The 230686-nt window shown below is 60.2% G+C and carries 188 protein-coding genes, 1 other RNA gene and 3 pseudogenes (2 of these 192 only partly in view); 97 read left to right on the forward strand and 95 right to left on the reverse strand.

Annotated features, from left to right (window positions below; translation table 11 throughout):
* From ASF66_RS04230 to ASF66_RS04245, 4 genes are all read right to left on the reverse strand, one after another.
* Positions 1-186: the 5' end (the start) of a 2-dehydro-3-deoxy-6-phosphogalactonate aldolase gene (locus ASF66_RS04230; RefSeq protein ID WP_049859436.1), read on the reverse strand. 438 nt of this gene lie to the left of the window's left edge; 186 of the gene's 624 nt are visible here — the first part of the coding sequence; its start codon is at positions 184-186; its stop codon lies beyond the left edge, outside the window.
* Position 187: 1 nt separating this feature from the next.
* Positions 188-1186 (reverse strand): 2-dehydro-3-deoxygalactonokinase, encoded by a 999-nt coding sequence (locus ASF66_RS04235; RefSeq protein ID WP_056842847.1) that lies wholly within the window; start codon positions 1184-1186, stop codon positions 188-190.
* 502 nt (positions 1187-1688) lie between these two features.
* The gene (locus ASF66_RS04240; RefSeq protein ID WP_056842848.1) at positions 1689-2984 is read right to left on the reverse strand and encodes an MFS transporter; all 1296 of its coding nucleotides are present in this window, start codon (positions 2982-2984) and stop codon (positions 1689-1691) included.
* 94 nt (positions 2985-3078) lie between these two features.
* Positions 3079-3540, reverse strand: a complete 462-nt coding sequence (locus tag ASF66_RS04245; RefSeq protein ID WP_056842849.1) for a hypothetical protein — start codon at positions 3538-3540, stop codon at positions 3079-3081.
* Positions 3541-3988: 448 nt separating this feature from the next.
* On the opposite strand from ASF66_RS04245, the gene ASF66_RS04250 reads away from it, so the two are divergent.
* Positions 3989-5269, forward strand: coding sequence for a glycosyltransferase (locus tag ASF66_RS04250; protein ID WP_056842850.1), 1281 nt, complete (start codon positions 3989-3991; stop codon positions 5267-5269).
* Between the two features lie 26 nt (positions 5270-5295).
* Here the strand turns inward: ASF66_RS04250 and ASF66_RS23140 are convergent, their stop codons facing one another.
* The 16 genes from ASF66_RS23140 to ASF66_RS04330 all read right to left on the reverse strand — a co-directional run bounded on the left by ASF66_RS23140 (position 5296) and on the right by ASF66_RS04330 (position 24304).
* Complete coding sequence (locus tag ASF66_RS23140) at positions 5296-5478, reverse strand: ComEA family DNA-binding protein (RefSeq protein ID WP_442962740.1); 183 nt, start codon at positions 5476-5478, stop codon at positions 5296-5298.
* Between the two features lie 403 nt (positions 5479-5881).
* Positions 5882-6691 (reverse strand): hypothetical protein, encoded by an 810-nt coding sequence (locus tag ASF66_RS04260; RefSeq protein WP_049859431.1) that lies wholly within the window; start codon positions 6689-6691, stop codon positions 5882-5884.
* 33 nt (positions 6692-6724) lie between these two features.
* Positions 6725-7399: a hypothetical protein gene (locus ASF66_RS04265; protein WP_056843420.1), complete on the reverse strand. Its 675-nt coding sequence runs from the start codon at positions 7397-7399 to the stop codon at positions 6725-6727.
* Between the two features lie 11 nt (positions 7400-7410).
* The gene (locus ASF66_RS04270; protein ID WP_056842851.1) at positions 7411-8388 is read right to left on the reverse strand and encodes a glycosyltransferase family protein; all 978 of its coding nucleotides are present in this window, start codon (positions 8386-8388) and stop codon (positions 7411-7413) included.
* 67 nt (positions 8389-8455) lie between these two features.
* A complete protein-coding gene (locus tag ASF66_RS04275; RefSeq protein WP_236707046.1) occupies positions 8456-9823 on the reverse strand; it encodes a hypothetical protein in 1368 nt (455 codons plus the stop codon).
* Between the two features lie 116 nt (positions 9824-9939).
* Positions 9940-10848, reverse strand: coding sequence for a glycosyltransferase family 2 protein (locus ASF66_RS04280; RefSeq protein WP_056842853.1), 909 nt, complete (start codon positions 10846-10848; stop codon positions 9940-9942).
* Between the two features lie 249 nt (positions 10849-11097).
* Entirely contained in the window at positions 11098-13098 is a 2001-nt protein-coding gene (locus ASF66_RS04285; protein ID WP_056842854.1) for a polysaccharide biosynthesis protein, read from the reverse strand.
* A 100-nt stretch (positions 13099-13198) separates the two neighbouring features.
* The gene (locus ASF66_RS04290; protein ID WP_056843421.1) at positions 13199-14203 is read right to left on the reverse strand and encodes an MraY family glycosyltransferase; all 1005 of its coding nucleotides are present in this window, start codon (positions 14201-14203) and stop codon (positions 13199-13201) included.
* 2 nt (positions 14204-14205) lie between these two features.
* Positions 14206-15177, reverse strand: a complete 972-nt coding sequence (locus tag ASF66_RS04295) for a UDP-glucose 4-epimerase family protein (RefSeq protein WP_056842855.1) — start codon at positions 15175-15177, stop codon at positions 14206-14208.
* Positions 15178-15201: 24 nt separating this feature from the next.
* Positions 15202-16317 (reverse strand): glycosyltransferase, encoded by a 1116-nt coding sequence (locus tag ASF66_RS04300; protein WP_082484429.1) that lies wholly within the window; start codon positions 16315-16317, stop codon positions 15202-15204.
* On the reverse strand, positions 16314-17459 hold the full coding sequence (locus ASF66_RS04305) for a glycosyltransferase family 4 protein (RefSeq protein WP_056842856.1): 1146 nt from the start codon (positions 17457-17459) through the stop codon (positions 16314-16316). Before ASF66_RS04305 ends, ASF66_RS04300 begins: the two co-directional genes overlap by 4 nt.
* Positions 17460-18356, reverse strand: coding sequence for a GDP-mannose 4,6-dehydratase (locus ASF66_RS04310; RefSeq protein WP_056842857.1), 897 nt, complete (start codon positions 18354-18356; stop codon positions 17460-17462).
* Complete coding sequence (gene gmd / locus ASF66_RS04315; RefSeq protein ID WP_049859423.1) at positions 18356-19387, reverse strand: GDP-mannose 4,6-dehydratase; 1032 nt, start codon at positions 19385-19387, stop codon at positions 18356-18358. The genes ASF66_RS04310 and gmd (ASF66_RS04315) overlap by 1 nt, the downstream gene beginning before the upstream one ends.
* Before the next feature lie 339 nt (positions 19388-19726).
* On the reverse strand, positions 19727-21106 hold the full coding sequence (locus tag ASF66_RS04320) for a TolC family outer membrane protein (protein WP_442962741.1): 1380 nt from the start codon (positions 21104-21106) through the stop codon (positions 19727-19729).
* Positions 21107-21141: 35 nt separating this feature from the next.
* The gene (locus tag ASF66_RS04325; protein WP_056842859.1) at positions 21142-22467 is read right to left on the reverse strand and encodes an HlyD family type I secretion periplasmic adaptor subunit; all 1326 of its coding nucleotides are present in this window, start codon (positions 22465-22467) and stop codon (positions 21142-21144) included.
* Positions 22468-22480: 13 nt separating this feature from the next.
* Complete coding sequence (locus tag ASF66_RS04330; RefSeq protein WP_056842860.1) at positions 22481-24304, reverse strand: type I secretion system permease/ATPase; 1824 nt, start codon at positions 24302-24304, stop codon at positions 22481-22483.
* Between the two features lie 727 nt (positions 24305-25031).
* Here ASF66_RS04330 and ASF66_RS04335 point away from each other — a divergent pair.
* The 11 genes from ASF66_RS04335 to ASF66_RS22445 all read left to right on the forward strand — a co-directional run bounded on the left by ASF66_RS04335 (position 25032) and on the right by ASF66_RS22445 (position 43131).
* Complete coding sequence (locus tag ASF66_RS04335; RefSeq protein WP_056843423.1) at positions 25032-25850, forward strand: hypothetical protein; 819 nt, start codon at positions 25032-25034, stop codon at positions 25848-25850.
* Positions 25851-25867: 17 nt separating this feature from the next.
* Complete coding sequence (locus ASF66_RS04340; protein WP_056842861.1) at positions 25868-27304, forward strand: DUF4214 domain-containing protein; 1437 nt, start codon at positions 25868-25870, stop codon at positions 27302-27304.
* 144 nt (positions 27305-27448) lie between these two features.
* Positions 27449-29830, forward strand: a complete 2382-nt coding sequence (locus ASF66_RS04345) for a glycosyltransferase (RefSeq protein ID WP_056842862.1) — start codon at positions 27449-27451, stop codon at positions 29828-29830.
* Positions 29827-32187 carry a glycosyltransferase family 2 protein gene (locus ASF66_RS21910; RefSeq protein ID WP_082484560.1) on the forward strand — a complete coding sequence of 787 codons (2361 nt, stop codon included), beginning with the start codon at positions 29827-29829 and terminating at the stop codon, positions 32185-32187. The genes ASF66_RS04345 and ASF66_RS21910 overlap by 4 nt, the downstream gene beginning before the upstream one ends.
* A 71-nt stretch (positions 32188-32258) precedes the next feature.
* Positions 32259-33320 carry a tetratricopeptide repeat protein gene (locus tag ASF66_RS22440; RefSeq protein ID WP_156463128.1) on the forward strand — a complete coding sequence of 354 codons (1062 nt, stop codon included), beginning with the start codon at positions 32259-32261 and terminating at the stop codon, positions 33318-33320.
* Positions 33321-33432: 112 nt separating this feature from the next.
* Complete coding sequence (locus ASF66_RS21915) at positions 33433-34650, forward strand: glycosyltransferase family 2 protein (protein WP_082484431.1); 1218 nt, start codon at positions 33433-33435, stop codon at positions 34648-34650.
* A gap of 45 nt (positions 34651-34695) precedes the next feature.
* The gene (locus tag ASF66_RS21920; protein WP_082484433.1) at positions 34696-36915 is read left to right on the forward strand and encodes a glycosyltransferase; all 2220 of its coding nucleotides are present in this window, start codon (positions 34696-34698) and stop codon (positions 36913-36915) included.
* Between the two features lie 21 nt (positions 36916-36936).
* The gene (locus ASF66_RS04360; protein WP_056842865.1) at positions 36937-38100 is read left to right on the forward strand and encodes a nucleotide sugar dehydrogenase; all 1164 of its coding nucleotides are present in this window, start codon (positions 36937-36939) and stop codon (positions 38098-38100) included.
* Between the two features lie 38 nt (positions 38101-38138).
* Positions 38139-38993, forward strand: a complete 855-nt coding sequence (locus tag ASF66_RS04365; RefSeq protein WP_056842866.1) for a hypothetical protein — start codon at positions 38139-38141, stop codon at positions 38991-38993.
* On the forward strand, positions 38990-42253 hold the full coding sequence (locus tag ASF66_RS21925; RefSeq protein ID WP_082484435.1) for a glycosyltransferase: 3264 nt from the start codon (positions 38990-38992) through the stop codon (positions 42251-42253). Before ASF66_RS04365 ends, ASF66_RS21925 begins: the two co-directional genes overlap by 4 nt.
* Positions 42244-43131, forward strand: coding sequence for a DUF6492 family protein (locus ASF66_RS22445; RefSeq protein ID WP_156463129.1), 888 nt, complete (start codon positions 42244-42246; stop codon positions 43129-43131). Before ASF66_RS21925 ends, ASF66_RS22445 begins: the two co-directional genes overlap by 10 nt.
* A gap of 165 nt (positions 43132-43296) precedes the next feature.
* Here ASF66_RS22445 and tnpC read toward each other — a convergent pair.
* Positions 43297-44785, reverse strand: a pseudogene (tnpC, locus tag ASF66_RS04370) (IS66 family transposase).
* A gap of 196 nt (positions 44786-44981) precedes the next feature.
* Positions 44982-45125, reverse strand: coding sequence for an IS66 family insertion sequence element accessory protein TnpB (gene tnpB / locus ASF66_RS23075; RefSeq protein ID WP_330219434.1), 144 nt, complete (start codon positions 45123-45125; stop codon positions 44982-44984).
* Positions 45126-45818: 693 nt separating this feature from the next.
* Between tnpB and ASF66_RS04375 the strand changes: the two genes are divergently transcribed.
* Complete coding sequence (locus ASF66_RS04375; RefSeq protein ID WP_056843424.1) at positions 45819-46910, forward strand: acyltransferase family protein; 1092 nt, start codon at positions 45819-45821, stop codon at positions 46908-46910.
* Positions 46911-47085: 175 nt separating this feature from the next.
* On the opposite strand, the gene ASF66_RS04380 is transcribed toward ASF66_RS04375, so the two are convergent.
* The 11 genes from ASF66_RS04380 to rfbB form a co-directional block, all read right to left on the reverse strand.
* Positions 47086-48570: a hypothetical protein gene (locus ASF66_RS04380; RefSeq protein WP_056842867.1), complete on the reverse strand. Its 1485-nt coding sequence runs from the start codon at positions 48568-48570 to the stop codon at positions 47086-47088.
* On the reverse strand, positions 48567-49421 hold the full coding sequence (locus tag ASF66_RS04385; protein ID WP_056842868.1) for a polyprenol monophosphomannose synthase: 855 nt from the start codon (positions 49419-49421) through the stop codon (positions 48567-48569). The genes ASF66_RS04380 and ASF66_RS04385 overlap by 4 nt, the downstream gene beginning before the upstream one ends.
* 19 nt (positions 49422-49440) lie before the next feature.
* Positions 49441-49902, reverse strand: a complete 462-nt coding sequence (locus ASF66_RS04390) for a GtrA family protein (RefSeq protein ID WP_082484438.1) — start codon at positions 49900-49902, stop codon at positions 49441-49443.
* 174 nt (positions 49903-50076) lie between these two features.
* Positions 50077-52623: a glycosyltransferase family 4 protein gene (locus ASF66_RS04395; protein WP_056842869.1), complete on the reverse strand. Its 2547-nt coding sequence runs from the start codon at positions 52621-52623 to the stop codon at positions 50077-50079.
* Positions 52624-54153, reverse strand: coding sequence for a class I SAM-dependent methyltransferase (locus tag ASF66_RS04400; RefSeq protein WP_056842870.1), 1530 nt, complete (start codon positions 54151-54153; stop codon positions 52624-52626).
* Positions 54153-55367: an ABC transporter ATP-binding protein gene (locus ASF66_RS04405; protein WP_056842871.1), complete on the reverse strand. Its 1215-nt coding sequence runs from the start codon at positions 55365-55367 to the stop codon at positions 54153-54155. Before ASF66_RS04405 ends, ASF66_RS04400 begins: the two co-directional genes overlap by 1 nt.
* Entirely contained in the window at positions 55364-56158 is a 795-nt protein-coding gene (locus ASF66_RS04410) for an ABC transporter permease (protein WP_056842872.1), read from the reverse strand. Before ASF66_RS04410 ends, ASF66_RS04405 begins: the two co-directional genes overlap by 4 nt.
* A gap of 2 nt (positions 56159-56160) precedes the next feature.
* Positions 56161-57522: a phosphomannomutase/phosphoglucomutase gene (locus ASF66_RS04415; protein ID WP_056842873.1), complete on the reverse strand. Its 1362-nt coding sequence runs from the start codon at positions 57520-57522 to the stop codon at positions 56161-56163.
* 141 nt (positions 57523-57663) lie between these two features.
* Entirely contained in the window at positions 57664-59109 is a 1446-nt protein-coding gene (locus tag ASF66_RS04420) for a mannose-1-phosphate guanylyltransferase/mannose-6-phosphate isomerase (protein WP_056842874.1), read from the reverse strand.
* Between the two features lie 257 nt (positions 59110-59366).
* The gene (gene rfbD / locus ASF66_RS04425; RefSeq protein WP_056842875.1) at positions 59367-60263 is read right to left on the reverse strand and encodes a dTDP-4-dehydrorhamnose reductase; all 897 of its coding nucleotides are present in this window, start codon (positions 60261-60263) and stop codon (positions 59367-59369) included.
* Positions 60260-61330: a dTDP-glucose 4,6-dehydratase gene (gene rfbB / locus ASF66_RS04430; protein WP_156463130.1), complete on the reverse strand. Its 1071-nt coding sequence runs from the start codon at positions 61328-61330 to the stop codon at positions 60260-60262. Before rfbB ends, rfbD begins: the two co-directional genes overlap by 4 nt.
* A 372-nt stretch (positions 61331-61702) precedes the next feature.
* On the opposite strand from rfbB, the gene ASF66_RS04435 reads away from it, so the two are divergent.
* A complete protein-coding gene (locus ASF66_RS04435; RefSeq protein ID WP_056842877.1) occupies positions 61703-62032 on the forward strand; it encodes a YceK/YidQ family lipoprotein in 330 nt (109 codons plus the stop codon).
* An 18-nt stretch (positions 62033-62050) separates the two neighbouring features.
* On the opposite strand, the gene ASF66_RS04440 is transcribed toward ASF66_RS04435, so the two are convergent.
* The 5 genes from ASF66_RS04440 to dnaX all read right to left on the reverse strand — a co-directional run bounded on the left by ASF66_RS04440 (position 62051) and on the right by dnaX (position 67972).
* Positions 62051-62929, reverse strand: coding sequence for a PhzF family phenazine biosynthesis protein (locus ASF66_RS04440; RefSeq protein ID WP_056842878.1), 879 nt, complete (start codon positions 62927-62929; stop codon positions 62051-62053).
* 229 nt (positions 62930-63158) lie between these two features.
* Complete coding sequence (gene recR / locus ASF66_RS04445; protein ID WP_049859397.1) at positions 63159-63761, reverse strand: recombination mediator RecR; 603 nt, start codon at positions 63759-63761, stop codon at positions 63159-63161.
* Between the two features lie 65 nt (positions 63762-63826).
* Complete coding sequence (locus ASF66_RS04450) at positions 63827-64861, reverse strand: NADP-dependent oxidoreductase (RefSeq protein ID WP_056842879.1); 1035 nt, start codon at positions 64859-64861, stop codon at positions 63827-63829.
* Positions 64862-65411: 550 nt separating this feature from the next.
* Positions 65412-65738, reverse strand: coding sequence for a YbaB/EbfC family nucleoid-associated protein (locus ASF66_RS04455; RefSeq protein ID WP_043189078.1), 327 nt, complete (start codon positions 65736-65738; stop codon positions 65412-65414).
* Between the two features lie 74 nt (positions 65739-65812).
* Positions 65813-67972, reverse strand: a complete 2160-nt coding sequence (gene dnaX, locus ASF66_RS04460; RefSeq protein ID WP_056842880.1) for a DNA polymerase III subunit gamma/tau — start codon at positions 67970-67972, stop codon at positions 65813-65815.
* A 448-nt stretch (positions 67973-68420) separates the two neighbouring features.
* Between dnaX and ASF66_RS04465 the strand changes: the two genes are divergently transcribed.
* Together ASF66_RS04465 and ASF66_RS04470 are read left to right on the forward strand one after the other, a co-directional pair.
* Positions 68421-69716 carry a site-specific integrase gene (locus ASF66_RS04465; protein WP_056842881.1) on the forward strand — a complete coding sequence of 432 codons (1296 nt, stop codon included), beginning with the start codon at positions 68421-68423 and terminating at the stop codon, positions 69714-69716.
* Between the two features lie 1002 nt (positions 69717-70718).
* Positions 70719-71528: a phage regulatory protein/antirepressor Ant gene (locus ASF66_RS04470; RefSeq protein ID WP_162240071.1), complete on the forward strand. Its 810-nt coding sequence runs from the start codon at positions 70719-70721 to the stop codon at positions 71526-71528.
* A gap of 2376 nt (positions 71529-73904) precedes the next feature.
* Here the strand turns inward: ASF66_RS04470 and ASF66_RS04480 are convergent.
* Positions 73905-74231, reverse strand: coding sequence for a hypothetical protein (locus tag ASF66_RS04480; protein ID WP_056842884.1), 327 nt, complete (start codon positions 74229-74231; stop codon positions 73905-73907).
* Positions 74232-74353: 122 nt separating this feature from the next.
* Entirely contained in the window at positions 74354-74941 is a 588-nt protein-coding gene (locus ASF66_RS22850; RefSeq protein ID WP_236707077.1) for a hypothetical protein, read from the reverse strand.
* Here ASF66_RS22850 and ASF66_RS21935 point away from each other — a divergent pair.
* A complete protein-coding gene (locus tag ASF66_RS21935) occupies positions 74822-75079 on the forward strand; it encodes a helix-turn-helix domain-containing protein (RefSeq protein WP_236707068.1) in 258 nt (85 codons plus the stop codon). The two genes, ASF66_RS22850 and ASF66_RS21935, sit on opposite strands and share 120 nt — an antisense overlap.
* 90 nt (positions 75080-75169) lie before the next feature.
* Complete coding sequence (locus ASF66_RS04490) at positions 75170-76489, forward strand: PIN domain-containing protein (RefSeq protein ID WP_156463131.1); 1320 nt, start codon at positions 75170-75172, stop codon at positions 76487-76489.
* Positions 76490-77012: 523 nt separating this feature from the next.
* Here ASF66_RS04490 and ASF66_RS04495 read toward each other — a convergent pair.
* Both ASF66_RS04495 and ASF66_RS04500 read right to left on the reverse strand, forming a co-directional pair.
* On the reverse strand, positions 77013-77618 hold the full coding sequence (locus ASF66_RS04495; protein WP_056842886.1) for a hypothetical protein: 606 nt from the start codon (positions 77616-77618) through the stop codon (positions 77013-77015).
* Positions 77619-78044: 426 nt separating this feature from the next.
* Positions 78045-78770 carry a recombinase family protein gene (locus ASF66_RS04500; RefSeq protein WP_056842887.1) on the reverse strand — a complete coding sequence of 242 codons (726 nt, stop codon included), beginning with the start codon at positions 78768-78770 and terminating at the stop codon, positions 78045-78047.
* 1451 nt (positions 78771-80221) lie between these two features.
* On the opposite strand from ASF66_RS04500, the gene ASF66_RS04505 reads away from it, so the two are divergent.
* The 4 genes from ASF66_RS04505 to ASF66_RS04520 all read left to right on the forward strand — a co-directional run bounded on the left by ASF66_RS04505 (position 80222) and on the right by ASF66_RS04520 (position 84740).
* Positions 80222-80458, forward strand: coding sequence for a hypothetical protein (locus ASF66_RS04505; protein ID WP_056842888.1), 237 nt, complete (start codon positions 80222-80224; stop codon positions 80456-80458).
* A 240-nt stretch (positions 80459-80698) separates the two neighbouring features.
* Entirely contained in the window at positions 80699-80911 is a 213-nt protein-coding gene (locus tag ASF66_RS04510) for a hypothetical protein (RefSeq protein ID WP_056842889.1), read from the forward strand.
* A gap of 365 nt (positions 80912-81276) precedes the next feature.
* Entirely contained in the window at positions 81277-82374 is a 1098-nt protein-coding gene (locus ASF66_RS04515) for a CBS domain-containing protein (RefSeq protein ID WP_056842890.1), read from the forward strand.
* 356 nt (positions 82375-82730) lie between these two features.
* The gene (locus ASF66_RS04520) at positions 82731-84740 is read left to right on the forward strand and encodes an ATP-dependent nuclease (protein ID WP_236707047.1); all 2010 of its coding nucleotides are present in this window, start codon (positions 82731-82733) and stop codon (positions 84738-84740) included.
* A gap of 144 nt (positions 84741-84884) precedes the next feature.
* Here ASF66_RS04520 and ASF66_RS04525 read toward each other — a convergent pair whose 3' ends face one another.
* The 3 genes from ASF66_RS04525 to ffs all read right to left on the reverse strand — a co-directional run bounded on the left by ASF66_RS04525 (position 84885) and on the right by ffs (position 87560).
* The gene (locus ASF66_RS04525; protein WP_056842892.1) at positions 84885-85532 is read right to left on the reverse strand and encodes an Eco29kI family restriction endonuclease; all 648 of its coding nucleotides are present in this window, start codon (positions 85530-85532) and stop codon (positions 84885-84887) included.
* Entirely contained in the window at positions 85529-86740 is a 1212-nt protein-coding gene (locus ASF66_RS04530; protein WP_056842893.1) for a DNA cytosine methyltransferase, read from the reverse strand. Before ASF66_RS04530 ends, ASF66_RS04525 begins: the two co-directional genes overlap by 4 nt.
* A gap of 723 nt (positions 86741-87463) precedes the next feature.
* Positions 87464-87560, reverse strand: an RNA gene (gene ffs / locus ASF66_RS21940) — signal recognition particle sRNA small type.
* 226 nt (positions 87561-87786) lie between these two features.
* Between ffs and ASF66_RS04535 the strand changes: the two genes are divergently transcribed.
* A complete protein-coding gene (locus tag ASF66_RS04535) occupies positions 87787-88269 on the forward strand; it encodes a GNAT family N-acetyltransferase (protein ID WP_056843427.1) in 483 nt (160 codons plus the stop codon).
* Positions 88270-89483: 1214 nt separating this feature from the next.
* On the opposite strand, the gene ASF66_RS04540 is transcribed toward ASF66_RS04535, so the two are convergent.
* The 5 genes from ASF66_RS04540 to ASF66_RS04560 form a co-directional block, all read right to left on the reverse strand.
* Positions 89484-90650, reverse strand: coding sequence for a zinc-binding metallopeptidase family protein (locus ASF66_RS04540; RefSeq protein WP_056842894.1), 1167 nt, complete (start codon positions 90648-90650; stop codon positions 89484-89486).
* Positions 90651-91222: 572 nt separating this feature from the next.
* Positions 91223-93565: an NAD-dependent DNA ligase LigA gene (gene ligA, locus ASF66_RS04545; protein WP_056842895.1), complete on the reverse strand. Its 2343-nt coding sequence runs from the start codon at positions 93563-93565 to the stop codon at positions 91223-91225.
* A 176-nt stretch (positions 93566-93741) separates the two neighbouring features.
* Positions 93742-94665, reverse strand: a complete 924-nt coding sequence (gene zipA, locus ASF66_RS04550) for a cell division protein ZipA (protein ID WP_056842896.1) — start codon at positions 94663-94665, stop codon at positions 93742-93744.
* Positions 94666-94858: 193 nt separating this feature from the next.
* Positions 94859-98347 (reverse strand): chromosome segregation protein SMC, encoded by a 3489-nt coding sequence (smc, locus tag ASF66_RS04555; protein WP_056842897.1) that lies wholly within the window; start codon positions 98345-98347, stop codon positions 94859-94861.
* A gap of 2 nt (positions 98348-98349) precedes the next feature.
* A complete protein-coding gene (locus ASF66_RS04560; protein ID WP_056842898.1) occupies positions 98350-99009 on the reverse strand; it encodes a GntR family transcriptional regulator in 660 nt (219 codons plus the stop codon).
* A 255-nt stretch (positions 99010-99264) separates the two neighbouring features.
* Between ASF66_RS04560 and xdhA the strand changes: the two genes are divergently transcribed.
* From xdhA to ASF66_RS04615, 11 genes are all read left to right on the forward strand, one after another.
* Entirely contained in the window at positions 99265-100719 is a 1455-nt protein-coding gene (gene xdhA / locus ASF66_RS04565) for a xanthine dehydrogenase small subunit (RefSeq protein ID WP_056842899.1), read from the forward strand.
* The gene (xdhB, locus tag ASF66_RS04570) at positions 100712-103087 is read left to right on the forward strand and encodes a xanthine dehydrogenase molybdopterin binding subunit (RefSeq protein WP_056842900.1); all 2376 of its coding nucleotides are present in this window, start codon (positions 100712-100714) and stop codon (positions 103085-103087) included. The genes xdhA and xdhB overlap by 8 nt, the downstream gene beginning before the upstream one ends.
* The gene (gene xdhC / locus ASF66_RS04575; protein ID WP_056842901.1) at positions 103080-103946 is read left to right on the forward strand and encodes a xanthine dehydrogenase accessory protein XdhC; all 867 of its coding nucleotides are present in this window, start codon (positions 103080-103082) and stop codon (positions 103944-103946) included. The genes xdhB and xdhC overlap by 8 nt, the downstream gene beginning before the upstream one ends.
* Entirely contained in the window at positions 103943-105250 is a 1308-nt protein-coding gene (gene guaD, locus ASF66_RS04580; protein WP_056842902.1) for a guanine deaminase, read from the forward strand. Before xdhC ends, guaD begins: the two co-directional genes overlap by 4 nt.
* Positions 105251-105339: 89 nt before the next feature.
* Positions 105340-105621, forward strand: a complete 282-nt coding sequence (locus ASF66_RS04585) for a peptidylprolyl isomerase (protein ID WP_056842903.1) — start codon at positions 105340-105342, stop codon at positions 105619-105621.
* A 118-nt stretch (positions 105622-105739) separates the two neighbouring features.
* Positions 105740-107587 (forward strand): extracellular solute-binding protein, encoded by a 1848-nt coding sequence (locus ASF66_RS04590; protein ID WP_056842904.1) that lies wholly within the window; start codon positions 105740-105742, stop codon positions 107585-107587.
* Positions 107587-108648 carry a microcin C ABC transporter permease YejB gene (locus ASF66_RS04595; protein WP_056842905.1) on the forward strand — a complete coding sequence of 354 codons (1062 nt, stop codon included), beginning with the start codon at positions 107587-107589 and terminating at the stop codon, positions 108646-108648. Before ASF66_RS04590 ends, ASF66_RS04595 begins: the two co-directional genes overlap by 1 nt.
* On the forward strand, positions 108645-109667 hold the full coding sequence (locus tag ASF66_RS04600) for an ABC transporter permease (protein WP_049859808.1): 1023 nt from the start codon (positions 108645-108647) through the stop codon (positions 109665-109667). The genes ASF66_RS04595 and ASF66_RS04600 overlap by 4 nt, the downstream gene beginning before the upstream one ends.
* Positions 109668-109795: 128 nt before the next feature.
* Positions 109796-111373, forward strand: a complete 1578-nt coding sequence (locus ASF66_RS04605) for an ABC transporter ATP-binding protein (protein WP_056842906.1) — start codon at positions 109796-109798, stop codon at positions 111371-111373.
* Positions 111374-111412: 39 nt separating this feature from the next.
* Positions 111413-112183, forward strand: coding sequence for a 3-hydroxybutyrate dehydrogenase (locus ASF66_RS04610; protein ID WP_056842907.1), 771 nt, complete (start codon positions 111413-111415; stop codon positions 112181-112183).
* Positions 112184-112253: 70 nt separating this feature from the next.
* Positions 112254-113048, forward strand: a complete 795-nt coding sequence (locus tag ASF66_RS04615) for an endonuclease/exonuclease/phosphatase family protein (protein WP_082484565.1) — start codon at positions 112254-112256, stop codon at positions 113046-113048.
* A gap of 1555 nt (positions 113049-114603) precedes the next feature.
* Here the strand turns inward: ASF66_RS04615 and ASF66_RS04620 are convergent.
* Complete coding sequence (locus tag ASF66_RS04620) at positions 114604-115767, reverse strand: PilT/PilU family type 4a pilus ATPase (protein WP_049859379.1); 1164 nt, start codon at positions 115765-115767, stop codon at positions 114604-114606.
* A gap of 86 nt (positions 115768-115853) precedes the next feature.
* Here ASF66_RS04620 and ASF66_RS04625 point away from each other — a divergent pair, with 86 nt between their 5' ends.
* The gene (locus tag ASF66_RS04625; RefSeq protein WP_056842909.1) at positions 115854-117995 is read left to right on the forward strand and encodes a hybrid sensor histidine kinase/response regulator; all 2142 of its coding nucleotides are present in this window, start codon (positions 115854-115856) and stop codon (positions 117993-117995) included.
* A gap of 41 nt (positions 117996-118036) precedes the next feature.
* Positions 118037-118312, forward strand: a complete 276-nt coding sequence (locus ASF66_RS04630) for a peptidylprolyl isomerase (protein WP_056842910.1) — start codon at positions 118037-118039, stop codon at positions 118310-118312.
* A gap of 166 nt (positions 118313-118478) precedes the next feature.
* Here ASF66_RS04630 and ASF66_RS04635 read toward each other — a convergent pair whose 3' ends face one another.
* On the reverse strand, positions 118479-118736 hold the full coding sequence (locus ASF66_RS04635; RefSeq protein ID WP_056842911.1) for a DUF1652 domain-containing protein: 258 nt from the start codon (positions 118734-118736) through the stop codon (positions 118479-118481).
* 252 nt (positions 118737-118988) lie between these two features.
* On the opposite strand from ASF66_RS04635, the gene ku reads away from it, so the two are divergent.
* Both ku and ASF66_RS04645 read left to right on the forward strand, forming a co-directional pair.
* Positions 118989-119867, forward strand: a complete 879-nt coding sequence (gene ku / locus ASF66_RS04640; RefSeq protein ID WP_056842912.1) for a non-homologous end joining protein Ku — start codon at positions 118989-118991, stop codon at positions 119865-119867.
* Positions 119868-120081: 214 nt separating this feature from the next.
* Entirely contained in the window at positions 120082-122871 is a 2790-nt protein-coding gene (locus ASF66_RS04645) for an autotransporter family protein (RefSeq protein WP_056842913.1), read from the forward strand.
* 2 nt (positions 122872-122873) lie between these two features.
* Here ASF66_RS04645 and ASF66_RS04650 read toward each other — a convergent pair whose 3' ends face one another.
* The 3 genes from ASF66_RS04650 to ASF66_RS04660 form a co-directional block, all read right to left on the reverse strand.
* Entirely contained in the window at positions 122874-123092 is a 219-nt protein-coding gene (locus ASF66_RS04650; protein WP_056842914.1) for a hypothetical protein, read from the reverse strand.
* A 112-nt stretch (positions 123093-123204) separates the two neighbouring features.
* Entirely contained in the window at positions 123205-123552 is a 348-nt protein-coding gene (locus ASF66_RS04655; RefSeq protein WP_056842915.1) for a hypothetical protein, read from the reverse strand.
* Positions 123553-123627: 75 nt separating this feature from the next.
* On the reverse strand, positions 123628-123810 hold the full coding sequence (locus tag ASF66_RS04660; protein ID WP_049859372.1) for a hypothetical protein: 183 nt from the start codon (positions 123808-123810) through the stop codon (positions 123628-123630).
* A 166-nt stretch (positions 123811-123976) separates the two neighbouring features.
* Here ASF66_RS04660 and ASF66_RS04665 point away from each other — a divergent pair, with 166 nt between their 5' ends.
* Positions 123977-124321, forward strand: a complete 345-nt coding sequence (locus ASF66_RS04665) for a DUF6388 family protein (RefSeq protein ID WP_056842916.1) — start codon at positions 123977-123979, stop codon at positions 124319-124321.
* Between the two features lie 72 nt (positions 124322-124393).
* On the opposite strand, the gene ASF66_RS04670 is transcribed toward ASF66_RS04665, so the two are convergent.
* The gene (locus tag ASF66_RS04670) at positions 124394-124600 is read right to left on the reverse strand and encodes a hypothetical protein (protein WP_056842917.1); all 207 of its coding nucleotides are present in this window, start codon (positions 124598-124600) and stop codon (positions 124394-124396) included.
* A gap of 177 nt (positions 124601-124777) precedes the next feature.
* Here ASF66_RS04670 and potE point away from each other — a divergent pair, with 177 nt between their 5' ends.
* From potE to ASF66_RS04690, 4 genes are all read left to right on the forward strand, one after another.
* Positions 124778-126202, forward strand: a complete 1425-nt coding sequence (gene potE / locus ASF66_RS04675; RefSeq protein ID WP_056842918.1) for a putrescine-ornithine antiporter — start codon at positions 124778-124780, stop codon at positions 126200-126202.
* Positions 126199-128484, forward strand: coding sequence for an Orn/Lys/Arg decarboxylase N-terminal domain-containing protein (locus tag ASF66_RS04680; protein WP_056842919.1), 2286 nt, complete (start codon positions 126199-126201; stop codon positions 128482-128484). The genes potE and ASF66_RS04680 overlap by 4 nt, the downstream gene beginning before the upstream one ends.
* A 190-nt stretch (positions 128485-128674) precedes the next feature.
* A complete protein-coding gene (locus ASF66_RS04685; protein WP_177331290.1) occupies positions 128675-131176 on the forward strand; it encodes a GAF domain-containing protein in 2502 nt (833 codons plus the stop codon).
* Between the two features lie 231 nt (positions 131177-131407).
* On the forward strand, positions 131408-132994 hold the full coding sequence (locus ASF66_RS04690; protein WP_082223560.1) for an ABC-F family ATPase: 1587 nt from the start codon (positions 131408-131410) through the stop codon (positions 132992-132994).
* Positions 132995-133139: 145 nt separating this feature from the next.
* Here the strand turns inward: ASF66_RS04690 and ASF66_RS04695 are convergent, their stop codons facing one another.
* Positions 133140-134333 carry a sensor domain-containing phosphodiesterase gene (locus ASF66_RS04695; protein WP_056842920.1) on the reverse strand — a complete coding sequence of 398 codons (1194 nt, stop codon included), beginning with the start codon at positions 134331-134333 and terminating at the stop codon, positions 133140-133142.
* 195 nt (positions 134334-134528) lie between these two features.
* On the opposite strand from ASF66_RS04695, the gene ASF66_RS04700 reads away from it, so the two are divergent.
* On the forward strand, positions 134529-135476 hold the full coding sequence (locus tag ASF66_RS04700) for an AEC family transporter (RefSeq protein ID WP_056842921.1): 948 nt from the start codon (positions 134529-134531) through the stop codon (positions 135474-135476).
* On the opposite strand, the gene ASF66_RS04705 is transcribed toward ASF66_RS04700, so the two are convergent.
* A complete protein-coding gene (locus tag ASF66_RS04705; RefSeq protein ID WP_056842922.1) occupies positions 135473-136240 on the reverse strand; it encodes an SDR family NAD(P)-dependent oxidoreductase in 768 nt (255 codons plus the stop codon). The genes ASF66_RS04700 and ASF66_RS04705 overlap by 4 nt on opposite strands.
* Before the next feature lie 46 nt (positions 136241-136286).
* Positions 136287-137351 (reverse strand): sigma-54-dependent Fis family transcriptional regulator, encoded by a 1065-nt coding sequence (locus ASF66_RS04710; protein ID WP_056842923.1) that lies wholly within the window; start codon positions 137349-137351, stop codon positions 136287-136289.
* Between the two features lie 154 nt (positions 137352-137505).
* Between ASF66_RS04710 and ASF66_RS04715 the strand changes: the two genes are divergently transcribed.
* Positions 137506-138408: a LysR family transcriptional regulator gene (locus tag ASF66_RS04715; RefSeq protein WP_056842924.1), complete on the forward strand. Its 903-nt coding sequence runs from the start codon at positions 137506-137508 to the stop codon at positions 138406-138408.
* Positions 138409-138565: 157 nt separating this feature from the next.
* On the opposite strand, the gene ASF66_RS04720 is transcribed toward ASF66_RS04715, so the two are convergent.
* From ASF66_RS04720 to ASF66_RS04730, 3 genes are read right to left on the reverse strand one after another with little or no spacing between them, the layout of a single operon-like run.
* The gene (locus tag ASF66_RS04720) at positions 138566-139345 is read right to left on the reverse strand and encodes an SDR family NAD(P)-dependent oxidoreductase (protein WP_056842925.1); all 780 of its coding nucleotides are present in this window, start codon (positions 139343-139345) and stop codon (positions 138566-138568) included.
* Between the two features lie 13 nt (positions 139346-139358).
* A complete protein-coding gene (locus tag ASF66_RS04725) occupies positions 139359-141242 on the reverse strand; it encodes a TRAP transporter large permease (RefSeq protein WP_156463132.1) in 1884 nt (627 codons plus the stop codon).
* Positions 141239-142270, reverse strand: coding sequence for a TRAP transporter substrate-binding protein (locus ASF66_RS04730; protein WP_056842926.1), 1032 nt, complete (start codon positions 142268-142270; stop codon positions 141239-141241). The genes ASF66_RS04725 and ASF66_RS04730 overlap by 4 nt, the downstream gene beginning before the upstream one ends.
* A 411-nt stretch (positions 142271-142681) precedes the next feature.
* On the opposite strand from ASF66_RS04730, the gene ASF66_RS04735 reads away from it, so the two are divergent.
* The 4 genes from ASF66_RS04735 to ASF66_RS04750 are packed head-to-tail and all read left to right on the forward strand — an operon-like array spanning position 142682 to position 146383.
* Entirely contained in the window at positions 142682-143851 is a 1170-nt protein-coding gene (locus ASF66_RS04735; RefSeq protein WP_056842927.1) for an acetyl-CoA acetyltransferase, read from the forward strand.
* Positions 143848-145425 (forward strand): acyl-CoA synthetase, encoded by a 1578-nt coding sequence (locus tag ASF66_RS04740; RefSeq protein WP_201782760.1) that lies wholly within the window; start codon positions 143848-143850, stop codon positions 145423-145425. Before ASF66_RS04735 ends, ASF66_RS04740 begins: the two co-directional genes overlap by 4 nt.
* Positions 145425-145976: a hypothetical protein gene (locus ASF66_RS04745; RefSeq protein WP_056842928.1), complete on the forward strand. Its 552-nt coding sequence runs from the start codon at positions 145425-145427 to the stop codon at positions 145974-145976. Before ASF66_RS04740 ends, ASF66_RS04745 begins: the two co-directional genes overlap by 1 nt.
* Positions 145973-146383 carry a PPC domain-containing DNA-binding protein gene (locus ASF66_RS04750; protein WP_056842929.1) on the forward strand — a complete coding sequence of 137 codons (411 nt, stop codon included), beginning with the start codon at positions 145973-145975 and terminating at the stop codon, positions 146381-146383. Before ASF66_RS04745 ends, ASF66_RS04750 begins: the two co-directional genes overlap by 4 nt.
* A gap of 339 nt (positions 146384-146722) precedes the next feature.
* On the opposite strand, the gene dld is transcribed toward ASF66_RS04750, so the two are convergent.
* The 5 genes from dld to ASF66_RS04775 form a co-directional block, all read right to left on the reverse strand.
* Positions 146723-148405 (reverse strand): D-lactate dehydrogenase, encoded by a 1683-nt coding sequence (gene dld / locus ASF66_RS04755; protein ID WP_056842930.1) that lies wholly within the window; start codon positions 148403-148405, stop codon positions 146723-146725.
* Positions 148402-148818 carry a RidA family protein gene (locus ASF66_RS04760; protein ID WP_056842931.1) on the reverse strand — a complete coding sequence of 139 codons (417 nt, stop codon included), beginning with the start codon at positions 148816-148818 and terminating at the stop codon, positions 148402-148404. Before ASF66_RS04760 ends, dld begins: the two co-directional genes overlap by 4 nt.
* A gap of 65 nt (positions 148819-148883) precedes the next feature.
* Positions 148884-150290, reverse strand: a complete 1407-nt coding sequence (locus ASF66_RS04765; RefSeq protein WP_056842932.1) for an efflux transporter outer membrane subunit — start codon at positions 150288-150290, stop codon at positions 148884-148886.
* Between the two features lies 1 nt (position 150291).
* Positions 150292-151332 carry an HlyD family secretion protein gene (locus ASF66_RS04770; protein ID WP_056842933.1) on the reverse strand — a complete coding sequence of 347 codons (1041 nt, stop codon included), beginning with the start codon at positions 151330-151332 and terminating at the stop codon, positions 150292-150294.
* Positions 151329-152852, reverse strand: coding sequence for an MFS transporter (locus ASF66_RS04775; RefSeq protein ID WP_056842934.1), 1524 nt, complete (start codon positions 152850-152852; stop codon positions 151329-151331). Before ASF66_RS04775 ends, ASF66_RS04770 begins: the two co-directional genes overlap by 4 nt.
* Positions 152853-152935: 83 nt before the next feature.
* Here ASF66_RS04775 and ASF66_RS04780 point away from each other — a divergent pair, with 83 nt between their 5' ends.
* The 3 genes from ASF66_RS04780 (at position 152936) to ASF66_RS04790 (ending at position 154877) form a co-directional block, all read left to right on the forward strand.
* Positions 152936-153712, forward strand: a complete 777-nt coding sequence (locus ASF66_RS04780) for an IclR family transcriptional regulator (RefSeq protein ID WP_056842935.1) — start codon at positions 152936-152938, stop codon at positions 153710-153712.
* Positions 153713-153897: 185 nt separating this feature from the next.
* Entirely contained in the window at positions 153898-154572 is a 675-nt protein-coding gene (locus ASF66_RS04785; protein WP_056842936.1) for a hypothetical protein, read from the forward strand.
* A 92-nt stretch (positions 154573-154664) separates the two neighbouring features.
* Positions 154665-154877: a hypothetical protein gene (locus tag ASF66_RS04790; protein WP_056842937.1), complete on the forward strand. Its 213-nt coding sequence runs from the start codon at positions 154665-154667 to the stop codon at positions 154875-154877.
* Between the two features lie 72 nt (positions 154878-154949).
* Here the strand turns inward: ASF66_RS04790 and ASF66_RS04795 are convergent, their stop codons facing one another.
* Positions 154950-155702 carry a WecB/TagA/CpsF family glycosyltransferase gene (locus ASF66_RS04795; RefSeq protein WP_056842938.1) on the reverse strand — a complete coding sequence of 251 codons (753 nt, stop codon included), beginning with the start codon at positions 155700-155702 and terminating at the stop codon, positions 154950-154952.
* Positions 155703-155933: 231 nt separating this feature from the next.
* On the opposite strand from ASF66_RS04795, the gene ASF66_RS04800 reads away from it, so the two are divergent.
* Complete coding sequence (locus ASF66_RS04800; RefSeq protein ID WP_162240072.1) at positions 155934-156926, forward strand: glycoside hydrolase family 5 protein; 993 nt, start codon at positions 155934-155936, stop codon at positions 156924-156926.
* Here the strand turns inward: ASF66_RS04800 and ASF66_RS04805 are convergent.
* The 8 genes from ASF66_RS04805 to gmd (ASF66_RS04840) form a co-directional block, all read right to left on the reverse strand.
* Positions 156910-158193, reverse strand: coding sequence for a hypothetical protein (locus tag ASF66_RS04805; RefSeq protein WP_056842939.1), 1284 nt, complete (start codon positions 158191-158193; stop codon positions 156910-156912). The two genes, ASF66_RS04800 and ASF66_RS04805, sit on opposite strands and share 17 nt — an antisense overlap.
* Positions 158194-158221: 28 nt before the next feature.
* Positions 158222-159169 (reverse strand): glycosyltransferase family 2 protein, encoded by a 948-nt coding sequence (locus tag ASF66_RS04810; RefSeq protein ID WP_056842940.1) that lies wholly within the window; start codon positions 159167-159169, stop codon positions 158222-158224.
* Entirely contained in the window at positions 159166-160524 is a 1359-nt protein-coding gene (locus ASF66_RS04815; protein ID WP_056842941.1) for a lipopolysaccharide biosynthesis protein, read from the reverse strand. The genes ASF66_RS04810 and ASF66_RS04815 overlap by 4 nt, the downstream gene beginning before the upstream one ends.
* Before the next feature lie 14 nt (positions 160525-160538).
* Complete coding sequence (locus tag ASF66_RS04820; RefSeq protein WP_056842942.1) at positions 160539-161933, reverse strand: undecaprenyl-phosphate glucose phosphotransferase; 1395 nt, start codon at positions 161931-161933, stop codon at positions 160539-160541.
* Positions 161934-162047: 114 nt separating this feature from the next.
* Entirely contained in the window at positions 162048-164270 is a 2223-nt protein-coding gene (locus ASF66_RS04825; RefSeq protein ID WP_056842943.1) for a GumC family protein, read from the reverse strand.
* Between the two features lies 1 nt (position 164271).
* Positions 164272-164778, reverse strand: a complete 507-nt coding sequence (locus ASF66_RS04830) for a polysaccharide biosynthesis/export family protein (RefSeq protein ID WP_049859292.1) — start codon at positions 164776-164778, stop codon at positions 164272-164274.
* Positions 164779-164804: 26 nt separating this feature from the next.
* On the reverse strand, positions 164805-165959 hold the full coding sequence (locus ASF66_RS04835; RefSeq protein ID WP_049859291.1) for an outer membrane beta-barrel protein: 1155 nt from the start codon (positions 165957-165959) through the stop codon (positions 164805-164807).
* 41 nt (positions 165960-166000) lie between these two features.
* The gene (gene gmd / locus ASF66_RS04840) at positions 166001-167032 is read right to left on the reverse strand and encodes a GDP-mannose 4,6-dehydratase (protein ID WP_056842944.1); all 1032 of its coding nucleotides are present in this window, start codon (positions 167030-167032) and stop codon (positions 166001-166003) included.
* 786 nt (positions 167033-167818) lie between these two features.
* Between gmd (ASF66_RS04840) and ASF66_RS04845 the strand changes: the two genes are divergently transcribed.
* Positions 167819-169336 (forward strand): MFS transporter, encoded by a 1518-nt coding sequence (locus tag ASF66_RS04845; protein ID WP_330219433.1) that lies wholly within the window; start codon positions 167819-167821, stop codon positions 169334-169336.
* 147 nt (positions 169337-169483) lie between these two features.
* Here ASF66_RS04845 and ftrA read toward each other — a convergent pair whose 3' ends face one another.
* Positions 169484-170449, reverse strand: coding sequence for a transcriptional regulator FtrA (ftrA, locus tag ASF66_RS04850; RefSeq protein ID WP_056842945.1), 966 nt, complete (start codon positions 170447-170449; stop codon positions 169484-169486).
* Positions 170450-170547: 98 nt separating this feature from the next.
* On the opposite strand from ftrA, the gene ASF66_RS04855 reads away from it, so the two are divergent.
* Entirely contained in the window at positions 170548-170988 is a 441-nt protein-coding gene (locus ASF66_RS04855; protein WP_056842946.1) for a rhodanese-like domain-containing protein, read from the forward strand.
* Between the two features lie 6 nt (positions 170989-170994).
* Here ASF66_RS04855 and ASF66_RS04860 read toward each other — a convergent pair whose 3' ends face one another.
* From ASF66_RS04860 to ASF66_RS04870, 3 genes are all read right to left on the reverse strand, one after another.
* On the reverse strand, positions 170995-171765 hold the full coding sequence (locus tag ASF66_RS04860; RefSeq protein WP_056842947.1) for a molybdopterin-dependent oxidoreductase: 771 nt from the start codon (positions 171763-171765) through the stop codon (positions 170995-170997).
* Positions 171758-172381, reverse strand: coding sequence for a cytochrome b/b6 domain-containing protein (locus ASF66_RS04865; protein WP_056842948.1), 624 nt, complete (start codon positions 172379-172381; stop codon positions 171758-171760). The genes ASF66_RS04860 and ASF66_RS04865 overlap by 8 nt, the downstream gene beginning before the upstream one ends.
* 501 nt (positions 172382-172882) lie before the next feature.
* The gene (locus ASF66_RS04870; RefSeq protein ID WP_082484570.1) at positions 172883-173488 is read right to left on the reverse strand and encodes a hypothetical protein; all 606 of its coding nucleotides are present in this window, start codon (positions 173486-173488) and stop codon (positions 172883-172885) included.
* Between the two features lie 224 nt (positions 173489-173712).
* Between ASF66_RS04870 and ASF66_RS04875 the strand changes: the two genes are divergently transcribed.
* Entirely contained in the window at positions 173713-174408 is a 696-nt protein-coding gene (locus ASF66_RS04875; protein WP_056842950.1) for a heavy metal response regulator transcription factor, read from the forward strand.
* A 35-nt stretch (positions 174409-174443) separates the two neighbouring features.
* The gene (locus ASF66_RS04880; protein WP_056843433.1) at positions 174444-175784 is read left to right on the forward strand and encodes a heavy metal sensor histidine kinase; all 1341 of its coding nucleotides are present in this window, start codon (positions 174444-174446) and stop codon (positions 175782-175784) included.
* 7 nt (positions 175785-175791) lie between these two features.
* Here the strand turns inward: ASF66_RS04880 and ASF66_RS04885 are convergent, their stop codons facing one another.
* Complete coding sequence (locus ASF66_RS04885; RefSeq protein WP_056842951.1) at positions 175792-176376, reverse strand: CGNR zinc finger domain-containing protein; 585 nt, start codon at positions 176374-176376, stop codon at positions 175792-175794.
* 93 nt (positions 176377-176469) lie between these two features.
* Here ASF66_RS04885 and ASF66_RS04890 point away from each other — a divergent pair, with 93 nt between their 5' ends.
* A complete protein-coding gene (locus ASF66_RS04890) occupies positions 176470-177411 on the forward strand; it encodes an alpha/beta fold hydrolase (protein WP_082484469.1) in 942 nt (313 codons plus the stop codon).
* 8 nt (positions 177412-177419) lie between these two features.
* Here ASF66_RS04890 and ASF66_RS04895 read toward each other — a convergent pair whose 3' ends face one another.
* Entirely contained in the window at positions 177420-177845 is a 426-nt protein-coding gene (locus tag ASF66_RS04895; protein WP_177331285.1) for a lysozyme inhibitor LprI family protein, read from the reverse strand.
* Between the two features lie 67 nt (positions 177846-177912).
* On the opposite strand from ASF66_RS04895, the gene ASF66_RS04900 reads away from it, so the two are divergent.
* The 8 genes from ASF66_RS04900 (at position 177913) to ASF66_RS04930 (ending at position 186908) form a co-directional block, all read left to right on the forward strand.
* A complete protein-coding gene (locus ASF66_RS04900) occupies positions 177913-178413 on the forward strand; it encodes a DUF1543 domain-containing protein (protein ID WP_056842952.1) in 501 nt (166 codons plus the stop codon).
* Between the two features lie 97 nt (positions 178414-178510).
* Complete coding sequence (locus ASF66_RS04905) at positions 178511-179128, forward strand: TetR/AcrR family transcriptional regulator (RefSeq protein WP_056842953.1); 618 nt, start codon at positions 178511-178513, stop codon at positions 179126-179128.
* A 71-nt stretch (positions 179129-179199) separates the two neighbouring features.
* The gene (locus ASF66_RS04910; protein ID WP_056842954.1) at positions 179200-180306 is read left to right on the forward strand and encodes an efflux RND transporter periplasmic adaptor subunit; all 1107 of its coding nucleotides are present in this window, start codon (positions 179200-179202) and stop codon (positions 180304-180306) included.
* On the forward strand, positions 180303-183404 hold the full coding sequence (locus ASF66_RS04915; RefSeq protein ID WP_056842955.1) for an efflux RND transporter permease subunit: 3102 nt from the start codon (positions 180303-180305) through the stop codon (positions 183402-183404). The genes ASF66_RS04910 and ASF66_RS04915 overlap by 4 nt, the downstream gene beginning before the upstream one ends.
* Entirely contained in the window at positions 183401-184690 is a 1290-nt protein-coding gene (gene fabF / locus ASF66_RS04920; protein WP_056842956.1) for a beta-ketoacyl-ACP synthase II, read from the forward strand. The genes ASF66_RS04915 and fabF overlap by 4 nt, the downstream gene beginning before the upstream one ends.
* 154 nt (positions 184691-184844) lie before the next feature.
* The gene (locus ASF66_RS22450) at positions 184845-184994 is read left to right on the forward strand and encodes a hypothetical protein (RefSeq protein WP_156463133.1); all 150 of its coding nucleotides are present in this window, start codon (positions 184845-184847) and stop codon (positions 184992-184994) included.
* Positions 184995-185259: 265 nt separating this feature from the next.
* Entirely contained in the window at positions 185260-186486 is a 1227-nt protein-coding gene (locus ASF66_RS04925; RefSeq protein WP_056842957.1) for an MFS transporter, read from the forward strand.
* Positions 186487-186635: 149 nt separating this feature from the next.
* On the forward strand, positions 186636-186908 hold the full coding sequence (locus ASF66_RS04930) for a hypothetical protein (RefSeq protein WP_056842958.1): 273 nt from the start codon (positions 186636-186638) through the stop codon (positions 186906-186908).
* 90 nt (positions 186909-186998) lie between these two features.
* Here the strand turns inward: ASF66_RS04930 and ASF66_RS04935 are convergent, their stop codons facing one another.
* Together ASF66_RS04935 and ASF66_RS04940 are read right to left on the reverse strand one after the other, a co-directional pair.
* Entirely contained in the window at positions 186999-187952 is a 954-nt protein-coding gene (locus ASF66_RS04935) for a FecR family protein (protein WP_056842959.1), read from the reverse strand.
* A 48-nt stretch (positions 187953-188000) separates the two neighbouring features.
* Positions 188001-188519 carry a sigma-70 family RNA polymerase sigma factor gene (locus ASF66_RS04940; protein WP_049859273.1) on the reverse strand — a complete coding sequence of 173 codons (519 nt, stop codon included), beginning with the start codon at positions 188517-188519 and terminating at the stop codon, positions 188001-188003.
* Positions 188520-188702: 183 nt separating this feature from the next.
* On the opposite strand from ASF66_RS04940, the gene ASF66_RS04945 reads away from it, so the two are divergent.
* From ASF66_RS04945 to abaF, 15 genes are all read left to right on the forward strand, one after another.
* The gene (locus ASF66_RS04945) at positions 188703-191159 is read left to right on the forward strand and encodes a TonB-dependent siderophore receptor (protein WP_082484471.1); all 2457 of its coding nucleotides are present in this window, start codon (positions 188703-188705) and stop codon (positions 191157-191159) included.
* Between the two features lie 25 nt (positions 191160-191184).
* Positions 191185-192765, forward strand: coding sequence for a PepSY-associated TM helix domain-containing protein (locus ASF66_RS04950; RefSeq protein ID WP_056842960.1), 1581 nt, complete (start codon positions 191185-191187; stop codon positions 192763-192765).
* A 73-nt stretch (positions 192766-192838) separates the two neighbouring features.
* Complete coding sequence (locus ASF66_RS04955; RefSeq protein ID WP_049859271.1) at positions 192839-193510, forward strand: GntR family transcriptional regulator; 672 nt, start codon at positions 192839-192841, stop codon at positions 193508-193510.
* Between the two features lie 135 nt (positions 193511-193645).
* Positions 193646-194590 (forward strand): 4-hydroxyproline epimerase, encoded by a 945-nt coding sequence (locus ASF66_RS04960; protein WP_056842961.1) that lies wholly within the window; start codon positions 193646-193648, stop codon positions 194588-194590.
* Positions 194587-195702, forward strand: coding sequence for an NAD(P)/FAD-dependent oxidoreductase (locus ASF66_RS04965; RefSeq protein ID WP_056842962.1), 1116 nt, complete (start codon positions 194587-194589; stop codon positions 195700-195702). The genes ASF66_RS04960 and ASF66_RS04965 overlap by 4 nt, the downstream gene beginning before the upstream one ends.
* A complete protein-coding gene (locus tag ASF66_RS04970) occupies positions 195695-195928 on the forward strand; it encodes a (2Fe-2S)-binding protein (RefSeq protein ID WP_056842963.1) in 234 nt (77 codons plus the stop codon). The genes ASF66_RS04965 and ASF66_RS04970 overlap by 8 nt, the downstream gene beginning before the upstream one ends.
* Positions 195928-197184 carry an NAD(P)/FAD-dependent oxidoreductase gene (locus ASF66_RS04975; protein WP_056843437.1) on the forward strand — a complete coding sequence of 419 codons (1257 nt, stop codon included), beginning with the start codon at positions 195928-195930 and terminating at the stop codon, positions 197182-197184. Before ASF66_RS04970 ends, ASF66_RS04975 begins: the two co-directional genes overlap by 1 nt.
* 72 nt (positions 197185-197256) lie before the next feature.
* Positions 197257-198006, forward strand: coding sequence for an AraC family transcriptional regulator (locus ASF66_RS04980; RefSeq protein WP_056842964.1), 750 nt, complete (start codon positions 197257-197259; stop codon positions 198004-198006).
* A gap of 223 nt (positions 198007-198229) precedes the next feature.
* Entirely contained in the window at positions 198230-199048 is an 819-nt protein-coding gene (locus ASF66_RS04985) for an ABC transporter substrate-binding protein (protein WP_056842965.1), read from the forward strand.
* Between the two features lie 10 nt (positions 199049-199058).
* Positions 199059-200831 carry a cis-3-hydroxy-L-proline dehydratase gene (lhpI, locus tag ASF66_RS04990; RefSeq protein ID WP_056843438.1) on the forward strand — a complete coding sequence of 591 codons (1773 nt, stop codon included), beginning with the start codon at positions 199059-199061 and terminating at the stop codon, positions 200829-200831.
* Positions 200824-201489 (forward strand): amino acid ABC transporter permease, encoded by a 666-nt coding sequence (locus ASF66_RS04995; RefSeq protein ID WP_056842966.1) that lies wholly within the window; start codon positions 200824-200826, stop codon positions 201487-201489. The genes lhpI and ASF66_RS04995 overlap by 8 nt, the downstream gene beginning before the upstream one ends.
* A 10-nt stretch (positions 201490-201499) precedes the next feature.
* Entirely contained in the window at positions 201500-202150 is a 651-nt protein-coding gene (locus ASF66_RS05000) for an amino acid ABC transporter permease (RefSeq protein ID WP_056842967.1), read from the forward strand.
* A complete protein-coding gene (locus tag ASF66_RS05005) occupies positions 202143-202865 on the forward strand; it encodes an amino acid ABC transporter ATP-binding protein (RefSeq protein ID WP_049859262.1) in 723 nt (240 codons plus the stop codon). Before ASF66_RS05000 ends, ASF66_RS05005 begins: the two co-directional genes overlap by 8 nt.
* A gap of 97 nt (positions 202866-202962) precedes the next feature.
* A complete protein-coding gene (locus ASF66_RS05010) occupies positions 202963-203880 on the forward strand; it encodes a dihydrodipicolinate synthase family protein (RefSeq protein ID WP_056842968.1) in 918 nt (305 codons plus the stop codon).
* Between the two features lie 70 nt (positions 203881-203950).
* A complete protein-coding gene (gene abaF, locus ASF66_RS05015; RefSeq protein WP_056842969.1) occupies positions 203951-205327 on the forward strand; it encodes a fosfomycin efflux MFS transporter AbaF in 1377 nt (458 codons plus the stop codon).
* Between the two features lie 36 nt (positions 205328-205363).
* Here the strand turns inward: abaF and ASF66_RS05020 are convergent, their stop codons facing one another.
* Together ASF66_RS05020 and cynS are read right to left on the reverse strand one after the other, a co-directional pair.
* Positions 205364-205837, reverse strand: coding sequence for a nuclear transport factor 2 family protein (locus tag ASF66_RS05020; protein ID WP_056842970.1), 474 nt, complete (start codon positions 205835-205837; stop codon positions 205364-205366).
* Between the two features lie 10 nt (positions 205838-205847).
* Positions 205848-206315 carry a cyanase gene (gene cynS, locus ASF66_RS05025; RefSeq protein ID WP_056842971.1) on the reverse strand — a complete coding sequence of 156 codons (468 nt, stop codon included), beginning with the start codon at positions 206313-206315 and terminating at the stop codon, positions 205848-205850.
* Between the two features lie 126 nt (positions 206316-206441).
* Between cynS and cynR the strand changes: the two genes are divergently transcribed.
* Both cynR and tspO read left to right on the forward strand, forming a co-directional pair.
* On the forward strand, positions 206442-207323 hold the full coding sequence (gene cynR, locus ASF66_RS05030; protein ID WP_056842972.1) for a transcriptional regulator CynR: 882 nt from the start codon (positions 206442-206444) through the stop codon (positions 207321-207323).
* Between the two features lie 111 nt (positions 207324-207434).
* Entirely contained in the window at positions 207435-207875 is a 441-nt protein-coding gene (gene tspO / locus ASF66_RS05035; RefSeq protein WP_056842973.1) for a tryptophan-rich sensory protein TspO, read from the forward strand.
* 27 nt (positions 207876-207902) lie between these two features.
* Here the strand turns inward: tspO and ASF66_RS23145 are convergent, their stop codons facing one another.
* Together ASF66_RS23145 and ASF66_RS23150 are read right to left on the reverse strand one after the other, a co-directional pair.
* Positions 207903-208766, reverse strand: coding sequence for a methyl-accepting chemotaxis protein (locus ASF66_RS23145; RefSeq protein WP_442962756.1), 864 nt, complete (start codon positions 208764-208766; stop codon positions 207903-207905).
* Positions 208758-209540 (reverse strand): annotated as a pseudogene (locus tag ASF66_RS23150) (MCP four helix bundle domain-containing protein); the annotation flags it as partial. The pseudogene ASF66_RS23150 and the gene ASF66_RS23145, both read right to left, overlap by 9 nt.
* A gap of 169 nt (positions 209541-209709) precedes the next feature.
* On the opposite strand from ASF66_RS23150, the gene ASF66_RS05045 reads away from it, so the two are divergent.
* Positions 209710-210900, forward strand: a complete 1191-nt coding sequence (locus ASF66_RS05045) for a sensor histidine kinase (protein ID WP_162240073.1) — start codon at positions 209710-209712, stop codon at positions 210898-210900.
* Positions 210901-210998: 98 nt separating this feature from the next.
* On the opposite strand, the gene ASF66_RS05050 is transcribed toward ASF66_RS05045, so the two are convergent.
* A complete protein-coding gene (locus ASF66_RS05050; RefSeq protein ID WP_056842975.1) occupies positions 210999-211634 on the reverse strand; it encodes a LysE family translocator in 636 nt (211 codons plus the stop codon).
* 110 nt (positions 211635-211744) lie between these two features.
* Here ASF66_RS05050 and ASF66_RS05055 point away from each other — a divergent pair, with 110 nt between their 5' ends.
* On the forward strand, positions 211745-212635 hold the full coding sequence (locus tag ASF66_RS05055) for a dihydrodipicolinate synthase family protein (RefSeq protein ID WP_056842976.1): 891 nt from the start codon (positions 211745-211747) through the stop codon (positions 212633-212635).
* A gap of 32 nt (positions 212636-212667) precedes the next feature.
* Here the strand turns inward: ASF66_RS05055 and ASF66_RS05060 are convergent, their stop codons facing one another.
* Together ASF66_RS05060 and ASF66_RS05065 are read right to left on the reverse strand one after the other, a co-directional pair.
* Positions 212668-213369, reverse strand: coding sequence for a response regulator transcription factor (locus tag ASF66_RS05060; RefSeq protein WP_056842977.1), 702 nt, complete (start codon positions 213367-213369; stop codon positions 212668-212670).
* Positions 213370-213417: 48 nt separating this feature from the next.
* Positions 213418-215085, reverse strand: coding sequence for a phosphoethanolamine transferase (locus tag ASF66_RS05065; RefSeq protein WP_056842978.1), 1668 nt, complete (start codon positions 215083-215085; stop codon positions 213418-213420).
* 349 nt (positions 215086-215434) lie between these two features.
* On the opposite strand from ASF66_RS05065, the gene ASF66_RS05070 reads away from it, so the two are divergent.
* Positions 215435-216181 (forward strand): phosphatase PAP2 family protein, encoded by a 747-nt coding sequence (locus ASF66_RS05070; RefSeq protein WP_056842979.1) that lies wholly within the window; start codon positions 215435-215437, stop codon positions 216179-216181.
* A 55-nt stretch (positions 216182-216236) separates the two neighbouring features.
* A complete protein-coding gene (locus ASF66_RS05075; protein ID WP_056843440.1) occupies positions 216237-216569 on the forward strand; it encodes a hypothetical protein in 333 nt (110 codons plus the stop codon).
* Positions 216570-216593: 24 nt separating this feature from the next.
* Here the strand turns inward: ASF66_RS05075 and ASF66_RS05080 are convergent, their stop codons facing one another.
* The gene (locus ASF66_RS05080; RefSeq protein WP_056843441.1) at positions 216594-217493 is read right to left on the reverse strand and encodes a LysR family transcriptional regulator; all 900 of its coding nucleotides are present in this window, start codon (positions 217491-217493) and stop codon (positions 216594-216596) included.
* Positions 217494-217673: 180 nt separating this feature from the next.
* On the opposite strand from ASF66_RS05080, the gene ASF66_RS05085 reads away from it, so the two are divergent.
* Complete coding sequence (locus ASF66_RS05085) at positions 217674-218684, forward strand: zinc-dependent alcohol dehydrogenase family protein (protein WP_056842980.1); 1011 nt, start codon at positions 217674-217676, stop codon at positions 218682-218684.
* Positions 218685-218712: 28 nt separating this feature from the next.
* On the opposite strand, the gene ASF66_RS05090 is transcribed toward ASF66_RS05085, so the two are convergent.
* Positions 218713-219135, reverse strand: a complete 423-nt coding sequence (locus tag ASF66_RS05090) for a hypothetical protein (RefSeq protein WP_056842981.1) — start codon at positions 219133-219135, stop codon at positions 218713-218715.
* A gap of 308 nt (positions 219136-219443) precedes the next feature.
* Here ASF66_RS05090 and ASF66_RS05095 point away from each other — a divergent pair, with 308 nt between their 5' ends.
* From ASF66_RS05095 to ASF66_RS05110, 4 genes are all read left to right on the forward strand, one after another.
* A complete protein-coding gene (locus ASF66_RS05095) occupies positions 219444-219902 on the forward strand; it encodes a thiol-disulfide oxidoreductase DCC family protein (protein WP_056842982.1) in 459 nt (152 codons plus the stop codon).
* A 46-nt stretch (positions 219903-219948) separates the two neighbouring features.
* Positions 219949-220560 carry a transferase gene (locus ASF66_RS05100; protein WP_056842983.1) on the forward strand — a complete coding sequence of 204 codons (612 nt, stop codon included), beginning with the start codon at positions 219949-219951 and terminating at the stop codon, positions 220558-220560.
* A gap of 118 nt (positions 220561-220678) precedes the next feature.
* Positions 220679-221863, forward strand: coding sequence for a DUF2252 domain-containing protein (locus ASF66_RS05105; RefSeq protein WP_049859245.1), 1185 nt, complete (start codon positions 220679-220681; stop codon positions 221861-221863).
* A 66-nt stretch (positions 221864-221929) separates the two neighbouring features.
* The gene (locus ASF66_RS05110) at positions 221930-222577 is read left to right on the forward strand and encodes an FMN-dependent NADH-azoreductase (protein WP_056842984.1); all 648 of its coding nucleotides are present in this window, start codon (positions 221930-221932) and stop codon (positions 222575-222577) included.
* A 56-nt stretch (positions 222578-222633) separates the two neighbouring features.
* Here the strand turns inward: ASF66_RS05110 and ASF66_RS05115 are convergent, their stop codons facing one another.
* Entirely contained in the window at positions 222634-224658 is a 2025-nt protein-coding gene (locus ASF66_RS05115; RefSeq protein WP_056842985.1) for a methyl-accepting chemotaxis protein, read from the reverse strand.
* A gap of 336 nt (positions 224659-224994) precedes the next feature.
* Here ASF66_RS05115 and rbsK point away from each other — a divergent pair.
* From rbsK to ASF66_RS05130, 3 genes and pseudogenes are all read left to right on the forward strand, one after another.
* A pseudogene (gene rbsK, locus ASF66_RS05120) lies at positions 224995-225920 on the forward strand (ribokinase).
* Between the two features lie 31 nt (positions 225921-225951).
* Positions 225952-227268, forward strand: coding sequence for an L-fucose:H+ symporter permease (gene fucP / locus ASF66_RS05125; protein WP_056842986.1), 1317 nt, complete (start codon positions 225952-225954; stop codon positions 227266-227268).
* Positions 227265-228332: an aldose 1-epimerase family protein gene (locus ASF66_RS05130; RefSeq protein ID WP_056842987.1), complete on the forward strand. Its 1068-nt coding sequence runs from the start codon at positions 227265-227267 to the stop codon at positions 228330-228332. Before fucP ends, ASF66_RS05130 begins: the two co-directional genes overlap by 4 nt.
* Positions 228333-228337: 5 nt before the next feature.
* On the opposite strand, the gene deoR is transcribed toward ASF66_RS05130, so the two are convergent.
* Positions 228338-229108, reverse strand: coding sequence for a DNA-binding transcriptional repressor DeoR (gene deoR, locus ASF66_RS05135; RefSeq protein WP_082484478.1), 771 nt, complete (start codon positions 229106-229108; stop codon positions 228338-228340).
* A gap of 119 nt (positions 229109-229227) precedes the next feature.
* Here deoR and deoC point away from each other — a divergent pair, with 119 nt between their 5' ends.
* Both deoC and ASF66_RS05145 read left to right on the forward strand, forming a co-directional pair.
* Positions 229228-229908, forward strand: coding sequence for a deoxyribose-phosphate aldolase (gene deoC, locus ASF66_RS05140; protein WP_056842988.1), 681 nt, complete (start codon positions 229228-229230; stop codon positions 229906-229908).
* A gap of 111 nt (positions 229909-230019) precedes the next feature.
* A protein-coding gene (locus ASF66_RS05145) for an LLM class oxidoreductase (RefSeq protein ID WP_056842989.1) crosses the window boundary here: on the forward strand, positions 230020-230686 show its 5' portion. 314 nt of this gene lie beyond the right edge of the window; only the first 667 of its 981 coding nucleotides appear in the window; it begins with the start codon at positions 230020-230022; its stop codon lies beyond the right edge, outside the window.

The following is a 230686-nucleotide window of genomic DNA, read 5'->3' on the forward strand; positions in this document are numbered from 1 at the left end:
GCAGTCGGCGGGCAGGCTGTTGCGCAACAGCCGAATGCTGTCGAAAGGCTGAGGGGAATTGAGCGGCACCTCGATGATGCGAAACCCGGCGTCATACAGCACTTCACCGATGGCCACCGATTCCTCGGGGCGCAGGCCACGCAAAATGGCGATCAGCCCGTTCTGGGCCATTGCTTGCTTGAGCATGTCAAACCTCTTGGAGCTGTTGAGCGACGAGCCCGGCGGCCAGCGCCAGGCTCCAGAGACCGCGTTCGGTGGCCTGTTCGGCCTGGCTGACGCTGGAAAAACCGCAAAGGGCCAGGGCTTGGCTGTAGCGCTGGCACAAGGCCCCATTACCGATCAGGACCACCGCCGGCAGCGCCGTCTGGCCACTGCGCTGGCGCAGCATTTCCGCCAACGCCCGCAGCTCGTGCCCGATCATCAGGCCGGACAGGTAGTCAGCCTGCTCGCTGCTGGCCAACTGGCCGGTCAAGCCGAGGCTGCGCGCGCTGAACATGGTCGACAGCACGCCGATGCTGCCCTCGGCCGACATCGCCACAGCAACGCCGCGCTCGAAGGCCACGCTGTCGAACGACGCACTGCGCTTTTGCGTGCGGCCGAGAATGGTGTGGGCACTGGCAGCGGCGAACAGCTCGCCGGTCATGAAGGTGTCGAAATGTTCGATGCGCTGCTCGACCACCCTCGCCCACTTCGAGTGGCTGCCGGGGAGACCGACCAGCAGGGTCTGGTCACGCTCGGCCGGGGGCAGCGACTGCAACAGACCGAAGATCTGGGTTTCCTCGCCACGCATCACGTTGGGCAGCGCCGAGCGTTGCAGGACGCCGGGCACAAGGTGCACATGGATGCCGCGCAACGTGCGTACCCATTCCATGCCAGCGGCCACGTCGGCGGCCTGGGCAGGGCTGGCGCAATAGGGGACTTCACGCCAGCCCTGGGCGCTGCCGACCATGCCGCAGGCGATCACGGCAACGTCGGGGTAGGCGTCGAGCCAGTCGCCACAGGCTTCGTCGAAGGTCAGTTCGAAACCATCGCGGGTGGATTCACCGCAGATGGTTCGGGGGATGGTGGATAGCTGCATGATGCCGCGATCCAGCGAGCGCTGGTCGAGTACATGGCCCTCAGGGCCGAGCAGATAGGCTCGCAGGGAACTGGTCCCCCAATCGAGTGCAACGAGTTGCGGCTGCATCGCTTCACCTTGTTTGTTTTTGGTAGTGAATGGCGGTGTGTGATGGCCGACTATAAATCCATTCGAGCAGAAATCTCAATATATAATTATCAATCCCACATATAGGGATACCCCCGTGGGAGCGGGCTCTGCCCGCGATGAATTCACCGCGCTGTACCTGCCAAACCCCTGTGGGAGCGGGCTCTGCCCGCGAAGAATTCACCGCGGTGTACCTGCCAAACCTCTGTGGGAGCGGGCTCTGCCCGCGAAGAATTCACTGAGGTATACCTGGCAGAACGCGGTGCTCCATTCGCGGGCAGAGCCCGCTCCCACATTTCTGTTCCCACAGTTCTGCTTCTTACAGTTCTGCTTCTTACATTTCTGTTGCCACAGTTCTGCTCCCACAGCTTTGCTTCTCACAGATCTGCCTGACCAGTTCTACTTCAACAGGTCTGCTTCAACAGATCTGCTGCCTGAAATCGTCCATAAAAAAACCGGCCTAAGGAGGCCGGTTCGTTTGGAGTCAGGCGTACGCCTGCAAGGGGCGGCGTCTGCCGAAGACCCATGCGGTACCAATGCCAACTGCGCCCATCACCACGCAGTAGCCCACGCACACCCAGGGGCTCCAAGGCATCAGAGCTATCAGCAACAACGGTGTGGTGCTCGCCCACAGTGCATAAGCGATGTTGTAGGTGAACGAGATACCCGACACGCGAACCTTTGCCGGAAACAGGCCGACCATCAGCGACGGCACCACACCCACCACCCCGCACCCCAGGCCTGCCAACGCATAAGCCAGCGCCAGACTGCCAACGCCGGCGACCAGACTGGCGTACAGCGCAGTAATACCCAGCGGCAGCAACACGCTGTAAAGAACCAGCGCACGCCAGGCGCCAATGCGATCGACCAGCAGGCCCGCCAGCACGCAGCCGATGTTCAGAAACACGATGCCCAGGCTGCTCAACGCAAAGGTATGCCGGGCATCAAGGCCGAAACGCTGCTGCATCACCGTCGGCGTGATCACCACCAGCACGACCACAGCCGAGGTCAGCACGCACGTCAGCAATACCGCCGGAATCAACGATGCGCGATGCTCGCGTAGAACGGTGCGCAGGGAAAACTCGCTAACTTGCTCGCTGCGCGCGCGCATGGCCAGGAATACCGGCGTTTCACTCAGCAAGCGACGCAGCCACACCCCTACCACGCCGAATACGCCGCCGAGCAGGAACGGCAGACGCCAGGCCCAATCGAGAATCTCCTGTGGGGTGTACACCCTCGCCAGCACGGTGGCGGTCAGCGCCCCCAACAGGTAGCCGAAGGTCAATCCGGCCTGAAGAAACCCTAGCGCATAACCGCGTCTGCGCAGCGGCACGTGTTCGGCGACGAACACCCAGGCACTCGGTACCTCCCCTCCTACGGCTGCGCCCTGCAGGATGCGCAAGGCAAGCAGCAGCAGCGGCGCAAAGTAGCCGATCTGAGCATAGGTCGGCATCACCCCGATCAGCAGGCACGGCACCGCCATCATCAGGATGCTCAGGCTGAACACCCGCTTGCGCCCTAACCGGTCGGCAAAATGCGCCATGAGAATGCCGCCCAAAGGACGGGCCAGGTAACCGGTCACGAAAATACCGAAGCTCTGCAGCAAGCGCAGCCATTCCGGCATCTGTGGGGGAAAGAACAACTGACTCAGGGTCAGCGCGAAGAAAACGAAAATAATGAAATCGTAGATTTCCAGCGCGCCACCAAGGGCCGCCAGACCGAGGGTCTTGTGGTCGCTGCGGTTAAGCAGCAGTGGCTGGGCTGAGCTATCGGCAGGCATGGGCAAATCCGCAGGTGACCGACGACGCGTATCCTCGCGCCTGTCAAAGGCGCGCAGGATAGCAAAAAGCGTCGGACGTGGCAGGCGCGAACGGCTACAGCGGAGGGGCGCTCAAGGATTTACGCGTGCGAATACCGTCCCCGATTACCCGTACGCGGTGCTCCAACGGGGCCTTGGGCGATTCGACAATGGCCATGAACGTTCGCAGGGCTTCAAGATCAGGCAACTGCCTGACGCTGGTACGCAACGGCTCGCCGCTGGCATCGGTCAGTTCCGTTTCGATCTGCTTCTGGCTTTCATACAGCAACGCATGGCGGACCAACTCGGTGTTCTTGCAGAACCGTGGCAGATCAACACCTGAGCGCACCGCCATGTCGGTGTTGGCAATCAACAGATCGAATGGCTCATAGGCGCTTTGCACCATGGTCAACAATTCGTCGAGAGAACGCACGGGTACGACCCTGAAATAGCCCAGATTGTTGAGCGTTCGCTCGATCTGCACCGCTTGCTGCCCTAGCTCGTCGGCAATCAGAATGCGCAATGTCTTGTCAGCCATCATCCACTTCCCAGGCACGGGCGCGGGACGGTCCCTTACCCGTCGCGCCAAGCCACTACGGCGAGTGCAACGCAACTCGCGTTTTCCTATGAATATCACCCTCGAGGGGTGGCCCGCCGGCAAGCTTACTCTCCCAATCACCCGTTCGGAATGAAAAACGTCGAGCATTTGACGATAATTTACAAACGACCTTTGAGATCCATTGCAACCTAATGTTTTAAAAGATTTTTTTATCTGTTACGAGACGTATGTCTGGTAATTTTCCGACGATCAGCACAGTTCCAGCGTAAAAATGCAACGTCCACATGGAACGAGCGTCACAGACCCATGCTCATAGCTTAAAATCTTCCCACCACGAAAGATCACTACATCGGTGCCTGGCTCGCCCAGATTGCCGTTGATACAGGAGTTGACGTATTGTGATCACCGGACCCTGTGGGAGTCGGCAATGATTCGCTTTGCCATCATCGCTCCACCCCTACCCAGCCATTTCCAGCCGCTCGAACACTTGGCCATGGAGCTGATCGAACGCGGTCACAGTGTGACGTTCTTTCATCGATCCGACGCCCGAAGCCTTCTGCGTTTCGACCGAATAAAATTCCACGCCGTCGGCCACAAACGCGTTCCTGCGGGGAAGCATTCCGAGAGCCGGGTATTCGCGCCGTATTTCGATACCCTGCTCGGCCGGCGACGCAACTATGCAGACATGGCTCAAGTGACACAGATGCTGTGCGAAGAACTGCCGGCGGCTCTACGCGAAGATCGCATCGATGCCCTGCTCTGCGATCAAATGGAAGCAGCCGGAGGGCTGGTCGCCGAATCCCTTGGCCTGCCGTTCGTTTCCATCGCCTGTTCCCTGCCGGTAAATCGCGAAGACGCCACAGTGCCGTTGGCCGTCTTTCCCTATTCCTACGAGCGTGGTGACGATGCGCTCAAGCGTTATGCCCGGGCCGAACGGCGTCACGACTGGGTGATGAAACCTCTGCGCCAGGTCATTGCACGCCAGTCCGCGGCGCTTGGCCTGCCAGTCCGCGAGAGCCTGCATCAGTGCCTGTCGCCGCTGGCGCAGATCAGCCAGACAGTGCTGGAGTTCGATTTCCCTCGGCCCAACCTGCCGCCCTGGTTCCACGAAGTCGGTCCGTTGCGCCGAGTCTCGGATGAAATGAATCACCTGCCCTACACCCTGGACAATACCCGGCCATTCGTCTTTGCAACCCTCGGCCGCCAGCATGGCAATCGGCTCGGTCTGTTCAAACGCATCGCCCAGGCCTGCAAGCTGCTCGATGCGCAGTTGCTGGTGATGCATTGCGGCGGGCTCACTCATCGCCAAAGCGACCAACTGTTGCGGCATGGTGCTACCTGGGTTACGGACTTCGCCGACCAAGCGATGTTGTTGCAGTACGCCGACGTACTGGTGACCCACGGCGACCTCGATATCGTGCTCGAGGCCGTCGTGGCGGAAACCCCCATATTGGCCTTGCCCATCGCAGCCGACCAGCCAGGTGTTGCGGCGCGCGTGGCCTACAGCGGTTCCGGCGTGCACGCCAGCAAGCACAGCAGCAGCCGGGAACTGGCGGAGCATCTGCGTCATTTACTGGAGAGCCAATGGCCAGAGCTTGAAACCCTGGCCGATGCCATCCACGTGATGGGGGGCACCGAGCGAGCGGCGGATATCGTCGAGGCGGTTATTCCCGACAAGTCCAAGCTCTACCTCATCAGCTCTCGTTGAGGGCCTTGTCCTAGGTTGGCTCAGGCTCAAAGCGCAAGTTTCTCGCGATTGCGATCAAACAGGGCTTTGCCTATGCCTTTCACTTCCAGCAGTTCATCTATGGAATCGAAAGGCCCGTAAGCTTCGCGGTGTTTCACAATGGCTTCTGCCTTTGTCCGGCCTATCCCTGAGAGTTCACGCTTGAACGTCTCGGCATCGGCAGTATTCAAGTTGACTCTGTTTGGCAGCGAGCGCTGACTGGCAGCAAGCGTCGATGCTTCAGCCCTGGAAACAGGCGCCGCCTGAACCAGCACTGCGCAATGTGCCAACATGACAACTAGCAAACAGGAAAAAAACCTTCTGTGCACTGTGTACGCTCCATGATTCACGTGAGGTAAGCGGCATTCCAAAGCCGCTCGCACACACTAGCCAATGAAGCCGAACATTCCACTCGCGTGCTGTCAGGAAATATGTCGCAGGGCGGGACATCCTGAAGATCCGAGCGCTGCCGCCCATCTTGGCAAGTGTTAGCAGATGTGCGCCGTTACACCAACCGGGTAGCCGCGTTGCAAGTTCAGGCTAGGGTCTGTGTGAAAAGTCTTGAGACAAGTATCAAGGCGTTTCACACAGAGCCTAGGATGACCGGCGCCGGGCGTCGAACCAGGTGCGCCAGTAAGCGATGGGATGCAGGTAGCGGTTTTCGCGCTTACCCATACCATGCTTGCCAGTGAAATCTTCCTCGGCATAGTCTCCGTTAATGCGGACACGTGATGCAGTGGTCGCCAGCAAGCATATCTTGGCATTGGCTTGCTGAAGAGCGAACTTGAGCAGACGTTCGGAGTGCAACTTGCGACCCGTGGCCTTGGAAAACTCGAAAATGCGTTCGATTCGGCGACCGTAGGCCCGGTAAACGTCACGCCCGCAAATCGCGAATCGATCATTCAAGCCGCCCCACCATTGCCAGTTGGGGATGTAGGCATTCAAACGGCGCGCGTCAGGCTGATCGAATACATAGCTGGGCAGAGGATCGTGATACTTGAGGTCAGGCCGAACAAAGATGACGAAGTCCGGATCGAACGCTTCTACCCTTGCAGTAACGCTATGCAAGGAGTGCAGCTGCAGCAGCAGGTTGCGGACCGAGGCGTGCTCATCCCCCCAGGTATCGCCCAGTGCCTTGATCCGTTCGAACTCCCACCGCTCCAGCACACCGGTGTCTCGTTCGAGCGCTCCGGTCATGGTCAGGAACGGATCATAATTGGCAGCGATCAGGGCACCATCCTCTCCCGAGCGTCGGTTCGAAACGGTGTCGGTCTGGTACAGATGATAAAAGCACTGCACGTTCGCCCCTTGTGGGATCTGTGCAAGCACCTGCTTCTGGATCGACGGGAAGCATATTGCAGAATTTCTGGGGATGCCAAAGAACGCGACGGCCACTTTCAACACGTGATCTTTCCTGAACGGGTGTGGGTACACTTTTTATCGGCGTTTGAACAAGCGCTGCCACCAGCTTGGCTGGCGCTGCAGAGCCAGGGTTTCAACGTCGGCGTTGGCCAGCCAGGCCCGCTCGTAGTCCCAGGCATGCCCGCTCCAGAGCTTGCCGCCATCATTGGAGTAGCCGAGGGTCAGCAGACGGAAGTCCATGCCCTGGTCACGGCGCAGCCAGTCGAACAGTACCAGCGCATTGAACCCCGTCGACGGGCCGACGAATCGTTTGCCGTTGGCGTGGGCACTGGGATAATTCCACAGCGCAGGCAACGGAATGCGTTCGCGAAACAGCGAGACACCTTTGACAGGTGACATGGGATGGGCAACACCCACCAGTATCGTAAAGCAGCGAGCCTCGGGAGCTTGCCACAACGCCTGCACTCCAGGCCCATAAGGCAGACCGAAGAAATACTGGTCAGGCGCGTTGTAGCCATGGATGAAGATATTCGCGCTCAGACTGCTGAGCAGCGGCCACTTCAGGCAGGTATTGAAACTGACCACTGCATCTCGGGGGCAGAGCGACAGGGCGTCGACGTCGGCCTGGCCAATGGCAGGATTATTGGCCACCAGCACCACTCGCTCGGCACGGCGAAGGCAATCGAGCAAACCTTTGTCGAACGCACCGAGGATATCCTGATCACCCCCGGGCAAAGCGGCCAGGTCCATATCGCCGTGTTTCACTGGCTCGGCACCTTCAGCCCGAAACGCATCTTCACCCACCACTGCGTCAGCGGCCCGGGCGCTTGCCAGCGACGCATCGGCGCCTGGATCGCCGCTGCCAGATCCCGTCCCACCCGCGCGAAGCTGTAGTTGTCGCGGGCGAATGCCTGGCCATTTTCAGCAATCCGTGCCGCCAGCACGGGGTCGCTCTCCAGCAAGGCAATTTTTTCCAATGCCTCGGCTTCTGAACGGTAGAACACCACGTTGTGCATGTCCTCGAACCCCAGCAGACGGTCCTCCTCGCCCTGACTCCAGGCCAACAGTACGCAACCACAGGCCAGCGCTTCGAAGTTCTTGATCATGAACTCGCCCATACCGATATCGGCACTGACGAATACCTTGATGCGGTTGAGTGTCTGCAGGTACTCCTCGCCCGATGCGGTCTTGGCGATCAGCATCCCCGTCTTGCTGGCCAAGGACTCGAGGATGGCGCGGCGTTGCGCATATTCCTTGCTTTTCAGGCTGCCCAGAAAGCCCAGGGGAATGTCACGCGCTCCGCCCAGATTGTGCAGCATGGCGTCGTCATAGCCCTTGGAAATGAACAGTGCGTCTATACCTTCGGCCTGCATGCGCTGCGCGACCACCGCACCGGACACCAAGGCCCGGCAAGCAGGCAGGCGAGCATACAGACGGGAATACATGTGGCGGTATTTGCTGTTGGGCATGTAGTTCTGATAGGCGTCATGTTCCAGGAATATCAGTCCGGGCACACACTTCAGGACTCGCCATTGAGGCGCTAGACGCTTGACGCGGGAGAACACCACCACGCGGTCGAAGTCCTGATGGTTCACCGACGCAAGAAACGGCCCCAGGTTCATCTGCTGCGCCTTGGTGAGCCGCATGATCACGCAGTCATCACAATGCTGGCGAATGATGTCGTACAGGCGGTCAAGCAGCACACGCTGCTCGTCCATCACCAACAGCAAGACTTTCATACCTCTACCTCAGTACACGAATGCATCGACGCCACCTGCCTGCGCAGTGATCCAAGTGGATGTGACATCAGCGTCCAACCACCGTCACGGTCTTGCCTTTTCGCTGGGGGAAGCTGGCCAGAACCTTCATGTGATGTTCGGCCATCCACGCCTGCAACCAGGGCTCGCTTTCAGCGGCTTCGAAAACGAAGTACTGGTAACGCTCGAGACTGCCCGGAGCGATCGCGGTTTCGCGAGGCAGAGTCGGCTGCGGATACCCGCGCCCGGCGTAGTAGGAGATACGCCCATCTTCATAGAACACCGACGTCTGTTCTTCGATGTGCTGCGCAACCCATTGGCCAGCGGCGACGAAGTTGGTTTTCTTGCCGCCCAGGGAGATGACATTCGCCAGCATCATCAGTACGCCCAGCACCAGCATTGCCTTGCCCAGTTTCGGATACGCCTGGGCCAGGCGTGCCAGCGCAACCGCGAGCAGTGGCAGGAGCAGCACATCGAGGAAGCTCAGATAGCGGCCGATCATGAACTGCGAATGGATGAAGAACAGCATCATGACGACCAGATAGGCCGCCGCCACGTAGGCAAAAGGACGGAAAGACTTCCAGTACAGCTGCCAAAGGCTCCAGGATCGTGGCCAGAGAAACGGCAGGGCAAACGGTCCCATCATGCTGACTGTCTTGATCAGAAGCGACGCCAGCAGGCCGAAAAAGACGATGCGACCGGCTTCATCGACAGAGTATTTGTTGATCAGTGAACTGCCGAACTGATGCGCCAGTGTATTGAAGTTGGTCAATATCGATTGCGGGCTGATCAACGCCATCATGAGTTCGATACGACTGGACTGCCAGTCTACATACACCGCCAACACGGCCAGGACCGGAACGAGCAGCACCAGCGGCAGGCAGAAAAACTCCAGGAATTGACGGCGCCGCCCGCTGATGAACAGATTGGGCAGTTGCCACACACCCAATGCAACCAGAAGCGTCAAAGCTTCGAGCCGGAACAGTACGGCGGCAGCGACGGCCAGGTAGATAGCCGAGGCGCGCAACCAGCCACCACAGGTTTCCCAGCGCAGCGTGAGCCACAGCGCCAGCGTACAGAAGAACCAAAAGCCGTCTTCACGGATGATGTCCCAGCGAAATTGATTGATCGCCGGCATGGCGAGTACGACAAGGCACGCCCACCAGGTCGCTTCTGGCACACGCTGGCGGATGCAGTCGACCAGCAGCGTACAGGTCCCGGCCATGAACAGCGCGCAATACAGGTGGGCGCACCACTCCAGCGGCAGGCCGGTCACCGAATGCGTGCCCGCGATCAGCAGCGCAAACCAGGGCCAGTTGAACATCTCCAGCGCAATGCTTGAACCGTGGCGGCTCGCCTGGTACGCGATGTCCATGTAGAACGCGGCATCACGGGCCAGGATATCGGTGCCTGCCATCGCTATGAGCGACAACACAAGGCTGCCGATGAAGGTCAACCACAAAGGCGAAAGCTTGTTGAATACCGAAGACGGTGAGTTATGTCTCGCCGCTGAAACCGCTGACCACATGCAGGCTAATCCTTGAAGAACAAATTGATGGCCTTGCGCAGGTAGACCCAACGCAACGCCTGCGGGCCACTGAGGTACAGGGCTCGTCGGTAGTAATGGAGCGCCTTGGAGCGTTCCTTCTGGCGCAGTGCTGCGCGAAACAGAGAAAGGTAGCGCTGCGCCTGGTAACGTCGGCGCAGCGGCTGGCATTCTGCCGGTAGCGTTGAAAACACTTCCGTAGTCATTGCCAAGGCCAACGACTCTTCATCCCGTCGGTCGTTGCGCAAGCTGTCAGGGTGTTTGTGGATGCGGGCGATCACCTGGTCCGTGATCATGATCTTCTGCGCAGTCACCAACAGATACGCGAACACGGGAATGTCCTCGCCAGAGCGCAGTTGCTCCGCGTAGGGTCGCTTGATCAGGAGTTCGCGGGTAATCAGGATGCTGCTGGGCGCAAATGAAATACGCTTTTGCAGCAGATACCGGCAGATCTTGGCCTTGGCACTCAAGTCGGGCACCGGCGCTGGAAGCCGAGTGCGCTCGCGGCCGTCCGGATGGACTGACACGTGGGCACCGATGATCACGTCGGTGCCAGGAGTGGCTTTGACCATCGCGCGCAGCACCGCGATTGCACCTGGAATCAGTTCGTCATCGGCATCCACTGGCAGGATGAAACGACCTTTTGCCACGCGGATGCCATGGTTGCGAGCCGCTGCCGCACCGGCGTTCGGTTGGTAGAGATAGTGTATGGATGAAAAGCGTGGCAAGTAGCCGTCCACGATCCTGGCGGTGTCATCGGTAGAGCCATCGTCCACGATGATCAATTCCAGATCATCCGCCCACTGATCGAGAATCGAGTCCAGGACGCGATGTAGGTATCGACCGTAGTTGTAGGTGGGCACGACGACGCTGATTAATGTCGTAGGTGGCGTCATGCGGGAGCCATCGCCTGCAATGGTTTACCCAGATCGTGGCAACCGGAGTCGCATCGGCGCTCGAGCCTTGAGGCGCAGCGCATGCCGAAGAGGGTCGAAACCAAGGACATAACCTCTATCAATCTAGGCGCCGCGGTGCAGACGGAGGGCCCTAGGAACTTAAAAAACCGAGTATAACCCAAACCTACCGCTCGTCGCTGATGGCTGCGCAGGAGCGGTTATCGGCATCGGAAAGGCCGGCGCGGCAGGTCAATCGCTGCCACCGCGGTGCTGCTGCAGGTGCAGCCAGTCGACGATCTCGCCTTCTGGCGCGTACCCGCTCACCGCTTCCTGCAGGATCTCGCGAACCCGGTCGAAATCGGTGTCGTCGAGTGCGCGCAGCAACGCGGCCAGTTCACCCTTGAGCCCCTCCCACGACAAATGATCCTCGTGGGCACTCATGATCATCGGGTGTCGGGTGGCAACCACGTTGTTGCCGATCAGCAGCTCCTCGTACAACTTCTCTCCCGGCCGCAACCCGGTGAACTCGATGCCGATGTCGCCCTGCGGATTCTGTTCGGAACGGATACTCAAGCCCGACAGGTGAATCATCTTCTGTGCCAGGTCGATGATCTTCACCGGCTCGCCCATGTCCAGCACGAACACCTCGCCCCCGCGCCCCATGGAACCGGCCTGGATCACCAATTGCGCGGCTTCTGGAATGGTCATGAAATAGCGAGTGATATTCGGGTGGGTCACCGTCACCGGGCCACCGGACTTGATCTGCTTGTGAAACAGCGGGATTACCGAGCCTGAGGACCCGAGCACGTTGCCGAAACGCACCATGGTGAAGCGCGTCTTGTTGACCCGCGCCACGTTGGCCGGGTCGCCGAACAGCACCGGTGCCACTTCGCGGCTGAGCGCCTGCAGGGTCATCTCCGCCAGGCGCTTGGTGCTGCCCATCACATTGGTCGGGCGCACGGCCTTGTCGGTGGAGATCAACACGAAATTGGCCACTCCGGCCTGCAGCGCTGCCTGGGCGCAATTCAGCGTGCCGAGTACGTTGTTGCGCACGCCCTCGGCGATGTTGTGCTCAACCATCGGCACATGCTTGTAGGCGGCCGCGTGGTACACCGTGTCCACCTTCCAGGTGGTCATCACTTCGAGCAGCTTGGCCTGGTCACGCACGGTGCCCAGAGTCGGCAGCATCTGTACGTTCAGCCCTTCGCGAGTCGCACGCTGCTCCAGCTCGCCGCTGATGGTGTAGAGATTGAATTCGCCATGGTCCAGCAGAATCAGCAGCGCCGGCTCCAGGCCCATGATCTGCCGGCACAGCTCGGAGCCGATCGACCCCCCTGCCCCGGTGACCAACACCGACTTGCCGGCAATGCAGTGCTCGAGGAGGTCATCCTGGGCAGGGACCGAATCGCGCCCCAGCAGGTCCGCGATGTCCACTTCCTGAATGTCGTCGACCTTGACCTCGCCGCTGGCCAGCGCCGTGAAGTTGGGCACGCTGCGCACATGCAGGGGAAAGCCTTCGAGAAAACTGAGAATCTGGCGCCGACGCGAACGCGAGGTCGACGGTAGTGCCAGCAGCAGTTCTTCGGCGCCGGTCATGTCGATCATGCGTTGGATATGCTTGGGCTTGAACACCTGAAGACCGGCGATCACCCGGTCGGAAATGCTGGGGTCATCATCGATGAACGCCACCGGACGCATTACCCGGCCCATGCGCAGCGCGGCAACCAGTTGATTGCCCGCCACACCTGCACCGTACACCGCCACCTTGGTCAAGCGATCGTCACGCCCGGCGAACGGCACGTTGTGCACCGCGTTGAACCAGTCGCCCATGAAGTACTGACGCATCGCCAAGCGCAGGCCGCCGATGATGACCAGGCTGATCCACCAGTAGTTGAAGATGATCGAACGCGGCACCACGGTCTGATGGTTGCTATACCAATACACCACCAAAGCCAGGATCAGCGACGAGAGGCTGACCGCCTTGACGATGGCCACCAGTGCATCGTTACCGAAGTAGCGCATCACCGCTCGATACATCCCGAAACGAATGAACAACGGTATCGCCACCAGCGGCGCGGCCATGAACAGCCAGTCGTGCGCACGAATCGGGTTGTACATGTCCTCGACGCCCAGGCGCACCAGGAATGCCATCCACAGCGCGACCCAGACCAGCACAATGTCCGTGACCACCTGCAGCATGCGCTTCTGGCGACGTGGCAAACCCAGCAAGCGTGTACGTAACTTATCCATCGACATTCGACCCAATTGGCCCCTGACCCTGACGGTCGGTTGCAGCAACTACGTAACCATAAGTGCGATCAGTGGATTGCACCAGCGCGCGAACGCAATTTCATATGCGTTCCAATTCGCCCGCATGATAACGAAAAGCAAGCCACAACAAAGGGATGTATGCAATGACGGTGCCCAGCACAGAGTTTAGACCGAAAACTGTCACGCACAGGGCGATGGGTAACAGCCACCCCAAGGTGATCAACGCCGTTGCAACGGTGACCGGCAGGTGCCTGCCGTGAACCCGTGAAGCGTACTGATAGGCATGGCTTCGGTGGGCCTGGTACACCTTGTCGCCGCGCAGCAGGCGGCGCAGCAGGGTGAACGTCGCATCGACAATGAACACACCCAGCAAGATGACCCAAGCCCAGAAATAATTCGGCTCGACCCAAGCGGCCTGGACCGAAAGGATGGCCAGGACCAGCCCGAGAAACCCGCTGCCCGCATCGCCCATGAAAATCTTCGCCGGCGGCCAGTTCCACAGCAGAAAGCCCGCCACCGCTGCAGCGAGAAAGGCCGGCAGCCACATCAACTGCGGATGCCCGCCCACGGCATAGATCAGACAAGCCCCGGCGCACACGCAGATGGCCTCGACACTGGCGATCCCGTCGATACCGTCCATGAAGTTGTAGAGGTTGAGCATCCACACCAGATACAACAGGCCGAACACCCACCATAGCGACGCAAGGCCATCGACTGCACCGAGCACACCCGGCATGCCGCCCAGCCACAGCAACGCCCAGGCGCCCGCACCGAAATGCCCGAGCAAGCGCCAGCGCGCGGCAATATGATTATGGTCGTCGAGAAAACCCACCACCGCCACCAGCGCACCACTGCCGAACAGCGCCAGCCAGGCGCGGGTGTCGAGCGTTCCGTTCAGGGTCAGCAGGGTTATGGCCGCGAGGAACACCAGCACAATGGCGACCCCGCCGCCGCGCGGCGTCGCTACTGTGTGGGAGCTGCGCGCATTGGGTACGTCCATCAGGCTGCGCGCCAGCGCATAGCGGCGCAACGCGTAGGTCAGCCCGTAGGCCATCACCAGAACGATTACCAGCCACAGCAGCATGCTCATCGACGACGCGCTTCCACGTAGGGCCGCGCGGTGGCGAGCAATGCATCGGCCATTCGGGTGGAGGGTTCCCAACCCAACAGCTGGCGATTCTTGTCGATATCCACTTCCAGCGACTCGAACAGACGCTGCGTGATTGCGCCTTGCCCCAGGGCTTTCGCCACGCGGCTCATCCACGGCAGCGGCACATCGAGCAGACGCGGCTTCTTGCCCAGCGCCGTTGCCATGGCTCGCACCAGACCTGCGGTCGACACTGCTTCGCCGTCACTGACCAGGAAGGTTTGATGGGCGGCCGCTGGATGCTCCAGGCAAGTGCACACCAGGTCTACAAGGTTATCCAAAGCGACCAGGCTGCGGCGATTGCTGGTTCTGCCGAATGGCAACGGTACGCCTTTGTCGACCAGGCTCATCAGCGCCTGGAAGTTCGCCCGTACGCCTGGCCCATACACCAGCACCGGACGAATGATCACCACTTCCATGCCCGTGGTCTCGGCCAGCGCACGCAGGCCCACTTCCGCTTCCAGCTTGGATACCCCGTAGGCGTCCTGCGGTGCCGGCTCGTCGTCGGCACGAAACGGCCGGCCTGGCTCGGTGGCTTCGCCATTGACCTTGATCGAACTGATGAACACGAAGCGTCGAACCCCGGCCTGGGCCGCCTGGCGAGCAAGGTTCAAAGTACCTTCGACGTTCACCCGGCGGAACGCGTCCAAGGGGTCGGTTGCGGACTCGCGCATGACATGCACCCGCGCAGCGGCGTGGACCACACTGTCGCTGCCCGCCAGGGCGCTGGTCCAGTCGGTGTCGGTGGCCAGGGTCGGAACCACGCACCCTTCAACGCCCAGAGGCAGTTGCGTGTAAGCGCGGCGAACTGCCGCCCGCGTGTTGGGGCAGCCCAGCTGCACCAGACGCGCCGCTACAGCGGCGCCGACGAAACCCGACGCGCCAGTGACCAAAACAGGTTTCGAGATCATGAGCCAGTACCTTGGTCGAGTGGGTTAACGCTGCAATACGTCGTGATACAACTGCACATAACTGTCCGCCATTCCTTGTGCGGTAAATACTTGCTGGAAACGCCGCGATGCGGCGGCGCCCATGGCACTGGCCATGGTTTCGTCGTTCCACAGCGCCTGCATGGCAGCCCCCAGCGCCTGAGAATCACGCGGGGGGATCACCCATCCGGTTTCCCCGGTGCGGTTGATGTAGCTCATGCCGCTGCCGATGTCGCACGAGATCATCGGCTTGCCGTACATCGCGCCTTCAAGCAGCGAAATACCGAACGACTCGGAGCGCAGGTGCGAAGGAAAGACAAAGGCGTGGCACAAGGTGAGCAGCGCCGCCTTGTCTTCGTCCGGCAGGCCGCCGAGAAAATGCACGTTGCCCACGTCCAACTGCTGGGCGTAAGCCTTCAGTTCGGCCTCCAGATGGCCACCGCCGAGAATCACTACCGGCAGCCCAGTCGCTTTGGCAGCATCCAGCAGGTAGTTCAAACCCTTGTAGTAACGCAACGCGCCAACGAACAGAAAGAATTTGCCAGGAAAGCGACCACGCCAGTGCGTCAGGCGCTCGGCGCTGGGTTTGGGATAGGTCGCCGGGTCGAGGCCGAAGGGAATGACCGACAGCTTCTCGGGAAAACGCTGCAGTACCGGGCTGCTCGCCGCGTAATCAGGCGAAGACACGACAATGCGGTCCATGGCCCCGAGAAAGCGGTTCATTAGCGGCTGATACACCTTGAGCAAAGTCTTCTGCTTGATGATGTCGGAGTGATAACTGACCACCGACGGCTTGCCCGTACGGCTGGCAAAATGCACCAGGTCCATGAACGGCCACGGAAAGTGGTAGTGGATCAGGTCCGCCTGGCTGGCCAATGCCTTGAAATCGCCCAGCGCCGACCAGGAAAATCCGGTGGAAGCCACATGCAGATCCAGTTTCGAGCGATGGGCGATGTGGTGCCCTACCCGCTCGTTGCGTGCGGCGCCGCGATCACTGAGGTACAAGACCTCGGACTGCACACCGCCAGCGGCACAGCCTTCAGCGAGTTGGAAGATGACCTGCTCGACGCCACCCATGGAATCGGGAAAGTAGGTCTTGAAAAAATGCAGCACCTTGATCATCGGTTTTCCAGCGTCTTGCGATAGGCGATCAGCGTTTGTGCGGTGCAGCGGTCCCACGAGAAACCGTTGGCGTGGGCCAGGCCCCGTTGACGTGCGTCCACGCGCCATTCAACGTCTTCCAGTGCCTGAGCCATATGCTTAGCCAAGGTTTCGATGTCCATTGCTTCGCACATCAGGGCCGCATCACCTGCCACCTCCAGCAACGAGGAGTTATCTGAGCAGACCACCGGCACGCCCGAGCTCATCGACTCAAGAACCGGCAGGCCGAAACCTTCGTACAGCGACGGAAACACGAACAACCGCGCGCCTGCGAACAGGATCGGCAGGTCCTCGGCCGGCACGAACCCCAGATAGCGCGCCCAGCCCTGGCGCTGCGCGGATTCGATGCGCGCGAAGATGGCTTCATTGCGCCAGCCTCGATAGCCGGCCAGGATCAACGGCCAGCGCTGACGCGTAGCCAGCGGCAGCCTTTCGTAGGCCGTGAGCAGCGTTTCGATGTTCTTGCGCGGCTCGATGGTGCCGGCAAACAGGCTGTAACCCTCGTGGGTCAGACCATAACGGGCGAGCACTTCGCTGGTTTCGTCGGCGCTGCGCGGATGAAATTCCGGGGAACTGGCCAGCGGTACGGCATCGATCCGCTCGATGGGCCAGTCGAAATACTCGGCCAATTCGCGCCGCGTGAATTCGGAATCGGTGATCAGGCGATCGGCCCGCTTCAAGGTCAGCCGCAGCTCTTTCTGCAGGTAGCGCGCCAGCTGTGGTGCATGACACTGGGACCAGGTGAACGGCGACAAATCGTGAAACGTCGCGATGCGAGGCCCTTTGAACGGCGGTAGATAATAATTGGGGCTGTGATACAAGTAGTCGCCATGAGCCTTCAAGGCTCGGGCCTTGAGCAGCGGCATCAGCAGGCGATAGGCCTCGATGGCGAGAAAGTTCTTCTGCACCGCACGCTTGAGGCTGTAGCCACTGCCAGAGGCATCGGCCGCACTGGGCAAGCCTGGCAGGAAACTGCGACCAGCAAAGAACTGCAGGTCAGTGATCTCGGGGCTTTTCTGCAGACGCCGCGCCAATTCATAGGTGTAACGACCGATGCCCGTCAGCGGAAAGCGGACAGGCTCGACGGAAAGGACAACCTTCATTTATTGGGCAGCCAACATCCATTGCAGGGTGTCGCGTAAGGGCGGGGTCTGCCAGTCGCCGACCAGCGAGCGCAGGCGGCTATTATCACCGCACAGCGTCTTCACTTCGTTGGCGCGCACAAACGCGGGGTTCACTTCCACGCGGATGCGGTGGCCGGTGATGCTTTCGCACAACTCGATCACTTCGCGCAGGGAATGGGTGACACCCGAGCTGACGTTGACGGTCTGCCCCAAGGGCTTGTTTTCCAACAGCCCGCGGTAGGCGGCGACCAGCGCACGAACGTCGCTGAAATCGCGCCATACATCGAGGTTGCCCAACTCGATGACTTCAGCCTTGCGGCGGAAGTGCGAAACGATCTTGGGCAACAGGAAATTGTCCGCCTGCCCCACCCCGGTGTAGTTGAACGGCCGGGTGATGACAATCGGCAGGCGGGTTTGCCACAGGCTGGCCATGTATTCCATGGCCAGCTTGCTGACGGCGTAATCGTTGGCCGGCGCGGGCGCCGTGCCTTCATCCAGCATGCCTTCGGATGCATTGCCATACACATTGGCGCTACTGGCCAGCAATACACATTCAGGCGCCTTGCCCGAAGCGGCGAGCGCTTCGAGCAAGTTGCGCGTCCCGATCAGGTTGACCTGATAGAACGCATCAGCCACACCATGGCCCACGAACGCCAACGCAGCGAGGTGGACCACATAGTCAGGCTGAAGCTCTGCCAGCAAGGCGGCGAGCCTGGACGCATCGTTCAGGTCGGCCTGGTAGTAACCAGGCTCCTCTGACGGCTGACTGCCCAGGCCGATGACTTCATACCCATGGGCTGTCAACTCGGCCGCCATGTAGCGACCGGTGAAACCCTGGATACCAGTGATCAATGCACGCTTGCCGACATTAGCCATCAGAACGAGAACCCTTGCTCATTGCGGCGCAGGTCGGCCTCGACCATCATGCGGCACAGCTCTTCCAGCGACGTTTTCGGCGCCCAGCCCAGCACTTCCTTGGCCTTGGCCGGGTTGCCGATCAGCAGGTCGACTTCGGTCGGGCGGTAGAACTTCGGATTGACCGACACCAGGACCTTACCGGTCTTGGCGCACAGGCCCTGCTCGGCTTCGGCTTCGCCCTGCCACTTGATCTCGATGTCCGCGGCCTTGAATGCCATGGTGACGAAGTCACGCACGGTTTCGGTACGGTTGGTGGCCAGCACGAAGGTGTCCGGCTCGTCGGCCTGCAGCATGCGCCACATACCTTCGACGTATTCCTTGGCGAAACCCCAGTCGCGCTTGGCGTCCATGTTGCCCAGTTCCAGGGTGTCCTGAAGGCCCAGCTTGATCTTGGCGACGGTGTCGGTGATCTTGCGGGTCACGAACTCACGGCCGCGCAGTGGCGATTCGTGGTTGAACAGGATGCCGCTGGTGGCGAAGATGCCGTACGACTCGCGGTAGTTGATGGTCATCCAGTGGGCGTAAAGCTTGGCCACACCGTAAGGGCTGCGCGGGTAGAACGGGGTTTCCTCGATCTGAGGAATGGCCTGCACCTTGCCGAACATCTCGGAGGTCGAAGCCTGGTAGAAGCGCGCTTTCGGGTTGACGATGCGGATGGCTTCCAGCAGGTTCACAGCGCCCAGGCCGGTGATTTCGGCAGTGGTCAGCGGCTGCTCGAAGGAAACACCCACGAAGCTCTGCGCAGCGAGGTTGTACACCTCGGTGGCTTCGGTGGTCTGCAGCAAGCGGATGCTGGCGGACAGATCGGTCAGGTCGTACTCAACCAGGTGCAGGTTGGGGTTGTTCTGGATACCCAGCTCTTCGATACGCCAGAAGTTGACGGAGCTGGTGCGGCGGTAGGTGCCGTAAACGGTGTAGCCCTTTTCCAGCAGCAGTTCCGCCAGGTAGGCGCCATCTTGACCAGTGATACCAGTGACAATAGCTTTCATGCGAATTAACCAACTCCATTTAGTGCCGACGAGGCAGCGAAAGAGAAACCGAACAACGCTTGCGGCAGCGCAAAGCACCGGCGCCTTATCTGTAAACCGCGGAGTATACATATACCCGCCAGATCAGCCCAGTCTCACCGCCTGCGTCATCTACCGTGCGACCTGATACGACCCCTGTAGCAGCGGCGCGAGCCGCGTCCGGGGGCTTCGCGCTCCAACTGACACACTGCGGAAGCCGCCGACGCGGCTCGCGCGGCTGCTACCGGGGCCCTGCGAACCCGTCCGGGTGCGCAGTGTTCCAACTGACACACTACGCAAGCCGATGCTACAGGGGATGGATCAGGATTTGGTTTTCACCTTGGCAACGTCGCCACCGGGCAGGCCTTGCTCGGGCTCTGGGCTGAGCCAGACGTTGACACTGTCGACACTCTCTTGGTTCAACTGCCCGCTCCAACGATTCAACATGAAAAGGTTGGTAATGAAGTCATACTGGGATTTGAGCAAATCCCTGCGCGCTTTGAACTCATTCTGCACGCTGGTCAAAACGTCCACCGCATTAACCACGCCATAGGCAAAGGCTTTCTGAGCTGCAACGCTGGACTGCTGAGCCGAAGACAAGGCGTTTTTGTTGGCGCGGATCTTTTCCACGCTGGCCTGAGCGGTGAGGTAGGCCGTGGTGGTTTCCTTCACCACCTGTCGACGCACACCTTCGAGCTCCTGCTCTGCGGCCAGTTGATCGTCATAGAGACCCCGCACTCGGGCAGAGGTAGACCCACCGCTATAGATGGGAACCTTTACACCCAGTGTCGCAACATAGCTGTCGCTGCGGGGAGTCAAGGTATTGTCGTAACCCACGTCGCTCTGCTGCGCACTGAGACTCACGCTCAATTGCGGATAGTGCCCACCCTTCCCTTCACGCACCGCAGCATCAGCAGCTTCGGCACCACTTTGGTAGGCCTTGAGCAACGGGTTGGCCTCCATTGCCTGGGACACGAAGTTGGCTAAGGGCGCGACCGGCGCCTGCAATGCCACGTCGTTACGCACCCGGCTCAAACGCTCATCAATGCGTCGCCCGACAATCTCCGACAGCGCTTCGCGACTCACCTGCACTTGATTACGCGCATCCACTTCCTGCGCTGCCAATGCATCGACCCGCGCCTTCAGATCCAGCTGATCAGTGATCTTGGCCATCTGCCGTTCATACAGCATGTTCACCCGATCAAGGTTCTTCTGCGTCGCCCGGCGCTCAGCTTGCACAAGTTCCAGCTCGTCATCCGCAGCCAAGGCAACGAAATAGCGCTTTGCCAAATCCACAGTAGCTTCGGCGTGGGAATCTTCAGCCTGGGCACCTTTCTGCGCCGTTACACTTTTGGCCTTCTGCCAACCTTCCCAGGCGGTCTTGTTGTACAGGTACTGGGTCAGGCTCAGGGAATAGCTTTTGTTGTCATAGATTTCCCGCGCGGCGTCGTCCTTGCGCAGAATCCGGTTGACGTTGCTCTGCGCCGACAGCTGCGGCAGCAAGCCACCAAGCGCCTCGCGCTGTTGTTCAGAGGCAGCACGAGCCCGAGCATAGGCCGCCAGTACCCGTGGATCTTCCAGGCGCGCCTCGCGATACAGTCCAGCCAGGTCGAGCGCGTAGGTCAACGCCGACACGGGCGGTTTGGGTGGCAAATCCTTGGGCACCACCGTTTCCGCCCCCACTGCTTGCAAAACGAACATGCTCAACATCACACCAGGTAGCAAACGCAGCACTGTCATTCCTCGATCATCGACTTGGCGAACATGTTGCGTGCCGGCTTGAGCAGGTATTCAAGCATCGTCCGGTCACCGGCGTTGATCAGTACTTCGGCAGGCATACCAGGCTGGAGCTTTCGATCACCTAGCTTCTTCATGCCGTCATCGGACACTTTCACCCGCACCAGGTAATAGGCATCGCCGGAGCGTTCGTCTTTCAAGGCATCCGCAGAAATTCGCGTGACTTCGCCTTCGATTACCGGTGTGGTGGCGTTGTTGAACGCGCTGAAGCGAATGTCCGCGCGCTTGCCCAACTCAAGCCGGTCGATATCAGCCGGAGCGACGTGTGCCTCGACGATCAGCTCGGCCGCCGCCGGCACGATGTCCAGCAATGGCGTGGCGGCGCTGACAACCCCACCCACGGTGTGCACCTTCATGTCCAGCACCATGCCGCTCTCGGGAGCGCGAATCACCACGCGCGACAGGCGGTCGTTAAGGGCTGCCTCCTTCTCCTGAAGATCGAACACCTGAGCCTGCACATCGGACAGCTCGTTGGCCACATCGGAGCTGAACTTCTTGTTCAGCTGGACGATGGACAGCTCGGTTTCGCTGATCTGCAACTGGGTCTTGACGATGGTCGACTGATGGTCGGCCACTTCAGTCTTGAGCATGTCGAGCTTGCGCTCCGACTCGAGCAAACGCTGGTTGTCGACAAAGCCCTGAGACAGCAGATCTTTGAGCTGCACGATCTCGCCACTGTAGGACTTCTCGAGGTTTTGCTTGGTCTTGATCATACCCTGCAGGCCAATGATTTGCTGCTTGAGCTGACTGATGCGCTCGCGCTGCACGGATATTTCGCTCAAACGCGAATCGTGGCGAGCCTTGAACACTTGCTGCTCACCGGCCAGTGCCTCCATAGCCCGGTCCGAATCGGTCCCGGTCATCTGTACGGGCGGCACCGATTGCAGGCCGTCTCGTTCGGCGCGCAGGCGGGCTTCCTTGTAGCGCGCCACGATCAACTGGTTGCGCGTGGACTCGTATTCAGCACTCAGCTGCGCTTCATCCAGGACGATCAACGGGTCACCCTGCTTGACCATGTCGCCGTCACGGGCATTGAGCTCCTTGATGATACCGCCTTCCAGATGCTGAACGGTCTTGCGGTAGCTCTGCACGGTAACGATACCGCTGCCGTGCACGGCATTGCTCAAAGGCGCCACGGCCGCCCAAGTGCCAAATATTCCAAAAGTGACGAAGATGATGGTGAAGCCGATGCGGCGGATGCCGCGATCAGAGATGGGCATGTCATCGAAGTTGTGGTCGAACGTGGTAATGGCTTTGCTGGTCATCGATGAAATCCTTTCACACGCCGGTCGATTGGGTATTGGTCGGGCCGGCAGGCGGCTTCGGTGTGGCGGGCGCAGCGGGTGGAGTCGGTGCAACGGGTGCACCTGGGGCTGCGGGCGCACCGGGCGCTGGCTGAGCTACACGCGGCTGAGCCTTGTTCTGTTGCGCTGCCAACTCGGCAATCACCTTGTCGCGCGGGCCGTACATCGAAATGGTACCGGCCGACATCACCAGGATGTGGTCAAGACGAGACAGAATGTTCGGACGGTGTGACACGATGAAGACCGTCGAGCCGTTTTCCTTGACCTTCTGCAGGGCCACACCCAACGCTCGCTCGCCCACTTCGTCGAGGTTCGAGTTTGGCTCGTCGAGTACGATCAGCTTGGGGGTGCCATACAGAGCACGCGCCAGCCCTATCCGCTGACGCTGACCACCGGACAGGTTCACGCCCTCGCTGCCGATAAGAGTGTCGTAACCGTCGGGCAGCATCAAGATCATCTCGTGCACTCCGGCGATTTGCGCGGCAAGGACGACCTTCTCGGCATCGACCTTTTCGAATCGCGCGATGTTGTCGCTGATGGTGCCTTCGAAGAGCTCTATGTCCTGCGGCAGGTAGCCGACATAGGGCCCTAGCTCATGCTTGTCCCAGGTACTGATGTCGGCTCCATCGAGGCGCACGACGCCGTGCTGTGGAGGCCAGATGCCCATCAAGGCTCGCACCAGCGTCGACTTGCCTGCAGCACTCGGGCCGACGATGCCGACGATGGACCCAGCCGGTGCTACAAAGCTGATATTGCGGATGACCGGCGCTTTGGCGCCAGGCGGGGCTACCACCAGATTCTCGACCTGAATATGGCCTTGCGGGGCAGGCAAGGCCATGCGTTCCGGCTCGGCATTGAGCTTGTCCAGCACCTCGTTCAGACGAGCGTATTGGACCTTGGCAGCGACAAAACCCTTCCAGCTTCCGATCATCTGGTCGATAGGCGCCAGCGCGCGTCCGAGCAGAATGGAACCTGCCATCAGCAGCCCTGGGTTGATCTCGTGAATGATCACCAGGTAAGCACCCATCGCCAGCATGATCGACTGCGACCACATACGAAACGTCTTGGAAATGGACGTGACCGCGCCGCCCTTGTCGCTGGCATTGGACTGCAACAGCAGAATGCGCCGCTGACGTACCGCCCAGCGATTCATCAGCGTTTCGAGCATGCCCATGGACTCGATGACTTCGGCGTTGCGCAGATTCTTGGTGGTGGCTACGTTGGATTTGACACTCTGCTGGTTGGCATCGGCCAAAGCCTGGGTGGTGAAGCGGTGATTGAGGAACGCCAGCACGACCAGCACGACGCCGCACGCCACCGTCATCCAGCCGAACCACGGATGGAAAAGGAACATGACGGCGGTGTAGATCGGGAACCATGGCGCGTCGAAGAAGGCGAAAAGGCCAGGGCCGGTCATGAATTGGCGCAAGGCCGTGAGGTCGTTGAGCGACTGAGCCGTCGCATCCATGCCGCCACTGTTGAGCGCACGCTTGAAGCTGGCACGGTAGACGTCTCGACTGAGCAGCACATCCAGGCGATTGCTGATGCGCACCATCATCCGCGAGCGCACCCATTCGAGTGACCCGAGAGTGATCATCAGGAACGTAAGGATCAGCGTCAGCATGATCAGCGTCGAGCTGCTGCTCGATGGCACGACCCGACCTGAAATCTGGATCATGTAGAAGGTCGGAACCAGCATCAGCGCATTGACGAAAAAGCTGAACACACCGACAGAAATGAAGCTGCTTTTGCAGGCCTTGAGGGCGGTCTGCAAGTTATTTTCCGGTAAACGACTCATAGTATCCGTACTTGAAAAAAGGCGAAAACGGCGCGCAGTGTACCACTCGCACAACGCTGGAGGGGACGTTCCTTATATAGCTGAACGTCAGCCCCTTAGAACCAAGGCTCCCGGAATAATAGGGAAAGGAGTCGCGTGGGAGTACAGGAATTTTCCTAATAATTTATTCAGCAAGCGGGTGAACTTGAGGAATCCATCGGGTTCAGCACGCCCAGGGAAAGGATTCCTGTGCAAACTCGATGACGTTGGGTTGACATGGAGGCAACGAGGCGATCCAACCGCAAACCAAACGGTGTTAGAGGCGATGGCTTAGAGCCATTACTCATCCGACTAAAATTTGTCATCAAATAAATCGGCTCGCTCAGAGTTCCCAACTCTATGATTTTCAAGGTTTTTTCAAAGTTTACCCTATTAGATTCATATTCTTGGGAAAAAAATTGCTGTCACTGCAACATGGCGCAATGAAATGAATAGGAGTGCACCAGCTAGTTGATACTCAGACCGCGTGTAAGAAATTTTACATCCGAGGATTGACATCCCCCCCCTTCTAGCTCAATCATTCTCCACCGAAGGAACGCCAGCATTGGCCGGGTCATTTGTTACAGGTTTGCCGTTTTTAGATGGCACGTGTGTTCAAGCCAACAGGAAATGGAAATTCATGTCACTGCCTTCGCAAGCACTTGATGGCTTGAAAATCAGCTCGCGGGTCACCCTGCTCGAGCCCGGAATGTATATCTTCCGGTATGCGTCTCAGCCGCCAGCGGACAAGCCTGTTTGCATCTCGCTACAACAGGCGCCTCTGGGTAAAGGGTCCATTGATTTCTTCCCCGCCGAGGGCGTAAGCAAAAACATGCTTACCCATCTGGGCGATACCATCGTTGCCCGCGTCAAAAGTGGTATCGCCACTGTCCTGATCACCGAATATCACATGTTCGACGCTGAGATCGACCCAGTCGACCTGCGCATCGACCGTATCGATACGTCTCCCGCGATCATGCGTAATTTTGCCGTCGTCGCGACGCCTGAACCCACCCCGGCGTTATCCGCGCAAGCAGCGCCCGCGACCCTGCGCCTGATCGCTCACCTGCAAGGTGCCGGCGACGTGGAGTCCACCCAAGGCTGGGTTGGCGAACATGACGGCACCAAACGCTTGGAAGGTTTCTGCGTCATCTGGGAAAACAAGCCCGAAGGCGTCGACCTCGTCTACACCTCCACCGTCGCTGGATCAGGCCCCAGCCCCAACGTGGCCGCCGGGACATTTAGCGGCACACGTGGTAAGGCCTCTCCTCTTATTTCCGCAGGCTTCAGCCTGGTGGGGCCGAACCGCAGCCTCTACGAACTCTCCGGCCACATCGTGTTCTCCGGCTCATCGCCGCAATACGTTGTGCCTAATCAGATGATGTATGGCCCCACAGGCACCGAGCCTCTGGTGGCGCTGCATCTCTCAATAGATCCCGTCACGAAGACGAACGCCCCCCGCTATAAGTCTCCGTGGGAAAACTCTGCACTGAAGCAGAAAACTAGCAGCACAGGCCAGATGGCCTGAAGTAACAGGAATTACACATGCAATACGATCAGCCTTACTCCGCGTCCGAACTCAAAGGCTCGCTGGCCAACAACCCTACCCTGTTGTCCTCCACCACCGCCGCTGCCATCAGCACCCTGCTGGCACTGGACACCGCTGAAACCGTAAGTGTTGCTTCGTGGGACGGCGTTGCCGCTCCTGTTTCGCCAGAAGGCACTACTCCTCAGCTGGTTACGGCTGAAATCGCCGGCGCTGCTGGTGACACCGTTGTACTGGAAATTCCTGCTGAACTGTCGTCCGCTCAAGCATTCGTGTTTGAAAGCGAAGCCAACTTGGCCGCTACTTTCAACACCCAGGCAGCCCCTGCTGCTTTCGCAGCTTCCGCAGTTGCCGAAGATGCGGCGGTTACTGCTGTAACCGACAGCAATCCAGATCTGATCGTTACCTCGGGTAACGGCGACGACACCCTGATCTTCAAAGGCGACCAGAACGTCTACGTCGACGGCCGTGACGGCAACGACGTGATCGTGACTGCTGCTGGCAACGACACCATCTACGGTGGCGCTGGTAACAACGTCATCCTTTCGGGCGCAGGCAACGACGAAATCTTCCTGGCGGGTACCGCTGACGTGGTCGACGCAGGCGATGGCTACGACATCGTTCACCTGCAAGGCTCGCGCTCGGGCTATGAGTTCACCGACGGCAATAACTTCAACGTCAACCTGACCGGCACCCAAGTGGCGTCGATCAGCAACGCTGAGTTCCTGTCCTTCGACAACAACGAATCCGTTGTTCTGGTTGATACTGAAGTCGAAGCTTCCGCACTGCGTCTGTTCCAAGGTGTTCTGGGCCGCGATGCAGACGTCAGCGGAGCTCAGGCTTGGGCTGGTCAGGCTGAACAAGGCGTGTCGATCACCGATATCGCTCAACAGTTCCTGGATTCGGGCGAATACAAAGCCACCTCCAACGAGGACTTTGTAAACAGCTTGTACGAGAACCTGCTCAGCCGTACAACCGCTGATGAAGACGGTGTGCAGAACTGGCTGAACGTGCTGTCTGCAGGTGGTAGCCGTCTGGATGTGATCTCGGGCATCGCTACTTCTCAGGAAGCGATCACCCTGGACCAGAGCAACGCTCAGTTCGTCGACGGTTTGTACGATTCGGTACTGGGTCGCGATGTCGAAGAAGGTGGCCTGAACAACTGGGTAAGCGCGCTGGTCAATGGCGCCAGCCGTGCCGAAGTTGCTCAGGACATCCTGAACTCTGGCGAAGCATTGAGCAAAGCCAATAGTGACTTCATCGACAGCCTGTACAGCAACTCGTTGGGCCGCGAAGCAGACGCTGCCGGCAAAGCGAACTGGGTCGAGTACATCGCTCAGGGTCATTCGCTGGCTGATGTTGCCGTTGGCATCGTTGGCTCCGAAGAAGCTGCAACCACGATCGACAACGTCATCGTGATCCACGGCCAGGTCTAACCCACCAGTCGTAGCAAGCTGAATGTCGCCCGCCGTAAGGCGGGCGATATTCGAAAAAGGGGCGACTTTCGGGTCGCCCTTCTTTTATTTTTAGTGAACACGCCAGCCATGTCCCCAAACCTCGACCGTGGGCGAGAAACGCTCATGGACATCTTTCATCGTCATCGCGAAGCGCAAGAGCAAGAACTTGCCAATGCGATGCTCGAGCTTGCGCTGCAGACGCCTGAGTACCGTCCAGAGGCACTGATCTGGAAAGGTATCGACGCGCTGCCCAATGACCCCAAGCTGGCCTTTATTTATTTAAGCAACGCCGCTCACGCCCTGCCCGATCGTGCTGACGTGCATGCATTGCTGGGACGGAGCATTCTCGCGCAAGGTCAGCCTGAGCTGGCCACCCGCTACTTGTCTGCCGTGTGGCAAAAACTGCCCAATGATCCATCACTGCGCATGATCCTTTGGCAGGCACGTAGTCAGTCGGCCAGTCCTGCTGAACTTCGCCGCATGATTCTGGCCCACTTGCCGCATATCACAGCCCCCAGCGAGCTGAATTTCGTACTCAAGATACTCGCTGCACAAACCGACGCGCCAAGCACGGTCGGCGTAGTGCGCTATCTGCCCGAAGAAAAGGAGATTCAAGGCTGGGCCGTAGACTTGCGCAATGTACACGCACCGGCCGCGCTAGTGCTTGAAGCCAACGCTAACACCCTGTCTGTGGTGGCCAACGTGGCCCATCCCTTGCTCACAGCCGCTGGCCTGCCCGCTACTCATGGCGGTATCCGTATCAAAGTGCCAAATCCCACATTGGCAGTCACCGTCAGGTTCGCTACAGGCTTGCCACTTCTAGGCAGCCCGGTGTCAGCCATGCCTACGTTCGTGCCTCCCCCACCGCTTCCCGATGTCGGCAAGCACCAACCGGTCGACGTTCTGATACCGGTCTACGATGGCCTCGAGGAAACGCTCGAGTGCATCAACAGCGCCATCGCTGCGCGCAAACTCAACCGCACGCCCCACAGACTCGTCGTAGTTGACGACGCAACGCCCGTACCCGCATTGGGCAAGGCGCTCAAGGTATTGGCGAGCAAGGGCAAGATCACGCTAATACAACAGCCGGCGAACCTGGGCTTCATACGCACCATGAACCGCGCCATGGCGCTGAGCCCTCGCCAGGACGTCGTCTGGTTGAACGCCGATACCCGCGTGCATGGCAACTGGCTTGATCGACTGCGCGATACCGCTTATAGCGCCGACGATATTGCTTCAGTGACCCCGTTTACCAATAACGGCGAACTGATGAGCTTTCCGATCAGCCGATGCGACTCACCAATGCCCACCGCAGAGGAATCAGCATACATAGATAGCTTAGCCGCGAAATCAAAGAATATTGGGATCGAACTGGAAACCGGCTGCGGATTCTGTATGTATGTGAAACGTATGGCGCTTAACACCGTAGGCTATCTAGATGAGAAGCACCTTAGTCGAGGGTATGGTGAAGAAACTGATTGGTGCTTGAGGGCTCGAGAGAACGGATGGCGCCATATGGGGGATACCAGTACCTTCGTGGCACACAAAGGCGGAATTTCATTCCGCGAAGAAAAGCTCCTACGAGTGGCGTATAACAACGCGATACTGCGCAGTCGCTACCCAAAGGCTGAAAGGAGTTATGCTGCTTACTGCGAGCGAGACCCACTGCTTCCCGCTAGGAATAGATTGCAAAGATGTAGGCTTATCGATTTCTGCAAAAAAACAAAACTCAACAACGCCGCTGAAATGCTCACCATCCATCTACAACCTAGTGGCGAACCTCTCCTGCCGCTATGTCTCACGTGGCATCAAAATCATACCGGCGCAATAGTTACGCTACACATGCCTCTGGAGCCGCTAAAATTAGAGATTTGTTATACGCTGCCGGCACAAATGGAATTCTTTGAAACAGATTTGAGCTATCTTCGGGATCATGGGGTAATTAATGATCTGACATCCTCCCGGTGGAATGAGTGTCCTGATTTTCTATTAGCGACTATCAAATCCCTAAGAATTCCTCGAAGCATTATAGAGGATAATTTGGAGCCAGCGCAGATATCTGGTGGTTTACTAGCACCTACAGATACGATGTTGAAACCTTCAGGTCGGACCCTAATCATAGATAAGTTGAACAACTCAACTAGAATTGACAGATGGGCTAAATTAGCTCGCGCTACACGACAAAGCGGATCCAGTTCAAGCCTCCTCACATATGTTTCAGCAGAGGAGATCAACACATTGAGAGCGACTGGTGGCGCAAATAACCTACCCGTTCTCCCAGGATTAAATCTAGAAGATACTTTGATGTTGGCAGGCGTACAAGCAGGAGTCAGTTCAAGTGGAACTCAAGACATAGATTGGCCGCTGTACAAAGCAGCGTACAAAAATTGTCTAACTCTGTATCTAGATCATGGAACCTCGCAGGGACAGTCGCAATCAGCGTCAGCGACTATTGATATAAATTCTATTGAAAGGAGCTTGCATTGGCGCCCGACACAACCATGAGCAACTTACCCTTGGCGATTGAGAAACGCTTCGAAGGCATTATTGCAGGCTTGTATGGAGATGTACTACACGGTTGGGTGACTGACAATGAGTGCCATGATGCAAGTGTAGTGATAGAAATCCTGGTAGATGGAGTAACAGTAGATTTCGTACTGGCGAATCAGTTTCAAACTGAAAACGATAGCCGTATTCAGTTTCACGGATTTACAATCAAGATTCCGTCTGATTTACTGGTCAAAGCCAAGGTCATCGGTGCGAAAGTCGCTAATTATGCATATTGGTTAAAAGGTACGATCCAACTACCATCAGCATCGAGTGGTTCTGCACTTCATGTCTCAGCTCAGGTTTGGCATTCTGGTGGGCTACAAATAAACGGTTGGGCCTCGGACCCGCGGGATCCTAATCGGCAGATTGAGATTCAAGTTATGCAGGGGAGCAAGGAGCTAGCGCGAGTCCCATGCGACTTGAATCATCCAGCAATAACTCACCGCGACACATTTGCTCGTGGATTCAGACTTGATTTGCCTTGGGAGCTTGCAGACGGCACGGTACATATCTTAGACGTCTTGAGTGACGACGGAAAGACGATTCCTGGCAGTCCTATTACGATATGTTGCGTACCTGAAGGACTAGAGGCCCTAATAAAAGAATATGCGATCAGTAAAGATGAATCGACGCTTAATTTGCTGTCTAAAATGGCGAGAGAACAGTCTCAACGCCTACCGAAAAGCGTAGGGTTTGGATCTTATGACAAATGGTTTGATATATTTCAGCGCGATGTACGGTGTACATCACTTAGTGAAAATATAAAAACCGGAATTTTGTTGTTTACTTGTGGTGACGAAAAATCTGACGCCAGGAGCATACGGTCAATAACGGCTAAGCCGCCACTATCTGCTGTGATTGTACAATCAGCGCAAACGAACATTTTACCTGCGCTCAAGAAACTGCTTGCAGAAGGGTGTGACAGCATCGTGCCCATAGCATCAGGTGATTACCTCGCACCACAGGCTCTAAACTATCTTAACGAGGTACTAGCTTACGGATATGCATGGGGATATTCGGACTGCGATCGTGACAGTGTAGATGGCCGACGGGAATATCCTTGGTTTAAACCATCATGGGATATCAATCTCTTTATCGGCGCTGACGTAGTCACCCCAGGATCAATATTTAGTCGTGACATTATTCTGAGCGCACTTAAGTTAATTGATGCCAATGCCAATACTGATACAGAAAACTGTGACTGGCATTCTGTAATCGCAGCAATTGCTCTAGCAACGGAAAACGCGTCCTGCAGAGTATTCCATCTCCCGCAAATCCTCTACCACAGAGCCTATCACAGTATCGAGAGCCCTGAGCAGGGAGAATTCTCTGAATCCCGATGCCAAGCCATTAGATGGCTTTGCGCGAGCCTCGCCAGCGGGTCCTATGTACAAGAACTATCTAGCTATCCGGCGTTGCTTCGAGTCAAATGGCCACTACCAAATGATTTGCCTAAAGTGAGCTTAATAATACCTACGCGAGATAAAATAGAATTACTAAGAACCTGTGTTGAAGGCATTATTAATATCACGGATTATCCAAACATAGAGATAATAGTTATCGACAACAACTCTAGCGAGGCGGAAGCGCTGGATTATCTCAACTCTCTATCTAAAAGAGGGATATCAGTCCTTAGATATCCTTTCCCATTTAACTATTCCGCTATAAATAATTTCGCTGTAAGAGAATCTAGTGGACAGATAATAGGCCTAATCAATAACGACATAGAGATCCTTGATAAGAACTGGTTAAAAGAAATGGTAAGCGAACTACTTCGCCCGAGAGTAGGAATAGTCGGCGCCAAACTATTGTGGCCAAACAATATGGTACAGCACGGCGGAGTGGTGATAGGCATAAACAACCTTGCCGCGCATGTAGGAAATACGTTAAATGATTGCGACGCAGGTTATCTGGCCACAAATCTAATAACCCGTAAACAAAGCGCAGTCACAGCTGCTTGTATGCTTTTTCAGAAATCCACATATGAAGATGTAGCTGGATTCGACGAGGTTAATTTTCCAGTTGCGTTTAATGATATTGATCTATGTTTGCGGGTAGCTGAAATCGGTTTGAACATCGTATGGACACCCTTCGCAAAGCTTACACATGCAGAATCGGCTAGCCGTGGCAAAGATCTAACACCAGAAAAACGAGCAAGATCTCAGCGTGAGCAACATCAGTTTATGCAACGATGGTCTCATGTTTTGGAGGATGATCCTTATTATCACCCTGCGCTCAGCAGTGACTACGTTAGCGGCCCATACGGAGGCTTGAAAATACAGCCTGCACAGATCGTACCAAGATGTGCTTGACGGAAATTAATTCTTAAAAACGCTCAGTCGCGAACTGTCGCGCGACATGACCTAACATAGCTGACAAGAATATGAATGAACAAACAACCCGTGAAATCACAGGTCCTCGCTCTATCGGTTATTTCGACTACGTTGAGGATGGATACGCATACGGCTGGGCATATGATAAAGAAAATCTCACAGACCGACCTGTAGTCGAAATATATTCGGGAGATTTTTTAGTAGGCCGGGGTGTGGCTGATGAATTTCGTCAAGACTTGTTAGAAGCACAGTTAGGTGACGGTAGGTACTCTTTCAAAATCGCACTCTCGTATGAACTCAATGATGGCAATACGCACAATTTGACAGTGTGCGCTGGACGTAATGGCTATGTACTCACAGGGAGCCCAAGAACATTCGGTCCCGTAAGCGATAAAAGTGAGTTTAGCTTCATAAACAGATTACAGGGAGTCGAGATTTTTCAACAAGAGCTCACACGCAATCAGATCCACGTGAGCGCCGCAAAAAAAGATGCATTGCTTCAGGTCTATGCGCTGGCGTCACTATTGCAAGAAACTGAGAGCTTAGCCGAATCAAAACATGCTTGGACTTCGCTAATTAAAGCGACATCCAAATCAGCGCTTTTAATGTGCAAAAAGGCTGAAGTAAGTGTATTGGAAGAAGACTTCAAACAAGCTATACGACATTATCTTGATGCTATAGAGGAAGATCTTACATTTGTTTTTGCACACTTAGGTCTAGCAAGGTGTTATGAAATTCTTGCTGATTTCACTAAGGCTAAGGATGCCTACGAAATAGCACACGCAATAGCGCCCGATGATAAGCTTGTGCAATCGCGACTTGCCAATTTGCAAAATAAAATGTATCCGCAACTAGCTGCACTAACGTGCATCTCAGATCTACTAGTTCCGTACACAGGCTATTCCTCATCCACTAATAAAAAAACAACATATGAAAAAACAACAAGTGCTAGGGCTAAAGACACCAAGGCCCTCTGGAACAAAGCTGGAGAGGTTGATATCAAACAGATCCATGAAATCATCGAACGGTTATCAGGTGCGTTAGATGCATTTGAGTTGTTTTCCAAACGAGCTGCTAAATCAGAATCAAAAAAAAAGCTCGTAAAGAAATAATTATTATCCAGGGGTGGATACTGTCAACTCCATTCGTAGTCAGCGCGCACTGGACCCAGTATCAAAACCCTAGAAAAATCACGAACAATGCAAGAGACATGGGTGCATACCAATGCCTAAGTACGAGTCAACTAGAGTGCTTCCGCAAGATGCCTTTGAGTCATATGTCAGAGCAAATAAAACAGGTTCGAAATCTGTTTCCATAGCTGCCTGTCTGACGAACATTAGTGCAGGAACCTTCGGTATCGGGGATGAGATATTAACGTCACTCGATAGCATGATGGCACCAAACTCTTCAATCCTTTCGCTACTTAGGCATAAACTCGAGGATGCTCGCTTGAGTGCAGCCGTTGAGCATATCCCTACCATCTCAGTAGTGATCCCATATCATAATAGGGAACTAGCTATAGAAAACTGCATTCAGTCAGTATTGAACCAGACTGTCGTCGATCTAGAAATCATAGCTGTAGACGACGGCTCTACGGATAGAAGTCGTGAAATAGTTGATAACATAAAAGACTCTCGGCTGGTGAAAATCAATCGAGACTATGCAAGTGGGAACTCAGGGACGCCAAGAAATATTGCACTAGATCATGCTCGTGGTCGATATGTTGCATTCGTAGACTCTGATGACTCAATTGACGAAGAATACTTCGAAGAGCTTCTGCAGCAAGCATATAAAAGTAATGCAGACGTCATATTTTCTAGCTCATTCAATAAGATTTCAACAGATCAAGTCGGCCAAACCACACAGGTAAAAATTAATTATGCTTTCCAGAATAGCTTTGTAAGCGATGGCGCTAAAGATTATTTTTTTATAAATAGTTTCGTCATTTGGGACAAGCTTTATAAGCGAGATTTTATTGAGCGCCATAAAATCAGACTCGCGGACTCAAAAATTGGTGCAGACACGCTTATGGTGGCACGTACATACTATCACGCAGAATCAATCTCGTTGTGTAGAAATAAAGCTAGTTATAACTATAATGCTTTTTCCGAGGGCTCAGTTACTCAGGCTTTTCGATCGAAAGGCGACATATGGGAGGAGGATAAACCCTACGCAGAAACATTTGCCTGGATGGTTCGACACAATATACCTAAAGCGTATGTATTGATTCAATGGATACGCCGATTGATGAGCCTCAGCTATTGCTTGAGTTCGAGCAAAGTTCAAATGTCTTCCGAAGCTATGGATTACCTCAAGCTTGAGTTGAAAGAAGCACCATTTAAATCAGCACTGACCCATCTAAAGAAGAAAGGTTTACACGAGCAATTCAAAAGTCTTAATAGACTGCTAGTCATGCTAGGTCGCGACAGCATTGATGTGTAAATTACGATGCCGTGCTCAAACCCAGATCAGAGATAGGTCCACAAGATGAAGAACCAAAGTGATATAGAAGACCTTGGGTCGCTGAAGCTGCATAATATCTGTGACACTTTTAACTCGCGAACAAGAGGAAAGATTCGGTCAACATTGAATTTACAACTCAAAAAAAGAAATCTACCTCAAAACAGTAATATTGATGGCCATATTCTTCGCACTTCTAAATCACGTGATGCCGTAATAAGTGTGATTATTCCATGCTACAACACCTCTAAATATATAGATCAGTGCATTTCATCAGTATGTAATCAAACCTTAAATAAACTTCAAATCATTGTCATTGATGATGCATCATCGGATGATTCCCTAGAAAAAGTCATGAATCAGTCTTATGACGATGACAGAATTGCCGTTATTACTCTGTCCAAGCAAAGTGGCTCTCCTGGTAGAGCTAGGAACCTTGGCATGACTTTTGCCAGTGCGCCCTACATATTATTTTTGGACAGTGACGATTGGCTAGAGCCAGATATGCTCGAACAGCTTTACAATACGGCCGCTTCCAATGATGCAGATATATGCTTTTTAAGTGGTTTTAATAACCATTTCAATGATACGACAAATAGACGGTACTATAAACAATCATATCTCGGGCATTCATCAGAGCTTCGCGGATTCCACGAAAGTTTTATGCTTTGGGATAAATTATGGAAAAAAGAGTTTTTGGAAAAGAGAGGTCTGCAAGTTTCCCATACTTCAGCATCGGAGGAGCTACTATTCATAACCAAAGCGTACTATTTTTGTGAAAAATCTGCAGTATCAACAGGAAATTATGGTTACAACTATCGACGCCTTAATTCTTCATCGATCACCTATAATGTCAGACAGCAGGCGTTCCCATCGTACGAATTTGATGCCTGGGGAATGGTAGATGCGTGGCTGGAAACTGGAGAAATCAATAGTGACTATCTAAATATCGTAAAGTTGAGAAAGGTTTTAAGCTTTCACTACGCTTTATCAATCGTTCACGAATCCCATGCAGATCGATTTAGAGAAGAGATATCTTTGTATCTTAAAAATTCGATTTGCATGAATGTAATAGCACTGGCGGACAAACTTGGATATATCAGTCAGGTAGCTACGCTACAACATGAAATTGGCGGTTTAGTATCAAAGCAACGTGAGAAATCCAACAACGTCATATATGGGCCTGATTGGTCAAATAGCAACCCCTATCAGAAACTTTTATATAAAAGTCTTCGCAATAAATATAATGCTTTTTCCACCGGATTTTCCCCTCAGCAGATTTCGAAAGAGTATTTGCTGACAAAATATGTATCAAATGGGATTTTACATCTGCATTGGCTGCACCCCTTTTATGACCAGACATCTATTGAATCAGGCTATAAATTTATTGATATCATTAATTTTGCAAAAGTCCTTGGCTATAGAATAATCTGGACCGCACACAATTTGATGCCGCACGAGACTACAGAAACCAATGAGTTGGTTCATCTTGCTGTAAGGGATGCTATAACCGAACTAAGTGATCATATTCTTGTGCATGACGAACGCGCTGAAAAATCTTTGTTAGAAAAATTTGAAAAGGCAGTAGGCAAGACCTCTATTATTCCTCACGGGCTCTACGAAAAGAAGGTTTTCTTTAATCCCAGTCTCAAAAACAATCTCAAATCTGCTTTAGGTATAGAGCGGAATCGATTTGTCGTTTTGCTTGCAGGCAGGATCCGTGCTTACAAGGGCGTTGAACGCGCTGTTGAAATATTTACAAAAGGCAAGTTCAACCTTATGCAACGCTGTACATTATTAATCGCAGGATATCCTGACGATCTTACTTTAGACACACTGCTTACTACAGCGGCCACTAACCATTCAGAAATTAAATACTTAAGAGGCCATATTAGTGACGACGATTTGGAAAAGGTGTTTCTTGCCTCGGATATTTGTCTACTGCCTTACGAAAAAAGCTTGACCAGTGGACTAGCTTTTCTTTCTGTGAGCTACAATACACCTTTAATTACGTCGCGATTGCCGGCTTTTCAGCAGTTCGTCGACGATGGCTTCGCTATCTCGGGCGCGACCGATCAAGAAATAGAGCAGGCTATTCATTTTGCAGCCAACGCATTTTATGCAGGCGACCTTGATAGACTATTTAAATCACATCATAATCACTCCAAAGCCCAATTTGAATGGAACGAGATCGCTAAACACCCCACTTTTCAAATGATCTTCACAGAAAGCTGTCGCTCACAATAAATTAATAGAATAGGATTGTTTATGTACATTACAGTAGTTGGTACGGGTTATGTCGGGCTATCAAATGCAGTGTTACTCGCAAAAAACCATCTGGTGACGGCGCTCGATCTTCTTCAGCAAAAGGTCGATAAAATTAATAGCCGGATTGCGCCGATTGATGACCCAGAGATTGAAGAGCATCTCAAGTCTCTCGATCTAAATTTGGTAGCTACTACTGACAGGTCAACAGCCTATAATAATGCTGACTACGTTATAATTGCTACACCTACAAATTACGACCCAATCACAAATCGTTTTGACACATCTTCGGTAGAAAATGTGATAGCTGATGTACAGAGCTACAGCCCTAGCTCTGTGATCGTTATTAAATCTACAGTGCCTGTTGGTTTTACCGACCGTATGCAGTCTATCTATTCGAGTGTAATACTTTTTTCGCCTGAGTTCTTAAGAGAAGGAAAGGCATTGTACGACAATTTATATCCTTCAAGAGTGATTGTTGGCGGCCCAAAAGCTGAGGCCGAGAAATTTGCGCGAATTCTTGCTTCATGTGCGCTCAGCACAGACGTACCAATACTCACTACTCAGGCTAAAGAAGCAGAAGCAGTTAAGCTGTTTTCAAACACTTTTCTAGCGATGCGCATTGCCTATTTTAATGAGCTCGATACATACGCCGAAGTCCACGAACTGGACTCTCACAAAATCATCATGGGCGTAGGTATGGACCCAAGGATTGGCAATCATTATCACAATCCTTCATTTGGTTACGGCGGATATTGCCTCCCCAAAGACACTAAACAGTTGCTCGCCAATTACGGCGACGTTCCCAACAATATGATAAAAGCTATTGTTGATGCGAACACGACGAGAAAAGACTTCATCGCAGAGTCGATATTAGCTAAGAAGCCAAAAACTGTAGGCATTTATCGGCTCATCATGAAACATGGCTCAGATAATTTTCGAACTTCATCTATTCAAGGCGTGATGAAACGACTTAAAGCAAAGGGTGTCGAGGTTATTGTTTATGAACCGGTTTTGTCAGACCAATTTTTCTTCAACTCCAAGGTCTATACCGATCTTGCAGAATTTAAACGCCAGTCTGACATAGTGGTAGCCAACAGATGGGGAGCGGAAATTCGCGATATTAGCGAAAAGGTCTACACACGCGATATTTTTGGTGAAGACTGATCCTTCGTAATTACGCAGACTGCTAAAGGGCACTAACGATGATATATAACTATTCCGGCCTTGATCAGAATTCTTTCAAAGAGTGGTGGGATGACAGCGATACATGTATGCCTGCTCTAATGCCGCCAGTGGATTTTCTATCTAGGATGCAACAGCGTGATGCGTCTTCTGAGAAATATGTTTGGGTATGGCTTTATAAGGCCCCGTGGGAATTAGACGCTGTTACGAATCATGATGAGCAGTTAGTGTCGTTACGCGAATGGCATCTCAGGCAGCAATCTGTACTGGATGTTCTCCATCATAGCGCTGGCAGTCTATTGATCGTCGATGCTCAAATAACGACCTATCGCTCTTTCAAACATGCGCTCACCTCTCCCCAACAAATAAATAACGCCCGGGGCGAGCTATTTAATTCGCAAGCTCATCTCGTTGCAATGTTCAAAAAGCTTGCACCTCGATATTGGGATACCTTCGAGGCTTTGCAGAATGCTAGCTACCCGTCCCGGGAAGTAATTAAAACTAATGATGTAATATTCAGTGAGGACTATTTTATTCGGTTGCTCGTCAACTGTAAGAACGAAGAACGCTTATCTGCACTCCTTGTAGAATCACGGACAATGCGGCTCACCCTGGCGCAGATGGAAAGCGATGTGATCTCAGAACGTAGACTAAGATTTCACCTTGAGAACGAAATGCAACTAATTACCAAAAGTGCATCTGCTAATCAACATGAACTTCAGCACGAATTGAAGGTTTTGCAAATTCAGCTAGATCATGCGCTGGACGAATTATTAGAGTGTCATGCGACACTTGATGAATATTCTCGGGTGCTGACCTCTTCACAGCGTACACTACAACGTGCTGAGACTGCGATTAGAGACAATATGTCATGAGTAACGAGTCATCCTCGAATCTAATCCCTTCTGAGCTAGTGGATCGAGAATGGTATCTTAAGGCATACCCAGATGTTGCTGATGCGGGGCTTTCTGCCGAATACCACTATGAACATTTTGGCCGAGTTGAGGGTCGATACCCTCGCTTACTCAAAGCAATATGCTTAGAGGAAAAGCTTTGGGGTGGATTTTCAAAACTTGCGCATCAAGATCTTGTTCGATTAATGCAAGATTTTACAACTTCATTAAATGAACGAATTTCTGCTGCATGGGTTTTGGCAAAGTGGTATGCATCTAATAACGATTGGAGCGGCGGGCATTCTGCCATAGAATTCTTGGTCTATACTATACGTAGAGATGAACTTCCTTCCTATATAAGCTTGGTTCGCGTCAAACTACTTGCAGCAGAGATGCTGTCTAAACTCGGCCGTACACAAGAGATGATTTCCTTTCTTGATTACACTCTAACTAATGAGAATATAACAGGAGATTTACTTCTTACTCGAGCAAATTTACTTGCTGACGCTAACCAAAGCCGTCGCCACTCCGAAGATACTTGGCTCTCAGGTTTAAATAAGATATTTTCTAGAGCTAATTTAACTAAGTTAAAGAAAATTAAACCTGATGCCCCGTTGAGCTTAGAAAATTTAGCGGCTCATAGAGTTCCGTCAGTAAGGAAACCTGAAAAGGTTTCTATTGTCGTCCCGGCGTATAACTGTGAGAAACATATTGGAATTGCGCTTCACAGTTTATTGAACCAATCATGGCTAAACATCGAGATTATAGTTGTAGATGATGCTAGTACTGACGGTACGTGCGCCTTAGTTGAGCAATTTATAACGATTGACAGTAGAGTTTTCTTGATCCGCCATACCCAGAATAAAGGCGCTTATGCGTCGCGGAACACTGGTATGTATGCAGCGACAGGTACTTTTTTGGCGACTCATGACGCGGATGACTGGTCCCATCCGCAAAAGATCGAATTGTTGACTGAAGCGCTTATTGCAGACAGTCGACTCGTAGGTACGATGTCGAGTTGGGTTCGCATTGATGATTCCTTTCGTTTCAAAAATATCGGCAAGAGTGAACGGATCATCCACGCTAGCGTTTCTACTTTGATTCTGAAAACAAGTGTCGTTAGAGATTTGGGAGGCTGGGATGAAGTCCGAGTGGCTGCCGATAGTGAGATGTATGAACGTTTAATCCACCTTTATGGTCTAGATTGTATCGCTGATGTTTTACCCGATTTACCACTAGTAGTAGCCCAGGATCTCCCTAACTCTTTAACCAATGCGGCAGACACGCACTCCCATACACAGTTTTTTGGAGTGCGAAAAACATATCGCGAAATTTATCGTGTATGGCACTCAACATTAAAACTGTCAGAAGCTCAATGTTTCACCAGACACAAGAGTAGACGCAGCTTTCCCGCTCCAACCTTTATCTTAAGTAATAGTATCAAGCATAATTATGACATAGTCATATTTTCTGATTTCAGCCTATCGTCTAAATATTTTTCTGCACTTCAAACTATAATTCACCGCCTAATAGATGAAAATCGAGCTATTGCTATCTTTCACTGGCCTGACTACACCTCTGTAAGGGTTGAGCCGATAGCTGATTTCTTTATACACGAAGCACTACACGATAGCCTTGACATACTAAGTTGCGCTGACAGCGCTATCTGCCATCACCTGTTGCTTTTTGGAATGTCGTTATTTTCCTTCAGCTTAGACAAGTTACCTAAAATAAAAGCTAATTCCCGATCAGTTTCGACTAATACAACAAGCTTCTATCAAGCTCAACCAGAAATTTTCAAGAATATCTCAGATTTTGACAGACAAATTGTCCGAAGCTCTCAACTTTTTAACGCTGATTGGTATCTATCACTCTATCCAGACATCCGAAATTCCAAAATTGATCCGATCGAGCACTATATTCATCATGGAATGCATGAAGGGAGAGGTTTTTCGCCTTTTTTCAGTGAGGATTTTTACAATTTAACTTACCGGACTGAATCAATTTATCGACACCCAGCGATACTGCATTATCTGAAGTTTGGTATCAAATTAAAACTTTGTACTTTCCCTCCCCGCATTTCAGGGCGATTGGAACTCAATAAAGATCGTAAAACAGTTATCTTGTGTGGCCACGCTTCCGGCATCAAGCTATATGGTGCAGAGAGATGCCTTCTCGATATCTTAGATAGCTATCGCGATCTAGGACTGAATATGCTTGTGACTATACCAGAGTACGCAAATCCGCAATATATCAGGGATTTAGCAGAAAGATCATTTATGGTGGCTGTAGTTCCGACACCATTATGGACCCAGTCGCCTGAACCCTACGCCTATTCTACTCATATGTATACGGAATTAATCAGAGAGTTTTCAGTAGAGGTTGCACATGTGAATACAGTAATGCTGCGCGAGCCCTTAATTGCAGCGAGACAATGTAAGATTCCAACCCTTGTGCATGTTCATGAGATACTCGACGACCAGGATGAAGCATGCGCCGCTATTGGACTCTCAGCAAGAGAAGTTTATGAAACACTTTCTAGTTTCTCATCTCATTTAGTTGCCAACTCAGAATATACCAGACAGAATTTGATTACTTATAATAAAACCAGTATAGTCAGCAACACTGTTAATTTCGAAAAGTTTGATATCCCTAACATCGTTGATGTTAATAAAATCACTGTCGCAATTATTAGTAGCAACTTGGAGAAAAAAGGAATTTTCGATTTTGTTGAACTGGCGTCGCGGTTAGAGCGCATACGCCCAAATATTTCGTGCTTGATGGTTGGACCGTCTACTGACGCTATTCTAGCGCTCCGAAGCTCAAACACAACAATTCCGAATAACTTGACTTTAGTAGATTATATTGACAGTCCACTCGATGCCATAGGCATGGCAAATATTATTGTCAATATGTCAAGATGCAGAGAAACCTTTGGTCGAACCATTTTGGAAGGTATGGCAGCGCGAAGGGCTGTTTTGGCATATGCCGAAGGTGCATTTCCAGAGCTTATAGACGATGCAGTGACGGGCTTTCTTGTTCCGTATTTAGACGTAGGTGCAATGGTGAATATTATAGACTCTCTTTGTGCTGACCCTGCCGAAATAGTGAGTTATGGTGAACGGGCCCGTCGCAATGTGCTTACTCGCTTTAATAGGACTGAGGTCGCCGATCAACTTAAGACAGCGTTAGGTTTAGCGACTAATTCAGCGATGATCTTGGAGGAGTTTTCATGTCTGTAGAAATTCATACTATCACATTCGATGGTGATCTTAGATTATTTGAGCTACAGGCTTTATCTATTGATCAATTGCTGGATCACTCCCAAATAACAAAGTATAGGATCATCATAAATGATCAAAATGAAATGCACATTCGCGAAACTATCTCATCCTTCATCGACAGGTATATATCCGTAGCTTTACGGCGCAAAATTGAGATACTATCGTCGTCAAAGTATCTGACGGCCGGCATGGATGGTTGGAAAGACCAACAGTATCTCAAGCTATTTTCTGTGGCAGATTCTGTCGCTAAATGGGTCGTAGTATTAGATTCAAAGAACCATTTCGTGAAACACACGACGATCAATGACTTTTTTCAAAGTAACAAAGCCAAAACTTATTTTTGTGATCCTCCGACATCTCAGCTTCCTTGGCTTCATAAATCACTCGCCTTTTTCCATGTTAGTAATTTTCAACTGCTTACAATGCCCACGGTCACCCCATATACAATGAAGCCTAGTTTAGTCCGGTTAATGATTAACGCCATACGGACTGATCCAAGAATACATGATAAGCAGAATATATTTTCATCACCTTCGCTGGAAGGAGTAAGTGAGTTCTTTCTCTATTACGCGTTTTTATTGAAGCTCGGGTCTATTGACGATTACTACCATGCATCTCCAAGACTTTGCGAAACCCTTTACACTGTATGGCCTCAGGATCGCGGAATAGTTAAGAGGTATCTATCTGCAGTCGCCTCAGGTGAGTACCATGTATTTGGGTTACATCGAAAACGCTTACCCCAATTATCGGCTGATGAGAGGCAAATGATCAGTAACATCTGGAAGGTATTACGCCTTCCGTTGCCAGCATCTTATTATCTAGAATTTACAAAATAGCTACTGATTTTCACATAAGTGCCACTCATGGCTGGTTCGTAACCCGCCATGAGCAACTAAAGCTTACTTATCATGCATTCTGTTAATCAATCTTTAAATCTATTATAAGCCAGACAAATTGCAAGCGCTCCGTCAACCTCATCGACATTAAAATAGGTAGCTCGCTCAGCTATGTGTTGCAGGTGAGCAGTTCCAAAACACCAAGGCTTCATGATCCACAACATAGGCCGTGGCGCAGCCACGTATAGCGCTCTTGGCTGTTCGCTTTGGCAGTGTCGACCAGGCTGTAAAGTTGAGCACTGCCCGTTGCGCCCTTGGGCGTGTCGCTAAACAGCTAGTTCTTTCTTGTGATCATGAAGGGGCAGATCGCGCGTTCAGCGGCGACGTGGACGAGCGGTAGGTAGCCTTTCTGGATGTATCACTCCAGCCTGCCTCAGTGACTGGCGAGGTAATTGATGATTTTGCCGAGGCCATTCTGAGCGGTGGCTTCTGGCTGCGTCTTTCGATCCAACTTGTCAACGGAGCCGGTATCGGCAGGCTGTGTTCGTGATAGAGATCTTGCGCTCTTCGTCACTGCAAACTTTTAGGTCGCGTTCGATGCCGCGAAGCTTGTTAATCAGATTCACCGAGGTATCCGCGCGCCCCGCTTTACCTTCACGCTGCGCTTTCTATGCTTCAACGAATTTGCGACGCGCTTGAGCCCAGCATGCTGAACGCTCAACTCCAACTTGAACGCCCAGTGCTTTGTAACCTGCATTCTGATTGGTCATGACGTAACCGCTATAGCCCTCGAGCAGGCGCGTCGGTACCTCCTGCGCTTGAATGGTGGAGTAGTCAAAAACTATCACTGGTCTTTCCGGCGGGCCGCTTGTTTGCCTTTACATCCATGACTTTCGCATCGCCTCGCGGTCAGGCTCTTCCAACACCTGCCCCCGCGTTTCATCGCAGTGGATGACGCGGCAGGCCAGCAGACTATCGGGCATCAAATTCAGCAACGGCTGCAAGTACGCCTCAAACTGAATAAGCCAGCAAGCCAAGGTTTGCCCTGCATGCGATGCAGTGCTGATTCAATATTTTTTTTCAAATCGATACAGGCGCAAACCGTCCACATAGTTTGTCGTCAGCAGCATGGCCAGGACGCTCGGCCTGGCCATGCTTTTTTCAATCAGCGGAGCTGGCTTCTCCGCAGTGATCGGAGCGACTTCGCAGTCACGGCAACCATAGACTTTGCGGACGTATTTGCTGACACGGATCTGCATCAGGACGATTTTAAGCTGCTCGTTTATCTCCTCGCCGATGGCATGCTTGCCGCAGCCGCAGCTGCAGCTGCAAGTCAACTCAGGTTCGAGCAGTTCGTGGATGAATTTATGCGCGGAACGTCAGAAGGTAGCTGCTTGGGCTTGCCACGGAGCTTGGCGGGTGCGGTAATCTCTTGTTTTGTGTCTTCGTTGGCAACGGCAGCGATGCTTTCTGCTTCATTGAAAAAGGCGAGCTGAGGCGTAGCAGGGTCAGCTGTCTACTCGGACTTACCTCCGAACAAGCGCTGACGTACCAACTCGTTTACTCCTGAAGAAAATCGACCACGACTAAATCTTCGCAAGCATCTGCTTGAGTAGTTGAAGATCGCCGGGAGTTTTGCGGGCACAGAATTCATATCCTGAATTATACCGAATCAGGCCACGAATCGCTGCGTCACAACTTCATGAGGACAATTGAGCCAGAGGTTAAAGCCATCGAGTATACCGTTGAGTTCATGGACGGCCAGGACAATCGCTTCATCCGTAGCGTCAGAAATTTTTTAAAAAGCTCGGACTCCAGGTGCTCGATTCAAAGGCAAGAACTGCGGGCTCCTAGTATAAGATCTTCACGCGGTTGCGCGGTTTGTTGAGGAAGACAAAAAGCAATGGGTCGAAGACGGCGACCTTGATGTCCAACTCGACCAGAGCAGCAAGGGCGTCGATGGAACTTCGGAAATCGACGGGTTTGGGGTACAGATATACTTTTCAACTTTACGTCGGGTTGCATCACGGCGGCGGGCTCCAGAGAGAAATCGGAAACACAGCATCCGGGATCAAGCGCAGGCTTTGAATATGGGGTACATGGAGCGCTTACAGAAGATCTCCATCCTTGAACCAGTGCTTTCGATCTTCGTTAATGAACCGCTCAAACGCGTCAAAATTTTTTAATCGACGCGCAACGGCTCCTGCCTTTGGCTCACCCCCGGGTCGCGAGCGCTTCAAAACATCGTCTCATACACCTGACGAGACGACCCTCCGGCCAATCTACGAGAGCAATCGAAGGCATGACGAGGTGTACGTCTGGCGTAACCGTCCCTAGTGGGTTTCCGCCCCGCGCGCTCCCACCTTATTCAGTATAATCCCCGGCATCAATTGTATGCTCGAAAACCTTCCTAAGAAGCTGGAATTGTTCTGGCAAATGCTCGTAAAGACGCATTCCGGATGGGCGTGCTCGGAGCAAAAGTCGTACTCTAAGCCAGCGGTTCCGGCCAACATCGTAGCGGGTAGTCGAGTTCAGTGCTACACCAGCCGAGCGCGCGCCTCACCAACGCGCCCTATCGCGTTAACCTTCATAAAGGGCCAGAACGACTGTCCAGAACAGGCCGCTTCATTGCTTGATTTTCATTAGTGCCCTACCCGGCTTTTTTCCTCCACTATTGCGATATCGCCATGAATGTTGTTCAAAATCCTGCTTTTCGCCTCTACACACTCGACACCCTCCGAGGGCTAGCCGCCCTCTGTGTAGTCTTTTGGCACTGGCAGCACTTTTTTTATGTGGGAGCTGATCCCACCCTTTTCATCGCTTCACAACAGCCTTTCTTCTCCGCTTTCGAGGGCCTGTATCGTTACGGAGGCTTGGCCGTTCAGCTATTTTTTTCAATTTCGGGCTTCATCTTCTTCTGGCTTTTCAGTGACCGCATTTCAAAGCGGTCTCTCTCTGCAAAGCGTTTCACTATAGATCGCATCAGCCGGCTGTACCCATTGCATCTGGTGACATTTGCTGCTGTAGCGGCTCTGCAGTGGGCTTACAGTTCTTCGCACTCCAGCTATTTCGTGTACCAGCTGAACAACATCTACCACGCGCTACTGAACCTGATTCTCGCGGCCGCTTGGGGATTCGAGAGCGGCTGGTCATTCAACGCACCTATCTGGTCAGTATCCGTAGAGGTATTGCTATACGCTACGTTCTTCCTGACGTGTCTGACTGGGCGCCTTCGCCTGCCGCTGGCGGTGCTCCTCTGCGCGCTTGGCGCGTATCTCTACCCCGATTACTACAAATTGGGGAGCGGGCTGCTCTGTTTCTACATTGGGGGGCTAACGTACGCGGGTCTGGACTGGACCGAACGGTGGATTGGGCAGACGCGCAGCATGGTGATTGCCCTACTTGCTTGCATAACTGCGTGGGCGTTTCTACTCATCTCCGACGGTAGTGTAAATACGTATTTCGTCATGTGTGTTGGCTTTCCGCTACTGATCGCAGCGCTTGCCAGCGTTGGACGCCAGTGGCCCAACCTGTTGAGATCAAGCGCAGTGCTGGGTGATATCAGTTATGCGTCCTATCTAATCCATTTCCCACTTCAAATTGTCTTCGCACTTACAGCCGACTCACTCGGCTTTTCGCGTTCTGTATTTAACCAGGGCTGGGTCATGCTGCTGTTCTTCATTGTGCTGGTGATACTGAGTATGTTGAGTCACCGACTTCTCGAGCGGCCGGCACAGCGAGTTCTGAGACAGCGTATGGCAAACCCGCTTTCTGACTGAAGTGCATCAAGCTCCCGCTATGGAACTGAAGCGAAGCTTGTTTTGGATTCGCGCTCTAGTGTGCGAATGTGGCTAACTCAATGTCACGCAGCACGGACAGCAGGTATAAAAAAACGCGCTGGAGTAACGCCAGCGCGTTTTGCGAATGAAGCTGATGTACGGCGAAGGGTTTGGCCTATGGAGCTGCTACCTCAATTACCAATCTCAACAGCTGCTTGTCCAGAACGGCCATATTTTGGGTATCTTTGACCAGGATTTTGACGGTTTCTGGAATCCGCAGCTGAGCTCTAGCTTCATTCACACAGGCCGACGCCGAATCCAGATAGCAGATGGCGACTTGATCGCCTTTGCCTGCAGTCTGTTCCACGAACGCCTGCTCCATGGGATGCCCTTTGTAGGCCCCACCAAACACTTTGAAGTCAGGCAGGTGATGTTGCTGTTCATATTTCTCGGCAGCGTAGACAGTAGGCCAGACGTCCCAATATCCGCCGATGACCAGGCGAGCTTTCTGCTGCACCACAGCTTCCCCCACCGCATCCGAACTCGTTCGCCAAGGAGCACCTACGAGCGTGCTGTACGCGCTATTGAAAGAACCCAGCGCAAAAATAATGCCAGTGGCGATCAGCGCGAAAGATACGCCCGCCAAGCGTGCGGTGCTGACGTTCCAGCGCAATATGGCTGCAGCTATGACGGCGCTAAGCACCGCGGCAACGACGATAATGCTCGTGAGGAAGTAGCGGATGTTGTACAGGTTCATCTGTACCCAGGTAGCACTACAGACCACTAGAATCATTCCGCCTGCTGCTGCAATTCCTGCCAACAATACTAGCGGTTTCGTTACGTGCGCACGTCGGTAAAGAACGCCAGCTACGACAATTGCCACGATGACGACCACGATGCTCACGTGTTCATAAATGATACCCAGGGACGTAGTGAGGGCGTCGATCGAGGGGGAGATCCCGAACTCGGTGGAACGCTCGCCGAAGTACTTGCCATGCAATTTGGCTAGCACTACACCAATGCAGTTACATGCAAAGAATGCTATGTACCTGGCCTTGTCCGGCCAGTTGGCAATGATCATGAGCAAGGCGAATGGCAAGGCATAGACCAGCAAAGCGTAGTTGGTCGCGTACATCAGCGCGCAGATTAGTGCTACCAGTACCAGCTTGACCACGGCAGGCAGGTTCGCATGCATCAGGAGATAGGCCAGACCGAACAGGACCAAGGAAGTGCAGAACATGCTGTGTTGAACGTAGACGTTGAACTGTCCATACGCACTCAGAGCACTCAACAAGATAATGTTGGTGATGGCCGTTGCCAGTAGCAGAAACCGTGGCGATCTGGAGAAGAAGACCAGAAAGCCGATCGGGGACAAGTAGGCAAAGAACGACCTCAGAAAGACCTGAAACCGCAGGTTCCACTCAATATCGGTGACCGGGCTGGCGATGGCCGGCAACAGGTTCAATAGCCTGTCCTGTCCCCAGAAATACCAGGTCAGGTGCTGAGTGGACATCAATGCAGTAAGGATGCCGTCTCCGTCCTGAATACCTGCAAGGTTTCTGGTCAATGGCAAAAACACACCTGCTGCAACTGCGCACAGGAGGATCAGCAGCCAGGCGCCCTTCTCGCTCTGGACTTCCATGGGCTTGGCGGATGTCATAGGTTGGCCGCGGTCCCTTTATACCCACAGTTCACACATACGTCCTGCGCGCCAACGCGGGATGAATGCGTACCATGAAGATCGAGCTTCGAATAGCTGCACCCGCAACGCGTACAGGCCAACTGGGGATTATGGACGACCTTCGATGCGGTGCTGAAATGACAGATGACTGTCAGGCGCAGCAAATTGGCCATGCCACGAAAGATTTCCAGCGGCGGGATTTTTGATACGCCGGCATTACGCTCGTGGAAATGGATAGGACGTTCGTCCAGTTTCAAACCATGCCGATGCGCTTGGACGATGACCGCCAAGAAAAACGAATAACCACCCACTACGAGCGTCTGGAAGTCGATATCGCTCAGGCGGGATACGCGGAATACGCGAAACGATGTTGTGAACTCGGTCAGTCTGATTCCCAGCAGAAGCCTCGCGGCTATGTTGGCAGCTTGGCTTACGCGCAACCGGTAGCCGGTATAATCGCATGCGCCACCCTTCGCATAACGAGAGCCGATAACCAGATCGACGCCAGGTTTGAGCCCATCGATGAGCCTCGGGATATCGGCAGGATCATGGGAATGATCGCCGTCCATAGTCACGAGTACGTCGTATCCATGGGCAATCGCATACTTCCAGGCCAGAAGGTGGGCTGTCCCCAATCCTAGCTTGCCTGAACGAACGATGACTTTGAGATTGGGGCGCGCAATGGACTCGAGGATGTCGAGGGTACCATCTTTGCTGTTGTCATCCACGACCAAGATGTCGGCGTCGGGGGTGGAAGCGGTGATCCGCTCTATCATAGAGGCGACGTTACCGGCTTCATTGTAGGTCGCGAAGAACACTAGTTTTTTCATTAAATATAAGCTTATCTAATTAATTAATTGTTTTAGCTGAAAGAAGCTTCCAAACAAAGTTATAAGACATGAAATAATTCCAAAGCGACCCTGCCACAATACCCGCCAGCGCAGAAATCATTGGCATCGACGTGCGATCGTAGACTTCGCCGGAGATGAGCAGGCTCATGACCAGCCCAAGCGAGGTGATCGACAGATAGATCAGGTAACCTGCGATGATTCGACGCCCGGACAATGTCACGTGGCTGTAGGTTGCTTTGTTGTTAAGGAGGTAATTGAAGGTGGCTGCGACAGCCATCGCCGTACCGTTTGAATAACGGAAACTATCGCCCGTCATCAGCATCATGACTTTCAGTACAGTCATATGTACGACAACGCCCAGCGATCCGACGATTAGGAAGGAGATGAGGGTTTTGGGAAACAGGCCCCTGAAAATAGAATGGATGAAAGCTGTGAGTCCTTCAATGAGTCTTGGTATCACTACTTTTCCCTAACCCTGTAAATACAGGCTTGATGTTGACCGTGACGCCAACGCGTGCGCCGGCCCAAACTCGCAAGCATATGTGGTTTATCCTGACTAGGCAAGGAACCATTCCCCCGCACCAGGCTGCGTTAACCTCGCCACTATGGAGGGTTAACGCAATCTGTCAGGCTTTCAGGCCTGCTGTAGACCAGGCGTTTTCTCCAACAAAATCACCTGCGACAGGAGCTGCTGAGCGCTTTGTTTCCAGGTCAACCAGGGCATATCATCCGAGGTCGGATGCCGACCACTTGCGTAGAGATCGAGCCAAGCCATGATCTCATCTGCCAACGCCTGCGGCGATGGACCGCTGAAGTAGTGAGCGTGGACACCGGCCACTTCACGGAACACCGGCAGGTCACGCGCAATGATAGGCAAGTTGTATTGCGCGGCCTCGATCAGGGGTAATCCAAAGCCCTCGCCTTCCGACGCCGCCACCAGGCATTGGCTGTTGTTGTAGACGAATTCGAGGTATTCATCGCTAATGCCGTCAAGCCATAGCAGTCGTTTACCCAGTTCCGGATGCGTGGCGATTCGCTCGGCGAGCTCATCGACCAGCCATCCGTGCTTGCCTACGATGATCAGGTTCGCGTCTACACCTGCCTTCCATACCAGTTCGAAAGCATCCAGCGCCTGCTTGTGGCCTTTGCGTGGCTCCAAGGTACCGACCATCAAGAAATTAGGATAATCACTCAACGACTCGATACGCAGGGATGGATTTTCCGGAAAGCCTTTGGATGGCGCAGACTGATCGATGTCTGCCCCCAGATGGAAAGCCGCAATTTTAAAAGGCTTGATGCGCTCTGGTCCATTTGACGCCAGCCAGTCTTCCAATTCATCGGCGACAGCTTGCGAAATACACAAAGCACCGTCGTATTCCACCACCGCGTTCAGCCAGTTTTTATAGTGATACTGCAGACTGTCGACAAAGCAATGCGGCATCTGCAGGATCAAAAGATCATAGACAACGGTATACACGCTCACACCGTGAGTGCGCATCGCGTCGAGATATCCTTTTTTGTGCGGCAGAACGTCCATGAGCAAATCAAGACACAGGTAGACATCGCCTGCGCGATAGCTGATCGCCTCATCCTCGTCCGCTTCACTGACATCCTTGCCAAGGAACAACGTGGTGAACTTGGCCGCATATCGATAAAACGGCTCGCCCGCCTTTGTATAGACAGGCTTGATCGAGTAGCCAACCGGTGGTGTGGTCAGCCATTCCAGCAGGATGCTGCGTACCACGCGTTGGATACCGCTCTTGCCGTCGTGCTTACACAGCTCGGAGATATCAACGAACAAGGTTGGTTGTTCGCCGTCACCCTGAACCGAATAATCGATGGCCTTGGCAAGGAGCGAAACGTCCACCGCCCTGTTGCTCAGGTGCCCGGTCGCCGCCAAAGCATCTACCAATGCCTGAGTGGCGTCGATCTGTGTGGTTGCCGTTGCTGCAGGTTTGTCCGAGCGCTCCAACGCCATCTCGAACGCCGCTATGGCTGCCTTACCGCTGCGATCCCATGAGAACGTTTGCGCACGTTCCAGGCCATTCGCGGCCAATGCGGCCCGGAACTCTTCATCCACCAATGCCTGACGCAGCTTTCTAGCGATAGCCGAAATGTCGAATGGATCGAACATCGCTTCCTTCCAGCCGATCACTTCCGGAACGCTGGAAGTGTTCGCGCCGATTACCGGAGCTCCGCACTTCATGGCTTCCAGGGGAGGCAGACCGAAGCCCTCGTGCCAGGAAGGAAACACGTACAGTCGGCACAGACTGTACAGAGCCACCAGCTCTTCATCGGTAATGTAGCCGGTGAAGATCAGATCCGAATTTCCCAGGCCCTGTGTGCGCGCCAGCGTCTTGTAGCTGTTGATGTGGTACTCGGGCATCTTCCCGGCGAACACCAGTTGAATATCGCCCAGCTCCGCCTTGATGTTGGCGAACGCCTTGATCAGTTGGGGCAGGTTCTTGCGGTCGTCAGCGCCGCCGGAATAGAGCACGAACTTGTCATGCAGAGCGAACTTCTTCACGACGGCCGCGCGCTCGTCGAGACTCAGTGAAATAGGTCGGAACACATCGTCGGCCGCAGTCGATACATTGACGATGTCAGACTCGTTCAGCGGCAACAGTGATAGCGCCTCATCCCGGGCGAACTCTGAAATCGACAACAGCAGATCGTATTGCTTGAACGCTTCTACCTTTTCCAGGTAGTGCCGCTTGTAGCCGGGGTTGGGATCCAGATACTGCTTGGTGCTGACCAGAGGGATGAGGTCGTACAGCGTCGCACTCACCACTGCACCGGTATCCAGTGTCGGACTGCCAATGGCGGCATCGTCGATATAACCTTCTACGGCGCTGGTCACGTGAACGACGTCAGCCTGCAGATCATCGATGCAGGCCTGGCGAATCAACTCCGCCACTTGCCGCCGCGCGGCATTGGCAGGGTCCCGATCGCTCACCGGACCTTCTGCGTACCAGACGCGGATATGACTCTGCGGCAACAACCCGACGAAGGCGGCGCGGATGTTCTCGATGCTCTCGCTGAGCATGCCGTTGAGTACCAGAAACACTTCGTGCTCACCGCGGTTGCGGGCGATGCTCTGCGCGAGTGACAGACTGTAACGCCCAATACCTCTGAAACGACTTTCAGTTTGCGCACCCTGCATGTCAATTACGATACGCATTCAGTTCTGGTCCTTCGTCATGGCTTGCATCAGGGCGCGCTCGATATGGCGGCCCCGCTCTGTCAACGGCGCGTGATCGATGACGCCGTGTTGTGGGTCAGCTGCGTTGTGTACCGCCTCGGCGTGGGCTGCTTGCTGGTACAACTGGCGCAGCTTGGCGGTGAATCGTGGGTTGCGGTCGAGAAACGCTATCACCGGCCGATGGATCGCGGGCCGACGCCCCACCCAAAGGCGCGCATGCGGCACGACCTTGCGCAGTGTGCGTCCAGCTGCAGATTTTCCGGACTGGAACGGCCAGTGCATCGCTTTCACCAACGCGCGCAAAGGTGCCGTGACGCGCCACGAAGTACTGGAATGTACAGCTTGCAGCTGTTGCTCGTAGGCCGTAGCTCGCAGATACCAATGGTGAGCATTACCCAGTGAGGCATTGAGCTCAGCCCTGACTTGTTCAGTCTGCGCCATCGCGTCGCTATAGCTCTGCTGAACGTTATTCATTCCGGTCTGCAAGCCTGAGCAATGCTGCTGCAAACTGAGAATGCTTTGATTGAAACGCTGCTGCTGCGCCATCACTTCAGCATTGAAACGCAGTTGCAGCGCTTCAGCCTCTTCACTGAAGCGCTGATGCTGGGCTTCCGTCGTTTCGCTGAAGCGCTCCTGCAGCAACGCTATTTGCTCGGCATGATGGACTTGCATACGATCCATCAGGTCCTGCAATCCATCACGGGTTACGAATTCTTCCCGAGCGGTGGCCAACCCACCTTCTATACCCTTCAATCGTCGCTCCAGCGCTTGATCATAACGAACTGCCAATTGGTCCAGGGAGACGCCGTAAGCGGCGTCGAATACAGCGTTGAATGCTTCGAGTTGCTCGGGTAGAGCCTGCTTCTGGCCTACCACCGCATAGTCGGGACTGGTGCCGGAAAGAACGTCCCACAGGCCGACATTGTTCTCGTCGTCGCGCAACTCAGCGCGCTCCTGCAGCCGTACGATTTTGGACTTTGCAAACCCAGCGTGCTCGGCGAGAAACGACAGCAGCAAGTTAGGCAAAGGCCGCTCGTGGGTCGGGTCCAGGTAGAAGGAATTGGTACCCACTACCAGACTTTCGGCATTGGGTGTTTCCAGAATCAACAAACCGGCCGGGCGCAGGACGCGCAGCGCCTCGGCAACGAGTTCCTGCAACACAGGGAATGGAATGTGCTCGGCGATGTGGAAGCCGGTCACCGCAATCAAACTGTTGTCAGGTAGCTCCTTCAGGGCGGTCAAGGCATCGACATTGCGCGCTGGCAGGTTAAGAGCCTGACAGGCTTCGAGCATACCTTCGTCGAGATCTACACCGGTCGGCGCATAGCCCTCGGCAACCAGCAATTCCAGCCACTCACCGCGACCGCAACCCAAGTCCAGGATGGTATGATCCTGATACAGGCTCTTGAGTGGAGACAGAAACGGTAGATAGGCTTTCAGTCGTTCGGTAATCAGTTCACGGGAGCCACGATAGCGGTCTTCGAAAGCGCGATAGAAACCGTCGTCCATTACTTGCACTCCACAGTCGGCGGCATCCACGCCAGGCCTACAAAAGTACTCTTCGACATATTGACTACGTTGAACACCAGAGCGAGGTCGCGCCACTCGTAGTTGTCGGCGATATGACTGTCGGTAGCATGCAGGGCCACAGCCACCGAATAGGAACCGACACCCAGACTGGCCCTGAAGGAGAACTTGTAAGAGAGCGTATCGCCCTCGCTCAGATGAGTTCGAACACACTCGAGGTGGTGCGTGTTAGTGCCAAATACATCCTGACCAAGACGGTCCTTGATGACATAGCCGACGACCAGCTCCGGCAACTCGGCGTTGACCTTGACGTTCACGGTCAGGCACACATCGTCGCCCACTGCCACGTACTCGACCGGGGCACCTTCGCTGTTGTAAAGCGCTACGCTATCGATGACCGCCTTGCCGCTGCCCGAACGCGTTTGCACGCCGCCGTCTGCCAAGGTCTGCACTTCGACGGTAGAGTTTTCCTTCTGAGCGATGATGGCGTTGTAGTAGTCCATCACCTCCTCTGGCGAGCCGTCCTTGATGACGGTGCCACCCTCCAGCAGGATCGCCCGGTTGCACAGCGCCTGGATGGCACCGCGATCGTGGGAAACGATCAGCAGCGTCGTGCCGGCTTTCTGGAACTCCTTGATGCGCCCGAAGCTCTTGTGCTGGAAATAGCTGTCGCCTACCGACAAGGCCTCATCGATGATCAGGATCTCGGGGCGGAACGCGGTGGCTACGGAAAACGCCACGCGCATCTGCATGCCGCTGGAGTACATGCGCACGGCCTGGTCGAAGTACTCGCCGATCTCGGCGAAGGCTTCGATGTCTTCAATCACGCCATCGATCTGGGCTGTGTTGAAACCCATCAAACCGGCTGCGTGATAAACGTTCTGCCGACCGGTGAGTTCGGCATTGAAGCCCATGCCCAACTCGAGAATCGCGGCAATGCGCCCGTTCACCTGAACCTTGCCTTCGGTCGGTTGCAGCGTGCCGGTGATCATCTTCAACAGCGTGGACTTGCCAGCACCGTTCTGGCCGACGATGCCGATCGCTTCACCCGCCTCGATATTGAAGCTGATGTGCTTGAGTACCCAGTGTTCCTGGCTCGCGCTAACCGGCAGATAGAACCAGCGCGCCAGGCGCTGCCATTCCGAACGATAGGTGCGGTAGGCCTTGCCTACGTTGGTGACTGCAAGAAGGGTCATAGCGAGTCCACCATTTCTGCGGATGCCCGGCGGAACAGGAACAGCCCCAGCAGCATCAGGCCGACGGCAATCAGGAATGTCACGCCGATCTGCTGAAGATCAGGCGAAACTTTGTAGACCAGCACATTGTGGTAGGCGGTGACGATGGGATACATCGGGTTGATGTCCAGCGTGCCTTTCAGGTAGTCGGGCACGATGTTGACCGAATAGACGATGGGCGTGAACCAGAACCACACCTGCAAGATGATCGGAACCACTTGCCCGATGTCGCGCAGGAACACGTTCAATACGCCCAGCACCAGACCAATACCAACGGCCAGTGCCACCACGGCAAACGTCAGGGGGATGAGCCAGAACATCTGGATATTGGGCGAATGCCCCAACACCGCGAAGATGATCAGCACTGCGCCAAACAGCAGCAGGTTGTTCAGCAGGCACGAGCCCACCACGATCACCGGCAACGCAATACGCGGAAAGCGCATCTTCTTCATCAGGTTGCCCTGCTCGATGAACACCGTCAGGCAGCGCCCGACGATTTCCGCGAACAGGTTCCAGGCCAGGATGCCGGCAATCAGATACAGCGCGTAGGCGTACTTGTTGTCGATGCCCGGCAAGCGCGCACCGAGCACGTTCGACAGGATGAGCGCGTAGATAGCGACCTGGGCCAGAGGATGAATGATCATCCAGAGGCCACCGAGCTTGCTGCGCGCAAAGCGCGCAACGAACTCGTTCTTGATGGAGGTGACGATGAAGCCTCTGTAGTCCCAGATGCCTCTTAACATGCCAAACATAATTATCCTTTGATCAAACGCTCAATCTCAGCGACACGCTGAGCCACCAATTCTTCGCTGCCGCGGCTTTCCACGTTCAGGCGCAGCAATGGCTCGGTGTTCGAACCCCGCAGGCTGAAACGCCAGTCGGCGAACTCGACGCTGATGCCGTCGGTGCGGTCGACGCTGGGGTTCTGGGTGGTGTAGAACGCCAGGATCTTCTCGATCGAACCTTTCACGTCGGCGACTTCGTAGTTGATCTCGCCGCTGCACGGGAACGCGGCGATGCGCTCGTCCACCAGTTGGGCCAGGGTCTTGCCGGTGACGCTCATCAGCTCGGCGACCAGCAGCCACGGGATATTACCGCTGTCGCAGTAGGCGAAGTCGCGGAAATAATGGTGGGCGCTCATCTCGCCGCCGTACACGGCGTCTTCGGCGCGCATGCGCTCCTTGATGAAGGCGTGGCCGGTCTTGCTCTGGATGGCAACGCCGCCGGCGGCCTCGACCTGTTCGATGGTATTCCAGGTCAGGCGCGGGTCGTGGATGATCTTGCTGCCGGGGTGCTTCTTCAGCAGCATTTCAGCCAACAGACCGACCAGGTAATAGCCCTCGATGAAGCGGCCCTTGTCGTCGAAGAAGAAGCAGCGGTCGAAGTCGCCGTCCCAGGCGATGCCCATGTCGGCGCCGTTATCCAGCAAGGCCTTGCGGGTCAGCTCGCGGTTTTCCGGCAACAGCGGGTTGGGCACGCCGTTGGGGAAGTTGCCGTCCGGCTCGCCGTTGATGACGATCAATTCCAGCGGCAGCTTGGCCTTGAGCAATTCGATGGTCGGGCCCACGGCGCCGTTGCCCGGGTCAGCCAGGACCTTGAGGGGCTTGAGCGAGTTGACGTCGATGTAGGTCAGCAGATGCTCGATGTAGGCGCTCTTGTCGAACACTTCGCGAACGTGGCCTGCAGTGGCCGCCTTGTCGTCGAAGTTACCGGCTTCCACGCGGGCGCGAATGGCGTCGAGGCCAGTGTCGCCGCTGATCGGCTTGGAATGCTCGCGCACCAGTTTCATGCCGTTGTAACCCTTGGGGTTATGGCTGGCGGTGATCATGATGCCGCCATCGGCCTTGAGGTGGCTGGTGGCGAAATAGACTTCTTCGGTGCCGCACAGGCCCAGGTCGAGTACATCGGCGCCCGCCTCGGTGAGGCCCTTGATCAGGGCAGCGGCCAGGCCTGGGCTTTCCAGGCGCATGTCGCGGCCGACCACATAGGCCTTGCCATGCAGCTCGGACACCAGCGCACGACCGATACGGTAGGCGATGTCGTCATTGAGGTCGGCGGGAACCTGGCCGCGGATGTCGTAGGCCTTGAAGCAACGGGTCTGGAGAGGGGGATACATGGCAATCGCTCGCTCTATGTGGCCGACGCGCAATCGGTGCGGACGTCGGTAGATTGGACGGTCGCTGACGAACGACCAGCACGATTCGGCCCCTGCGCATGTTTTTCGAACACGGGCAGAGGCCGAGGCGGAAGATGTCGGTCAGGCCTTGTCAACGCGGCCGTAGACGTCTTCGAAACGGACGATGTCGTCCTCACCGAGGTAGTCGCCGCTCTGCACTTCGATCAGGACCAGATCGATCACGCCCGGGTTTTTCAGGCGATGCTGGTGGCCGGCGCGAATGAAGGTCGACTCGTTGGTGTTGAGCATCAGCTCGCGATCGTCGTTGACCACGACGGCCATGCCGCTGACCACGATCCAGTGTTCGCTGCGGTGGTGGTGCATCTGCAGCGACAGCGACGCCTGTGGCTTGACCACGATGCGCTTGATCTTGAAGCGCTCGCCCTCTTCCAGGGTGGTGTAGGTACCCCATGGACGGTGCACGGTGCGGTGCAGCTTGTGCAGGTGGTGACCATTGGCCTTGAGCTGGCCGACGATGTGCTTGACGTCCTGGCAGTGATCCTTGTGGCTGATCATCAGCGCGTCTGGGGTGTCGATCACCAGCAGGTCTTCGACGCCGACCAGCGCGGTCAGGCGGTCTTCGCTGTGGACGAAGTTGTTGCGGGCATTGTGCGACAGCACTTCGCCTTCGAAACGATTGCCCTGTGCGTCGGCGTCAGTCAGTTCGCTGACCGCGTTCCACGAGCCGATGTCGCTCCAGCCGATGTCGCACGGCACGGTGGCTACTTTGTCCGAGCGCTCCATCAGCGCGTAGTCGACCGAGATGTCCGGCACCTGGGCAAACGCATCGGCGTCCAGCGCCAGGCAGCGATAGTTCGGCGCTTCGCTCAGACGCGAGGCTTCCTTGACGGCCACGGCGGCGGCCAGCACGTTCGGCGCATGTTTCTTCAGTTCTTCGAGGACGGTGCCGACCTTGAAGCAGAACATGCCCGAGTTCCAGAAGTAGTTGCCGGCGGCGACGTAGCCCTTGGCAGTTTCCAGGTCTGGCTTCTCGACGAAACGGTCGACTTTCAAGGTGCCGTCCAGGCCGGTGCCGACGCCAGCTTCGATGTAGCCGAAGCCGGTTTCAGGGTACTGCGGCTGAATGCCGAAGGTGACCAGCCAGCCGTCGGCCGACAGTTTCACAGCCTTGGCGACAGCGGCGGAAAAGGCGTCTTCGTTCTGAATCAGGTGGTCGGCGGCCAGGACCAGCATGTGGGCATCGGGGCCGTGGGAATCATTGAGTTGCAATGCGGCCATGGCGACGGCAGCTGCGGTGTTGCGGCCGAAAGGCTCGAGGATGAAGCCCTGGGCGTGGCCAGTCTTGTTGACGGTACGGTATTCGTCTTCGGTCTTGAACAGCAGTTCGCGGTTGGTGACGGTCAGCACTTCGGACACGCCTTCGAGCTTGGCGGCGCGCAGGAAGGTTTTTTGAATCAGGTTCTGGCCGTCGGGCAGCGCCATGAATGGCTTGGGATGGGCCTCGCGGGACACGGGCCACAACCGGCTGCCAACGCCGCCGGAAAGAATAACGGGGATCAGGTTCATGCGTATTGGATCCTTTGTTTGCCGGTGTAGCGGCACTGTGAAATCGATCTGTAGACCGTCTGTACATGGGGTAGATCACCCCTGCGCATCGAAGATCTGGCGGCTCCCTGCGCCGCAGACAACATATACGTCAAACCCCTAAAACCGCTCGCTGCTGATGAGTCAAGGAAGTGGCGGCTAGAATATCAGGAAATCCGGGGCCAAGCGCAAATCGTTCGCGCTTGGACAGCTGACCTGGCACGGTAGTTCAGCGACCCTCACTTGGCGCTGATTTCAGCCAGCATGCGTCTCACGCCCAGTTCCCAATGGGGCAGCTCCAGACCGAAACGCTCGGTCAGTTTGCTGGTATCGAGCCGCGAGTTCAGTGGACGTCGGGCGGGCGTTGGGTAGGCGCTGGTGGGAATGGCTTCGACCGTCTCCACGGCCAGCTTGGTGCCCTGGCTGCGAGCGTTCTCGATGACCAGCTTGGCGAACGCATGCCAGGACGTTTCGCCACTGGCCGCCAGGTGATAGGTGCCTGCCAAGTCGGGTTGAGCGAGCGCCTTGGGAATTGCATGAGCCACGACATCGGCCAGCAACTCGGCGCCGGTGGGTGCGCCGATTTGGTCACTGATGACGCTGAGACTCTTGCGATCCTTGGCCAGGCGCAGCATGGTCTTGGCGAAATTGTTGCCCCGCGGGGCATAGACCCAACTGGTGCGGAAGATCAGGTGCTTGCAGCCGGAGTGGCGAATGGCTTCCTCGCCGGCCAGCTTGCTGGCACCGTAATAGTTGACCGGCGCCGTGGTGTCGCTTTCGCGCCAAGGCTGGTCGCCGCTGCCATCGAACACGTAGTCGGTGGAGTAATGCACCAGCCAGGCGTCCAGGCCCAGCGCTTCACGGGCGAGCACGGCGCTGGCTTGATGGTTGATCAAGTCAGCGGCTTGTTTCTCACTTTCGGCCTTGTCCACGGCGGTATAAGCGGCGGCGTTGACGATCACGTTCGGCGCGATGCGTCGGACCGTTTCAGCCAGCCCGTCGAGTGCCGCCAGGTCTCCGCAGAGGCCGGCTTCATCGATGTTCCTGCCCAGCGCCACAACCTTGCCCAGCGGCGCCAACGCACGCTGCAGCTCCCAACCCACCTGACCGTTCTTACCCAGGAGCAATATTTTCACAGTTCACGCCCTTGATAATTCGTATCGATCCATTGCTGGTAGGCGCCGCTCTTCACGCGGCTCACCCATTCGGGATTATCCAGATACCACTGCACGGTCTTGCGGATACCGGACTCGAACGTTTCTACCGGCGTCCAGCCCAGCTCGCGCTGGATCTTGCTGGCGTCGATGGCGTAGCGAACGTCATGGCCGGGACGGTCTTGTACATGGGTGATCAATTGCGCATGCGGACGATGGGGTGACTGCGGGCAGAGCTCGTCGAGCAAGGCGCAGACCGTGTGCACGACTTCGATGTTCTGTTTCTCATTATGACCGCCGATGTTGTAGGTCTCCCCTACTTCACCTTCGGTCACCACTTGATACAGAGCCCGTGCGTGGTCTTCGACATAAAGCCAGTCGCGAATTTGATTACCTTTGCCATAAATGGGCAGCGCCTTGCCTTCCAGGGCATTGAGGATGATCAGCGGAATGAGTTTTTCCGGGAAATGGCACGGCCCATAGTTGTTCGAACAGTTGGTGACCAGCGTCGGCAACCCGTAGGTGCGCTGCCAGGCGCGGACCAGGTGATCGGAGCTGGCCTTGCTCGCCGAGTATGGCGAGCTCGGCTGGTACGGCGTGGTTTCGGTGAACAGGTCTTCGGGCCCTTCCAGGTCGCCATAGACTTCATCGGTGGAGATGTGGTGGAAGCGAAACGCTGCCTGCTGTTCGGCATCGAGCTGCGACCAGTACTGGCGCGCGGCTTCGAGCAGTGTGTAGGTACCGATGACGTTGGTTTCGACGAAAGCCGCAGGGCCGGTGATCGAGCGATCGACATGGGATTCGGCGGCCAGGTGCATGACCCGGTCGGGCCGATGCTCGGCGAACACCCGGTCCATTTGTGCCCGGTCGCAGATGTCGACGTGCTCGAAGGCGTAGCGCGGTGTGCGCTCGCTGCCCATGAGGGAATCCAGATTGCCGGCGTAGGTCAGTTTATCGACATTGACCACCGCGTCGTCGGTATTCGCCAGGATATGGCGAATGACTGCCGAGCCAATGAAGCCTGCACCACCGGTTACAAGGATTTTCACGTTAAACAACACCATCAAGTGGAGGAAAGGACGCGCTGCATCGATTCAGGACGCGTCTGTCGTAGGCGAACCCGCGCGAAGCCAGATGATACCAAACCACCCAGGGCGTGTCCGCACGGGACATGCAGGCCGCCAGCCAGGTCTGTAACGTGGCTTGAACAGACTGGCGAAAAAGATGTTACTGGAGGTAACTAGCACAGCTCGGAATGAACGTTTCAGCTTCGCAGTCGGATTTCGCGAGGCTATTGACAACGTCCTCCGCGCTTTCGTGAATCTCAGTTCCGTTCAGCTGACGAAAGGTACATCCCGCGCCTGGATAGGCGAGCTTACAGAAACGGTTATAGTGCCGGCCTCGCACAAGGAGCGACGGATATGAAAGTGTTGGCAGGTATGGCTTTGGCGGCGTTGCTGGCGGGTTGCGGCACCATCAATACGGTATTTCGCGACGACGTGGTGACCAGTGACAACCTCAAGGAGGCGGAATCGTTTTGCGGCGCCGTGCCTCGGGTTTACAGCGGTGTGGTCTATAACTTCTGCCTGCTCAATGGCAAGGAACCTAGGCCTGGTCGAATCAGCACCGGGCCGCAGATGGGTTTCGTGGCGGTGGACATGGCCATCTCGGCCTTCACCGATACGCTGATGCTGCCTTATACGCTGTACCGGCAGCACAACGATGGCAGCATCGAGGTGGTAGGCGGCTGACTGTGATTCTGGCGAGGGTTAGGGATTGAGGAAGCCGTCGAGGCAGGTGACGCAGGCACCGGTGACCTTGATCGACTGGTCGGTGATCGACAGCTGCAGCTTGCCGGCGCGACCCAGCGCGGCGCCTTGGGCGACCCGCAGTTGCGAGCCCAGCGAAGAGGTCTGGCCGGTGGCACGGATGAAGGCAGCGACCGCCCCGCTGCCGCTGCCACAGGCGGCGTCTTCGGTGATGCCGCAGGTGGGCGCGAACGTGCGAACTTCGATGTGCTCGTTGCTCCCCTCAGGGTGCGGACCGAAGATCACCACACCGGTGGTGCTGGTGCGGTGATCGTTGATGGCCATGCGCGCCAGGTCGGGTATCACCGCCAGCACGGTTTGCGCATCGCGCAGTTGCACCACCAGCCATCGCGGGCCAACGGTCACGAAGCACGGCCGACGGTCGCGCACTACGCTTACGCCGAGCACGGCCTGCAACTCGCGATGGTCGCTGTCGTTGACCGGCTGGATCGTTGCCGGTGGCAGTTCGAAGGTGATCAGTTGCGAGCCGTCGGGGCCACGTGCGATGTCGACATCGATCAGGCCTGCAATGCATTCCTGCACCAGCTTGCCGTTGCGAGGCTCTATGAGTCCGGCTTCGATCAGTGCGTGGGCGCTGCCGATGGTGGCATGGCCGGCGAACGGCAGCTCGGAGTTGGGCGTGAAGATGCGCAGCCGGTAGTCGGCGTCGGGATGCGTGGCGGGAAGTACGAAGGTGGTTTCGGAGAGGTTGTTCCAGTGGGCGATCTGCTGCATCTGCTCGCGCGTCAGGCTTTCGGCCTGGAGGACGACTGCCAGTGGGTTGCCCTTGAATCGTTGGGTCGTGAAGACGTCGACTTGCTTGAACGCTAAGCGATGCATGGTCGGCCCTGGCGATGAATGAGTGAAAGCAGTGACGCTGGGATTTTTGTAGCAGCGGCGCGAGCCGCGTCCGGCGGCACCGCGTTTGTCCAGACCCGCCGCATGTACCGCCGACGCGGCTTGCGCCGCTGCTACAGGGATCGTGGGAGCCCGGTGATGACGCGTTCCGATTCACCGAGTGTGCAGCCGATGCGGCTTGCGCCGCTGCTACGGGGGCTATGGTAACCGGTTACAAGGTGATTGGTCTGCGGCCAGAGAAAGAATGGGCCAGGGTACCGCCGTCTACCAACTCCAATTCGCCACCTAATGGAACACCGTGGGCGATGCGTGACGCGACCAGGCCTTTTTTAGCCAACAGCTGCGCGATGTAGTGAGCAGTGGCTTCGCCTTCGACAGTCGGGTTGGTGGCCAGAATGACTTCGGCGAAGGTGCCCTGCTCGTCTATACGTGCCATCAGTTGCGGAATACCGATCGCTTCCGGCCCGAGCCCATCCAAAGGCGACAGATGCCCCTTGAGCACGAAGTAGCGACCGCGGTAACCCGTTTGCTCTACAGCATAGACGTCCATCGGCCCTTCCACCACGCACAGCAGCGTGTCGTCGCGCCGGGGGTCGGCGCATTGCGGGCAGAGTTCTTCTTCGGTAAGGGTACGGCACTGGCGGCAATGGCCGACGCCTTCCATGGCCTGACTCAGCGCCTGGGCCAGGCGACTGCCGCCGCTGCGGTCGCGCTCAAGCAGCTGCAAAGCCATGCGCTGGGCGGATTTCTGACCGACACCGGGCAAGGTGCGCAGACTATCGATCAGTTGACGGATCAGTGGGCTGAAGCTCATGGAGGGCGGCCTGAGGTGACGACGAGACGCGGTTTATACCCGCGCCTCTGAACCACGTCAAATGATCAGACGTCGGAGACCTTGACCACCAGCTTGCCGAAGTTATGCCCCTGCAGCAGGCCAATGAAGGCCTCCGGTGCGCGCTCCAGGCCGTCGACCACGTCTTCGCGGAATTTGATTTTGCCGTCACGGACCCATGGCACCATGGCCGAGAAGAATTCGGCATGGCGATCGCCGAAGTCGTCGAACACGATGAAGCCCTGCATGCGAATGCGCTTGGTGAGCAGCATGCGCGGCAGCAGCGCGAAGCGATCCGGGCCTTCGGGCAGGTCGGTGGCGTTGTAACCGGCGATCAGGCCGCACACCGGAATGCGCGCGCGGGCGTTGAGCAGCGGCATGACGGCGTCGAAGACTTTGCCGCCGACGTTTTCGAAGTAGATGTCGATGCCTTTGTCGCAGGCCTTGGCCAGGTCATCGGCGAAGGTGTCGCTCTTGTGGTCGACGCAGGCGTCGAAGCCCAGCTCTTCAACGACGTAGCGGCATTTTTCCGGACCACCAGCGATACCAACGACCTTGAGGCCTTTGATCTTGCCGACCTGCCCTACTACCGAGCCGACAGCGCCGGAAGCCGCGGCGACCACGAGGGTTTCGCCTTCCTTGGGCTGACCGATATGGGTCAGGCCCATGTAGGCGGTCATGCCGGGCATGCCCAGCACGCCGAGCGCCATGGATGGGGTGGGGATGCCAGCGGGCAGCGGCGTGAGGTTGCTGCCATCGGAAATACAGTGGGTTTGCCAGCCGGTCATGCCGACGACCAGATCGCCTTCACGGAATTTGGGGTGTTTGGACGTTTCCACACGACTGACGGTGCCGCCGGTCATGACTTCGTCGATCTCAACCGGGGCAGCGTAGGACGGCGCGTCACTCATCCGGCCACGCATGTAGGGGTCCAGAGACAGATACAGGGTGCGCAGCAGGACTTGGCCGTTCTCGAGATCCGGCAAGGCTTCGCGCTCCAGGCGGAAATTCTCCGGCGTGGGTGCACCGGTTGGGCGGGAAGCGAGGACGAAGCGCTGGCTGAGGGTCAGGTCTTGGGACATTGCGGGGTATTCCTTGAGCAAGTGGCTATAGGAAAAGGACAGCGAGGGGTGGCGGGATGTTCAAACGGGTCATGGCTGGATGGCAAGTTACGGTGGTTGTGGGTGAGTAGATTGTGTGAGGCAGGTGAGTTGTGGAAGCAGGTGAATTGTGGGAGCAGATGAATTTTGGAAGCAGATGAATTGTGGAAGCAGATGAACTGTGGGAGCAAATGAACTGTGGGAGCAGATGAATTGTGGGAGCAAATGAACTGTGGGAGCAGATGAATTGTGGGAGCAGATGAATTGTGGGAGCAGATGAATTGTGGAAGCAGATGAACTGTGGGAGCAGATGAATTGTGGAAGCAGATGAACTGTGGGAGCAGATGAATTGTGGGAGCGGGCTCTGCCCGCGAAGCGAACGCCGCGGTATGCCTGCTAAACCTCGGCGCGGCCTTCGCGGGCAGAGCCCGCTCCCACAGGGATCGCGCTGCCTGTGAAGCAGCGGCGCGAGCCGCGAGCCCCACATTGACCCGGATACAAAAATGCCAGGCTTGGCGCCTGGCATTTTGTTTTAGAACGGCATCTTGAAGCCTGGCGGTAATTGCATACCGGAAGTCATGCCGGACATCTTGTCCTGGCTGTTCGCCTCGATCTTGCGCACGGCGTCGTTGACGGCGGCAGCGATGAGATCTTCCAGCACGTCCTTGTCTTCCTGCATCAGGCTGTCGTCCAGGCTGACGCGTTTGACGTCATGGCGGCCGGTCATCACCACGCTCACCAGGCCTGCGCCCGATTGGCCAGTGACTTCGGCCTTGGCCAGCTCTTCCTGCATCTGAGCCATTTTTTCCTGCATCTGCTGGGCCTGCTTCATCAGGCCGGCCATGCCACCTTTCATCATGGGGTTCACCTCAAAGGTCGATGGGTATGACCGCGCAGTGCCAGAAGCATCCTGCGCGGGTTCGGGTAGGTTGCTTAACGCGTTGGGCTGGCCACCGCTTCGACTGGTTCAATCGTATCGTTGCGAATGATGGCGCCGAACTGTTGCAGCATTTGTTGAATGTACGGGTCTTGCTGAATCGACTGCTCGGCATCGGCCTGGCGATTGGCACGCCAGCGCGCCGCGGCCTGGGCTGGCGTTTCCTGTTCCGGGCGGATCAGCTCGATGGTCAGGCTGATCGTGCGCTCGTGATACTGGTTCAGTGCATCGTTCAAGCGGCGCTGCTGGGTGCTGTTGAACAAGGCGCTGTGGGCCGGATCCAGGTGCAGGAGCCAGTCGTCACCTTCGACGGCGATCAACGTGCAGTTGGCGGCGATGCTGCCGGTCATGCCCGAGATCGGCAGTTTCGGAAACAGTTCGAGCCATTGCAGGGCCAGACCGGTGGCAGGCTGCGCGGCGGGCAGCACTTCGGGTTCGGCTTCGACCGGGGCTTCGTGAACGGTTTCGCTGGCCAGTTCGTCGAGGTAGCTGTAGGCGGCGCCATCGGTTTCGGGGGCGTAGTAGTCTTCGTCCAGCGGTGGCTCGTCGTCGCGCTCCATGCCGGCGGGGACGTAGTCGACTGGGTCGGTGTCGTCGGCGGACGGTGTTGCCTCGTTTTCCGGGGCATCGGGTACGGCGCTGGCGGGCGTGGGGGCCGGCATGGGCGTGAGCGCGGGCTGCTCGCCAACGACGTCGAGGATCGGCTCTGGCGCCGGAGCGGCGACGGGCGTCACAGGGTCGTTCCAAGGGAGGTCGATGGGTTCTGCGGTTGCCTGATGGACCGTGGTGATTTCTTCGCGGGCAGAGCCCGCTCCCACAGGGGGAGTCGCCGGTGCGACGCGGTCGTTCTGGTGGACCGTGGTGGGTTCTTCGCGGGCAGAGCCCGCTCCCACAGGGGGTGTCGCCGGGGCGACGCGGGCAGAGCCCGCTCCCACAGGGTCCGGGTCCATGGGGGCCACGCTTGGAGATTGTGGCTCCACAGGAGACGAGACTGCCACGGGTTGGGTGGAATCAACTGTGGCCTGGCTGATCCCCACTGTCTTTAGGGGTTGATCGGGCCCGTCGCTGGTGCCTGCCGGGCGGAACGCGAGCATGCGCAGCAGCACCATCTCGAAGCCGCCTCGCAGCTCCGGGGCCAAGGGCAGATCGCGGCGACCGATCAGGCCCATCTGGTAATAGAACTGCACATCTTCGGCCGGCAGCGCCTGGGCCAAGGCCAGCACGCGATCGCGATCACCCTGGCCATTGTCGACCGCTTCGGGCAGCGCCTGGGCGATGGCCACGCGGTGCAGCACGTTGAGCATTTCGGCCAGCACGCCATTCCAGTCGGGCCCCTGCTCTGCCAGATGGCGCACGGCTTCAAGCAGTGCACGAGCATCGCCATCGAGCAGTGCCTGCAACACGCCATACACCTGGCCATGGTCCAGGGTGCCGAGCATCGCTCGCACATCGGCTGCCAGCACCTTGCCTTCGCCGAACGCAATGGCCTGATCGGTCAGGCTCATGGCGTCCCGCATCGAGCCATCGGCCGCGCGGCCCAGCAACCACAGCGCATCGTCTTCGAACGGCACGTTCTCCACACCCAGCACATGGCTCAAGTGCTCGACCACGCGCTCTGGCGTCATGTTCTTCAGCGAGAACTGCAGGCAGCGCGACAGGATGGTCGCCGGCAACTTCTGCGGATCGGTGGTGGCGAGGATGAACTTGACGTAGGGCGGCGGCTCTTCCAGCGTCTTCAGCAGCGCGTTGAAGGAATGGCTGGACAGCATGTGCACTTCGTCGATCAGGTAGACCTTGAAGCGCCCGCGGCTGGGGGCGTACTGCACGTTGTCGAGCAGCTCGCGGGTGTCTTCGACCTTGGTGCGGCTGGCGGCGTCGATCTCGATCAGATCGACGAAACGGCCCTCGTCGATCTCGCGGCAGACCGAGCACTCACCACAGGGCGTGGACGTGATGCCCGTCTCGCAGTTGACGCATTTGGCGATGATCCGCGCGATGGTGGTCTTGCCCACGCCCCGGGTGCCGGTGAACAGGTAGGCGTGATGCAGCCGCTGGTTGTCCAGCGCATTGATCAATGCCTTGAGCACATGGGTCTGGCCGACCATTTCGCGGAACGAGCGCGGACGCCATTTACGTGCAAGAACCTGATAACTCATCGAAAACCGTCGCGACATGAAAGCGGAAGACCGCCAATGCTAATGGAGCAGGGCCAAAATTGCATCCGCGCCCTGCTCTATTGCTGCGTTGGCCTGTAAAAACGCAGGCGAAAGCTGGCGAAGACGATTGATCGCAGGAAACGAGGACAAGGATGGTAGTTCGAGAGGCGCATTGCGATGAACCCGTGCGACGACGAATTCGGAAATAGGTGGCAACCCTACCAGCCACACCCCGGCACACAATGTTCCCGCTGTGGCTGCTTCCTTCCGGATCTGACCAGGTCGCATGCAAGCATGCTCGGGTATCGTTGCAGACCTTATGGAATAAGGGTTTCAAGCCGATAAGGTTGCCAGATTTCTACCGTGCGGATGCATTGCACGGGCGCTCACGAACGAGAGGTGTGGCCAGCATTGTTCCACTTAGCTGTTCCACTTAGGTGTTCCACTCATGACCTACCTCGTACGTCGTCAATCGGTTTACTACCTGAATCTTCGATTGCCCAAGCACTTGTTTCCGCATCGCCACACACTCCGCGTAAGCCTCGGCTTGCGAGAGCGTAGGGCCGCACTATACCTAGCTGCCTCGCTTGCCCAGCAAGTCCACGCACATTTGAACGAGCACCCCCTAGCGGACCTCGCGACGCTCCAGGCGCTTTGTTACCAGTGGCGCGAGGCCTCACCTACCCCTTTGCTTCGGCACGTCTCTACGACGCCCATAGAGCGCAACACGTATCCCCGTCGCGATAGTCCATCTCTTGCCAACCTCACCAAACTATATATAGAAGAAGGGAAGCGCGGTAACACATGGCGGGAGGGCAGCATCGAAGAGGTGGAGCGTGCTTTATCTGATCTGCTCGAACTGATGGGTGACATGCCTGTAGCAAAGTTCGACGCTCATCAAGCCCGTCTGTTGAAAGAACGGCTAAGCCGATGTCCTCAATACTTTGGTCTGCGTCCTGAATTCAAAGGGCGAACGCTCAAAGAGGTGGTCGATTCCGCCGTCAGCTACAAAACCATCACTGCGGTGACTGTAAACAACAGGCTACGCAAGCTTTCGGCTTTCCTGAACTGGTGCAAAGCGAACAGCTACTTAGCGGAAAATCCTCTGGTAGGAATGAAGGTGATGGTCGGGTCTGCTAAGGAAGCGCGACTGTCTTTCGACAAGCATGACCTGGTAGCGCTGCTCGACAAAGCGTCCCTAGGAAAGGAAGCACTGAAGCACCCATGGCGTTATTGGCTGCCTTTTCTTGGCCGTGCGACTGGTGCACGCTTGGAGGAGCTGTGCCAACTGCGTGTAGATGACTTCATTGAGCAACAGGGTATCCAATGCATCCGCATTGACGACAGCCGTGAAGACCAGAAGCTCAAGAATGCTAGCAGCCGACGGATTCTCCCGCTGCACCCGGCACTAATCGAATTGGGGCTATTAAGTTACGTCGAGTCAACCAGAGCAACTGGCGCAGATCGCCTCTTCCACGACCTGGTAGCAGTTAGGGGCAAGCTAGGACATGCACCCTCGAAATGGTTCGGTCGCTACAAGCAGGGAATGGGGATCACCAACCCCAGAAAGACCTTCCACAGCTTCCGTCATACACTTATTGACGATCTACGAGATGCTGGGGTGCAGGATTCGTTGATCAAGCGAATAGTAGGACATGAGGACAGTGCGGTCACCTTCAGCATATACGGAAGCCGAAGCCCGTTGAAAGCCATGGCAGAGGCGCTGCACCACATCGCGCTGTGAGCGTTTGACATATAGTTCGGCAGACACTGCGTACGCCATCGGCAGGATGCTGGCGGAGGTAAAATTGGACCAATCCAGATTTGGATCGGTCTACCATGACGTAAAAATGAGCGGAGGAGCTGCTCCAAGATGGCTCACCGCAAGACGGAAAATCTACTCAGCGGATACAGCAGTCCACTCCGTACTGAATTTATTCCCCTTTGATCTGGACGACAGCGTAGCTAAACCTACTGGGTGGGCATGACGTGATCCACGGCGCTCCGGTGCCGAGCAAGGATGGATGGTGTGTAAAACTCTGCTTGCGCGGTAGCCGATGTACCTTCCCAACGCCCGTGTCGACGGCAGCACTGTTATTGTCCACGACTGGTAGGCCTAACCGAAGCCACCCTATGCTTTGACCCCAATGTCGACCTCGGTCTCAATACCTCCTCATGGACCCCTTTTCACACCTGCAGGACTTTGCAGAAAATTTCTCTTCACAGGGGTTGACAACAAAATCGCAGCATATACAATGCGCCCCATCACCAAGTCACCGGTGACCCACCAGGCCCGCATTGGCCACCTGCAATACCGACCTTCCTGCAGATCCGTAAAAAACCACGGATTGTTAGCACGAGGGATTTGTTGCGTCCGGCTTTCCAAAATCCGGAATTCGTAGCCCCAGTTTGAATCCACCTTTGAAACCGAGCAGTCTCCCTCCGGATAATCCACGTCCGCAGAATACACTGCAACATTCGAGTGAAATAAAATGATGACATAAGTCTATTGCTTTCACATACATGGCTGAGCACAGAGCCGTTGATATACCTCTACCAATACCAACTGCACTCAATACAGAACCTTAAGTTCCGGTAGCGCCCTCTCATGCCTGACAACTACGCAACAGCCAGATAACTACCCATGCCATAACAACTAACGTATTTAAGTAACGCACTCCTCCCTAAGATGCGTGCGAGAAACACAATACCAATAACGCCCAACCTCAACGCTAACAGTATAGCGATGGGCAACTATTACTATAAGATCGTGCACTACCAATATATGACAAACCCTATCGTTACCACCAGAGTTACCCAGAACCTCACTTCCAGTGCTATGACCGACGCAGTTGGCAATCTGTTCGCTCCTACGCTGCAAGGAAGCCGGACTCAAACCACGACCCTTCCTATGACCATGAGCAGCTTAGAGCTTTCCGCAATTACCGGAAAGCGCCACCCACACTTAATGCGCGACATCACCAAGATGCTGAACGCCCTAGGTGAGGTAAATGCATCCAAGTTTGGATCCATCTACCTAGACGCCTATAAACGTGAGAAACCTTGCTACAAACTGCCACGGCGAGAAGTAGACATCCTGCTCACTGGATATAGCGTGCCATTGCGTGCTTTGGTTATTGACCGGTGGCACCAAAAGGAAGCTCAGATCAATACCGCCTTGATTTCAGCATACACTGATCAAATAACCATGTTGACACTACAGGTTGAGAAGGACGCGGAAAAAGTGGCCCTTTACAATGGTCTGGCAGATACCACACAGCTTTTCGGCGTGGCTCAGGTTGCGAAGACTCTAGGCACTGGGGGCAGGCGGCTATTTGCCTACATGCGCGATCACAAGATCCTCTCATCTAAACGCTACCGTTTCAACGAGCCTTATCAGCACCATCAGGAAGCAGGACGCTTCCAAGTAAAATGGGGCAGCTACAAGAATAAGGCCACGGGTAATATCGAGCTCAAACCTACCACACACTTCACTGGCAAAGGTGTTATTTGGATCGGAGAGTTCATCACCAACCATGGCTTCAATGGCTTGTGATATCACTCCTGCTGATCATTGCGAACAGCAAACTGTCTGAGAGCGCTAAGTAACAAATGGGGACGTATGTCGGCCGGAGATAGTCATGCATCTGGACGCAGTACATCTGGACGAAAGCTGGTGCTAAAACGCTAGCTACCGTCTACCAACCCCCTTTGACTTATTCACCGACAGTCCAGAGAAGCTCAATTAACTCCCCCTCATGACCACAGTCAAACATCATTGCTTGAAGAGCTGATCGCACACGATGTCATGAACTGCCTATAAAGCCCACACGCAAGGATCACCATCATACGTACTGAAACCAACGAACCAAATCCTACTACCCTACGTACTCAACCAGAGAGAACGAAGGTTGCCCACGCAAGAACCGTACTGATAAAAGAGCGCGTGTACGACAAGGGCACTGGGGAATGTTATGGGACTTACATAAGAAGAACGTACAACCCCGAACCATTACAACCCGTTGAGTCCGCTCCTATAAAACCCACGAAAAACCATCAAACGATCAGTTCGAACAGCTTTCAACAATTTGAGAAGTCAGAGGTTCTACCACACCATCTTGCTCCAGTCATCGAACTCTTTCCTGAAGTATCAATGGACGTGGAGAGGTCAAGTTCGACGCCCGGCCCGAAGCCTCAAATAATCCATAACCCTCTAGCCAGCGCTCTTTCAATCTTGAGATTTGAGCAGAGAGTTACCCCATGGCTGGACGATATTACCTATGGCGCTATACACATGGGTCCTGGCGTCATAAATGGGAAGCAGAGTGTGGCCGCTTCTGATGTGCAACGGTTGCTTCGCCTGCCAATCATATCAACAGCATCCGCAGCGAGTTGTTTGCTAAATCACCATCTGCAGCCAATGTCTGTCCGCCAGGTAGAGCGAGCAGTTCAAGCAGCAAGAATAGCACTGCGCGGTATCGCACTATACATAGAACGACATCCGAGCATTCTCGAATCTATAGATATGAGTATTGACTTCAGCCCTCTCTGGAGGTCGGACGAAAATTCCGAGCAGCTCCCCTGCAACGAACACCCCATGAGGCAGCAGGCTTTAGAGATGATTCGGTCGAAGGTTGCGGTCAAGACCATTGCAAAACGGTTGAGCATCTCCAAGAACACCGTAAAAAGCTGGATGCCGGAACGTCACAAGCAATCAGCAACAATAGGCAAGACTGGGGGGGGTCAGTGAACGCTGAATAGCGACAGATAATAGAGTGAAACTCGACATGCATGCATGGCGGGTGAACGACCGCCAAAGCGTAGCTTTGAGATTACAAATTTTTACAGTATTATCTTATGGCGTACCGCCACGACGTAACGGCCTGTGCCGAAAGGCAGAATGACAACCTATTAGGCTGAGATAAGAAGAGGGCACCACAGCCCTCCTCGCTGTTGATCTCAACTGTATACAGTAACCTCTGCAGTGATTACTCATGACGGTACGTCACATGTATCCTGTAGCATTACGATCAAAAGCATGTGGGGCTTTCTGCCCTGCCCCACTGTAATAGCCGGTGCCGCTAGGCACGACTCACCACTTCAAGAACATGACAGTGACATAGTCATAGCGGATGAACATGTGCTGAAGGCACGATCTACCACTGCACAATTCAAAGCAAGAGCAGGAGGGGACGCCCCCTCCCTTCCTCCTGTATAACTTGTACAGCAACCAATCGTGCCTGCGAGCATAGGTTTGGCGATGCAACGATTAGCTAGGAGAAGAATCTGTGACGCTGCCGTCACTGATAACTAACTGTGCCATAGGCACGAGCTTAACTCTATAACGGTAAGGGGAGAGATGGGCAGCAAAGCCCCTCCCCGCCTTTGATCTGGATCTTAACTGCAAATGGATATCTTGTGGCTTTGGCCACGGCTAGCCAACACAATAGGGTAAGGTATGACTATAGTCATCAGCGCCTAGCTGGATGAGTTCATTTTATAAATTCAAAGCAACATAGGGAGGGGCCTGCCCACCCTCCCCTTGGCTATGTACAGATGTTCAATGTGCCCACAGGCACGGGCAGTAAGCACTGAGAAGTCGATTATGCGTGACGAAGTTCGTCACAGAATACCAGACAGATAAGAAATATGTTTTCTATGACCTTGCCACGTTCCGCTTGTCACTGCTGCTTTGAGGTAGAGGTTATTGTACCCAGCCCGGAGCAAGACATCTGTCCCTTCCATACTTACCAACCGATGCAGAGAGATTAAGCAGTTATATTTAAGTTAACCAAAATGCCATGGCTCAGTCCATCGCAGGAAATTAGTTTGGCATCATGTAAGCATATGCTGCTTACCTTTGGGAACTTAACCATGCCTGTGATCAACCTACGCGATTCACAGGGCAGGTGCTCCCATCGAACAGAATTAGCTATACAGCGACCGTTGGCTCACGCGGTGACCCTTTAACTTCTTGCTGCTGGTCCATTGCGGGACGATCCTTTTGGTTTTGCTTGCCTTCGGCAGTTAGGGCTGGTCTGACTATGGTTCCAGACGGAGCAGGGATGATCATGACGAAAGGTTCGTTCTGATCGTCGACAAGTGCCCACTTACTCCCTTCAGCATCAAACGGCACAAGCTGGATCTTCGCACCGTAGAATTTGCCCCCGGGTCGGGTTGTTGACCACATCCTGGATGCGTCAGCGACGGCTTCAGCCACCCGCTCTGGTGTAATTTCACCTTCAATCTTCAATTTCATGCTGCGAGTTCCTCAGTGTCTGATAACTGATGCTGTTTGCCTTTTCCAAGCCCTGTCTCTGCATCGAACCTATCGATACGAAGAGGTGCTGTGGCGGGACAGCCCTCCCTTTTGCTAGTCGATCACTGCACTTGCCGACGGTCGTAGCCCTTCGAAGTCATGCATGCCAGGTAGACCTGCTGTTGCTTGGACTTGATATTGGCACCCTCCATGATCGTGCCTCTGTATTCCCAGTCCGCCATCTGCACGCTGGATGTCTGGACTCCACAAGCTGCGTCGTCTTGGGAGAACTCTCGTTGCGTGCTGCCATCCTTGAAGAACTGGTACCGGGGCTGAGCACAACCAGCCAGGAAAAGCACAACACCTGCCATCACCAAACCCTTCGATCTTACCTTCACATGTATCGCTCCTATGCCTAACGCCCGCTCTATCAGCGGTTCGATGGTCCTGGAGGTATGCTTAGCTTCACCGTCCAGATGAAGCAATGGTGACATGACGGACGATAAATTCATAGTATACTGTGAAGACGTAACCATCCTGCCCGCCGACAGTGCACCCTCACGTAGAGGGTGTTCGGTTTGGATGAAGGGTTGGCATTTGGCAAGGTCCTCCGCGATCAGCGGAAACGAGCAGGCCTGACGCAAGAGAACCTGGCGCTTGAAGCTGGTATCCAACGTAACTATGTCAGTCTGATCGAAAGAGGAGTACATCAACCTACCCTCGCGATGATTTTCAAGCTAGCGGCCGCACTGAAATGTGCACCATCCGCCCTTGTGGCTGATGTGGAAGCCCTTGTGACCAAGCCATTGGCTGATGTGAGCTTAGACTCGCCCCACATGCTGAGATAGCCCGTTGTCGGCTAGAGTTGAGTCTTATCAGGCGAGCACTGGAACCACTGAAGCGCAATCTCCCCCAGCGAAATCGTATAGGGAATACTCTTGGCTAGAGAAAGAAATGGACCAGCAGACGCAGAAAGTGGAGATGAAGCAATTCCCATCTGGGCATTAGAAGATCTCTATCCCGATGTGGATGATCTGCTCAGTCCATCATTGGTCAATGTAGCCTCATCTTCTGATGTCCTCATTGTCTTGGACACGAACGTCCTTCTCCTCCCGTTCAAGGTAGGCAGCAGAGAATTCGGCGAGATCAAGACCGCCTTGACCAAGCTCGCAGACGAAGATCGCTTGCGGGTACCTGCCCGAGTCATCCGTGAGTATTTGAAGAATCGAGATACCCATCTAGCGAACCTTATAAAAACGGTACAGGACAAAGCCAGCACTCTTCCGAGCGTTAGTGGTCATCTTCCTCAGTTTTTCAAAGACATGGAGGGCGGTGATTTGGCGTTTGACGCCGATATTAATCTGCACAACGCCAGCCGGGATTACTCAAAGGCTCTCCAGCCCTTGATTGATCGGATGAAAGCCTGGAGAGGTGACGATCCCGTTACTATGGCGTACAAAAAAATCTTTGGTGCGAACGTAGTGGTTGACTACAACGCTTGTAGAACCGAGGTCGCACGGATATGGAAAAGTAGGCTAGAAAACAAAACTCCACCAGGCTACAAGGACTCGAACAAGCCGGATAAGGGCATCGGCGACTTCCTGATCTGGCTCACCATCCTAGACATTGGTAAAGCCAGTGAGAGAGACATTATATTCGTAACCGGCGAAGAAAAAGCTGACTGGTTCGTACGCTCAGGTAATGAAGGCGTATACCCTCGACCAGAGCTAATAGACGAGTATCGCCGGAATACGAAGGGCAAAAATATAAGACTGATGAAGCTAGCCGACTTGCTTAGAGAGGTCGGTGCTCCAGAAGAAGTTGTGGAGGACGTGAGGGGAGCAGAAGCGCTCGACGTCATAGATCCTAGCTACTCTGGCGGGGATGATGATTTCCATTTCTTTGACTATTCGACCAATAATGGAGAACTCGTAATCCGCTCGAATGTTTCCACATTTCATTTGGCCTTCAGCAAAGCAAGCGACAGCTGCATTCACGTTTATGCCAGGGGTGATTCGCGAGTAGCGCGATGCAAAAACGTTGCTGAGAATGTGGTCGTAGATTTCAACCAGTTCGACAGTACATCGCGTGTCTACACGGTACATACAGGAGAGGTCTTCCTGGTCAGAAATTCAGATGGCAACACGCTGGCAGCTCGCATAGAAAGCATTGCTGACGATACACGTGGAGCTCCAAATGATCATGTGGCGTTCACCTCCCGGATTTTTCGTCTTGGCCAGAGGATTGTCTGCCCCTGAGCGATGAATTGATGCTCTCTTAGTCCCTATCTACATGGATGACTGCGACATCAGCCAAGCTAATCTCTTCTTAGTAAGCTTATGGCGTAGTGGTTATTTGGCATTGCAGCCCTGCGTCAGCATTTGTCATTGCCTGAATTTTCAACCCTGTAGAATCTGATGTATCCGTACTCAGAAACCTTGCTTGCGGTGCCAGCCCCTCATTGCCGCTATCACTCCCGCAACTACGGTTCAGCCAAATCACCCGATGTGAAAAGCATCGGTAGCGTGGCCCTGGCCAATTTGCGTCCTCTAGCAAGCGGGTGAACCTATCAAAAGACTAGAGTCTAACGAATCCGTCCCTTAATGGACGCAAACCGGATGAAAAACGCGGTCTCTGGCTCGCCCGGAAGGAAAATACGAAAAAGAGAAACATAAAGTTTTATGGTTCAGCGGCTTGCACTCATGCCGTCACAACGATTTGCTCAGCCAACGAGTTACTGAGAAACAGCATCGCTACGTAGACGGCTGAGCCTTAACCAAATTACTTCTTCTGCTTGCTAAGTGCTTCACGTAATGAAAGTTGGTAAAACCGGGCTGCTTGACTTTTCAAGGATAGCGAGGATTGCTCCTGCATATAAGATGGTGAGCGTTGGAGTATGGCGTCAACATAGCCGTTCCATTTGAGATAAGTTTCATCAGCCGCCGATCTTAGAGATTCAGGCGAAGATGATTTAATATACTCCTTATAGTAGTAATCTCTCACAACATCGCCAGCAGTAGCTACGCACTGCACTAATCGCTCACTTGCCTTAGTGGCAAAACTACTACCGAGTTCTAGCTTTAGACTGTTTCGTTGCAAATCGCACATGTTAAGACTGTGCTCTATTAAGGAAACCATGCTCTCAGACGGATCTGAGGAATTCCAGCTAGGCTTGATACTCTCTTTGAGCTGATCCGCGTACGACAGTTTCGAATACGCGATTTGACGATCAATATCGGCTTGAGATTCTCCTCTCTGCCTCATCTTGCTAATCATCTCATCCTGCACTTCTTGTTGAATCTGATCGGCAGTTTTTGGCACGTAAGCTGGGGTACAACCTATAAGAAGAGCAAAGGTCGATACAGCTAAAATCCATTTTAATCTCATAACACTTTTCCTTGAAGAGGCAGATGTTCCTAGTGGCGATGCTACATCATGGCAAGCAGGATTGCATTAAAGATGCTCGCTATCGGTTGAAATGATTTTCCGTAGCTTTCAACTACCCCAGATTTTCAAAATCGCCTCTTGCATTGGTCGAACCTTGGTCGCGAATCGCTGGCGATAATATCTGAGGGGCACCCTGGGCAAATCGGCAAATTGCTGCTCTGTGTGGGTCGAGGTTAAGGCCGGTAAAGACCCCGCAGGAGCCTCTGTGGGTCGGATTTTCGAATATCTACTGGGTACCAAGGCCGCCTGTAGAGCGTCGCTGTAAACGCCTCCTAGGGGCTTACATGGCCATCGCGCAAGCCCGTTACTTTAACCCTAGACGCGTGATTGCGTCCTCTGCTCCATGCAATGCTTTGCCTGTACGGCTTAGCGGAAGCTCAGAGGCGGGTTCTTCTTGATATGCAAGCCCAGCCGCTGCATCACGCGCATTACAGCGGTAGGCGACCATTGGCCACCACGGGCAGTAGGTATGGCACGGGCAACCAGGCAATCGGCTACAGCTTGATAGCTGGTTGCTCCCTTGAAGATGCAGTTCTCGATAGCATCCCCCAGTACTGCCGCACGGGCGTCTGCCTGCTGGCGTTGTGTGTCTTGGCCCTTGCCCCTGTTCAACATGCTACGGCCCTTTCTGAGCTTATCCTCTCGGTTGGCTAGGCTGTGTAGCGCATCGATGTCACCAGCTTCTGCACGAGCGTCCAGTGATGCCAGAGCAGCCTTGGTACGTTGGCTGATGAAGTGGCGTTCTTGCTCCGCCAGTACTGCGTATAGGTGCAGCTCTACGGTGGACGCGTTGGGCATGGTCGCCACCTTGAACACGCTCCGTTTCATCAAGCCCGCGATGTGTTCAACATCTCTGCTCAACCGGTCGAGCTTGGCGACCACTACAGGCCGACCATCCGCGAAAGCTTTGGCACTTGCTGGACGCTCCAGAGGGTGAATCGAGCCGGAGACACCTACGTCTTCAAACTCTGCCACTACGTCCCAGCCTTGAGCCTCAGCAGCAATGCGGATGTATTCCCGTTGAGCTTCCAAACCTAGGCCAGATTCACCTTGGCCTTTGGTGCTCACGCGGTAGTAGGCGACAACTTCCATACTGATGACTCCGTTCTGTAGGGCTGACGGAGGCTATATTACAACTGTTACAACGGTCGTTCAACAGTTGTAATGGGTATTTGGAAAGGATTTTGTGCAATGGAAGTAGGCCGGTGGGACGTAACGCCACCAGTTGGGAAAGTCGGGCAGAGAGGCTCTGGGGCAGCCGCTTACGATTTGTCTGGAAAGCCACTACCAGCATGATTTTCGTTATTAGTGGTTCATCAAGCCGCTACGTCACAGGTTGCAGCAAAACAGCCGTGATAGCCGAATTACCAGCCTAATTTCCAACGGAGATTCACCAATGAAACATCTACTGTCAGCCTGGATGTGGTTGCGACCAGTCATTACCTGGTTGCTGAAAACCGTATTCACCGAACTTATTCGCATACTGGTCCCCATGCTCGTTCGCATACTGCTGGGACTCGTCTTGCGGGATGATCAAGGGGATTAACGTAGCTACCAAATGGAACGCGTCCACCTGAGTTACGCTGGCCTACTGGTCAGCTTACTCATAGAGCCAGTTGTAAAACGCCACCCCTATCGGGGTCAGTTCACATAGCAGTTCGGTAGCGTTCTCGCTGGGCACTACCACTGTACGGATATACCCAGCTTTCAAAAGAGTTTGCACCAACATCAGGTTCGGTCCATCCAGCGGCAGGGGTCGGCCCTCGCTGGCGAGCTGAAGAAGCTGAGGGGTGTACGGTAACGAATGGGGCACGGTGGTTACGCCTAGGCAGAGGTTCGTGGGTCCTAGTCGGCTCCAGCTCAATGCCGAGGGCTATACGCTCCCTAGTGTAGGGGAATCTGCTAGAACAGCGGGGCACGGCGTGTGGAAGGGAGGGTAGCTGGCTGTCGATAGTGCGGCCTTGGTCGGCCCTCGCTGGCTAACTTCAGAAGGTGGGGGGTGCAGGCGGCTGGCAGATACCCTTAACAACGTCCGGCTGGCCGATCTGGCAATGCCGCCCCCGCTGTAGTGGCAATCGGGCGATTCCTGATGCAGTGATCGAGCTGGTGTAAGGAAATCTGCCAGAACAGCGGAACCGGCGTGTGGAAGGGAGGTTGGTGCGGCCCTACCCTGGCCTTGCCCCCTGGGGTAGAAATCACTGAACGGGTGTTTGCGTTCAGCTTTGCAGGAGCCCTGAGTTTTCAGGGCTGGAAAAAGCTTCACGAGGGAACAATAACCGCAGAGATTATGAGGATTTATCAGAAAAGGGCGGGGCTGGCTTAACCTACTGCCGTTATGTCCAGTGTTTACGGGGGTATGGCAAGGGAAAGGGGCTGTAGGGGTTGTGATGCACGCCTAGTAGGATTAGATCCCGATTAGATCCGCCATTACTTCTTTCAGGCAGCCCGTGTAGCGGAATCTGCACCTGGAGCGATAGCTAGAGGGTATTCAAGTTGGGCAGGGTAGCCTTTGAATTCCGAGTATCGTAGATGTGGCGAACGACATGCTCATCGACGTGATGGCGACAATGGCCCAGCTTGATCAGAAGAAGCGTGTGGGGCAGATCAGACAGGGCCTGGAGAACAAACGTGCCGTTGAGCCTGAGTGGAGGCCAACCGGCAAAGAGAAAAACGTGGTTAAGTGGGAAAAAGTTCAGCGGCTGATAGACAAGCATCCGAAGATGTCTGCGGCTGATGTCGTAACTCTTGCCAAATGCGGCGTAGCAGATGTACCTCATTAGACGGGGGCTGAGTGTGGCGCAACGCTTACCAGGGTGACTATTTCTACTAGGTAGAAAGCAGTTACTTGTGAACGGCAGTCAACGGCCACTATCTGCCAGCGCCGACCGACAGCCAATGTGGATCAGGTGCTACGATTGTAGCGGTAGGCTATAGGCAAATCGTCTTCGCAGCCCTCCCGGCTGGAACAGATGCACGGACGCGAACCTTTGGCTAATCCAAGCAACCGAAAGGATAAAGTCATGCCTTCTGAACCAAAACTTCAACCAGTTGAATCGGACCAGATCCACCCCAACATCCGCAAGCTGATGGCAGAAACCATGAGCCAGAATGCGGACGCAAGCAAGCCCTTTGGCGAGGGAAAGCTACTTCTCATAATAGTCGTAATTGGCATTAGTAGCGCAGGGGGAGCCGTATTGGGTGTCCTATTGGCATTCTCCCTCAAGCTTCACTGAACTAATTGGTCCTGGCTCCATCCTTACATGAAAACGCTCACCTATCGTGAGCCTCCGGACCTATAGGAGCTGGAAGCCTCAGCTTGTTACAGCTGACGAACCGGGAATGCGCCGTTGGGATTTCAGTCATTATATCGAGCTAGCTCCCATCAAAGGTGGTAGGACACAGAAATCACTCAGACCGTGCATGCTTGCTGTCTTCAGCCGCAGGCCGTCGCATTGCGTACTGGTGGATCTTAGGAAGATTTTCTAGTCCACTATGAGATGTCGCCCAGGACCGAAAGCAAGGGGCAAGGTGCAGGGGTTGCTAGTCTATGGGCTTGAAGGCAATATGCCTATAATCATTACTACAATGGATTATCCCAATGGCATGGCCTCCCGAAGAACTGAAAAAACTAGCAGAGCGCGTGACCTCTGGAGGGCCGGAGCAGCACACAGTTCGCGAACTTCTTCGGTGGTATAGATATGAACGTCGTGGTCGTTTTATAGTTTGGGTTATTCAGAGAGATTTAAAGTCGCTCAATATCTGTGTTGAGCCCAATATCGAGTACGCCTACCTAGACGGATTACTAACATTCCTTCCCGAACAGATTTCATCTGGAGAGCTCGATCTCGAACCTGTATCAACAGACGAAGTTGACGACGTTGAGGAGTCGCACGCCATGTTAATTACGTCTGAGTTCGAGGACCCTACCCAACGTATTGGGAGGCTACCATCTGCCAACGCCCGCCCCGTATCGGTGAACCCCAACGCTACCGTTGCGGAAGCCGTGACCATCATGCTTTTGAACGATTACTCCCAACTCCCTGTAATGCAGGGTGATCGATCTATCAAGGGCGTAATTACTTGGCAGTCTATTGGCATAAAACTTGCCCTAGGGCGCCCTTGCACTCTCGTACAAGACTGCCTTGAGGACGCAGTTGTACTTCAATCCAACGTGTCTCTTTTCTCCGCCATTCCTACAATAGTCGAACGAGCCTTTGTTCTAGTCCGCGATGAAAAAGGATCTATCTCAGGAATTGTGACAACCACGGATCTAAGCTTGCAATTCCGCCAGCTCGCCGAGCCATTTCTCCTCCTGGGCGAGATTGAAATGCATCTCAGGTTGTTGAGTGACGGAAAGTTTTCGGTAAACGAACTGACTTCCGCTAGAGACCCAAGTGATACCTCGCGCAATATAAGCAGCTTATCAGACTTAACTTTTGGGGAACATATACGTCTTCTAGAAAATCCGGCCCGATGGGCTGCCTTAGGCTTGAGCATTGATCGAGGAACGTTTGTCAAACACGTGAATGAAATTCGCGATATACGGAACAACGTTATGCATTTTGATCCGGACGGAACTGCGCCTTCTGAGCTAGATAAGCTACGACAATTCGTGAGATTATTGAATGCACTCAGCCCCCACCAGAAAAGCAGTCATAGTTTGAACTTAAGTACTGCAGCTGGCGCAGCCCACTAGGCTAGCGTTCAGCTGGGGCTCTATCGCCTCCGATATAGGTTAAACGGCCAAGCTGTTGAAAAACTGGGCGAGCATACGGGTCAAGGGCTGCGATATGCGAGGGGAAGCCTGCGGACATCTGCCAAGTCGATCGGAGCCTGACGGCTAGAACCCCCATACGGGATAATAGTCCTTCGTCTAGAGTCAACGTCAACGTCAACGTCAACGTCAACGTCAACGTCAACGTCAACGTCAACGTCAGCGTCAGTATCGAGGCGACTTTGGCACAGCACCTTATCCAAGGTTAATCAAGCGATAGGTAGGTATTCGTCGCTCCTACATCTGCTAACTATCCAGAGCAAGGCGATTAGGTTAGCTTGACACCGCCGCTTGAGGCAAAGCCAACGACATTCAATGGAGGAATGATGGTAGAAGCGAACCGGTCGAAGTTATTGCGCATGACCGTGCGTAACATAGGCTGCATTGGCAACGAAGGTGTCGAAATTGAACTCGATAACATCGTATGCCTGGTGGGAAAGAATAATGCAGGCAAGTCGACAATTCTAAGAGCCTATGAATTGGCTAAGGGAACGGCCACCTTCGACGCTACGCGTGACCGCCATCAGCACGCAGATGAGGACCAAGTATCAGAGGTCCTTCTTGAAGTGCATATACCAGAGGGGATCGGCAACGTAGATACGAAGTGGAAGGACCCTAGAGACGGTTTTCTTATAGTCAAAAGTCGATGGTGTTGGGGCGGGCCTGGCTTTCAGAAGATTAGGACGACTTGGCACCCCACCGGTGGAGCAGAAGCACAGGGTGAATGGGCCGAAGATTCCAAAGCAGGAGGCGCTGATTCGGTGTTCAGTTCGCGCCTACCGCGTCCGTTGCGGATTGGATCTCTCGACGATGCAGCAAAGACTGAAGAAATGCTCCTCACCCTTGCTTTGACTCCACTGTTTACGGGGTTGGAGCAAGCGCGGAGCAACCCCCAGTCTGAGCTAGCTCAAGCCATTGCCCGCGTCTCGCTGAACATGGAAGAGCTTAGCGGACACCATGAAGAGCACTTCAACTTAATTGCCAACCGCGTATCAATGGGGTTCAAAGGGGTATTTCCGACTTTAGACGTAAGTCTACGGATCGGTAGTGCACCATTAGTCCCAAAGCTCTCTGAGCTTATCAAAAACGGCTCAAGCCTGCGAGTCAAGGACGGGACAGCCGAAACTGAGCTTGCACAACAGGGAACTGGAGCACGCAGAGCGCTTTTCTGGGCGATGTTACAAGTCCACAACGAGTTGACCCGAGATAAGGAAATTCGTGCAGAATTTCGGAGAGGACTGGAGAGAGACATCGCTGACCTCAGTAAGCGAGTTGCCAAACCCCCCAAAGGGGCAGATGTAGCTGCATTGGAAGAAGAGTTCGCTCAGGTTAAGGCTCGACTTGAGGCCCATGATAGCGGCGCGCCTATTCCAGATAGTCCGGATGATCCAGCGTTTCCTGGCTATTTGCTTCTAATAGACGAACCCGAGAACGCCTTACACCCGATGGCGGCCCGTGCGGCTCAACGCCATTTATACAAGTTAGCGGAAAGTCCGGACTGGCAAGTGATTATGACGACGCATTCGCCTTACTTCATCAATCCCTTCGAAGACCATACAACCATCGTCAGGCTTGAGCGCTCCAGTGATGTGGCCAATGGTGTGATCGCCCCCAAGACCTATCGTTCTGATTTCATTAAATTTGATGGCGATGATAAACAGCGCCTTCAAGCGCTACAACACATTGATCCCAGCTTCTCCGAAGTTTTCTTCGGCTCTTACCCTGTGCTGGTAGAAGGAGATACAGAACATGCGGCGTTCATGGCGTCCATCCTTGAAAAACAGCATGCGCTTACGGATCGGGTAACTGTCATCCGGGCAAGGGGCAAGGCAATCCTAGTACCTCTTATCAAGGTTATGACACATTTTAAGATTGATTTCGGCCTTGTCCATGATGCTGATGCACCCTACAAGCGAAACGGACACAACAATGGGATGTGGACAGAAAACGATAAAATCAGAGGATCTATGCAAACGGCACGGCAGGCTGGATTGACTGTACGCCACCGGGTAAGCATACCTGACTTTGAACGTTACTTAGGAGGAGAAGAAGCATCAAAGGACAAACCTTTAAATGCCTATCTGCAAGTGTCTAAAGACGACCGTTTGGCCAACGTCGTCCAAGACCTTCTAATGTCGTTGATAAATTCTGATCAGCATGAGCCGTATGACAATAATGCAATAACCGCTAGTGGGTACATGTCGTTGCTTCAAACGCATGTGCTCGACTGGGCCAGGCAGAACGGGCTTGAAGATGATGTTCGATTTAAGACCCAACATATAACATAGCTAGGAGGCGCGAGGCGGTGAACCTCACCGCCTTCGCACGGAATCCCTTCACGCAACGGCCTACCAAAGCCTCTTCTCTCAGCTTGAACGCGGCCACTCCGCCACTTTGCCGCTCCGCTTAAGTGACAGGTTCCAATTTCCTAGCTACTCCCCCTCGGCTTTTATGAACTGGGTTGAGAGGCTTAAAACTCGTTCGCGGAGGTAGGTTGCAGCGTCCTCTGCAATATCATTAGGCTGTTCAGGCCGCTCAGCCAGATTCATTGCCCATGAACGACCTGGATGTAATACGTCCCATCGTGGGCGCATACCAGCATGGCGTCCCTTGCCGGGATTATGATTCCCAAAACCATCGATCAAAGAATTCCAAACCGGCGTGAATCTCGCGATGATGAGGGATTCTCCCAAAGGGATCCAGATGTCATCCACTACCAAAAACCGACAATGAAAGTCTTCAACGTTGAGATTATCCACCGCACGAATACTATCGGCATGTTCCTTCAACCGCTTCTGGAGCACCCTACCCGGCGAGCCTAAGTCAGCACCCATTCGAGCACCAGCGGGAACCGCTTTGCCCACATAGATTGGCATCATGAACTGCCCACCTTGATTCAATGACGTTAATCGAGCATACGGCTTGAAGTCCCCGGTATAATAGATAGCGTAAACGCCTGCTCCATCAAAGGTCGGTATCGCACCAAGTGGATGTACTTCCTTTGAGAGCAACGCTTCGGCAACGCTGGCGCCCAAGTTCTTCTTATCCAGCGGATTGAAAGGAATGACTTTACCCGTCATGCGACATTTACCACCTTCTTGACGGTTTTTTGAATGCGGACGATTTCTGCGATTGCCAGTTTTTCGGCAACACTTGAAGCTACCTGCTGAGCCAGCAAGACTGGCACTGCGTTGCCGAGTTGCCGCATTGTTTCGGACCAGCTTCCGTGAAACCGAAATCCGTCTGGGAAGGTTTGGATGCGAGCACTCTCACGGATAGTGAAGTAACGCACATCGCCGTTTTCCTTGACTAGCATGTTTTCGCCGCCAGGCACACCATGGTCACCGGCTTTGAGTGTTTTAGCCGGTAGGTCCAAAGGGCTCCCAGTGTGGCCCGGATAAGACCGGGCACCACCTTGAAAAGTGTGACTGGGCACTTTAAATGCTGCTGTGGTTTCTGGGTCTGGAAGATCGGCGATCGCATCACGCACCGTTCTCCACGGTGATCTGTCCAACGGAAACAGATCGTTCTTCAATTTGCGTACACGTGATAGAAGACTGACAGGTACGTCTGGCATTTTCAGGCCATGTCTAGCCCAATAATCGCCGGTGATCCACTGGGAATGTAGCAACGCGTCATAGCTATGAGTTTCTTCGGGAAAGGACCATTCAACGCCCAGGTCGTCCCTGAACCCAACGATAAACACACGCTCTCGCTTCTGTGGCACTCCGTAATTGGCGGCGTTTACCAATGTAGGCACCACATTGTAAGTATGCCCTTTACCTTTCCGCTTTCCGGAAGTTCGCTCAGCTTGCAGCCGCATCAAATGGTCATGCCAACCCTCGTCTCTCCGACGTGGCAATTCCGGAAATTCAAGTTGGAGCAAGATGTACTGGTAGTAATTCGCAAAAGCAGCTCGTGTTAACCCTTTCACGTTCTCTACGATGAATGCTTTAGGCTTCAACGTGCGGATGATTTCCACTGTCGCGGGAAACATGTCTCGACTGTCATCGTACGCCCCGTGCTTTCCGCCTATAGAGAACGGCTGACAGGGAGGACCACCGGCAAGAAGCTCAATGTCCTTTGGAATAGTGGACCAGTCAAAGCCACGTACGTCACCTTCATGGAGCGTCCAGTCTTGCACCAATGGGTAACCACGCTTCTGATTTTCGCGAACGGTGTCACACGCCCATTTATCCCACTCAACCACAGCGAGGTGCGAAAATCCGGCTATTTCGCATCCCATAGCTAGGCCGCCTGCCCCCGCGAATAGCTCAACGGATTTCATTGCGTGTTCCCCCGACGAATAAAGCCTTTCAGCATTTTCTCTACTAGATTCATTTCTTCAAGCTCACGCGCAGCCCGGATGCACTTCCACTCTGTGATTTTCTCACGATACGTGCGTACCGCCATACCTGTTGCTGTCCATTCTAGAGCCCCGAACTTCACCGAAACTTAAAGAGGAACGTAGGCAGGAGCCATCAGGTCGTTGCCAGAGCATCCAAGACACCAGCGGCTTTCCATTTCGCTTCGGAAGTGAGACTCGGCTCGCCAGAAGACGCTGGCAACCTAGTAGATGCCGTGACTTGCTGACCACCGTAACCGACGCATCACCGTTTTCAGCTTCAGGCAGCTCAATTCGACTCAGCATTCCTGCCCCATCAACAAGCATCATGTTCCCGCAGTTTTCCAGTACGCGTAAACACTGTTCAAGCATACAGTACATGATTTGGGAATGCTGCTCAAATCCCACATGATAGGTTGTGAAGCGTGTGGATACAGCGAAGCAGTGTTGCTGGATGGGAACGACTGATGAGGTACGCTAATGACTTATTCTTGTACATCAAGCAGTCTGGTCGCAGGCCACGTGCCAAGTAGCTGGAGTACTCATCACTTGCACGGTAACATTACGCCAAAAGTGCACCACTAAGGTGTACCTACACGCTGTCACACTTCGAGATTTCTTGCTGCGAAATCCTTGCTTAATCAAGGACTTAGAGATAGGTGGCAACCCTACCAGCCACACCCCGGCACACAATGTTCCCGCTGTGGCTGCTTCCTTCCGGATCTGACCAGGTTCACGGGTAATCGTTGCGGGGGGACCGGCAGGGTCACCATAACGACACTCGCTAGGTAGCGAGCGGGGGCCATTGTACCGGTCCTGACGGAAGTTACAACCCGTGACGCAAGATAAAATTTCGAGGGCCGTCAGGGACTTGGCGTGGTGCGCTTGTTGGTGATTGTGTTCGGAAGCGTTTGCTTGCGCGCAAGTGAAGCGACAGGCGGCATCTGAATTGGTAACGTCGCCACATGTCTCTTGCCCGGTTGCCTGCGATGAATGTTCTGACGCCCTACCCCGACTTGTCTCCTGATCAACTGTATCAATTGATGGACATCCAGATCCGTCCTGAGCAGAAGCAGTATTCGGGCGATGTGGACATGGCGCTGTATACCCTACTGGGCTGCATGGACGGTGAAATCCGTGGCTTCGCTTTGCTGGTGGATGAAGTGCCCAAAGCGTTTCTGTTGCTGAAACATGGGCGATATGTACCGGAGTGGGCTGATCCGCAAGCGGTGACGTTGCATGCGCTGCAGGTGGATTGGCGGATGCAGGGGTGCGGGCTGGGGCGTGCATGTCTGGAGGGTTTGCCGGAGGCGGCGAGGGCCGCGTGGCCTGGGGTCAAGCAGCTGGAGTTGTCGGTGGATGCCGACAATGTGGCGGGTGTTGGTTTGTATAAGGCGCTGGGGTGGGTGGACCGCGGTGAGGCTTATCGTGGCCGGATTGGTTTCGAGCGCAGGTTTGTGCTGGAGCTTTAGTGGGACCTTTTTTGCACCTGGCATAAATCCATACAGGAACCGGTGATTGTGGGAGCGGGCTCTGCCCGCGAAGGCGTCCGGATGGGCGATGCACAGTTTGGAAGATGTGGTGCTTGGGAGGGCGTCTTCGCGGGCAGAGCCCGCTCCCACAGGGTTAGGCCTGGACATGGAGTGGGGTCCACTCTCACAGGGGCAGGCCTGAACATAGGTGGAACCTGGCATGAATCCATGAAGGAACCGGTGATTGTTGGAGCGGGCTCTGCCCGAGAAGGCGTCTGGATGGGCGATGCACAGTTTGGAAGATGTGGTGCTTGGGAGGGCGTCTTCGCGGGCAGCGCCCGCTCCCACAGGGTTAGGCTTGGACATAGAGTGGGGTCCACTTCCACAAGGGCAGGCCTGGACATAGGTTGCACCTGGCATGAATCCATGAAGGAACCGGTGATTGTGGGAGCGGGCTCTGCCCGAGAAGGCGTCTGGATGGGCGATGCACAGTTTGGAAGATGTGGTGCTTGGGAGKRCGTCTTCGCGGGCAGAGCCCGCTCCCACAGGGTTAGGCTTGGACATAGAGTGGGGTCCACTTCCACAAGCGCAGGCYTGGACATAGGTTGCACCTGGCATRAATCCATRCAGGAACCGGCGATTGTGGGAGCGGGCTCTGCCCGCGAAAGCGTCCGGATGGGCGGTGCACAGTTTGGAAGATGCGGGGCTTGGGAGGGCGTCTTCGCGGGCAGAGCCCGCTCCCACAGGGTYAGGCTTGGACATGGAGTGGGGTCCACTCTCACAAGGGCRGGCYTGGACATAGGTTGCACCTGGCATRAATCCATRCAGGAACCGGTGATTGTGGGAGCGGGCTCTGCCCGCGAAGGCGTCCGGATGGGCGGTGCACAGTTTGGAAGATGTGGTGCTTGGGAGTACGTCTTCGCGGGCAGAGCCCGCTCCCACAGGGTTAGGCTTGGACRTGGAGTGGGGTYCACTCTCACAAGGGCRGGCTTGGACATAGGTTGCACCTGGCATAAATCCATGCAGGAACCGGTGATTGTGGGAGCGGGCTCTGCCCGCGAAGGCGTCCGGATGGGCGGTGCACAGTTTGGAAGATGTGGTGCTTGGGAGTACGCCTTCGCGGGCAGAGCCCGCTCCCACAGGGTCAGGCCTGCATATAAAGTGGGGACCTCACAGAGGGAGGGGCTCACGCTTGGGGGGCGGGGTTGGCGGGTTCAGACCTGCAGGACGTCATCCGCGCGGCCGCCGGCTTCCTGGACGACGACGTGGATGAAGTGCAGCTTGGCGATCACGGCCGGTGGCAGCACGAAAGGGTAGAAATCGGGCTGACCCATGGCGCGTGACAGTTCGTTGAGCATGCCGGCCAGTTCGATCCAGGCGTTGACGAACGCCAGGAATGCCGGGCCGCTGGTGTGGTCCGGATCGTACAGAGTCGTCAGAGGGAACGGGGTGTAGTCGAGGTCCATTTCCTTGGCGCTCATGCCGAAGCCCAATGCCGTGTCGACGGCATCCATCATGTGCAGGTAATGCGCCCAGGTTTCGGCCCAGTCTTCCCATGGATGCATGGTGGCGTAGGCGCTGACGAAGTTCTGCTGCCAGTCGGCCGGGGCACCCTGATCGTAATGACGCTGCAGTGCATCGGCGTAGCTTTGGCTTTCATCGCCGAACAGACGGCGGTAGTCGGCAACCCAATGGGTGTCGGCGATCAGACGATCCCAGTAGTAGTGCCCTACTTCGTGTCGAAAGTGTCCGAGCAGCGTGCGGTACGGTTCGCGCATCTGCACGCGGACCTTTTCCCGATGGGCGTCGTCCGCTTCCTTGATATCCAGGGTCACCAGGCCATTGGCGTGACCGGTGGTGGGCGCGTTGCCGTTCATGTCGGTGCCGATGAAGTCGAACGCCAGGCCAGTGTCTTCGTCCTCGGTCTTGGCGATCACCGGCAGGCCCAGATTGATCAACTGGGCGATCAGACGGCGCTTGGCGGTTTCGACCTTGCGCCAGTGTTCGGGGTTTTCCGGGACACTGAGGTCGGGGATGGTGCGGTTCAGGCTACACGCGGTGCACAGGGCAGCGGCGCCCTTCTCTGCCGGTACCAGCCAGTTGCAGGCTGCCGGGGTGTCGAGGTTGGCGCAGCGGCGGAAGAGTCCGGCGTCTGGCGCGGCGTGCAGGCGCCAGGTGCCCGCTTCGGGGCCGGCGTCGAGTGTAGATAGCACGTTCTTTTCCGGCCAGAAACCGAGCAGTCCGTGGCAGGCCAGGCACTGGCTGTTGCGGAAGAAGATCGATTGCCCGCAGGTGCATTCCCAGACCTTGCTGTGGCGGTTGTCCGGCTTGGTGAATGGGGCAGTGATTCGGGTGCTGAGTTGTTCGAAAAAACGATACATGGCGATCTCCAGTGGCCTGCCATGACTAGAGCTTGCGGCTGCGAGAAAGGTTTCATCTGCGATGTGGGTGAAGCGCGAAATGCGGATGAGAGGTTGAAATACGCCCCTGTAGCAGCGGCGCGAGCCGCGTCCGGTTGCACCGCGTTTATCCTGATGCACCGCGTGCGCCGCCGGCGCGGCTTGCACCGCTGCTACAGGGGCCGTGGGGGGCTGTTGACGTGGTGCAAGCCTCGTTCGGTTGTACTGCGTTTATCCTGATGCACCGTGTGCGCCGCCGACGCGGCTTGCACCGCTGCTACAGGGGCCGTGGGGGGCTGTTGACGTGGTGCAAGCCTCGTCCGGTTGTACTGCGTTTATCCTGATGCACCGCGTGCGCCGCCGACGCGGCTTGCACCGCTGCTACAGGGGGCGTGTTGTTCATTTGTGGGGGATTGAAGAAGCGGCGGGTTTTGCGTTGATTACTTGGCTCACATCGTAGGTGGGTCGAGTCTGATGGGGACGTGTCATGATGTTACATAGTTCGGGTGAAGGTCAGGCGCGCTGGGTTGGCAGCGCGCTACCTTGTCATGATGTTACATCTTGGTCAGGAACGTCAGGAATTGCTCTTCGTCGAGAACGTCAATGCCCAGTTCGTTGGCCTTGGCCAACTTGGAGCCGGCGCCGGGGCCGGCGACGACGGTGTGGGTTTTGGCCGAGACCGAGCCTGAAACCTTGGCGCCGAGGGCTTCGAGTTTCTGCTTGGCTTCGTCGCGGCTCATCTGTTCGAGGGAGCCGGTCAGCACCCAGGTCTGCCCTGCCAGCGGCAGGCCTTCGACGACTTTCTTCTCGCTCGCCCAATGCATGCCGAAAGCTTGCAACTGAGCTTCCACCGCCCTCGCCGTCTCGGCGTTGCGCGGTTCCTTGAAGTACTCGCGCACCGCTTCCGCCTGTCGAGCATTGAGCGCCTGGCGCAGATCGATGCCGTCGGCCGCGATGATCTTGTCCAGGCTGCCCAGCTTGGCCACCAGTTTCTCGGCGCCGGTTGGCCCCACCGAGTTGATGTCCAGCTTCGCGATCATCCCGGCCAGCGTGGTACTGGCGGCGTACTCAGGGTGCACCTCGCCCTCCTCCTGCAACTGCAAGCCGCGCTCGAGCAGTTGCTGAATCACGCTGCGGTTGTGCGGGTCTTCGAAAAAGCTGTGGATTTCAAATGCGACTTCCAGGCCGATGTCCGGCAGGTAGGTCAACACCTGGGGCAGCGCTTCGCTGACGCGCTGCAGCGACCCCAGGGAGCGTGCCAGCACTTTGGCCGTCTCCTCACCCACGTCCGGGATGCCAAGGGCATAGATGAACCGCGCCAGGGTCGGACGCTTGCTGTTTTCGATGGCCGTGAGCAGGTTGTTGCTGGACACCTCGGCGAAACCTTCCAGCTTGACCACGTCGTCGAACTGCAAGGTGTAGAGATCGGCCGGTGAGCTGACCAGGCCTTCGTCGACCAGTTGCTCGACGCTTTTTTCACCCAGACCGTCGATGTCCATGGCGCGCCGCGAGACGAAATGGATGATCGCCTGCTTGAGTTGCGCGCCACAGGCCAGCCGCCCGACGCAGCGATAGACCGCGCCTTCGCTGACGGTCTGCTTGCCCTTGCTGCGCTTGATCAGCTGAGTGCGCTCGACGTGGGAACCGCACACCGGGCAGGTTTCCGGGACGTGCACTGGACGTGCGTTTTCCGGACGACGCTCGCTTACCACCTGCATGACTTGGGGAATCACGTCCCCCGCGCGACGGATGATCACGGTGTCGCCGATCATCAGGCCCAGGCGTGCCACCTCGTCCATGTTGTGCAGGGTGGCGTTGGCCACCGTCACGCCGGCCACCTTGACCGGCTTAAGCCGCGCTACGGGTGTGACCGCGCCGGTGCGGCCGACCTGGAATTCCACGTCGAGCAGTTCGGTGAGCTCTTCCATCGCTGGAAACTTGTGGGCAATGGCCCAACGCGGCTCGCGGGCGCGGAAACCCAGCTCGCGCTGCGCCGCCAGGCTGTTGACCTTGAACACCACACCGTCGATTTCATAAGGCAGCTGGGTCCGTCGTGCGCCGATGTCGTGGTAGTACTCCAGGCACTGCTCGATGTTCTCGGCGACCTTGAGTTCGCGACTGATCGGCATGCCCCACTGCTTGAGCTGTTCGAGATTACCGGTGTGGGTGGTGGCGATGTCCTGGGTGACCTGGCCGATACCGTAGCAGCAGAACTCCAAGGGGCGGCTGGCGGTGATTTTCGAATCCAGCTGGCGCAGGCTGCCGGCTGCGGCGTTGCGAGGGTTGGCGAAAGTCTTGCCGCCGACTTCCATCTGGCTGGCGTTGAGCCGCTCGAACCCGGCCTTGGACATGAACACCTCGCCGCGCACTTCCAGCACCGGCGGCCAGCCGCTGCCGTGCAGCTTGAGCGGGACGTTGCGGATGGTGCGCACGTTGACGCTGATGTCTTCGCCGGTGGTGCCATCGCCGCGGGTCGCGCCGCGGACCAAGGCGCCGTCCTGGTAAAGCAGCGACACGGCCAGGCCGTCGAGCTTGGGTTCGCAGCTGTAGTGAATCGCAGCGCCGCTGCCGAACAGGTCACCAGTGGGCAAGTCGAGGCCTTCGGTGACACGGCGGTCGAACTCGCGCAGGTCGACTTCTTCGAAGGCGTTGCCGAGGCTGAGCATCGGGATTTCGTGGCGAACCTGGGTGAACGCGGTCAGGGCCGCATTGCCGACGCGCTGGGTGGGCGAGTCGGGGGTGATCAGGTTCGGGTGATCGGCTTCAAGGGCTTTGAGTTCGCGGAACAGACGGTCGTATTCGGCATCGGGGATGCTGGGTTCGTCGAGCACATGGTAGCGGTAGTTGTGCTGGTCGAGTTCGGCACGCAGTTCGAGGATACGGTTGGCGTCGTTCATGATCGGTTCTCGCTTGAAGCAAAAGAGCAGCCGGGGCTGCTCTTGGGTTGAATCTGGGAGTTTGGCGGTGGGGCCTTCGCGGGCAGAGCCCGCTCCCACAAAGCCACGCTGACCTCTGTGGGAGCGGGGCGGGCGGCAAGCCCTCTGCCCGCGAAGGGAGCGCCGCGGTTTGTAGCCTAGCGCTTGTGGGTCAAAGCGCGGCGTTCGAATTCGACGATGCGCTGGCGATAGTGCTCGATGGTCTGCGCGGTCAGTACGCTGCGCTGGTCATCCTTGAGCTCGCCGTCCAGTTCGTGGGCGAGCTTGCGGGCTGCGGCCACCATCACGTCGAAGGCCTGCTTGGGATGACGCGGGCCGGGCAGGCCGAGGAAGAAGCTCACCGCACGGGTGCTGAAGTGGTCGATGTCGTCCAGATCGAAAATACCCGGCTTCACCGCGTTGGCCATGGAAAACAGGATCTCGCCATTACCGGCCATGCTTTCGTGACGATGGAAGATGTCCATTTCGCCGAAACGCAGACCGCTTTCCAGAATATTCTGCAGCAGCGCCGGGCCACGAAAGCCGCTTTCGCTGCGGGAAATCACGCTGATGACCAGTACTTCTTCGACCGGCGGCAGATCCTTCTCTACAGCTGGAGCACCGGTGCTGGAGAAGCCTTTGGCATCGCTGGCAAAGTCTTCATTGCTGTCACGCGCGGCTTTCATCGGCGGCTGCGGCTTGGCCGGCTTGGGCTCGCGTGGGGGTTTGGGCGGACGCGGCTCGCGAGGCTCCTTGATTTCGTCCGGCTCCACGGCCAGGTTCAAGTCGGCATGATCAGCCACAGGCTCGCGCTTGGCGCGCTTGCTGCCGCCGTCGCGTTGGGCGCTCATGGACGGCAGGTCATGCTCGTCCAGTTGCGGCTCCTTGTGATCGTCCAGCACCCGGGGCGGACCCAGCACTTCGGCGCCGGTGTCTTCGTCGGGCAGATTGGAAAGGTTGCGATCCAGACGAAACTTGAGTTTGCCCTTGCCACCGCGCATCCGGCGCCAGCCATCGAAAAGAATACCGGCAATGACAATGATGCCGATGAGGATCAGCCACTCGCGCAGACCGATTTCCATGTAATCCCGTGCCTCTAATAAAAATGCTGAAAAATAAAGGGCTTGAACCCTCTTTAATACGTGGCGCCAACTCTATGTTCTGACAGGCGTTTTCTCCACGCGTAAATACGATGCGGTAAAACTAGCACGACCAGAAACAACTTTACACCGTCTGTCGCACATGGCTCGATTTTAACGTCGGTTTGAGGGTTTTTCAGGCCTCGACCATGGCCAGGGCCTCCTCCACATCCACCGCCACCAGACGCGAACAGCCCGGTTCATGCATGGTCACCCCCATCAATTGATCGGCCATTTCCATGGCGATCTTGTTGTGGGTGATATAGATGAATTGCACCGTCTGCGACATCTCTTTCACCAACCGCGCGTAACGACCGACGTTGGCGTCATCCAACGGTGCATCGACTTCGTCGAGCATGCAGAACGGTGCCGGTTTCAATTTGAAGATGGCGAAAACCAGGGCCAGTGCGGTCAGGGCTTTCTCTCCACCGGAGAGCAAATGAATGGTGCTGTTCTTCTTGCCGGGCGGACGCGCCATGATCGTTACCCCTGTATCGAGTAAATCTTCGCCCGTCAGTTCCAGATAAGCACTGCCGCCACCGAAAACTTTTGGAAAAAGAGCCTGCAAACCGGCGTTGATCTGGTCGAAAGTGTCCTTGAAACGGCTGCGGGTTTCCTTGTCGATCTTGCGGATGACGTTTTCCAAGGTGTCCAGCGCTTCGGCCAGGTCGGCATCCTGGGCGTCGAGGTAGCGTTTGCGTTCGGATTGCTGCTGGTACTCGTCGATGGCGGCCAGGTTGATCGCGCCCAGGCGCTGGATGCGACCATCGATGCGCTGCAGCTCTTCCTCGGCTTCCTGTTCGCTGGTCAGCACGTCGAGGGTGGCGAGCACGCCGTGCAGGTCGTAGCCGTCGGCGTGCAGTTGTTCCTGCAGGGTCTTGCGGCGCACGCTCAGCCCTTGCCATTCCAGGCGGTGCTGCTCCAGCTGGCCGCGCAACAGCTGGCTCTGCTGCTCGGCCTGGGTACGGCGTTTTTCAACCTCGCGCAGGTCACGATCGGCGTCGTCCAGGGCCAGTCGCGCGTGGCGCATTTCGTCGTCCACGGCCATGCGTTGTTCGAGCAAACCTTCCAGGCTCAGGCGCAGCTCTTCGAGGGGCGCTTCGCCCTCCTCCAGGCCCAAAGTCAGTTGTTCACGCTTTTCCGTCAGGCGTTCGGCCTGCAGTTGCAGGCGCTCCAGTGCCTGGCGCGTGGAATCGTGCTGCGCGCGCAGCGAGCCCAGACGGACGGCCAACTGGTGAGCCCGGTCCTTGTGCTGACGCGCGTCCTGGCGAATGCGCTCCAGGCCCTCGCGCAGCTCGTCGCGCTGCGCCATCAATTGTTCACGATGTTCGGTGTCGCTGGCCATGGCGTCGAGCGCGTCCTGCAACTGCAGGCGCGATTCACCGACCTGCTCGTGCTCCAACGCGCGCTGCTCGGACAGCTCGCTCAACTCTTCGTCGAGCCGGCGGCGGCGCAGCGACAGTTGCTCGACCTTGGCCCGGCTGGCCGAGAGCTTGGCCTTGAGCTCGCCCTGCTGGCGGTTTTCATCCTGGATACGGCGGCGCAGCTGTTCGCGCAGTTGTTCCTGGGCTTGCTGCTGCTCGCGGCAGGTGAGCAATTGTTCCTGCCAGTGCGCCAGGGTCATCTCGTGGGTCTGCACGTCCGCCTGAAGGGCTTGCAGCTCCTGGCCACGAGCCAGGACGCCGCGGCTGGCGTCGTTGCCACGGCTGACCCGCAGGAAATGCCGTCCCAGCCAGTAGCCGTCCTGGCTGACCAGGCTCTCGCCCTCGGCCAACTGGCTGCGCAAGGCCAGCGCAGTGTCGAGGTCAGCGACGCCGCGCACTCCGGCCAGCCAAGGGCTGAGGTCGACATCGCTGTGGACCTTGTGCAGCAGGCTGTCTGCCGAGGCTGGGGCGCCCTTGGCAGGGCTGACCAGACGCAGCTCGCCCTGATCGAAGCCGGCCAGGTCCAGCCCCGCCAGATCATCGACCAGCACCGCTTGCAGGTCGGCGCCCAGAACGGTTTCCACGGCCAGCTCCCAGCCCGCATCGACCCGCAGGCCTTCGGCCAGACGGGGATGCTGGGCGAGGCCTTGGTGGTCCAGCCACTGCGCGGTTCCCGTGCCCGGGTCCAGCGCAGCCTGTTGCAGCGCTTCCAGGGAAGCCAGGCGGCCGTTGAGTCGCTGCAACTCGCCCTGAGCCTGCTGTTGGGCCTGGGTGGCCTCTTGCAGTTGCTGACGGGTGGTTTCCAACTGCTCGGCCTGCTGTTGTTCCTGCGCGGTCCACTCTTCGATGAGCATTTCACTGCTGGCCAGTTGTTCGTCCAGCTCGAGGATGGCGGCATCCTCCGGATCGGCCGCCAGCAGTTCGCGCTCTTCGCTGTGGCGCCGCTGCCGCTCGGCCAGGCGCTGCATCGACTGTTCCAGCTGGGCAATGCGCGCCTGCTGGACTTCGGCCTGGCGCCGCGGCTCGGCCGAGCGTGTGTTGAACCGGTCCCATTGTTCCTGCCAGCCGTGCATGCGGGTTTCCGCTTCTTCCAGGGCTGCGGCGGCCTCCTCGGCGGCTTCCGTGCTGATCGCCTGTTCAGGCTCGAGCATTTCCAGCTCCTCGCCCAAAGTGGCCAGCAGTGTGCGGTCGTGGCCCAGGTGCGATTCGGTTTCCAGGCGCGCGCGTTCGGCTTCCTTGAAGTCGTCCTGCAATTGGCGCAGGCGCTGCTGGCCGTGCTGGATGTTCTGCTCGACCCGGGCGATGTCGCCGCCCACGGAATAGAAGCGTCCCTGCACGGTATTGAACCGCTCGGACAGCTCGTGATGACCGTCGCGCAGGCGCTCGATGCTGGCATCGGCGTTGCGCTGTTCGGCAACCAGGGCCTCGAAGGCCACTTCCTGATCGGCGATGACCGCTTCGCGCTGGCCGACCTGCTCGTTCAAGGTCTGCCAGCGCAAGGCCGACAGTTGCGCCTTGAGCTGGCGCTCTTCGGACTTGTATTGCTGGTATTTTTCCGCGGCCTGGGCCTGGCGGTGCAGGCGTTCGAGCTGGCGTTCCAGCTCCTCGCGCAGGTCGGTCAGACGCGCCAGGTTCTCGTGGGTACGACGAATGCGGCTCTCGGTTTCACGACGGCGCTCCTTGTACTTGGAGATGCCCGCGGCTTCCTCGATGAAATTGCGCAGGTCTTCGGGCTTGGCCTCGATGAGCTTGGAGATCATGCCCTGCTCGATGATCGAGTAGCTGCGCGGGCCCAGGCCGGTGCCGAGGAAGATATCGGTGATGTCGCGCCGACGGCACTTGGTGCCGTTCAGGTAATAAGTGTTCTGGCTCTCGCGGGTGACCTTGCGGCGGATCGAGATTTCCGCATAGGCGGCGTACTCGCCGACCAGGGTGCTGTCACTGTTGTCGAACACCAGTTCGATGCTGGCCTGGCTGACCGGCTTGCGGCTGGTGGAGCCGTTGAAGATGACGTCGGTCATCGACTCGCCGCGCAGGTTCTTCGCCGAGCTTTCGCCCATGACCCAGCGCACGGCGTCGATGATATTGGACTTGCCGCAGCCATTGGGCCCGACCACGGCGGCCATGTTGCTGGGGAAATTGACCGTGGTGGGGTCGACGAACGACTTGAACCCGGCCAGACGAATGCACTTGAGGCGCATGCTCAGCGGGCCGCCAAGGCGCTGAGCACCAGTTCGCAGCTGCGTTGGCAGTATTCGCCCAGCACCTTGCGGATGAGCGGCAGGTCGCGCGCGGACACCGCTTCCAGCAAGCGCCCGAACAAGGAAAGGTATTCGCTCATCGACGCTTTGCGTTGTTCCAGCGCCAGGTAGTAGGTGCGGTTCATGGCCGGTTGCAGGTTCTCGACGGTTTCTTGCAGGTACGGGTTGTTGGCGAAGGGATAGGCGGCGCGCATGACGTTGAAGCTGTCCTCGACGAAGGCGTTGATGTCCTGGCGCTCGAAGCTGGTGTGCAGCCGCCGCTGGATGACCAGAAACGGCGCCAGGTCGGCTTCGCTCTGCCAGCGCTGGGCCACGGCCTCGCCGAGCATGATGTACATCTCGCCCATCAGGGCGCACAGGCTGCGCACCTTGTGCTCGCTGAGTTCGCTGACCTGGGCACCGCGCCGCGGCAGGATGTCGACCAGATGACGCCGTTCCAGAATCAGCAGGGCCTCGCGCACCGAGCCACGGCTGACGTTCAGCGCCTGGGTGACCTTGAGTTCCTGGATGCGCTCGGCCGGCTTGAGCTCACCGCTGATGATGCGCTCGGCCAGATGATGGGCAATTTGCTCGGCGAGGCTGTCCGGCGCCTTGAACGTCATGGTTTTCCTTCGACAATCGGGAATCGGTGATCGGCTGTCTGTGATCGCAGCATGGCGCGCAGTGTACCCCAATTGCCGGGCAAAGGCGGCAGGTTGGCACGGATGTGGCTTGGCAAAGGGCATGACTGCCGGGGTGCAGGAAACGGGCTCGCTCAACTTCTTGACCCGCAGGTCAACTAATCGTTGACCGCTCCCCGGCCGCCGCATAGATTCTGCTTGAGGCAGACCCAAGAATCAGGTGTCGTGAGGCCATCCGTGATCCAGTTCCTTTTGAATCAAACGCTGCACACCGAGCATGCCCTGGACCCGAATCTGACCGTGCTTGAGTACCTGCGCACCGATTTGGCGCGTCCGGGCACCAAAGAGGGCTGTGCCAGCGGCGATTGCGGTGCCTGCACCGTGGTAATCGGCGAGCTGGTCGAAGACCAGGGTCAATCACACATTCGTTATCGCAGCAGCAACGCCTGCCTGACGTTCGTTTCCAGCCTGCACGGCAAGCAATTGCTCAGCGTCGAGGACCTCAAGCATCAGGGTCGCCTGCACAGCGTGCAGCAGGCCATGGTCGACTGCCACGGCTCGCAGTGCGGGTTTTGCACCCCAGGTTTCGTCATGTCGCTGTTCGCTTTGCAGAAGAACCAGCCGCAGGCCAATCGCGAGCAAGCCTGTGAGGCGCTGTCCGGCAACCTCTGCCGCTGCACCGGTTACCGCCCCATTCTTGACGCTGCGGCCCAGGCCTGCGGCGGACCCGTGCTGCCCGATCAATTCGACCGCCAGCAGGCGCAGACCGTCGCCCGGCTGAAAACCATCGCGCCGGTGCAGACCGACGAGCTCCACGGTGGCAACAACCGTTGCTTGGTGCCCTTGACCGTGGCCGATCTGGCCGAGTTGTACAGCGAGCAGCCCGAGGCGCGACTGCTGGCTGGCGGCACCGATCTGGCACTGGAGGTCACACAGGCGCATCGGGTCCTGCCAGTGATGATCTACGTGGGCCATGTGGCCGAGATGAAGCGCATCGAGACCTTCGACGACCGCCTGGAGATCGGCGCAGCCACGCCGCTGACCGATTGCTATCAGGCCTTGGCGAACGAGTACGCGGATTTCGGCCATCTGTTGCACCGTTTCGCCTCGTTGCAGATTCGCAACCAGGCCACCCTGGGCGGCAACATCGGTAACGCCTCGCCGATCGGCGACAGCCCGCCCCTGCTCCTGGCCCTGGGTGCGCAACTGGTATTGCGCAAGGGCGAGCGCAGTCGCACCCTGCCCTTGCAGGACTACTTCATCGACTACCGGGTCACCGCCCGCGAAGACGGCGAGTTCATCGAAAAGATCATCGTCCCCCGCGCCGACGCTCGCCGCGTGTTTCGCGCCTACAAGGTCTCGAAACGGCTGGACGATGACATTTCAGCGGTCTGCGCCGCGTTCAACCTGCTGATCGAAGACGGCCGCGTTCATGATGTGCGCATCGCCTACGGCGGGATGGCGGCCATTCCCAAGCGCGCCGCTGCTTGCGAGGCCGCGTTGCTCGGCAAACCCTGGACACAGGCGAATGTCGAAACCGCTTGCGCCGCCCTGGCCGATGACTTCAAACCGCTGTCGGATTTTCGCGCGAGCAAGCAGTACCGCTTGCTGACCGCGCAGAACCTGCTGCGCAAGTGCTTCATCGAATTGCAGTCGCCCCACCTCCAAACGCGGGTGATCGCCCATGTCTGAACATCAAGCGCCCGACAGCCAGGCACGTATGGCTGAACTGTTCGCCCAGGGCCTGACCACCGGCGTTGGCCGGGGCATCAAGCACGACAGCGCCGACAAGCACGTCACCGGTGAGGCGGTGTACATCGACGACCGCCTGGAATTTCCCAACCAGCTGCACGTGTATGCCCGGCTATCCGACCGGGCCCATGCGCGCATCCTGCGCATCGACACGTCGGCCTGCTACGACATCCCCGGTGTACGCCTGGCGATCACCCACGAGGACATTCCGGGCCTCAAGGACATCGGTCCGCTGCTGCCGGGCGATCCGCTGCTGGCGATCGACAAGGTCGAGTTCGTCGGCCAGCCGGTGCTGGCCGTGGCCGCCCGCGATCTGGACAGCGCCCGCCGCGCGGCGATGGCCGCCGTGATCGAGTACGAGGACCTGCCGCCGGTGCTGGACGTGGTCCAAGCGCTGCGCCAGCAGCATTTCGTGCTCGACAGCCACACCCACCAGCGCGGTGACTCGGCAGCGGCACTGGCCAGCGCACCGCATCGCCTGCAGGGCAGCCTGCACATCGGCGGCCAGGAACATTTCTACCTGGAAACCCAGATCAGCTCGGTGATGCCCACCGAGGACGGCGGGATGATCGTCTACTGCTCGACACAGAACCCGACCGAGGTGCAGAAGCTGGTAGCCGAGGTGCTGAACGTGCCCATGAGCCAGGTGGTGGTGGACATGCGGCGCATGGGCGGCGGTTTCGGCGGCAAGGAAACCCAGGCCGCCAGCCCGGCCTGCCTGTGCGCCGTGGTCGCGCACCTGACCGGGCAGCCGACCAAGATGCGCCTGCCGCGGGTCGAAGACATGCTCATGACCGGCAAGCGCCACCCCTTCTACATCGAATACGACGTCGGCTTCGACGACAACGGGCGGCTGCACGGGATCGATCTGGACCTGGCCGGCAACTGCGGCTACTCACCCGATCTGTCGGCGTCGATCGTCGACCGGGCGATGTTCCATGCCGACAACGCCTATTACCTAGGCGATGCCACCATCAATGGCCACCGCTGCAAGACACACACCGCGTCCAACACGGCCTACCGCGGCTTTGGCGGCCCCCAGGGCATGGTGGCCATCGAGGAAGTGATGGACCGCATTGCGCGCCATCTGGCCCTCGACCCGCTGGCGGTGCGCAAGGCCAACTACTACGGCAAGACCGAGCGCAATGTCACCCATTACTACCAGACGGTGGAGCACAACCTGCTCGAAGAGATCACCGCCGAACTCGAAGCCAGCTGCGACTACGAACAGCGCCGCGAGGCGATCCGCGCGTTCAACGCTGACAGCCCGGTGTTGAAGAAGGGTCTGGCGCTGACTCCGGTCAAGTTCGGTATCTCGTTCACGGCCAGCTTTCTCAACCAGGCCGGCGCGCTGATCCATATCTACACCGACGGCAGCATTCACCTGAACCACGGCGGCACCGAGATGGGCCAGGGCCTGAACGTCAAGGTCGCGCAGGTGGTGGCCGAAGTGTTTCAGGTCGATATCGCGCGCATCCAGATCACCGCCACCAACACCGACAAGGTGCCCAACACCTCGCCCACTGCAGCGTCCAGCGGTGCCGACCTGAATGGCAAGGCGGCGCAGAACGCGGCGCTGGTTCTCAAGCAGCGGCTGGTCGAGTTCGCCGCGCGGCACTACCGGGTCAGTGAAGAAGACGTGGAGTTCAGCAACGGCCATGTCCGCGTGCGCGACCAGTTGCTGACCTTCCAGAGCCTGGTGCAGCAGGCGTGGATGGGCCAGGTGTCGCTGTCCAGCACAGGCTACTACAAGACGCCGAAGATTCATTACGACCGCAGCCTGGCCCGTGGCCGGCCGTTCTACTATTTCGCCTATGGCGCGGCCTGCTGCGAAGTGCTGATCGACACCCTGACCGGCGAGTACAAGCTGCTGCGCACCGACATCCTCCACGACGTTGGCGCCTCGCTGAACCCGGCCATCGACCTGGGTCAGGTGGAAGGCGGTTTCCTCCAGGGCGTGGGCTGGCTGACCTGCGAGGAGCTGGTGTGGAGCGATCAGGGCAAGCTGCTGACCAGCGGCCCGGCGTCGTACAAGATTCCGGCGGTGGCCGACATGCCCCAGGACCTGCGCGTGCAGCTGGTGGAAAACCGCAAGAACCCGGAAGACACCGTGTTTCATTCCAAAGCCGTGGGCGAGCCGCCGTTCATGCTGGGTATCGCGGCCTGGTGCGCGATCAAGGATGCCGTGGCCAGCCTGGGTGACTACCGGCTGCAACCCAGCATCGATGCGCCGGCCACGCCGGAACGGGTGTTGTGGGGCTGCGAGCAGATGCGCCAGACGGCGTCGGGGAGCGTGTCTCATGACTGACTGGATCGGTGCCCTGGCCGAACACCAGGCCCGTGGCGAAGCCTGCGTGCTGGTGACCATCATCGAAGAGAAAGGCTCCACGCCGCGCAACGCCGGGGCGAAGATGGTGGTCAGCGCCACGGCGCTGTTCGACACCATTGGCGGCGGCCACCTGGAATACAAGGCGCTGCACATCGCCCGCGAAATGCTCGCCGAGAACACCCGCGCCACACGCCTGGAGCGTTTCAGTCTGGGCGCCAGCCTGGGGCAATGCTGTGGCGGTGCCACGGTACTGCTGTTCGAGCCGGTGGCGCAAACCCAGGCGCAGGTGGTGGTGTTCGGTGCCGGCCATGTCGGCCGTGCGCTGGTGCCGCTGCTGGCAAGCCTGCCGTGCCGGGTGCGCTGGGTCGACTCGCGGCCCGAGGAGTTTCCGGCCAGCCTGCCCGACGGTGTCTGCCAGGTGATCACCGACGAGCCGGTGGACGAGGTCGCGAGCCTGCCGGTGGACAGCTACTGCATCGTCATGACCCACGACCACTCGCTGGATCTGGAACTGACCCGAGCCATCCTTGAGCGCAACGACTTCACCTGGTTCGGCCTGATCGGCTCCGCCACCAAGCGCGCGCGTTTCGAGCACCGCCTGCGCGACCGCGGCATCGCGCCCGCCGTGGTGCAGCGCATGCGCTGCCCCATGGGCCTGGCAGCGGTGAAGGGCAAGCTGCCCATGGAAATCGCCGTTTCCATCGCCGCCGAGATCATCGCCACCTACAATGCGCACTTTAGCGCCCGCGCCGAGCCGGGGACAGCCAGCTCGCCGGGGGTCGCCCAACTGCTGCCGCGCTCGCGCCGCAGCCCCGTTCCCTTGAGAGATGCACCATGAGCCTTACCCGCAAAGCCTATCGCGCCGCGATCCTGCACAGCCTCGACGACCCTGCCCTGGTCGGTGTCCAGGCCTCCTACGAATACTTCGCCGATGGCGTGCTGGTGGTCGAGGACGGGCGGATCAGTGCGTTGGGCGCCGCCAGCGAGGTGCTGCCGACGCTGTCGGACGACGTCGAGGTGACCCATTACCCCGATGCCTTGATCACTCCCGGCTTCATCGACACCCACATCCACTTCCCCCAGACCGGCATGGTCGGCTCCTATGGCGAGCAACTGCTGGACTGGCTGAACGAGTACACCTTCCCCTGTGAAGGCCAGTTCGCCGACAAGGCACATGCCGACGGTGTCGCCCAGATCTTCCTCAAGGAACTGCTGCGCAACGGCACCACAACGGCGCTGGTGTTCGGCAGCGTTCACCCCGAATCGGTCGACGCCCTGTTCGAAGCTGCCCGGGCCCTGGACCTGCGCCTGATCGCCGGCAAGGTGATGATGGACCGCAATGCGCCGGACTACCTCACCGATACCGCCCAGAGCAGCTACGCCCAGAGCAAGGCGCTGATCGAGCGCTGGCACGGCAAGGGCCGCCTGCACTACGCGGTGACGCCGCGCTTCGCACCGACCAGCAGCGAGGCCCAGCTGACCCTGGCCGGGCAGCTGCTGCGCGAGTACCCGGACGTCTACCTGCAGACCCACCTGAGCGAGAACCTCCAGGAAATCGAATGGGTCAAGGCGCTGTTCCCCGAGCGCAGCAACTACCTGGACGTGTACGACCATTACCAGCTGCTCGGCGAGCGCTCGGTGCTGGCCCACGGCGTCCACCTGTGCGACGCCGAGTGCGCGCGCCTGGCCGAAACCGGCTCGGCCATCGCCTTCTGCCCTACCTCCAACCTGTTCCTGGGCAGCGGCCTGTTCAACCTGCCCCAGGCCGAGCGCTTCAAGGTCAACGTCGGCCTGGGCACCGACGTCGGCGCTGGCACCAGCTTTTCGCTTTTGCATACCCTGAACGAGGCCTACAAGGTCATGCAGTTGCAAGGTGAGAAGCTCAACCCGTTCAAGTCGCTGTACCTGGCGACCCTGGGCGGCGCCCGCGCGTTGCGCCTGGAAGACCGCGTCGGCACGCTGCAGCCGGGCACCGATGCTGACTTCGTGGTGCTCGACTACCATGCCACGCCGTTGCTCAGCTACCGCATCGCGCAAGCCAAGACCTTCGAAGAAGTACTGTTCGTACTGATGACCCTGGGCGACGACCGCGCGGTCTTGCAGACCTACGCCGCTGGCCGTCGGGTGCACAACCGCGACTGACCCGGCGTACAGATTCGTATGGAACTTTTGCAGGAAAACCGCCCCTCAATCGGGTACCCTGCCCACTTTTTTTAGAAAGGAGAATCATCATGGCTAAAGCCACTGCCCGCCACATCCTGGTTGCCGACGAAGCCAAGTGCAACGACCTCAAGGCCCAGATCGAAGGCGGCGCCGATTTCGCGGAAATCGCCAAGGTCAATTCCACCTGCCCTTCCAGCCGCCAAGGTGGCGACCTGGGTTCGTTCGGTCCAGGCCAGATGGTCAAGGAATTCGACACCGTCGTATTCAGCGCGCCGATCAACGTCGTGCAAGGCCCGGTGAAGACCCAGTTCGGTTACCACCTGCTGGAAGTCACCAGCCGTCAGGACTGATTCGTCCGCGGTCTGCGTTACACCCGAACGGCCCGTCTATCGCGGGCCGTTCTGCGTTTGCAATACCACCGGGCCATGATGTTAGGCTGCACCCTTCGCTTTTCGACCCAGGCAGACAATGCGCGCAGTTTTCCTCTCTTTCGTTCTTTGTGCCCTGTTCACCACGGCGGCCCACGCCCAGGCCGCAGCGCAGCATGCGCTGACCGTCTACGGCGAAGCACCGCGCTACCCCGCCGACTTCCAGCATTTCGACTACGTGAACCCCGACGCGCCCAAGGGCGGCAGCCTGCGCCGCTCGGCCATCGAGATCGGCCAGTACGACCATATCCTGCCGTACATCGACAAGGGCATCGGTGTCAGCCAGGTCGACGGCCTGCTCTACTCGCCCCTGGCCGTGCGCTCGCTGGACGAGCCCTACACCGTCTATGGATTGGTGGCCGAGCGCATGGAGCGCGGCGATGACGGCCTGTGGTTGCGTTTCTACCTCAACCCCAAGGCCGTGTTCGCCGACGGTCGGCCGATCACCGCCGAGGACGTGCGCTACACCTTCGAGCTGCTGATGCGTGAAGGCAGCCTGGGCTATCGGACTCAGTTCGCCAACGTCGCCGACGTGCAGGTCGAGGGTCCGCGACAAGTGCGCTTCAATTTCAAGAATGCCGAAAGCCGCACCTTGCCGCTGGACCTGGCCACCCTGCCGGTGCTGCCCGAGCATTGGTGGAAGACCCGCGACTTCGCCAACGGCGGCGGTTTCGAGGCGCCCTTGGGCAGCGGCCCTTACTCGATCGAGAAGATCGACAACGGCCGCAGCATCACCTTCAAGCGCAATCCCGACTGGTGGGGCAAGGACCTGCCCGAAGCGCGCGGCATGTACAACTTCGACCATTTCAGCATCGAGTACTTCGGCGACACCGACGTCGCGCGCCAGGTGCTGCGCGGCGGCGGCTACGACTACAACCGCGAGTTTTCCGCCACGGCCTACACCATCGGCTACAACGGCCCGGCGCTCGACGACGGTCGCCTGCAGCGCGCGCACTTGGCCAAGCAAGGCCTGCAACCGGCCCAGGGCTTCGTGTTCAACCTGCAACGGCCGGTGTTCCAGGACCGACGCGTGCGCCAGGCGCTGGCCATGCTCTGGGATTTCGAATGGAGCAATCGGCAGATGATGCGCGGCATGTACATCCGCCAGCAGAGCTTCTTCTCCAACAGCCCGCTGGCCGCTCGGGAACTGCCCAGCGACGGCGAACTGAAGATTCTGGACAAACTGCGCGGCCAGGTGCCGGATGAAGTGTTCACCCAGGTGTTTCACGCCCCGGTCAGCGACGGTTCCGGGCTGATTCGCGACAAGCAGTTGCAGGCGCTGCGGCTGCTCCAGCTGGCCGGTTGGCATGCCGACGGCGACCGTTTGGTGAATGCCGAAGGCAAGCCGCTGAGCTTCACCTTCCTCAACACCCAGAACGGCCTGGAGCGTCTGCTGCTGCCGTGGAAGCGCAATTTGGCGCAGATCGGCATCACCATGGAGATCCGCCGCATCGATTCGTCGCAATACGTCAACCGGCTGATGGCCCGCGACTACGACATGATCATCACCGGCTATCCGGTGACCCCGACGCCGGGTATCGAGCTGTATGGTTTCTTCGGTTCCAGCGTGGCCACCGACCCAGGTTCCAACAACCTGATGGTGCTCAAGGATCCGGCCGTGGACGCGCTGATCAACGGCCTGGGCGCAGCCAGCACGCAGACGCAGATGCGTGACTACGCCCACGCCCTGGACCGGGTGCTGCAGTGGAACTACTACTGGGTGCCCAATTATTACCCGCCGGGCACCTCGACGGTGTGGTGGAACCGCTTCGGCATGCCCGCCTCCCCGGCGCCCAATGACCCGGCGATCGAAACCTGGTGGGAGGTCAGCCCCACGGCGCTGACCACCGAACAGATGCGCGACCGCCTGACAGGGAAGACTCACTGATGCTGGGTTACACATTACGTCGCCTTTTGCTGATCGTGCCGACCCTGCTGGCGATCCTGGTGGTCAACTTCGTCATCGTCCAGGCTGCGCCGGGCGGCCCGGTGGAACAGGCCATCGCGCGCTTGCAGGGTGTGGGCGGCGGCAGCGTCACCGGCGGTGGCGGCGATACCTTGCAAGGCGGTTCGCGCGCCAGCCGTGGCCTGGACCCCAAGCTGATCAAGGACATCGAGCGCCAGTACGGTTTCGACAAACCGGCCCATGAACGCCTGTGGCTGATGATCAAGAGCTACGCGGTGCTGGATTTCGGCAACAGTTTCTTTCGTGGTGCCAAGGTCACCGACCTGATCCTGGACAAGATGCCGGTGACCCTCTCGCTGGGGTTCTGGGCGACGCTGATCACCTACCTGGTGTCGATCCCGCTGGGCATCCGCAAGGCGGTACACCATGGCAGCCGCTTCGATGTGTGGAGCAGCAGCCTGATCATCATCGGCTACGCCATGCCGGCATTTCTGTTCGCCATGCTGCTGATCGTGGTGTTCGCCGGCGGCACCTCGTTGAACTGGTTTCCGGTGCGGGGGCTGGTCTCGGACAACTTCGCCGAGCTCAGCCTGCTGGGCAAGATCGCCGACTACTTCTGGCACCTGGTGCTGCCGGTGACCTCGCTGGTGATCGGCGGTTTCGCTACCCTGACCATCCTCACCAAGAACTCGTTTCTCAACGAGATCACCCGGCAGTACGTGGTGACGGCGCGGGCCAAGGGCCTGAGCGAGCGACGGGTGCTTTACGGCCATGTGTTTCGCAATGCCATGCTGTTGGTGGTGGCTGGTCTGCCCCAGGCGTTCATCAGCGTGTTCTTCGCCGGTTCGCTGCTGATCGAGGTGATCTTCTCCCTCGACGGCCTGGGCCGCCTGAGCTATGAGGCGGCGGTGTCGCGGGACTATCCGGTGGTGTTCGGCTCGCTGTTCATCTTTACCCTGCTGGGGCTGCTGATCAAACTGATCGGCGACCTGTGCTACACCCTGGTCGATCCACGCATCGACTTCAGCGCGAGGAATGCTTGATGCGCCTGTCGCCCCTGGCCCGCCGTCGCCTGGACCGTTTCAAGCAGAACCGCCGTGGCTGGTGGTCGCTGTGGCTATTCCTGGCCCTGTTCGCCCTGACCCTGGGCGGCGAACTGGTTGCCAATGACAAACCGCTGGTGCTCAAGTACGACGGGGAACTGTATTTCCCGGTGTTCAAGCGCCATACCGAGCAGGAGTTCGGCGGACAGTTGCCGTTCCAGGCTGACTACCGCAGTGACTACGTGCGCCAGTTGATCGCCTCGCGTGGCGGCTGGATGCTGTTTCCGCCGATCCCGTTCAGCGCCGACACGCCCAACTACGACCTGACCCAGCCTGCCCCCAGCCCCCCCTCGACGACCAACTGGTTGGGGACCGACGATCAGTCCCGCGACGTGCTGGCACGGGTGATCTTCGGTGCGCGGGTGTCGATTCTGTTTGCCCTGGCGCTGACCTTGATCAGCTCGCTGATCGGCATCGCTGCCGGAGCGTTGCAGGGCTACTACGGGGGTTGGGTGGATTTGTTCGGCCAGCGCCTGCTGGAGGTCTGGTCGGGGCTGCCGGTGCTTTACCTGCTGATCATTCTGTCGGGGTTCGTGGAACCCAATTTCTGGTGGCTGCTGGGCATCATGGCGCTGTTTTCCTGGCTGGCGCTGGTGGACGTGGTGCGTGCCGAGTTCCTGCGCGGGCGCAATCTGGAATACGTGAAGGCCGCACGGGCGCTGGGTTTGTCAGACCGCAAGATCATCCTGCGGCACATCCTGCCCAATGCCATGAACGCGACCTTGAGCTTTCTGCCGTTCATTCTGACCGGGGCGATCTCGACCCTCACGGCGCTGGATTTTCTAGGCTTCGGCATGCCGGCCGGCAGTGCTTCGCTGGGCGAGTTGATCGCGCAGGGCAAGCAGAACCTGCAGGCGCCATGGCTGGGCTTCACGGCGTTTTTCACGCTGGCGCTGATATTGTCGCTGCTGGTGTTCATTGGGGAGGGGCTGCGCGATGCGTTTGATCCGCGTGCTTGAAGTGAGATCGGCAGGGCGCCCTTCGCGGGCAGAGCCTGCTCCCACAAGGGCGTGGTGGGAGCTGAATCTGTGGGAGCGGGTTCTACCCGCGAAGAGGCCCTCCCTGTCACCCCACAAGGCCACTCCCCATGACCGCTGAAAACCTCATCGAAATCCGCCACCTCACCGTGGCCTTCAATGGCCAAACAGTGGTCAAGGATGTCGATTTCGACATTCCTGCCGGCCAGTGCGTGGCGCTGGTCGGCGAGTCGGGTTCGGGCAAGTCGGTGACCGCCCACTCCATCCTGCAACTGCTGCCAGCGAGCGGCTGCCAGAGCAGCGGCAGTGTCCGCTATCAGGGGCAGGAACTGTTGGGCGCCGATGCGGCCACCTTGCGCCGCATGCGCGGCGATCGCATCGCCATGATCTTTCAGGAGCCCATGACCTCGCTGAACCCTTTGCACACGGTGCAGAAGCAGATCGGTGAAACCCTGCTGGTGCATAAGGGCATGGGCGGCAAGCAGGCCGAGGCGCGCATTCTGGAGTTGCTGCAGATGGTGGGCATCCAGGAGCCGCAAAAGCGCTTGAAAGCCTACCCGCACCAGTTGTCCGGTGGCCAGCGCCAGCGCGTGATGATCGCCATGGCATTGGCCTGCGAACCGCAGTTGCTGATCGCCGATGAGCCCACCACCGCACTCGACGTCACGGTGCAGCGGCGCATCCTGCTGCTGCTCAAGTCGTTGCAGGAGCGCCTGGGCATGTCGCTGCTGTTGATCAGCCACGACCTCAATCTGGTGCGCAGCATCGCCCAGCACGTGTGCGTGATGCGCGCCGGGGAAATCGTCGAGCAGGCGCCTTGTGAACAGCTGTTCAACGCACCGCAACACCCCTACAGCCAACTGCTGCTGGATGCCGAACCCGCTGGTGTGGCGCTGTCCCACGAGGCTCGGCCCGAGCTTTTGCAGGTCGAGCAGTTGAAGGTGTGGTACCCGTTGAACGGCGGGCTGTTCCGCAAGCCACGCGAGTTCGTCAAGGCGGTGGATGGCATCAGCCTGAGCGTGCAGCAAGGCAAGACCCTGGGCATCGTCGGCGAGTCCGGCTCGGGCAAGTCGACTCTGGGTCAGGCGATCCTGCGCCTGGTCGATTCGCAAGGGGGTATTCGTTTCCAGGGCCATGCGCTCGATGGCCTGGATCAGAAGCAGATGCGGCCGTGGCGCAAGCAGATGCAGGTGGTGTTTCAGGATCCGTTCGGCAGCCTCAGCCCGCGCATGTCGGTGGCGCAGATCATCAGTGAAGGTCTGGAAGTGCACAGCGGCGCCAACGCCCGCGCGTGCGATGAACAGGTGATCCAGGTGCTGCGCGAGGTGGGCCTGGACCCCGAGGCGCGGCACCGCTACCCCCACGAGTTCTCCGGCGGCCAGCGTCAGCGCATCGCCATCGCCCGCGCGCTGGTACTGCGCCCGGCCTTGATGCTGCTGGACGAACCGACCTCGGCCCTCGACCGTACGGTGCAGAAGCAGGTAGTGCAGCTGCTGCAGCAGTTGCAGGAGCGCCATGGCCTGACCTATCTGTTCATCAGCCACGACCTGGCGGTGGTGCGGGCGCTGGCCCATGATGTGATCGTGGTCAAGGATGGCAAGGTGGTGGAGCATGGCCCCACCGATCGGCTGTTCAGCGACCCACAGCACCCCTACACCCAGGAACTGCTGCAGGCAGCGATGGTGTAGCCTGGTATAGCGTGCATAACAACCACAAGGACACTGCACATGGCACTCCACGGCAAGACGGCTTTGGTTACCGGTTCCACCAGCGGCATCGGCCTGGGCATTGCCTCGGTGCTGGCCGCCCACGGCGCGAACGTCGTGCTCAACGGCTTCGGCGACCCGACGGCGGCCCTGGCCGAAGTCCGCCGGCACGGCACTCAGGTTGCGCACCATGGCGCTGATGTCAGCGATCCAGCGCAATTGGCCGAGTTGTTCGAGTACGTCCGAGCGAGCCTTGGCGGTGTCGACATTCTGGTCAACAACGCCGGCATCCAGCACGTGGAAGCGGTCGAGGCCTTCCCCGTGGAGCGCTGGGACGCGATCATCGCGATCAACCTGTCTTCGGTGTTTCACGGCATCCGCCTGGCGCTGCCGGGCATGCGCGACAAAGGCTGGGGGCGGATCGTCAATATCGCCTCGGTGCATGGCCAGGTCGGGTCGGTCGGCAAGTCGGCGTATGTGGCGGCCAAGCATGGGGTGATCGGTCTGACCAAGGTGGTGGGCCTGGAAACGGCCACCACGCAGATTACTTGCAATGCCATCTGTCCCGGCTTTGTCCTGACCCCACTGGTGCAGAAGCAGATCGACGACCGCGCGGCCAAGGGCGGTGACCCGGCGGCCGCCCAGCGCGAACTGCTGGCTGAAAAGCAGCCGTCGCTGGAATTCGTCACCCCCGAGCATCTGGGCGAGTTGGTCCTGTTCCTGTGCAGCGAAGCCGGTAGCCAGGTGCGTGGCGCGGCCTGGAACATCGACGGTGGCTGGCTCGCGCAATGAGGCGGGGAACCGCCCAGTGCCGGCAAAGTCGGAGTAAGGACATTCTCATGTGCAAGGAGCTTCTGTGACCATCGCTCCCCCCAGCGACCCCCTCGGCCCGCAAACGCCGGACCAGCCTCGTGAAGTGCATCGCCTGCGGGTGCTGACGGTGAACACACACAAGGGTTTCACCGCCTTCAACCGCCGTTTCATCCTGCCCGAGTTGCGCGAGGCGGTGCGCAGCACCAGCGCCGATCTGGTGTTCCTGCAGGAAGTGCTGGGCGGCCACGATGGCCATGCGTCGAAGTTCTCCAACTGGCCACAGATGTCGCAGTACGAGTTCCTCGCCGACAGCATGTGGAGCGATTTCGCCTACGGGCGCAACGCGGTGTATCCGGACGGCCATCATGGCAATGCGGTGCTGTCCAAGTACCCGATCCTGCGTTACACCAACCTCGACATCTCGATCACCGGGCCCGAGCGCCGCGGCTTGCTGCACTGCGTTCTGCAGGTGCCGGGGCACGATGAGGTGCATGCGATCTGCGTGCACCTGTCATTGCTGGAAAGTCATCGGCAGCTGCAATTGAAGCTGTTGGGTCAACTGCTCGATTCATTGCCTGAAGATGCGCCAGTGATCATCGCCGGGGATTTCAACGACTGGCAGCTGCGCGGCAACGCGACGCTGGCCAAGCGCCAGGACCTGCACGAAGCGTTCGAGCGGCACAACGGGCAGTTGGCCAAGACCTATCCCGCGCGGTTCCCGCTGCTGCGCCTGGACCGGATTTACGTCAGAAACGCGACCAGCCATGGGCCTATCATCCTGGGCAACAAGCCGTGGACGCACCTATCGGACCATTTGCCCCTGGCAGTGGAAATCCACCTGTAGCAGCTGCGCAAGTTGCGTCGGCGACACACGCCGTGTGCCTGAATGAACGCGGCTTGCGCATTCCCTGTAGCAGCTGCGCAAGCTGCGTCGGCGGCGTACGCGGGGTGCCTGGATGAACGCGGTGTGCCCGGACGCGGCTTGCGCCGCTGCTACAGGGGTCCGCGTTCCATCAACAGCGTCTGCGGTGCATCTGGAATACCGTGGCCTTGCGTATTTCCCGTAGCAGCGGCGCGAGCCGCGTCGGCGGCATACGCGGTGTGCCTGGATGAACGCGGTTGTGCCCGGACGCGGCTTGCGCCGCTGCTACAGGGGTCCGCGTTCCATCCACAGCGTCTGCGGTGCATTTGGAACGGCTTGCGCCGCTGCTACAGGGGTCCGCGTTCCATCCACAGCGTCTGCGGTGCATTTGGAACATCGTGGCCTGGCGTATTTCCTGTAGCAGCTGCGCGAGCTGCGTCGGCGGTRTRCGCGGTGTGCCTGGRTGAACGCGGTGKRCCCGGACGCGGCTTGCGCCGCTGCTACAGGGGTCCGGGTTGCATCAACAGCGTCTGCGGTGCAGCTGGAACAGCGAGGCCTTGCGCATTTCCTGTAGCAGCTGCGCGAGCTGCGTCGGCGGCGTACGCGGTGTGCCTGGATGAACGCGGTGTGCCCGGACGCGGCTTGCGCCGCTGCTACAGGGGTCCGCGTTCCATCAACAGCGTCTGCGGTGCATCTGGAACACCGTGGCCTTGCGTATTTCCTGTAGCAGCTGCGCAAGCTGCGTCGGCGGCATACGCGGTGTGCCTGGATGAACGCGGTGTGCCCGGACGCGGCTTGCGCCGCTGCTACACCGTGGCCTTGGGTATTTCCTGTAGCAGCTGCGCGAGCCGCGTTGGCGGCGTACGCGGTGTGCCTGGATGAACGCGGTTGTGCCCGGACGCGGCTTGCGCCGCTGCTACAGGGGTCCGCGTTCCATCCACAGCGTCTGCGGTGCATTTGGAACATCGTGGCCTGGCGTATTTCCTGTAGCAGCTGCGCGAGCTGCGTCGGCGGTATGCGCGGTGTGCCTGGGTGAACGCGGTATGCTCGGACGCGGCTTGCACCGCTGCTACAGGGGACTGCGTTCGATCAACAGCGTCTGCGGTGCATCTGGAACATCGTGGCCTGGCGTATTTCCTGTAGCAGCTGCGCGAGCTGCGTCGGCGGTATGCGCGGTATGCCTGGGTGAACGCGGTATGCTCGGACGCGGCTTGCACCGCTGCTACAGGGGACCGCGTTCCATCCACAGCGTCTGCGGTGCATGTGGAACACCGTGGCCTTGCGTATTTTCTGTAGCAGCTGCGCGAGCTGCGTCGGCGGCGTACGCGGTGTGCCTGGATGAACGCGGTGTGCCCGGACGCGGCTTGCGCCGCTGCTACAGGGGACCGCGTTCGATCAACAGCGTCTGCGGTGCATCTGGAACAGCGAGGTATTGCGCATTCCCTGTAGCAGCGGCGCGAGCCGCGTCGGCGGCATACGCGGTGTGGCTGGATGAGCGCGGTGGACCCGGACGCGGCTTGCACCGCTGCTACAGGCGTCAGTGCGGCGTTTCTGGGTCATCCGCCACCAGGCCCCAATCTGCGCTTTTGCGGTCGGGGGCTGGTGTGGGTGGGGCTGGTGCGGTGGTGTGTTGCACGCCTTCCTCGCCCTGCAGTTTCAAGCGCAGGCGCAAGTTGTTCACCGAATCGGCGTTTTTCAACGCCTCTTCTTCACTGATCGCCCCCTCCACCGCCAGCTCGTAGAGTGCATGGTCGAAGGTCTGCATGCCCAGGTTCACGGATTTCTCCATGATGCCCTTGAGTTCGGAAAACTCGTTGCGGTGAATGAAATCGCGGATGGTCGGGGTGCCCAGCATCACTTCCACCGCCGCGCGGCGCTTGCCGTCGGTGGTGCGCACCAGCCGCTGCGAAACGAACGCCTGCAGGTTGTTGCCCAGGTCGTTGAGCAACTGCGGGCGACGGTCTTCGGGGAAGAAGTTGATGATGCGGTCCAGGGCCTGGTTGGCGTTGTTGGCGTGCAGAGTTGAAATGGCCAGGTGGCCGGTGTCGGCGAACGCCAGCGCATGTTCCATGGTTTCGCGATCGCGGATCTCGCCGATCAGGATGACGTCCGGCGCCTGGCGCAGGGTATTCTTCAAGGCCGCCTGGAAGCTGCGCGTATCGACCCCCACCTCGCGCTGGTTGATGATCGATTTCTTGTGCCGGTGGATGAATTCCACCGGGTCCTCGATGGTGATGATATGCCCGCTGCTGTTGCGGTTGCGGTAGTCGATCAAGGCTGCCAGCGACGTCGACTTGCCCGACCCGGTGGCGCCGACGAACAGCACCAGGCCGCGTTTTTCCATGATCACGTCGAGCAGCTTGCGCGGCAGCTTGAGGTCTTCGAAGCTGGGAATGTCGAGCTTGATGTTGCGTGCGACAATGGACACTTCGTTGCGCTGCTTGAAGATGTTGACGCGAAAGCGCCCTACCCCGTGGATCGACAGCGCCAGATTCATTTCCAGCTCGCGCTCGAAATCGATACGCTGCTCGGCGTCCATGATGCCGGCCGCGATCTCGGCGATGTCGCCGGGCTTCAACGCTTCGGCGCTCAAGGGTTTGAGCACGCCGTTGAACTTGGCACAGGGCGGCGCACCGGTGGACAGGTAGAGGTCGGAGCCGTCCTGACTGGCCAGGAGCTTGAGCAATGCTTGAATTTCCATGTGCTGGGGTCCTGCGAAGGCCGTCGATAGTAAGTACGCTATAGCTTGGCTGCATCTGCAGCCGCGGTAAATCAAAGGATAACGCAATGAATGCCTCACCTGTGGGCGGCAAGGTCGCGACATTGATCGCAAGCATGGACTGGGCCGACAGCCCCCTGCCCGCCCCCGATGCCTGGCCGCAGAGCCTGCGCACCGCCGTGGACATCGTCACTCACTCGCCCATGCCGATGCTGCTGCTGTGGGGCACGCAGCTGTGCCAGCTGTACAACGACGCCTTCGCGCTGCTGGTGGGTAGCAACCACCCGCGCGCCCTCGGCCAGCCGGTGGACAGCATCTGGCCGGAACTCAAGGCGTTCACCGACCCGATCTACGCCGCCGTGTTGCAGGGTGAGGTGCGCACCTTCAGCGAAAAGGACTTCAATCTGCCGCGCGAGGGCGATTCCGAACAAGTCTGGCTGGACCTCACCTACAGCCCGATCCGCGACGAAAACGAGCGGGTGGCCGGCATTCTGGTGACCGCCATCGAGGCCAACGAGCGGCGTGAAGTCAGCGCGCTGGGCCGTCGCGCCGAGCAGGAGCTGCGCGACCGGGAAGCGCATTTTCGCATGGCCATCGAGCTGTCACCCGCCGTGCACTGGACGGCCGAGGCCAATGGCCGGACCGACGGCAAGAGCCAGACCGAGCGCTGGCGACAACTGACTGGCATCCGCGGCCTGCAGGCGGATGAAGACTGGGCGCAGCTGATGCACCCGGATGACCACCTGCCGACCCTGGACACCTGGCAACTGGCAGTGAGCACCGGCCGCCCCTACGACGCCGAGTACCGCTTGCGCATGGCCGACGGCAGCTATCACTGGATGCATGCCCGCGCACTGCCCCAGCGCGATGCCGATGGCGTGATCCGGCAGTGGTTCGGCATGACCGAGGACGTGCAGAATCGCCGTCAGGTCGAGCAGGCCCTGCGCGAGCTCAACGAGCACCTGGAAACCCGGGTCAGCGAGCGTACCCAGGCCTTGGCCGAGGTCAACCTGCGGCTGCAGAACGAAATGCAGGAGCGCGAGCGCGCCGAAGAGGCGTTGCGCCATGCACAGAAGATGGAAGCGCTGGGCCAGTTGACCGGCGGTATTGCCCACGATTTCAACAACATGCTCACCGGCATCATCGGCAGCCTGGACCTGATGCAGCGCTACATCGACGCCGGGCGCAGCAGCGAGATCAAGCGCTTCAGCGAAGCGGCGATCAGTTCGGCGCATCGCGCGGCGGGCCTGACCCACCGGCTACTGGCGTTTTCGCGACGCCAGTCGCTGGACCGCAAGCGCCTGGCGCCCAACGAGCTGGTGCACTCGCTCGAAGAGCTGTTCAGCCGCACCTTGGGCGAGCACCTGCAACTGCGCCTGCAATTGGCCGAGGACGTGTGGCCGGTAAACACCGATGCCAGCCAACTGGAAAACGCCCTGCTCAATCTGGTCATCAACGCCCGCGACGCCATGCCCGAGAGCGGCGTGCTGACCATCGAGACCGCCAACTGCGAACTGGACGCCACGCCGGAAGGCGCGACCCTGGAACCGGTCAAGCCGGGCGCCTATGTCATGTTCCGGGTCAGCGACAACGGCAGTGGCATGAGTGCACCGATACTGGCCAAGGCGTTCGACCCCTTCTTCACCACCAAACCCATCGGCCAAGGTACCGGCTTGGGGCTGTCGATGATCTATGGCTTCGCCCAGCAATCGGGCGGTCAGGTGACGTTACAGAGCCGGCCTGGCGAGGGCACCTGTGTGCGCCTCTATCTGCCGCGCCACAGCGAACCGTTCGGCGACACCGCCGAGCAGCGCACTCCAGCCGTGGCACCGATGGCCCAGGCCGGGGAAAGCGTGCTGGTGGTCGAAGACGATCCGGCGGTGCGCATGCTGGTGCTGGATGTGCTGGACGAACTGGGCTATGCCGCGCATTCGGCAGCCGACGCCAGCGCCGCATTGGCGCTGCTCGAAGCAGGCCTGCACATCGACCTGCTGGTCACCGACGTGGGTCTGCCAGGCCTCAACGGCCGGCAATTGGCCGAGATTGCGCGCCAGCAGCGGCCTGGACTGAAGGTGCTGTTCATCACCGGCTACGCGGAAAAGGCCGCCGAGCGTTACGGGTTCCTGGCCGAGGGCATGGACATGATCACCAAACCGTTTTCCATCGAACGACTGGGCAGCAAGATCCGCGACATGATCAACCTGTCCTGATTTGCGGCATAATCAGCGGCTTTTTCAGCGAGCATCGGGTAATGAAGGCACAAGCAAGGCACATTCTGGTCAAGACTGCCGAGGAAGCGGAAGCGCTACGCCTGCGGATCGCCAAGGGCGAAGCGTTCGATGTGCTGGCGAAGAAATATTCGACCTGCCCGTCCGGCAAGCGCGGCGGCGACCTTGGCGAAGTTCGTCCTAGACAGATGATTGGGGCGATCGATCAGATCATCTTCAAGAAACCGCTGCGTACGGTGCATGGACCAGTGAAGAGCAAATTCGGTTACCACCTGGTGCAAGTGTTCTACCGCGACTGACATCACATCGGCAAACACCGCGCTCCATCAAAACCACCGCCCGCTTGCGACGCCATATCACCAAAAGCCCTGGCTAACGAAAACGACCACCCCTGTAGCAGCGGCGCAAGCCGCGTCGCCGGCACACGCGGTTCGTTGAAATGAACACGGCACAGTCGTTGCTGATTCAGAGGTACTCGCCGACAGCCCTCGGCATCTGATGCTGGCGCTTGAGGTCGGTACGCATGCCCGTAATCAGATTGGAAATCGCTCGGCTGCTGGTCAACTGCTCGGTGCGGATTCCGCTGAGTGTGTAGTCGACCTTATGCGTCGCCTGATCGAACACACGTACGGTCAAGGAACGATCGGTAGCTTGGGTGCACTGGCAGCGCTGGGGCAGGAAACTGCTTTCAATGATGTTACGCAGTTCAAGGGTGGACAACATGATGACACTCCATTCTTGGTCTTATCCCTGAAGTCGGGCTTGCCCGAAGACAGTGCACCTTTCATGCCCTCTGCACCAAAGCGTACTTCCTATATCAATCAAAGAGTTAGCATTCAGACCCGATCGACGCGTCGTGCATTGTGCAAGATCACGGTGCACAGCCGTTGCAATTTGCATAACACCAGGCCATTGAAACTTTGCCGATCCCCGTAGGGTCCCCTGCAGACACACCGCTCAGGGGCAATTCTCACCATGGCAAGAGCAATCTGGAAAGGCGCGATCAGTTTCGGTCTGGTGCACATCCCCGTGGCCCTGGTTTCAGCCACTGCCTCACAGGGTGTCGACTTCGATTGGCTGGATAAACGCAGCATGGACCCCGTCGGCTACAAGCGCATCAACAAGAAGACCGGCAAGGAGATGAACAAGGAAAACATCGTCAAGGGCGTCCAGTACGAGAAAGGTCGCTACGTTGTCCTGAGCGAAGACGAAATCCGAGCGGCCCACCCTGTATCGACACAAACCATCGATATCTTCTCTTTCGTTGATCGCACCCAGATCCCCCTGCCCAATATAGACACGCCCTACTTTCTCGCCCCGGATCGCCGTGGCGAAAAAGTGTATGCACTGTTGCGGGAAACATTGATCAGCACCAAGAAAGTTGCACTGGCTCTGGTGGTATTGCATACCCGTCAATACCTGGCTGCGCTGATGCCGCTGGACGGTGCACTGGTGATGGTGAAGTTGCGCTGGCCTTCCGAAGTGCGTGACCTGGATATTCTGGAGTTGGGCAAGGAAGTGAAAAAGCCCGAACTGACCAAGAAAGAACTGGACATGGCCAAGCGTCTGGTCGAAGACATGAGTGGCGACTGGCAGCCCAAAGAATATGTCGACAAGTTCGAGCAGAAGATCATGGCACTGGTCGAGAAGAAGGCCAACAAAGGGGAAATCGAAGACGTGGAAACCGAGTCCGACCAAGCGTCACGGCAAACCGCCGACGTCATCGACCTGACCGAGCTGCTCAAGCGCAGCCTCGCTGGCAAGCCTTCCGCTGCGGCCAAGCCCAAGCCGGCCAAAGCGAAAACCGCCGCGAAAAAAGCCCCGGCCAGACGCAGCCCGCGCAAGGCTTCTTGAGCACAAACAGCCAGGAACACCTTTGCGACTAATAGCGGCATCGATGAATAACTTTTTTCATCCACGCCGCTGTTGAATAACTTCATACCGCTCTGCCTTTTTAAAGCAACTTCCAACATTCGTCGACTACACTCGTTGCAACATTTGATTCCATTAACCACTTGATCGCTCACCGCGTCTTGTTTCGCGGCGAACGCGTGCGTGGGAGTTGTTGATGAACACCAACGAGTTGTTTAGACACCGCTGGTTATTGACCGCGTCGTTATTGACCAGTTGGGCCGACGCCAACATGGCATTGGCCGACTGCACGTTCGCTCCAGGCCTGGGCAATGACGCCTACGTGTGCGACAGCGGAACGGCCTCCTCGCTGAGCGATCTGCTGGGCAACAACAGCCTCACTTTGCCCCCAGGCGGCACCGGAACCATCACTGGAGCGGTCGAATTCGGCCCTGGCCAGGACAGCGTGTTGCTGGGCTCGGGCAGCATCGAAGGCGTGCTGAACACCGGTGCAGGCGCGGACACGGTGCTCGTCGGCGGGGGGCGATTGTCTTCCCTGATTCAGGGCGATGGCGCCGATACGCTTGAGGTGATAGGCGGTACCATCAGCGGCCCGGTCAGCCAGGGCAGCGGCATCGACAGCTTCATCATGCGCGGCGGGCAGATCCAGTCGCTCAGCCAAGGTGACGGGCTGGACACCTTTTCCATGACCGACGGCACCATCGTTGGTGCCTTCGAGGACGGTGATATCGCGCGAATGAGCGGCGGCACCATTGGCCGAGTCGACATGAAGCTGGACAACAACCTGTTCGAACTGTCTGGAGGCCGCATCAACGGCAACCTGGTCGCCGGCTTCGGCAACGATACCATCGCCGTGTCGGGTGGCAGCATCGGGGGCAACATCAGCGTCAGTGGCGGCGTCGACGAGGTCACGGTGAGCGGTGGCGACATCGGCGGCAATGTCTTGCTGAGCTTCGGCGACGACCGCTTCATCTGGCGCGACGCGGGCCTGATCCACGGCACCATCAGCATGGGCGCAGGCGACGACACGGCGCTGTTGAGCAACCTGGATGAAACCCAACTGGCATCGCCGCGCCTGATCTACGGGGATGCCGGCGTTGATACGTTGACCCTCGACAACAGCAAAACCCTTGGCGGCGCACGGTACAGCTACTGGGAAACGATCAAACTGAGCAACGGCTCGGTGCTGGACTTGCCCGATCGCCTGAGCCTGGCGGACGATTCGACGCCGCCGAACAGTGGCCTGCTCACTCTCGACCGCAGTAGCACCCTGGGCGCGACCCAAGGCACGGTCGGCCCGATCGTCGAGGGTCAGACGATCACGCTGAACAATGCCGGGCTGATCGACCTCACCCGCAGTGGCGCCCAGGCGGAAGACCGCCTGACCGTCATCGGCAACTACGTGGGCAACGACGCGCGCCTGAAACTGCACACGGTGCTCGCCGGTGACGACGCCCCTTCCGATCGGCTGGTCGTGGCTCAAGGCACGCTCAGTGGCCTCACTGCCATTACCGTCGACAACCTCGATGGCCGTGGCGCGCAGACCACAGCCAACGGCATCACACTGGTGGAGGCCACTCAAGGCGCGACCAGCACCAACGGTGCCTTTACCCTGGCCAACAACCTGTCGGTCGGCGCCTATCAGTATTACCTGTTCAAGGGTGGGGTCACTGCGGGCAGCGAGAACAGCTGGTTCCTGCGTTCGTCCGTGGTGGCGCCGCCCGTGGTGGTACCGCCGGTCACCGAGCCGCCCGTGGTGGTCCCGCCTGTCGTTGAGCCCCCCGTGGTCCAGCCCCCCACGGTCGAACCGCCTGTCATCGAGCCGCCAGTGGTCGAACCCCCTGTAGCCGAGCCGGGACCACCGGTCATAGAACCGCCCGCAGTCGAGCCACCCGTCATCGAGCCGCCGGTCCAGCCGCAGCCTCCTGGGCCCGAGCCAACGCCACCCACCCCTGCGCCGGGCGCTCAGGAACCCATCGCGGCGATCGGCACGCCGAACCTGCCACACCCGGCCCCCGGTCAGAGCATCGTGCTGTATCGGATCGAAGTGCCCGCCTACAGCGTCGTGCCGCCCGCTGCCGCCTTGCTGGCGCTGGACAGCCTGGGGAGCTTCCATGAGCGTCAGGGCGAACAAAGTCTGCTTACGGAACGCGGCGTCCTGCCTGCCGGGTGGGCCCGGACCTTCGGCAGTCACGGACGACAGCAGTGGGCTGGCGCTGCGACCCCTAACCTGAGCAGCAATATCAGTGGCTACCAGGTCGGCCACGATCTGTTCGCCGCCCTCAGCGACAACGGCTACCGCCAGCACGTCGGGCTGTTCGCCGGGCATGCTCGGCTGGATGGCAAAGTGCGCGGCTTCGCCCTGGGGTTCGACGACACCCCTTCGGGCCACATCCGCCTGCGCGCCGACAATCTTGGCGCCTATTGGACGGTGATCAGCCCTGCGGGGGCCTACCTTGACCTGGTCGCGATGAGCACCCGATTCGAGGGACGCAGCCGCTCCGAACGCGGCTACACGCTCGACCTCGACGGACACGGGGTGGCCGTATCCTTGGAAGCCGGTTACCCGCTCAGACTCTCCGAGCAATGGTTGCTGGAGCCACAGGTGCAAGTGGTCGGGCAGAAAATCACGCTGGACACGGCGCGTGATCCCGTATCGAAAGTGGCATTCGACAGCGAGCACTATTGGCGGACACGCTTGGGAGTGCGTTTGAAAGGGCAGTATCGGGTGGGCGGTACGCCGGTCGAACCCTATGTGCAGGCCAACCTTTGGCACACGCTTGACGGCGAAGACGCAGTGACCTTCGATGAGGTCGATACCCTGCGCAGCCAGCACCGGGCGACTCAAGCCAAACTGGGCATGGGCCTGGCCGCGCGGCTCAGCGACGACGTCAGCCTGTACCTGAACACCGACTACGCCCGCGGCCTGGATTCACAACCCCAGGAAAGCCTGCAGGGCAGCCTGGGGTTGCGAATCAGCTGGTAGGCTCAGGCCGGATCGTCTGGGCTCATGTCGGCGTCGCCGGTCTGGGTGCGCACCTGGCGCGGGTCCAGCTCAGGGTCGCGGTCCATCGGCACGGGCGAAAGACCTTCGTCACCGGGCCGCACGTCCTCGTCGAGCTTGCCTTCGGCGTAGGGTTCGGGCGCGACCGGGTCGTTGGGACGGTCCAAAGGGTCGGGAATCTGCGTCGAACTGCTGGGTGCCATATCATCCTCACAAAGCACAGTGGTTTCAGTGGATCGATGAACTCATGGCATCAGACGTGATCGCGACGCAGGGGTGCAGATTATTTTGTCGCAGAATCAAAGCGTTTCACGCTTAAAGGCAGGTGGCCAGCGATGCCAGTCGGCGCGTGGCGACCTCGCCCTGCTCGCGGGCGTAGAAGCTGACCTGACTACCGGCACCGCGCGGGCGGATGTCGGCGAAGTACGTGGCTGCGGGAGTGAACACGGTGTAACCGCCATCGCTGGCTTCGCTGGACGCATCGGTCATCACCCCGAACATGGCTTCGTCCTGCCAGCTGAACTGCACGCATTGGGCAATCTTCTGCGCAGGTTTCGTCGACGTCACGGTCTGCACCGGCGCACTGCTGCGCGCCTGTTTCATGTTGAGGCTGGTGCAACCAGTGAGTACGCACAGGCCAAGTGCTGCAGCGATGATTCGCATCGTCGTTTCCATTCCGGATTCAGATAAACCGCGAATGTAGCATCGACGTGAACGGGCAGCACCATTGCCGGAGCATCATTGGCAAAGGTGCATGGCAGTGAGCAGCAGGAAGAAGGCACCAAGCACCTCGAAATGGCCGAGCAACCAGGTGCCGAGGCGCGAGCGCCCGACCGTCCCGGAGCGGCCACACCATTGCGGCCACAGAGCGGCCGAAGTCGCCAGCACGGCGCCTGCCAACAGCAACAACACGTAGGCCATCGCAAGGTCCTGCGGTGATGAATGAAGATACGCCTTAGTGCTCGCCAGGCACCGCGCGTTCCACTGGCTTACGTGCACTTCGTCACAAAACCGCACGCACCCGGCATTGCCTGCATCGACGGGGGCCTGCACAATCGTGCCTTCTCCCACACCGATCGAAGGCCCCATGGCAGAACCCGATTCGCGTCACCAGGCCGCACTGGACCGTTTTCTCGAGATGAGTCCCGAGCTGCAAACGGAACTGGGCAGCCTCAACCCCCTGGCCGCACGTGCGGCAGGGCTGAGCATCGAGGAATACCGCGCCGAACGTCTGTACGAGGCCTTCGAAGAAGTCGCCAATGGCCAGGACCTGTTCGCCTGGGAACTGACCCTCAAGCTCACCGCCGACACCCCGGAAGACTTTCAGGCGCAACGGCTGGAGGTTCATAGGGAGGTGGCCGAGATGGCTGGCATGCCGTGGGAGGAGTACATGCAGCTCAATGGCCTGAAGGACGCCTCGGGCTCGGCGTAAAACGCAAGCACCCTGCGCAAGGCAGGGTGCAGGTTCACTGGGCAGGCCGGGCTCTTATCTAGAGGATATTAGCTAGAGGCTATTGCCGGGCGAAGGCTCTTCGTCTTCGTCGACGGGCGGAGTGGCCTCGGTATCGGGTTCTTCCACCGCCTTGTTCCCAGGCGAGCCGTCCTGTTCGTCATCATGCTCGTCGTGGATATCAGGGTAGCCCTCTTCCCCGCTACCTGGCTCGGCGGGCCCTGGATACGGATTCTGCGGGTGGTTGTTGTCTTCGACCATGATATGTCTCCTTTCGTGGCGCGGTTTATCCGCACCTGATAGTGGGAGATCACCGCAACCCGGGAAGTGCCACTGACGTGACGAGCGGTTTGCCCTTCCCTGCAAACCAGCCACTGCCTTGTCTTCTGAGGTTTCTTTGCTATAGCTAAAGGCCTCTCTGATCATTCAGGCAATGGAGTGGCCGTCATGAAAAAGATGAGTGTGAGTCAGCTGACCATGCTGACAGCCGTCAACATGCTGGGATCCGGCATCGTTCTGTTACCCACCAAGCTCGCCGAAGTCGGCGGCATTTCGATTCTCTCCTGGCTGATCACGGCTACCGGCTCACTGGCCCTGGCCTATGCCTTCGCCCGCTGCGGCATGCTCAGCCGAAAGACCGGCGGCATGGGCGGCTACGCGGAATACACCTTCGGCAAGTCGGGCAACTACATCACCAACTACACCTACGGACTGTCCCTGCTGATCGCCAACGTGGCGATCAGCATCACGGCGGTCGGTTACATCCAGACGCTGTTCGATATCAGACTCGATTCGCTGCAAGTGGGCCTGGCGACCATCGCGCTGTTATGGCTGACCACCTTCGCCAACTTCGGCGGGGCAAGCGTCACCGGCAAGATCGGCTCGATCACGGTGTGGGGCGTGATCGCACCCGTGGTGCTGGTGTCGACGATCGGCTGGTTCTGGTTCGAAAGCGGCACCTATGCGGCCGGCTGGAACCCCCACGGCATGCCCTGGTACGAAGCGGCCGGCGCCTCGGTGGCAATCACCCTGTGGGCGTTTCTTGGCCTGGAATCGGCGTGTGCCAACGGCGACGCCGTGGAAAACCCGGAAAAAAACGTACCTATTGCCGTGCTCGGCGGCACGTTGGGCGCGGCGGTGATCTACATCCTGTCCACCAATGTGATTGCCGGCATCGTCGACAATGCCGAGCTGGTTTCCTCCACCGCGCCGTTCGGCCTGGTGTTCGCCAAGATGTTCACGCCGATGATCGGCAACCTGGTCATGGGCCTGATGGTGCTCGCCTGCATCGGTTCGCTGCTGGGTTGGCAGTTCACCGTGGCCCAGGTCTTCAAAAGCTCGGCCGACACGGGCTACTTTCTGCCGATCTTCGCCAAGATCAACAAGCACGGGGTGCCGATCATCAGCATGCTGATCCTGCTCGCCATCCAGACCGCGATGGCCTTGCTGACCATCAGCCCAGACCTGGCCAAGCAGTTCGACACCCTGATGAGCCTGGCGGTGGTCACCAACCTGGTGCCGTACATTCTGTCGATGGCCACCTTGATGACCTTGCAGAAGGTGTCGAATGTCCCGGCCAACAAGGCCTTGATAACCAACGTCGTCGCCGCGGTCGCGACGGCCTACAGCTACCTGGCGCTGTACAGCTCGGGAGCCCAGGCCCTGATGCTGGGCGGCGTGGCGACCATTGTAGGCTACACGCTGTTCGGCTTCGTCAACAACCGCCTGATTCGCCTGGAGGCGCTCAACAACAGCGCCCCGACCCAGACCGTTGCGGCCCAGCACATCGTCGGCACGCCGATTCCGGTGAACAGCCTGCCCCGTACCCCTAACAACCCCCCTGCCCTGGAAGCGCGACCATGACGGACCATAGAAACCTGCTTGGCATGCTGGCTTTGTTGATCAGCGACCAACCCGACAAACGCACTGTGTTCGGGCGGGCGCTGATTCAGCTGATCACCGATGTGGAGGAGCGATCCATCAGCGTGATCACCTCCGAGCGTCTGGACGATGCCAAGTCGATCCTGAGCACCGACCCGGCGATCCAGTGCGTATTGCTCAGTTGGGAAATGGACAGGAGTGCCGACCATCAGCAATGCATCGATCTGCTCGCCCGCCTGCGCGAGCGCAACACGCGGGTGCCGGTGTTTCTGATCAGCGACCGCAGCACCGCATCCAACGTGCCGTTGATCGTCATGCAGCACGCCGACGACTTCATCTGGCTGCCCGAGGACACCAGTCGTTTCCTCAGTGGGCGGATCCTGGCGGCCATGGAACGCTATCGCCAGGCGGTGCTGCCGCCCATGTTCGGCGCCCTGCTCAAGTTCGCCCGCAGTTATGAATACTCCTGGCACACCCCGGGCCACGCCGGCGGTACGGCCTTTCTGAAAAGCACGGCTGGCCGGGCGTTCTATGAGTTCTTCGGGGAAAACCTGCTGCGCTCGGACCTGTCCATTTCGGTTGGCGAACTGGGCTCGCTGCTCGACCACAGTGGCCCCATTGGCCAGGGCGAGCGATACGCGGCCAAGGTGTTCGGCGCCCATCGCACCTACTACGTCACCAATGGCTCGTCGATGTCGAACCGGGTGATTCTGATGGCCAGCGTCACCCGCGATCAGATCGCGCTGTGCGACCGTAACTGCCACAAGTCTGCCGAGCACGCGATGACCCTGTCCGGGGCGATCCCGACCTACCTGGTGCCGACGCGCAATCGCTTCGGCATCATCGGCCCGATCCTACCGCAGACGTTGAGCGCGGTCGCGGTACGCGCGGCCATTGCGAGCAACCCGCTGGTCGGGTCGCACATCGACCCCACGCCGGTGCACGCCATCGTCACCAACTCCACCTATGACGGCTTGACCTACAACGTCACGCGGGTAGAAGAATTGCTCGGGCAAAGCGTCGACCGCCTGCACTTCGACGAGGCATGGTATGGCTACGCGCGGTTCAATCCTTTGTACAAGGACCGCTTTGCGATGCACGGCAGCCCCGATGACCACGACGCCTCCAAGCCGACGGTGTTCGCCACCCAGTCCACCCACAAACTGCTGGCCGCGCTGTCCCAGGCATCGATGATCCATGTGCGCAACGGGCGCAATCCTATTCACCACGCACGCTTCAACGAGTCGTACATGATGCATGCGTCGACCTCGCCCAACTACGCGATCATGGCCTCCTGCGACGTCAGTTCGGCCATGATGGAGGCGCCGAGCGGGCAGATCCTGACCAATGAATCCATCGAGGAAGCCATTGCGTTTCGCCAGGTGATTTCACGGATGCACGCTGACATGCGGGCCAACGATGACTGGTTCGTGTCCTGCTGGCAGCCACCGTCGATAGACATCGGCGGGGCCGCCATCGACTTCCATGAAGTCGATCCGGCGAAGCTCAAGTCCGACCCGAACTGCTGGGTGCTGCACCCCGGCGAAGTCTGGCATGGTTTCGGCGACATCGAAGACGGTTACTGCATGCTCGATCCGATCAAGGTGTCGATTCTGACCCCCGGCATGGGCGACGACGGGCAACTGCTGGACTTCGGCATTCCGGCCTGTGTGGTGAGTGCGTATCTGGGCCGGCAAGGGATCGTGGTCGAGAAAACCACCGACTTCACCCTGCTCTTCCTGTTCTCCATCGGTATCACCAAGGGCAAGTGGGGCACCCTGGTGAACGCGCTGCTGGATTTCAAGCGCGACTACGACGCCAACCTTGAGCTGGAACTGTGCCTGCCCGACCTGCTCGCCGCCACGCAGCAGCGCTACAGCGGCATGGGCCTCAGAGACCTGGCCGAAGAGATCTTCACGGCGATGAAGGCCAATCGCACCACGGCCGCCATGGCGGCAGCCTTCGGCATGCTGCCCCAAGCCGAGTTCAGCCCGGTACAGGCCTACGAGAAGCTGGTCCGTAACGAGGTGGAACTGGTGACGCTGGACGATGCGGCTGGACGGGTCGTGGCGACGGGCATCGTGCCCTACCCGCCCGGCATTCCGTTACTGATGCCCGGCGAGAACGCCGGTGCGGCGGACGGGCCGCTGCTCGCCTACCTGAAGGCGCTGGAGAGCTTCGACCGCGCGTTTCCCGGCTTTGCCCACGACACCCATGGGATCGACAACGATGCCGGGGTGTACCGACTGTCGGTGCTCAGGTAGGGAGACCAACGGCAGTTTTCAGCTTTACGGCCGTGCTATCGGCTCGGCCGCATTTCTGAGAAACTGGACCGTCGGGCACCTCGCCCGGTACCTCTCTCATCCATCGGAGATCCGCTTGCACATCGTACCCAAGGGTCTCGACAATGATGAACGACTGTCCCACGTGCTGCAGGCCAGCGAACGACTGGCCATGGCCGAGTCCATCGACGAGGTGGTGAGCGTTCTTCGCGACACGGCTCGGGCGACGGTGGGCGCCGAGGGCATCGCGGTCGTCATCGAAAATGGCGGGCACTGCACCTACGTGGCCGAGGACGCGATTTCCCCGCTGTGGAGCGGCAAGACGTTTCCGATCGATCGCTGCGTGTCCGGCTGGGCGATGCTCGACAACAAGACCTACGTCATCCCGGACGTGCGGCTGGACCCGCGTATCCCGCGGGAAGCCTACGACCCGACGTTCGTGCGCAGCCTGGTCATGGTCCCGATCGGCAAACCGCTGGCGGTGGCCGCGCTCGGCGCGTACTGGTCACAGGTGCGCCCCCATAACCGCGACACGATCGAACGCCTGGAAAGCCTGGCGCGTCTGGCCACCATTGCCATCGAAAACGCGCGTCTGACCCAGGCGCGCAACCGCGCGGCCGCCATCGGCGCTGCGCAGAATCGCATGCTCGCGCTGGCAGTGGCCGAAGGCAGCCTGGACGTCACGCTGGAAGCGATCGTGCGCGAGGTCGAAACCCTGTCCACGTCCGGTCTGCTGGGAAGCGTTCTGCTGCTGGACGACCAGGGGCGGCGCGTGCAGCGCTGCGTGGGCCCCAGCCTTCCTGGTCACTACACCGGGGCGGTCGAAGGTCTTTGCCTGGACTTGGACGCTGGCAAGACGAACGCCGGCGACAGTTCGAACGACGTGTTGGCAAACCAGCTGGCAGTGTTGGCCAACGAGCATGGCTTGCAGGTGTGCTGGTCGACTCCGATCCGTTCCACGCAAGGCGTCGTGATGGGTGCCTTTGTGTTGTATCACCCCGAGGTAAGGCAGGCCGTTCCGGCCGACGTCGAGATCATCGATTTCGTCGTGCAGACCATTGGCCTCATGGTGCACCGCGCGCAAGTCGATGTCGCCGTGCGCACCAGCGAGGCCCGGTTGCGTCTGGCGGTGGACCACGCCGATGTCGGGTTCTGGGACGTGGACCTGGTGCAGAACACGCTGGTGTGGCCACCGCAGACCAAGGCGATGTTCGGCATCTCGGCCGATGTGTCGGTCACCCTCGAGGACTTCTACCAGGGTCTGCACCCTCACGATCGCCGGGCGACCATAGAGGCCTTCACAGCAGCCATGGATCCTGACCGGCGGGCCCTCTATGACGTGGACTATCGCACCATTGGCCGTGAGGATGGTGTGGTTCGCTGGGTGGCGGCCAAGGGACGGGCCGTGTTCGATGAGCACGGACGCTGTCTGCGCGTCACTGGCACGGCGATGGACATCACCGCCCGCAAGAACGCCGATGAGAAACTGCGCGAACTCAATGCCACGCTCGAAGGGCGCGTGGCCCAAGCCATCGCCGAGCGTGAAGAAGTCCAGTTGGCTTTGCGGCAGAGCCAGAAGATGGAAGCCATGGGGCAGCTCACCGGTGGCGTGGCCCACGATTTCAACAACCTGCTCACCCCGATCGTCGGCACGCTGGACATGCTCCAGCGCCGGGGCGTGGGCGGCGAGCGGGAGCAACGGCTGATCTCCGGCGCCGTGCAATCGGCGGATCGCGCCAAGACGCTGGTACAGCGGCTACTGGCCTTTGCCCGACGCCAGCCGCTGCAGGCGGTCGCCGTCAACGTCGGCAAGCTGGTCAGCGACATGGGCGACCTGCTGGCCAGCACCACCGGCCCGCAGATCAAGGTCGTCGTCGATGCGCCGGAGCATCTGCCCGCGGCGATCGCCGACGTCAACCAACTGGAGATGGCGCTGCTCAACCTCTCCGTCAATGCCCGTGACGCGATGCTCGAAGGCGGGATACTGCGCATCTCCGCCTGCATGGAATCGATCGAGGCAGGGCATCGGTCGGGGCTTGCCGTGGGCAACTACCTCTGCCTGTCCGTCGCGGACACCGGCTCGGGCATGGACGCCGCCACTCTGGCGCGTGCGGTGGAACCGTTCTTCTCCACCAAGGGCGTCGGCCAGGGCACCGGCCTGGGGCTGTCGATGGTGCACGGGCTGGCTTCGCAGTTGAACGGCGCGCTGACCATTCAAAGCTCACCGGGCCTGGGCACCAACGTCGAACTGTGGCTGCCACGCAGCGTTACCCTTCCCGCCGAGGCCCTGCGCTTGGTCGACACGCCGGAGCTGTCCTCCAGCCGCGGCGTCGCGTTGCTGGTGGACGACGAAGAGCTGGTGCGGGCAAGTACCTCTTACATGCTGGCCGAGCTGGGCTATTGCGTCATCGAGGCCGCGTCCGGCGAGGAAGCCATCGCCCTGATGGACACCGGCGAGCCCTTCGACCTGCTGATCACCGACCACCTCATGCCAGGCATCAGCGGCACCGATCTGGCCAGGCAAGTCCGCTGCTCCCGGCCGGGGACCGCGATCCTGCTGGTTTCAGGCTATGCCGAGCGCGAAGGCCTCGACCCGGACCTGCCGCGGTTGAGCAAGCCGTTCAGGAAGAATGAGTTGGCGATGAGTCTGGCGCAGTTGGGGCGCGAGGGCTGACAGTGGAGACACGGTCCGTCACACGGCCATGGCCTTGCGATGGACCAGGCTTTCGCCGAACCGAGAGTACGTCGGGCAGACGTACAACTACCGCCGTACCTATGCGACAATAGCCGCACTGTCCGGTCTGCATCCCGCCTTTATTGCCCGGCTCCAGCGTGGTATCGCGTCGGCCATCGAATCGATATCACCTGAACCCATCGCTCCCCCAGTTATTGATAGGTAAGCTCCTTGATCTCCACAGCTAACATCACCATGCAGTTTGGCGCCAAGCCGCTGTTCGAGAACGTTTCCGTGAAATTCGGCAACGGCAACCGCTACGGCCTGATCGGCGCCAATGGATGTGGCAAGTCGACGTTCATGAAGATCCTGGGCGGCGATCTGGAGCCCTCGGGTGGGCAGGTCATGCTCGAACCGAACGTGCGCCTGGGCAAGCTGCGTCAGGATCAGTTCGCCTACGAGCAGTTCAGCGTGATCGATACGGTCATCATGGGCCACGAGGAGCTGTGGAAGGTCAAGGCCGAGCGCGACCGTATCTACTCGCTGCCGGAAATGAGCGAGGAAGACGGCATGGCCGTCGCCGAGCTGGAGACCGAGTTCGCGGAAATGGACGGCTACACCGCCGAGTCCCGTGCCGGCGAGCTGTTGCTGGGTCTGGGCATTCCGCTGGAGCAGCATTTCGGCCCGATGACCGAAGTCGCGCCGGGTTGGAAGCTGCGGGTGCTGCTGGCACAGGCGTTGTTCTCGGATCCTGAAGTGCTGTTGCTCGACGAACCGACCAACCACCTGGACATCAACACCATTCGCTGGCTGGAAAACATCCTCACGGCGCGTAACAGCACCATGATCATCATTTCCCACGACCGGCACTTCCTCAACAGCGTCTGCACTCACATGGCCGACCTCGATTACGGCGAGTTGCGTCTGTTCCCAGGCAACTACGACGAGTACATGACCGCAGCGACCCAATCGCGCGAGCAGCTGCTGTCGGACAACGCCAAGAAGAAAGCCCAGATCGCCGAACTGCAAACCTTCGTTTCGCGCTTCTCGGCCAACGCTTCCAAAGCCAAGCAGGCGACGTCGCGGGCCAAGCAGATCGACAAGATCCAGCTGGCCGAGGTCAAGCCTTCGAGCCGCGTCAGCCCGTTCATCCGCTTCGAGCAGAACAAGAAGCTGCACCGCCAGGCGGTCACCGTCGAGCGCATGTCCAAGGGTTTCGACGGCAAGCCGTTGTTCGAGAACTTCAGCTTCGTGGTCGAGGCTGGCGAGCGTGTGGCGATCATCGGCCCGAACGGGATCGGCAAGACCACCCTGCTGCGTACCCTGGTCGGCGAGCTGACCCCGGACGCGGGCGCGGTGAAGTGGACCGAGAGCGCGGAGCTTGGCTATTACGCCCAGGACCACGCGCACGATTTCGAAGACGACATGAACCTGTTCGACTGGATGGGCCAGTGGACCCAGGGCGAGCAGATGGTGCGTGGCACCTTGGGCCGCATGCTGTTCTCCAACGATGAGATTCTCAAGTCGGTGAAGGTGATTTCCGGTGGTGAGCAGGGGCGCATGCTGTTCGGCAAGCTGACCTTGCAGAAGCCCAACGTACTGATCATGGACGAGCCGACCAACCACTTGGACATGGAGTCGATCGAGGCGCTAAACCTGGCGCTGGAGAACTACCCTGGCACACTGGTATTCGTGAGCCATGACCGCGAGTTCGTCTCTTCCCTGGCCACCCGGATCATCGAGCTGAGCGCCAGCGGCGTGGTCGACTTCAGCGGCACGTACGACGACTACCTGCGCAGCCAAGGCGTGGTTTTCTAAACCCGAAGTCCGTGTAGCAGCGGCGCGAGCCGCGTCCGGGGGCGCCGCGTTTGTTCTGACCCTCCGCGTGCGCCGCCCTTGTAGCAGCGGCGCGAGCCGCGTCCAGGGGCGCCGCGGTTGTTCTGACCCTGCGCGGGAGCCGCTGCTACAGGGGTTCGGGGCGGCCGAGGAGGAAGCCTTGGGCGTTGGCGGCGCCCAGGCGTTTGAGTTGCGACAGTTCGGCTTCGGTTTCAACGCCTTCGGCGACGATCACGCTGCCGGTCTCCCGGGCGAAGGCGATCAAGGCCGACGCCATGGCGCGTCGCTGGAAATCCTGATCGATACCGCGGGTCAGGCTCATGTCGAGCTTGATGATGTCCGGGCGCACCTGAAGGATATGCCGCATGCTGGCATACCCGGCGCCCGCGTCATCGATCGCCACCCGCACACCTCGCACCCGCAGCGGCTGCAAGGCCACCTGCAACGATGCGTAATCCTGCACCACGGCATGTTCGGTCAGCTCCAGCACCAGGCGCTCGGCAGGATATTCCTGGAGAAGCCCCAGCAATACGCCGCTGAGCACTAGCTCGGGCGAGCAGTTGATGCTCAGGTAGGTGTCGGGCGCCAGCCGTGACAGCCCGGCCAGGGCCTCGCGGATGGCAAGGCACTCCAGTTCCGTTCCCAGCCCGACTTCGGCGGCTTCCTTGAACCACACGTCCGGAGTGCGTGCGGGGTGGCCTCCGAAGCGTGACAGGCACTCCCACCCCGCCACACGCATAGTGTGCAGGTCGAAGATCGGCTGATAGACCACCCGCGGCTGACGCGACTCGATGACTTCGAGCACTCGCGAGGTCTTGACGTCATGGTCGCGGGCCCTCTGCAGATCGGTTTCGAGGCGCTCGGCGATCAGTTCGGCGAAGACGTTCATCATCTTCAGATCGCGCTCGCTCAGCCCCGGATCGGGCGTGTGGCTGAAGCAGCAAAAGGTCCCGTATAGTCGGCCGTCGCTCAAGTGAATGGGCACGCTCATGTGCGCACCGACCGGCAGACCTGGGGTTTGAGGCACGGCCATGGCGGCCGGCAATTGACCGGTGTCACGAATCAATCCGGGCAGTTCGCCGCTGACAACCCCGCGACAGTAGCCGGCGCTCATCTCGAGCACATCCCCTGGGCTGAGCGGCACCGGGCTGGCGGCATCGACGTGAGTGAACACGCGGTCGCTCCCGCGAAAATGGGAAACGAACGCTACATCCATGCCTAGATGTGTGCGCATGGCGCGCAACACACGATCCACGCAGCCTGCCTCGGTGGCAGACAACGGCTTCAGCGCAACCAGGTCCATCAGGTTATCGGCTGTCATGACGCACTATCGCCTCCTAATGTGATAGTGCCATCAGTGTAGATGGACCGCCCCCCCTTCCTACAAGTAAAAAACGACGAGTCGCCCCAACGGTAGGCTCGAGTCGCCCCGCAACCAGCGGCGGCGAACCGGCGTGCCGTCCACCGTGGCGCTGCTACACTTCGGCATCCAACCGTCCAAAGGACACCGTGCCCGATGCTTGCAATCTTCAACGTCGCCTTTCCAGTGTTCGGCTTGATTCTGGTGGGTTTCGTCTGCCGTCGGCGCAACGTCCTGGGGCCCAATGCCTCCATCGAGCTCAACCGTTTCGTGATCTACCTGGGCCTCCCTGCCCTGCTCTTCGAAGCCATGGCGCGGCTGGGTACCTTGCAGGGCCTGAACCTGGGCTACATGCTCGCTTTCGGCTTGGGCATGGGCATGGTTTTTCTGCTGACCCTGTGGTTGCGGCTGCGCGCCCGCGCACACTTTCTCGACGCCACCATCGACGCGTTGGGCGCCGGCTATCCCAACTCGGGATTTCTCGGTATTCCTCTGTGCCTGCTGACCTTCGGCGATCCCGGCATCGCTCCGGCGGTGATCGGCGCGGTGATGACCGCCTGCCTGCTGTTCGCCGTGGCCATCATCATGATCGAGACCTTCCAGCAGACCGAGAAACACTTGGGGCGTACGCTGCTCAAGGTCGGCCGCTCGCTGTTGCGCAATCCGATCATGGTGGCTCCGGTGCTGGGCTCGCTGGTGGCCTACAGCGGCCTGGTGCTCCCGGTGGGCGTTCGCCAGTTGTTCCAGTTTCTGGGTGCTGCGGCCGGGCCCTGCGCGCTGGTGTCGATCGGGCTGTTTCTGGCCGCGGAGAAATCGCAGAAAGCCGACAGCAAGACGCTCGCCATGCTGGTGGCGATGAAATTGCTGCTGCAACCGGCGCTGACGGCGTGGCTGGCGTTCTGGGTGTTCGACATCCCGGCAATGTGGGCGTGGGCAGCGCTGCTGGTGAGTGCGCTGCCCATCGGCAACGGGCCGTTCATGCTGGCCGCGCTGTATGGCCGCGAGGCCGATACCATGTCCCGCGCGATTCTGGTATCGACCCTGTTGTCGCTGGTCACGGTGTCGCTGATCCTGGCGTTGATACCGGCTGCGGTGCAGCGCTAGTCGCGCATGTAGCCGCCGTCGACGTCCATGATCTCGCCGGTGACGAAGCTCGCTGCGTCGCTGGCCAGGAAGCACACCGCTGCGGCGATGTCCCGCGGTGAGCCGGCACGCCCCAGGGGCATGTCGGCAAGCACCCGGGCGCGTGCTTCGGGCGCCAGGGCTCGGGTCATCTCGGTGTCGGTCAAGGCCGGGGTGATGGCGTTGGCGGTGATGTTGAACGGCCCGGCTTCGCGGGCCAGGCCCTTGGTCAAGGCGATGACGCCGCCCTTGGCCGCCGCGTAGCAGCTGTTGCCCAACAGACCACCGCCGCGCTTGCCGGCCACCGAGGCAATATTGATGATGCGCCCGGCGCGGCGCGCCATCATGCCAGGCAGCACGGCCTTGGCGCAGAAGAACACGCTGGTGAGGTCGATGGCCAGGACCCGATTCCATTCGGCCGCGCTGACGTCCAGCAACGGCCCGGTCGAGACGATCCCGGCGTTGTTGACCAGAATGTCGATACCGCCCAGCGCTCGTTCGATGGTCTCGACCATGGCCTGCACCTGGCCTTCGTCGGCCACGTCCACGCCCACGCCGATGGCGTCGATGCCCAGTTCGCACAATTGCCCGGCAGCGGCGCTGGCGGCCGCGCCGTCGAGATCGGCAATCGCTACCCGCGCACCGCATTGACCCAGCGCCTGAGCGATGGCAAAGCCGATACCGCGCGCGGCACCGGTTACCACCGCCACCTGACCGGTGATGGCAAGACTGATAGGGGCATTCATTATTGTTGTTCCCTTGGTTGAAGAGCATGCAGCGCAAGGCGTGTGGTCAGGCCGGCTGGTAAACGCCCTGGGCGAGTTGGTCCTTGAGCGGCGGGATACCCAGCCGGCGCAACACCCGGTACAGCGACGGCCGACAGATGCCCAGGGCACGGGCTGCCGCGGACATGTTCCAGCGGCAGGCGTTGAGCACATCCAGCACGTCGGCGCGCTCGTCGACCGGCGTGGCCAGGGTGACCGGGCGGCGGATCGGCGTGACGTTGGCAGGCGCTGCCTGGGTGGATGTAACCTGTTGCGCAACAAAATCCGCGGGCAGATCGCTGCGCTGGATGCGGCTGCCCTCCATCACCGCGCAGGCGTAGCGAATCACTGCACGCATCTGCCGCAGATTGCCTGGCCAAGGGTGATTGAGCAGCAGCGGCCAGACATCCGACGCGATGACCTGCCGCGGATCGCAGCCGGGCAGTTCGCTGGCCACCATCCGGCAGACCAGTTCGGCGCGGTCGGTACGCTCGCGCAGGGGCGGCAACTGCACGACGCCGGTGGCGATGCGATAGAACAGGTCTTCGCGAAAAGCACCCTGCTCGACCAGGCCGGTGAGGTTCTGGTGGGTGGCGCAGATCAGCGCGAAGTCGACCTTGACGCTGCGCTCGGCACCCAGAGGGCTGACTTCGCGTTCGGCGATGACCCGCAGCAGGCGGGTTTGCTGTTCGAAGGGCATGTCGCCGATTTCATCGAGAAACAAGGTGCCGCCGTCGGCCTGCTGAACCTTGCCTTTCTTGCCGCAGGGCAACGCGCCGGAAAAGGCGCCGCGCGAATAGCCGAACAGCTCGCTCTCGATCAGGCTTTCCGGAATGGAGGCGCAATTGAGCGCCACGCACTGGGCCTGATGGCGTTGACTGTGGGCATGCAGCGCGCGGGCCAGCACTTCCTTGCCGGTGCCGGTTTCGCCCTGAACGAGCACGGCGATGCCGCGTTCCATCAGGCGCAGGGCGCGGCGGAAGGCTTGGCGCACCTGGGGGTCGCTGTCGTTGGCGATATCGGATTCGGGCAGTGCCGCGCAGGACAGTGCGGGCGAAGTGGTACGTGCAGTGTGTTCGCGAACGGAAGACATCGGCGTCACCTTTTATTGTTTTATAGCTCGTGACTATCTCGAGGTCTGGCGCTCGTGACGCAAGCCTCGACGCTGTGGCCATTTCACAATACGGCAGGCGGAGTTATGTTTTCCAATCCATAATCAGGTACCCACTGATACCTTTGCGAGCATCATGATCGAGCTCAGGCATTTACAGTATTTTCGTGCGCTGGCTGAAACCCTGCACTTTGGCCGTGCCGCCGAGCGCCTGCACATCTCCCAACCACCGCTGTCGCGACAGATTGCGCTGTTGGAGCAAGAGCTGGGCGTGAAGCTGTTCGATCGCTCGCGGCGCCATGTGGAGTTGACCGATGCCGGCCAGCGGTTCTATCTGGACACCGGCACGGTGTTCGCCGCATTCGAACAGGCCAAGCGCAATGCGCTGGCGGCGGCGCGGGGGGCGGCGGGTGAGTTGTCGGTGGGGTTCATGATGTCGACGGCCTACAGCGTCACCCCGGCCATCACCCGACGTTACGCGGCGCAGTACCCGCAGGTGAACCTGAAGCTGACCGAAACCCTGCCCATGGACCTGGCCCAGGACATCAGCAGCGGCAGCAAGGATGTGGCGATCATGTACCGGCCGCAGGATTGCAGCGGGCTGGAAACGGTGACCATCTACCGTGAAGAGATGACGGTGGTGCTGCCGCCGGGGCATCGGTTGCTGGAGCAGCCGCTGATCGATCCGCGCGACCTGGCGGCGGAAACCTTCATCATCGTGCCACGGCGTATCGCCCCGGCGCTGCATGACATGATCGTCAATTACTGCCTGCAGCACGGCGTAACGCCCAATGTCGGGCTGGAAATCAACATGCAGCAGACCATCGTCAACCTGGTCGGCGAAGGCCTGGGCATCGCCATCGTGCCGCGCTCGATGCGCAACATGCGCCTGACCACCACCACCTTCCGCCCGCTGGTGGCGCCGCCGGTGGTCGAGGTGGTCGCGGTGTGGAAGGCCGACAATCACAACCCTTGCATTGCCACCTTTGTGGAAAGCGCCATGCGAGCGGGTGAAGAGGCGACGCTGCAGGATCAGTGAGTGTCCGGTATATCGAAGTGCCCCTTTCTCGGCCGATGACCGCTCCTACAGTGGGATGGTGATCGACCGCAGTGTGTGACCGGCCGTAGGAGCGGTCTGTGGCCGCGAAGGGTTGACGGGGTATGCCTGACACACCGCATTGTTTATGGCTGGGCGCTCAGATTTCCAGAATGCCGGACGCCATGTAGCCGCCATCCACCGGGATGACATGACCGCTGATGTAGGAAGCATCGTCGGAGGCGAGGAAGGCCACCGCGCCGGCCATTTCCGCCGGGGTGCCGTAGCGGCGCATGGGGACGGCGCGGGCATAGGAGTCGCGGGTGGCGCTGGAGTGCAGGCGCTGGGTCAACGGGGTGTCGACCGGCCCGGGCGCGATGCCATTGACGGTGATGCCATACTCGGCCAGTTCGACCGCCATCTGCCGGGTCAGACCAATCACCGCTGCCTTCGACGTGCCATAGGCAGTCCGGCCCGTGCTCGCGCGCATGCCGCTGATGGACGCGACGTTGATGATCCGCCCCCAGCCCTGCTCCTTCATCAGGCGCGCCGCTTGTTGACCGCACAACAGCGCGCCGGTCACGTTGATGTTCAACACTCTCTGCCAATCGGCCAGGTCGCAGTCCAGAAAGGCCTGGGTCCTGGCGATACCGGCATTGTTCACCAGCACGTCGCAGCGCGACAGACCGGCGAATACCTCGGCGATCGACTGCGCATCACCGATATCGATCACCACCGCCCGCGCTTCGATACCCTGGGCGTGCAAACCGGCGACCATTTCTTCGGCGGCGCCGCGGTTGATGTCGGCCACCACCACACTGTGACCGTCCTCGCCCAGGCGCTGGGCGATCGCCGCGCCGATGCCCATGGCCGCGCCGGTGATGAAGGCCACCCGGCCCTCGCCGCTCTTGCTGGGAAGCTGTCTGACTGTTTGGCTCATGACCAGAACTCTCTTAAAGGAAACCGATGGAAATCCACGGGAAACAGGCAACGATGACCAGCGCCACCACCAATGCCGCCAGGTACCCCCAGACGCGGCGGATAACATGGTCGGACGGTGTCTTGCTGATCGCACAGGCGGCGTAGAAACCCACGCCCAGGGGCGGCGCGAACAGGCCGATGCCCATGGCCAGGATGACCACCATGGCGTAGTGCACCGGATGGATGCCGAGCATTTCGGCGAGCGGGAACATCAGCGGGCCGAACAGCACGATGGCTGGAATGCCTTCGAGCACGCTGCCCAGAATCAGGAAGGTCACGATGGTGACGAACATGAAGCCGATGGCGCCGCCCGGAATTTCGCTGATCAGGTCGACCAGATTGGCCGAGAACCCCGACTGGGTCAGCGCCCAGGCCATGGCCGAAGCCATGCCGATGATCAACAGGATCGCCCCGGACAGCGCCGCGGCCTCGATCATCATCGGGTAGACCTTGCGGAACTCGATGTGGCGCATGAACAGGTGCATCACCAAGCCCACCAGCACCACATAGGCCACGCCGATGGTCGAGACTTCGGTAGCCGTGGCCGCACCTTCGAGCACCGCCACGCGGATCAGCAATGGCAAGGCCAGGGCCGGCAGCGCGACCATGAAGGTCTTCGCCACCACCGACATCGGCGCCCGCTTGACGGTGGGCACGGCTTCCTTGCGCGAGCGCCACCAGCAGACGATGGCGATGACCACGGTGGCCACCACCGCCGGCATCAGGCCGCCGATGAACAGCGCGGTGATCGAGACGCTGCACACGGCGCCGATGGTGATCAGCACCAGGCTCGGCGGAATGGTTTCGGTCATCGCCCCGGTGGCAGCCAGCAAGGCGGCCAGCTCTTCGGGCTCGGACCCGCGCTTCTTCATTTCCGGAAACAGTGCCGGTGCTACCGCGGCCATGTCGGCCACCTTGGAGCCCGAAATCCCCGACACCAGGAACATGGCGCCGAGCAGCACGTATTGCAGACCGCCGCGCACATGCCCCAGCAGCGAGGCCATGAAGTCGATCAGCGTGCGGGCCATGCCCGACAGCTGCAGCACCACGCCCAGCAGGACGAACAGCGGTACGGCGAGCAGCACCATGTGCGACATGCCCTCGTCCATGCGTCCGACGACGATGGATAACGGAGCATGGGTGGCCAGGGCCAGGTAGGCCATGGTGGCGGTGCCGAAGGCGAACGCGATCGGGATGCCACCGAACACGCAGGCACCCAGCAGCACCAGGAAGAACACCACCAGGTTGTAGTTGCCGATCTCGGCGAGCAGCGGCTGGGCCAGCCACAGCGTACCGCCCACCACGGCGACCACGGCTACGCCGGCCACGAACTGGCGCAGGGTGGAATAGCGGGCCATGCGCGCGACCGCCGCCAGCAGCATGAGCATGGCGCCGACCGGCAGTGCGGCGGCACGCACGCCGTCGGGAATGCCCAGGGCCGGCGTGGTGATCGCCATCTGCTCGTGGGAGTGGACCATCGCCGGGGTGATGATCATGGCCACGAACAGCACCACGATGAGCGCCGACAGGGTTTCGCTGAAACCGCGCCAGGCCGGGGGCAGCTTGTTGACCAGCGCCGACATGCGCATGTGCTCGCCCCGATCGAGCGCTAGCACGGCGCCGAACATCGCCAGCCAGATGAACAGCGACGAGGCCAGCTCGTCAGTCCACACCAGCGGGTTGTGAAACACGTAGCGCGAGACGACGCCGGCGAGCAGCACGCAGGTTTCCACCAGCATCAAGGCCACGGCAAGCACCTCGACCACGCGCATGGCGCAGCGGTTGAGGCAGGTCAGCGCCCGGGCCGGCAGGCGCATGGCAACGGTTTCGGCCGGCATCGCCTCGGCGCTCATCATGCCAGCTTCCCGGAGTATTTTTCGAGGATGGCCCAGGCGGCCTCACCGAACTTCTCGTGCCAGTCGGCGTAATAGTTGGCGCTGCGCAGCTTCTCGCGGAACGCCTGCGGCTCGGTGTCGGCCAGCTCCAGGCCTTTTTCCTTGAGGGTGTCGCGGATGCTGCCCTGCAAGGCGGCCAGGTCGGCGCGCTGGCCCATGACCGCGGCATCGATGTGCTTGCGCACTACCGCCTGCACGTCGGCCGGTAGGCGGGCGAACGACTTGCTGTTACCCAGCATCCAGAAGCCGTCCCACACATGGTTGGTCAGCGAGCAGTACTTCTGCACTTCATAGAGTTTGGCCGACGACACCAGGGTCAGCGGGTTTTCCTGACCTTCGACGATGCGCGTCTGCAGGGCCGAATACACTTCGGCGAAATTGATGCTGGTGGGCGCTGCCTCGAATGCCTTGAAGATCGACATGATGATCGGACTGGGCGGCACGCGCAGCTTCATGCCGACCAGGTCTTCAGGCTTGAGCACCGGGCGTGTGCTGGTGGTGGTGACGCGAAAGCCGTTGTCCCACATCTTGTCGAAGGCGAACAGGGTTTCGGTCTTGGCGATCTCGGTGCGTACATGGGCGCCCAGGTCGCCGTCCATCGCGCTCCAGACCTGATCGTAGTCCTTGAAGGCAAAACCCACGGCGCTGATCTGCACCGAAGGCACCAGGGTACCGAGGATGACCGGCGACAACGCGAACAGGTCCACCGCGCCGGAACGCACCTGAGCCAGGGTATCGGTGTCGCTGCCCAGCTGGCTGCTGGGGAACACCTGGATCTGCACCGCGCCGTTGGTTTCTTCCTTGATGGCCTTGGCCATTTCCCGCGCCCGCACGTTCATCGGGTGAATCATGGGCAGGTTGTTGGCGAACTTGAGCCTGAAATCCGCCGCCTCGCTGCGTGGGCTGAACAAGCCCAGCCCCGTGGCGGCGACGGCCGCCGATGCGAGGGTGGCGGTCTTGATGAAACGGCGGCGCGAGAAATCACTCATGTAGCTCTCCTGACCTTCTTGTTTTTATTGACCAGCTTTCATTCACCGGGCTGCCGGGGCAGGCGCTGGGGTATCGGTGAGAAAGCAAATCGGGTGCCACCCCTGCCCGACCCGTGGAAAAACCGTGCCCATCGGCGTGAAGGGGACAGCAAGCTGCTGTTTTGTCTGAACAAACTCGTACCGATGTGAATGTATCCGCAGATGTCAGGCGCCAAGCCCTGCCCGGCTCGATGTAACAGGTGTCTCCCTCAGGTGTCGCCCAGCACCGACGAAGCGACACCTGGGGCGACACCCGACGTCTGCTGGGTAACAGCCAGCCCGCCGCCGGCTGGCGTTTCAAGGCCTTGGCACCGCTCTTGCTATCGCCCTTGGCAAACAACATCAACAAGCCTTCAATCGAGGACACACCTCATGGGTTCGCCAGTCATCAGCGGTTGGTACCACTCCCCCTTCGGCAAATTCGACCAGCTCGATCCCGAGCAGATGATGGCCGATGCGGCCGTGGGCGCGCTCGAACATGCCGGGCTGGACGCCGAGCAGATCGATTCGGTCCACGTCGGCCATTTCAATGCCGGCTTCCTGTATCAGGACTTTCCTTCCGCGCTGCTCGCCAATCACATTCCGGCGCTGCGCTTCACCCCGTCGGTACGCCTGGAAAACGCCTGCTCCACCGGCTCGGCAGCCATCCACTCGGCGCTGCAGGCGGTGCTCTCGGGGCAGGCTCGGCACGCTCTGGTGGTGGGCTTCGAGAAGATGAACACGCTGCCCACCGACGAGGTCGGCAAGATCCTGCTCAAGTGCTGCTACGCCAAGGAGGAAGCGCAGATCGAAGGTGGCTTCGCCGGGGTGTTCGGCACCATCGCCCAGACCTACTTCGAGCGCTACGGCGACCAGTCCGACGCGCTGGCGATGATCGCCGCGAAAAACCACGCCAACGGCGCACTGAACCCCTACGCGCACATGCGCCGCGACCTGGGCTACGACTTCTGTCGCGAGCCGTCGGCGAAGAACCCGTTCGTGGCCGGACCGCTCAAGCGCACCGACTGCTCGCTGATCACCGACGGCGCCGCCGCGCTGGTGATCAGCCGCGACGACCACGCGCCCGGCCGGGGCCAGGCGATCAGCTTCAGGGCGGCGGTGCAGGTCAACGACTACCTGCCGCTGTCGCGCCGCGACCCGACGGTGTTCGAAGGCGCCGCGCGGGCCTGGCAACAGGCGCTGGACACCGCAGGGCTGAGCCTGGCTGATCTGTCGCTGGTGGAAACCCATGACTGCTTCACCATTGCCGAGCTGCTGGAGTACGAGGCCATGGGCCTGGCCGAGCGTGGCCAGGGCGCGCGGGTGATTGCCGAAGGCATCAGCCGCAAGGACGGTCGCCTACCGGTCAACCCGTCCGGCGGGCTCAAGTCCAAGGGCCACCCGATCGGTGCCACCGGGGTGTCGATGCACGTGATGGCGGCCATGCAGCTCAGCGGCCAGGCCGGCGACATGCAATTGGCCAAGGCCGATCGCGCCGGCGTCTTCAACATGGGCGGCGCGGCGGTGACCAACTACGTGAGCATTCTGGAGCGCGTGCAATGACCGGCATCGACAACGTGATGAACCTGGGCGAACTGCTCAACCAGATCGCCCGGCGCTACCCCGACGCGCCGGGTTTCATTCGCGGCGAGCAGGTGCACACCTGGCGCAGCATTTCGCAACGTGTCGACAGCGTCGCCGCGGCGCTGCGCGCGCGTGGGCTGGGCAAGGGCGACAGGCTGCTGGTGCATTCGCGCAACAACCTGCCGCTGTTCGAGAGCGCCTGGGTGGCGTTTCGCCTGGGCGCGGTGTGGGTGCCGACCAACGTGCGCATTACCCCGCCGGAGGCCGCCTACCTGGGCAGTTCCAGCGGTGCGGTGGCGATGCTCTACGACGAGGGGCTGGCGCACTACGTGGATGCGGTGCGCGCCGAGTCGCCGGCGCTGGTGCAGGTGATCGCCATCGGCGAGCCGCGCGCGGGCGAACTGAGCTATAGGCAATTGCTCGACGAAGGCGCGCCACATGCCAGCACGTTCCGCGCCGCCGACGTCAACTACCATGACCCGCTGTGGTTCTTCTACACCTCAGGCACCACCGGTCATCCCAAGGCAGGCGTACTCACCCACGGGCAGATGGCCTTCGTCATCAACAACCACATCGCCGACCTGATGCCGGGGCTCTCCCAGCATTCGCGCTCGCTGGTGCTGGCGCCGCTGTCTCACGGGGCCGGCATCCACGCGCTGGTCAACGTGGCGCGTGGCGCCGCCTGCGTGCTGCCGGCCAGCGACCGGCTGGACTGCGACGAAGCCTGGCGCCTGGTGCAGGAACACCGCGTCGACAACCTGTTCACCGTGCCGACCATCGTCAAGATGCTCACCGAAGACCCTGCTGTCGACCGCTACGACCACAGCAGCCTGCGCCATGTGATCTACGCCGGCGCGCCGATGTACCGCGCCGATCAATGCCACGCCCTGCGCAAGCTGGGCAAGGTGCTGGTGCAGTATTACGGCCTGGGCGAAGTCACCGGCAACATCACCGTGCTGCCCGCCGATTGCCACGACGCCGAAGACTCGCCCGCCGCCAAGGTCGGCAGTTGCGGCTATCCGCGCACGGGCATGCAGGTGGCCATTCTGGACGACGCTGGCAACGAGTTGGCCACCGGGGAGGACGGCGAGATCTGCGTGCGCGGACCGGCCGTGTTCAGCGGGTACTACAACAACCCGACGGCCAATGCCAGCTGCTTCAAGCACGGCTGGTTCCACACCGGCGACCTGGGCCATGTCGACGAACAGGGGTATCTGTTCATCACCGGCCGCGCCTCGGACATGTACATCTCTGGCGGCTCCAACGTGTACCCGCGCGAGGTCGAGGAAGCGCTGCTCACCCACCCGGCGGTCAACGAAGTGGCGGTGCTGGGCATGCCGGACGAGAAATGGGGTGAGTGCGGCTGCGCGGTGATCGTCACCACCGGCCAGGTCAGTGACGAGCAGTTGCTGGCCCACCTGGAGCCGCGCCTGGCCCGCTACAAGTGGCCCAAGCGCTTCGTGCGCTGGGACGCCATGCCCAAGTCCGGCTACGGCAAAATCGTCAAGAAGCAGATCCGCACGTTGCTGCAGGAACGCGAGGAGGTCGCCTGATGAATCCCCATTTCGAGGAGCGCGGCGGCGTGCGGGTCTTCGTCCATGGCGGGCCGGCCCAGCAGCCGCGGCGTCTGGACCGCAGCGTGGCCCAGGGTGAAGAACTGCGCCTGGTGCTGCCGCTGGCGTGCAACGTCGGCGCAGGCGTACTGCAAGCCCTGCAGGGGCGTCGGTACGGCAGCGCCGTGGGCCGCATCCTGTGTGGTGGCGCGGCGCACCTGAGCTACCACCGCATGGTGGTCACCGACAAGCCGGAGCGACCCTACGACTACGGCGCCCCGGTGGTGCTGGACGGCTACATCACCTTCATCAGCGGTGCCATCACCGTGGGCCGGGATGCGCAGAACAAGCCATTGCTGCACTGCCACGCCGGTTTTCTGGATCGCGATGGCCAGCAGCACGGCGGCCATCTGCTGCTCGACAGGCTGGTGGTCGGCAGTGAAAACCTGGTGATCCGCCTGTGCCTGTTCGATCACGTCGCTTATCAATCGCAACCCGATGCCGAAACCCATTTCAGCCTATTGCACCCGATCGACCAGGAGGCTTCATGAACGCCAGCGCCGTACTCGAACCCGACCTGTCCGACTCAACCGTTCAGACCGGTCGCCTGGGGCGTCTGGTGGTGGCGCGGCTCAAGCCCAACGAAGACATCGTCGAAAGCGCCGAAGCCTTGTGTGCCAGTCACGGCATCGAGCTGGCCGTGATTCGCGGCGGGCTGGGCAGCCTGATCGACGCACAGCTGGGCTATCTGGGCCGGCAGGGCATGAAGACCCTGACCGTGCCCGGGCCCGGCGTGGAGATTTTGAGCATCAGTGGCGAGATCGTCATCGGTGAGAGCCGGCTGCAGGCCGTGGTGGCCGACGCCAACGGCAACATCTTTGCCGGACGCCTGGAGCGCGGCCGCAACCTGTCGTTCATCACCGTGGAACTGACCCTCCAGGAATGGCTGCCCGACTGAATCGGCGGCAACCCTCTGCACAAGAAACAGTAGTGAACCTGTGGGAGCGGGCTCTGCCCGCGAAGGGGACGCCGCGGTCGACCAGATGCACCGCGTCGAGCTCTTCGCGGGCAGAGCCCGCTCCCACAAGAGACGGCGGCAACCCCCTGGACAGGAAACAGTAGTGAACCTGTGGGAGCGGGYTCTRCCCGCGRAGGGGACGCCGCRGTCKACCAGATGCACCGCGTCGAGCCCTTCGCGGGCAGAGCCCGCTCCCACAAGAGACGGCGGCAACCCCCTGGACAAGAAACAGTGGTGATCCTGTGGAAGCGGGCTCTRCCCGCGRAGGGGRCGCCGCGGTCACTCGTGCCAGTGGCGGCACTTGGAGGTCTGGCCGACACCCGGATTGAAGGCGTTGCATGGGTCCAGTTGCTGATAGAAGGCCTTGAGCGCCGGCTTGGCCGGGTACAGATGGCCGACGTTGTGCTCGGCCGGATACTCTGCGCCGCGCTCGTCGAGCAGCGCCCACATGCGATGCTCCACCGCCAGACAATCGCTGCCCTTGCGCAGGATGTAGTCCTGGTGGAACACGTGGCAGAAGAAATGCCCATAGTAGAGCTTGACGATCATCTGCTGATCGATGTCGGCGGGCAGCGTCTCGAACCACTGGCGATCATTGCGCGCCAGGGCGATGTCCAGCGCCACGATGTCCTCCACCTCCCGATCGTGCACGGCGCGGTAGCGCACCGCGGCACCGGCGGCAGCGAAGCGATGCAGGAAGGCCTTGCTGCCCTCCTCTGCGGTGCACCGGAAGAAATCACCGTCACGTCCGGCGAACAGCTCTTCCAGCAGCTTCTGGGTCGCCGCCACCGAGCCGGCGGACACCTTGAGCATCAAGTAGTGTTCATAGCGCTGACGGAACGCGCGAATACGCGGCGGCAGGTGCTCGGGAAAGCAACGCGCCGCCAGTTGCAGGACACGGTCGGCGAGGTTGGCACGCAGCCAGGGAAAGCGCTTGAGAAAAGTGTCGGCGCGGCTCTTCAAGGCGAACAACTTGGGCAGGCGCTGGGTACCCAGGTGGTGGATCATCAGAAACGTGTCCTTGCCGTATTCGGCGGCCACGTCGTAGGCGTCGCGGTGCATGTACTCGCCGGCAATCGGCAGCTCGTCGAACCGTTCGAGCATGTGCCGGCGAATCTGGGTGAGGTCGGCGGTGTCGTTGCTGCCGATGTAGAACACCCCGGTGTCGCGCTCGGCGGCGAAGGTGTCCAGGCGTACGGCGAACACCGCCAGCTTGCCGGCACTGCCGCTGGCCTCGTACAGGCGCTGGTGGTCGGCATTGAACCGTGCGGGCGTGGGCGCGTCGACTTCGCGCACATAGGCGGCGTAGCCATGGTCGGAGCCCAGCCCGGCATCGGCCTTGATATCGGTGGCGGTGTAGCGCTGGGCGTCCAGGTTGCCGAGGATCTGCTCGGGCGTATCGCCCAGTTCGACGCCCAGGTGGTTGACCAGTTGCAAGGTGCCATCGGCGTCGAGCTGGGCGTACACCGCCATCTGCGTGTAGGCCGGTCCGCGACGCACCAGCGAGCCGCCTGAATTGTTGCAGACGCCGCCGAACACCGACGCGCCGATGCACGAGGAACCGATCACCGAATGGGGCTCGCGGCCCAAGGGTTTGAGGACCTTCTCCAGCTGATCGAGGGTCGAGCCGGGGAAGCAGATGACCTGACGGCCCTCCTCGATCACGTGCACCGTGCGCATGCGCAAGGTGCTGATGATCACCACTTCACGGTCGTAACCGCCGTCGGGGGTGGAACCTCCGGTCAGGCCGGTGTTGGCCGCCTGCATGATGACGATCACATCGGCCGCCACGCAGGCCTTGACCACCTGCCACTGTTCCAGCAGCGAGCCGGGGCGGACCACGGCCAGTGCCTGGCCGCTGCCGAAGCGGAAACCCTGACGAAAGCGTTCGGTCTCGGCCGAGTCGGTGAGCACATGGCTGGCGCCGACGATGTCGCGCAGTGCGCTGATCAGTTCGCTCATTGCGGCATCACCGCCACCGCATCGACTTCGATGAGCATGCCGTCCAGGGCCAGGCGCGGAACCGGGATCAAGGTGCAGGCTGGCGTCATGGCATCGCCCCACGCCTCGCGCAGGGTGTCGCTCCAGATGGCCAGGCGCTCATGGTCGTGGTCGACGATCAACACGGTCAGCTTGGCGACGTGGGCGTAGTCGGCACCGGCTGCACCGAGGGCAGTGCGCAGGTTGGCCAGGGCCTGCCCGGCCTGTAACTGGAAATCCGCAGAAATGCTGCTGTCCAGGCTTTCACCGCCTTGCCCGGCGATGAACAACAACTTGCTGCCGCTGGCGACCTCGGCCACATGGGAGTAACCATAGGGCGCGGGGTCGAACAGGCCGGGGGGATTGCTGAGCTTGAGCGGGACGTGGTCGGGCATGGGCAGGCTCCTGTTGGCTGACAGACCTTACCCTAGCACGGCTTGCCAGGCGCATCGCGGCTTCTTCAGGCGTCTTTCGGCCAGCCGCCGCCGAGGGCCCGATACAGACGTACGCGATCGATCGCCGCGGCAGTGGCACTGTCCACCAGCTGGCTTTGCGTGGCCAGCAGCGCACGCTGCACACCGAGCACGTTGATGAAATCGGTCGCGCCCTGATTGTAGCGGTCGCGGGCGGTACCCAGGGCCACCGTGTTCTGCCGCACCGCCTCGCTCAGCGCAGCATGGTGCTGCTGTTCGGCGGCGTAGTCGCTCATGGCATCGTCGACCTCGTGCCAGGCGGCCAGTACCACCCGTTGGTAGTCCAGCGCCGCTTCCTGCTGCTGATGTTCGCGCAGCTCCAGCGTGCCCGTCAGGCGTCCGCCCTGGAAGATAGGCAGGTACAGGCTGGGGCCGAACGACCAACTGCGTGAATCCCAGCCGCCCAGGTCGGAGCCATTCAGGGCCTGAAAGCCGAAGCTGGCGCCCAGGCTCACCCGTGGATAGAAATCGGCCTTGGCCACGCCAATGGCGGCCGTGGCCCGGTGCAATGCTGCCTCGCTGCGCTGGATGTCGGGCCTGCGCTGGGCCAATTCCGAGGGCAGACCCATGGGCACGTCCGGCGCCGGGTCGGGAATGGCGCGTGGGGTGCGCAGTTCGTCGGCCAAGGCGCGCGGCGGTTCGGCCAGCAGGTAGCTCAGCGCATTGATCAAGCGGTCCTGCTGCGCCTGCAGCACGGGCAGCGAGGCTTCGATGGTTGCCACCAGGGCGGCGGCGTTGGCGGTGTCCAGGTTGGTGGTGACGCCATTCTCGTAGCGAGTCTGGGTCAGGCGCTGGCTCTGCCGGGCGATCTCGAGATTCTCCCGCGCCACGGCCAGGCGTGCCTGCACGCCACGCAGGCGGATGTAGTCGGTGGCCGTGCGCGCGGCGATGCTCAGACCGACCGCGTCGCGCTGGGCCTGGCTGAACTGGACGTCGGCGTCGGCCATCTCGACGCTGCGCTGGACGTGCCCCCACAGGTCGACCTCCCAGCTGGCGTCGAGCGCCCCGCTCCACAGCTCAAACGGTGCTCGGCCGCTCTGCCCTGACGGGTCGTTGAGGCCTTCGGCGCTGTTGCGCTCGCGCTGATAGCCACCGCGCGCGCTGAGCCCCGGCAACTGCTCGCTGCCGCTGACCTGGCGCAGGGCCTGGCTTTGCTGCACGCGGTTGGCCGCCGAACGGAGGTCCAGGTTGGCCTTGGCGGCGCGGGTCACCAGCGCGGTCAATTGCGGGTCGCCCAACTGCTGCCACCAGGCGCTGTCCAGCGCTGCGTCGGCGCGCGTACAAGCGCTGTCCTGCCACTGCGCGGGCAGCGCCGCTGCGGGCCGCTGGAAGTCCGGCCCGACGCTGCACGCGGCCAGGCTGCTCAAGGTCAGGGCAAGCAATGCACGTTTCATCTCAGGGCTCCTGGGTGGTATCGACCGACGCAACCACCGACAAGCCAACGCGCAGCCGGTCCAGATGGGGCTGATCGGTTTCAAACACCACCTTGACCGGAATGCGCTGGACCACCTTGGTGAAGTTGCCAGTGGCGTTGTCCGGGCTGATCTGCGCGAACGACAGACCCGTGGCCGGCGCGACGCTGTCGATGTGGCCGCGAAAGACCTGGTCGGGAATGCTGTCGACATGGATGTCCACGCGCTGATTGGCATGCATGTGCGCCAGCTGCGTCTCACGGAAGTTGGCCACCACGAACGCCTGGTGCAGCGGCACCACGGCCAGCAGGGGTCGACCGGGGGCGACATAGGCACCGACACGCACCGAGCGCTGGCCGATCATGCCGTCGGCCGGTGCCAGGATTTGCGTGTAGGACAGGTTCAGCTCGGCCTGTTCCAGCGCCGAGCGATCCTTGTCCACCGCCGCCTCGGCCACTTCCAGTTCGGCCTTGAGCACATCCAGGGTGCGCTGGGCGGCGACTCGCGAGGCGCCATCACGGTCACGCGAGGCTTCCCAGCCCTGCAACTCGGCCTCGGCCTTCTGCCGCTCTTCCTGAGTGCCGGCGCCGGCCTGGGACAGGTTACGGTAACGTTGAGCGTTGGCCTGGGCGAACTTCAGGGATGCGGCGGTGGCGCGCGTGGCCGCGCTGGCTTGGTCGATCACCGCCGCCTGCCGCTCGATGCTGGCACGCAGGTTCTTCACCTGCGCCTGCGCGGCATCGACGTTGGCCCGGGCCGCCGCCACCGAGGCCGTGTAGTCGCGCGGGTCCAGGCGCGCCAGCAGCTGCCCGGCCTTGACCGATTGGTTGTCCTGCACCAGTACCTCGGTGACCACCCCGGCCACCCGCGGCGCCACCAGCACCGAGTCGGCGCGGATGTAGGCGTCGTCCGTGCTCTGTACGCCGCTGCGGTGCAGCACCTGATAGAGGCCATAGGCGGCGCAGACGAGGATGACAGCAACGACGAGAAAGACAGCGGTGCGATGTTTGATGACAGATTTCATGACGGTACCGGGGGTTGCGGTGGATAGGCGCGTTTGGGCAGGGTCAGCAACACCACCAGCAGCACGGCGATGAAGGCCAGCAACGCTAGGAACGCGTCGCTGTAGCTGAGCACGAAGGCCTGGGCGCGAACGCGGCCGGCCAGTTCGGCAGCCGGCTCGCCGTAGAGCGGCAACAGGCTCTGGTAGCTGTTGCCGACCTGATCGAGCAAGGTGTTGGAATGCAGGTGTTCACGGGCAGTGATGAAGTTTTCCAGCACCACGCCGGCGACCACCGACGACAAGCCGCGCAGGGTGTTGACCATGGACGAGGCGAACGGCCCCTCCAGTGGATGGATGACCCCGGTGGCGATCATCAGCAGCGGCACCACCACCATCGGCTGGCCGAAAGTGTGCAGCGCCTGCAACAGATAGAAGTCATCGCGAATCCATTCGCCGGTGAGCTGCGAGCCGCCCAGCAGCGCCAGGGTCAGCAGACCGAAACCGGCGGCCATCACGTAGCGCGAGTCGACCCAGTTGCGGTTGATGACGAACGCGACCAGCGGCGCGATGAGCAACTGCGGGATGGCAATGCACAACGCGGTGGGCATGGTCTGCAACGGCCGATAGCCCTGAATGTGAGTCAGGTACCCTGCCGGAATCGCGCTGCCGGCCATGCCGACGAACAGGAACAGGCACAGCGTGGTGATGCCGAAGGCGAAATTGCGCCGCCCCAGCAACTGCAGCTTGAACAGCGGCAGCGGGTGAAACCATTCGTTGAGCAGAAACAACGGCAGGCACACCCCGGCGCCGATCAGCAGCAAGGCAATCAAGGGCGACTCCAGCCAGTCCAGCCGTTCGCCCTGGGTCAGGCCAATGATCAGCATGCTCAGGCCGGCCGTGCCCAGCAGTGCACCGCGCCAGTCGGCCTGCTTGAAGCGCTCCAGACGCAGTGGATCCTGCGGCAGACCGTAGGCGATGCACGCGGCGCCGATCAGGCACGCCGGGATGATCTGCCAGAATACCATGCGCCAGTCGCTGCCCTCGGTCCACAGCGCGGCGAGGGGCATGGCCAGGTTCGGTCCGAAGGTCGCGGTGAGCGCGTAGGCCGACAGCCCGTACAATTTGATGTGCCATGGCAGGAAACGCAGTGCGGCGGTCATCAGCAGTGGCGGCAGCGCGCCTCCGGCCAGACCCTGAAGCACGCGCAACAGCAGCAGGCTTTCCAGGTTGGGGGCGAACGGGCACAGTGCGCCGAAGCCGGCAAAGGCCACGGTCACCACAATGGCGAAGCGCCGCAGCGAAAAAGTCACGGCCAACCAGGGTGCCAACAGCATCGCCGACACCTCGGCCGCCGCGTAGGCAGAGCTGATCCAAGTGCCTTCGTCGTGGCCGAAGCCATAGATCCCCAGCAGGTCAGCCAAGGTGATGTCGGTGACGCGGTCGTTGATGCCGGAGGTCAAGGCGGCGATCAGCACGCCGACCAGCCCGATGGCCAGGCGCCAGCCGAACGGCGCCGGGACCGGAGGTGAAGGTGGGGACACGAATGAAACCTGCTTGCTGCAAATGACGATGAATCAATAATTGCGATACACTGTACCGAACAGCGATACAAAAGGCAAATTGGATGAGCAACGACAACGACCGTAGCGGCATACAAGTCATCTCTCGAGCAGCGGCGATCCTGCGCTGCCTGGAAAGCGAGCCCGACGGCCTGAGCCTGGGCGCGATCGCCAAGCGCATCGACCTGCCCCGCTCCACGGTGCAACGGCTGGTCGATGCGCTGGCCCATGAGGAGTTGCTCAAGGTCCAAGGCGCCGGTGGGGTGTGCCTTGGCCCGGCATTGATGCGCCTGGCGTCGAACAGCCATGTCGACCTGATTACTCAGGTGCGTCCTTATATGGAGGCACTGACCGAACGCACCGGAGAGACGGCAGTGCTGGTCAACCGCAACGGTACCCACCTGATGCTGCTGCATTCGGTGGTGTCGCCGCAGCCCTTGCGGGTAGCGCCCTCCTCGGGCAGCTTCCTCAGTGTCTACGCGACTTCGGGCGGCAAGGCACTGTTGGCCAAGATGAGCGACGAGGCTGTGATGCAGCTGCTCGGCCCGGTGTTGGAACCACTGACCCCGAGCACCCCGGATCTGCCACGCCTGCTCAAACAGCTGGCCGAGGTCCGCGATCGAGGGTATGCCTGCGACGCCAATGAGCACATGATGGGTGTCGGTGCCATGGCCGTGGCCCTGCAGACCTCGCAAGGGCAGTACGCCTTGGCACTGGTGGGCCCGGTATGGCGAGTCGAAGCGCAACACGTGCTGTTTCGTGAGGCGCTGTTCGATACCCGCGAGGCCTTGGCCGGCGTCCTCAGCGCTGGACTGCGCGCGAGCGAGCCATCGTCAAGTTGAAACAAAATGCCATTAACTTGAGCCGGGCAAGTCGTGAACAAAATGGCAACATGGCACTCAGAGAGTCGTCCCTGCCACTGGATAACGGGCAGGCAAAATAAAGACAGGGAGAACCCGGGCGTCTGCGTGCAGCGCGCATCGGTCGGGTGTGTCGGCTAACCCAACGAGAGTTAAAGACCCTTCCCATGAAAACCTTGAGCGACTGCGTCCGGCAGTTGAAACGCTACTCCTACGCCTTGCCTGCCCTGCTGCTGGCGGGTACCTGTTCCTTCCTCGCCCTGGAAATCAGCGACAGCCGCGCCGAGTCCGTCGATGGCACGCAGACCCTGGTGTTCCTGCGTCACGCCGAGAAGCCCGCCGGCGGCCTGGGCCAGCTCAACTGCCAGGGTCTCAACCGCGCGCTGGATCTGGCCGAGTTGCTGCCAGAGCGGTTCGGCAATGCCGATTACGTCTTCGCCGCCGACCCCGGCCGGCACGTCGAGGAAGGCGAGAACGACGAATCCTACAGCTACCTGCGTCCGCTCATGACCATCAGCCCCAGCGCCATCAAGCTCGGCCTGCCGGTGAACATCGACTACGGCGCCAACGACACCCAGGATCTGGCCCGGGAGCTGATGCGCGACAAGTACCACAACGCGGTCATCTACACCGCCTGGTCCCATGGCTACCTGCCCGAGCTGATCAACGAAGTGGCCGGGCGCGCGGTGGGCCAGGAAATGAACATCACCGACGACTGGGCAGCCAACGACTTCGATTCGGTCTACGTGCTCACCCTGACCTGGCACGACGGCAAGGCCAGCCTGCTCTCGCGCAACGTCAAGCAAGGCCTGGACAACGGCCACACCGCCTGCCCGGCCTAGCAGCGGGCCTGGGTTCACACGCAGCACCAAGCGTTGCAAGGGAGGCTCGGGTATACTGCCGCTCCCTTTCAACGTGCTGCCCCGGAGTCACCATGCCTGCCAATCAACATCCCGATGCCGAGCCGATCGTTCAGGACGCCGAAGTCGATGGCCAGGCAGCGATCCCGGCCTTTACGTTCCCGTTCAAGCCCGGCGCGTTCGCGACCAAGCAAGCGGCCAGCTACCCCGGCGCGGGCAAGTCCAACCATGACAAGACCCCAGGCCGCGCCCCGAACGGCACTCGCCGCTCCATGGGCAAGCGCTGATCCCGTTCGCCAGGACGCCAGAATGACAAAGCCACCCGAGGGTGGCTTTGTCATTTTCAGGGGGTACGGCGTTCAGGGCTTGTCGCGCTGCTGCGCATATTGCCGCTGCTGCGAACGCTGGCGCAGGATGATCGGCAGGATGCGCCGCCCGTCGTTCCAATAACGTCCGGCCAGGCGGCTCGGTTCGCTGAGAATACGGTGCAGCCATTCCAATGAGAGCTTCTGCACCCACATCGGCGCACGCTGGACCTTGCCCGACAGGAAGTTCAACGCCGCACCGGTGCACAGGCCCACGCCATGGGTGCGACCGCGGTCGGCGATCAGCTTGCACAGCAGTTCCTGGCGTGGCGAGCCGACCGACATGATCAACAACTGCGCCCGATGCTGCTCGACGAACTGCAAGGTGGCCTCCACTTCCGCGGGGTTGTCGATGAAGCCCATCGGCGGGTTGTAGTGCAGGAACGTCACCGCCGGATAGCGCTGGGTCAGTATTTCCACCACATCGGGGGTGGAGCCGACGACCGTCACTGTCCAGCCTTCGCGCTGGGCTTCGTCCATCATCGACACCGTCAGGGTGCTGCCGGGAATCGCCTCGGGCACGCCTGCGTCGAACTTGCGCAGCGCCGGCATCAGTACCCGGCTGTCGCAGATCCGATAAGCGGCCCCATCGTAGGCATTGCGGAATGGCGGACTGTCTTCGAGCAATACAACATGGTTGACGTTGGCGGTGACCACGTAACCAAAAGGCTTGTTCACGTCGCCCTTGATGGCACGGATCAGGTCCCTTTGGTCACCTTTGTAGAAATCTATCCCAAAAACTTTCATCCAGGCCGTCCTATCAGTTCTAGAATGCGTTAATGCAGCGCCGTAGAAAGGCTGCGGGAGCTTGGACGATTCGGCTTGTTCGTCTAAAGCATGTAATTGATTGTCTTCTATCCATAGGCTTAGCCGATGAACATCAAAAGGTTGTTTTCACGTGCAGAGTTCGAGCGCGCTGTACCTTTCGTGCTCAGGCCCGACCCGTTACGTCCCCGTCGCGCTTTGTTGAGTGCAACGATGGCGTTGCTGTTGGGCTCTGGCGCTGCGTTCGCGGATGTGCCGATGACACAGGTCAACGTGTCGGGGGCCGAGTTCTCCGAAAACGTGTTTCCGGGCGTGGAAGGTACGCACTATTTCTTCCCGCGCGAAGGCTTCTTTGCCAACTGGAAGCGTCGTGGCGTACAAAGCGTGCGCTTCCCGTTCAAATGGGAGCGACTGCAGCCTACGCTGGGGGGTCCGCTTGACCCTGTCTACGCCAAGCTGATCGACAAGATGCTGGTGCAGGCCGCGCAAGCGAACATGCAAGTGATCCTGGACGTGCACAATTACGGGCGCTACCGCGGCAAGATCATCGGGACCCGGGACGTCACGGTGGATCACTACAAGAACCTCATGAGTCAGATAGCGCGCCGCTGGAGCGGTTACAGCGCCCTGGCCGGCTACGACCTGATGAACGAGCCCCACGACGAATCCGATGCCATCTGGCCGACGGCCGCTCAGGCGGGCATCGATGCCATTCGGGCGATCGACAAGAACCGTCCGATCTACGTCGAGGGTCGTTCGTGGGCCAGTGCCGAGCGCTGGCCGAACTACAACAACGATCTGCTCAAGCTCAAGGACCCGTCCAACAAGCTGATCTTTTCCGCGCATATCTACCTCGATCCTGACGGCAGTGGTAACTACAAGAATCGAATTTCCGGCACATGGAATCCGGACATCGCCGTGAACCGGGTCAAACCCTTCGTCGAGTGGCTCAAGCGCAACGGCAAGAAAGGCCACATCGGCGAGTTCGGCATCCCTGACAACGACCCACGCTGGCTGGACGCGGCCGAGCGTCTGCAAAAGTACCTGGCCCTGCAGTGCATGCCCCTGACCTACTGGTCGAGCGGCCCCTACTGGGGTGGTTACTTCATGGCGGTCGAGCCGATCAACGGCCAGCCTCGTCCTCAATGGACAGTCATGGGCAGGTACCTCAAAGAGCCGAAGTGCAAGGCTATCGGCCCGACGTAACCGCCAGGCCCGCAGTACCGGCCGGTCGTCCCAGCGGACGATCGGCCGATTGCGAAGCCGGCACCCTCACCTGCCCGTAATACACGAATGCCGCAACCGCGAGCGCTGCGATGTTGCCGTCATACATCATGGCCGGCGACAGGAACAGATTGATCAGGTTGAAGCACATGTCGAGAACAAAGGCAGCAAGCAGGTCACCTTTGTTCCGGCACTGGCGACTGATTCTCCAGAATCCGACGAAATACACCAGAATGATCAGCGGCATGATGAAGCCGTAGCGGTACATCACGCCCAGCACACCCACGTCGGACAGGTAGAAGTAGGAGCTGTACAGGCGCGAGAAACCACCCTGCCACTGCAGCGACAGTGCGCCCATCCCCACGTACCAGTTCGCGGCCGTATCGCGCAGGATGATCGCGGTGGTATCGGCACGCACCCCACCCGGCTCGGTCGCTTCCTGCACCAGGGCCATAAGCCGCTCGTACTGGGCTTCAAACGGCGCTGGCATGACCATGTAGGCGACCCCGCCCACGACGATGATCGCCAGGCCCAGCTTGACCAGCACGTGCAGGTGCGCGCGGAAGATCCACAACGCGGCCAAGGTCCACACCAGCATGGTGTTACGTGTCTGCAGCACCAGCCACAGGTAGGCGGCGAACAGGCCCAGCAACAGCACCGGTACCAGCTCGATACGGCGGCGCAGGCGGTACATCAGCATCATGGCGCACAGCGAGACGTAGGAGCCGCCGATGCTGAAGCGGTCCGGACGCAGCGGATTGAGGCCGTAGTCCTTCTCGTCGACGTTGAAGGCGACCGCAGCGTTTTCCGGGACGATCTTGAAGTAGTAGAGAAAGCCGACCGCCACACATGCCAGGCCGCCGATCAGGAAACAGCGCTCGAGCTGCTCCTGGGTCGGCTGCGCCTTCAGCATCAGGTACAACGCCGGAAAGAACAGCAGGTACAGGAAGTTGCGGCGTTCTTCGAGCAGGCCGTAGAACAGTGGCTGCTCGAAGTGATACCAGGAGAACAGTGCCGACATCACCGGCAGGGCCACGCCCATGAACAGGATCCACATACTGGCCCGCGACTGCCACGGGCGTTGCCACATGGCCAGCAGCAGCACGGCCGCGCCAACCACGCCAGCCAGGTACAGCTCGCGCAGGTATGGCAAGCCTGCCAGCTTGTTGTCGGTCAGGAAAAGAAAGCCGGAGTTGACCACCACCAGCAGGCACAGCAACGTGCGTGGATTGAGCAAAGCCTGGAGCATGTCCGTTACCTCGTGGACGATAGATCACTCAGCGCCATTTGAACGCCAAGCCCTCGGTGATGCCCTTGATGCCGAACTTGATGTTCTTGGCACTGCCGCGGTTCTGCAACACGGTGATCGCGCCCAGGGCGACCGCCGAGACGAAGGTGCACGCGGTCGAATGGAAGCGCTTGTTGTACATGATCGCCGCACGGTTGCGGTAGTAATGAAACATGTGGCTGCGACCTTTGGTGCTGCCGCTGTCGCCATGACGGGCGAAGCTGTCGAGGGCCACGCGGCCATGCCAGCCCACGGCGGCGGCACGACGTTCCCAGTCCACTTCTTCGGAGTACATGAAGTAGCGGTGGTCCATCATGCCGACCTCTTCGATCACCTCGCGGCGTATCATGAGGCTCGCGCCCATCAGGTAGTCGGGCTCGGGCAAGCCGGCGGTAGCCAACTGCGCGCGGTCCATGTTCTTGCCCATCAGCTTGGTCTTGCCCAGCCAGGGGAACAAGGTACCGCCGCCGACGCACTGGACCACCTGAGGGCGATCCGAGTAGACCAGCACGGAGGCCGAGAAGCCACATTTGGGCGACTGTTCCAGGGTGTCACGCAGTGCTTCCAGGGCGCCGGGCTCGACGGTGACGTCGTTGTTGAGCAGCCAGATGTAGCGATAGCCTGCGCGCACGGCGTAGTCGATGCCGACGTTGTTGCCGCCGGCGTAGCCGTGGTTGCCTTCGTTGATGATCAACACCCGCTCGTAGGGTGTGTCATAACTGCCGGCTGCGCGCTCGTCGATCACCTGAACGTCCGGGCCGGTCGAGTCGTTGAGAAACTGCTTGAGGCGCGACACGCTGTCGTCCTTGGAATCGTTGTCGATCACCACCACCGGGACGCGGCAATGGGCGTCCAGGGCACGGATGCAGTCGATGGTGGTATCGGCGCCATTCCAGTTGAGGATGATCGCGCACACGTCGTTGTTGGATCGGGTCATGCTTGAGCCTCCTGTAGAGTGCCACTCTGGCGGTTCTGCCAGGCACGCGCCTTGAATACGACGATGGACATCATCGCCAGATAGATGAAAATGTTTGCTGCGGCGATAGCGATCACCACCGCCAGGGCCGAGCCGCCCCACAGGGCGCCGATGGCCACCGCGCCGAAGCGTAGCGAAGTCGCGAAGACTTCGAAGCCCAGGAAGTAGGCCTGCAGGCGCAACGCCGGGATGGCGACCTCGCATGGCATCGCTGCGAACCGGGCCAGCTCTGCCAGGGCCAGCCAGCGCGCGTATTCGCCCGCTTCGTGCCACTGGGCGCCGAAGGCCAGGGTGAACAGCCACGGCCCGGCGATGACCAGGATCAGGAAGCCCGACGCACCGATCGCGGTCATCGCGCCCACGCCCTTGAGCAGCAGGCCGACCACCGCTTCACGAGCGTGCACGGCAGCGGCGATGCGCGGGTAGAAAACGCTGCCCATGGCTTTGCCGATGAAGTTGCTGGGCATGGCCAGCACTTGCAGGCACAGGGCGAAATAGCCTGCCGGTATGGCGCCGAAGAGCGAGGCCAATACCAGTGTGGGCATGTGCACCGACAGCGCGTTGATCAACACTTGCGGGGCACGGAAAAGGGGGAAGTCGCGGTATTCGCTGGCCAGTTGGCGCAGGGTCTTGCGCGGGGCCTCGTCGGCCTCGGTCGCGTCGGCCGGTGCCGGCTTGCTCATGGCCATGCCGATCAGGATCAGCAGGCTGTGCACCACGTAGTACAGCGCGCTGGTCACCACCAGCATGGTCGCGCTGTTGTTGAACAGGCCGCCGACACTGCGCATGCCGTTGTAGACCAGGGCATGGCTGGTGGCCGCGCGGGCGGTCAGGCGGTAGCGGCCATGGCGATACAGCCACTGCTGGAGCACTTCGAGGACCGCCGAGCTGAACATCACCAGCGGCAGCAGCATCAGGTACGGGGTGAGCAGTTCCAGGTTCCAGCGCTCGGCCAGCATCGGCCCCCAGAACAACAGCACGACCGCCACCAGCAGGGACACCAGCAAGGCGACCACGGTCGCCAGCTTGGCCAGCCCGCTGGCGTCGCGATGGCGCTGCGGCAGGACGATGGCCATCGACCAGGTCAGGCTGCAGGCCGGAATCAGGATGATCGTCAGGCTGAGGAAGGTACCCACCACCCCGAACGCTTCGGGGCCGTAGATCCGCATGATCACCGGGATCAGCGCCAGGTTGATCAGCTGCGCGCCGGCCGAGCCGCCGAGCGCTGTCGCCAGGTTGCGCACCATGCGGTTCTGGCGCAGCTGCTGGATCAGGCCGGGGGCCGCTGCCGGCCCCTGGCTCAAGTCGTGTTCCATCCCAGCCTCCGGGCTCAATAGATGTTCCGTGAGAACAAGGTGAACGGGGTCTTGATCAGGATCTTGATGTCCAGCCACAACGACCAGTGATTGATATAGGCCAGGTCACGCTCCAGGCGCCCCTGCATCTTGTCCAGCGTGTCGGTTTCGCCGCGGAAACCGCTGACCTGGGCCAGACCGGTGATGCCCGGCTTGATGCGATGACGCGCCATGTAGGCCATCAGCTTGTCGCAGTAGTAATGGTTGTGGGCGATCGCATGGGGACGCGGACCGACCAGGGCCATTTCGCCACGCAACACGTTGAGCAGTTGCGGCAGCTCATCCAGCGACGAGCGACGCAGGAATGCACCCACGCGGGTCACTCGCGAGTCGTTGCGGGTGGCCTGCTTGACTTCCTGGTCGTCGTGCATGCGCATCGAGCGGAACTTGAAGACGTGGATCACGGTGCCATTGCAACCGTCGCGCCCCTGGCGGAAGAACACCGGGCCTGGCGAGGACAGCTTCACCGCCACCGCGCAGGTGATCAGCACCGGTGCCAGGACCACGATCGCCAGCAGTGCCAGGCTGCGGTCGATCAGATCCTTGGCCATGGCGGCGGCCGGGTGCGAACTCAACGGGGTTTCGTTGAGGTAGATGGCCGGGAACTGTTCGATCTGCGAGATCGACTGGTTGAGCAGCATCATGCTGCCGAAGTCCGGCACCCAGACCACGTCCACGGCCAGGTCGAGCAGGTCGACGTAGATCGATTCGATCTGCACCATGCGATCCAGTGGCAAGGCGATGTAAACCCGGCGCACCTGTTCGCGCTGGACGATGTCGCGCAGCTCGTCGAAACCACCCAGGTGCGGCACGCCCGGCACCGGCACCCAGTCGGCATCGACTTCGGCGTCGGGTGCGATCACGCCCAGCACCGGAACGCGCGGCTTGAGCTGACGAGCCAGCTTGCCGGCCAGTTCACCGGCACCGATGATCACTGCCTTGCGTTCGTTCTTGAGCCGCTGATTATGGCGGTTGAGCAGGAAGCGCAAGGGAATGAACGTCGCCGCCTGGGCCAGGAAGCCGTAGACGATCAGCTTGACGGCCATGCCTGGCGCCAGGCTCTGCGGACTGCCGCTGAGGTAGATGACCACGGCCAGCGCCGCGACCAGGGTCAGCCAGCCGCCGAGCAGGCGCAGCAGGCCGCTGAGGTAGTTCAGACGTTTGTGGTAGACGTGCAGGAAGCTGTAGACCGGAACCGAGGCAAGCACCCCGATCATCATCAGCACGCGGTACTGCGGCGGGAATTCATTGAAGTGTGCGTACAGCACACTGAATGTGAGCGCGCATGCCAGAGCGGCACCCGCGAGCCACATGGTCCAGAACGTCAGGCCCCGGCGGTTTACCATCGGGTGCAAGCGAGGCGCAATCATGGAAGTTTCCTCAGCAGACAAATGCGGCGTGGATTGGCATTTTCCGTAACGCGGCCAGCCGGGCGCACTGCTCGCCCCAGGGGGTGAGCGGCGCGGCTGCAAGGTCGGAAAGGTTTATTGGGCCGGGGCTGCCGGCAGGTAATCGTAGTAGTGGTCGCGACGCTGACCGGGCTCGGGACGCGAGACCTGGTTGAGCACCACGCCGGTGATCGGCGCGCCGGTCTGCAACAGCTGACCGATGCTCTTGCGCACCAGCGGCATGCTCGTGGCCTCGGACTTGATCACGTAGATCACCGAATCGGCCATGCCGCACAGCAGTGCCGCATCGCTCACCGACTGGCTGGCCGGGGTGTCGAGGATCACGCGGTCGTAGCGGTGACGTGCCCATTCCAGGAAGGTCTGCATGCGCGTGCTGGCCAGCAGTTCCTGCGGGTTGTAGGGCATTTCACCGGCGCAGATCACGTCCAGGCTACCGATGCTCTGCAGGCAGTCATCGACGCCCGCCTTGCCGGCCAGCAACTCGGCCAGGCCGATGTGGTGAGCGTCCAGGCCCAGGTTGCTGGCCACTTTCGGACGTCGCAGGTCGGCTTCCACCAGCAGCACGCGTTCGACGCGAGCCATGGCACCGGCCAGGTTGATGGCCAGGGTGGTCTTGCCTTCGCCCGGCGTGGTCGAAGTCAGTACCAGGGTCTTGCGACGGACATCGTCGTCGTTGAGCATCACACCGGTGCGCAGGGTCCGTACGGCTTCGGCGAAAGCCGCGTCGTCGTTACGCTCGAACTGGCGATGGATGCGCGAACGGTTGCGGCGCTTGAGCATCGGCACCACGCTGAGCACCGGCAGGTGCAGATTGCGTTCGACGTCGGCGCTGTTCTTGAAGCTGTTGTTCCAGGCTTCACGCAGCAGGGCGATGGCGCAACCGGCAATCAGCGACAGCAGTGCAGCCAGGACCACCAGAATGGCCTTGCGCGGCGTGGTCGGGAACAGCGGTGCGATCGCCGGATCGACCACGCGGGCATTGCCCGAGACCAGGTCGGCGGTCGCCATGGTTTCGCGCAGCTTGGTCATGAAGGTGTTGTACACATCACGGTTGCTGTCGACGTCACGTTGCAGTTCGCGCAGGGCGAACTCCTTGCGGGAGATGTCCTGGATTTCCTGCTTGTTGCTGTTGAACGAGGAGCGCAACGAGTTCTCGTTGTCCTGCGCCAACTGATAGTTGTGCTGCAGGCCGGCGACGACCTGGCTCACCTGGCTGCGCAGGCTGGCCTGGGCGGCTTGCAGTTCGGAGCGTGCGGCAACCATCTGCGGGTGTTTGTCGCCGTAGCGCTGGCTGTACTCGTCGACACGCGCCTGGGCGGTGGCGGCGACGGCCTGGAACTGCTGGATCACCGGGTTGTTGATGACCGCAGGCACGCTGGACAGGTCCAGGTTGCCGCCGCGGGCCAGCAGACCCTGCACCTGACGGTACTGGCTCTGGGCATCGGCACGTTCGCGGCGTGCATCGACCAGACGGTCGCTGGTGCGAGCCAGCTCGTTGGCGGTGATGGTGGCAACGCCGCCGACGTCGACCAGGCCCTGGCCATCGCGGTAGGCCTGCAGCTTGCTTTCAGCCTGCTGCAGTTGGGTACGCAGTTCCACCATGCGGGTGTTCATCCAGCGGCTGGCGTTCAGCGATTCCTGCTGCTGCGAAGACTGGCGGCTGGCGAGGTAGCCCTGAGCCAGGGCGTTGGCGGTAGCCGCGCCGGTTTCGGCGTCGGCCATGGTCACGCCGATGCTGACCAGATGGCTCTTGCCGACGACCGTCACGCTGGTGCGCTGACGCAATTCCATCACCGCGCTGTTGAAGGCCTGCTCGTCGGTGTAGTTCAGCTCCTGGTGCCAGCTCTGCGGGAACCAGTCGGCATGCCAATTGGACAGTTGCGCCTTGATCTTGGACAGACGTGAGGCTTTCTGGCGTGGGTCCAGTTCTTCATGGTGCGACAGGTCCAGTTCACGCACGGCGCGCTCGGCCACTTCGCGGCTCTGGATCAGGCCCATCTGGGTCTGCAGGTAGTCGCTGTTGGGATCCGGACGGTCCGGCGTCTGCTGAAAGGTGATGACCTGGTTGCCACTGGGCTCGATCACCAAGGTGGCGACGGAGCGATAGGTCGGCGTCATGTTCAGCGCGTAGATCACGGCGGCAGCGGTGCCTACGGCGAAGACGCCGAGGATCATGCCGCGGCGACGCCACAGCGTGCGCCACAGTTTACGCGAGTCCAGTGCGTCGCGATCTTCCGGCGCGGGCGAGGCCTGCCATGGGGCCATGCCCTGGCTGTTTCTTACGGCAATCTGGCTCATCTTAGAAGAACCCCTGATCAATAGTGATGGTGTCGCCCGGTTCTACCGGTGTTGCCAACTGGGCCGGCTTGGCGCTGCCGCCGCGGTTGATGTTGATGCGGTTGACCGAAGCACGCTCGGTCAGACCGCCCGCCAGAGCGATGGCGCGGTCCATGGTCAGGCCCGGCTTGTAGGGATAGCCGCCCGGCGCCTTGACTTCACCGCCGATGTAGAAAGGACGGTATTCGACGACGCTCACGGTCACTTTCGGATCCTTGAGGTAGTCACCGCTCAGGCCCTTGGTGATGACCCGTTCGATCTCGTCGGTGGTCTTGCCCAGCGCTTTCACGTTGCCCAGAAAGGGGTACGAGAAGGTCCCGGAATCGTTGAGGTGGACTTCTTCGTTGGTCAGGTCAGGTTCACCCAGGACGGAGACCCGGATGACGTCGCCCGAAGCGAGTTTGTAGGCATCGGCCTGGGCTCCCAGGCTGAACAGTGCCAGTACGACGATCAATGCTTGCTTGAACATGGTGGCTTCTCCCCTTTGGGTCAGGTTCACAGGGACAGCTTGAGGCTGAGCAGGTAGATGTTGCGAACGTAGTCTTCGCTGTCCACGTTCGAGTTGTTGTCCACGCGGTTGTAGCCCAGGGAAACCTCGGCCCAACGGCTGGCGGTGTAGATGATCTCGGCACCCGCGGCATTCTGGGTGTCGTCCCGACCACCCGTGCCCAGGTACTCGCGCTGTGCGTGGCGATAGTTGACGTCGGTGGCGAAGAACGACGACCAGCTGTGGCGCCAGCCCAGGCGGCTGCTGGTCACGTGCACGGTGTTGGCACCGTCGTCACCTTCGTCGAAGGCGCGGCGCATGTTCACCGAGATGGTGGAATAGGTGCGTGGCTTGTAGTCCATGCCCACTTCCCAGGTGCCGCTGCCGTAGTCGTTGCTCTGCGAGCTTTCGAAATCCTTGCGCTCGTAACCGGCGCGGGCGGTACCGCTGAGCTTGGCGGTGACGTCACGGTCGATACCGAACAGCACGCGGTTGCCCTTGCTGTTACGGCGGTCGAAGTCCAGGTAGTCGTAGTCGACGTGGTCCAGTTGAACCAGGGCGCGGGTGCTGCCGCCCAGGCGATGGAACCAGGTACCGCTGACGCTGGTGGCGTCGTATTCCTTGTCGTCGTTGATGCCATCGGCATTGCGATAGCGCTGCTGACGGTAGCCGCCACCCAGCTCGATCTGGTTCATGGCGCTGAGGGCGCCGAAGGTGTACTTCAAGCGACCGCCCTGACGGGTGTACTTGTCGTTCTCGCGCTCGTCGGCGGAGTCGACGGTTTCTTCGCCGCGCTTGTAATCGAGCGTAGCGTCGAGGCGATTGCGCGAATCGAAGGCCCAGATACCGCTCAGCTCGGCATCGTGGTCGATGTGGCTGGCGTCGGCGTGGTCCAGATAGGTCTGGCTGTCGGCCGAGTACTGGAACTTGTAGCCGGTGTTGCGGGTTTCGCGGGTAAACAACAGGGTCGGCTTGACCGAGGTGATCCAGGACGCGTCCTCATTGCGATCCACGGCGCGAAAGTTGTCGTCGTAGCGTTCGCTTATCTCCAGTGTCGGAGTGAAGTTCACGGGGCCCAACTCGACCTTTGCCGGTTCCAACGCCCAAGCGCTCAAGGGCCAGGGCGCCAGCGCCAGGCATGCCATCCACTGTTGTTTATTCATATCCATTCCCACTGCGTAATTCGGGTAGACGCCAGAGGCGCCTAGAAAGAAAAGCCGATTTCATTGCGTCGCAGATCGGCCTCGACCATCATCCGGCACAGCTCTTCGAGGCTGGTCTGCGGCTGCCAACCCAGCACTTCACGCGCCTTGGCCGGGTCACCGATCAACAGATCGACTTCGGCCGGACGGTGGAACATCGGGTTGACCTTGACCAGCACCTTGCCGGTCGCGCGGCAGGTGCCGCATTCCGAATCGTCCTTGCCCGACCAGTCCAGGCTGATGTCCACAGCCTTGAACGCCATGCTGACGAAGTCGCGCACGGTTTCGGTACGGTTGGTGGCCAGGACGAAAGTGTCCGGCTCATCGGCTTGCAGCATGCGCCACATGCCTTCCACGTATTCCTTGGCGAAACCCCAGTCGCGCTTGGCGCCCAGATTGCCCAGTTCGAGCACGTCGAGTTTGCCCAGCTTGATCTTGGCTACGCTGTCGGTGATCTTGCGGGTCACGAACTCACGGCCGCGCAGAGGCGACTCGTGGTTGAACAGGATTCCACTGGTCGCGAAGATGCCGTAAGACTCGCGGTAGTTGATCGTCATCCAGTGGGCGTACAGCTTGGCGACGCCGTACGGGCTGCGCGGGTAGAACGGCGTGCTCTCAATCTGCGGAATCGCCTGTACCTTGCCGAACATCTCGGAGGTGGACGCCTGGTAGAAGCGGATCTTCGGGTTGACGATACGGATCGCTTCAAGCAGGTTGACCACCCCTACCCCGGTGATCTCGGCCGTGGTCAACGGCTGCTCGAAGGACACGCCGACAAAGCTCTGCGCCGCAAGGTTGTAGACCTCGGTGGCCTCGGTGTTCTGCAGCAGGCGAATGCTGGCCGACAGGTCGGTGAGGTCGTACTCGACCAAATGCAGGTTGGCATGAGTCGCGACACCGAGCTCTTCCAGACGCCAGAAGTTCACCGAACTGGTGCGACGGTAGGTCCCGTAGACGGTATAGCCTTTTTCCAACAAGAGCTGCGTCAGATACGCCCCATCCTGGCCGGTTACACCGGTGACAATCGCTTTCATGCAAATCTCCAGAGTCTTTGGTAAGCAATAACAACCAGTGCAACGCCCGACGGTACATCCGGAGGAGCTGACCTTGGACAAGCTATTGCAGCAAGGTTCAGTGCGGACATCGTATAAGCGTGGCATTGGCGCAAAATAAATCAGGTACACGTCCTGCCCAGCACTGTGAGGCGCTGCAACTGTGGTGTACCCATGGCATTGGCGATCGTGTGCGTCCTGTTCGGTCGCTCTTTGTCAGTGCCGACTCTGGGGCGGCATCGGTAAGGCGAGGTGATACTAGGTGTCGAAACTCCGGCAGTGCAAGCTGAGTGCTATTACCCGCCTCCAAATAAATAACAACCCGGGTGATTTTTTATAAAAACGTTGTAGATCAATAGGTTATATATTCTGTAATGATGGCGCCAAATATCTGCAGGCCCATGGTGTTATTTTTATTGGCGCCAATAAACATTTGCTCGGCAATGCAAGTCGAAAGTCCGTCGAGGCGCGACGGTTCATTGGCGAAACGGTACCAACTTCGTGTGTGCCTCAGGTGCAGCCCACGGTTGGCGAGGGCCGCAATAATTGGGGCAGGTCACAATGTGCAACACGCACGAAACAGGTTTGTTAAAAAATGGCTTCATACCCATCCGAGTCGTTCTGGATAAACGCCAGTAAACCGACTTGCAGGCTGCTTGGTCATTGCACAGCGCCCAGTCGCGCCGCTTGCTTCGCGTAGGCTGACATGCTGGTATCAGCACCCGTTTGGCTGCTGCAGTGGCCCATTGGTTAACACAAGGAAGTCCTGTGTCATCGTCTGAATCTGTAAAACGTTGGTGGGTGCTGGTCGCGGTCATGATGGTGTTTCTGCCGGTGGTGCTGGACGTGACCATCCTGCACGTGGCGATCCCGTCACTGACCTTGGCCTTGCAGGCCACCGGCACCGAAGTGCTGTGGATCATCGACATCTATCCGCTGCTCATGGCCAGCCTGCTGATTCCCATGGGCACCCTCGCCGACCGGATCGGCCATCGGCAACTGCTGATCACCGGGCTGTGCATCTTCAGCCTGGGTTCGGTACTGGCCGCCTTCTCGCCCAACGTCGCAGCCTTGATTGCCGCGCGGGCGTTCATGGCGTTCGGCTCGGCAATGATCATTCCCTGCACCTTGGCCATCCTCCGCCAGACCTTCGATGACGAGCGCGAGCGGGCGCTGGCGTTGGGTATATGGGGCGCAACCGGTTCGGCAGGCGCGGCAATCGGGCCCTTGGCGGGCGGCGCTTTACTGGAGCATTTCTGGTGGGGCGCGGTGTTTCTGGTCAACGTGCCAGTGATGATGATCGTGATGCCGCTGGTGCTCAGGCACGTACCCCGTACCTCAATCACCGGCGACGGCAACTGGACCATTGGCCAAGCTTTGATCCTCATGCTCGGTATCATGGCCTCGGTCTATGCGCTCAAGTCGGGGTTCAAGCCGGGCAGTTCGGCGTCGCTCACCATGGTGTCGGCAGCTTTGGGCCTGGGCATGCTGGGCTGGTTCGGGCACAAACAGTTGCATGCCGCGCGACCGATGCTGGATCTGAGTCTGTTCCGCTCGCCGGCGATCAGCGCCGGGGTGGTCATGGCGCTGGTGGTGATGGGTGCCTTGGCGGGGGTGGAATTGATGCTGGCGCAGGAGCTGCAATTCGTCCTCGGACAGACGCCGTTGCAGGCTGGGATGTTCCTGTTGCCTTTGATGATCGCCTCGGCGATCGGCGGGCCCATGGCGGGGTTGCTGCTGCGCGCCATCGGTCTGCGCTGGGTCGGCAGTCTGTCACTGGGCGCCGCCAGCGCGAGCCTGGCGGGCTTGGCCATGGCTGACCTGCACCAGAGCGGATGGGCGGTGATCGGGCTGCTGGTGGTCCTCGGCCTGTCCCTGAGCATCGGCCTGACGGCGTCCTCGGTGGCGATCATGAGCAGCACCCCGCCGCACAAGGCGGGCTCGGCCGGCGCACTGGAAGCCACCAGCTATGACTTGGGTACGGGCCTTGGGATCACCGGCTTCGGCCTCGTGCTGGGCAGCGGCTACGTCCGCTCGATCCGGTTGCCCGATGGCTTGCCGCCGGAAATCGCCGAGAGCGCCCGGCAGTCGATCGGCGAAACCATGAGTGCAGCGAAGACCCTGGAAGGTCAACAGGCGGCCGATCTGGTCGCGGCCGGTCAAGCGGCGTTCAGCACCTCGCACAGTCTGGTACTGATGTCCGCCGCGACATTGATCGGCATCCTGGCCGTGGTCATCTGGGTAACATTGCAGCGCCACGGGCACAGCCACAGCCAGACTCCCTGACCGCAAGGCACGCCCCCATACACTGCGATCCCTGTAGCAGCGGCGCAAGCCGCGTCCGGGTGCACCGCGTTGTTCCAGGCGAACCGCGTCCACCGCCGACGCGGCTCGCGCCGCTGCTACAGGGGAGCCGCGTCCGGGGGCAACGCGTTACCGATGCCGTGCTCCGAAGCTGTCGCGGTAGAAGGAAGGCGCCAGGCCAACGGTCTTGCGAAACGCCACCCGGAAACTTTCCGCCGACGCGAACCCACAACGTTGAGCTATCTGTTCAGTGTCGAGCCCACTGGTTTCCAGCAACGAACGGGCTCTGGCCATTCGTTCGTGCTGCAGCCAGGCTTTGGGCGTCATGCCGGTCGCGTCATTGAAGCGCCGCAGAAACGTGCGTTCGCTCATCAGCGCCCTGGCGGCTATCTGAGGAACCGTCAACGGTTCACCCAGATGTTCGCGAACCCAATCCAGGACCACGGCCAAGTCGTGCCGCGGGGCCTGGGCGACCGGCGCGGCAATGAACTGCGCCTGCCCACCACCGCGCTGTGGCGCCATGACCAGCCGACGCGCCACGGTATTGGAAACGTGAGCGCCAAAATCCCGCTCGACCAGATGCAGGCAAGCATCGATGCCCGCCGCACTGCCTGCCGAGGTGATCACCTGCCCGCTGTCCACATAGAGCACCGAGGAATCGACAGCGATGCCCGGAAACCGCCGCGCCAACTCGTCGCTGTAGCGCCAATGGGTGGTGGCCCGCTTGCCATCCAGCAACCCAGCTGCGGCCAGCACGAAGACACCGGAGCAGATCGACAGCAGGCGCGCACCCCGTGCGTGGGCCCGGCGCAGCTCCACAAGCAGGGCCTCGGGCGGCGGCTCATCGCGACTGCGCCATCCAGGGACGATGATGGTACGCGCCTGGGCCAGCACCTCCAGCCCGGCGTCGGCGCCGACTACAAAGCCGCCCGTCGCACGCAGCGGCCCCGGATCGACGGCAACGATGCGATGCGCGTACCAGGCGAAAGCGAACTCCGGTCTGGGCAAGGCGAATATCTCGATGGCAATGCCGAATTCGAAAGTGCACAGACCATCGTAGGCCAAGATGGCCACCAGCCCTGGAGCGTCTTGCATTGGCGGAAAACTACCGGTCGATGTCGAGTGCGCCACTGTAGCTCAAACTCCGCCCTCCCTTAAAGTGATGTCACACGAACCTTGAACGGAGCCACCTGATGCCAAGCCTGATCACTGAATACCCGGCGGCGAGCGCCGAGCAAGCCCTGGCCCACTTCAGCCAGCGGCTGTGCTTTGAAACCGACTGCTCCGATGTCTACCACAGCCAGCAGGCGGGCCAGGTGGACTATGTCCTGGTGGATGTTCGCAACGCCACTGCATTCGCCGCCGGCCACGTGCCAGGCGCGATCAACCTGCCAACCCGCACGATCACGCTCGAGCGCCTCGCCGCATTTCCGGCCAACAGCCTGTTCGTCATCTATTGCGCCGGTCCGCATTGCAATGGCGTACACCGCGCAGCGGCGCAATTGGCCGGTCTGGGCTACTTGGTCAAGGAGATGATCGGCGGCATCACCGGTTGGCTCGACGAAGGTCTCCCGCTTGCACAAGCGGATGAGCAACCCGCGGCGACGACAACGGTCACGTCGTGCGCCTGCTGAGCGCCTTCAGATGCCGCTGAACCAGTTGTAGCCTTGATCTTCCCAGTAGCCGCCGGGGTAGTCGTTGCTGACGAAAATTTCGACGATGTGCTTGGGGTTCTTGAAGCCCAGTTTGGTCGGCACTCGAACGCGCAACGGGTAGCCGTATTCGGGCGGCAGCGCGACTTCAGCGTAATCCAGGGCGAGCAGCGTCTGCGGGTGCAGCGCGGTGGGCATGTCCAGGCTGGAGTAGTAGCGGTCGGCGCACTTGAAGCCGACGAACTTGGCGGTGGTGTCGGCGCCGATGTGTTCCAGGAACGTTTTCAGCGGCACCCCACCCCACTGGCCGATGGCGCTCCAGCCCTCGACGCAGATCAGGCGGGTGATGTCGGTGCGCTGAGGCAGCTTGCGCAGGCCTTCCAGGGTCCAGGGGGCCTTGTCGCGGACCAGGCCGGACACGGCGAGGGAATAGCCGGGTACGTCGATATCGGGAATGTCGTCTTCGCCGTAGAACGCGTTGAACGGGAACGGCTGGGTCATCTGCGCCTTGCTGTAGGTGGGTGCCAACCGCTGGCCGCTGAACAGCCAGGCCTGCACGCGATCGTTCCAACGCGACATGGCCCACAGCACTTTGTCGACCTGATCGCCGTCCTGGAGGTTGCAGCCGCTGAGCATCGCCATGGCGCCGACGGTCAGGCCGCCACGCAAGAAGTGCCGGCGCTGGAGGTTTTCCAGCTGAGTGCGCTGGGCAGGCTCGAGTCTGATCGGGGCGCTGCGTCGGGGTTTGGGTTCATTCATGGTCAGTCTTCCCGGTGTTCAGCGGTCGTACGCCGCCGGTGATCATCGGTGGTAGGGTCTTGGGCACCAGCAGCACCAGGACCAAGTGCACGATCACGAACGCGCCGATGGCCGACATCGCCGCGAAGTGCACGTAGCGAGCGAAGTCATAGCCGCCCAGCAGAGCGACCAGTTCCTGGAACTGAATGGGCTTCCAGATGGCGACGCCGGAAATCAGGATCAGCACGCCAGCCGCCAGCACCAGCCAGTACATCAGGCGCTGCACGGCGTTGTAGACGCCCTTTTCGTGGACCAGTCGCAGGCGCAGGGCGTCGCGCAGATCACGCTTGACCGCGCTGGGGGTCACCGGTAGCAGGTCGCGCTTGAAGTGGCGGCTGCCCAATCCGTAGAGCACGTAGATGAGGCCGTTGATCACCAGCAGCCACATCACCGCAAAGTGCCAGGCCAATGCGCCGCCCAGCCAGCCGCCCAACGTGAACGAGGGCGGGAAGCGGAAGGCGAACAAAGGGGAGGCGTTGTAGATGCCCCATCCACTCATGAACATGCAGGTCATGCCAAAGGCATTGATCCAGTGGGTGAGACGTACCGTGAGTGAATGTATGCGTTGCACGGCCATTGAAAGGGCCTCCCCTGTTTAAAAAACCACTGCCCCTGGTGGGAGCACCGCCCATGTGGGAGCCCTGCCATTGTGGGAGCACCCCCCCTTGTGGGAAACCTGCCCTTGTGGGAGCACTACTGTCCCTTGTGGGAGCACTACTGTCCCTTGTGGGAGCACTACTGTCCCTTGTGGGAGCACTACTGTCCCTTGTGGGAGCACTACTGTCCCTTGTGGGAGCACTACTGTCCCTTGTGGGAGCACTACTGTCCCTTGTGGGAGCGGGCTCTGCCCGCGAAGCAGGCGCCGCGGTATGGCTGAAGCCCCGCGGCGCCTGCTTCGCGGGCAGAGCCCGCTCCCACAGAGGTTCTCCTCACAGAGACCCTCCTCACAGAGATCCTCCTTACAGAGACCCTCCTCACAGAGACCCTTCTCACAGAGCCCCCCCTCACAGAGATCTTCCCCACAGGGAACCCGCTCACTCAGGGGCCTGGCACCTATGGGGAGAGCACGTCCTGCGGCTTACATCGGCGGCTGGAAGCCGTCCTTGCCTACGGCCACACCGCGTGCGGTCTTGCCGTCATCGGCTGGGAACACGACGATCTTGGCGCCCTTGACCAACTGCTCCGCCTTGCCCGCTTCGACGTAGGCGATCGGCACGTCTTCAGGCACCACCACCTGCTTCTCGCCGCCTTTGTAGTTCACGGTCAAGGTACGGCCGTTGGTCTGGGCCAGCTTGCCCACGGTGCCGTTGGTCATAGTGCCGGTGGTGCCGTCGGCGTTTTCCCAGCCGTAGTGCCCTTCGCCGCTGCCCTTGAGGCTAGGCTCGAAGACCGTCACTTCCAAGGCCTTCAAGGTACCGTCCGCCTGAGGCGTGGCGGCCGAGCCGATGAAGCTGTCGGCCTTGATCGAATCGATGTTGGCCTTGGACACCAGGCGGATGCCGGTCTTGTCGGTCAGGCCGATGGTCTGATGCGCACCGCTGCGAGTGGTGAAGGACAAGGTGTTGTTGTCGACGCCATCGACCGTGCCCCGCATTGGTTTTACGACTGGCATGTCCGCAGCCGACGCCATCACGGCGGCACTGAGCAGCAACGTGCCGAGGGTGGTCGACAGGGCAGTTTTGATCTTCATCGGTACGACTCCTTGCGGTAGGTGTGCATACATCCTCGGCCCTCGATGGGTACGCGTGCATGACCGGGCGATGACATTTCTGTCATTCACGCAGCGACGCTATCGATGACAGGAATGTAACCGACAGCGCCGTGCCGCTCGTTTAGACTGCACGGCGCGGGCCCCGTTCGCCGCGCAGTCTGAACCCCGAACCGTCAACGCCCCAGCGAGCCTGATCGATGCACATCCTGTTGATCGAAGACGACATCAAGACCGGCGAGTACCTGAAAAAAGGCCTTGGCGAGTCCGGCTACAACGTCGACTGGGCGCAGCACGGCGCCGACGGTTTGCACCTGGCCCTGGAAAACCCCTATGACCTGCTGGTGCTCGACGTGATGCTGCCCGGCATCGACGGTTTCCAGATCATGGAAGTGCTGCGCGCCCGGCAGGCTGTGCCGGTGCTGTTCCTGACCGCCCGCGACCAGTTGCAGGACCGCATTCGCGGTCTGGAACTGGGCGCCGACGACTACCTGGTCAAACCCTTTTCCTTCACCGAACTGCTGCTGCGCATCCGCACCATCCTGCGTCGCGGCAGCGCGCGGGAAGCCGATCGATTCCACCTGGCTGACCTCGAACTGGACCTGCTGCGCCGTCGAGTGACCCGGCAGCAGGAGGTGATCACCCTGACCAACAAGGAGTTCGCCCTGCTGCACCTGCTGCTGCGCCGCGAAGGGGACGTTCTGTCGCGAACCCAGATCGCTTCGGAGGTGTGGGACATGAATTTCGACAGCGACACCAATGTGGTCGACGTCGCGGTCAAGCGTCTGCGCAGCAAGATCGACCAGCCGTACCCGGTCAAGCTCATCCACACCGTGCGCGGCATCGGCTACGTCTGCGAGGTGCGCGCGTGCGACGCCGACGCCCAGCATCCCTGACCCTGCGCTCGACCCTGGCCTTTTCCCTGGTGGCGATGCTCACCGTGGCGGGCGCCGGCTGGTACCTGTACGAGTCGATGAAGACGTCGGTGCTTGCGCGCAGTGACAACGCCGTGCTAGGGCGGCTCGATCACTTTCGTAAACTGCTGCACTACGACCTGACCCTGGACAAGCTTTCGAGCAGCCCGCAGATCTTCCAGAACATGCTTGGCAGCGAAGACGACATCTTCGTCATCGCCGAGGTCGGTCAGCCGCCGGTGATCCAGGTCAACCCGCTGCGCGCGACCCTACCGCCCCTGCCCGAGGTGGCCCAGGACGCCGTGCCCACCGCTTCCGACCTGCGCACCGGTACGGCGCCGTCCGGCATACCGCTGCGCGCCGCGAGCGTTTTGACCACGTCTGGCGGGCGCGAGGTGACGCTCACCGCCGCGCACATCATGGTCAAGGAAATGGCCATGCTCGGCGAGTTCCGCCAGCGCATCTACCTGGCCGTGGGCATGGCCTTTCTGCTCACCGCCCTGCTCGGCTTCGTCCTGCTGCGGCGCGGCTTGCGGCCGTTGCGCGAGATGGCGGCGCACGCCACCGACATCTCCCCTGCCCGCCTGCACAGCCGCATGAGCAGTGACAACACGCCCGTCGAACTCCAGCAACTGAGCGACGCCTACAACGCCATGCTCGATCGCCTGGCCGAGGGCTACCAACGACTGACCCAGTTCTCCGCCGACCTGGCCCACGAGATCCGCACCCCGGTAGGCTCGCTGATGGGCCACTGCCAGGTCGCCTTGCGCCAGGGCCGCAGCGCCGACGAGTACCAGGCGCTGCTGGCATCGAACCTGGAGGAGCTGGAGCGGATTTCACGCATCGTCGAGAGCATCCTGTTCCTGGCACGCGCCGAAGACACCCAAGCCGTGGTGCAGCGTCAGCCGCTGCAGGTGCACGACGAACTGGAACGGGTGACCGAGTATTTCGAGGGGCTTGCCGAAGAGCGCAGGATTCGTCTGTCGATTGCAGGCGACGCCACCCTGAACGCCGATCCGCTGCTGCTGCGTCGGGCCGTGAGCAACCTGGTGGCCAACGCCATCCGCTATGCCGACCCGCACAGCGAGGTGCAGATCGACGTGGCGTCGACGCCGACACAGTGCGTGATCAACGTAGAGAATCAGGGCCCTGCGCTGGACCCGGCAACGCTGACCCACCTGTTCGACCGGTTCTATCGCGGCGACGCGTCGCGCCAGCACAACTCGGACTCCAACGGCCTGGGCCTGGCCATCGTCGCGGCGATCATGCAACTGCATGCCGGTGAGGCCAGCGTCAGCCAGCCGCAGCCCGGACGCATTCGTTTCGCCCTGAGTTTTCCGGTGTTCGGCAGGTCCTGAAACGGGCCTATTCAGGTTTCTTCCGGGCACGAAAGGCCGCCACCTTCATGCGATTGCCGCAGGTCGCCATGCTGCACCAGCGCCGTCGGTGCGACTTGCTCAGGTCATGGAACAGCAGTATGCAGTCATGGGCCTCGCACTGGCGCACGAACTCGAACTTGTCACCGGTAACCAGGCTGACCAGCGCGTCGGCCACCGGCCACAGCAGGCTTTCCGGACCAGCATCCCTGGGCCGGGTGGCGACACGAAACGCCTGGGCAGCATCCTCCCAGCTCAGGTAGCTGACCGGACGCCCTGCTTCCAATACCTGATTGACCACCGAGGGATCGGCTTCCACCCCCGCCATCGCTGCCTCCAGCACCGCCTTGGCATTGCTGCGCAGGGCGTGGGCCTGAGCCAATAGTCCATCGAAAACTTCGGGGCGACCCTGCGCGGCGAGCAACCCTGCCGACTCAAGCCACGTCAGCACATCCTCATCGTCGCGCAGGCAGTCCTGGCGTTGATCGCCTACGCCGTACTCGGTATTGAGGAAATCCAAGGCGATATTGTCCGCCACAAAAAACGTATCGGGCGCGGTGCGGGTCGAGCTCATGATGACCTGTAACTCACAAAATTTGTTTGACAGGTTACCAAATTAGTTCGTAACCTTCAAATACACACATAACAGGTTACACAAGGAGGCATCATGACTACGCCTACATCCACAGCCGCTGTCGCGCTTGCCGCTTCGTTGCTCATCGGCGGTACCCAGGCCGCCCAAGCCGACGACACCGTCCACTACCGCCACGAGCAGGTCGGCGACGTGAAGGTGTTCTATCGCGAGGCGGGCAACCCCAGCGCGCCTACCGTGTTGCTGCTGCACGGCTTCGCCGCCTCGTCGTTCATGTTCCGCGACCTGATCCCGCAATTGGCCGACCGCTACCACGTGATCGCCCCGGACCTGCCCGCGTTCGGCTTCACCGAAGCGCCCGCCCGGGGGCAGTACGCCTACACCTTCAGCCAGCTGGCGCAGACCATCGGCCAGTTCACCGAACAGCTGAAGCTGGAGCGTTACGCGCTGATGGTCCATGACTACGGCGCGCCGGTGGGCTGGCGCCTCGCCGTGGCTCACCCAGAGCGCGTGACCGCGATCATCTCGCAGAACGGCAACGCCTATGAGCAAGGTCTGGGCGCCGGATGGGCGCCGATTCAGACGTACTGGCGCGAGCCTACGCAGGCGCATCGCGACGCCCTGCAGGACTTCCCGACACCGGCGTCGATCAAATGGCAGTATCTGGAAGGTGTCAGCGACCCCAGTGTGGTCTCGCCGGACGGCTACACACTGGAAGGCCTGCAGATCTCACGCCCCGGCAATGCCGACATCCAGCTCGATCTGGTGCTGGACTACGCCTCCAACGTGGCGATGTATCCCAAGTTCCAGGCGTACTTCCGCCAGTACCAGCCGCCTCTGCTGGCAGTCTGGGGCAAGCACGATCCGTTCTTCCTTCCAGCGGGCGCCGAGGCCTGGAAGCGTGACCTGCCCAAGGCGGACATCCGGTTCTACGACACGGGGCACTTCGCTCTGGAAACCCACGGGCGGGAGATCATCCCGGTGATCCGTGAGTTTCTGGACGAGCACCTGAAGTAACAGGGTTACTACAGGTCCTGCGGCTGAAATCGCACTGCCAGCGTGTCGGCGCGGACCTTGGTGGCCTTCAACAGGCACATCTGAGCGTTGATCCGGTCGAGCGTGCCGCCCGTCAGGCCCGCCTCGACGGCGCAGTCGGCGTCGCGAAACTGGATCCACAGCCGCTGCGCATCGCGCATCGCCGTGCGCTTGGTGCCTTCAAGCGTCTTCATGCCGGCCTGGTAGTTGGCATTCAAGCGTGCGTCCTGACGCTTGGTCTCGTCTGCGGCGCAACTGACCATGCCGGTGGTGGAACTGTTGCTGTCCATGCAGGTGGTGTACGCCGAGCTGTAGTCGGACGCCGAAGTGGAACCTTCGGCCGAAGCCAGGGTGGCCTGGCCTGCGCAGAGCGACAGCAACGCAGCAGTGAGCAAAGGCTTGCAGAGGGGTGTCATAAAAGACCTTTCGAATTCGTGAAAAGGCCTGGATCTTACCAGCCCCCACCCTCCAAGGATCCCACCCATGCTTTACATCGTTTTACTCGGCGGCAAGCACACCAGGGCGCGCATCGAGGTGCACGACATCGCCTGCGCGGTCGCCGACAGCCTGGAGGCCAGCTACCCGCAATTGCGCGCCGATTGGTTCGGTACTCAGAAAGGCTTGCACATCGATGCCTGGATGGCTGTGGACGGCGTCGAGCGATGGAAGGTCGAATTCAGCCCGCTGGCACCGGCTGCGGGCATGCCGCGCCTGTATGTGATCAATCTGGGCGGGTACGAGGCGGGCTCGTTCGGCGAAGCGCACCACTACGTGCTGGTGGTGGCGCAAAACGCTCGCGACGCCAGAAACCGCGCCCGGCGCCTGTACCTGGAGCAGTGGCGCCAGCCCCATACCGACGCGGTCCTGGATGTGGATGATTGCGTACCGATCGAGCAGGTGGGTGGCCGCTACGTGCACTTGGTCGAAGGGCCTCATCGGGGCGTCGAGCAGCGCAATGAGTACATCGTGCTACCAGCGGGCTGACCAGAGACTCGGGTCCGGATCAACCAAGAATGAACTTGTGACCATAACCCGTTACAGTCACGCTCTGTCGATCCACGCCCAAGAGCCCACCGCAGCCATGACCCGTCAGCCCCCCACGTTCCCCTCACGAGGCCCGTCCGATCACAGCGTTCGCGATCAGATCGTCGAGGCCGCCATGCAGCATTTCGGTCACTACGGTTACGAAAAAACCACGGTGTCTGACCTGGCCAAGGCCATCGGCTTTTCCAAGGCCTACATCTACAAGTTCTTCGAATCCAAACAGGCCATCGGCGAGAGTATCTGCGCCAGTCGGCTGGCCATGATCATGGCCGTCGTCGACCAGGCGATGGACGAAGCCAGCAGTCCGTCCGACAAGCTGAGCCGTCTGTTCAAAGCCTTGGTGGAAGCCGGCGCAGAACTGTTCTTCCACGATCGCAAGCTGTATGACATCGCTGCCGTTGCGGCCCGTGATCACTGGCCCTCGGCGGCGGCCCACGGCGAACGCCTGCACCGGTTGATCGAGCAGATCCTGCGCGAGGGCCGGGACAGCGGGGAATTCGAGAGCAAGACGCCGCTGGAAGAAGCCAGTCATGCGGTGTTTCTGGTGATGCTTCCCTACATCAGCCCCGTGCAACTGCAATACAACCTGGAGACCGCCGCCACCGCTGCGCAGCAGCTCCCCGCGCTGATATTGAGAAGTCTGTCGGCGCCATAAGTGACCATTGACTGAATTAGTCACTCGTATCAAAATCGGGTTCCTTTTCGTTTGTGCCCGTAAGGAATCCCATGTCTCGGCTTCGCGCCTCCGCGCTCGGTATCTGCCTGCTCCCTGTGCTTCTCACGGCCTGCGACCGTCCGCCGAGCGTTGCCGACCCGCGCACTCAGCCGCCCAAGGTGAGGGTGGTCGAGGCAAGTCCTGCGCCAGAGGGTCATCGTGCCTTTACCGGCGTGGTCACGGCGCGCGTGCAAAGCGATCTGGGCTTTCGGGTGAGTGGCAAGGTGTTGGAGCGCTTCGTCGATACCGGCCAGGCGGTGAGCCGCGGACAGCGCTTGATGCGCCTCGATCCGGCCGATCTGGCGCTGCAGTCCAACGCCCGCGATCAGGCAGTCGCCGCCGCCCAGGCACTGGCCACGCAGACCGCGAACGATGAACGACGAAACCGCCAACTGGTCGCTAGCGGTGCCATTTCCGCCGCCAACTACGACCGCTTCAAGTCGTTGGCCGACACCGCTCGCGCCGATCTGGTAGCGCTTCAGGCCCAGGCCGCCGTGAGCCGCAACGAGCAGAGCTATGCCACCCTGAGCGCCGATTCCGACGGTGTGGTGGTGGCCACCCTGGCCGAACCGGGTCAGGTGGTGAGCGCCGGGCAAGCGGTGGTGAGGCTGGCCAAGGCAGGCCTTCGCGAAGCGGTGGTGCAGCTGCCCGAGACCCTGCGGCCAGCGCTGGGCAGTTCAGCACAGGCCACCCTGTTCGGCGCCTCCGGCAATGGCGGCACCGCCACGCTGCGGCAGCTGGCCGATGCTGCAGACCCACTGACCCGCACCTTCGAAGCCCGGTATGTGTTGGGCGGCGAGCAGGCCAATGCACCGTTGGGTTCGACCGTGACCCTGTCCATCGCATCGAACCCTTCCGTAGCCGACGCCCTGAGTGTGCCCATCGCCGCCATCCATGACCCAGGCACCGGGCCGGGTGTGTGGACCGTCGAAGGCGAGCCTTCCAAGGTCGTTTGGCGGGCGGTTCAGGTCATTGGTCTGAGCGACGCCATGGCCACGGTGCGTGGTTTGCACCCAGGCGAACGCTTGGTTGCCCTGGGCCCTCACCTGCTGCACGAGGGGCAAGAGGTGCTGGTGGCGCCGCAGGATCTGCGCGCCCAGACCGGGGACCAGCCATGAGCGGTAGCCGCTTCAACCTCTCGGCCCTGGCCGTGCGGGAACGGTCGGTCACGCTGTTCCTGATCCTTCTGGTCGCCGTCGCCGGCACCCTGTCGTTCTTCAAACTGGGGCGCGCCGAGGATCCGCCCTTCACCGTCAAGCAGCTGACCGTGGTCACGGCCTGGCCCGGTGCGACCGCGCAGGAGATGCAGGACCTGGTCGCCGAGCCCCTGGAGAAGCGTCTTCAGGAGCTGCAATGGTACGACCGCAGCGAAACCTATACCCGACCGGGCCTGGCCTTCACCCTTCTATCGCTGCAGGACAAGACGCCGCCGGCCCAGGTCGAGCAGCAGTTCTACCAGGCCCGGAAAAAGCTCGGCGACGCGGCGAGCACCTTGCCGGCAGGCGTGGTCGGGCCAATGGTCAACGACGAGTTCGCCGACGTCACCTTCGCCTTGTTCGCCCTCAAGGCGCGCGGCGAGCCGCAACGCCTGCTGGTGCGTGAAGCCGAATCACTGCGGCAACGGCTGCTGCATGTGCCAGGGGTGAAGAAGGTCAACATCATCGGCGAACAGTCCGAACGGATCTTCGTGTCCTTTTCCCATGAGCGCCTGGCGACCCTGGGTCTGTCACCCCAGGACCTCTTCGCCAGCCTGAACGACCAGAACCGGCTGACCCCGGCCGGCTCGATCGACACCCGAGGCCCCCAGGTCGTGGTGCGGCTCGACGGTGCCTTTCAGACCCTGGACGCCATTCGCAACACCCCGGTGAACGCTGGCGGACGCACGCTCAAGTTGGCGGATGTGGCGATCGTGGAGCGTGGCTACGAAGACCCAGCGAGCTTCATGGTGCGCCATCAGGGCGAACCGGCGCTGATCCTGGGGGTGGTCATGCGCGATGGCTGGAACGGCCTGGATCTGGGCAAGGCGCTGGCCGCCGAGACGGCGCGGATCAATGCGACCATGCCGCTGGGCATGACCTTCGCCCAGGTCACCGATCAATCGGTGAACATCGGTTCGGCGGTGGACGAGTTCATGATCAAGTTCTTCGTCGCCCTGCTGGTGGTGATGGTGGTGTGCTTTCTGAGCATGGGCTGGCGCGTCGGCGTGGTGGTCGCCGCGGCGGTACCGTTGACCCTGGCCATGGTGTTCGTGGTGATGGAGGCCACCGGCAAGCACTTCGACCGCATCACCCTGGGCTCGTTGATCCTCGCCCTGGGACTGCTGGTGGACGATGCGATCATCGCCATCGAGATGATGGTGGTGAAAATGGAGGAAGGCTACGACCGTATCAAGGCGTCGGCCTATGCCTGGAGCCACACCGCCGCACCCATGCTGGCCGGCACCCTGGTGACCGCCGTGGGCTTCATGCCCAATGGCTTCGCCCAATCCACGGCCGGTGAATACACCAGCAACATGTTCTGGATCGTCGGCATCGCGCTGATCGCTTCCTGGATCGTGGCGGTGGTGTTCACGCCGTATCTGGGGGTGAAGATGCTGCCGACGATCAAGGCCGTCGAAGGCGGTCATGCGGCGATCTACGACACCCGTCATTACAACCGCTTTCGCACCTGCCTGAGCTGGATCATCCGCTGGAAATGGCCGGTGGCGGGCATCGTGATACTGGCCTTCGCGCTGGCCATCATCGGCATGGGCCTGGTCAAGAAGCAGTTCTTCCCGACCTCCGATCGCCCGGAAGTGCTGATCGAGGTGCAGATGCCCTATGGCACGGCCATCGAGCAGACCAGTGCGGCCACGGCCAGGATCGAAGCCTGGCTGCGCAAGGATGACGCGGCCAAAATCGTCACCGCCTACATCGGCCAGGGTTCGCCGCGGTTCTATCTGGCGATGGCGCCCGAGCTTCCCGACCCCTCCTTCGCCAAGATCGTCGTGCTCGCCGACAGCCAGGCGGCTCGGGATGCCCTGAAACTGAGAATCCGCGAGGCGGTGGCGCAGGGTCTGGCGCCCGAAGCGCGGGTACGGGTCACGCAGTTGGTCTTCGGGCCCTATTCACCCTACCCCGTCGCCTATCGAGTCATGGGGCCGGATCCGCAGGTCTTGCGGGACATCGCCGGCAAGGTCGAAGCGCTCATGCAGGGCAGTCCGATGATGCGCACCGTCAATCAGGACTGGGGGCCGCGGGTTCCTGCCTTGCATTTTTCCCTGAACCAGGACCGGTTGCAGGCGCTGGGCCTGAGTTCGGCCGCCGTGGCCGAACAGTTGCAGTTCCTGCTTTCAGGCGTGCCGGTCACTGCCGTGCGCGAAGACATCCGTTCGGTGCAGGTGGTGGCCCGCGCCGCAGGGCCGGTGCGCCTCGACCCGGCGAAAATCCAGGGCTTGACCCTGGCCGGCGCGAACGGCCAGCGCATACCGTTGGCGCAGATCGGGTCCGTCGAGGTGCGCATGGAAGACCCCATCCTGCGACGTCGCGATCGCGTACCGACCCTGACCGTGCGCGGCGACATCGCCGAGGACCTGCAGCCGCCGGATGTCTCCACGCAACTGACCAAAGCGCTGCAGCCGATCATGGCCGCGCTGCCCGACGGCTACCTCATCGAGCAGGCCGGGTCGATCGAAGAGTCGGCCAAGGCCACCGCCGCACTCGCGCCGCTGTTCCCGATCATGATCGCCATTACCCTGCTGATCATCATCGTGCAGACACGCTCGATGTCCGCCATGGCCATGGTCTTCCTCACTGCTCCCTTGGGCCTGATCGGTGTGGTGCCCACGCTGCTGCTGTTCAACCAACCGTTCGGCATCAATGCCTTGGTCGGCCTGATCGCGCTGTCCGGGATTCTGATGCGCAACACGCTGATCCTCATCGGGCAGATCCACCTCAATGAGAAGAATGGCCTGGCGCCCTTCGATGCCGTGGTCGAAGCCACCGTGCAACGCGCCCGACCGGTCCTGCTGACGGCGCTGGCGGCGATCCTGGCGTTCATTCCGCTGACCCATTCGGTGTTCTGGGGCACCCTGGCCTACACCCTCATCGGCGGCACATTCGGCGGCACGCTGATGACCCTGATCTTCCTGCCCGCCATGTATTCCATCTGGTTCCGCATCCGCGCGGGTGGCGATACAACCCATCATTCAACGACAGACTTGGAGAGACACCCATGAACAATCGAGATGGCCAGAAACGCATCGTCGTCACCGGAACCGGTCTGGTCACCCCGCTGGGCTGCGGCGTCTACGAAGTGTGGCGCCGACTGCTGGCGGGCACGTCGGGCATCGGTGTGCTGCCCGCGCACATCGGCGAAGGCACGGGCGTTGCCGTGGCTGGGCAGGTGCCCACGCTGGAAGCGGACCCTGTGGCCGGCTACAACCCAGATGCGCTGATACCGGCCAAAGAACGCAAGAAAATGGATCGCTTCATCGAGTTCGCGCTGGTCGCCGCCCACGAAGCGCTGACCCAGGCGCAATGGCACCCGACCGGGGAGGTTCAGCAACAGCGCACGGCGACCGTCATCGGTTCGGGCGTGGGCGGGTTCGGCGCACTTGCAGGGGCCGTGCGCACCACGGATGAGCGCGGTCCGCGGCGATTGTCGCCGTTCACCGCCCCGTCGTTCCTGGCCAACATGGCCGCCGGACACGTCTCCATCCATAACGGCTTCAAAGGCCCGCTGGGCGCGCCGGTCACCGCCTGCGCCGCGGGCGTGCAGGCCATCGGCGATGCCGCGCGGCTGATCCGCAGCGGAGAAGCGGACATCGCTATCTGCGGTGGCACCGAGGCGGCCATCGACCGGGTCACCCTGGGCTGTTTCGCGGCCGCCCGTGCCCTGTCCACCGGCTTCAGCGACCGCCCTGAAGAGGCTAGCCGCCCCTTCGACCGGGATCGCGACGGGTTCGTGATGTCCGAAGGTGCAGGCCTGCTGGTCATCGAGTCACTGGAACACGCCCTGGCCCGCGGCGCTACACCGCTGGCGGAATTGATCGGCTACGGCACCAGTGCCGACGCCTACCACCTGACGGCGGGGCCGGAAGACGGCAGCGGTGCTCGCCGCGCCATGGAACAGGCCTTGCGCCAGGGCGGTATCGATGCGCAAGACGTCCAGCACATCAATGCCCACGCCACTTCCACCCCGGTCGGCGACAAAGGTGAGCTGGCGGCCATTCGTGCCCTGTTCGGCACCCGTAACGGACTGGCCATCACCTCGACCAAATCCGCCACCGGCCACCTGCTCGGCGCCGCTGGCGGCATCGAGGCCATCTTTACCGTGCTGGCCTTGCGCGACCAGATAGCCCCGCCGACGCTGAATCTGCAAACGCCAGATGAGGCAGCCGAAGGCCTCGACCTGGTGGGCCCGACCGCCCGCAAGACGGCAATCACCCACGCGCTTTCCAATGGCTTCGGTTTCGGCGGCGTGAACGCCAGCGCGCTGTTTCGGCGCTGGGAGGGTCGGTGATCCGCAAGTAGATGAATGGATTCAGCTCCAGCCCCTGCGGGCATTGGGCCGCGCACCTTTCGCGGCCCGCAGTGAAGATATGTTCATCCTCGACCTCGCTTTTCCGCCCTAGACTCCAGTGGCAAACATCATGAACTGACAGGAGTTGACCATTATGTTTTCCCACGAAAGCACTGGATTGATCGCGTTGTACGTCATTGTCGCGCTGATCGTGGTAAGTACCGCTGGGCACATTGCGCACAGCCACTGGCAGTATCGCCAGGGCAAGCGTGATCGGTCTTTGGAGCGTGATGGACGGGACTGACTGGGCTGGGGCCAGGCGCTCGGTTCGTGGGGAGAATGATGTGCTGGATCTTCGGACGGATCGTGCGGCTGGATAAATGAACGCGTGTAGGCAGGTCTCTTCGCGGCCAAAGGGCTCGCTGCCTGCCCCGCTGAATCGATCGCGCTAATGATGACTATCAAGGTTCGCGCCTCGGTGATGGTCGCCACCCTGCCTTATACTCACCGCCAATCCCCCCGTTACCCCCGCCTGCTCGCAGGCGACTGTCTCCTTGGAATCCATTCCCATGCCAAGTCCCCATCAGGCCGCCCCAGGCCTTTCCGAACCCAATTCGCAGAGCGTCAAGCAGCAGTGGCTGGCCATTCTTTCGGTAGCCGTGGGCGCCTTCGCCTTGGTGACCAGCGAATTCCTGCCCGTGGGCGTGCTCAACGATGTCGCCAGCGACCTGGGCATCAGTGCCGGACAGGCGGGCCTGATGGTCACCCTGCCCGGCATCATGGCCGCCCTGGCCGCGCCGTTGCTGTCGGTGGGCATCGGCGCCATGGACCGTCGCTACCTGCTGACCGGCCTGACGCTGATCATGATCATCGCCAACTGCATCGTCTCCTTCGCCAATGACTTCAACGTTCTGTTGTTCGGCCGGGTATTGCTGGGGGTCAGCATCGGCGGCTTCTGGGCCACTGCCATTGCGTTGAGCGGTCGCCTGGCACCCAGGGGTGTCGGTGTGGCCAAGGCCACGTCGATCATCATGATGGGCGTGACCCTGGCCACGGTGCTGGGCGTGCCCGTGGGCACCTGGCTCAGCGGCTTGATGGGCTGGCGCATGACCTTTCTGGTGACCGCGCTGGTGGGTGTGCCGGTGCTGCTGGCGCAGATCTTCCTGCTGCCACCGCTGCACCCGGACCGCGCCATTCGGGTCAGCGACCTGCCGGCCCTGTTCACCAATCCCCAGGCGCGGGTGGGTTTGATCGCCGTGCTGCTGATCGGTCTGGCGCACTTTGCCGCGTACACCTATGTCGCGCCGTTCTTCAAGCAAAGTGCCGGTTTCGACGGGCCGACCATTGGCTCGCTGTTGCTGCTCTACGGCATGGCCGGGGTGCTGGGCAACGTGTTCGCCGGCTTCGCCGCCAACCGCAACGTGCGCTACACCTTGCTGCTGGTGGCGCTGATGATCGGCACCAGCACGGCCCTGTTCCCGCATTTCGCGACCGGCCTTGTCGGTGCCGCGATGCTGATCGCTCTGTGGGGTTTTGCCTTCGGCGCGTTCCCGGCCTGCTCCAGCATCTGGATGTTCGTGGTCGCACCCAAGGACGTCGAGCGCGGCATGCCGCTGTTCGTCGCGCTGTTTCAGGTGATCATTGCGCTGGGTTCGTTCTTCGGCGGGCAGATCGTCGACCAGTTGGGCAGCTCGGTGCTGCTGAGCCTGGCGACAGCCTTGGTCGGTGCAGGTTTTGCGACGGTGCTGGTGTTGGGTCGCAAGGTCAGCAACAACGCGGTGGCCCAGCCCTGCTGAGCCCGCGTGCGCTGACGATCCCGGCAGGATTGTCAGCGCACCTGCGCAGATTGCAAAAAAATTTTGAACTGCCTTTCCGCCCATTCACCTAATGATCAGCCTGTGAATATTCCCACAGGCATTGTGTCAATATCGGCACTCTCCGAGAGGTGGTCAACGTGGCTAAAGACGAAAAGAAAACCAAAAGTGACGCTTCGAAAGCCAGCAAGGAATTGAAGGACAAAAAGTCGTCACCGGAAAAGAAATCTGCCGCAGCCTCAGCGCTTTCGAAGTCCTCCGACAAGGAGAAAAAAGACAAGAAGAAAAACGCCGAGCCGAAGAAAACCGCAAAGAAAGCTGACAGCAAGCCGGAAAAGGCTGAGAAAGCCAAGAAGTCCGACAAAGTGGAAAAAGCTGAAAAGCCTGCGAAGAAGAAAAAGTGACATTCGCTGTCTGCTAGGGCCCCCGCGCCCTAGCGTTCCCTCTGTATTCCCCTGCCTCTACTCCCCCGCCTATCCCGTTTTCGACGCCTTTCACGCGCGCGTCTGATTCACCACCACCACGGTCAGCCAAGGCATTCGATAGATCCGTACCGGCTGGGTGCGGGCAAGCATATCGAGCATGCCGGGAACATCGTCCAGGTTGAACACACCGCTCACCGCTGTGCTGGGCAAGCGACCGGCGATGACCAGTGAGCCCGGCAGGTAACGTTCGATGTCAGCGAATACCTCGGCCAGCGGCTGCCGATTGAAGATCAGCTTGCCGCGCTGCCACGCCGACGCCGTACCCAGGTCCAGAACGCCTGTCGCCGACGGTGTCGCGCCAGCGGTGTAGGCCAGGCGCTGAGCGGCCTTCAACGGCACCACGGCGCCGCCGGACGAGACCCTCACTTCTCCTTCCGTTACCCCCACACGCACCTGTTCACCCTGGCGGTCGACATCGAAACGAGTGCCCACCGCCTGCACGCTGCCGCCTAAGGACTGAACCACGAACGGCCGCATGGCGTCCTTGCTGACTTCGAACAACGCCTCACCCTTGAGCAGGCTGATCTCGCGCCGCGCTGCCGAGTAATTCACCGACAAGGCCGAGCCACTGTTCAACCAGACCTGGCTGCCGTCTTCCAGGGTCAACGCCCGGCGTTCACCGACCGCCGTGGCGTAGTCGGCGAAATAGACCTTGGCCGGCTCGCTCAAGCCGGTCAACGCCAGCGCGCCCAGCCCGGCGGCCAATGCCGCCCAGCGCAGCGGCCGTCGCTCGCGCCTGGGTGGGGCGATGAAGGTTTGCGCTGTGTGGGTCTGTGGCAGTGCCTGCCACATCGTTTCGGCCAGCCGTGCAGCGGCTTCATGGTCCGCACTCTGCCCACGCCAACGGGCGAAAGCGTGGCGATCGGCATCACTGGCCTGGCCGGACGTCAGGTGCACCCACTGCTCGATGGCCTGGTCTTCCAGGTCAGTGGCGCAAGGGGCGCGGTTCACAGGTTCGGTCATGGTGAGGGGCTCACAGGCGCCGCCGGAAGGGAGTCGGTTGCGTGCATTCTAGAGGCACTCCGACTGACGAAGCCAATCGCGGCAATGACGCATGGCGAGCACCAGGTACTTGCCCACCGAGCTTTCCGAGACCCCGAGGCGCAGGGCGATCTGCGCGTGGGTCAGGCCTTCGAGACGGCTGAGCAGCAACGCCAGGCGGGCGTTGCTGGGCAAATGCTGCAGGGCATGATCGAGTTGCTCGATGGCCTCGGCAGCCAGGAACGTGCGCTCCGGCGAGGCGATGGGATCGCAGGGCTCCTCGTCCGGCTCCTCGACCTGCAACGCGCAATAGCGCCGTTCCTGGCGCAGGCGGTCGATGGCCAGATTGCCCGCGACGCGGAACACGAACGCGCGAGGTTCGAGAATCTGCGCCGTGTCTGCCAACCCTGCCAGGCGCACGTAGGTGTCCTGGGCCACGTCGGCCGCCTTCTCCACATTCCCCAGGCGCCGCGCCAGAAAGGCCAGCAGGTCGGCATAGTGCTCCTGAAAGACCATCAGCAAAGGGTTGGAATTGGGTGACACGGACATTCGCACGGCCCTGGCGGTTGAGGGCCGCATCCTATCCCAATTGAGAACCCTTATCATCAGAATGGCGGATGATAATGAAAATAATTTCAATCTGGACGGCAAGGTTTGGCCTGCTCGGTCGTCGTTGGAGAGAGAACCCTGATTCCCGGGCATTTCATCTCCATTCGATAACGGACGTTTCAGATGCAGGCACGTTTTCCGCACTTCGCTCCCGCCGCCGGTCGCACGCTGACCCTGGCGCTGATGCTGGCCATGACGACCGGCTTGCCGACGCTTTCACTTTCGGTACAAGCGGCCGAAGCCAACACGGCGCTGGACCTGCAATCGGTCGAGCAGTCGCTGGACCAGGCATTGACCCGGTTGGCGGACCAGGCCAACGTGCGGTTGATCTTCAACTCGGCGGACGTGGCCAACCTGCGTGCTCCTGCCTTGAAGGGCCGGTACACCCTAGGCCAGGCCATGGAAATCCTGCTGCGCGGCAGCGGCTTCACCTGGCAACTGCTGGACGAGCGCACCCTGGTGCTGCAGAAACTGCCCGCCCGCGATGACCCGGCCATGGCCCTGGGCGCCACCACCGTCAATGCCATGAACGACCTGGGCAGCACCACCGATGGCACCGGCTCCTACACCACCGGCAGCAGCAGTACCGCCGCCAAGCTCAATCTGAGCCTCAAGGAAACCCCGCAGACCGTCAGCGTGGTGACCCGTCAATTGATGGACGACAAAAAGCTCACCAGCCTGGACAAAGTGCTCGAACAGACCCCGGGAATCACCTTCCAGTACCGCAACTTCGGCGGCCACGTGTACACCTCGCGCGGTTTCTCCCTGCTGGCCGAAAGCTTTCTGGTCGACGGCGTTCCCGGTCAGGGTTACCAGATCACCGGCTGGATGAAGCCCGACACCGCCATCTACGATCGCGTCGAGGTTCTGCGCGGCGCGAGCGGTCTGTTGGTGGGGGCCGGCGAGCCCGGCGGTGCGGTGAATCTGGTGCGCAAACGCCCGACCGCCGAACCGCGGCTGACGGTTCAGGCCAGTGCCGGATCCTGGGACCGTTACCGCATGGACCTGGACGCCAGCGGCAAGCTCAACGATGCCGGCAACGTACGCGGACGGCTGGTCACCGCCTACGAAGACAACGGTTCCTACCTGGACGAGCGCAACACGCGCACGCCGCTGGTGTACGGCATCGTCGAGGCCGATCTCGACCCCGACACCACGGTAAGCCTGAGCCTGCGTCATCAGCAGAACGTCATCAACGGCTATTCGATCTACGGCCTGCCGCGCTACAGCAACGGCAATGCGCTGGACATCTCCCGCTCCACCTCCCTGGTGCAGGACTGGAACCGCCACGAAAGCGAGATGAGCGAGGCGTTCGCCGAAATCGAACATCGCTTCAACGAGCGCTGGTCGAGCACCACCTCGGTGACCGTGTCCCAAGGCAGCTTCGATCAGCAGATCGCCTACGCGCGGCGCGCCATCAGCCCGGTGACCAATACCGGCTCGGTGTTCCAGGCGGCGCTGTTCCGCCAGGACGAAGTCACCAGCACCGGGCTGGACAGCCATGTCAGCGGCAACTTCGATGCCTTCGGCCTGACCCACGACATCACCGTCGGCGGCACCTGGTCGCGCCAGGAAGCCAATACCCAGCAAGCCACCGCCAGCCTGCGCAACCAGCCATTGAACATCTTCGATGTCGATCACCACGCCATCGCCAAGCCCGCCCGGCCGGCGTGGACCACGGACATCGACATGACCGAAGAGCGTGCGGGCCTGTACGCCAACTCTCGGCTGCGCCTGAGCGAGCCGCTGAGCCTGGTGCTCGGCGGCCGCGCGAGCTGGTACGACTACACCTACGACATCAAGCGCGGCGCCGCCCTGCCCTATGAGTCCAAGGTGACGCGCAAGGTCACGCCCTACGCCGGGCTGATCTACGACATCAACGATGACTGGTCGTGGTACGCCAGCTACGCGGAAATCTTCAACGCTCAGGGCAACTACGTTGACACCCGCGGCACGCCGCTCTCCCCCTCCGAGGGTGACAACTACGAGACCGGCATCAAAGGCGCCCTGTTCGACAACCGCCTGAACCTGTCGATGGCGCTGTTCTACATCAAGCAGACCGACGTCGCTCTGGTGGACCTGGCCAACACCAACTGCACCAGCAACGACTCCGAGGGCACCTGCTACGTCAATGGCACCATCAAGCGCAGCAAGGGCATCGACCTGGAGGCCAGCGGCGAGATCCTGCCGGGCTGGCAGGTGTTCGGCGGCTACACCTTCAATCTGCTGCGCAACAACACCGAGGATGTCGAGGTCGCCTACGAGACGCCCAAGCACATGCTGCGCCTGCAGACCAGCTACAACCCGCCCGGCACCTGGGACCGGCTGACCGTCGGTGGTGGCGTCTCGGCGCAGTCCTATTACAAGGCGTCGTCGACCACGGGGCTCGATTTCGGCAGCCAGGGCTACGCCATCTGGGATGCCCGCGTGGCCTGGAAACTGGACGACCACTGGCGGGTGCAACTCAACGCCGAGAACCTGTTCGACAAGCGCTACTACACCACCGCCGTGGCGGTCGACCGTTCGAACGTGTTCGGCGAGCCGCGCAGCTACATGCTGACCTTGCGAGGCGATTTCTGATCGCATCGGTGCAGGACGCATTGCAGTGAAGGGCACGCTGCGCCGGTCGATGGCGTGGCTGCACACCTGGTGTGGCCTGGTGTGCGGCTGGATGCTGTGCGTGATCTTCCTCACCGGCTCGCTGAGCGTGTTCCGCGAGCCCATCACGCGTTGGATGGAGGCGCAGCCAATCGCTACGTCCGAGGCTGGCGCGTCGATGAACGAAGGGCTGGCCGCATCCCAGGCGCAGCGCTACCTCGCGACACATGCCTCGGGCGCACGGCTGTGGCGGGTGCAGTTGCCGGCGCATCCGGGTGAAGCGGTGCGCCTGCTCTGGCGGGATGGCAGCGGCACCCGGCAGATCGCCCTCGATCCTGCGACCGGCGCACCGTTACCCCCTGCAGCGCTGCGCCAGACCGAAGGGGGCCGGCATTTCATGTCGTTCCACTACATGCTGCAACTGCCGGTGCTGGGGTTCTGGATCGTCGGCGCACTGACCGTCGGCTTTCTGGTGGCGCTGGTCTCCGGGGTGGTCATCCACCGGCGCCTCTTCGCCGACTTCTTTACCTTCCGGCCCGGCAGCGGCCCGCGTGCCTGGCTCGATGCGCACAACGCCGCGGCCGTACTGACCCTGCCGTTTCTGCTGATGATCGCCTACACCGGGCTGTGCATCTTCGGCAGCAGCTACATGCCCTGGCCCGTGCAAGCGGTATACGGTTCGGACGATGGCGCCTATGCACGCTTCACTTCCGAACTCGCCGCCGAACCGACCGTGGTCCGCCCCGTGGCGCAGCCGACCGGCGCTGCGCCGGGCTGGGCAGCGCTTCTGGACCAGGCGCGTACGCTCACCGGGCAACCGGCGCAGATGCTGCTGGTGAATGCGCCCGGCGCTGCCGATGCCAGCCTACGCATCATCGGCCGTGCGGACCCGGGGAAGCCTGCAGACCACCTGTTCACGCCCCAGGCCAGCGCGCTGTTCGACGCGGCCAGCGGCGGCGTGTTGCAGGTCCGGCGGCCAGACCCGGCCAGCCTGTCCCTGGGTACCCGGATCGAAGGCGTGGTGCGCTCCCTGCACTTCGCCGATTTCGGCAACTGGGCACTGCGCTGGGTGTACTTCGCCAGCGGCCTGCTGGGCACATCGATGATGGTGGCAGGTACGCTGCTGTTCTCGATCAAGCGACGCATCAAGGGCCAGCACGAATTTGGCGATGCTACGCGACGCTTCTACCACTGCGTCGAAGCTTTCAATGTGGCGTGCAGCGTCGGCATTGGGATGGCGTGCTGTGGTTACTTCTACGCCAACCGCCTGCTGCCGCTCGAGTTACCGGACCGTGCTCAGTGGGAAATACGCGCCTTTGTGCTGATCTGGGCGGAAACCTTGTTACACGCCCTGTGTCGGCCGCGGCTGCGCGCATGGACCGAGCAACTGGGCATGACCGCGCTGCTGTGTCTGTGCCTGCCGCTGCTCAACCAATGGACCACGGGCCAGGCGTTGTGGCACTACGCACGCGTCGGCGACTGGCAACGGGCGAGCGTGGAAGCGGTGTGCCTGGGCTTTGGTGCGTTGCTGATAAATATCCTGGTGAAGCTGCGCCGGCACCGGTTGCGCCAGGGCTTGGTGCGCTAGGCCGATGGATGCCGATTCAAGCGGGGCAAAAGCGTATACCCTATACGCTCAATCCTTCGAATGACCCAGTGACGTGGCCCAGACCAAACTCAACGCGCCGGACCTCGGCAACTCCCCCTCGACCTCGGAGATCATCACCCGGCACCTGCGCGACGCGATCGTCGCCGGGCATTTTGCCGAGGACGAACCGATCCGGCAGGACGACATCGCGCGCCAGTTCAATGTCAGCAAGATCCCGGTTCGCGAAGCGCTCAAGCGTCTGGAAGCCGAAGGCCTGGTGATGTTCCAGCGCAATCGCGGGGCGATGGTCACGCGGTTGTCGGACGCCGAGCTGGCGCAGTTGTTCGAGGTGCGCATGCTGCTGGAAGACAAAGTGCTGCGCTTGGCCATCCCGAACATGACCGAGGCGACCTTTGCCCGCGCCGAGAGCATCTGCCGCGAGTTCATCGGTGAAGACGACGTGGGTCGCTGGGCAGAGCTGAACTGGGAGCTGCATGTCTGCCTGTACGAGCCCGCCCAGCGTCCGTTCCTGGTGGGCCTGATTCGCTCGGTCAACGACAAGCTGGAGCGTTACCTGCGCATGCAGATGAGCTTGTCGGCCGGCAAGGATCGTGCAGACCACGAGCACCGGGAGATCCTCCAGGCATGCCGCGAGGGCGATGTCGAGCGTGCCGTGCGCCTGCTCGACGAACACATTGCCGGTGTCTGCCAGACCCTCTTCGAGCACCTGCCGAGCGCGCGCTGAGCGCGTCGGCTGGTAGCCATCCTTCGCATCGGACACTGTGCCGAATTCGTCATCGACATGCGCTAAATCGCTCAAGCCCGACGGCTTCATCTGGGCCACCCTAGGGTTCACTGAACCAACTCGACAGGTGGCCCGATGAACCGCATTGAAGTGATCGACTCGCATACCGGGGGTGAGCCCACACGCCTGGTGATCGAGGGTTTCCCGGATCTCGGCACGGGCACCATGGCCGAGCGCAGGCAACTGCTGGCCGAACGGCACGATGCCTGGCGGGCCGCCTGCGTGCTGGAGCCGCGCGGCAGCGATGTGCTGGTAGGCGCGCTGTTGTGCACACCAGTGGACCCCAGCGCTTGCGCAGGGGTGATCTTCTTCAATAACACCGGCTATTTGGGCATGTGCGGCCACGGCACCATCGGGCTGATCGCCTCGCTGGCGCATCTGGGCCGGATCGGCCCGGGCGTGCATGCCGTCGAAACCCCAGTGGGTACCGTCCAGGCGACATTGCATGAGGACGGTTCGGTCAGCGTGCGCAACGTGCCCGCCTATCGCTACCGCAAGGACGTAGCGCTGCAGGTGCCGGGTATCGGCGCGGTGATCGGCGACATCGCCTGGGGTGGCAACTGGTTCTTTCTGGTGGCCGAGCATGGGCTGGCGGTTGCCGGGGACAACCTCGAAGCCCTGACTGCCTACACCGTCGCCGTGCAGCAGGCACTTGAGGATCAAGGCATACGCGGTGAAGACGGCGGCCTGATCGACCATATCGAATTGTTCGCCGAAGACGATGACGCCGACAGCCGCAACTTCGTGCTGTGCCCCGGCAAGGCCTACGATCGCTCGCCCTGTGGCACCGGGACCAGTGCCAAACTGGCGTGCCTGGCAGCCGACGGCAAGCTGCAGCCTGGCCAGATCTGGCGTCAGGCCAGCGTCATCGGCAGCACGTTCGAAGGGTCCTACGTGCCGCTGGAGCCGAGCGCCGATGGGCGGGTGGTGCCGACCATTCGCGGGCAGGCGTATGTGAGCGCCGAAGCCACGCTGATTTTGCACGGCAACGACCCCTTCGCCTGGGGCATTAGCCTGTGAGCACCCAGGCCGTGGCCGACGCCATCGTGATCGGCGCGGGCATCGTCGGCGCCGCCTGCGCCCAGGCGCTCGCCAAACGTGGCCTGAACGTGCAGGTGCTGGACGCCGGCCAGCCCGGCGCCACGGCGGCCGGCATGGGCCACCTGCTGGTGCTCGACGACAACGCCGCCGAACTGGCGCTGAGCCAATACTCGCTCGAACGCTGGCGCGAGATGGCCTCTGCGCTGCCGCAGGGCTGTGCGTACCGCAGCAACGGCACCCTCTGGCTGGCTGCGAACGATGAGGAAATGGCCGTTGCCGAGCACAAGTTCAAGGTACTGCGCGAGCATGGCGAGGCGTGCGAAATCCTTGGTGCGACCACCCTGCGCGAGCGCGAACCGCTGCTGCGCGAGGGCCTGCATGGCGGTCTGTTGATCAAGGGCGATGGCATTGTGTATGCACCGGCGACCGCGCAATGGATGCTCGACCATCCCTTGATTCGTCAGCAACGCGCCACCGTCATCGAGGTGGACGGCCACCGTGTGCGCCTGGCCGACGGTCAATGGCTGAGCGCCGATCTGGTGCTGTTGGCCAATGGCATCCAGGCCACCGAGCTGTGCCCCGAGTTGCCCGTCCAGGCCAAGAAAGGTCATCTGGCGATCACCGACCGCTACCCTGCGCAGATTACCCACACGCTGGTGGAGCTGGGCTACGTCACCAGCGCCCACACCGCCAGCGGCCCGTCTACGGCCTGCAACATCCAACCGCGCCCGACCGGGCAATTGTTCATCGGTGCTTCGCGACAATTCGGCACCACCGAGCCTGACGTCGAAGGCTGGATGCTCTCCAAAATGCTCAGGCGCGCGGCCGAGTACGTGCCTGCCCTGAACGACATGAACGTGATTCGTGCCTGGACCGGTTTCCGCGCGGCCAGCCCGGACGGCTTGCCCTTGGTGGGTGAGCATCCACAGCGTCCGGGCCTGTGGCTGGCGGTGGGTCATGAAGGCTTGGGAGTGACAACCGCGCCGGCGACCGCCGACCTGCTGGTGGCGCAACTGTTCGACGAATCGCTGCCGCTGGCCGCAGCACCGTACCTGCCACAGCGTTTTCTCGGAGCACGTGCCCATGCCTGAATTGACCGTGAATGGCCGCACACTGCGTGTGGCTGCAGGCACCAGTGTCGCAGCCGCGCTGGCGATCGCCGGTGACGGCTGCACGCGGACCTCGGTCGGCGGCCAGCGGCGTGCGCCCCTGTGCGGCATGGGCATCTGCCAGGAGTGCCGGGTCACCATCGACGGTTCTCGGCGTCTGGCGTGCCAGACGCACTGCCGCGACGGCATGCAGGTGCACACCTCATGATGAACGAACACGCCGAGGTCCTGATCATCGGTGCTGGCCCCGCTGGCCTCCATGCGGCACTGGCAGCGGCGCCCAGCGGGGCTCGCATCGTGCTGCTCGACGACAATCCGGCCCCCGGTGGGCAAATCTGGCGCGACGGACCCCACGCCGCGTTGCCGACTCAGGTGATTCGACTGCGTGAGCGCTTGCAGGGATATAGCAATGTGCAGGTCCATACGGCCACCCGAGTGATTGCCCGGCCCGCGCCCTACCGCTTGCTGGTGGAGAACGAGGAGCGCGGCTGGATCATCGACTATGCCAAGCTGATCCTGTGTACCGGCGCCCGTGAGCTGTTGCTGCCCTTCCCCGGCTGGACACTGCCCGGCGTGACCGGCGCGGGAGGCTTGCAGGCTCTGGTGAAGGGCGGCCTGCCCATCGCGGGCGAGCGTGTGGTCGTCGCGGGCAGCGGTCCGTTGCTGCTGGCCAGCGCCCACACCGCGCAAAAGCAGGGCGCTCGGGTGATCCGTATCGCCGAGCAGGCCAGCACCGGCGCTGTCGCGCGCTTCGCAGCGCAGTTGCCACGCTGGCCGCACAAGGCGCTGCAAGCGCTGCAACTCGGCTCAGCGGTGTATCGCACCGACAGCTACGTACTGGCCGCGCTCGGCAGCGAACGGCTCGAAGGCGTGCGCCTTATGCAACGGGGGCGAACTGTGGAAATACCGTGTGAGCGCCTGGGCTGTGGCTTCGGCCTGGTGCCCAATACGCAGTTGGGTGAGGCCCTGGGCTGTGCGTTGCAGGCCAGCGCCATTGCCGTCGATGGCTGGCAGGCGACTAGCCTGGCCGATCACTTCGCCGCCGGCGAATGCACCGGTTTCGGCGGCAGCGAGCTGGCTTCGGTCGAAGGCAGCATCGCTGGGCATGCTGCGGTGGGCGATCAAGCCGCAGCCGCACGGCTTTGGTCGCAGCGCAGCCATTGGCAGGGCTTCGCCGCCGTGCTGAACCGCGCGTTCGCCCTGAGGCCGGCGCTCGCCACCCTGTGCGAACCGGACACACTGGTCTGCCGCTGTGAAGACGTGACCTACGCGGCCGTTCAACCGTATGGCTCCTGGCGCGAGGCCAAGCTGGCCACCCGCTGCGGGATGGGCGCCTGCCAGGGCCGGGTGTGTGGTGCTGCCACCGCGCAGCTGTTCGGCTGGCAGCCGTCCACACCCCGCCCACCCTTCAGCCCGGCTCGGATCGCGACCTTGCTCTGCATCGACGACCACCCGCCTACTTGATCCCATCGCCAGCACTTTGCGCAGCGGGCCGGGGGCACTATGCTCCGGGCGTCCTTTCCGGAGCCTGACGCCATGCTCGCCGCCCTCGTTCCTGCCAGTCCCTGCCACCTGCCCGACCTGCTGGTCAGCCTGCAACCGTTGGCGCCACTGCTCGATGCCTTGGCCGACGTGGTGTTCTTCATCAAGGACGATGCTGCCCGCTACGCCTTCGTCAACACGACCCTGGTGCAGCGTTGCGGCTTCAGGACCGGCCAGCAACTGCTGGGGTTGACTGCGGAGCAGGTGTTCCCGGCGCGCTTCGGGTCGCTCTACACCGAACAGGACCGCAAGGTACTGGGCAGTGGCCGCGCGTTGGCCAACCAATTGGAATTGCACCTCTATTTCGGCAACCAGCCGGTGTGGTGCCTGACCCACAAGATCGCCCTGCACAATGAGCAGGGCGGGATCGTTGGCCTGGCGGGCATCTCCCGCGACCTGCAACTGCCGCAATCCAACCATCCGGCCTTCCAGAAAGTGGCGGCGGTCGATGCGCACATCCGTGCCCACTACCACCGTTCGATCAGCCTCGCGGAGCTGACCGCGATCGCCGGGCTGTCGGTCGCACAGCTCGAGCGTCACTGCAAACGGATCTTCCAGCTCACGCCGCGCCAGCTCATTCACAAGGCGCGTCTGGAAGAAGCCTCGCGCCTGCTGCGCGATGAAGACCTGCCGATCACCGACATCGCCCTGCGCTGCGGCTACACCGACCACAGTGCCTTCAGCCGACAGTTCCGCGCCCTGACCCACCTGTCCCCGAGTCTGTATCGCGACAGCCACCGCTGATGTTCCGTTAGCGGGCAGTGCGGCCTGGCGATGCTCCCTTATGTAACACCCTCTCTCTTGTCATCACCTCGTAATTGCACCTGTCCACAGCGTAATGCCCCTCTGGATGAGGACTATCACGGCTTCGGCGGGACTGCATACGAAATGGGCACGCCTGTTGCATTTGAAATATCGTATACGAAATTCCATAAATCCCAGCAATCACTCAAACGTCGAGGCTTCCATGAAAAAATCTGCTTTTGCCGTCGCCTTTACCGCCGCGCTCAGTACCGCTTTCATGGCAAACGCCCAGGCCGACAAACTGGACGACATCATCGGCTCCGGCAAACTGCGCTGCGCAGTGACGCTGGACTTCCCGCCCATGGGGTTCCGCGACAGTGCCAACAAACCTGCAGGGTTCGACGTCGACTACTGCAACGACTTGGCAAAGGTACTGGGCGTGGATGCCGAAGTCGTCGAAACGCCCTTCCCGGATCGGATTCCTGCATTGGTCTCGGGACGTGCCGACGTCATCGTCGCTTCCACTTCGGACACCCTTGAGCGTGCCAAGACGGTCGGTCTCAGCGTGCCCTACTTCGCGTTCCAGATGGTGGTGCTGACCCGCGACGACACCGGCATCAACAGCTTCGAGGACCTCAAAGGCAAGGCACTGGGCAACACCAGCGGCACTTATGAGGCCATCGCCCTGGAGAAGGATGTGAAAAGCTGGGGCAGCGGCAGCTTCCGGGCCTACCAGTCGCAGAACGACACCATCCTGGCCGTCGCCCAAGGCCACATCCAGGCCACCGTGGTCACCAACACGGTGGCTGCCGCAACCCTGAAGTCGGGTAAATACAAGAACCTCAAGGTCGCCGGCAACGCACCGTACGTGATCGATTACGTGTCCCTGGGCGCCAAGCGCACCGAGTACGGCCTGCTCAACTACCTCAACCTGTTCGTCAATCAGCAAGTGCGCAGCGGCCGCTACAACGAGTTGTTCGTGAAATGGGTCGGTACCGAGATCGCGCCCACCCCACTCACCGTACCCAACGTCTACTACTGACATGAAGACCATGCCCGGTATCGTCAGTGGCCGCTGCCTGATCGATGGCAGCGCGCAGGGCGCCCTGCTGTTCGCCGACACCGGCCTGAGCTTCTGGGGCGGGGTCGACCCCTCCAGCGGCGAGGTCATCGATCGGCACCATCCGCTCAGTGGCCAGAGCGTCGCGGGCCGAGTTCTGGCGATTCCGGGCAGTCGTGGTTCCTGCACCGGCAGCAGCGTCATGATGGAGCTGATCAGCAACGCCCACGCGCCGGCAGCGTTGGTGCTGGCTGAACCCGATGAGATTCTGACCTTGGGAGTGCTGGTGGCGCAGCACTTCTTCGGCCGCTCCCTGCCCGTGCTGTGCGTGGGACAACACGCCTTCGACACCCTGCGCGGTCAGCCATGGGCGCGAGTCGACGGCGCATCGTTGAGCCTCTACAGCCAAGCGCCAGATGACCCTTGGCTGCCTCGCGAAGCCGAAAGCGAAAACGATACAGCCGACGGCGACATCGAACTGAGCCGCCGCGACCAGGAACTGCTCGACGGCGCCCACGGCAAGGCAGCCCAGGTGGCGATGCAGATCGTCCTGCGCATGGCGCGCCTGCAGGGCGCTCGGGAACTGATCGACATTACCCAGGCGCATATCGATGGGTGCATCTACACCGGTCCCGCCAGCCTGCGTTTCGCCGAACGGTTGGTGCAATGGGGTGCCCGGGTGCAGGTACCCACCACGTTGAACGCCATCTCGGTGGACCAGCGCCGCTGGCGCGAACTGGGGATCGACCCGGCCCTTGGCGAGCCCGCGAGCGCGCTGGGCGATGCGTACATGGCCATGGGCGCGCGACTGAGCTTCACCTGCGCGCCCTATCTGCTCGACAGCGCGCCGGGCCTTGGCGAGCACGTGGTGTGGGCCGAGTCCAACGCCGTGGTGTACGCCAACAGCGTGCTCGGCGCACGTACCTTGAAATACCCCGACTACCTCGACATCTGTATCGCCCTGACCGGCCGCGCGCCGTTGATCGGCTGCCACCTCCCCGAGCGGCGCCGGCCGCAACTGCAGATCCAGGTGCCGCCCCTGGCTGGAGCCGATGACAGCGTCTACCCGTTGCTCGGCTATCACATCGGCGGCCTGTGCGGCAGCCGTATTCCGTGGATCAGCGGTTTGCACCAGCAGCATCCCGACCTGGATGACCTGAAAGCGTTCGGCGCCGCCTTCGCCACCACCAGCGCCGCAGCAATGTTCCACATCGCCGGGGTCACCCCCGAAGCCCTGGACCCGGACCTCTTGATCGGGTTATCGGAGGCACCGCCCTGCGTGTCGATCACGCCACAGGATCTCCTCGCAAGCTGGAAGGAACTCAATACCGCTCGGGACACGCAGGTGCGGATGATCTCTCTGGGCAATCCACATTTCTCCCTGAGCGAATTCGCCCGCCTGGCCGCCCTCTGCCAAGGCCAGCGCAAGCACCCGGATGTCGTGCTGGCCATCACCTGTGGCCGAGCGGTGCTGGAACAGGCCCGCGCGGCAGGTCACCTGGCCGCGCTCGAAGCCTTCGGTGCGACGCTGATCACCGACACCTGCTGGTGCATGCTCGGTGAACCGGTAGTTCCCGTGGACTGCCGCAGCCTGATGACCAACTCGGGCAAGTACGCCCATTACGCACCGGGTCTGGTCGGGCGACGGGTTCACTTCGACAGCCTGGGCGCGTGTGTCGACAGCGCATGCAGCGGTACCCGCAGCGGTCGACCACCGGCCTGGCTGTCGCCCTTTTCTCCCGCGGAGCCTGCAGACCATGTTTGATTACACCTTTCAGTGGCGGGCTGCGTGGCGCGCCTTGCCCGACATGTTGCAGGGCGCCTGGGTGACATTCGAAACCGCGGCGCTGTCGATGGTCTTCGGTGTGCTCATCGCCTTGCTCTTGACGGTGATGCGCGCCGGCACCCACCCGGTGCTGCGCGGCTTCGGCAACGGCTGGGTGTCGATCGCACGTAATACTCCATCGCTGTTCCAGATCTACATCCTTTACTTCGGCCTGGGCTCGATGGGCCTGCACGTCAGCTCCTGGTTGGCCCTGCTGGCCGGTATCACCTTCAACAACGCCGGCTACTTGGCGGAAAACTTTCGCGGCGGCCTTAAGGCGGTGCCCGAGACGCAGATGCGCGCTGCGCGGTCGCTGGGCATGAGCGCGTTCCAGGCATACCGGATGATCATCGTGCCGCAATTGCTGCGCGTGGTGTTCTACCCGCTCAGCAATCAGATGGTCTGGGCGGTTCTGATGACCTCGTTGGGCGTCGTGGTCGGTCTCAACGACGATCTCACTGGCGTCACCCAGGACTACAACGTGAAGACCTTCCGCACCTTCGAATATTTCGCCATGGCCGCGGTGCTCTATTACCTGATCGCCAAGCTGATCGTCGGCCTCGCCCGACTGTTGAGCTGGCGCCTGTTTCGCTACTGAGGAGCGGCGCATGTTCTCTACCAGCCTCACCGCGACAGACCTGATGTACATGCTCGACGGCGCCTGGATCACCCTGCAACTGACGTTCTGGGCAATCCTGCTGGGTTCGTTCGTCGGTTTGCTGTGTGGCCTGCTGCGGGCTTTGCTGCCACGCGCCAGCCTGCCGCTGGCCTGGGTGCTGGACGTGTTCCGCAGCGTGCCGCTGCTGATTCAGTTCGTCCTGCTCAATTCGTTCAAGAGCATTGCCGGGCTGAACATCAGCGCCTTCAGCGTCGGCTGCCTGGTGCTGGGCGTGTACACCGCGGCGTACTTCACCGAGATCGTGCGCAGTGGCGTGCTGGCCGTGTCGCCGTCGGTGCGCCGCGCCAGCCGCTCGCTGGGCCTGAGCTACTGGCAGGACCTGCGCTACATCGTCCTGCCGATGGCCACCCGAGTGGCCTTCCCCGGCTGGCTCAACCTGGTGCTCGGGGTCATGAAGGACACCGCACTGGTGATGTGGATCGGCATCGTCGAACTGCTGCGCGCATCACAGACCATCGTCACGCGCATACAGGAGCCGCTGCTGGTGCTGTGCATCGCCGGCCTCATCTATTACGTCATGAGCCTGGTAGTCGCACGCCTGGGCGCTCGTCTGGAAAGAAGGTGGCAGGAAAATGATTGAGATCGACAACGTACACAAATCCTTCGGCGAACTGGAGGTCATCAAGGGCGTCAGCCTGACGGTGAGCAAGGGTGAGGTGGTGTCGATCATCGGTGGCTCGGGTTCGGGCAAGTCCACCCTGCTGATGTGCATCAATGGCCTTGAACCGATCCAGAAAGGCAGCATTCGGGTCGATGGCGTCGAGGTTCATGAGCGCAGCACCGATCTCAACCGGCTGCGCCAACGCATTGGCATCGTCTTTCAGCAGTGGAATGCGTTTCCCCACCTGACGGTGCTGGAGAACGTGATGCTGGCGCCGCGTAAGGTGCTGGGCAAGAGTCGAGAGCAGGCCGAGGCGCTGGCCGTCCAGCAGTTGACCCATGTTGGCCTGGGCGACAAGTTCAACACCTTTCCCGGCAAGCTGTCGGGTGGCCAGCAGCAGCGCATGGCGATTGCCCGGGCGCTGGCCATGTCGCCGGACTATATGCTGTTCGACGAGGCCACCTCGGCGCTCGATCCGCAGTTGGTCGGCGAGGTGCTCGACACCATGCGCATGCTGGCCGAAGACGGCATGACCATGGTGCTGGTGACCCACGAGATTCGGTTTGCCCGCGATGTATCCGATCGTGTCGCTTTCTTTCGCAACGGCCTGGTGCATGAGATCGGCAGCCCGGATCAGGTCATTGGCAATCCCTTGCAGCCGGAAACGGCGGCGTTCCTGAAATCGGTCAAGTGACACCCGGTATGCGGTGACCCACGACAGCCAGACTCGATAGCTAAATACCATAACTGCAAGCGTATACGAAATACGATTAAACAGAGGAGTAACTCGCATGAGCAAGCGCATCAACTGGAGCGGCGTGTTTCCGGCCGTCACCACCCAATTCAACGATGACTTTTCCATCAATCTGGAAAAGACCCACCAAGTGATTTCCAACGTAATCCGCGACGGCGTGTCCGGGTTGGTGGTCTGTGGTTCGGTGGGCGAAAACACCTCGCTGACCGCCGAGGAAAAGATCGCGGTTACAGAGGTGGCCGTGGACGCCTCCGGTGGCCGAGTACCGGTCATCTGCGGCGTGGCCGAGTTCACCAGCGTCGCTGCCGCGAAAACGGCCAACGCGGTGCGCCAGGCCGGCGTCGATGGCGTCATGTTGATGCCGGCCCTGGTCTACGGCTCCAAGCCCTTCGAGACCGCCGAGCATTTTCGCTACGTGGCCAGGCACGCCGATGTGCCGTTGATGGTCTACAACAACCCGCCGATCTACAAGAACGACGTCACCGCCGAGATCCTCATCTCTCTGGCCGACTGCGACAACGTGGTGTGCTTCAAGGACTCGTCTGGCGATACCCGGCGTTTCATCGACGTGCGCAACGAGGTGGGCGACCGTTTCGTGCTGTTCGCCGGGCTCGACGACGTCGTCCTGGAGAGCATCGCAGTGGGCGCCGAGGGCTGGGTGTCGGGCATGTCCAACGTCTTCCCGCAGGAAGGTGAAACCATCTTCCGCCTGGCCAAGGCCGGACGCTTCGCCGAGGCCATGGAAATCTACCAGTGGCTGATGCCGATCCTGCACCTGGACGCCCGTGCGGACCTGGTGCAATGCATCAAGCTCTGCGAAGCCATCATGGGTCGCGGCAGCGCCCTGACCCGCCCGCCGCGCCTGGCCCTGCCGGAGGAAGACCGCCTGTTCGTCGAGCGCATCATGGCCAAGGCCTTGGCCAACCGCCCCACCCTGCCCGACGTCGGTCTTTGAATCATGCCCGGGCCAGGCGCATCCGCCAGGCCCGGCCCGCTGTCACAGCCACCCCTCAGGAAGCCTGATCATGTCCACTTCTTCCAACGCGACCAACCCGGCGGGACTCAAGCGCGTCGTAGCGGCCGCCATGGCCGGTACCGTCGCCGAATGGTACGAATTCTTCCTTTACGGCTCGGCTTCGGCGCTGGTCTTCGGCCAATTGTTCTTTCGCCAGACCGACCGCCCTATCGATGGCATCATCGCGGCTTTCGCCCTCTACGCCGTAGGCTTTCTGGCGCGACCATTGGGTGGGCTGGTGTTCGGCCATTACGGGGACAAATTCGGTCGCAAGCGGCTGCTGCAACTGAGTCTGGTGGTCGTGGGCATCACCACTTTCCTGATGGGCTGCCTGCCAGGCTTTGCCACCATCGGTTACGCCGCGCCGGTATTACTGGTGCTGTTGCGCCTGATCCAGGGTTTTGCCTTCGGCGGCGAGTGGGGCGGAGCGATCCTGCTGGTGTCCGAGCACTGTCCCGACAACCGCCGCGGTTTCTGGGCCAGCTGGCCGCAGGCAGGCGTGCCGGCGGGCAACCTGATCGCCACGGTCGCGTTGCTGGGGCTGTCCAGCGGGCTTTCCGAAGAGCAGTTCCTGGCCTGGGGTTGGCGTGTGGCGTTCTGGCTGTCGGCCATCGTCGTGCTGATCGGCTACTGGATCCGCAGCAGCGTCGACGACGCGCCCATCTTCAAGGAAGCCCAGGCGCGGCAGGCGTTGATTCAATCTGAACAACTGGGTGTAGTCGAGGTACTGCGCCACCATTGGCGTTCCGTGTTGGTGGGCATCGGCGCGCGGTTTGCCGAGAACATTCTGTACTACACGGTGGTGACCTTCTCCATCACCTACCTCAAGCTGGTGGTGCACAAGGACACGTCGCAGATTCTGCTGCTGATGTTCGGCGCACACTTGCTGCACTTTTTCATGATTCCGCTGATGGGTTACCTGTCCGACCTGATCGGCCGCAAACCGGTGTACCTGACCGGAGCGGTATTGACGGCGTTCTGGGGCTTCGTCGGCTTTCCGATGATGGACACCGGCAACAACTGGCTGATCATGGCAGCCATCACGCTAGGGCTGGCCATCGAGTCCATGACCTATGCGCCCTACTCGGCGCTGATGGCCGAGATGTTCCCAACCCACGTGCGCTACACCGCCCTTTCACTGTGTTATCAAGTGGCACCGATTTTTGCCGGTTCGTTGGCTCCGCTGATCGCAATCACCTTGCTCAACAAATACCAGAGCTCCACGCCTATCGCCTTTTACCTGGTGGGCGCCGCGGTAATCTCGATCATCGCCGTCAGCCTGACCCGGGAAACCCGGGGCAAATCGTTGCGCACAGTGGACGCCGAAGCGGCCACACGCGTGGCCGCCCGTGAGCAGGCTGAAGTAACGCGCGCCAAACTGGTCTGAGCGGTTGGCGCTGCCCCCCCCACCGTCAGCGCCTGGTCAAAGCCCCAGATCACTCAAGCCTGGGTGATCGTCGGGGCGGCGGCCCAGGGGCCAGTGGTATTTGCGCTCGGACTCGGCGATGGGCAGGTCGTTGATGCAAGCGAAACGCCGCTGCATGAGCCCGTTGGCGGCAAACTCCCAGTTCTCGTTGCCGTAGGAGCGGAACCAGTTGCCCGAATCGTCGTGCCACTCATAGGCGTAGCGCACGGCAATGCGGTTGTCGGCGAAGGCCCACAGTTCCTTGATCAGGCGATAGTCCAGCTCTTTACGCCATTTGCGTTCGAGAAACGCCTGGGCCTGGGCGCGTCCTTCGATGAACTCGCTGCGGTTACGCCAGTAAGTGTCCTGGGTATACGCCAGCGCCACCTTGGCGGCATTGCGGGAGTTCCAGCCGTCCTCGGCGCCACGCACCTTCTGGATCGCGGTTTCGAGGGTGAACGGCGGCAGTGGCAGGCGTTTCTCTTCGCTCATGTCGATGCTCCTAGAAAGGTTTGTAGGGCAGGAATTTGCCGTCCAGGGTGATCACGGCGCGGGATCCGCCTTCTGGATCTTCGACCTTCTTGATGTCGAGCTTGAAATTGATCGCGCTGATGATGCCATCGCCGAATTGCTCGTGCACCAGCGCCTTCAGGGTCGTGCCATAGACCTGGACCATTTCGTGGAAGCGATAGATGGTCGGATCGTTCGACACGTCTTCGGCATTGCCGCGCAGGGGTATGGTCTGCAGTTCGACAACCGCTTCGGCGTCCAGCCCCAGGCGTTCGGCCACCACTTCGGCCACCGCCTGAGGCAATGGATGCTGGCCCAACAGCGCGGCGGTCACATACACCGTGCTCAACCCGGTGCCTTCGGCCAGGCCCGACCAGGTCAGGTTGTTCGCGGTCTTGGCCTGCAGGACGCGCTCGGTCAGGGTCTGGCGTGGTGCCTTGGAAACGTTGCTCTGGGACATGGTCGATTCTCCGGATGGGAACGCAAGGTCAGGTGTAACGCTTGGAGGCACAGAATCAACAAAACCCACCATAATGGCCAAGACTCATTTCAGATCATTTCCATAATTGCAACTTATGGTGAATCCGTGCTGCTACGTCATATCCGCTACCTGCTGGCCGTTGCCGACCACGGTAATTTCACCCGCGCCGCCGAGGCGCTGCATGTGTCCCAACCTGCGTTGTCGCAACAGATAAAGCAACTGGAATCGAGCATGGGCGTGCCCTTGTTCGACCGCAGTGGCCGCAGCATCGTCCCCACCGATGCCGGTCGCGTGTACCTGGAACATGCGCGGCGCTCGCTGCGAGAGCTGGAGGCGGGTCGGCGCGCGGTGATGGACGTCAGCGATCTGTCGCGTGGGCAACTGCGCCTGGGCGTCACGCCGACTTTCAGCGAATACCTGGTAGCGCCGCTGATCGACCGCTTCTCGGCACGGTACCCAGGGGTTGCGATCAGCCTTACGGAAATGTCGCTGGAACAGATACTCGACGCACTGGCCCGCGATCTGCTGGATGTGGCCATCGGCTTCACCGGCGAGCATGGTGCCGACATTGATGCGCAGCCGCTGTTCGAGGAGAAGCTGTGCCTGGTCACGGCAGGCTCGGCGCTGGACCCCGGTCAGCAGAACAAGGTGCTGACCCTGGCCGATCTGCAGACGCTGCGCTTCGCCCTGCTGGCCCCGGCCTTCGCCACGCGTATCTCGGTGGATGCCTGGTGCCGCAAACAGCGCTTCACGCCCAACATTGCTCTGGAAGCCAATTCGATCGCCATATTGCTCAAGGTGATCAAGCAGGGGCGCATGGTGACCATCCTGCCCGATGCCATCGTGCGCGAGCAGCATGACCTCTACGAGCTTCGTACCAGACCAGTGCTGCCCAGGCGCACGGCGGCCTTGCTACGGCGCAAGAACGGCTATCGCAGCGTCGCCGCCGATGCGTTCGCCCAGTTGGTGAAAAGCTTGCGGAACTGAACCCGCCAGCGCGGTGCGCAAACTTTTTCCTGATTCAGGCGTCAGCTTGATAGCGACCTTTCGCCACCGCACTTTCGCCTTGGCACTTTCGTCATTGAACAGGGACTCACCATGGTTTTCTTCATCTTCCTCCTGGCCTGCGCCGCTGCGGCCAGCACCGGCATCATCTTCAAACCCGGCCAGTGGTACGCCTCGTTGGTCAAACCTCGTTTCACCCCGCCGAACTGGGCATTCCCCGTAGCCTGGACGGTCATCTACCTACTGCTGGCCTGGGCCGGCTACCGCCTGACCCAACTGACCGGCAGCGAGACGGTGCTGGCACTCTGGGCCGCGCAGATTGCCCTCAACACCCTGTGGACACCGGTGTTCTTCGGCGCCCACCGCCTGCTGGCCGGCCTGGTGATCATCGTATTGCTGTGGCTGGTGACCGCCGCCATGGTAGTTCTGGCCATCCGCCTGGACCTGATCACCGGGCTGATTCTGTTCCCCTACCTGGCCTGGCTGTGCGTGGCGGCCGCGCTGAACTTCTCGATCCTGCGCAACAACCGCTGAGCTCGGTGCCACGCCGCCTGGCTCAGGTCAGATGGCGAACTCACCCACCAATGCCGTCAGACCGACCGCCAGTCGCGACACTTCGCCACTGGCGGTCGCCGTCTGGGTGGCACCCGCAGCACTCTGCATCGAAAGGTCCCGAATGCTGGTGATGTTGCGGTCGATCTCCCGCGCCACCTGAGCCTGCTCTTCGGCGGCGGTCGCGATCACGGTGTTGCGTTCGCTGATCAGGTTGATCGATTCGGAAATCTGGCTGAGCGAGGTACTGGCGTGCTGCGCCACGGCCGACGAATCGCTGGCCATCTGCTGGCTCTGCTCCATGGCCTGGACGGCCTGCACCGAATCGGTCTGCATCGAGCCGATCATCTTCTCGATTTCCTGGGTCGACTGCTGCGTACGGTGAGCCAGAGCGCGCACTTCATCGGCAACCACGGCAAAGCCACGACCCTGCTCACCAGCGCGAGCTGCTTCGATGGCAGCGTTCAGTGCGAGCAGGTTGGTTTGTTCGGCAATGGCGCGGATCACCTCGACCACCGTGTTGATATCACGCGCCCGAGCCGACAGCTGTTTGACCTGAGTGCTGGTGCTGCCCACGTTGGTCGCCAGCGCCTGGATAGCGGTCAGGGTCTGTTCGACCTTGCCCAGACCATCCCTCGCCAGCGATTGGGTGGTGGCCGAGGCGTCGGCGGCTTCGGCCGCGTTGCGCGCCACCTCGTCGACCGCCGAGCTCATCTGGGTGACCGCACTGGCCGCCTGATTGACCTCATCGTTCTGGCGCACCAGCCCCCGGCTGGATTCCTCGGTGACCGCGCTCATCTCTTCCGAGGCGGCGGCCAATTGGCTCGAGCTGTCGGAAATGTGCGCGATGGTCTGCCGCAGGTTGGCCTGCATCCGCGCCAGCGCCGTGAGCATGCTGGCGGCTTCGTCCTGGCCAACCACGACGATCTGTTCGGTCAGGTCCTTGCGCGCGATGCGCTGGGCTATCTGCACGGCTTCGTTGATGGGCTGGGTGATGCTGCGTATCAACAGCGCCGCAAGCAGGATGGTCGCCAGCACGGCCGCAGCCATCAGCCCAATGACCCAGGCACGGCCCGACTCGAAGGTCGCGAGCGCCGCATCCCCGGCGTCGGTGGCACCGCGGTCGTTCAGCGCCATGAGCTCGTTGACCTTGCCTTCCAGGGTGTTGGTCAGCGGGCGAATGGCCGTGTTGATTAGGCCGGTTGCCGCCGTGGTGTCGGCAGCGCGCAGCATGGGTTCGAGCTGGCCCAGCAGTTGGTCATACGCAGCCGCATCGGAACGTATGGAGTCATAGAGTTTACGGTCATCGTCACTGGCAACGGTGCTTTCGTAGTGCTTGATGGTTTCCTGAAAAGCACGGCGATAGCCGGGAAACGCAGCGATCGTCTGTTCACGAAGCGCGGTATCGGTGGTGGTGGCGCCACGCATGCTTTCGAGCCGCAACCTCAAGAGCCCACTGTTCATCTGGCCCGCGTCACGGATACCCAGCATCCAGTTCGTCTCGACGTCCTGCTCGGCCTCGTAGAGCTTGTTCATCTGGACGATGGAAAGGCAACCAAGGAGTATCACGACCACGACAATGGCCGAGAAGAATGCAATAGCGCGGGGGGCGAGGTTCAGGCGTCGAATGATCATGCAGGATTCCATTGCGATCAGGGGTTGATGCCTTGAGTCATCGGCCTGTGGTGCAAACACTTGAGCTAGAGGGGCCTGGGTAAATGTAAGCAAGCGCGAGTACGGGCCTGCTGTATGCCTGTACAGCCATTCAAGGGCAACCTATGTATAATCGCCCGCTTCAACGAATATGGGTCCGCGCATGTCCAACGCCGATTACGAGGGTTCGCTCCCACCACCTGCCGAAATGACCGTCATCCCCGTCATTCTGCGCCTGGTCAAAGAGGCGACCGGTCTGAGATTTGCGGCAGTGGCCAGGGTCACCGCCACACGCTGGGTCGCCTACGCGGTGGACGACTCGGCCCACTTGGACATACGGCCGGGCGATCAGCGGCCACTTGCGCAGACGTTGTGCAACGAAGTCCGTAAGCGTCGCCAGTCACTGGCCTATGGTGAAGGCATGCACGGCTTGGCCGACGGGCGCTACGAGCCGGAAACCCAACCGGGGCTGGAAACATTCAAAAGCCATATCTCGGTGCCCATCATCACCTCAGCGGGCGTGTTCGTAGGGACCCTCTGCGGACTGGACCCGGAACCGGTCGCGGTCGAAAATGCCAGCGTGATCGACACCCTCGAACTGTTCGCGCAACTGCTGGCCAGCCATCTGGAACTTCACGCGCGGCTGCACGACAGCCAATCGGAACTGGGTGCATCCGAGGAAACCGGGCGATTGCGCGAGCAATTCGTGGCGGTACTGGGCCACGACCTGCGCACGCCGATCAGCGCCGTGCGGATGAGTGCCGATCTGCTGGACCGACAGGTCACCGACAAGCGCTCCAAGACCCTCGTGGCCGCGATCCAGAGCAGCGCCAAGCGCATGTCGGCGTTGATCGACGACGTGCTGGACTTCACCCGCTGCCGCCTGGGCAGCCGCTTCGTGATCAACCTGAACTGCGTCGACAACCTGTTCGAAGCGTTGATCCCGGTCATCGCCGAAATCCGCCATGCCCACCCGCTGGCCGATGTCAGCTATCACTACACCGATGCCAAACCCGTTCAGTGCGATTTCGGACGCATCAGCCAGTTGGTCTCCAATCTGCTGTCGAACGCCGTACACCACGGCGCACCCGGCGGACCGATCAGCATCGATGGACGCATCGAGCAGGACAGCCTGGTGCTGTCGTTTTGCAACGAAGGCCTGCCCATCCATCCCGACCGGATGGATCTGCTGTTCAAGCCGTTCACCCGCGCCGACAACGACCGGCAAAACGAAGGACTGGGTTTGGGTCTCTACATCTGCTCGCAGATCGCCGAGTCCCATGGCGGACAGTTGCAGGTTACTTCCAGCGATCTGCACACCGTGTTTACCGTGCGATTGCCGGTGCTTCGATAGCGCTGCCACCACGCTCCTGTAGCAGCGGTGCAAACCGCGTCACGGCGTGTGCGTTCCATCAGGCCAGCGCCAGATGACACGCCCCACCCACCACCACCTCACGCTCTACCAAACAGAAGCTTCAAGCCTGCTCCGGCAAACACCATCGCCAAGGTGCCCTCGATCCAGCGGCGCGCCTTTTGATAGGCGCGCACCATGGGCGCTGTGGAAAACACCACCGCGTAGCCGCCAAAAATGGTCACGCTAAGCACGGCGCAACCGGCCAGGATGATGGCGACCGTCGAAGTGGTAGCCCCTGGCCCCAGACCGAGGGTCATCGTCGCGATCCAGCTCAGGATCGCCTTCGGGTTGGTGAGGTGCATCAACAGGCCACGCTGATAGAGCTTCCATCCGGATGCCTTGGACGCCGATGACAACTCGTTGGCAAAGCGTTCGTTGGAGGTCAGCGCCGAGCGGCAGGCCTTGCTGGCAAGAAAGAGCAGATAGGCGCCCCCTATCACCTTCAAGACGATGAGCGCCTCGGCGTATTGAACGATAACGGCGGAAACCCCTGTCGCGGCCATGGATCCCCAGAAGAACGAACCGCTGATGACACCCGCTGCCAGCATCAGCGCCGGCCGTCTGCCCTGATGCATCGCCACGCTCATGATCCGCATGTTGCTGGGGCCGGGGCTGGCGGCGCCCATGATGTAGGTCACGAACACCAGCAGTAGAAGGTGAATATCGAATGACATTGAAGGACTCCATTCCAAGGCGGCAGCAGGTTATCGGTTTGGATACCTTATAGTACCGTCACGCTTTGAAGTATCCCCAGCCGCCACTTTCAATACCGAGGAGCTCTTGCATGTTCACAGGTCTCAGCGCGTTCCCATTGACCCCGCTGCGCGATGGCAAGGTGGACGAAAACGGCTTCGTCGGCTTGATCGAAAACCTGGTGTCGGTCAAGGTCGATTCCATCGGCGCCTTGGGATCGACAGGCAGCTACGCCTATCTCAACCGCGAGGAGCGGCGCCTCGCCGCCCAACTGGCCGTCGCCGCGGCAGGTGACGTGCCTGTGATCGTCGGCATTGGCGCGGTCGCCACGCGGGACGTGCTGCTGCTGGCCGAAGATGCCCAGGCTGCCGGCGCGTCGGCGCTGCTACTGCCGCCGGTGAGCTATCAGGCGCTTCGTGCGGATGAAGTGTTCGAACTCTATGAAACGGTCGCCCACCGGGTATCGCTGCCGTTGGTGGTCTACGACAACCCTGGTACCACGCATTTCCAATTCACCGACGAGCTTCACGGGCGCATCGCCGCCCTGCCCAACATCGCGTCGATCAAGATCCCGGCTGTCCCGGCCGACCCAGCACAGGCGTCAGCAAGGGTCGCGAGCCTGCAGGCGGTCATCCCCAGTCACGTCAGCATCGGCGTCAGTGGCGATGCGGCCGCAGTGAACGGCCTGAATGCAGGGTGTGAGTTGTGGTACTCCGTGATGGGCGGCCTGTTTCCGCGAACCGCACGGGCATTGGTCGAGGCAAGCCGATCCGGGCAGGCCGAGCGGGGCCTTGAAGAATCGGCCCGGCTCGAACCGTTGTGGGCCCTGTTTCGCGAGTACGGTAGCCTCAGAGTCATCGCAACGGCCGCCGAAGTCCTCGGCCATGCCGCAGCGAACTGCCTGCCGCTGCCGCTCAAGGGGCTCGACCAGCCATCGACCCAGCGAGTCGCACAGGTCCTGAAGACACTGCAGCTGGCCTGAGGCGCGTTATTGCCCTATCTCAATGCCCAAGCTCAGGGCTGGGCGGTCGCTGGGCTCACGTCCGACGGTGCCTGCAGCCTGTAACCCATGCTGTGCACGGTATGCAGCAACGGCACCTCGAACGATTTGTCGATGGTTCGGCGCAGCATGTAGATGCCGGTTCGCAGGCTGTCCGAATCGGGCGTTTCCTCACCCCACAGCGCCAGTTCCAGCTCGCGGCGCTTCACGATGGCGGGGCTCTTGCGCATCAACAGCTCCAGCAGCGCGAGGGTGGTGGGGTTGAGCTTGAGCAACCTGCCCGCCCGCTTTACCTCCAGTGAATCCAGATCGAAGCTCAGGTCATGGACTTCGAGCACGTTTTTCCTCATCCCGGCCGAACGTCGACTCACTGTCTCGACGCGGGCAAACAGCTCGGACAGAGCGAACGGCTTGACGATGTAGTCGTCGGCGCCGACGCGAAATCCCGTCAGCCGATCTTCCAGCTCGTCACGGGCAGTCAGCATGAGAATGGGCGTGTGCCGCCGGGAGACCGAGCGCAGCTTGTGACAGACCTGGTTGCCGTCCATGCCGGGCAGCATCACATCGAGAATGATGGCGTCATAATTGCCGGTCATCGCCAGGTGAAGCCCGGTCACGCCATCCAGAGCGCCAGTCACTTCACACCCCTTGAGCACGAAGTATTCCGAGACGTTGGCGAGGATATCGGCATGATCTTCGATGACCAGTATGCGCATGGGACTCTCTTTTTATGTAAGGCACGAGTACGAAACACAACTACCCATTCAACGCTGGACCGGCATTTGTTTCGTGGCCACAAGCGCATTGCCGCTCACCCCTCTGCAGCCGGCAAACATGTCCAGCGCGCTGTTGTAGACCCGCGTCTGGACATTCAACAAGCCTAGCATCGAGTGAAAGAGATTGTCCTGACTCAGCGGATCGTTGCGTGTGCGCTGCAAACAATGACTGTCGACGGCAAGCGCACGTTGGTAACTGTCGGAGAACCATACCAGCAGTGGGACGTGTTTCTGCTGGTCAGGTGCCAACATGTAGGGCGTGCCGTGCAGGAACACGTTGTACTCGCCAAGAGACTCGCCGTGATCGGAGAGATAGATCATGGCGGTGGCCACACGGTCCTGGTTGTCGCGCAGGGTATCGATCAGCCGCGCCAGAACGTGATCGGTGTACAGCACGGTATTATCGTAGGCATTGACGATACTCTCCCGGTTGCAGGCGTCCAGCGCGTTGCTCTTGCACACCGGAGTGAAGTGCTCGAAGGCTTGCGGATAGCGCTTGAAATATTCGGGCCCGTGGCTGCCCATCTGGTGCAGGACCAACACGGTATCGTTGGAAAGGTGATCGATGAAGGCCTGCAAACCCTGCAGCAGGATCTCGTCCCGGCACTCGCTGTCTGCGCACAGAGCCGGGTCCTTGCCGTGGCTGACATCCAGCTGGGTGACCCGGTCGCAGGTGCCCTTGCAGCCGGACTGGTTATCCCACCACACCACGTCCAGGCCGGCACGCTTGAGCACGTCCAGCAACCCTTCCTGGTTTTTCGCGACGGCTGGTTTGTACTGCTTGCGGCCCATGTTGGAAAACATGCAGGGCACCGACACAGCGGTTTCGGTGCCGCAGGAGTGCACGTCGGTGAACGACACCAGACCCTGCTCAGCGGCCAGTTGCGGTGTGGTATCACGCCCATAACCGAGGATACCGAAGTTATCGGCCCGGGCACTTTCGCCCACCACCAGTACGGTCAGTGATTTAGTGGGGTGGTTGGCCACGTTCACCGCACGCATCGCATCCTCACCCAAGGGCACGAAAGGATGCTCGACGGTCGACACCTGCTCGCGGGCATAACCGATCGAGGCGCCGATGTAGTTGCTGGGCACCACCATCAGGCGCAACTCGTGGTGATTGCGCAACAGTGACGACAGCCCCTGATAGTCCAGCAATGCGACGCCGGTGATGATGCCAGCACAGCCGGTGCCGATGAGCACTTTGTGGAGCAGCTCGCGATGGGGTTTGCGATACGCAATAGGTGTCTTCCACAACAGCACACACGGCAGCACGCCCAGCGCCAGCAGGTAGACCCACAGCAGGGGCGACAGCAGGCCTTCCACTTCGGTCACGTTGGTTTCGACAAGATTGCGGAACATGCCCGCGTCGACCACGATTCCGTACTGCCCCATGAAATACGCCACACAGGCGCTGACCAGAAACAACACCATCAGCAGCGGTTTCAACAGTTTGGGAAAGGCCAGCATCGTCAACACGAAGTTGAAGACGCACAACAGCAACATCCCAAACGCCCAGGCCAGTTGCGTACCTGCGCCCTCGCCGCCCGTGATGGACGCCAGGTGTTGCCAAAGTGGTGTGTTGAAAGCAATCAATAGAAACAGGCTTGCAGCCAGTGTGACTAATTCCGGACGAACAGGTTTTATCTTGAACATGCGAGTCTACTGTCAGGCAGATAGGCGGGCCGTGCGCAGTGCGCCGGGTATCGACAGCGCGGACTGTAATCTCGAATAACTCAAACTTTCGTGAAAGATTTGCGAGGAAAAGCTTGCTGGAAAAAACCCCGAAGTGTGCATCTCCGGCGCATTGATCATCAGTCGCAGTCACCTGCTGAACGCAGCCCACCTAACGCATTTTTCACATCTTCTTCACCCATCACTGAAGGCCGGAAATCTATCGTCGCCAGCACAGCACGCTGCAGGCAGAACCTCTGGCTGAGCAACGCTTGCGAGACTTCGTGCCTACCGCCCTCATTGATTGTCTACCCACCGATCGGAGCCGTTCATGGCTATCGAAATACCTTCCCGTGCGTCCCGGCCTTTTGACTTTCGTTTCGCCTTGGGTGTGCCACTCGCCCTCATGGCAGTGATGCTGTGGCTGTATCCGCCGGCACTGGACTTTGCGCTTGCACAACTGTTCTACGTACCTGGCAGCGGCTTCATCGGACGGCAAAGTTACTGGCTGGAAAACATCCTGCACGACCGCGCCAAACAGGCGGTGATCGCCTTCGCCGTAATGGCGCTGGCCGGATTCATCGTCAGTCTGTGCAGCCCGAAGTGGCGGCAATGGCGCCGGCCTTTGGGCTACGTGGTGCTGTCGATGGCCCTGACGACTGCGGTGGTGATGCCACTCAAGGTGCTCACCGCAGTGCATTGTCCGTGGAGCTTGAAGGAGTTCGGCGGCCAGGAAACCTACACGCCCCTGCTCAGCCCACGCGCCGAGACCGAAAAACCCGGTTTGTGTTGGCCGGGCGGTCATGCCTCCAGCGGCTTCTCGTTGCTCGCGCTGTTCTTCTTCTGGCGCGACCGCCGCCCACGCACCGCGCGAATCGCCCTCGCCGTGGCGCTGGGATTGGGCGCGATCTTTTCCCTGGGCCGCATGGCGCAGGGCGCCCATTTCCTCTCCCACAACATCTGGACCCTGCTCATCGATTGGATGATCTGCGTGCTGTGTTACCGCTGGATTCTCTATCGCCCTGCGGCGTCCCGGATCACCCGCAGCCAGGCCACGATGCTCACCGGAGATCGCTGAAATGAGCGCCAGACGCCAGCTGTTCAAACAGGCGAGCCTGCTGTTGGCTCTGGCAATGGCTGCCGCCCTGCTCAGCGCGTGCCAGACGACACGCGAGCGGCTGTTGGCCGAAGGCTATCCCGCGCCCTTCGCCAACGGCTTCGAGGACGGCTGCAGCAGTGGCCGCAACGCGGCGCAGGCGCTGGGGGAATTTCGCAAGAACGTCCCCACCTACCTCGCGGATCGCCAGTACGCCACCGGCTGGGACGACGGCTTTCGCCAATGTCAGGCCAGCGTCGCCAGCGATTTCCAGCGCCGCATCGGTACCGACAGCAAGGCCGACCGCGACTGGCGGCATGCCCGGGATCAAGACATGGGCAAGGCCTTGGGTCGTACGTCGCGTGACTGATTCGCGCGATTTGGCCTGTGCACATCAGTGCACTGTGAACCACCCGGGATGCAGCAGCGGAAAATGCGCCTTTAGCCAAGCCACGAATGCGTCGACCTGAGGCGCAAGATGAGTTCTGCTTGGATAGAGGACCGAAACCAGACGTGGCTGAGGGCGATGTGCCTGGAGCACCTCAACCAGTTCTCCACTGGCCAGGAAAGTGTCGACGGTAATGCCCGGCGCTTGAATGATGCCGAAGCCTGCAACACCACATTGAACGTAGGCGTTGGACTCATTCACGCTGATACCACCACGGGGTGTGTGAGGATGATCCTCGCCCTCCACCGAGAAGTGCCAGGGCAGCGGCCTGTTGCTTTGGCCTGAAAGGAAGCTGACACAGCGGTGATCACGCAGATCGTTCAGGGTCACGGGCACTGCAGCGGCCTGAAGGTAACCAGGGGACGCACAGGTCACCATCACAGCACTGCCAATCTCTCGGGCCACCAGACTGGAATTCGGTAGCTCGCCGATTCTCAGGACGCAGTCGACTCCTTCGGCGACAAGATCCACCCTGCGGTCCGTTACACCCAACGCAAGCTCGAGTTCGGGAAACGCCTCGGTAAACCGCTTGAGGCTGTCCATGAAGCTGGGCTGAGAGAATGCCGTGGGAATATCGATCCGAAGCCGTCCACGCAAGGTCGGCCCATTGCGATCAAACATGGAGGTCGCTTCCGCGACGTTTGCCAGAATCTCTTTCACTCGCTCGTAAAAGCGCTCACCTTCGGCCGTCAGTTTCACCTTGCGCGTGGTGCGCTGAAAAAGACGAACACCTAACGATGCCTCCAGATCCTGAATAGTGCGGGTGACGTGCGCACGCCCCGCCTGCATCACTTCGGCGACTTTGGTGAAACTCTGCAATTCCGCCAGTTTGGCGAATACCTGCATTGCCTGCAGCAGCTCCATGGAGCCTCCCCGACATGCACCAGACTTTAATGATTGTTGCCTCTGAGGATAACAATCCTGTGGGCGTTTGCACATTTATCCCAACTCGGCAACACGGAACAATGTCCTCAGTGCAAAGGAAGAACATCTCTTCCACGACCCTCGAACCGCTGGAGACAGAACATGAAAGCGTGGCTTCTGAAAGAGTTTGGCCTGGATAACCTTGTGCAAGGCGAAACAGACACTCCCGTCCCCCAGGCGGGTGAACTGCTGGTCAAAGTGGGCGCGGTGTCCCTCAACTTCCGTGACAAGGCCATCGTCGATGGGATCTACGAACCTCACAAAGTGCCCAAGCCGCTGATCCCGGTGAGCGACGCAGCAGGGACAGTCGTGGCCGTCGGTGAGGGGGTCAGCCGTTTCGTCGTGGGTGATCGAGTCAACTCACACCTCTACTCGCGCTGGCTGGACGGCATGCCAGGGCCTGATGAGCCCGAGTACTGCTTCGGCTCGCCGTTGCCCGGTGGTCTGGCGCAATACATGATCATCCACGAAGACAGTGCAGTGCGTGCGCCCGACAATATGTCGGATGAGGAAGCCGCAACCCTGCCGATCGCCGCACTGACAGCCTGGTATGCGCTGGTCGACTATGGCCAGATCCAGCCCGGCGAAACCGTTCTGGTTCAGGGAACCGGTGGGGTCTCAATATTTGCAGCGCAGATCGCCACCGCGCTGGGCGCGAAGGTCATCGTCACGTCCAGCCGTGATGACAATCTGGAAGCGGTCAAGAAGCTGGGTGCCGTGGCCGGTGTCAACTATCGCAAGACCCCCGAGTGGGCTGAGGAAGTGCTGAAGCTCACCGACGGCAAGGGCGTGGATCTTTTGCTGGATGTGGCCGGCGGTGACGGTATCAACCAGTCTATCGCTGCGACCAAGGCAGGTGGACGTATCGCACAGATCGGCTTTCTGACAGGCCAGACTTCTGCCGTGAATCTCATGCCGATGATATTCCGGCAAACCACGATTCGCGGTATAGCCGTTGCGCCACGCTCTTCATTCGATCGAATGAACGCATTCCTGAACGAGCACGAGATCCGCCCGGTCATCGACCATGTCTACTCGTTCGATGAAGCACGCGAAGCGTATGAACATCTGGCCAGAGGCGCCTTCGGCAAGGTGGTGATCAAAATCGCGTAAGGGCGCGATACAGGGATGATGCCTGGCGCTACCCAGCCGTCACTTCGCGACCATCGTTGGGATGCTCCGCATCGACGATCAGCGTTGCTCGGGCCAGACGAATACGCGGCGCCACATGGTAGGCGCCGTCGTCGTTGTGGCGCAGGTAGAGGCGTTCACAGCGCCGACAGTGCCAGACCGAGCTTTGATTGTAGGGATAGAAGCGCGGAGCGATCGGCGCATCGCTCGACCAATAGCTGGTACCGGATGGGTGGTATTCGTCAATGATGGATTCATCGGGTGAATACCGGGCCAATGTGCCGAGTTGCACGAAGTCATCCTCGCGATAGCCCACCGGCCAGGCCGCCCAACCTTGCAGATCCCGTTGCAGGCAGCGACAGTCCAGCTTTATGGCAGATGCCTGGGTAGCCAGATCCTTGAGGGCCGCAGTATCGATGTATCGTTCCATCATCACCCGTCGTGCTCCTGAACATCCATGGAAGTGACAGCCGCTTGCAATAACAAGCGACATACCGATGGGCGTGCACGGCGATTGCCACGGTTTCCGTGACCTCCGTATCCACCCGCCAACAGTCCTTCCATTCTGCGAGATCCCCAATTCTGCAACAAGCCGAAAGATATGCTGTGTCGTTGAGCTCGCTGCAAGACAGCAACTGCGTTAAAAATGGCGTGAATGGCTGAACGTGGTGTCTATGTAGCGTGAAGAACATTGCCTGATTTCAGGCGCCGCTTGCCAATACCCTTACGGAACGCTCATCGATGCACGAGAACACTCACTGGCCGCTGACACTCTACTTCGACGGTGACTGCCCCCTGTGCGCTCACGAGATCAAGGTCCTGAGCGCTCGCGCCTCACCCGATCGCCTTCGTTTCGTCGACATCAGCGATCCGGCGTTCGATGCCCCATCCCTGGGGTTTAGTCGTGCGCACATGGAGTCGTTGCTGCACGCCCGCTTCGCCGACGGAACATGGGTCACCGGCCTGGATGCCACGCTCTGGAGCTGGCGAGCCGCAGGCCTGGGCGTGTGGGCGGCGCCGTTGTCGTGGCGCTGGGCCCGGCCGCTGTTGAACGTGGGCTATCGCCTGTTCTGCCGCTGGCGCCCGCACCTTGCATGGCTGCCCCACCCCGACGGCAGCGCGCGCTGCCGTAGCGACAGCTGTGCGCTTCCCGATACGGATCGTGCGGCGCGCAAGCAGCCGCCTTCTGAGCCTCGGTGAGCGCCCGGGCAGAACAAGCGATTTCCAGTACCCAAGCAGGTTGTCCATGAACACCTTCGAAATCCACCCCTTCATCGCTCGCTGGCACTCGCTGGGCCTGGCACGATCGACCCCATGGCAACTGGCTCAGGATTGCGAAAACCAGGTTCTGACGTTGCTCGATCGTCTCGGCGAGGGTTATCGGCGTCACGGAAACTGCGCCGTTCACGAAAGCGCAGTGGTGGAAGAAGGCGCAGTACTCAAAGGCGCCATCATCATCGGTGAAGGCGCCTTCGTCGCTGCGGGTGCGTACCTGCGTGGCGGCGTCTACCTGGGCAGGCAGTGCATCGTGGGCCCCAGCTGCGAGCTCAAGAGCACCTTCATGCTGGACGGCAGCAAGCTGGCCCATTTCAATTTCGTCGGCGACTCGGTGATCGGCGAAAGAGTGAACATCGAGGCCGGTGCGATCATCGCCAATTACCGCAATGAGCTGGACGGAGCGAACATCCGCATTCGCCACGGCGATGCCGTCATCGAGACGGGCGTGAACAAGTTCGGAGCTCGGGTCGGCGACGGCTGCAAGATCGGCGCGAATGCGGTGATCGCACCCGGTGCGCTGCTACCGCCCGACACCCGAATTCCACGTCTGGGGCTGGTCGATCAATTCGCTCATGGTTGATCAGGGCGATGGATGGGATGGACAAGTAACACGTTCACTTTCCTGAAAAAACACAGAAACATTTTGAAACACGCGGCGCATCTCCCTACTCCAACGTCTTTCTCTCAAAGACTAATCCATGAAGACGCCCCGTCCTGCCGCACGTTTGGAACCGCTCGAGCAACTGCGTAACTTGAAGATGGCGCGATCCGCCCATGCCTATGTGCGGGGCAGCACGGTGCAATTCTATGACTGGCTGCAGTCGCAATCAGGCCGGCGCTTGCCCAGTGGTCCGCCGGTGTGGATCTGCGGCGACTGCCATGCCGGCAACCTCGGCCCTACCGGGGATTCGAAGGGCCGTATCGATATCCACATCCGCGACCTGGACCAGACCGTCATCGGCAACCCGGTGCATGATCTGGTACGGCTTGGTTTGTCGCTGGCGACCGCCGCACGCGGCTCGGACCTGCCGGGGGTGGCCACGGCGCGCATGCTGGAGGAAATGATGGTGGGTTATGAACAGGCCTTCGAGAACAACCACGACGAAGAACCGCAACGCCCCGCTCAGGTGAAGGCCGGCATGCGCAGCGCCGTGCAGCGGACCTGGAAGCACCTGGCTCAGGAACGCATCGAGGACATGCGCCCGACGATTCCATTGGGCAAGCATTTCTGGGCCTTGTCCAAGACCGAGCGCAGCGCCATCAAAACGCTGTGCGCCACCGATGAGATTCATGCCTTGGTCACGTCGTTGAAAGGGCGATCGGGCAGCGACAGTGTCGAACTGCTGGATTCGGCTTACTGGGTCAAGGGTTGCAGCTCTCTTGGGCTCAAGCGCTACGCCGTGCTGCTGGGCGTGGGCGACGATGACGATCAGGAGTTGTGCCTGCTCGACATCAAGGAAGCCGTGGCGGCCGCAGCGCCGCGCACGGTTCGCGCAGGGATGCCACGGGACAACGGCAAGCGCGTGGTCGAAGGCGCCCGGCACCTGTCACCGGGTCTGGGCAATCGCATGCTGGCCACGCGCATGCTCGACCATGGCTTCTTCATTCGCGAACTGCTGCCTCAGGACATGAAGCTCGAGCTCGATCAGTTGAGCGAAACCGAAGCCATGCGTGCGGCCAGTTACCTGGCCAGCGTGGTCGGTACGGCACACGCCCGGCAGATGGACCTTTCGACCAGAGCCGCCTGGATCCGCGAGCTGCAAACCAACCGCTCCAACACCCTGGATGCGCCTTCCTGGCTTTGGTCCAGCGTGGTGCATCTGGTAGGCAGCCACGAGCAAGGCTATCTGGAACACTGTCGCCGCTACGCGCTGCAGAATTGAACATCGGCGCTTGCGTCGAGGACTAAATTGAAACCTTGCGCAGCCCCTCACTCAGGAACCCCGTGTATGCATATTCTTCACATTGCCAGCTCTCCTCGCGGGGAGCGTTCGGCCTCCCTGAAACTGGCCGATCGCTATCTCGAAACGGCTGCTTCGGTTGAGCCCGGCACGACCGTCGACGTACTGGATGTCTGGACCACCGACCTGCTGCCATTCGACGGTCCCGCGTTGAAAGCCAAATACGCGGACCTGGAGGGTGTGGAAATGACCGCCGAGCAGGCGGCCGTCTGGAAGCAGATACATGCCTTGGGCGAGCGTTTCCACCGCGCGGATGTGATCGTGTTCAGCGTGCCGATGTGGAACTTCGGTGTGCCCTACCGGCTCAAGCACCTGATCGACTCGGTGTCGCAGCGTGGCGTGCTGTTCGACTTCGACGACAAGGGCATGGTCGGCCTGCTCAAGGGCAAGAAAGTGGTGGTGCTGGCCACCCGCGGGGTGGCGCTTGGCGAGGATTACCCGACCGAAGACTTCGACCATCAGGTGGCCTTTCTGCGGACTTGGGCCCGCATGGTAGGGATTCCGGCCATCGATACCGTCGAATCCGAAGGCACCCTCGGCGATGCCGCAACCGCCGAGGCCAACTTCAACGCCGCCCTGGATGCAGCCGCCAAGCTGGCCACGACACTGACTTCCTCAAGCGGCCCATCGCACTAGACTTCGGTATGCCGATCCGCCGGTTGGCGCGGATCGGCACCGCTCACCTCCCCTCCTTACACCTTGAACCGCGAGACCACCGTGCGCAGCTCGGTCGCCAGCAAGGTGAGTTCTTCCGCCGTCACGGCGTTGTCTTCGATACCTTCCATGAGCGCCAGGCTGCCATTGCGGATCTGGGTCACGTTGCGGTTGATGTCCTCGGACACCGCGTGTTGTTGCACGGCTGCGCTGGCTATCTGGGTGTTCATGCCGACGATCTGTTCGACGCCATCGCTGATGGCATCCAGGCTGGTCGAAGCGGCATCGGCCGACTGCAAACATTCTTGGGCACGCTGCTTGCCCGCCTTCATCTGCTCGACGGCCGCAGAGGTGGCCGATTGCAGTTCCTGAATGATCCGGCGGATTTCTTCGGTGGAGTTCTGCGTGCGTGAAGCCAGGGTCCGCACCTCGTCGGCGACCACCGCAAAACCACGCCCCTGCTCCCCGGCACGGGCGGCTTCAATGGCAGCGTTCAGGGCCAGCAGGTTGGTCTGGTCGGCGATGTTGCGGATCACCTCGATCACCCCGCCGATCTGCTGGCTGTGCTGGGCAAGCGCCGAGACCTTCTGCGCGCTGCGCTCCACCTCATCGGCCAGGGCCTCGATGGTGACTTTGGTTTCATGCATCTTCGCCAGCCCGGCCTGGGAAGACTGACTGGCGTGTTCGGCAGCGTGGGCCGCTCCTTCGGTGTTCTGTGCGACGTCGGCCACGCTGGTGGTCATCTCGTTGATGGCCGTGGCGACCTGTTCGGTCTCGCTTTGCTGAGTGTTCATCGATTGCTTGGCCCGATCGATGGACACACCCATGCGCGCGGCAGCATCGGAAACCGACTGCGAGCTGCGCTCGACCTGGGTCAGCGAGCTGCCGAAGGCCTGCACCATGTGGTTCAGGCTGTTGCCTACGTCGGCCATTTCGTCCTTGCCACGCACCTGGACGCGTGCGCTCAAGTCACCTTGGCCGATGAGCCGGGTGGCCTGCAACACATCCTCGATGCTGCGGCGCATGGCACTGTAGATACCGCAGAACACGTACACCAGCAGCAGGCCGACGACGGCGAACATGCCAAGAATGAACAGCCGCTCCGAGGTCTTTTCCTGAGCCCGCTGGGCCAGGCGGTAGAGCAGTTCTTCCTGCAGCGTGTCCTGCGCCTTGTACAGTTCGGCCACGACCGCGTTTCCTTTGGCAGGCACGTTCTGCACGTTGACCAGCGTGTCACTGGTAGAGGACGTGACCGCTTCAAGGTCCGCACGGAAGCCGGTCAGGCTCATGAACGCACTGTCGATAGGTGCCTGAATGCGATCGGCCAGGGCGGGCTCTCGGCGACGTAGCAGCTCCAGGCTTTGCTGAAGCTCCTTGTGGATCAGCAATTCGGTCTTGAGCATCGACTTGATCACGCCACGCGTCGCCGGGCTCAACGGCTGCCCCTCACGCAGCCCGCTGGCCAACCCGCGCAGTTGCCCGACGATGTTGATCTGGCGGGGCAGACGCAGCGTGCTCAGGTCGATCATGAACAGCGATGCGTAATCCTCATCCAGCACCATGCCCGACGTAGCGGAGACGTAGTAGACGAAATTCAAGGTCTCGGTCAGTTGGTCGTTCCATTGATCGAACATACCCCCTGGATCGACGCCGGGCTTGGCCAGCGACATCAAGCGCGTGGCCGAGGCATGCAGGCGTTCCACGCGATCGCCGGTCTGCAGAGCGTCGTTGAACTGGCGGTCAGTGGTGGCCAGTTTCGAGAAGGCGTCTTCGATCTTTGCCTGATTGGCCAGCACATCGGCCTGTGCGGTCGGATCGCCGCTGAGCAAGCGGTTGGTCAACGCGCGCTGCATCATGGACAGGCGCAGGATGGGCGTCACATCCAGCAGGTAGCGCTGGCCGGTCTGCTCCGAGCGTATGACCGCCAGGCTGTCATTGAGCTGAACGATGAAGCGGGTACCGAGCAGAAGCAGCGGCAGCAGAACGATGATGGCGAGTACCGCGAATTTGGTCGGGAAGCGTAATCGGTTGGCGAGCGTTACGGCAGGAGCAAGGATGTTCATAGGGTTCTCACAGCCCGGAATGGGACGGTTCGTGGTTAAGCGTGAGGTGAGAACGGTCCATTTCTCGGACGCCGGGGCTCTGTCCGGCCCCTTGGCCGAGCACAGGTGTTCTGTGCTCAAACGTCCGTATCGGTTGGGTTTCGGATAACTTTACGAGGTTTTGTACAAATATCTTTACTTGTACAGGTTTTGAACTTCATGAACTGAGTAATGTCTCGGCGACATCACTGCGAGGATCAAAAAAATAAAGATTGAATACTCACAGAAAATGTTATTTAAATAACATAAATAACAGCCGACGGTGGGTCCGTCGGCGCTGGCGAGGTCACAACAACAATGAGCAAGATCGCAGTCATCGGCAGCAACATGGTCGACCTGATCACCTACATCGAGCGCATGCCCGCCCAGGGCGAAACCCTCGAAGCACCGCGTTTCGCCATGGGCTGCGGCGGCAAGGGGGCCAACCAGGCCGCGGCGGCGGCCTTGCTGGGTGCCGACGTCCTGATGCTGAGCAAGGTCGGCGACGACGGCTTCGCCGATACTACCTTGGCCAATTTCCAGCGTCTGGGCATCGACTCGCGCTTCGTCGAGCGGGTACCGGGCGTGTCCAGCGGTGTGGCGCCGATCTTCGTTCAGGAGAACTCCCACAACAGCATCCTGATCGTCAAAGGCGCCAATGCCCATCTGCATCCGGCCGACATCGATCGCGCCGAGGCGCAATTGCGTGATTGCGCCCTGATCGTGCTGCAACTGGAGATCGAACTGGCGAGCGTGTACCACGCCATCGAGTTCGCTCGACGCCACGCCATTCCAGTGTTGCTCAACCCCGCCCCTGCCCTGGCCGGCCTGAGCAACGACCACCTGCGCTGCTGGACTTCCTGATTCCCAACGAGAGCGAACTGGCGCTCATCAGCGGGCTGCCGGTGAACTCTGCCGACGAAGCGGCGCACGCCGGGCGAACCCTGGTGGCCAAGGGTGTACGCCACGTCATCGTCACCCTGGGTGAACAAGGCGCCCTGTACGTGGGCGCCGAAGGCGAGTGGCAGGTTCCTGGGGTCAAGGTCGAGGCGCGCGACACCAGTGGCGCAGGCGATGCCTTCATCGGCTGCTTCGCGAAGCACTGGAGCCAGGACGCCAATATCCGTCAGGCGATGCAACAAGCGGTGGCCTACTCCGCCTGCTCGGTCACCGGCCTCGGCACGCAGTCTTCCTACCCGGATGCAGAAACGTTTGCACGCTTTCTGGATGCATCGGCTCGCTGACACCTCACCAGCACTCTCGCGGAGAACAATAATGAACAAACCTGCGCTGCAACAAACCCCGGACGGGTTCTACCTGAACCGCACGCCGTGGTTCGCCTTCATCCTGCTGTGTCTGATCTTCGCCCTGTGGGCCGCCGCAGCCGGCATGAACGACGTGCTGATCGCCCACTTCAAGAAGGCCTTCCTGCTAAGCGACTTCCAGTCGGCGTTTTACCTGGGCTACTTCTTCGTTGCCATACCGGCAGCCCTGGTGGTGCGCCGTTTCAGCTACAAGACCACGATCCTGGTCGGCCTGATGCTGTACCTGTTCGGCTGCGCGCTGTTCTTCCCCGCCGCATCCACCGCCAAGTACGGCATGTTTCTGATCGCCCTGTTCGTCATCGCCGCCGGCCTGTCGTTTCTCGAGACCGCCTGCAACACCTATTCGACCCTGATGGGTCCGCAGGAAACCGGCACGCGGCGCTTGAACATCTCCCAGACCTTTCACCCGTTCGGGGCCATGACCGGGGTCTACGTCGGCAGCTTCGTGATGTTCAAGGACACCGACGCCAGCCACGAGCAACTGGCGCAGATGAGCGCCAGCGAAGCGGCCGTGCAACAGTTGCAGATGATCCAGTCGACCTTGCTGCCGTACAAATGGATGATCGCGGTGCTCATTCTGATGTTCATCCTGATCGCCATCACCCGCTTTCCCGCCTGCAAGGGCAACCGCAACGGCAGCGAACCGCGGGCCAGCCTGGGTGAAAGCCTGGGACGCCTGCGCCGCAACCCGCGCTTCTGTTTCGGCGTGCTGGCGCAGTTCCTCTACGTCGGCGCTCAGGTGGGCGTCTGGAGCTTCACCATTCGCCTGGCCATGCAGATGGGCGGCATGAACGAACGCAGCGCCTCATGGTTCCTGCTGATCACCTTTGCCGCCTACTTCGTCGGCAAGATGGTCGCCAACGTGCTGATGCGCAAGATGCACCCCGCCAAGGTGCTGGCCCTGTACGGCGTGCTGTGCATCCTGTTGCTGGCCTACACCATCTTCGTACCCAACATCACCGCGGTGTACGCGGCGGTGGGTGTCAGCGTCTTTCTCGGTCCTTGCTGGCCGACCATCTACGGCCTGACCATTGACGGGCTCGGCGAAGACACGGGTGTCGGTGGTTCGCTGCTGGTGATGAGCATCGTCGGCGGTGGCGTGATCCCGATCTTTCAGGGACTGCTCAGCGACGCCAACAACGGCAACATGCAGATCGCCTACACGGTGCCGCTGCTGTGCTTCGTGGCGATCGTGCTCTATGCGGTGCGCTGCATGCGCCAGCCACAACCGACCCTGAGCGGCTCGGCCGCGGCGGTGGCGCAATGAGTGTCGAACGCCTGCGCCAGCCGCTGTACCCGCAACTGTGGGACAGCACCCGTCGAACCCTGCTCGAGTCGCGTCAGTTCACCGTACACGCCTGGACCTACCCCAGCGGGGTCAAGGCACTGTCGCTGGAGAACAGCCGCGGCAAGCTGGTGATACTGCCCTGGCAGGGTCAGATGATCTGGTCGGCCGAGTTCGATGGCCACGACCTGACCATGCGCAACATGTTCAGCCAGCCCCGCCCCAGTGACAGCATCATCGGTACCTATGGCTGTTTCATGTTCCACAGCGGCCTGCTGCGCAACGGTTGCCCAGGCCCGGAAGACACCCATGCGCTGCACGGCGAGATGCCCTGCGCGCCGATGGACGAGGCTTGGCTGGAAAGCGGTGAGGACGAGCATGGTGCCTACCTGCGCCTGGGCGGTACCTGCGAGTACGTGCAGGGTTTCGGCGACCACTACCGGGCCAGTCCCAGCGTCACCCTGCGCCCGGCCAGTGGCGTATTCGAGATCGGCATGGACGTGGTCAACCTGGCGGGCAAGGCCATGGACCTGATGTACATGGCGCACATGAACTACGCCTATGTGGAGGGCGCGCGACTGAGCCAGCCGCTGGGCTGCGAGCGTATCCGCGTGCGCGCCAGTGTGCCGGCCCACGTACGGCCGACGCCAGCCTGGAGCGACTACATGGCGCAGCTGAGCCAGGATCCGCAAGCCCTGGAAGTGCTCGACTCCCCGGCCCTGTACGACCCGGAAATCGTCTGCTTCTTCGATGAAGTGCGCAGCGATGCCGAGGGGCAGGCGCATTTCTTTCTGGAGCACCCCGACGGCGCGGCCTTCTACACCGGCTACAGCCCGCATCAGTTCGAGCATGCCGCGCGCTGGATCCTGCACAACGCGGATCAACAGGTCGCCGCGTTCGTTTTGCCCGCCACCTGTGAACCGGAGGGTTACCGCGCCGAACTGGCCAAGGGCAACGTGCGCAGCCTGGCACCCGGTGCGCGCGCCGAGTTCAGCGTACGCACCGGTTTTCTCAGCGCCACGGAACGGCGAGCGTTGCCGACGTGACCGGTCTACACCACCAGTTGAGCACCGCCGGCCTGGATCGCATCGCGATACGCGCGGGGAATTTTCTTGTCGCTGACCACGTACTGAAAGTCGCTCAGCGCGCCGAAATGCGCCGTGCGCACGGCGTCGAACTTGGAGTGATCGGCCAGCAGCAGGCACTGCCGCGCCTGACGCATGACCTTCTGCTTGACCTCCACCTCGTGGAAGTTGAAGCAGGTGACGCCGCACTCCAGGCTGACGCCGGCCGCGGAAACGAATGCCCAGGTGAGCCGTACGCTATCGAGAATGCTGGCTTCGGCATGGCTCTCGAACACCTGGTTCTTGCGGTGGAAAACGCCACCGCACAGGACGATGTTGCAACGGGTTTTCTGCTGCAGCTTGAGCAGCACGTTCAGCGAGTTGCACACCGCGGTGAACTCGAGATCGTCGGGAATGAAGTCGACCACGAAGGGCACCGTCGTGCCGCAATCGAAGAACACCGTGTCGCCCGGCTGAATGAAGGCGGCCGCCAGCTTGCCGATCCGGCGCTTTTCCTCGACATGCCGGGTGTCCTGCTCGCTGACCCGGTAATCCCCAGGCTCAGGGTCGTCGTGGGCACGCGTGATGTAGCCGCCCAGCAGCCGCAACTGTTCCGGATGCCGACTCAGGTCGCGGCGCAGGGTCATTTCGGACACGTCGAGCAAGGCCGCCATTTCGCGCAGATGCACGGCTTTCTGGTCTTGCAGGACCTGTTGGATCTGTTTGACTCGGTTGGTTTTCTTGACGTCCACGGGCATCCAGGCAATCCGTTGGTGAAGTAGATACGGTTGATACCGCGAACAAAGTAACACCAATTGTTAATTTTATAACGTGCGGGCCAAGGCCCCGTGTTTCCACTGATGACAGGAATCGCTTCATGACTTCACTCGACCCCACCGCACTGGCGCAGACCATCGATCACACCTTGCTGGCGGCCGATGCCAGCCGCGAACAGATTGCCACGCTTTGCGCGGAGGCCCGTGAACACGGTTTCTACTCCGTGTGCGTGAATTCCAGCCAGGTGCCCGTCGCGGCCCGGCATCTGGCGGGATCCGCCGTCAAGGTCTGCGCCGTGGTGGGCTTCCCGCTGGGTGCCGGCCTGAGCGCCGCCAAGGCAGCGGAAACCGTGCTGACCATCGCCGCCGGCGCACAGGAAATCGACATGGTGTTGAACATCGGCTGGCTCAAGGAAGGGCTGTACACCGACGTCCGGGACGATATCGCTGCGGTGCTGCAGGCCTGCGGCGAGGTACCGCTCAAGGTGATCCTGGAAACCTGCCTGCTCGACGATGCGCAGAAGGTGCGCGCCTGCGAGATCTGTCGCGAGCTGGGCGTGGCGTTCGTGAAAACCTCCACGGGTTTCAGCCGCAGCGGCGCCACGCTCGAAGACGTCGCCCTGATGCGCCGGGTGGTTGGCCCGGACATCGGCGTCAAGGCGTCGGGCGGCGTGCGTGACGTCGCCACTGCCCAGGCGATGATCCAGGCCGGCGCCACCCGTCTGGGCACCAGTTCGGGAATCGCCATCGTTACCGGCGGCCAGGCGGGCAGCGGCTACTGAGCCCACGTGCGATTGAGGAATGTTTTTCACCAGTGTCGATCCAAAAGGTCGGAAACAGACGTCAGGCGGACCGTTAGACTGATGTCATCTCTTGAATCTTGGACAGACACCATGAATGTACGAAATCAGGACACTCGATCGCACGATCTGGCTGATCATGACGCGTTCAGCCGTACCTTCCAACCGGACCAGTTGAGCATCGGCTTCATTGCCCCGGCCTGCGGCTACCCCGACAGCCCGTTCCCGAGCCTGTCGGACCAGGCCGAGATCGTGCAGAGCCTGGATCGCAGCGACGCGGCGGCCCTGTGGCTGCGCGACGTGCCGTTCTACGACCCCTCGTTCGGCGACACCGGCCAAGTACTCGATCCGCTGGTGTACGCCGGCTGGCTCGCCGCCCTCACCCAGCGCATCGCGATCGGCACCGCCGGATTCGTCACGCCCCTGCGTGAACCGGTGATCACCGCCAAGCAGATCACCACCGCCGACCAATTGCTGGGCGGACGCTTTCTGGCCGGCATGGCCTCCGGTGACCGACCCACCGAATACCCGGCCTTCGGCGTCGACTTCGGCACCCGTGTCGAGCGCTATCGCGAAGCCGTGGCGCTGATCAAGACGTTGACCTCGGTGTCATTTCCACGCCTGAAGACCGAGCACTTTGGCCATTTGCGCGGGGACATCGACCTGGTACCCAAGCCGGCAGCCTCGCGCATCCCGCTCATCGCCATAGGCCGGGCCGGGCAGAGCCTGGAGTGGCTGGCAGAGCACGTCGACGCCTGGA

Origin of the sequence: Pseudomonas sp. Leaf129 (assembly GCF_001423465.1) — a bacterium.
Classification (GTDB): domain Bacteria; phylum Pseudomonadota; class Gammaproteobacteria; order Pseudomonadales; family Pseudomonadaceae; genus Aquipseudomonas; species Aquipseudomonas coleopterorum.

Bases quoted from the DNA above. Each gene is read 5' to 3' on its own strand.
- ASF66_RS04235 (WP_056842847.1), bottom strand. From the start codon at position 1,186: ATGCAGCCGCAACTCGTTGCACTCGATTGGGGGACCAGTTCCCTGCGA.
- ASF66_RS04240 (WP_056842848.1), bottom strand. From the start codon at position 2,984: ATGCCTGCCGATAGCTCAGCCCAGCCACTGCTGCTTAACCGCAGCGAC.
- ASF66_RS04245 (WP_056842849.1), bottom strand. From the start codon at position 3,540: ATGGCTGACAAGACATTGCGCATTCTGATTGCCGACGAGCTAGGGCAG.
- ASF66_RS04250 (WP_056842850.1), top strand. From the start codon at position 3,989: ATGATTCGCTTTGCCATCATCGCTCCACCCCTACCCAGCCATTTCCAG.
- ASF66_RS04265 (WP_056843420.1), bottom strand. From the start codon at position 7,399: ATGGACCTGGCCGCTTTGCCCGGGGGTGATCAGGATATCCTCGGTGCG.
- ASF66_RS04270 (WP_056842851.1), bottom strand. From the start codon at position 8,388: ATGAAAGTCTTGCTGTTGGTGATGGACGAGCAGCGTGTGCTGCTTGAC.
- ASF66_RS04275 (WP_236707046.1), bottom strand. From the start codon at position 9,823: ATGGCAGGCACCGATATCCTGGCCCGTGATGCCGCGTTCTACATGGAC.
- ASF66_RS04280 (WP_056842853.1), bottom strand. From the start codon at position 10,848: ATGACGCCACCTACGACATTAATCAGCGTCGTCGTGCCCACCTACAAC.
- ASF66_RS04285 (WP_056842854.1), bottom strand. From the start codon at position 13,098: ATGGATAAGTTACGTACACGCTTGCTGGGTTTGCCACGTCGCCAGAAG.
- ASF66_RS04290 (WP_056843421.1), bottom strand. From the start codon at position 14,203: ATGCTGCTGTGGCTGGTAATCGTTCTGGTGATGGCCTACGGGCTGACC.
- ASF66_RS04295 (WP_056842855.1), bottom strand. From the start codon at position 15,177: ATGATCTCGAAACCTGTTTTGGTCACTGGCGCGTCGGGTTTCGTCGGC.
- ASF66_RS04300 (WP_082484429.1), bottom strand. From the start codon at position 16,317: ATGATCAAGGTGCTGCATTTTTTCAAGACCTACTTTCCCGATTCCATG.
- ASF66_RS04305 (WP_056842856.1), bottom strand. From the start codon at position 17,459: ATGAAGGTTGTCCTTTCCGTCGAGCCTGTCCGCTTTCCGCTGACGGGC.
- ASF66_RS04310 (WP_056842857.1), bottom strand. From the start codon at position 18,356: ATGGCTAATGTCGGCAAGCGTGCATTGATCACTGGTATCCAGGGTTTC.
- gmd (WP_049859423.1), bottom strand. From the start codon at position 19,387: ATGAAAGCTATTGTCACTGGTATCACTGGTCAAGATGGCGCCTACCTG.
- ASF66_RS04320 (WP_442962741.1), bottom strand. From the start codon at position 21,106: ATGTTCGTTTTGCAAGCAGTGGGGGCGGAAACGGTGGTGCCCAAGGAT.
- ASF66_RS04325 (WP_056842859.1), bottom strand. From the start codon at position 22,467: ATGACCAGCAAAGCCATTACCACGTTCGACCACAACTTCGATGACATG.
- ASF66_RS04330 (WP_056842860.1), bottom strand. From the start codon at position 24,304: ATGAGTCGTTTACCGGAAAATAACTTGCAGACCGCCCTCAAGGCCTGC.
- ASF66_RS04335 (WP_056843423.1), top strand. From the start codon at position 25,032: ATGTATATCTTCCGGTATGCGTCTCAGCCGCCAGCGGACAAGCCTGTT.
- ASF66_RS04340 (WP_056842861.1), top strand. From the start codon at position 25,868: ATGCAATACGATCAGCCTTACTCCGCGTCCGAACTCAAAGGCTCGCTG.
- ASF66_RS04345 (WP_056842862.1), top strand. From the start codon at position 27,449: ATGGACATCTTTCATCGTCATCGCGAAGCGCAAGAGCAAGAACTTGCC.
- ASF66_RS21910 (WP_082484560.1), top strand. From the start codon at position 29,827: ATGAGCAACTTACCCTTGGCGATTGAGAAACGCTTCGAAGGCATTATT.
- ASF66_RS22440 (WP_156463128.1), top strand. From the start codon at position 32,259: ATGAATGAACAAACAACCCGTGAAATCACAGGTCCTCGCTCTATCGGT.
- ASF66_RS21915 (WP_082484431.1), top strand. From the start codon at position 33,433: ATGCCTAAGTACGAGTCAACTAGAGTGCTTCCGCAAGATGCCTTTGAG.
- ASF66_RS21920 (WP_082484433.1), top strand. From the start codon at position 34,696: ATGAAGAACCAAAGTGATATAGAAGACCTTGGGTCGCTGAAGCTGCAT.
- ASF66_RS04360 (WP_056842865.1), top strand. From the start codon at position 36,937: ATGTACATTACAGTAGTTGGTACGGGTTATGTCGGGCTATCAAATGCA.
- ASF66_RS04365 (WP_056842866.1), top strand. From the start codon at position 38,139: ATGATATATAACTATTCCGGCCTTGATCAGAATTCTTTCAAAGAGTGG.
- ASF66_RS21925 (WP_082484435.1), top strand. From the start codon at position 38,990: ATGAGTAACGAGTCATCCTCGAATCTAATCCCTTCTGAGCTAGTGGAT.
- ASF66_RS22445 (WP_156463129.1), top strand. From the start codon at position 42,244: ATGTCTGTAGAAATTCATACTATCACATTCGATGGTGATCTTAGATTA.
- ASF66_RS04375 (WP_056843424.1), top strand. From the start codon at position 45,819: ATGAATGTTGTTCAAAATCCTGCTTTTCGCCTCTACACACTCGACACC.
- ASF66_RS04380 (WP_056842867.1), bottom strand. From the start codon at position 48,570: ATGACATCCGCCAAGCCCATGGAAGTCCAGAGCGAGAAGGGCGCCTGG.
- ASF66_RS04385 (WP_056842868.1), bottom strand. From the start codon at position 49,421: ATGAAAAAACTAGTGTTCTTCGCGACCTACAATGAAGCCGGTAACGTC.
- ASF66_RS04395 (WP_056842869.1), bottom strand. From the start codon at position 52,623: ATGCGTATCGTAATTGACATGCAGGGTGCGCAAACTGAAAGTCGTTTC.
- ASF66_RS04400 (WP_056842870.1), bottom strand. From the start codon at position 54,153: ATGGACGACGGTTTCTATCGCGCTTTCGAAGACCGCTATCGTGGCTCC.
- ASF66_RS04405 (WP_056842871.1), bottom strand. From the start codon at position 55,367: ATGACCCTTCTTGCAGTCACCAACGTAGGCAAGGCCTACCGCACCTAT.
- ASF66_RS04410 (WP_056842872.1), bottom strand. From the start codon at position 56,158: ATGTTTGGCATGTTAAGAGGCATCTGGGACTACAGAGGCTTCATCGTC.
- ASF66_RS04415 (WP_056842873.1), bottom strand. From the start codon at position 57,522: ATGTATCCCCCTCTCCAGACCCGTTGCTTCAAGGCCTACGACATCCGC.
- ASF66_RS04420 (WP_056842874.1), bottom strand. From the start codon at position 59,109: ATGAACCTGATCCCCGTTATTCTTTCCGGCGGCGTTGGCAGCCGGTTG.
- ASF66_RS04435 (WP_056842877.1), top strand. From the start codon at position 61,703: ATGAAAGTGTTGGCAGGTATGGCTTTGGCGGCGTTGCTGGCGGGTTGC.
- ASF66_RS04440 (WP_056842878.1), bottom strand. From the start codon at position 62,929: ATGCATCGCTTAGCGTTCAAGCAAGTCGACGTCTTCACGACCCAACGA.
- recR (WP_049859397.1), bottom strand. From the start codon at position 63,761: ATGAGCTTCAGCCCACTGATCCGTCAACTGATCGATAGTCTGCGCACC.
- ASF66_RS04450 (WP_056842879.1), bottom strand. From the start codon at position 64,861: ATGTCCCAAGACCTGACCCTCAGCCAGCGCTTCGTCCTCGCTTCCCGC.
- ASF66_RS04455 (WP_043189078.1), bottom strand. From the start codon at position 65,738: ATGATGAAAGGTGGCATGGCCGGCCTGATGAAGCAGGCCCAGCAGATG.
- dnaX (WP_056842880.1), bottom strand. From the start codon at position 67,972: ATGAGTTATCAGGTTCTTGCACGTAAATGGCGTCCGCGCTCGTTCCGC.
- ASF66_RS04465 (WP_056842881.1), top strand. From the start codon at position 68,421: ATGACCTACCTCGTACGTCGTCAATCGGTTTACTACCTGAATCTTCGA.
- ASF66_RS04470 (WP_162240071.1), top strand. From the start codon at position 70,719: ATGGGCAACTATTACTATAAGATCGTGCACTACCAATATATGACAAAC.
- ASF66_RS04480 (WP_056842884.1), bottom strand. From the start codon at position 74,231: ATGAAATTGAAGATTGAAGGTGAAATTACACCAGAGCGGGTGGCTGAA.
- ASF66_RS22850 (WP_236707077.1), bottom strand. From the start codon at position 74,941: ATGTACTCCTCTTTCGATCAGACTGACATAGTTACGTTGGATACCAGC.
- ASF66_RS04495 (WP_056842886.1), bottom strand. From the start codon at position 77,618: ATGAGATTAAAATGGATTTTAGCTGTATCGACCTTTGCTCTTCTTATA.
- ASF66_RS04500 (WP_056842887.1), bottom strand. From the start codon at position 78,770: ATGGAAGTTGTCGCCTACTACCGCGTGAGCACCAAAGGCCAAGGTGAA.
- ASF66_RS04505 (WP_056842888.1), top strand. From the start codon at position 80,222: ATGCTCATCGACGTGATGGCGACAATGGCCCAGCTTGATCAGAAGAAG.
- ASF66_RS04510 (WP_056842889.1), top strand. From the start codon at position 80,699: ATGCCTTCTGAACCAAAACTTCAACCAGTTGAATCGGACCAGATCCAC.
- ASF66_RS04515 (WP_056842890.1), top strand. From the start codon at position 81,277: ATGGCATGGCCTCCCGAAGAACTGAAAAAACTAGCAGAGCGCGTGACC.
- ASF66_RS04525 (WP_056842892.1), bottom strand. From the start codon at position 85,532: ATGACGGGTAAAGTCATTCCTTTCAATCCGCTGGATAAGAAGAACTTG.
- ASF66_RS04530 (WP_056842893.1), bottom strand. From the start codon at position 86,740: ATGAAATCCGTTGAGCTATTCGCGGGGGCAGGCGGCCTAGCTATGGGA.
- ASF66_RS04535 (WP_056843427.1), top strand. From the start codon at position 87,787: ATGAATGTTCTGACGCCCTACCCCGACTTGTCTCCTGATCAACTGTAT.
- ASF66_RS04540 (WP_056842894.1), bottom strand. From the start codon at position 90,650: ATGTATCGTTTTTTCGAACAACTCAGCACCCGAATCACTGCCCCATTC.
- ligA (WP_056842895.1), bottom strand. From the start codon at position 93,565: ATGAACGACGCCAACCGTATCCTCGAACTGCGTGCCGAACTCGACCAG.
- zipA (WP_056842896.1), bottom strand. From the start codon at position 94,665: ATGGAAATCGGTCTGCGCGAGTGGCTGATCCTCATCGGCATCATTGTC.
- smc (WP_056842897.1), bottom strand. From the start codon at position 98,347: ATGCGCCTCAAGTGCATTCGTCTGGCCGGGTTCAAGTCGTTCGTCGAC.
- ASF66_RS04560 (WP_056842898.1), bottom strand. From the start codon at position 99,009: ATGACGTTCAAGGCGCCGGACAGCCTCGCCGAGCAAATTGCCCATCAT.
- xdhB (WP_056842900.1), top strand. From the start codon at position 100,712: ATGTCTGAACATCAAGCGCCCGACAGCCAGGCACGTATGGCTGAACTG.
- xdhC (WP_056842901.1), top strand. From the start codon at position 103,080: ATGACTGACTGGATCGGTGCCCTGGCCGAACACCAGGCCCGTGGCGAA.
- guaD (WP_056842902.1), top strand. From the start codon at position 103,943: ATGAGCCTTACCCGCAAAGCCTATCGCGCCGCGATCCTGCACAGCCTC.
- ASF66_RS04585 (WP_056842903.1), top strand. From the start codon at position 105,340: ATGGCTAAAGCCACTGCCCGCCACATCCTGGTTGCCGACGAAGCCAAG.
- ASF66_RS04590 (WP_056842904.1), top strand. From the start codon at position 105,740: ATGCGCGCAGTTTTCCTCTCTTTCGTTCTTTGTGCCCTGTTCACCACG.
- ASF66_RS04595 (WP_056842905.1), top strand. From the start codon at position 107,587: ATGCTGGGTTACACATTACGTCGCCTTTTGCTGATCGTGCCGACCCTG.
- ASF66_RS04605 (WP_056842906.1), top strand. From the start codon at position 109,796: ATGACCGCTGAAAACCTCATCGAAATCCGCCACCTCACCGTGGCCTTC.
- ASF66_RS04610 (WP_056842907.1), top strand. From the start codon at position 111,413: ATGGCACTCCACGGCAAGACGGCTTTGGTTACCGGTTCCACCAGCGGC.
- ASF66_RS04620 (WP_049859379.1), bottom strand. From the start codon at position 115,767: ATGGAAATTCAAGCATTGCTCAAGCTCCTGGCCAGTCAGGACGGCTCC.
- ASF66_RS04625 (WP_056842909.1), top strand. From the start codon at position 115,854: ATGAATGCCTCACCTGTGGGCGGCAAGGTCGCGACATTGATCGCAAGC.
- ASF66_RS04630 (WP_056842910.1), top strand. From the start codon at position 118,037: ATGAAGGCACAAGCAAGGCACATTCTGGTCAAGACTGCCGAGGAAGCG.
- ASF66_RS04635 (WP_056842911.1), bottom strand. From the start codon at position 118,736: ATGTTGTCCACCCTTGAACTGCGTAACATCATTGAAAGCAGTTTCCTG.
- ku (WP_056842912.1), top strand. From the start codon at position 118,989: ATGGCAAGAGCAATCTGGAAAGGCGCGATCAGTTTCGGTCTGGTGCAC.
- ASF66_RS04645 (WP_056842913.1), top strand. From the start codon at position 120,082: ATGAACACCAACGAGTTGTTTAGACACCGCTGGTTATTGACCGCGTCG.
- ASF66_RS04650 (WP_056842914.1), bottom strand. From the start codon at position 123,092: ATGGCACCCAGCAGTTCGACGCAGATTCCCGACCCTTTGGACCGTCCC.
- ASF66_RS04655 (WP_056842915.1), bottom strand. From the start codon at position 123,552: ATGCGAATCATCGCTGCAGCACTTGGCCTGTGCGTACTCACTGGTTGC.
- ASF66_RS04660 (WP_049859372.1), bottom strand. From the start codon at position 123,810: ATGGCCTACGTGTTGTTGCTGTTGGCAGGCGCCGTGCTGGCGACTTCG.
- ASF66_RS04665 (WP_056842916.1), top strand. From the start codon at position 123,977: ATGGCAGAACCCGATTCGCGTCACCAGGCCGCACTGGACCGTTTTCTC.
- ASF66_RS04670 (WP_056842917.1), bottom strand. From the start codon at position 124,600: ATGGTCGAAGACAACAACCACCCGCAGAATCCGTATCCAGGGCCCGCC.
- ASF66_RS04680 (WP_056842919.1), top strand. From the start codon at position 126,199: ATGACGGACCATAGAAACCTGCTTGGCATGCTGGCTTTGTTGATCAGC.
- ASF66_RS04685 (WP_177331290.1), top strand. From the start codon at position 128,675: ATGGCCGAGTCCATCGACGAGGTGGTGAGCGTTCTTCGCGACACGGCT.
- ASF66_RS04695 (WP_056842920.1), bottom strand. From the start codon at position 134,333: ATGACAGCCGATAACCTGATGGACCTGGTTGCGCTGAAGCCGTTGTCT.
- ASF66_RS04700 (WP_056842921.1), top strand. From the start codon at position 134,529: ATGCTTGCAATCTTCAACGTCGCCTTTCCAGTGTTCGGCTTGATTCTG.
- ASF66_RS04705 (WP_056842922.1), bottom strand. From the start codon at position 136,240: ATGAATGCCCCTATCAGTCTTGCCATCACCGGTCAGGTGGCGGTGGTA.
- ASF66_RS04710 (WP_056842923.1), bottom strand. From the start codon at position 137,351: ATGTCTTCCGTTCGCGAACACACTGCACGTACCACTTCGCCCGCACTG.
- ASF66_RS04715 (WP_056842924.1), top strand. From the start codon at position 137,506: ATGATCGAGCTCAGGCATTTACAGTATTTTCGTGCGCTGGCTGAAACC.
- ASF66_RS04720 (WP_056842925.1), bottom strand. From the start codon at position 139,345: ATGAGCCAAACAGTCAGACAGCTTCCCAGCAAGAGCGGCGAGGGCCGG.
- ASF66_RS04725 (WP_156463132.1), bottom strand. From the start codon at position 141,242: ATGATGAGCGCCGAGGCGATGCCGGCCGAAACCGTTGCCATGCGCCTG.
- ASF66_RS04730 (WP_056842926.1), bottom strand. From the start codon at position 142,270: ATGAGTGATTTCTCGCGCCGCCGTTTCATCAAGACCGCCACCCTCGCA.
- ASF66_RS04735 (WP_056842927.1), top strand. From the start codon at position 142,682: ATGGGTTCGCCAGTCATCAGCGGTTGGTACCACTCCCCCTTCGGCAAA.
- ASF66_RS04740 (WP_201782760.1), top strand. From the start codon at position 143,848: ATGACCGGCATCGACAACGTGATGAACCTGGGCGAACTGCTCAACCAG.
- ASF66_RS04745 (WP_056842928.1), top strand. From the start codon at position 145,425: ATGAATCCCCATTTCGAGGAGCGCGGCGGCGTGCGGGTCTTCGTCCAT.
- ASF66_RS04750 (WP_056842929.1), top strand. From the start codon at position 145,973: ATGAACGCCAGCGCCGTACTCGAACCCGACCTGTCCGACTCAACCGTT.
- dld (WP_056842930.1), bottom strand. From the start codon at position 148,405: ATGAGCGAACTGATCAGCGCACTGCGCGACATCGTCGGCGCCAGCCAT.
- ASF66_RS04760 (WP_056842931.1), bottom strand. From the start codon at position 148,818: ATGCCCGACCACGTCCCGCTCAAGCTCAGCAATCCCCCCGGCCTGTTC.
- ASF66_RS04765 (WP_056842932.1), bottom strand. From the start codon at position 150,290: ATGAAACGTGCATTGCTTGCCCTGACCTTGAGCAGCCTGGCCGCGTGC.
- ASF66_RS04770 (WP_056842933.1), bottom strand. From the start codon at position 151,332: ATGAAATCTGTCATCAAACATCGCACCGCTGTCTTTCTCGTCGTTGCT.
- ASF66_RS04780 (WP_056842935.1), top strand. From the start codon at position 152,936: ATGAGCAACGACAACGACCGTAGCGGCATACAAGTCATCTCTCGAGCA.
- ASF66_RS04785 (WP_056842936.1), top strand. From the start codon at position 153,898: ATGAAAACCTTGAGCGACTGCGTCCGGCAGTTGAAACGCTACTCCTAC.
- ASF66_RS04790 (WP_056842937.1), top strand. From the start codon at position 154,665: ATGCCTGCCAATCAACATCCCGATGCCGAGCCGATCGTTCAGGACGCC.
- ASF66_RS04795 (WP_056842938.1), bottom strand. From the start codon at position 155,702: ATGAAAGTTTTTGGGATAGATTTCTACAAAGGTGACCAAAGGGACCTG.
- ASF66_RS04800 (WP_162240072.1), top strand. From the start codon at position 155,934: ATGGCGTTGCTGTTGGGCTCTGGCGCTGCGTTCGCGGATGTGCCGATG.
- ASF66_RS04805 (WP_056842939.1), bottom strand. From the start codon at position 158,193: ATGCTCCAGGCTTTGCTCAATCCACGCACGTTGCTGTGCCTGCTGGTG.
- ASF66_RS04810 (WP_056842940.1), bottom strand. From the start codon at position 159,169: ATGACCCGATCCAACAACGACGTGTGCGCGATCATCCTCAACTGGAAT.
- ASF66_RS04815 (WP_056842941.1), bottom strand. From the start codon at position 160,524: ATGGAACACGACTTGAGCCAGGGGCCGGCAGCGGCCCCCGGCCTGATC.
- ASF66_RS04820 (WP_056842942.1), bottom strand. From the start codon at position 161,933: ATGATTGCGCCTCGCTTGCACCCGATGGTAAACCGCCGGGGCCTGACG.
- ASF66_RS04825 (WP_056842943.1), bottom strand. From the start codon at position 164,270: ATGAGCCAGATTGCCGTAAGAAACAGCCAGGGCATGGCCCCATGGCAG.
- ASF66_RS04830 (WP_049859292.1), bottom strand. From the start codon at position 164,778: ATGTTCAAGCAAGCATTGATCGTCGTACTGGCACTGTTCAGCCTGGGA.
- ASF66_RS04835 (WP_049859291.1), bottom strand. From the start codon at position 165,959: ATGAATAAACAACAGTGGATGGCATGCCTGGCGCTGGCGCCCTGGCCC.
- gmd (WP_056842944.1), bottom strand. From the start codon at position 167,032: ATGAAAGCGATTGTCACCGGTGTAACCGGCCAGGATGGGGCGTATCTG.
- ftrA (WP_056842945.1), bottom strand. From the start codon at position 170,449: ATGCAAGACGCTCCAGGGCTGGTGGCCATCTTGGCCTACGATGGTCTG.
- ASF66_RS04855 (WP_056842946.1), top strand. From the start codon at position 170,548: ATGCCAAGCCTGATCACTGAATACCCGGCGGCGAGCGCCGAGCAAGCC.
- ASF66_RS04860 (WP_056842947.1), bottom strand. From the start codon at position 171,765: ATGAATGAACCCAAACCCCGACGCAGCGCCCCGATCAGACTCGAGCCT.
- ASF66_RS04865 (WP_056842948.1), bottom strand. From the start codon at position 172,381: ATGGCCGTGCAACGCATACATTCACTCACGGTACGTCTCACCCACTGG.
- ASF66_RS04875 (WP_056842950.1), top strand. From the start codon at position 173,713: ATGCACATCCTGTTGATCGAAGACGACATCAAGACCGGCGAGTACCTG.
- ASF66_RS04880 (WP_056843433.1), top strand. From the start codon at position 174,444: ATGCTCACCGTGGCGGGCGCCGGCTGGTACCTGTACGAGTCGATGAAG.
- ASF66_RS04885 (WP_056842951.1), bottom strand. From the start codon at position 176,376: ATGAGCTCGACCCGCACCGCGCCCGATACGTTTTTTGTGGCGGACAAT.
- ASF66_RS04890 (WP_082484469.1), top strand. From the start codon at position 176,470: ATGACTACGCCTACATCCACAGCCGCTGTCGCGCTTGCCGCTTCGTTG.
- ASF66_RS04895 (WP_177331285.1), bottom strand. From the start codon at position 177,845: ATGACACCCCTCTGCAAGCCTTTGCTCACTGCTGCGTTGCTGTCGCTC.
- ASF66_RS04900 (WP_056842952.1), top strand. From the start codon at position 177,913: ATGCTTTACATCGTTTTACTCGGCGGCAAGCACACCAGGGCGCGCATC.
- ASF66_RS04905 (WP_056842953.1), top strand. From the start codon at position 178,511: ATGACCCGTCAGCCCCCCACGTTCCCCTCACGAGGCCCGTCCGATCAC.
- ASF66_RS04910 (WP_056842954.1), top strand. From the start codon at position 179,200: ATGTCTCGGCTTCGCGCCTCCGCGCTCGGTATCTGCCTGCTCCCTGTG.
- ASF66_RS04915 (WP_056842955.1), top strand. From the start codon at position 180,303: ATGAGCGGTAGCCGCTTCAACCTCTCGGCCCTGGCCGTGCGGGAACGG.
- fabF (WP_056842956.1), top strand. From the start codon at position 183,401: ATGAACAATCGAGATGGCCAGAAACGCATCGTCGTCACCGGAACCGGT.
- ASF66_RS22450 (WP_156463133.1), top strand. From the start codon at position 184,845: ATGTTTTCCCACGAAAGCACTGGATTGATCGCGTTGTACGTCATTGTC.
- ASF66_RS04925 (WP_056842957.1), top strand. From the start codon at position 185,260: ATGCCAAGTCCCCATCAGGCCGCCCCAGGCCTTTCCGAACCCAATTCG.
- ASF66_RS04935 (WP_056842959.1), bottom strand. From the start codon at position 187,952: ATGACCGAACCTGTGAACCGCGCCCCTTGCGCCACTGACCTGGAAGAC.
- ASF66_RS04940 (WP_049859273.1), bottom strand. From the start codon at position 188,519: ATGTCCGTGTCACCCAATTCCAACCCTTTGCTGATGGTCTTTCAGGAG.
- ASF66_RS04945 (WP_082484471.1), top strand. From the start codon at position 188,703: ATGCAGGCACGTTTTCCGCACTTCGCTCCCGCCGCCGGTCGCACGCTG.
- ASF66_RS04960 (WP_056842961.1), top strand. From the start codon at position 193,646: ATGAACCGCATTGAAGTGATCGACTCGCATACCGGGGGTGAGCCCACA.
- ASF66_RS04970 (WP_056842963.1), top strand. From the start codon at position 195,695: ATGCCTGAATTGACCGTGAATGGCCGCACACTGCGTGTGGCTGCAGGC.
- ASF66_RS04975 (WP_056843437.1), top strand. From the start codon at position 195,928: ATGAACGAACACGCCGAGGTCCTGATCATCGGTGCTGGCCCCGCTGGC.
- ASF66_RS04980 (WP_056842964.1), top strand. From the start codon at position 197,257: ATGCTCGCCGCCCTCGTTCCTGCCAGTCCCTGCCACCTGCCCGACCTG.
- ASF66_RS04985 (WP_056842965.1), top strand. From the start codon at position 198,230: ATGAAAAAATCTGCTTTTGCCGTCGCCTTTACCGCCGCGCTCAGTACC.
- lhpI (WP_056843438.1), top strand. From the start codon at position 199,059: ATGCCCGGTATCGTCAGTGGCCGCTGCCTGATCGATGGCAGCGCGCAG.
- ASF66_RS04995 (WP_056842966.1), top strand. From the start codon at position 200,824: ATGTTTGATTACACCTTTCAGTGGCGGGCTGCGTGGCGCGCCTTGCCC.
- ASF66_RS05000 (WP_056842967.1), top strand. From the start codon at position 201,500: ATGTTCTCTACCAGCCTCACCGCGACAGACCTGATGTACATGCTCGAC.
- ASF66_RS05005 (WP_049859262.1), top strand. From the start codon at position 202,143: ATGATTGAGATCGACAACGTACACAAATCCTTCGGCGAACTGGAGGTC.
- ASF66_RS05010 (WP_056842968.1), top strand. From the start codon at position 202,963: ATGAGCAAGCGCATCAACTGGAGCGGCGTGTTTCCGGCCGTCACCACC.
- abaF (WP_056842969.1), top strand. From the start codon at position 203,951: ATGTCCACTTCTTCCAACGCGACCAACCCGGCGGGACTCAAGCGCGTC.
- ASF66_RS05020 (WP_056842970.1), bottom strand. From the start codon at position 205,837: ATGAGCGAAGAGAAACGCCTGCCACTGCCGCCGTTCACCCTCGAAACC.
- cynS (WP_056842971.1), bottom strand. From the start codon at position 206,315: ATGTCCCAGAGCAACGTTTCCAAGGCACCACGCCAGACCCTGACCGAG.
- tspO (WP_056842973.1), top strand. From the start codon at position 207,435: ATGGTTTTCTTCATCTTCCTCCTGGCCTGCGCCGCTGCGGCCAGCACC.
- ASF66_RS23145 (WP_442962756.1), bottom strand. From the start codon at position 208,766: ATGCAGGCCAACCTGCGGCAGACCATCGCGCACATTTCCGACAGCTCG.
- ASF66_RS05045 (WP_162240073.1), top strand. From the start codon at position 209,710: ATGTCCAACGCCGATTACGAGGGTTCGCTCCCACCACCTGCCGAAATG.
- ASF66_RS05050 (WP_056842975.1), bottom strand. From the start codon at position 211,634: ATGTCATTCGATATTCACCTTCTACTGCTGGTGTTCGTGACCTACATC.
- ASF66_RS05055 (WP_056842976.1), top strand. From the start codon at position 211,745: ATGTTCACAGGTCTCAGCGCGTTCCCATTGACCCCGCTGCGCGATGGC.
- ASF66_RS05060 (WP_056842977.1), bottom strand. From the start codon at position 213,369: ATGCGCATACTGGTCATCGAAGATCATGCCGATATCCTCGCCAACGTC.
- ASF66_RS05065 (WP_056842978.1), bottom strand. From the start codon at position 215,085: ATGTTCAAGATAAAACCTGTTCGTCCGGAATTAGTCACACTGGCTGCA.
- ASF66_RS05070 (WP_056842979.1), top strand. From the start codon at position 215,435: ATGGCTATCGAAATACCTTCCCGTGCGTCCCGGCCTTTTGACTTTCGT.
- ASF66_RS05075 (WP_056843440.1), top strand. From the start codon at position 216,237: ATGGCTGCCGCCCTGCTCAGCGCGTGCCAGACGACACGCGAGCGGCTG.
- ASF66_RS05080 (WP_056843441.1), bottom strand. From the start codon at position 217,493: ATGCAGGTATTCGCCAAACTGGCGGAATTGCAGAGTTTCACCAAAGTC.
- ASF66_RS05085 (WP_056842980.1), top strand. From the start codon at position 217,674: ATGAAAGCGTGGCTTCTGAAAGAGTTTGGCCTGGATAACCTTGTGCAA.
- ASF66_RS05090 (WP_056842981.1), bottom strand. From the start codon at position 219,135: ATGATGGAACGATACATCGATACTGCGGCCCTCAAGGATCTGGCTACC.
- ASF66_RS05095 (WP_056842982.1), top strand. From the start codon at position 219,444: ATGCACGAGAACACTCACTGGCCGCTGACACTCTACTTCGACGGTGAC.
- ASF66_RS05100 (WP_056842983.1), top strand. From the start codon at position 219,949: ATGAACACCTTCGAAATCCACCCCTTCATCGCTCGCTGGCACTCGCTG.
- ASF66_RS05105 (WP_049859245.1), top strand. From the start codon at position 220,679: ATGAAGACGCCCCGTCCTGCCGCACGTTTGGAACCGCTCGAGCAACTG.
- ASF66_RS05110 (WP_056842984.1), top strand. From the start codon at position 221,930: ATGCATATTCTTCACATTGCCAGCTCTCCTCGCGGGGAGCGTTCGGCC.
- ASF66_RS05115 (WP_056842985.1), bottom strand. From the start codon at position 224,658: ATGAACATCCTTGCTCCTGCCGTAACGCTCGCCAACCGATTACGCTTC.
- fucP (WP_056842986.1), top strand. From the start codon at position 225,952: ATGAACAAACCTGCGCTGCAACAAACCCCGGACGGGTTCTACCTGAAC.
- ASF66_RS05130 (WP_056842987.1), top strand. From the start codon at position 227,265: ATGAGTGTCGAACGCCTGCGCCAGCCGCTGTACCCGCAACTGTGGGAC.
- deoR (WP_082484478.1), bottom strand. From the start codon at position 229,108: ATGCCCGTGGACGTCAAGAAAACCAACCGAGTCAAACAGATCCAACAG.
- deoC (WP_056842988.1), top strand. From the start codon at position 229,228: ATGACTTCACTCGACCCCACCGCACTGGCGCAGACCATCGATCACACC.